This is a genomic window from Priestia sp. YIM B13486 (genome assembly GCF_042787865.1).
Classification (GTDB): domain Bacteria; phylum Bacillota; class Bacilli; order Bacillales; family Bacillaceae_H; genus Priestia; species Priestia megaterium.
Map to the genome: position 1 here is coordinate 275,441 of NZ_JBHZOZ010000003.1, position 223,836 is coordinate 499,276.

A 223,836-nucleotide genomic window follows, 5' to 3' on the forward strand; every position below is an offset into this window, starting at 1 on the left:
ATTTATCAGGTGCAGGGAGGCAACTATTCGTTCGAAGCTGTTCAAAAAGGAAACGTATTTTATCAAAGAGCAAGAGGTGTTGAAAAAAGGTTAGCCAAAAAGAATTTGGATTATTGGAGAGAACACCCGGGGAAATATGCACTGTGGTACTTTAATCCATCCGCTCCATGCCCTCCAACCTGGTACGGTCAACCCGCTTCTGGTCAATACAAAAATCACTGTTACTACGAGCCAAAGCCCGGAACATGCGCTAGCGTTTATAACGGATAGATAGCTTAGAAAATATGCTGCATTCTGAAAGTCTGGCCTCAAATCCAAACCTTTAGCTGCAGGTGACAAGGTAGTCGTTCTTCATATAATAAGAGAAAGCCCTCTTTTAATAAAGGGGGCTTTTGCTAATTGATGCATTTCTCATTTTGCTTCAAATTTTATGTTTTTACCAGCAGCAAATTCGGATTGATCCTTCGCTTTTGTATCCTTTACCACCCAGGACGTCTTTACCTTAGCTGCTGATAAAATTTCTTTAATTTGCTGATCGTTTAAGCCTTTCGTATAAAGGACAAATTCTCTTGTATAGATGTTTTTATTTTCTTGCTCTTCATCTGCACCGTTGCCAAACCAATATCTTATTTGCTGATCGTCTTTGATGTTATTAAAAGCTTCTTTATAGTTAGGTAGCTTAACTTGAATATTCGACAGGTAATCCGTGCCGCGTAAGGTAAGGGTCATATGTACTTTGTGAAAATCTTTTTTTGAAGGGCTTGTTAACCCTGATGTTCCAACTTCACTAAATTCTTTTTTCGTCAGCGGTTTAACTGTAGTAGAAACAGAAACTTTTGGATCAGAATTATTTGTCACAACGTCTTCGGTACTGCAGGCACCTAAAATGAACAGCGTTAAAAGAGTATAGACTACTCCAAATGCTCTTTTCTTCATGCTCGTTCTCCTTTGTAATTGATAGATAATGGTACTCATTCGCTATGTTCATTGTATTTACCTCCATTTGTTTCAATGTCATGATTAATGAAGAAAAGTATAGAAACATTCAAAAGAGAAATGCCGAAGCATTTCTCTTTTGGTTCTATGAATCTGGATTAAGCGAAGTATGCGTATACTCGGGCATACGCTCTTCTTTTTCCGTTAGCCGAGTATCGGGGCTTTGCTGCTCTTGTGAAATAGGAGACAGCGTAGATTTTTGTTCAGGATTCATGTTTGTTATTCCTCCTTATATAAAGTGAGCTGTTAATCAAGCGAAAGCAAATCATCTTGAATTCGCTGCGTTAAAGATGCCACTTGCTGCGTTAAACTGTCATTTTCCGCCTGGAGTTTTTGATAAGAGTGATTTGCTTTTGAACATAGGTAAGGGTCTGTTTCCCACCAGTCCATGCCAATTTCTCTTGCTTTATCAATAGAAGCGACAAGCAGCCGGATTTTGATTGTTAAGAGTTCAACATCAGCAATTTGCACTTTAATATCTCCAGCAATAACAAGACCTTTATCTAATACTTTTTCCAATACTTCTACAATGGTGCCCAGATGCCCGTTATGTTCCGCCGCCATTTTTTCACTCCTTGTTATAGCACTTTTCCTAGGGGACCTAGATCAATATTTAAATCTTCATTTGTAAAGTTAAACACTGATTTTAGCTCCTCCATTTTGTTCTCTAACTTCATCAACGCCACGCCCAGGTCTTCGATTTGAGCGTCCGTCAGGTTTCCGCTGTCGACTCGGCGAATCGCATGTTTTTCAATGAGCTGCCGCAGTAATTCAATGACGGTTAAAACAAGCTGCGCTAGGCCTTGTTCAGCATTTTCCGCACTCAGCTCAATGCGGCCGTTTCGTTTGAGGTTATTTTCCATTTCTCAACGCCTCCGTTTCCTGTTCAAGCTGCTGAGAAGAAATGATTTGACGATCATGAGAGCCTATCAGCGTTTCTACAGAAGAAATCAATACCCGCAAATCAAGATAGACTAAATCAATTCCGGCAATTGAAATCAATAAATCACCTTTAATGGCAATTCCTTTATCGAGGATCACATCTAATATATCAATGAGGGCGATGTCCTTTTGCTCCAGCGTTTGTTTTCGCAGCGATGTCATCCCGCATCTTTCTCCGAGCGCAGAGTGTCGATATGATAAGCAGGCCATGGTCCCGTTACTTCGATGTTCAGTCCCATTTCACTATAAAACGTTTGCTTGTCGCTAATGGCTTTTAAAAATGATTCTACATTGTTCTTTGAAAGAAGGTAGATGCTGTTCCAGCACATGCTGTAGCTCTCGCCGGTTATTTTTTGACTCCAGTTATTTTTGATTGTGTGGTAAGCGGCGTAGGGGCTTATCTCACTGTGCAAGTGATCACAAAGCGAAAGCTGTTCTTTTTCTGTCTCTTCTTCGATCAGCCTTTCTATCTTTTTACGTTCAAAAAACTGCCTGCCTGGAGGCAGCGTATTTATTTCTTCTTTTTTCTTTTGGATCGTTTCATTGTTCGTTAGCAGATAGTTCTTTAAAGAATTCGTATGGGCATACACTTTTATATTCCATTCTTCAGATCTTTTTAAAAGCTGAAGAGAAGAGAGGGTTTTTTCTTTGTTATCAGCAATACTTTTTTGACAGCTATCCTTGCTTTTGTAGACCGTACAAAATTTCATGGGAAGAAGCGTGTAGTGACTTTGTAAGAAAAGAAGAATCTCATGGTGATGCATGGCTTTGTCCTGCAGCCATTTCATATCGTGCTCGATCTTTTCTTTCAGCATTTCTTCCGAATACTCATCGCTTGGCAAGTCGCATACAAATGCGGTAATGTCATCAAAGCAAAGAGCATAGATAGGGTTGTTCTGATCCATACCTTCAAGTGAAGGAAAGGGCATTTCATTAGCTTCTTCGGTTGGAACTAGACCATATAAATAAATGAGCTTTTCCATCTTTTAACCTCACTTTTGTTTCTTCGCCATTGATTCCCATCTTTTTAATTCATATTCTTTTGCTGCTTCATACCTCAGCAGCAGTTCTTTTTCTTTTTCCATATATGCATCTTCTGGTATTTCTCCAAGCTCATACATCATTTGAAGATGAACGATTTTTTGCTGAATAAAAGAGACATCGTAAAGTTCTTTATCCGCTTCTTCCTTGATTTTCTGTCCGACTTTTACAATGAGCGTAACAGGAGACAGCAGTAGTTTATGAATCATACATTCTCTTCTACCTTTAGTTGAATATTAATAAAGTTATAAGCAGCCCACGGTCCGGAATATTTAAAATCGGCTTTGTGCTTCCATTTTTCATACAGGTCATTTACACGTTCATCAAACGCTGCTTCTTTTTCTCGGTCAATTAAAAAAGAAGCGTTCAAAAGCATTGTTTCGACAATAGGAGGATTGAGTCTCGACGCTTCAGCTATCGGTTCTAAATGTTGATACAGCTCTTTTTTACAGTCGTGCTGAAGCTTTAAAAAGAATTTCTGAGCTGTTTCTCCGTGCGCAATTTGTTTATAAAAATCAGCACTGGCAGAACGCGGGTTTCGTACTTGCTGCAAAGAAGAATCTTGATTCACTTTTTGTTTCAGCCAGTCCGGTTTCCCAATTACTTTTAGTCCGACTTCTATTTTTCCTTTTAACTGTGGGAAAAGAGAGGCGAACTGTGGATATAAGTTTTCTAACAGCATTTCAACATCTTGTTGACTATGAAACACGTTGCCAAAGCTGATTGGAATGACCGAATCATGCTCATTCATTACTTTGGAAATCACCTGCTGGTGCGCTGTGACGTTCTCTTTTGTAGGATGATAAATTTTAAGAGGAAAGGCAGCAGCCACTATAGCTGCATCTCGGTAATGAATGGTAAAAGTAGCTCTTTCTTGCTGATCAATCGTGACGCTGCCAAACGTATGCGCCTCGGTGGCGGGAATACTGCAAAAAATATAAATGCCCGTTTCTTCACTCATTGATTTCTGTTTCATTCCTTTCCATTAAAATAATCAGCTTACTTCTCTGCTGGAGAGCTTCGATAGCGCAGGCTGGTGCGTGAAAAAGACGTAATGTTGTGCTGCTTATTGACCAGCACTTCATAGATACCAAGCAGTTCATCTTTTGCATAGCGCCTCATATACTCCTGTTCTTCAAATGCTTCAAGTGTTATTTTCCATCCTCCATTTTGAATCGATTCATACGAAATAATTCGGTGAGGAGGAGCAACGTGTTCTTTAAAAAAATCAGTCACGGATTCCATAATTTCGGCTACTTTCACTTCTCTAACCCACCTTTATGAGTTTATAAATCTAAATCTTGTAAAAGGTTTAGCTGTTCAAGTTTTTTTCCGCCGTTATTCGAAGAAAGAAAATCTTCTCTTTCATTATGAAGCAGCCGAACTGCCTCGGCATACCTCAGCCATGTGTCTACACTGGCAATAACGATTCGAGCTTCGATGGTAATTAATTCAATACCAATAACGGAAATACGAGCGAATACGTCAATTACCACGCCTTTATCTAAGATGCGGTCAACTACTTCAGCTAGACTAGAACAATCGTTTGATTTGTTAATCGTCATGATGAAATTCCTCTCATGTTGCATAGTAAAATATATACGTTTGCTAATCTTGCTATTAATGTGTGTGATATTGTAAAAAATATACAAATAAAACGTGCATAAATTAAAAAATAGTATAAAATACCATGATTATTTTTGTTTTAATACGGGTAGAGTTAAGTACATTACTTTTATCCATTGATGAATGAAAACACATACATAAAAAACAAAGGGAGTGGAGAAAGATGAGAAAAGAAGAGCAGCCGGTATTATCTGATTTTATTGAAAAGGACCAATTTGAGTTAAATTCATATTTAACCTCTTTACTTGAAACGACAAGTGAAAAGAAAGAAAATCAAAGTTGATGAATTGAAAACATAAAGGGCTACTTTCCATGTGGAAAGTAGTTTTTTCATTTGCGAACTTGATATACTTATTGGACAACGAGGTGAGAAAGATGAACAAAAGAGACGTGGTTTCGAGAAGTATTTTAACAAAAGCGACCGGCTTTTTAGCATCTGGTTATACTCATAGTTTAAATCCGTATGCCGGATGTGCATTTTCCTGCAAATTTTGCTACGTGCGAGAGCTCCCAATTCAGCGTTTTAAAGAGATGGAGTGGGGAACATGGCTAGAGCTTAAAGTCAACGCAGCTGAAGTCTATCAAAAGGAAATACAAAAACTGCGAAAAAAAGAGCAGCCGGTGCGCATCTTTATGTCTTCAGCGACAGATCCCTATCAGCCTGCTGAGCGCAAAGCAGGCATCACACATGCCCTTTTAGAAACGATGATCAATCATCCGCCTGATTTTTTATTGATTCAAACAAGGTCGCCACTTGTGACGAGGGATATTGATTTGTTTTTACAGCTTCAAAAAGTATGTGATCTTCGCGTATCGATGACTGTTGAAACGGACCGAGAAGATGTAAAGCAAATTTTTTCTCCTTATGCTCCGGGGATGAAACTTCGTATGAACGCGTTAAAAAAGGTAAAAGAAAGCGGAATTTCAACGCAAGTAACCATTGCTCCAATGCTTCCTTTTACACCTGAATTTCCTGAAAAAATAGAAGGAATGATGGACCGAATTTGCATTGATACCTTGTACTTAGGAGACGGTTCCTTAGGTAAAACGTCTAAAAGGCTAGGGATGCCGGAATTATTTGAGAAGTACGGTTTCCTAGACTGGTATGACAAAGACATTCATGTCAAAGCCATTCGTTATTTTGAAAAATTTTATCCTTCTTCGATGATTTATCTGTCTCAAGAGGGATTTGCCCCGTAAAAAAAGAAGGGCTAGAAGAGCCCTTCTTTTTTATATTAGTTTTTATACGTATCAAACATGTTCGTGTCGTCAGGTACGTTTTCTAAATAGCTGATTTTCCCGTTTTCATCTAGCTTAGCAATATCTTTTCCCGTTTGAGTAAAGACGCTGCCAGATGCACGTTTTCCGCATACTGCCCAAGGCGTTTCAAACTTATCTGTACCTTCAACTGCTTTCCAGCCTTCGAACATATGCTTAATATCAGCATTTTCTTTAAACACCATTTTCACAAACAGCTTCCAGTTTTCAATGCCTTGCTTTTCGTGGCCGTTTAAGACAAATACGATATCGGCTGAAAAAAGCCCCACTAATTCTTCAAATGCTTGTTCGCTTGTACGTGATTGATCGAATAAATCAAAATATCTATTTAAGTTTTCCATGATGATCTCCTTTGGGTGCTACAGCACCATTTTTTCTTCTACTGTTGCTTTTAGCATGTCCAGGTTTTCTTTCGGACATTTTTTGTTAATTTCATTTGTGAGCGTAGCAATGGTTTGCCGTTTTAAGATAGACTGCCACGAAGATTCGGCTTCTTCCATTAAATCGGATAATAAGCAAATGTCTTTGTCTTTTAAGTTAAGCATGTCGTGAAAAATACCGCTTGATGAGTAAAGAGACTGCTTACCTTCAATGGCTACGTATACGTCATAAATACGAATTTCTTCCGGCGTTTTCTTTAAGCGAAATCCACCTTTGCTACCAGGAACGGAAGCAAGTAAATCAGCGCTAACCAGTTTGCGAAGAAGCTTTTGAAAATACGTAGGCGAGCTCCCGAGCTGAGTGCTGATGACATCTCCTGGCAACACAGCTTTTTCAGGTAAAAACGTAAGTAGCAAAATGGCATACACCGATTGCTCAACGCCTGTTTTCATATGCAAAAACATCATCTCCTGCTTTATGTGTACAACGTGGATAATGATTATCTATGTTTAGATTATCATACCGCTTATGAAGCAAAAAGTAAAGCAGTTACTTAATATACGCGCGATATTCGTGTATACTGTGAAAGAAGCAGCAACAAAATACGGAGATGAGAGAATGACAACTATTGCAGATATCGCTCGGCTTGCAGGAGTAGCAAAAAGCACTGTATCCCGCTACCTTAACGGAGGGTCTGTGAGCGATGCGACGAAACGAAAAATCGAAGAGATTATTAAAGAAACAAACTATAGCCCAAATGCGTTTGCCCAAAGCTTAAAAGCAAAAAAAACAAACATCATTGGTGTAATTGTTCCGCGCATGGGTTCTTTTGCGACTTCCCGCACATTAGATGGTATTGACCAAGAACTTAGAGACCACCACTATCAAATGATTATTTCCAATTCTAATCAAGATTTAGAAAGAGAAATCGAAAATATCTATACGCTGGCTAAGCAGAAGGTAGCAGGTATTATTCTTCTTGCCGTTCAAATTACAAAAGCTCATTTGGAAGCTTTCCGCACAATTTCAATTCCCGTTTTGCTAATTGGACAGCAGCACGAAGAAGTCCACAGTTTGATTCACCAAGACTACGAGGCGGCATGCGACATTGGAAGGTACATAGGAGAAAAGGGGCATAAAAAAATCGCTTTTTTAGGCGTAACCGAAAAAGACATAGCTGTAGGTGTAAAGCGAAAAGAAGGTGTAAAGGAAGGTCTTAAAGACAGAGATTGCGAGATCCGCTGTTATCAAACAAGCTTTAACATGAGCGATGCAATCGGGACCGCCACGGCTGTGATGAAAGAATTTAATCCGTCCATCATTGTATGTGCGACCGATAACATTGCACTTGGCACGTTAAAGGCAGCTTATTTAAACGGACTTCGCGTTCCGGAAGATGTATCCATTACTGGCTTTGGAGGCTACGAAATTACGGGTGTGATTCATCCTAGCTTAACAACCGTAAAATATTACTATAAAGAAGCCGGACAAATGGGGGCACAGCGAATTATTAAGCTAGTCAACGGAGAAGAAGTTGAAAAGCTTACACTTTCTAACTATGAATTGATTGAAAGAGAAAGCGTTGACAACCGCTTTGTATAAAAAAACGATTTTTTAACTATATCAAAGAAGGAGGTGACCATAGTCACCTCCTTCTTTGATTAATGCTTCACGACTTTTGTTGTCGCTCCGCTGCTAACATTCCCCGCAACATCTTTGGCCGTCACTGTAAGAGTAGTGCCTGCTTTCTGCGCTGGTATTTTTACAGAGTACGTTCCTTTAGAAGAAGCCTTGGCAGATCCAAGCGATTTACTGCCCGCTTTGACTGTTACAGTAGAAGAAGCCTCCGCTTTTCCCGTAACCACTTTATCATTATCATCGACTTTATTGACAGTTGGCTTATTAGGCGCTACGACATCGGCTACTTTCGTGGAAACGCTTGGACTTACGTTTCCGGCGCTGTCTTTAGCCGTTACGGTAAGAGTTGTTCCGGCTTTTTGAACACTTATATTAACAGAAAATGTGCCTTTAGAAGACGTTTTGGCAGATCCGAGCGTTTTGCTGCCAGCCTTAACTGTTACAGTAGAAGAAGCCTCCGCTTTTCCCGTAACCACTTTATCATTATTACCGACTTTGTTTACGGCTGGTTTATCTGGAGCGACGTTGTCTACGAATGCTGTGCTCAGAGCATATAGATCATCCACGGTATTATCGTCGTAATCATCATCAAACTCATAATCAGTGGCGCCTATGTAATATGTTCCTGATTTATTTACCTGATAGACTTGAACTTCGACTCCATCGCTATAGTCTGAGCCTTGGTAGATTAAATTCTTGTTATCTTTAAAGTCTTTTTCAGCTGCTGTAAAGGCAAGGTCAATTGCTAGAGAATTGGTCGTCCCAGCTACAAGCAGTGCGCCTTTAGCAGGGACATTCACTTTATAAAAATCAACGTCATACATAGGAAGCATTTGTCCGATGATTGTTTTTTCATTTGGCAAACTATTAGCTTTGTTAAAATCATTATTTGGCTCTTTTTCAAACAGTGGATCATCGTTTGCAGAGGAGCTGTTCATTTGTTTTGAATTCTGAGATGAAGAAAGAGAAGGAGCTTTTTCTAAGGAATGAGTTGCATCGCTTTTTAAATCATTAAGTACACGTTGATTTAGATTCTTTTTTTGAAGAGGCTTGTCCATATGCTGGTCTATTAGTTTTTTTGAAACACTTTCACTTTTATTGGTATCTGCTTGAACAGACTGAACGGATAGTGTTGATGCTAATAAACCAGCAGAAACTAGGGATATTATACCTTTTTTATTCATATTTTTATTTTCCTCCTTTAAAATATAAGACTATAGAACTGAATCTATCATACTGTAAGAAAGCGAATACAACTACAGGTTTTTATATTCATTTTTCGACATCCTTTCTAGAAAAGCGACAGTAATTTTACTAAATTGAAAGTGAATAAAAAAACGATTGACAGAATGTAGGAGATGCTATAGTATAAGTGGTGTAAATACAAACAAATAATTGAACGTATCTCCTAAAGGGGAGTAGCTTTAACAGCAAAGTCGTCATTACAGAGATTATCTCTCGGCTTTGTTGGCGACATTATGTTGTTAGCAAGACCTTTACCGCTTATTTGGTAAGGGTCTTTTTTGTATTCAATTATAAAAAAGGAGGAAAAGGCTCGGACATTTAGAGGAGAAACGTTACATAAAAAGAGAAGGTGGAGGTAACTATGGAGGAACTAATTGGGGTATCAGTGCAAGGTTTGCTGCAAATTATTTTTCTTGATTTAATTTTAAGCGGGGATAACGCAATTGTTATTGCAATGGCGGCTCGTAACGTACCAAAAGATTTACAAAAAAGAGCGATTTTAATTGGAACAGGCGGCGCGATTGGTCTTCGATTATTATTTGCGGCTATTATTGTCCCTTTATTGAAAATACCATTAATCGGAGCGGTCGGCGGTTTGATGCTAGTGTGGATTGCATATAAATTATTAGCGGACAATCACGATCACGGCGACAATCCTCAAGGTGGAGCAACGGTATGGAGCGCGGTTAAAACGATCATTATCGCAGATGCGGTCATGTCATTAGATAACGTATTAGCTCTAGCAGGTGTAGCTCACGAATTTGTCCCGATTATGATTGGTGTATTAATTTCAATTCCGATTATTATTTGGGGAAGCAGCTTTATTATGAAAGCAATGGAAAAATTTCCGATTATCATTTACGCTGGAGCGGCGATGCTTGCATGGTCTGCTGGAAAAATGATTGTTGAAGATAAAATTATCGGCGGATTTGTTCCAAACACAGCTTTACATCTCGCTGTTCAAGTTATCTTAACTATTGCAGTTGTAGGCATTGGGTACATGAAAAACAAAAAAATGAAAAAAGAACAAGCCCACGCAGCTTAAAAAAAGAGCGTACGGATGATCCGTACGCTCTTTTTTTATGATTCGGGGTAGTGCATAAGCAAAAAAAAGCTTGCTTCTTCTTCAGAAGAATTGATATAGCTGTGAGAGGTATTTCCTGAAAAATGCAGAGCATCTCCCGAGACTAATTCATGTTCTTCATTTTCAAAACGAACCGTTAATTCGCCTTCTTTAATAAGTAAGTATTCATCTCCTAAATGAGTTTTCGCTTCGTGCACGCATCCAGGCTTTAATGTGACGATGTAAATTTCAAACTTTTTTTCCGGATGATAAGGAAAAAAAGAATATACTAAGTAATCACCTTTGTTGTCCATGATGGGATCTAGCTGTTTTATGCTTACTTTCTGCACATCCGGGGTGTCTTCTTTCATAAATACAGAAAAAGAGACTTGAAGGCCGTTGGCGATTTTCCAAAGCGTGGTAACCGTGGGACTGGATTTACCCTTTTCAATTTGTGCAAGCATTGCTTTACTAACACCGGTTAATTCGGAAACTTGATCAAGCGTCAAATTTCGATTTTTTCGTAATTTAACAAGATTTTTAGCAATAATATCTTGAATCGCGTCCATTGTTGTACTCCTTTAATTATTATAAAGATAGTATAACATACCGTTGTTTAATATAACGTATAGATGTATAATATAGCAGAAAAGGAGGGAGTACGGTGATTGCAGAAAAAGCAGTACAGCAAAGAGAAAAAATGGACTTAACGTTCAGACAAGGGGCTAAGGATTGTATCCCTACGCTACTCGGTTACATAAGTATAGGGCTTGCGGCTGGGATCGTTGGAGTATCCTCGCATCTTTCCGTTATGGAAGTTGCTTTATTATCAGCGCTCGTGTATGCAGGGGCAGCACAGTTTATTATTTGTGCACTGATGGTTGCAAACAGCTCGATTTCAGCTATTATTCTCACAACATTTATTGTAAACTTACGACACTTTCTTTTGAGCGCTACGGTCGCGCCTGAATTTACAAAATATTCGTTATTAAAAAACGTCGGAATTGGAGCCCTTCTAACGGACGAATCATTTGGGGTGTCTTCAAGTAAAATTGCAAAAGGTGAGCCAATTAATGACCGCTGGATGAACGGATTAAATATAACGGCTTACGTCAGCTGGATTATCGCCTGTACGACAGGAGCTATTTTTGGCCATATGCTATCTAACCCGGAAGCCTTTGGGTTTGATTTTGCCTTAACAGCTATGTTTTTAGCTCTGCTTGTTTTACAAATCGAAAGCGTGTTGCCTTCAAAGCTTAATCATTACTTACGTTTAATTCTTTATATGGCAATTATTATGATTGTGCTATCTTTTTTCGTACCTTCACATGTGGCCGTATTGATTTCAACGATTATTGTAGCGACAATTGGGGTGGTGACGGATAAATGAGCATCCACTACCCAACACTCATCGTTATTTTAGGGTGTGCCCTTGTTACCGTAGTTCCTCGCATTGTTCCGTTTTTAGTTGTACGTAACATCGCGCTGCCAGAACCCGTATTAAAATGGCTATCCTATATTCCTATTTGTATTTTAACCGCACTTGTTGTAGAAAACTTTATCATTCAAGTAGATGACAGCGTAAATATTAACTGGCCCGTCATTATCGTAGTCATTCCAACCTTACTGATTGCCCTGAAAACCAAAAGCTTATCCATCACCGTTATTAGCGGAGTTGGAATGATGGCGCTGCTTCGTTTTTTTCTTTTGTCATGAAAGCTCAAGTTATGCTCTTGAGCTTTTTTACTGTCTCCTTTACGCACGCTTTTTCATATAGTATGATAAGAGTGTAAATTAGAAGCCAATGAAAACTAAAATATAGATGAGGTGCTTTTATGAGCGGAGTAGTATCTAAATAGGAACAATTGAATGAAATAAATTAAATAAGCAAGACGGGTATTTTTTGGAGAAGGAAGGTACCCTTTATTTGCTTATGGATTTATTTCACTGCCTATGAAGATACCTACAATGCTTTATAAAGGGTTCGGCATTTGTCGCGAAAGAGGCCTCTGTTTTTACAAAGCTTTCTTTTGTGATATGTGTTTAGACACCTTATGAACGCAAAAAGCTGTGGGATCACCACAGCTTTTTTTATTTACCTTTTTCATTGCCTTCTAATAAATAGGTATCTTCATATGTGATGACAAATCATAGTGAGGAGAAAAACCATGAATACGATGACATTTGAAAAATTGCAGTATCAGGAATTAAAAGAAATCGTAAAATCTCACTGCGTAAGTGAGCTGGGAAAACAATTAATGGATAAACTTCAGCCGAGCACATCTCTTAAAACAGTAAAAAACCGACTTAAAGAAACAACGGAAGCACGAAGCCTTCTAGATGCTGAGAAATCACTTCCGCTATCAGGTGTCTCAGGTATAGGAAGAGTCATCGAAAAGCTTGAAAAAGGCATGATTTTAGAGCCCGAAGAGCTAATACGCGTATCCGATTTTTTAAAAGGCTGCAGAAAAGTAAAACAATATATGGTGGATAAAGAATTTTTTGCTTCGCTCTTAAGTTCCTATGCACATTCGATGAAAGAACTGACAGGTATAGAAGAGGAAATTAATTTTGCGATCAAAGCCGGAAAAGTAGACGCTGCGGCAAGCAAAGAGCTCAAGCGTATCAGAAGACATATAGAAGGAACGGAAGCGAAGATTTCAGAACAGCTTGCGAAATTTTTACGAAACGGGAAAAACAAAGAGTATATTCAAGACTTCTTCATCAGTAAAAAAGGAGACCGCTATACGATTCCGATCAAGGCATCCTATAAAAATCATGTTGGAGGAACGATTGTTGAAACATCTTCTAAAGGGTCGACAGTGTTCATAGAGCCGGCATCTATTACAAAGCTGAATGCGGAACTAGCGATTTTGAAAGCAGAAGAAGAGGTAGAAGAATATCAAATTTTAGCGTTTTTAACAGGTTTAGTGTTAGAGAAGCTAGCTGATATTCATATTAATTTAGAGCTAATTAGCCAATACGACATGGTGTTTGCCAAAGCAAAATACAGTAAACAGGCAGACGGAATCGAACCTAAAATTAATGATTATGGATATATTCATTTAAAAGGCGCATATCACCCGCTATTAACTGGTAAAATTGTTCCGCTTCACTTCGAAATTGGCGAGAATTATCGAAGCTTAATTATTACCGGACCTAACGCAGGAGGAAAAACCGTTGTCTTAAAAACGATTGGGCTACTGACACTCGCTACAATGTTAGGATTTCATATTACAGCTGATGAAGGAACAGAAATTGCATTGTTTGAACATATTTTTGTTGATATCGGCGACAACCAAAGTATTGAAAATGCGCTGAGCACCTTTTCCTCACACATGAAAAATATATCGGCTATTTTGCAAAAAGCAACGAACAATACGCTGCTCCTATTCGATGAAATTGGCAGCGGCACCGAACCGAATGAGGGAGCTGCACTTGCGATTGCAATCTTAGAAAAGTTTTATCATATGGGCTGCATAACGGTCGCGACTACGCATTACGGAGAAATTAAGCGTTTCTCAGAAATTCATCCTGACTTTATGAATGCCGCGATGCAGTTCAACAGTAAAACATTAGAACCGCTGTATCAGCTGTTAATTGGCACATCTGGAGAAAGCAATGCGCTTTGGATTTCAAAGAAGATGAAGGTAGAAGAAGAGATTTTACAAAAAGCAAAGTTCTATATGCAAAGCAAATCGTATGATACAGAAGTCGTCAGAGAAAATAAAATAAAAAAACCAACTATTTTGAAGGAAAAGAAAAAAGACCGTGTTGAATACCAAATGGGAGATCGAGTCAAACTGTTAGATTATGAAAATCATGCGATTGTGTATAAGTCTAAAGACAACACAAACAATATAGTCGTACTCTATCAGAATGAGTTAATTGAAGTAAACATTAAGCGAGTAGCTCTTGAAATCAAAGCTGCTGAATTATATCCCGAAGGCTATGACCTCGATTCGTTATTTATTAGCTATAAAGATCGAAAAGAGCAGCATGATCTGCAGCGAGGATCAAAAAAAGCATTGCGGAAAATTGAAAAAGATATACGCGAAAATAGATAAAGCAGAAGCCCAGCACTTATAAGAAAGTGCTGGGTTTTGTTTTTATGCAGCTTCTCAAAAATACATAGCGCCCTTTTGTTAATGACTTAAAAGATAAGGAGGTTTCCTTTAGCTATATTAGTAATCTATAGGTATAAAAAACACCTTTCACCTCTCTAATATACCTGAGAGATGCGTTTAATAAATTATTCATTTGTCGGAACGGGAAGACTCTTGAGGGTTGTAAAACAAAAAGCCATTTTTTTCGCAAAATGTAAAGGAGGCTCGACAGATTGAATATGAAGATACATAAGGACCGGTTCTGTAAAAAGCCAATGGTTATGCAAAGCGCTTACGATAAGACCTTGCCGCGCAGCAGCTTCTGTAAAACGGGGGATTTCTTCTTGTAAAATAGCAATCTCAGCCAAGTTTAACGCATTTCCCTGTGCGTCTATCGCTTCAAATGATACACCAACAGGAACGACAGAGCTGCTTTTCCGCCCTTGAACATGAGCTTGAAAGCTTCTTTTAAGAGACACTGAGCATCCTGTTGGACTAATTTTGCTTTTAGCGTTTAAAATCTGGCCAAACTGCTGACAAATTTCATTTGTAGTATACATATAAGCTCCTGCCTTTCTTCTAGACTCTTAGTAAGCTTTATGACATCAGAGCTTCACTTATGCAAACAGTGTTCTTATAAAAAAATCCCCTTCACGTTGAAGAGGATTTTTTTATTATTCAGCATGCGATGAGCGTTCATTTAACAAATTTTCATAAAAACGGGCAAGTGAAGCAGAAAGGTATGGAATAGACCATAAAAAGCCGATTCCTAGTGTAATAATACTTAATAAAAACCAGCCAAGAAAGCTTAGTAGCAGCAGGAAGTACTGTCCTTTATAACCATTCATCAACCTGCGGCTTTCTGTAATCGCTTGATTCATCGAGTAAGTAGGATTGTCTTTACAAATATAGTACGTTTGTGAATATGCCAGTGCTTTGATAATTCCAGGAATCAGTAAAAGCAGTGACCACAGCATCACATAAAGAGTCATCAGTACATAAATTCCTAGTGACTTTACATAAAGACCGAAGTCTTGGAATGTTTTAAACAAATGTCCCAATCGGACAGATTCACCTCGCGCCAAACCTAAAAATGCCCAGTAGTTCGCCATGAGAAGAGGCGAAAAGACAATAGCAAAGGCAGTTGAAATCCATGACGCCGAATCAGATTCATCTTTCATCCAATTGTCATAGCCGCCGCTTGCCACAATTTCAAATGGAATAGGCAGAAGCGTATATACTCCGTACGTCACCACCGTCAGTAAAATCGCAAGTCCCCAGCGATTCTTTAAAGAAGCTTTAGCTTCTCTTTTAATCGTACCGATGTTCATGTTGTTCCTCCTTTAATGTTGCAAAACAGTATCTTTTTGCTCGTATTAACATGTAAACCATGCACAATTGTTAATTTTGTATGAAATGAAAATAATAGTCAATAGGTTCTGAGATGAAAAGCAAAGATCCTGCGGAAAATTTTCACTAGACAGATAGAAATCGCTAAATAGGTACAATCTGCTTTTGAAGAAAGAGGAGGTGCAAAAGCACTGTGTGAGATGCTTTATTTTAGTACGAAGTGAAACTCTCATGGACAGACTTTCTAAGATAGGAGGGATTTCTATGTTTGAAATGATCAAAATGATGCAACAAGTCTTAAATGAAAAGGAATTTTCTTATTGGGTTCATCAAGATCTTTTTAGTTTTCAATGGTGGCTCATAGTGGTGATAAACGCTCTTTTTTTGCTACTTTTTTACTTTTTTATTGATAGACAGCGCCTCTTTTTTATGCTTCTCGTTTTTTTTATCAGTTTTGACATAGTCGGTTTGGTAGATGAATTCGGGAAATTTTTTAACCTGTGGTGCTATCCTCACCAGATGCTTCCGTTTACAGATCGCTTCAATACGGTTGACTTTGCTATTATTCCGGTAAGTATCGCACTCGTCTACCAATTTTTTAGCAAATGGAAATTTTTCTTCATCGCACATGCCGTTAATTCTGCCATTATTGCTTTTATAGGTATTCCGCTATTTAGAGCGCTGCATTTATATGAATTGCTGAACTGGACAATTTTTTATTCTTTTCTCACAGTATTTATCATAGGAATTGTGGTGAAAATCATTAGCGATTGGATGGCAGGTAAGAATAGACGCTATAGAATCAGCTGAACAAACCATACTTATATCTATACGGGATATGAGTATGGTTTGTTTGTATGAAAATAACGCGTTATTTCTTTATAATAGGCGTAAGAGGAGATGAATAAAAAATGGAGAACGCTACCCAAATATTTTATGAATTAGAATGCATGCACTTAAAATCAGAAGTACGAACCTCTGCTAAAGAGCTTTCAAACATTCTTGCAGATGATTACGTGGAGTTTGGCAGTTCGGGCACGGTATGGAAACGAAAAGATTACAATAACAATCATGTACTCTCGCCAGATGTATTCGAAATCTCTCATTTTCATATAGACGTATTGTCTCCTGACTGCGTATTAACTACCTATCATCTTATGAACCATACGGCAGAAAAAAAGACGCTTCGCAGTTCTATTTGGCGAAAAAGAGAAGAAAAGTGGCGTTTGTTTTTCCATCAAGGCACAGTGACAAACGGTGATCAATAAATAAGATTATTCGGTTATTATTATACTTTCCCTCTATTTGATGCTATGATGAAAGTATATTTTGACGTAAGGGATGTTTTGAGATGAGCAAAAATAACGTAAAAAAAGAAGTGTTTTCATGGATTAAGTCCATTGTTATTGCATTGGTTATTGTAGTGGGAGTTCGCCATTTTTTATTTGCGCCAACTACAGTTCACGGGGAATCGATGTATCCAACGTTTGAAGATTCAAACCGCGTTATTTTAAATAAAATCAGTGATGTTGATCGCTTTGATATGATTGTATTTCATGCACCGGATGCAGATGAAAATTATATTAAACGTGTAATTGGACTGCCAGGAGATACGGTAGAAATGAAAAACGACGTTCTATATATTAACGGTAAAGCTTATAAAGAGCCGTATTTAAAAGAATCTAAAAAATCTCTTGCACCTAATGAAAAATTCACGGAAGATTTTACGCTTCAAACGCTGCCTGCAACTGATGGCAAAGTGAAGGTACCGAAAAATTCACTGTTTGTAATGGGGGACAACCGTCCTGTAAGTCATGATGGACGAGCATTTGGCTTCATTCCACAAAAATCAGTTATCGGAAAAGTGCAGTTTCGCTACTATCCATTAAATGAAGTAGGCGAACCGAAATAAAAAAAGGAAAAAAGGCTGGCGGAATTTAATTCGCCAGCCTTTTTTATTGGGTTAAAAGAACTGATTTTAAAAAACGATTTGCTTTATGCAAGTTAAACATCTTCTAAGAAATCAGTAAATTAGACCTTGTTTTTTTCTTTGTTTAGGAAATCATAAGGGTGTTTAAAAAGGGACTTCTAGGTGCCTATGTTACTTCAAAGTAAGAGATAGTACTGATAGGTAAGTAGTTTTTATGGGTATACAGATATATGAAGATAAAGAAACAAGGATTTTGGAAAGGAGCAGGTCAGCATGAAAAACGTATTAATCATTAATGGACACGAGTATTATAAAAAATCAAAAGGAGAGTTAAATCAAACGATTTTTAACGAAATGCAGCATTTACTCGCTGATCAATTTGATATTAAAACAACGGTGGTTGATAAAGGCTACGAAGTAGAAGAAGAAATTGAAAAGTGGCTATGGGCTGATGTTGTGATTATGCAGACGCCTATTTACTGGTTCAGCATTCCCGGAAAGTTTAAGCAATATATTGATCGCGTGTATATGGATAACATTTTCTTTAAAGGCTCCAATCAATACGGGCGAGGCGGCTTATTAACGGGGAAAAAATACATGTTTTCTCTCACGTGGAATGCGCCGGAAGCTATTTTCGACAATGACGAAGCTTTCTATGAAGGAAAAAGTTTAGACGAAGCCATTATGCATTTGCATAAAATGAATCAGTACGTCGGTATGAGTCCATTTCCAACTTACTCTATTCATGACGTAGTCAAACATCCAAACATTGATCACTACAAGCATAAATTAGAAAATCATGTAGCAGAAGTATTTGGAATAGGAGAGCATCAATAAAAATCGATACTACAAAAAACCTGACTGAACAGTCGGGTTTTTTTATTCACTGTGACGCAAAAATCGTAGTCAAAAACAGTTTTTCTTTTTCTTTCTGATCACTAGCGAAATGTCTACAATGGTAAGGAAGAGTTAACCATCAAGTTGCACAATAACTCGACCAGAAGTGGTAATGAAAGCGTAAACATTTTAGTGGGGATCAGTGATAGAATAAATTTAAGCAAGGGGGGAGCAATTGATGCATCTAGATGAAAGGAGCAATTTAATTTTAAAAAGAGTAGTTAGTAATCCAGGTATTTCTAATATGGAATTAGAGAGAAAATATCATCTTTCACGGAGGCAGATTAGCTACAGCTTTACAAAAATTAATGACTGGTTAAAGAGTAACAACTATCCAAAAATTCAGCGAACGAACGGGGGGAATTTTATTATTGATCCTCTTCTAATGGAACTGTTTGCTGAAAAAGTCGAACACTCTGCTGGAAGCTATATTCCGTCTGAAAAAGAAAGAGCTCAATTAGTTTTGCTGATGCTATTAAGCAGCGAAGAAGAATTATCTTTACTTCATTTCTCGAGCTCGCTATCAGTGAGTAAGAATACGATATTAAGAGATATGAAATACACACAAAAACTTGTAAATGATTATAATCTTGAAATTGTTTATTCACGAATGTATGGATACGACATAGTCGGAAGTGAATGGAATAAAAGAAAGCTGCTTATTGAAGTACTGCGGACCGTCTATGACATGTATCAAGGTGAGACGTATATTCAGATGTATACAGGAATTTCAAAGGAAGAAATTCAGAAGTTAAAAGGGCAAATGGAAAAAGTAGAAAAGCGTTTAGCCCTTCAATTTATCGATCAAAAAATAAAACTTCTTCCATATACAATAGCTATTTTGTTAAAAAGAATTAAAAAAGGAAACTTAATTAAAGATCCTTATCATATTGACTATGAAGAATTATCGGATACAAAAGAGTTTGAAGCTGCTGAAATTTTAATTGAAGAAGCTGCTTGTATCCCCAAGGAAGAACGGTTATTTATTACACTACAGCTGCTTACATCTAATGTTCTATCTTCTCAATTTTTAAGAGATGAAGAAACTCTTGAACTAAAATCTTCACTGAAGGATAGTCTTGCATTATTTGAGAAAAAAGCATGTATTACTTTTAAAGAAAAAGAAAAGCTGCTTCAAAAATTAGTGCTGCACATGAAACCCGCTTACTACCGTATTAAATACCAGCTAACTACTAACTATTCAATAATTAAAAAAGTAAGTGAAGAATTTGAAGCCATTCACTATATTGTAAAAGATTCATTAAAGCCTTTTGAAACTTATATTGGCTGCCCTATTCCTGAAAGCGAAGTAATGTTCATTACCGTTTTTATTGGTGGACATTTAATTAACAGTGGCGAAACGATACAGCTGAAAAAGAGAGCGGTTGTTGTTTGTCCTAACGGGGTATCCATTTCACATTTGATGGAGCACACGCTGCGCGATTTATTTCCAGAGTTTTATTTCTACGAAGCTCTTTCAATTCGAGAATTTGAGCAATCAAAAGCAGAATTTGATATGGTATTTTCTCCTGTTCCTGTCCAGACTTCTAAGCATTTATTTATTGTGGAACAATTTATTTCAGATTTTCAAAAGCTGCAGCTTCGGCAGAGAGTCATTCAAACCATATTCGGTTTAAATACATCCGTTGTAAACATTGAACAGTTAATAAGTGTCATTGAAAAATACGCAAAAGTTGATCAAAAGCCTCAACTTCAAAAAGCGCTGCAAGATTATTTTTCTCTCCAAGTATTAAACGAAACAAGTGAAAATCAAGAATACAGTTTAGCAGATTTAATTACACCCGAAACAATTGTGCTGCGCGATCAAGTGGAAAGCTGGAAGGAAGCTATTTCAATAGCCGCTTCCCCGCTTTTACATAAAGGTATTATTACTGAAGCTTATATTGATAAAATGCAGGAACAGTATCCGTCTATATCTCCACATATTGTACTAAGACTTAATGTTGCAATACCTCACGCAAGCCCTGAGGATGGCGTTCAAGCAGTAGGCATGAGCTTACTTAAGTTAAAAGAAGGCTTATTGTGCGGAGAGCAAAAAGTTCATTTTATTGTTGTTATCGCAGCTATTGATAAAAAGAAACATTTAAACGCTATGCTGCAGCTGATGAAGTTAGCGGAAATGAACGGGGTAATAAATGAGATGAAACGGCTAAATGAAAAATACAAAATCTATGAAATAATTAAAACGCACTCTATCTAATCATGGTACAGAATGTATAGCAAGGAGGATACAATCGTGACATTACAGCCTTTTTTAAAAGAAGAGTTATTGAAGTTAAATAGTATATGTAAAGATCAAGCAGATATCTTTGAAATGGTGTACAAAGAGGCATTTGGCAAAGGGTATGTCGGTGAAAACTTTTTGACAAAAATTAAAGAAAGAGAAGCATCTTTTCCGACGGGGCTCCAAATAGGCGATTACAGTGTAGCAATCCCTCATACAGATCCAGAGCACGTTTTTGAACAATTTATTAGTGTGATTACCTTACAAAAACCTGTATCGTTTTATTTAATGGATGATAATACAAAAAAAGTGGATGTGCGCATTGTGCTTCTATTAGGTTTAAACCAGCCTCACACCCAGTTAACAGTACTTCAGGAGCTGATGCAAACAATTCAAGATCAGCAAAAAATAGAGCAATTATTACAGGCTCAAAATCAAAGGGATGTTCAAGCTATTTTTAACGGAGTTGAAAAAATTAGTACAAAAGGGGAGAAGTAAAATGAAAAAGTATACGGTATTAGTAGCGTGCGGAGCGGGAATTGCAACATCAACAGTGGTGTGTGAACGAGTAGAAAATTTATTAAAAGATAACGGCATTAACGCGGAAGTTGTGCAATGTAAAATTGCCGAAGTAGCTTCCCGCCAAGAAGGAGCGGATTTAATTGTATCGACAACAATTTTACCCACAAAGTACAGCATTCCAGCATTAAGCGCAACCTCCTATATCACAGGGATTGGCATGGAAGCACTGGACCAAAAAATAATAGATGCCTTAAATAAAACCTTTGCTAATTAATTAGTCAGAAAATTAAAAATAATAAATCAGGAGCTGAACAAAATGAAAAAATATACGGTATTAGTAGCATGCGGAGCGGGAATTGCAACATCAACAGTGGTGTGTGAACGAGTAGAAAATTTATTAAAAGACAATGGCATTAACGCGGAAGTTGTGCAATGTAAAATTGCCGAAGTAGCTTCTCGCCAAGAAGGAGCGGATTTAATTGTATCGACAACGATTTTACCTACAAAGTACAGCATTCCGGCATTAAGCGCAACCTCCTATATCACAGGGATTGGCATGGAAGCACTAGATCAAAAAATTCTGACGCATTTACAAGCATAGGGATCACGCGTTGCCTCCATTTTAGGAAATGACAAAAGAAAAATGAGGGATGGATATGGATAAACTTCTATCAGGTGTGCAAGCAGTATTAAATCTAGGACCTACAGTTATTTTACCAATTGCCATTTTTATCTTAGGCCTGTTATTTAAAACAGGAGCAAAAAAAGCGTTTAAATCCGGAATTACAATAGGAATTGGTTTTGTCGGCATCAACTTAGTTATTGATTTACTTGTAAAAAACTTAGGACCAGCAGCACAAGCAATGGTTGAACGATTTGGATTAAATCTAACTGTTATCGATACGGGATGGCCTTCTGCCGCTGCAATATCTTGGGCATCTCCCGTTGCAGCTATACTAATTCCTGTTTGCTTGTTTGTAAATATTATTTTGCTTTTGTTAAAACTGACTAAAACGCTTGATATTGATATTTGGAACTATTGGCACTTTATCGCTGCTGGCGCAACAGGATACGTTGTCACAGGAAGCTGGTGGTTTGCAATATTGTGTACCGTTCTGTATGAAATTGCTGTTTTATTTGTAGCAGATAAGACAGCGCCAATGGTTCAAAAATTTTACGGGTTAGAAGGAATTTCTCTTCCTACGGGCTCTACAGCTGCATTTGGACCAATTGGTATTTTGGTAGGTATGGGTGTATCAAGGATTCCAGGGATTAAAAGGTTGAACGCAGATCCCGAATCTATTCAAAAACGTTTTGGTATTTTCGGTGAACCAATGATGATGGGTTTAATCTTAGGGTGTGTAATCGGTATATTAGCAGGCTATGACCTTGGTAAAGTTTTTCAAGTAGGTATTTCAATGGGAGCGGTTATGCTTTTGATGCCTAGAATGGTTAAAATCTTAATGGAAGGACTTATTCCAATTTCTGAAGCAGCTCGTTCTTTTCTTCAAAAACGATATGGTAATCGTGAAATATATATTGGATTAGATGCGGCTCTTGCAGTAGGACATCCATCCGTTATGGCTACAGCACTGTTACTTGTCCCTATTACATTACTTTTAGCTGTCATTCTACCTGGAAATAAAGTATTGCCGTTTGGGGATTTGGCAACCATTCCTTTCTATGTAGCTTTTGTTGTGGGCTCATTAAGAGGGAATATTATACACTCTCTTATTTCGGGCACTGTTATGGTAGCGCTATCACTTTATATGGCAACGAATTTTGCAGATGTGCATACACAAATGTTATCAGGAGCTCAGTTTTCTATGCCAGAAGGTGCAACACAAATTTCAAGTTTAGACATGGGAGGAAACTTATTTAACTGGCTTATTCTTAAATTCTCTCAGCTGTGGGCTTCTATTTTTTAAAATAGGCATAAACAGGAGGTAAGACAATGAAAGCAGCTGTGCTACATGAAAAAAATAAAATCATTTATCAAGATATTGGGATTGATTTCTGCCGAGCGAATGAAGTCAAAATAAAAGTAATGGCAGCAGGAATATGCGGATCGGATACACACAAAATGACAAGCAGATGGAAGTATCCGCTACCTGCCATTATGGGACATGAATTTGCTGGGTATATCGTTGAAAAAGGGGGAAAAGTAGTAGATTTGAACGTTGGAGACAGAGTAGCTGCTATTCCGTTTAAACCGTGCAGCACATGTGAATATTGCCAAAAAGGGCAGTATTCACTATGCGAAAACTACGGAATGATTGGTGCGCAATCATTTGGCGGATTTGCTCAGTATGTCAATATTCCAGCTTCAAATGTTATACAAGTAGGAGAGATGGACTTTGAAGAAGCAGCTATGATAGAACCTTTAGCAGTAGCGCTTCATGGAGTACTTAATATTCATCCGCAAATAGGAGACACTGCAGCAGTCTTTGGAGCAGGAGTCATTGGCATGCTGACGATTCAATGGTTGAAAATTGCGGGTGTAAAAGAAATCATCGCCATCGACATTTCTAGTGAAAAGCTGGCAGAAGCGAGGGCCATGGGTTGTGAAAAAGTGATTCATGCCCGTTATGAAAATGTCCTTGAAAAAATCAATGAATATACAAAAGGAAGAGGAGTGGATCTTGCACTCGAATGTGCAGGTTCCACTGTCACTCAAGAGCAGTGCCTGCTTGTTACTTGTAAAAAAGGGAAGGTTGGATATTTAGGTATTGCTTATTCAGATGTGTGTTTATCTGAAGCAGCATTTGAGAGTATTTTTAGAAAAGAGCTTACATTGCAAGGTTTCTGGAACTCTTATTCTGCACCGTTTCCCGGGAAAGAGTGGAAAACAAGCGTTGACTTTATTTTAAATGGAAAGATTAGATTAAAAGAATTAATTTCTCATCGATTTAAGTTAGAAGACACGCAAAAAGCATTTAATATGATTATTAATCGAGAAGAAGCTTATGGAAAAGTGTTAATAATTCCAAATAAGGAGTGAAAAAATGAAGGCAGTCATGAAGGTAGAGCCAGGCTACGATAAGATGCTGTTAAAAACAATCCCTGAATTAGGAGTTCAGAAAAACCAAGTGAAGATTAAAGTAGCGTATACCGGAATATGCGGTACGGATATTCACACGTTTACAGGTCAATATAAAAATTCCCAGACGCCGGTTGTGCTTGGGCATGAGTTTTCCGGTATAGTCGTTGAAGTAGGGGAAGATGTAACAAAAGTAAAAGTTGGCGATAGAGTAACCAGTGAAACAACATTTGTGACGTGCGGAGAGTGTGATTATTGCTTAGAAAAAGACTATAATCTGTGCGCTCATCGAAAAGGGATAGGCACACAAATAAACGGCAGCTTTGCTGAATATGTTATTTCGCGTGAGGAAAGTGTCCATGTGCTGCCAGATACAGTCGACCTAAAAGCAGCTGCTTTAACTGAGCCTCTAGCTTGCTGCGTTCATGCAGCTTTAGAAAAAACGATTGTTAAAAAAGAAGATAAAGTATTAATTTTTGGTCCAGGTCCCATTGGTTTACTGCAAGCACAAGTTGTAAAAGCACAAGGAGCGTTTGTTATATTAGCAGGTATAACAAAAGATCAGAAGCGTTTAGAGTTAGCTAAGTCTTTAGGAATCGACGTAACTGTAGATATCCAAAAAGAAAGCTTAGAAGAAATTGTGCTGACCTATACAAAGGGATACGGTGTTGACAAGTTATTTGAGTGTTCAGGTGCTGTCCAGGCGTTAAACCAAGGGTTGCCTCTGGTTAAGAAAAAAGGAACGTTTGTACAAGTAGGAATTTTCTCCGAAAAATTAAACCTTTTAGATCAAGAATCTATCATCCAAAGAGAAATTACATATATTGGAACGCGTTCTCAGAAACCAAGTTCTTGGCATATTGCTTTAAAACTTCTTGAGGAAAAGAAAATTAATACAGAGAAAATGATCACTAAAATTGTACCTCTTGATTATTGGCGTCAAGGATTCGAAGCCGTTCTATCAGGTAATGAAATAAAAGTGCTTGTTCAGTCGTAGAAACGAACTATATAAATAATGTAAATCAGGGAGGGAGGAAGTGTGAAAGATACCCAAATGGAAGCAGGTTTATATTGTAACAGTTGCAAAGAAGAGCTTCCTCACCACGTTTATTATATTAACGGCAAAATTGTACGCGTAGAGTGTCAAGAATGTAGGCGTACAATGGTATTTAAAGTTGATGTTTTGAAAGAGTTCTATAAAGAGGTCTACAAGCGTGTCTTTACTAAACCTAACCGAGTATCAAAAGAATATAAAAAAGATATAAATAGATTTTTAACTGGAATTCCGATAAGGTTAGTGAGCAAGCCTTATCGTCTAATGAAAGATTTTAATGAATCCATGCATACTATTCACCGTTACAAAAAACGAACTGCTAGAAAATAAAGGGCCGGTTGCCTGTTGTTATAGCTGGTGCATCAATGCATTTTTTCTAGCTACATAAAAAAGCAGCTTTCTATACATGTATAGAAAGCTGCTTTTTTACGTGACAGTTTCAAACTTCAGGGTGTGAGGTGGGATAGTTTTTGTTTACCCGTCTATATCTAAATAAAACAATCTAAATGATAATGAAGTAGAAATTATTTATTCCGTTTGTTTATAAATTGTTTAAATATAAGAAGAAGCAGTTTAGCTTTGGAAAATAAGGGAAGAAGTATACTAACTTGCCTGTGTATATTTAGAAAAGGAGGGATAAAGATGTCGTTAGCTCATTTTGATGATATTTCAGAAATTTGCTATGCATGTGAAAAACAGCCTCTTGGGAAAAGACAAAAACGCATTGGCGTATGGACGGAAAAAGAAATGAGAAAGCCTGTTGAAGAGAGAGTAGAAAATCAGAAGGTGGTCGCCCTTTCTCGTTAATGTAAAAAAGCCTTTAGCTCATCTAAAGGCTTTTTTACATATTGGCGTTTGGACATGTGTGAAGGGTCATAGAAGCAATCGTTATAAATCTTCTAGTCTTTGAACTTTTTTGCCTTCTATTTTATGCTGTTCCATTGTTTCTTTTAACTCTTTGTTCGCCGTTGTCATCGTTGTTTCATTTGTTACGCCCATAAATGACCAGCCGTGAGATTCAAGCCAGTACTTGAATTCCCGCAAAAACTCTTCCTGCGTTCCTCCCGTATGATAAAAAGCTCCTTGAATTGTAATAGCCGGTTTCTCCGTGTTATACGTCACATACATTTTATTTGCACACATCCGAATAGACCTCCTCTATTAATAAACAAACGTAAATTGACAAAGAAGCGCTGAATCATCCCTCAATAGTTACACTATTTCTCTATTTGACTGCTGTTTTCCTTTTTATCTCTGCGATTAATCATAATAAAATCAAGTTTTTTACAGAAAGAGGAATGTAAGTAAACAGATAAAAAGCTCGTTTCGCAATCAAACCGTCATATTTCTACATATTCTTTAAGGGTCATGTAAAAGTTGTAACATAATGAATGGCACTGTAAGAAACTTAATCCAATTAGAACAAATGTTACTGTTTTTTTTAATGAAAAGGCGAATCTATGTGCTAAGGTAATAACAGGTTCAAATTTTAGGAGGTAGTTTTTGTGAGTAAAAAACGTGTAAAAAAATGGGCAGTTGCTTCTGCAGCGTCTGTAGCATTTCTAGCAAGTCAAGGAACAGCATCAGCAGCAGCTTCGCACAAAGTCGTAAAAGGAGATACCTTGTGGGGGCTTGGCCAACAAAATGGGGTTACGGTAGATGAGCTAAAAGGTGCTAATAACCGCCAAAACGACATGATTTACGTTGGAGAAACATTAACGATTCCTGACCAGGGACAAGCACAACCTGCCGCTAGTCCGGCAACATCTGTACATACAGTAGCACAAGGCGAAACGTTATATCATATTGCAACACAAAACGGCATGACTGTGGATCAGTTAAAAGCTGTTAACGGTTTACAAAGTGATATCATTACCATCGGACAAACGTTAAAACTTCAAGGAGAAGCACCGGCGCCGGCACAAACTGCTCCGTCTACATCGGTTTCTGCACAAGATCAAGATTTACTAGCAAGATTAGTAGAGGCAGAAGCAAAAGGTGAGCCGTACCAAGGAAAAGTAGCGGTAGCAATTGTGGTATTAAACCGTGTAGCTTCACCGGAATTTCCAAATAACATTCACGACGTTATTTATCAGCAGCTAGGAAACGGCGTATATCAATTTTCACCAGTAGCAAACGGCGCAATTAATCAGCCTGCATCAGAAGAATCAAAACAAGCGGTAAGCGAAGCATTATCAAACCCGCATGAAAACGATGCGCTGTTTTTCTATAATCCGAAAATCGCTGAAAGCCAATGGGTTGCAACGCAGCAAGTAACGGCAGTTATCGGAAACCATGTATTTGCAAAATAAGTAGATTTCTTTCAAATATAAACATATATTTCATATATATGTAATGTTGATACAGAGAGACTGCCACAAAAGTATTTTGCTTAAAGTTAAATCTGAACCATTAATCGTTATTAATGGTTCGGATTTTTTTGTTGTTATGGTAAACGCAGATTTCATATATGTAGTGGTTTCTAGCTGTTAATTGGAGGGCAAGGCGAAGACTCCTGCGAAAAAAGCGGAAAGCGAGAAGCCTTGCACGGAAATCAAGATCGGCGTACTAAGCGATCCATACGAGTTAATGTATCTAATTTATTCATCTTTAGATTAATACAGTTATGTCTCAATCCTCTTTTAGATGAAGAAAGAAATAGCTATTTTTTAAGTCTAATTGAACCTTAAAATACCTTAACAGATCCATCTGTTAAGGTATTTTTTTGCTTAAATTTTGAGAAAACCATTGATTATTTAGAGAATAATGATATGATAAAGAAAGTCAATTGATAATGATAATCATTTACATGTGATGAAGGAGAAGATAACTAGACTTATAGAGGGAAGAAAGGAGTAAGGAAAGTTGAAGTTTTATCAGTTAATTCTTGTGTTTGCTGTACTAGCAGTTTCGTCTCTTTTTATAGGCGTACAAGATCTGTCAGCGACGGATCTCTTTCATTTAACAAAAGAAGAAAGTCAAACGCTGTTTTTTAGTCGTTTTCCTAGGCTTTTGAGCATTATTATGGCAGGAATGAGCCTTAGTATTTGCGGATTAATTATGCAGCAAATTACGCGAAATAAGTTTGTATCTCCAACAACGGCAGGAACGATGGACTGGGCAAGACTTGGTGTGTTGATTTCTCTACTAGTATTTGCTTCAGCAAGTCCTCTATTAAAAATGAGCATTGCTTTCATTTTCTCACTGGCGGGCAATCTATTGTTTATGAGAATACTAGACAGAATTAAATTTAACGATACGATTTATATTCCACTAGTCGGTTTAATGCTCGGCAGTATCGTAAGTTCCTTAGCTACCTTCATCGCCTACAAATACGATTTGATTCAAAACCTTTCTTCATGGCTGCAAGGCGACTTTTCGCTAGTAGTCAAAGGGAGATATGAACTTTTATACCTGAGTATACCGCTCGTAATAATTGCTTATCTTTACGCAGATAAGTTCACGGTTGCTGGTATGGGAGAAAGCTTTTCAATCAATTTAGGCGTGAAATACAAACAAATCGTAAACATTGGATTAGTCATTGTTTCGCTTATTACGTCGATTACGATTTTGACCGTTGGCATGCTGCCTTTTTTAGGATTAATCATTCCAAATATCGTATCGATTTACCGTGGAGATCATTTGCGAAAAAGCCTGCCTCATACAGCGCTGCTTGGAGCTGTGTTCGTACTGGCGTGCGATATTTTAGGCAGAGTCATTATTTTCCCTTATGAAATCTCTATTGGGCTAATGGTCGGTGTAATAGGAAGTGCGATCTTTCTTTTTATGCTGATAAGGAGAGGTCGTTATGCATAACAAACATAAAATCATCATTCTCGCCGCGCTGGCCGTTTTATCAGTGGCACTGTTTATCAGCTACGATTTAGGCTACTGGCAGTACACGCTGCCGCGAAGAATTGAAAAAGTTGCTGCGATTGTTTTAACCGGAGGAGCCATTGCTTTTTCATCCGTTATCTTTCAAACAATTACTAATAATCGAATTCTAACTCCTAGTATTCTAGGACTGGATTCACTGTATTTATTTCTGCAAACGTTTATTGTGTACATCTTCGGCTCGACGAATATTGTCATCATGAACAAAAATCTTAACTTTCTTCTTTGCGTTTCGCTGATGATTATCTTTTCGGTCTTGCTTTACATACTGATGTTCAAAAAAGCCGGTAAGAATATTTTCTTTATTTTACTGGTTGGAATTGTGTTCGGCACGTTATTTAAAAGCATGTCTTCATTTATGGAAATGCTGATCGATCCGAATGAATTTCAAGTTGTACAAGATAAATCATTTGCAAGCTTTAACAATGTTAATACCGATTTGCTATACATAGCAGCCGTCATATTTATCCTGCTTGGCATTTACGTGTGGCGCTTTACATCCATTTTTGATGTCCTGTCGCTTGGAAGAGAACATGCGGTAAATTTAGGTATTGATTATGACGGGCTCGTCAAAAAAATGCTGATTGTGATCGCCATTTTTGTCTCAGTGGCTACAGCGTTAGTTGGGCCGATTACCTTTCTTGGACTGCTTGTTGTGAACCTTGCGAGAGAGCTGTTCAAAACGTACAAGCACACCTATTTAATGATGGGATCACTGCTGCTTAGTGTTATAGCTCTCGTCGGAGGAGAATTTATCGTTGAAAAAGTGTTCACCTTCAGCACCACGCTGAGCGTCATCATTGACTTTGCCGGCGGAATTTACTTTATTTATTTGCTGCTAAAGGAGAATAAATCATGGTAGAAGTAACAAATGTCAGTAAAACATACGGAGAAAAAACCGTTTTAGAAAAAACATCCGTCGTGATTCCAAAAGGGAAAATCACGTCATTTATCGGTCCAAACGGAGCGGGGAAAAGTACGCTGCTTTCAATTATGAGCCGTCTCATTAAAGCCGACTCAGGATCAATATCAATAGAAGGAAAAAATATAGAGAATATTGACAGCTCAGATTTAGCCAAAAAAATGAGCATTTTAAAACAGTCCAATCAGCTGAATATCAGGCTTAGCGTACGTGAACTCGTCAATTTTGGAAGGTTTCCTTATTCAAAAGGCCGGTTAACAAAAAGTGATGAACAAGCGGTTGATCAGGCGCTAAGTTATATGAAGCTTGAAAGTATTCAAGACAAATACTTGGATGAACTGAGCGGGGGACAGTGTCAGCGGGCCTTTATCGCTATGGTCATCGCACAGGACACGGAGTATATTTTCTTAGATGAACCGCTCAATAACTTAGATATGAAGCATTCTGTTGAAATTATGAAGCTGTTGAAACGTCTCGTAGAAGACTTAGGCAAAACGATTGTAATTGTCATTCACGATATTAATTTTGCGTCTGTTTATTCGGATTATATTGTGGCACTTAAAAACGGTGAAGTAATCTGTGAAGGCCCAACAGAAACCATCATTCAAACGTCTGTATTAAAGGATATATACGATATGGATATTCCAATCGAAACGGTTAACGGACAGCGTATTTGCGTGTATTTTTCATAAAATTTATTCATGAGGTGACGAAAGTGAAAAAAGTGTTAGTAATGTTTGCAGCAGTCTTAACTGCGATTGTTGTAGCCGCTTGCGGTAATCAAGGAGCAAAAGAAACAACAGGTGGAGAAAGTAAGCAAAAAGAGACGGTAACAGTAACCGATCAGTTCAATAAAGACGGAATTAAAATTAAGAAAAACCCTAAAAAAGTTGTAGTATTCAGCATGGGTGCACTTGATACACTAGATAAACTAGGGGTTGAAGTGGCGGGCTTGCCAAAACAAGCGATTCCTGAGTATTTATCAAAGTATCAAGATGATAAGTATGCGAATGTAGGTGGCTTAAAAGAACCTGATTTCGAAAAAATTGCAGAATTAAAGCCAGACTTAATTATTATTCAAGGGCGCCAAGCAGATTCATTTGATGAATTTTCAAAAATTGCGCCGACGATCTATATCGATACAGACAACCAGCACTATGTGAAGTCATTTAAAGAAAACACAAAAGTACTAGGACAAATTTTTAATAAAGAAGATCAAGCGAAAAAAGAGCTAGCAGCAATTGATAAGCAAATTGCAGATTTGAAAAAACAAGCGGACAAACTAGATAAAAAAGCGCTTGTAATGATGGCAAATGACAGCAAAATGACAGCGTTTGGTCCGGGTTCTAAATACGGATTAATCCACGACGTATTCGGTATTAAAGCAGCAGACGACAGTTTAGATCCATCCGCTAAGCACGGTCAAAGCATTTCATACGAATATTTAGTTAAGCAAAATCCAGACTACTTATTCGTCGTTGACCGCGGTGCAGCGATTGGTGAAAAATCATCCGCTAAACAAATTGTTGAAAATGAGTACGTAAAAGAAGTCAATGCGGTGAAAAACAATCACGTTGTGTATCTGGATCCAGGCCTTTGGTATTTATCTGGAGGAGGCCTTGAGTCAATGGCTGGCATGATTAAAGAAATCAAAGCAGGGATAGAGAAGTAATAGAGAAAAGACAGACTGAGACAAAAGTATTTTAGTTGAAAGTAAATCCGAATGATTAATCAAATCATTCGGATTTTTTTATTGTTGTGGAAAGAATATAGGTTTCATATCTGTAGCTGCTTCTAGCTGTTGATTGAAGTGATTAGTTATATCTCACTCTCATTTTTTGGTGAACATTTTTCTGTCTGGCAGTGGTTTTAACTATAAAACGTTATAAACTGAACGAATACTAAAGAGCAAAGCGCAGGTATTTTCTTCTCTTTAGGTGTCTTTCTACTTATTAAATTAAGTTTATTAATAGGTGATTTTATCCATTTTCGTTCCAGAAGGAAAAAGATACAAGTTTAGTGATTAATTGAATAGCGAGAGGGAACGGAAAAAAGAGGAAAAAATCTCTAAAAGGAATTTAGTATATTAAAGAAGGAGTTAACATGTTTCGTCATCAAAAAGAACTGCAATTTGAAGTCAAAGTAGATCGCCCCGATCCGATGCTTGCTCGTCAGATTCAAGAAGTACTAGGTGGACAATTCGGTGAAATGACGGTAATGATGCAATACCTCTTTCAAGGATTTAACTGTCGAGGAGAAGAGAAATATAAAGATATGCTGATGGATATAGGTACAGAAGAAATTGGACACGTAGAGATGCTTTGTTCACTTATTAGTCAATTACTTGATGGAGCATCTCCAGAAGATCAAGCAGAAGCTGCGAAAGATCCTGCAACAGCAGCTATCATGGGAGGAATTAATCCTCAGCATTTATTAGTGAGCGGGCTTGGTGGTTTGCCTACTAATTCAAATGGAGTTCCATGGAACGGTTCATATATCGTAGCAAGCGGCAATTTATTAGCAGACATGCGTTCGAACTTGCATGCAGAAAGCCAAGGTAGACTTCAAGTAGCTAGGTTATACCATATGACAAAAGATGAAGGTGTACGCGCGACATTCCGCAAAATGCTAGCGCGTGATCGCTATCACCAGTATCAGTGGATGGAAGCTATAAACGAACTAGAAGAAAAAAATGGAGTAGTTGTTCCTGCATCTTTCCCTCCCGAGGCTGAAAAAGAATCACAGCCAGAAGCTTATGAGTTTTGGAACCTCTCAGAAGGCGCTGAATCAGAAGAGGGACCGTGGGCTACTGGAAGTGCCCCAGACGGAAGCGGTGAATATGTATACATCAAAGACCCTGTAGCAAAAGGACAGGTTCCCAATCCGGAAATTCCTGATACTTCGTTGCATCATGATTTAACTCGTAAAAAAGTTTCCTCTAAATAAAAGAAAGAAAGGCCCTCGATATGTGCGAGAGGTCTTTTTTTTGACTATAACAAAGGGTGTTATCCACGCGTTTCAGTCAAGTTACCTTTTAATATCTAGAATAAAAAAGCCGCATAGGGAAAAAGTAGGTATGTGCATATGTTAGTTTAAGAAAACAATCAAGCAATGTCAGTAAAAGGAGTGTCTGATATGTATTATTACAAAGAAGGATTAATCAATGGTATTAAACCGGATAAGCCCGATCCTGCGGCCGCGAAGGTACTGCAAGAAGCCTTAGGCGGGCAGTTTGGTGAAATGCGGACGATGATGCAATATTTCTTTCAAAGCTCTAACTTCAGAGGAAAAGAGACGCAGTATCGCGATTTAATGAAAGGTGTTTTTTTAGAAGAAATTGCTCATGTAGAACTCGTTCAAAATACCATTAATGCATTGTTAGATGAATCTGGCGGAGCCGGGGTAGGAAGTCAAGGTTCAGATCAGGCTCCTCTTGATGAAACTGTAAAACATGCTAATCCTCATCACTATATCATGGGCGCTCAAAGCTCACTGCCAGTAGATGCGGGCGGAAATCCATGGAACGGCTCGTGGGTTTATAATCACGGAAATCTAGTGGCTGATTTGCTCAATAACGTTGTATTAGAATCAACCGGCGTTTTACAAAAAACAAGAATATACGAAATGAGTTCTAACCAAACGTTAAGAGAAACGCTAGGTTTCTTAATCGTTCGAGATAATGCTCATCAAAATGCGTTTGCAAAAGCTCTTGAAACATTAGGCGTGGACTGGGGAAAACTATTCCCTGTACCAAATTATGATATTAACAAATACCCTGAATGCAGAAAATTTGTCGAGATGGGGTATCATAACACGCAATTTGATTTTAGATTAGATCCGCATCGAATGGGAGAAATATTTCAAGGGCAGACGCCAAGCAGAAATGGCGGAGACTTGAACGTAACACCTCCACCGGAAGCTTTTCCAGTCCCTCATTTATCTGAAATGCCAAATGAGCATGCTCCAGGTTTAGGAGATATGAACGCATAAAAGTATGTGAGTTGAATTTAATTAAACAAAGCTGAAATAAATAAAAAACATTGACTGAGAGCTAGTAGTCAATGTTTTTTTATTTGCTTTAGCGAAATTCTTTCATTTGTCTAGCGCAAAGCACATCTCGCCATTCCTGTAAGCGCATGATAAAGGGCTTTTTTACATCTGTTTGTGAATTTATTTGTTTTTTACAAGAAGAAAAGGGAATACTTTCTTTAATCGCTTGTGATAGAAAGCTAATAAGGGGTATGCTGCTATGAGTAACCAAAAAGATGAATTTTTATTTAAACGAGAGCTCTATCGCTTAGTACAAGAATACAAACGCTGCAAAGTTGAAGAAATTAGACCGGCAATTAAAAAGGATATTCTTCTTTTGAAGAAGGTTATAAATAACTAAAATAGATAAACACCGGCAAAAAAGCTCATGTTAGTTAATAAATGAGCTTTTTTTGCTGCTTTCAACTTGTTCAAACGAATTAGTATGTCTATAAATAGTCTCAGGAAGATGATGGACCATGTTAAACAGAGCTAACGCAGTTGTTTCTGGTTCTTCATAACGATAAATGATATCGTTTTCAATATCGCAGATTTGAAAACTGTTTAATTGTTTTGAATAACTTAGTGTAAACCTATTGGCAAGAGTATGAGTAATGTCGCTATCTCTATAATTTACTAAATTTGCTATCATGTGCTTAATTTCAGTTAGGTTCATCCACCAAGTCACCCTTTCATGTTATTGAAGTTATCATACCATGTACAGGTAGTTTGAATGTTTTTTTTTACAATTTGTAACAACAATTTTCAAAATGAAACATAAAGGTAATAAAAAGTTAAAACGAGCAGCTTAACGCAAGCTGAACATTTCCTATGAGGGGGTAGGATTTTCTTTGCAGTAGGTCAATTCCAACTTTTTATCTGCGATTTCTTTTAGCCCAATACGAATCATACTGAATACTAAAATCCATAATATAACCGTTAAAATTGTATGTCCAGCGGGCAACATACCTAGTATAGGTGAGTCCCAAAGAGCGTGCATAAAAACGACAAACAAAAATACACCGAGAAATTTTGGTTTTATCAACATGCTCCACTGAAATTTCTTATTTCCTTGGACGATACAGACGGCAGCTCCAGTCAAGGCAGCCCAAGCCACATGTCCTCCAGGAGCAAAAATACTGCGCCAAAGTATTGTAGAATAAAGCATGTGAAAGCTGCCTGAAAGAAGTGCTCTTAAAGCATAGCCAGCGGTTTCAAAAGCAGCAAAACCAGCTCCTATTGCAGCTCCTAAGAGGAGTCCGTTAAGGATATATCTATATTTAAGATTGCGCACAAAATAAATAACCGCGATAACTTTAGCCAGTTCCTCGCATATTCCAATCACGATCACGTTTGTGTTATTTCCAAGAATATCATAAAACACAAGTGCTAATAAAAGTGAAAGGATTCCGCCAATAAAAACGACATAAACAATTTTGTAAATAGCAATATTCTGCGGAGCGTTCATTTCCCAAAAGAAAATAAGCGTAGTAAATGGCACTGCAAAAGCACCGACTACAATAAGACCGGGTATGAAGTTGATGTTTTCGAACAAGCTTACCCCTAGATATAGCCCTAAGTATGCGACAAGCGCAATAAGAAAGACTCTTGCAAAAAGCCAAGGCTTTGGCCATGTATTTACAACTTCTTCTATTTTGGGAGTCGTAAGCCCTGTTCCTACAATAAAAAGCCGTTCAGCTTCCATTTCACTGTGCTGTCGGAAGACTCGAGAGAATATATTTCGAAATTTAGGTTCAACCGAACGTTCATTTCTTGAGATTTTATCAACACGATGGGCAAACAAGTAGAATATGCTGTAGTTTTCGTCGTGTTCCACGATTTCATGGCCGCAATTTAAGCAGAATTTTACCCCTTCCCGATTAGAATAAGCGCAATGGGGGCATTTCATTTATCTTCCTCCTTTTTCTAGATACAAATCGTTTGACGCTTGTCTTAGGACATCTTCTACATATATTATGTGAACTGATGAAAAAAGCATAAGAGGGTTTGATAGGTAATTTGCTTAAATAATGGAATGGTATGTGTATAAAAGACAGAAGCTATTGCTAAAAGAGACCTCATGAAACAAAAAAAGGCTGTGTCGTAAGCCGAACATTCGACTTACAGCACAGCCCTTTATATGATTGAAAATCTGGATTTAAGCCTGTTTTCTTTACAATGCTACTACGCAATAAAAAAGCTTCCTGAAATAAAAACGATGACACCAATGACCATCATTAATGTTTCGCGGTCTTTTTTTCCTGGTTTTTTATTAGCAGGAAGCAGCGATTTTGAAAGAGGCTTGGCAAAAATGATGACAAGCATGCAAACAGCAGCAAAGATGCCAAGCGCCACCTGAAAATTACCTTCAATAAAGACGCATGCCATTAAAAGTATAAGACTTATTTTTAGAAAAATTTTTGATAGGTTCACTATCAACACTCCTTTAGAACACTTAATACGAAAGACTTAGTGATTTTTTTATATGCCTGTTGTTTTCTACGGCTTGAAGAAGAAAGTGAGCGACGTCAGAACGGCTGATGTTGCGTCCGTTTTCTGGTATGCTAGCTTCTCCTATACGATAATACGTAGTTAATGGACCGCTCGTTAAACCCATTGGCCGAGCAACAGTCCAGTCGAGCCCGCTTACCTTCAAGAGCTTCACGGCTTCGTGATGATCGCGAAGCACATTTTTTAAAATACGCTGAGCAAGCCAGCCCGTCATGCCTGGAATTTCTCCGTCGATTCCGGCAGAAGCCGTGTAGGCGATACGCTGAATTCCGTTTTCATTCATACATTGAATCAGCAGATTTGTCGTTTCTACTAAAAGGGTAGAATGCCCTAGATTTTCGGTTCCAAGACAAGAAATTACTGCATCACACCCTCGCATGGCCTGACACACTTCATAATAATCAAGCACGTCGCCTTGTATGATGTGTACGTTCGCATGCGTTATCTTAAGCTTAGATGGATTTCGCACAAATGCTTTTACATAATGTCCGTTTTTAATCGCTTGCTTTATTAATTCCTGTCCGGTCCTGCCGCTTGCGCCAATCAAAAAAATGTTCATACGATCAACCCTTTCGTTTCAATGTAGGTAGTAAAAACGAAATTTTCTTTTACCATAACACATTTTTCTCGATTTAGCTTGTCAAAACATAAAAGCTGCTTACGAGATTCACCAAAGTAAGAGGTATCCTCTGTTCTTTTTTAAAACTTATGTCATAGACTGTCTAGAAAACAAAGAAATGTACGAACGGTTTATAAAGGTGTTTAATGCTATAGAAGCGAAAGGGTATTATAGGAATAAGGGACGAACAGAAGGGGCGATGCACTATGAAAAAATCGGTAAGCCGAGCACGTATCATCATAGTACTAATAGGTTTTCCGCTCATCTTTTTCATTATGGCGCTTGTGACGGGTGAGTGGCGATATATGACTTGGACCATTCCGCCTGCACTGATGTCATGTTGGACGGCACTCTTTGTATTAAGGAAGCAAGAAGAAAGATAACAGGAAATTTGAACTATTGCATCGAATTTATAGAAAAAGTATAAAATGATAGAAAGCTATAGTAAGAAAATTTAATGAAGGACGGTGTGAAGATGAACGGACAACAGTTATTGTATGGGTTGCTTACGTCTAAAGGCGATATCCTAAGAGCTGCTTATGTGTTATGTGACCACCGCATTTATACGGAAATGTCAGCACAGTATCAGCAAACGGAGCATACGGATTTTCAAGCGTCATTGATAGAAGAAATGAAATTGCTTGAAAAACAGCCTGAAGTAGACATGCATCTGCATATTTTGCTTGAAATGGCGAAGTTTTTTGAACTTCCTGTTTCCCATGCTACAACAAATGGCGAGCTGTACGAGTTAAGCGATAACATTGGAAATTTGCTTGTATCTAAATACAATGAGCTGTTTTCAATTGCACGCTGTCATACGCTGGAAGACGTAATGCGCCATCAAATCCGACTGTTCTTTCATCTAATTGATTCGCAATACATGATTGCTACAAATCGTCAGCAAGCTGTGTTTCAGCAGCAGCTGATGAATTGGATTGAACAGCTGCCCCCCATGTATCAGGAAAGAATGATTGATGCATTAGGAGAATATCAGCAGGAAGCACTTGTGAAACTGCTGCAAAAAAAAGGGACAATTGAACTGTACAAACAGCTTCCTCCGCACGCATACCCTGCTATTTCAGACCTTATGGCAACCGTAATGAGTATCTTTATTCCCGTTAATTACCCGCCAGCACTGCTATTTAGTATGAATGCGCCGCTGTTTTTAATGGCGAGCTTTGAAAGTCATGAAATTATTGCAAAACGCAAAGAAGCTGGAACTTTTTTGCCGCTGTTATTGGTAGTTGTTCAGCTGATGTGGACGTACAAGCTTGAGCATCAGGATGAGCTGTTGAATTATCAGTCTCTGCTGATCAAGTGGTCATCTGTACACACAGCGTATCAAGATTATATGAAAAAGAAAGAGCAGTCACTGTTTGACCGTGAACGGTTAGACAGCTTTATTTATAAAACAGAGCAGTATGTTAAGCAGCTCCGAGCTACGGAGAAAAAGACGGTGAAGCAAATTGAAACGCTCAAAACAGCCATTCGCCATCAGCTTGATGAAATGGAGCTCACATCGTTAAACGGAGGGCTTGTGCTTCAAAAAATGATTGAAGAGCATGAATCATTAAAACAAGATGTAGAAGAACTGCAGCGCAAGCTTTCGATTAAAGGTGATTTCTTCTCTAAAGTAAGACTGACGTTCCGTTCTGCAGAACGAGCCGTCAAAAGCAAAGTGAAAGAAGTAGAGCGTAAAAAAGTGCTTATGCAAATGACGGACTTTATTTTAGCAAATCGCTTGCCCGTATGCGTGGATATTCAAAATGAAATTTATGATTATCAAGACGAGCTGACGACGACTATTTTTCAAATTAATCAGCAGGTCGAGCTGCTTGAAGAAACAAAACAAAGCCGTCAGCTAGCCGATGCAAAAGTACGCCGCTATGATCAAGAAATAAAGCGATTTGAACGTAATTACTATGGCTTAAAAGAAGGAACCGTTGAAGAGATGGCACAGTGAAACTGGGACAAACATATTTTATCCGAACGAGTTTGATTCTCCATCAAGAATCAAACTCGTTCGGATTTTTTTATGGTGATCGTGAACATAGGTTTTATATATGTAGCTGCTTCTAGCTGTTGATAGGAGAGCAAAGCCCTGCACGGAAATTAACAGCGATGTCTCAAGCGATCCATACGAACTCATTCACTCCATCTGTCTGTCTTTAGATTGGCGTAATTTAGTTATGTCTCAATCTTATTCTCTGTCTGTAGGAGCGGACAGCTGATCTTTATACTCATCTACATAGAGCATGCCGTTTGTTGACACAACTGCATACAGCACTTGGTTCAACTGAAGCTGACGATTTGAAAGCTCAAGGTTGATCCACTGTTCGGTATAGTGAGATGTTAAGTTTTTATGAATAATTTCTCCGTCCATGATGAGTTCTACCGGTAAACTCATTTCTTTAAACGGCTTAGACAAAACGTCCTGTTTGGCAATGTTTTGATAAGCAGTTTTCTTTAATACTGACAGTTTTCCGCTTACTTCTAAAACAGCAAATTCTACTTCAGCAATGTTGAACGTTCCTAGTTCTCGTAAATGCTGATTCAAGTCGTCAATAGAATATTTGACTTTTTTCATATTTGCTTCAAGAAGCTTTCCTTTTTCCATAATAACCGTCGGGCGTCCTGTAATCCATTTTCGCAAGCGCCTGCTTTTTAGAGCTGTTGATGCTAAAAGAAAATGAATGGCTACAAGAAAAAAAAAAGAAGCGAACATCGGCAGAAATTTTAATTTTAAATCAAATCCCATATTTGCGATGAACGACCCAATAATGATGGACATCGCAAATGTAAAATGATTATTATGCGTGTTAATTTGTTTTCCAATCAGGAAAGTTGTAATGCTTAAGATAATGAAAGAAACAAAGGTTCTAAGAAGGGACATGAGAATGTCTTCCATAGGTTGTGATGTCACCTGCTTTCTCATAAATAGAAAGAGTATCTATCTCTATAGCGTTATCCATTTAAAGGATCGTTATACAAGAAAAAACACCAAGAAGAAGTGCGGATAATGCGTTCACATTCGGCTGCTTAAAAAGGGGTGGAAAGGCTGTAGGTAAGGGATCAAAGCAAACAAAAAGAATGTGCAAATTCCTTTGAAATTTTTTGGAGGATTTGTTACAATAAAGGTGCTTATTTTTGTTCGGTAAGGATAGTTCGAAGTGTTCGTCTTGACTTATTGTAAGAGCAGGAATAGAGTAATACACAATGTGTGGATTGTCACACAAGGAGGAAAAGAGATATGTTACAAGGTAAAGTAAAATGGTTCAACGCTGAAAAAGGTTTCGGTTTCATCGAAGTAGAAGGACAAGACGATGTATTCGTTCATTTCTCTGCTATCCAAGGCGAAGGTTTCAAAACTTTAGAAGAAGGTCAAGAAGTTACATTTGAAATCGTTGAAGGCAACCGTGGACCACAAGCTGCTAACGTTCAAAAGTAATTTTTTTTATAAAGTTTAAGCCGATCAGCAGAACGTTTCTCTGGTCGTTCGTTAAACTAAACTGGGAGAAGGCCCCTTTTATAAAAGGGGTCTTTTCTTGTTCGCTTTTTACACCTTGTTGACGATTTCTTTGATTTTGTAGAAGTATTCAAATATGAAAAAAACTAGTCACGCAGTATAAAAAAAGCGTATAATGAAATGATGAAAATAGGAATTGTAGAGCAGAAAGGATTTTAAAACGTATGAACAACCAACTTCAAGAAACGATGGTCGATTCACGTCGTACATTCGCCATTATTTCTCACCCGGATGCCGGGAAAACAACGTTAACAGAAAAAATGCTGTTACTGGGCGGAATGATTCGTTCAGCCGGAACGGTTAAAGGAAAAAAATCAGGCAAGTTTGCTACATCTGACTGGATGGAAATCGAAAAACAACGTGGAATTTCGGTTACATCAAGTGTTATGCAGTTTGAGTATAAAGATCACTTTATTAACATCTTGGATACACCAGGACACGAAGACTTCAGTGAGGATACGTATCGTACCTTAACGGCTGTAGACAGTGCGGTCATGGTTATTGACGGAACGAAAGGGATTGAAGCACAAACGCTTAAACTTTTTAAAGTTTGTCGTATGCGTGGTATTCCTATTCTAACATTTATCAATAAATTAGACCGTGAAGGAAAAGAGCCGCTTGAGCTGCTTGAAGAAATTGAAGATGTACTTGGTATTGAATCATACCCTGTAACGTGGCCAATTGGCATGGGGAAACGATTCCAAGGAACGTATGACCGTTTTTCAAAACAAATTGAAGTATACCAAGGAAACAAAGAGTCATATTTTGCAGACTTTGACGGTGAAAATATCGACGATGAAATTAAAAAACACGTCGATGAAATGTATTTACCAGGCTTAGTGGATGATTTATCTCTATTAGACGAAGCAGGTAATGATTTTTCAATTGAAAAAGTAAAGCAAGGCCTATTAACACCTGTTTTCTTCGGAAGTGCGATTGCAAACTTTGGTGTACAGTCTTTCTTTAATTCATTTTTACAATTAACATCACCGCCGCAGCCTCGTGAATCAACGAATGGCACCGTTCAGCCTACGGATGAAAACTTCTCAGGTTTCATCTTTAAAATTCAAGCGAACATGAACCCAGCTCACCGCGACCGCATTGCGTTCGTACGCGTATGTTCAGGGAAATTCGAGCGTGGAATGAACGTGACGTTAGCAAGAACGAACCGTAAAATGAAGCTAGCGCAGTCTCATCAGTTCTTGGCATCAAGCCGTGAAACAGTAGACACAGCGTATCCAGGGGATATCATTGGCTTGTATGACTCGGGTACGTATCAGATTGGCGATACCATTGTAGGAGAGGGAAAAGTATTCGAATTTGATGCTCTTCCAAAGTTCCCGCCTGAACTGTTTGTAAAAGTTCGTGCGAAAAATGCAATGAAATCTAAGCACTTTGAAAAAGGGATTAATCAGCTTGTACAAGAAGGAGCCGTACAGCTTTACCGTACGCCGTTCTTTGGAGATTATATTTTAGGAGCAGTCGGTGAACTTCAGTTCCAAGTGTTTGAACACCGTATGAAAGGCGAGTACAACGTCGATCTTGAATTCACGCGCATGTCTCATAACATTGCAAAATGGGTAGACAAATCAACAATTGAAGATCGCATGCTAGATTCTCGCGTGATGCTAGTAGAAGATCGTGATAAACATGCCGTTCTTATGTTTGAAAACGATTTTGTATGGCGTTTGTTCCAGGACAAATATCCATCTGTTAAATTCCTAGACCCGTTTAATCTATAAAAGAGTATAAAAAAAGGAAAACGATACATACTACTTTCATAAGTAGACAGTCGATTTTCCTCCTTTGCTTAAGAGTCAGTATTTACTGGCTCTTTTTTTAGTGAGCCACTGATTTTAAATTTAAAAGAATGACTCCTGCAATGATTAATACGATGCCAAATACCATCGTGAGACTGCCGCTTTCTTTCCAAATAACTACGCCAATCACAGCTGTCACAGCAGTTCCTACACCAGACCAGATGGCATACGCAACGCTGAGTGGAATGTGCTGAAGCGATGTGGAAAGCGCATAGAAAGCCAGACCAAACCCTAATAAAACACCAAGACTAGGCCAAAATTTTGTAAATCCGTTTGATGCTTTTAACATAGATGTGCCGAATAACTCTGAACTAATAGCAATCGCTAAAAATAAATAGGCTTTCATCGAAAACCCTCCTCTGTTAATTTCCGAAGTTGTTGTTGAATCTGTTTTTGCATGTCTGGATCCACGGGTGCGAGCCCAAACATTTGACTGAACCATAATCCGTCAGCTGCTAGGCGCACAATGGTAGCAAGGACTGGATCAATGTCGTCTTGTTCAATGTGCTGCTGCCACTTTTCGTATTGCTTTTGAAAGTGCTGCAGGAGTTCAGGATTGGTTGCAATACCTGCAAGTAACCCCGCGCTCATCACTTGTTCACGCTGAAGGTCATGAAGCGTCTCAGCGAGATAAGCCCGGCTCCATTTGCCAGGAGAATTGTCATGTTCAACTTGTACGTTTAGTCCGTCATCATATTTCTTTGTGACTGAATACAGCATTTGCTTAATCAATTCATCTTTTGAAGAGAAGTGATACAACAAACCGCCTTTACTGACGCCGGCTTCTTTTGCTACTTTTTCAAGCGTCAAATTTCCAACGCCGTCACGCTGTACAACCTGCGTAGCTGCAAGCAATATATCATCAAATGTAGACACACGAATTTCCTCCTTTTTGATTTTCCCTAGAATACTTTACCGTCTGGACGGTTTGTTTGGCAATACTTTTATTTCGAATTTCAAAAAAAATTTTTGTGCACACTAAAATATAAAGTATAAAAACAAAAATAAACGAGTAAACAAAGGGTTAATACCTTTACTATATGAAGAAAAAGAAAAAATAAAGCCTGGGTATATGAAAGATAAAAGAAAGGTGTGAAGAAACGGATGAGGGATGTGTATCAAAGTTTTCAAGAACTATCACAGTGTGAACGAGCGGGAATTGATTACGAAATAGAATGTGTCGTTCGCCGGAGAGAAATTGTCGTGCTTGCTATTCACGGAGGAACGATGGAAATTGGGACAGAAGAAGTAGCAGAAAAAATAGCAGAAAAGCTGAACGCAACGGTGTACGTATTTAAAACGCTGAAAACAGAAAATCCGTTTGAATTGCATGTTACGTCTGCAAACTACGATGAAGAAATGGCGCGTCATCTCGTTAAAAAATCAGAGGTCACGATTTCTCTTCACGGTGCCTACAGCGACGTCTGCACGACTTATATCGGAGGAAGAGACGAAAAGTTAGAAAAAGCGGTGCGTCATGCACTCTCAGGTTTTCCGATCAGTGAAACGCCCGTGCATTTAAAAGGCGTTTCACCTCGAAATATCGCAAACGGCAATCAGCGCCACAAAGGACTGCAACTTGAAATAACCACTCCGCAGTATGAACAATTATTACAGAACAATCAGCTGTTTAACGAGTATGTGAATGCGGTAGTATCGGCTGTGAACTCAGTGATGTAAAGATAAATTCAACAGCTTCCTGTATATTGGCTGCAATAAAGGCTGCTTGTACGTCAGCCCATTTTTCCCGTACATGTAACGTGTCGTGCCCAGCTCCTGTTAACACTAAAATACATTGTGCTCCTGCTGCATGGGCCGCTACGAGGTCTTTCCACCGGTCGCCAATCACGATGCAATTAGCCAAATTTAAGCTGTGCTCCTCGGCTGCTTTTAACAGCATGCCCGGCCTTGGTTTGCGGCACGAACAATTGTCTGAATCTTCATGAGGACAAAGGTAAACATCATCAAATCCAAAAGCTAAAAGCTCAGAGATAAACTGTGATTTCTTTACCTTTCCTTTTGTAATATCGGGCTGATTCGTAAAGGAAAACAGCGGAATGTTTTGTTTCTTTATGTCTATAATCGCTTGCTTTGCTTGGGGGAACAGCTGAAAATCACCTGGATATTGTATTTCATTACTGCCTCCAATCGTTCCGTCTCGGTCTAAAAATATTGCTTCAATCATATTCTTCACCTCTTTTTCTATCATAATATAAAACAGGATTAATTTGGTAAAAACTTTGTTTTTTGAAAAAAATCAAAGAAATATGACTGTCTTTTTACTTCTCATCATATGGATAAGTTAAATAGAAGTGGTGAGGAGGGGAAGACAAGTGAACGAAGAATCGTTTTATTCACCATTTATAAGCGAAGACGGAAAGAAAAAAACAATTGGAGAAATTGAGTTTTCAGATGTGCAGCGCATGATGAAAAAACATTTAGAAGAAGGCTATCAGCTTGAGTTCAAGCGCGAAGTAAGCTCAACGGTCAAACGGAAAATCCCAAATATCATCGCTTCGTTTGCCAATGAAAAAGGAGGGTGGCTTATTTTTGGCGTAGATGAAGACGACCATTCCATTAACCTGCTCGAGCGCAAAGAATATGAGCTGTTTATTAATAATATGCTTAAAGATGTCACCAATCCCATTCCTCGTATCGTTACGCGTTTTTTATCACCTGAAGATCACCCCGGGCAAGGTGTTTTTGTTATTTGGATTCCCGAAGGCCCAAACCCTCCGTACATGTCTTACGGGAAAATTTACAGAAGAATTGGAAGCGGCACATCTCCCGTTACGGAAATCGATGATCGCTATCATTTAGATCGACTCTATCAAAAATCCGAGGATCAAACGCAGCGAATAGAGGAATTTTGCACAAAAGAACTGTCTATCTATAACAGAAAATGGCCGATGCACGGGAAAAGCTATATTCATTACGGGATGTGTAATATGTACGTGCTGCCACTATATGATTTGCATTTAGTTGAACAAATGGAAGAAGAACGGTTAAAGCAATATATTTTAAGCAAGTCTAGCGAGCCAAAATACTATCGTTTGGACGAGGAGAGTACGGTGATGCTGCATACACCGTTTGTTAAAGCCTCTTATTCAGCGGAATCTATCATTTTTCGAAGCACAGATGTGATTGATGCGTATGATAAAACAATTGCGTGGGAGCAGTTTTATAACGGATCAGCTAAGTTTCATATTCCTATTCCGTACATGGAAGAATCAAAACCAATTCATGACGTATTAAAGTCAAGTATTTCAAGCTACATCGATGAGACGATTTTTGAGCAGTTTCAATATATAAACGGACCCTTTTTTCTCACATCTTTAATCAGCTGCATCGGCGGATACATTGATTGTATGATGGAATTAAAAGCAGAGCTGGAAGATATGATTATTGTGATTGACTTAGAGAACGTTCGAAACGATGTGCTTTACTTTCCGCATGAGCAATTTCAAACATTTCTAGAAGAAGAAGGGCTCGTCTTTTCAGATAAAAAGCAATATCGATTTAATCGATCATTTAAAACAACAAAATTAGGAGGGGATCTGGAGCTTCTTGCCTACGTTGATTATATCGTGACAGCGTTTGGCCTTTCAAAAAACCAGTCCATTGACTTTCTTAAACACTCATTAAATCAAGGATAAAATATACAATTTTTTGACAATAACTAAAAAAATGACAAAAGTGAAAAAAAATATGATAATATCTTTCGTAAGTAATGAGCAAGTAAAGAAGAGAAAGGGGACTCTTTTTTACGGATGCCGTTGCTAGGTAGGGTTAAACATAAGGGGAGAAAAGGCAATGAAAAAAGCGACATCCATACTTCTAATTGTCCTAGCACTGGCTGGGTTAGGAGGAGTATGCGCTGCTTATTACCATTTGGAGCAGCAAAAGCAAACGGAAGAAATGACGTATGAACAGAAGTACATAACCGTAAGAAATGCATGAAAAAACCAGCCGATCGGCTGGTTTTTTTGGGGTTTCAAGTCATAGTAAGTAAAATAAAGATTTTGCTTGTTCAGTTTTTTTAAATAACTCCAATGATGTATAGACGCAAAATAGAAAGCCAACGCTTGAAAAAACAAAAAACAAGCGGAGAAAAGGGCGTTTTCTTTGAATGCGAAAGTACGTAAAAACAACGAGTGAACATACAAGCAGTACGCTCATAGCAGCAAATCGAATCGCGAGGTCTGCTAAATCATCAACCGTACGCTGAAACAATTTTAGCGTTTCATCGTTCAAATCAGTCTCAGGAATGTTCGTTTTGTCTTGCTGATTTAACACCCCTACATCCCATTTTTCTCGACTATAATCATGAGAAACCGTGTAGTAAAACGGACCAAGCTTTTTTTCATCTGCACCGTCGTCAGCAAGTGCTGAAGCTGGGTGCATGAATGCTAGAACAAAAAATAAAAAGCTCCACTTTCTCATTACCAAAGCCTCTTTCTAACTCAGACTATCTCCCATTATAAACCAAAAATTTTTATGTTTCCATCATCCCTCTTTCCTATTTCCATTTCTATATATAAAGTGAAAGGGGGAATAAAAGATGGCAGAAAAAATTCAGCATTCAAGCCAGCTTCGCTTAGTATTAGAACAAGGAATAAAAGAGGATGGAAAACCCGATTTAAAGACAAAATCCTATATGAACATTCAGCCTGGAAGTTCTGCAGATGCACTCATTACAGCAAGTGAAACCATTGCCAGCCTACAGTCACTGCCGCTTGTTGAAATCAACGAAGTTGTCACGTTTTCACTTTTAAAATAAGAAAAGAGGTAGAGTATGAAAACTTTAACGATGCAGTTTTTGAATGAGTCACAAAAAGCAATAAGCCTATCGATTGAATCACCTAAAGATACGTTAGACGCGGCAGCCATCACAGCAGCAATGAACGCGCTGATCGCAAGCGATGTCTTTACTTCAAGCGGCGGAGCGCTCGTTTCCAGAAAAGGCGCTCAAATCGTCGAGCGAAATGTAACCGAATTTACGATTTAAAAATGAAAGTCCTTCCACTTCGGTGCGAAGGGCTTTTTTAAAAGGAGAGAGGAAGATGACAGAGTGGTTTACGCTTGTCTCAGACGTTGGTTTTCCCGTTGTGGTGACGCTTTATTTACTTCACCGAATTGAAGCCAAGCTCGATACAGTTGTGCTATCCATTCAGCATTTAACCGATGAAGTAAAAAAGTGATTATGACAATTGTAAGGCAGTTGTCATGGAAAAGTTGACGGATTTGACACCTCACACTACAATTGGTAGTGTGAGGTGTCGAATATGAAAATTGAAAAATTCAAATTTAACGAAACCGGCCTTAATCGCTTTTTTGGCCCGCTTGAAGCAAAAATTATGACGGCTTTATGGAACGGAAGTGAAATGTCCATTAAAGATGTGCAGCACGTGCTTGAGAAAGAAAAAGCAGTGAACTTCAACACCGTTATGACCGTTATGAATCGATTGGTGGAAAAAGGCGTGTTGCAAAAGCGTTTAAAAGGACGTACGTCGATGTATCAGCCGATTCTCTCTAAAGAGGAATTTATCGACGCTCAGTCGAAAGAGTTAACGCACGAATTGATCGACGAATTTGGCTCGCTTGCTGTTACTCATATGCTTGATGCGTTAGAAGAAGTTGATGATTCACTGTTAAGCATGCTCGAATCAAAAGTCAAACAGTTAAAAAAGGATGAATAATCAATGAATCAAGGAATACTAAAGCGTTCTAAGCTTATTTTTAACCTGTGCTTTTTTATTGCCGTGACGTTGCTTATGCAAATGGGCATGTATGTGCTGCATTTGCTGTTTGGATGGAATTTATCGTTTAACTTAATTTTACTTTGTAACAAAGTAGCCCACTTTTTCGGCTTGTTTTTTATTGAATACATGCTGAATGCGGTTATTTTTCATACGATGTTTGTACTGTTCATTAAAGCTGTAAAGCAAGTGATTCAAATGCGGAAAGTCCGTAAAATGATTACGAAGCTGCGAAATGAAACAACAACGGCTCACCTGCAAAAAGCGTACGGAAAGAATTTAACAGTTTTAACAACAGATCAGCCCATTGCATTAACAATGGGATTGTTTACACCGCACATCGTTCTGTCTACAGGGTTGCTCTCGGTGCTTGATGAAAATGAACTAGAAGCTGTTATTTACCACGAGCAGTCACATGTTGCAAATAAAGATCCGCTCAAAACATTTTTACTAAGCACGCTTGCTTCTGCATTATGGTATATTCCGTTTATTAAATGGAGCCATAAACGTTTCAAAGTCATGCGTGAAGTGCTGGCTGATCAAGATGCCATTGTGAAAAATGGCACGTCTGCTCACATCGGCAGCGCCCTTTTAAAAATGGTTAAAACGGGACAGACAAGTCTTTCGTGTGCGCACGTATCGTTTGCTGATACGTCGGTTAATTATCGCATTCAATATATTTTAAATCCGGAAACGAAAATTCCGATGCAGCCTCCTGTTATTTTAACGCTGACGTCGCTATACGTGTTTTTTATTTTGTGTGCGCTAATTTTTACCGCTCTAACAGCTTTGTAAGTTTGTAAGAGAGAAAGAAAAGAAGGAGATGAGATTGTGTCAAAAGCAAAGAAAAAGAAAAAAGTAACGCCCAATCAGCAAACGTCCTCGAGCAAGTGGATTTTTTGGGTGATTGGAATTATTGCGGTCTGTATTTTAGGGTTAATCGTCCTTTCTAATATGTCAAAGGGCGGAGGAGATGAAAAGGCCGCTCTTACATATGATAATCAGCCGTATCTTGGAAAAGAGTCAGCTCCGGTAGAAGTGGTAGAGTTTGGAGATTACAAATGTCCGGCTTGTAAAAACTTCACGGAATCCTTTTTCCCGCTGATTCAAAAAGATTATGTAGATACAGGCAAAGTCAAATTCTACTTTATGAACTATGCGTTTATCAACAATGACTCATCTCGTGCAGCAGAGTTTGCCGAGACGGTATATAAAGAGCTTGGGAACGATACATTTTGGAAATTCCATGAACTTCTTTATAAAAAGCAAAACGCAGCGGATGAAAAGAAAGATGTCTTAACGGAATCTTACTTAGAAGATACGCTGAAAGAAGTATCTAGCGATGCCGATGCGAAAAAAGTAGCGAGTGCTTTTAAAGATGGAAAAGGAAAAGATGCGTTTGATCAAGATATGAAGACAGCCAATAACTTAGGCATCACAGGTACACCAACCATTTATGTAGGCGGCAAAAAATTCGAAGGAAAAACAATCGATGACTTTGATCAAATGGTCAAAGATGCGGCTAAGGAGAACAAATAATGAACAAGTCTTTGGTCTTCGGGTGGATTACAGCGCTTATCGCGATGCTTGGAAGCTTGACGTTTAGTGAAGTTCTTCACTTTATTCCGTGTGAACTTTGCTGGTATCAGCGAATTTTAATGTATCCGCTCGCGATTGTGCTAGGTGTAGCCGTGTATCGGAATGATACGTTCATCTACAAATACGTCCTGCCGTTTTCAGTGATTGGTATGGCGCTTTCAGGCTATCATTATTGCCTGCAGAAGATACCGGCTCTTAAAGCATTTGAAACGTGTACAAGCGGTGTTCCTTGCTCAGGTCAATATATTAACTGGCTTGGATTTATCACCATTCCTTTTTTAGCGTTTATTGCGTTTACTGTCATTACAATTATGATGCTTGTTCTTCGCAAGCAGGCGAAAAAAGCTTAACCTCCGGGTTAAGCTTTTTTGTATGGAAACAAAAAAAGTCCCGCTTCCAAGAAGCGGGTGCAAATAGGGTACATCTATGAAAAATGATGAAATTGTTTTGACAAGAACAGTATATAAAAGAAAAGTGAAAAAACGGTGAAAAGAGAAAAGCTTTTTTTAAAAAAAGGTGAAAATATGCTTTTCTTACAAAAAAAGCCCCGCTCACAAAAAGCGGGGAATAAATAGGGGTCATTTATGAAAAATGATGAAATTGCTTTGACAAACTTAGTATACAAAAGAAAAGTGAAAAAACGGTGAAAAGATGGAAGCTTTTAGAAAAAACAAAAAAAGACCTGCTCTGGGGAAGCAGGTCTTCACAAAGGAGTAAAACTATGAAAAAAACATGCTAATTGGCTTCGCAAGTACTATCCTATACCTTTATGGTGAAAAAATGGTGAAAAGAGAAACGGGATATAAAAAAGACCTGCTTTGGGGAAACAGGTCATTAGAAAGGGAGTAAAACTATGAAAAAATATGCTAATTGGCTTCGCAAGTACTATCCTATACCTTTATGGTGAAAAAATGATGAAAAGAGAAGCGGAATATAAAAAAAGACCTGCTCTGGGGAAGCAGATCTTCAAAAGGAGTAAAACTATGAAAAAAATATGCTAATTGGCTTCGCAAGTACTATCCTATACCTTTATGGTGAAAAAATGGTGAAAAGAGAAGCGGGATATAAAAAAGACCTGCTCTGGGGAAACAGGTCATTAGAAAGGGAGTAAAACTATGAAAAAATATGCTAATTGGCTTCGCAAATACTATCCTATACCTTTATGGTGAAAAGATAGTGAAAACGATATTAGGATATAGCTCCTATTTTTCCATATTATAGATTCATTTCTCTTTAATAGGGTATACGTTCATTAGAATCGATATAAACTTAAAGAGCTGCCAGGGAGGTATATATATGGAAAAGAAACACGAAGCAACTGCAAATCAGCGCGTGGTTCATCGCACTCGAAATAGCTGGTCAGGCTTTTTGTTTGGCGTAGGGTTAGTTGCTTTTATTGATGAAGCAGTGTTTCATCAGCTGCTTCATTGGCATCATTTTTATGATAAATCCACAACGGCCGCTGGTTTAGTGTCGGACGGTTTGTTTCATGCATTCAGCTGGTTCGCTACAATTGCATCACTTTTTATGGTGGCAGATCTAAGGCGCCGAGGCGGCTGGTGGGTGAAAAGGTGGATAGGAGGAGTATTGCTTGGAGCCGGGGCGTTTCAGCTTTATGACGGGACCGTGCAGCATAAGCTTATGGGACTTCATCAAATCCGGTACGGAGTGAAGATTGCACCTTACGACATTACGTGGAATGTACTTGCATGTTTGATGCTGCTTATTGGCATCATTTTAACATGGTTTACACGTAAACAAGGTGCACATCATGATTAAATATGAAGTATTGTCTCAGCTTTTATTAGCCCTGCCTTTTGTCGCTGCCTTTTTTTTATACATGTGGGCTGTAGCTTCTTCGAATGCAACGTATAGAAAATGGTCATTATATAGGACGTCCAGCTGGACACTTGGTATTTTATGCGCCATATCTTCTGTAGCCGGACCGCTCGCAGCCCGTGCTCATATGGACTTTGCTGCGCATATGACGGGGCATTTGCTTTTAGGTATGCTAGCTCCGCTTTTAATGGCGTTAGGAGCACCTCTTACGCTGCTGCTTCGCACGCTTCCGGTTCATGCAGCCAGAAAAGTGTCAAAACTTTTAAAAGGACGGTTTGTTCGGTGCATCAGCAGTCCGGTGACAGCTTCTGTTCTTAACGTAGGAGGACTTTGGATTCTTTATACAACAAGTCTGTATGGCATGATGCATCACTCTTTTTTCGTGCATGTCGCTGTACATATTCACGTGTTTTTAGCCGGCTATTTATTCACCGTATCGATGATTTCAATCGATCCTTCGCCGCATCAAAAAACTTTTACGCACCGGGCATCCGTATTGGTTCTTGCTCTTGCTGCTCACGGTATTTTATCAAAATATGTGTACGCTCACCCGCCTATGCACGTATCGGCGGAAGGGGCGCAGCAAGGGGCTATGCTGATGTATTACGGAGGCGATTTAATCGACTTAGGTTTAATTGTGCTTCTTTGTTATGAATGGTTTAAACAGGTTCAAAAAGTATCTCTTACATAAAAAACGCGCAGAAAGCATGGTGCTTTCTGCGCGTTTTTTTAGTGAATGTTTCGTTTTTTAAAGCGTCCGCCGCGGACTTCGGTAATATCTGCAACGGCTAAAAAGGCAGTAGGATCAAAATCTTCAACAATGGTTTTTAGCTTTGATTCTTCAAGGCGCGTGATGATGCAGAAAATCACTTTTTTATCATCGCCCGTATAAGCACCTTCACCGTGCAAATAGGTAACGCCTCGACCTAGACGCGCATTAATCGCATCGCCAATTTCGTCGGAATATTCGCTAATAATCCAAGCGGATTTTGATTCTTCCAATCCTTCTACAACCGTATCAATGGCTTTAGCTGCAATGATGTACGCAAGGATGGAATACATGGCGCGGTCCCACGTGAACACAAATCCCGCTGCTCCTAAAATGAAGAAGTTGAAAAACATCACAATTTCTCCCACGGAAAACGGAATTTTTTTACTGATTAAAATGGCAAGTATCTCCGTACCGTCAAGCGCTCCGCCGTAGCGAATTACTAGTCCAATTCCAATTCCGAGAATAATCCCTCCAAAAACGGTAGCAAGAAGAACGTCTGCGGTAAACGCGGGGACTTCATGAAACATAGAAGTTAAGATGGATACAACCAGTATGCCAAAAATAGTGGAAAGGGCAAATGTTTTCCCCATTTGCTTGTACCCAATAAATACAAACGGAAGATTTAGTACAAAAAGAAAGATTCCTAGATTTACGCCAGTAAGGTGCGAAAGCATGATGGAAATACCGGTAATTCCTCCGTCGACAACGTGGTTCGGAACGAGGAAAATTTCAAGTCCTGTGGCCATGAGCAGCGCACCGATCGCAATGGCGATGGCCCTTCCAAATACCTGTCCCTTGGACAGCTTTCGGTGCTGAATTTTCGCTTTTTCGAGTTCTGTCATTTGCATGTCTCCTTTGATGCCTCATATGTATTTCTCACTTTAGAAAAGTGAAACTATCTTTAATTATACCTTACTATGCACAATTAGTGGGGATAGACGGCTTAATCACTTGTTTCACCATGTAAAAAAAGCCTGCTTCAGAGTCATAAGCAGGCTTTTTAAGGAGTAAAACGATGAAAAAAGATAGTTGGCTTCACGGCTTTAACTATATAGAAACTTGATGAAAAAACAGTGAAAACGCCGGCATGTGCGCCAAGAAAACCGGGGATACTAGTTAAAAAAGCCAAAAGGAGATGACGAAATGAGCGTGTGGATGATGTATAATCACTTGATGCATTCGCAAACCTTTTTAAGCAGCGTATTAATTAGCGGTATTCTTCTTGTCAGCGGAGGATTTGTGTACGGCAGAATAATGAGTAAAAAGTGAACCTAATATTGCCACGGATAGGTTGTTAATGGAAGATGATCAATATCTGCTTGGTTAATGTTATACTTGCTCCATAAGCATAGCGTGGAGGTGTCAGCATGAGCAAGCATCATGATCTAACAGCATCATACGGAGAATCGTTAGTGACGTGTGAACATCAGTTTGAAGCTAGCTATTACTATCATCAAGTGCGCGAACAGTGCATGAATCACGTTCATGAAATAAGCAAAGCGGTAGATGAATTCATCGTTGATTTTACAGATGAAAGTTTGAAAATATTAGAGCTTCTTTACTATGATCTAGAAGACAGCAACTGCTTTGACTATTTTTCGATGACAAAAGAAGAATTCGAAGAGTGTATGGGCGTATACTTTGGTGAAGTGGTTACGTCTACTATTGATGAAGCGCACTGGGTTGTGAAAGAATATCCGCTTATGGAAAACAAGTATGTGACCGGAATTGAAAAAGGGAATCTTTCACTCATGTTTCCTCACGGATTTTTTAACCATAAAGAGCGTCATCCAGAGTGCGTTTTTACTCTTTATCATTTATATAAACAGCTGCAAAAATAGGAAAAAGGTGAACGTAAGTTCACCTTTTTTATTGTCCCAGCTTTATGGGAATATAAATATCCATTTCATATGTATCACTATATAAATTGCTGTGTATAGCTGTATTTACAATTTCAAGAGCAGGACCTTCAATCATGCTGTAAGGAGAGTTCGGCAGCCATTCATTCCAGATGCTGTTGTACGTCGACCCGAGCGATGTAATGGGACCTCTGTGTTTAAACTGCAGGTATGTAAACGAAGGAAACGTATGAACGCTCATACCGTTTGGAATAAAAGCCATATCAGCCACTTCTGTCCCTGCAATATAAAAATAATTTTCTTTTTTCGGAGCCATGCAAATGCCTGTAACCATATGAGGTTCTTTTGAAGAGCTAATCATTTCTTTTTCTTTAAGTATTTGCTTCAAAAGATTCTCTTTTTGATACTCTCCGTTTTTTGCTATGCCTATCACTGAAAATCCTTCTTTATATACAACTTTACCTTGCATAATCCACCTCGAATTTTTCAAGCTCTAGCTTTTATTCTATCAATCATAAATTACTTTACCGTGATTGTAACATAATCTTAAGTAGATATCGATGCAGAAAATGGAACATGATCAAAGCTTCAAACACGTGCTTGAGATACTCTAATTATTACATAAAAACAGCGCCGGAATTCGCACGCTGTTTTTATTAATGCAACACTTTATTTATATAACGTTTACGAAGAGTAAATCCGGGAAACTCCTTAATATAAGTCAAAATGGTAGCTAAACCAGTAGTCGTCCTGCACATTCTTTGTGTTTGAAGCGACAATATGCTCATGACCTTGTTCGTCTGTGGCAATCCAGTTGTAGTTGATATCCATTTTAATCGGATACATATTGCCTTTTTTAAACAAAATAACGGGGGGAGTTACTTCAACAAACTCGTTTAGTTTTTTAACAACATCTTCTTTACAGCGAATTAGCTCCATGTCTTTTTCTCCTTCGGTGTTATTGCACAATCATATTTTTTGCGTTGTGCACAATATATAATTTAAAATAACAAAGGTAAGTTTAGCACATTTTACAAAAAACAGAGAAATAAAAAGGAGCGATATCGATGAATGAACAAATTTTATTAGCAGAACGCCCAAAGGGAATGCCAACAAAAGATACGTTTAAATACGAAAAAATTGAAATGCCTACAGCGAAAGAAGGCGAGGTACTTGTTCAAACACTGTACCTTTCTGTTGATCCGTATATGAGAGGACGCATGAACGATACAAAATCATATGTTCCTCCATTTGAGCTAAACGCACCGCTTGCAGGCGGCATTGTAGCACGCGTAACGGAATCAAAATCAGATCGTTTTAAAGAAGGCGATATCGTGACGGGTATGCTTCCTTGGAAACGCTATTCAGCTGCAGAAGCAAAGAACTTACAGAAAGTTGATCCAGAGCTAGCGCCAATTACAACGGCTATCGGCGTTCTTGGTATGCCTGGTCTCACAGCTTACTTTGGACTGCTTGAAATCGGTCAGCCAAAAGAAGGCGAAACAGTAGTCGTTTCCGGTGCAGCAGGTGCTGTTGGATCTGTTGTTGGTCAAATCGCTAAAATTAAAGGCGCACGTGTTGTCGGCATCGCAGGTTCTGAAGATAAAATTGCTTATTTAAAAGATGAGCTCGGATTTGATGAAGTGATTAATTATAAAAAAGGAAATGTAAAAGAAGCGTTGAAAGAAGCGTGTCCTAATGGCGTTGATGTTTACTTTGAAAACGTCGGTGGAGAGATTTCAGATGCAGTTGTTAGCTTATTAAATAAATTTGCGCGCATTCCGCTTTGCGGCCAAATTTCACTGTATAACTTAGAAAAACAAGATGTTGGACCGCGTGTTCAAACACCTTTATTAATTAACAGTGCGTTAATGAAAGGCTTTATCGTAGCCGACTATGCAGACAAATTCCCTGAAGGCATTAAGCAGTTAGGGGAATGGGTGCAGCAAGGGAAAATCAAGTACAGCGAAAACGTTGTAGAAGGTTTTGAAAATGTACCTGAAGCGTTCCTTGGTTTATTTGAAGGAACAAACTTAGGAAAACAGCTTGTAAAAGTAGCAGAATAAGCGTAAAAAACCGTGTGGGATTATTCCCGCACGGTTTTTTTACATAGTTGAAGCCGTTTGTTGTTTTGCTTCTTCTTCCATATGTTCACCAGTTCGTTCGATTGGCGAGCGTTTGTGATAGCGTCCAAGCAGTCCTGTCATGATGAAGATACCGATTAACGAATAAAGAACTTGAACTACACCGAATACCACAGTTGCAGAGCCTACAATCAACACATCTGTCAAAAGCATTGTTTTACCTGGATTGATGCCAAAGCGTTTATCAAGAAACACGCATAGCATGTTGATTCCGCCAAGAGAAGAGCCGTGGCGAAACAAAAAGATCAGTCCAATGCCGACAATAATGCCGCCCACAATCGCAGCTACAAGCGGATGCGGAAGCGCAAACGAAAAGTTGGCAGCTAATAAATCAGACATCACTGACATCAGGCTAACGCTGATGAAGCTTTTTATCGTAAATTGCAGCCCAATTTGCGTAAGAGCCATAAAATAAAATGGTAAATTGATGATAAAGAACAATACCCCAAATGAAATACCGGTTAAATGCTGCAGGACGATTCCAAGTCCTGCTGTTCCGCCAATAACGAGGTTAGAAGCGGTTAAAAATTGAATCCCTATGGCAACGCACAAACAGCCAAAGGTAATCCATCCCCATTGTTTTACGTGATTCATATCTCCATCCCCTTTTGTATATTTATACAATACTTTCGATAGAAAACACCGTCTTTTAATTCACAAAATCTATTTTACTATATATCTTTTCAAAAAAAAGCACTTTTGTGAGAGAATCTAACACAAGATTAAAAGTTAGATAATTCAGATTTATTAAGTTTTTTTGAAGCGAATGAGCGATAAACCAATATGTTTCTAAAAAAAGATTACAAAGAAAGAATGAGAAAAACGGATTTTGGAAAATGTATAAACAAATATTTGGATAATGGTTAAAAAAGGGAGAAAAAATAGTTAAAACGAACAATTTTAACTAAAATTAAAATATAATTCGTATTTTTATTGATTTTTTGTTTAATTGAGGTAATATATAACATTATTAGCATAAAAATATGTAGAGATGGAAGTGGATGCGAAATGAATAAGAAATTATCAGCGTTGACAGGGGTGGCTGTACTTGCTTTTTCATTGACGGCATGTGCCCCTCAGCAGGAAAAAGAAGTGTCTGCTGAGAAAAAAGAACCCGCACAACACCTACCTGATCAGCAAATCATGGCCGATGCTTGGTACCAAACATCCGGCGAAATGAAAGCTTTGTATTACCAAGGCTATAATACTGGAAAGCTTCGTTTAGATGAGGCGCTTGCAAAAAGTACCGATAAAAAGCCTGCCATTATTTTGGATTTAGATGAGACCGTGCTTGATAATAGCCCATTTCAAGCTTCAGCAATCAAAACCGGAAAAGGATTTCCTTATAAATGGGATGAGTGGGTGCAAGCAGCAAAAGCGAAAGCAGTACCAGGTGCTGTTGATTTCTTGACGTATGCGGATCAAAAAGGTGTAGATATTTACTATATTTCGGGCCGTACAACTTCTCAGCTTGAGGCAACAATTAAAAACCTAAAGAATTTACATATTCCTCAAGCAACCAAAGACCATGTGCTATTAACGGGTCCAAAAGATGAAGGAAAAGAAACGCGCCGTCAAAAAGTAGCGACGAATCATAATGTGGTCCTGCTGTTTGGTGATAACTTATCTGATTTTAGCGGCTTTGATAAAAAGTCCATTACTGATCGAAATAAGCTTGTAGAAGAGCAAAAAGAAACGTTTGGCCAAAAGCTAATCGTATTCCCAAATCCAATGTATGGAGATTGGGAAGGAGCTATTTATAACTACGACTACTCAATTTCGGACAAACAAAAAGATAAGCTTCGCCGCGAACAGCTCCAGTATTTCAACTAAAAAAAAGAGGCTGGGACAAAAGGGTTTTAACCCAAGTGAAAAACGAACGATTGATCAGCATGTGATCAACCGTTCGTTTTCTTTGTTATGGTGAATATAGTTTCATTTGTCTTGTTTCTTCTAGCAGGTGATAGGAGGGCAAGGTGAAGACTCCTGCGGGAAAAGCGGAACAGGTGAGACCCCGCAGAAGCGCAAGCGACGAGGGTGCTCAGCGGCCGCCTGCGGAAAGCGAAGCCTTGCACGGAAATCAGCTGCGGTGTCATAAGCGGTTCAGTTCATGTATCTCATTTGTTCGTCTTTAGGTTGGATTCATTTCGTTATGTCTTCAACCTCTTTTTAATTTTTCCAATATAGTCAGTTCAAACGATAGCTTGTCCAAATGATCCTGCTTTTTAAGAAAGAAGCCAAGGAGCATAAGGAACTTGCTTCCACTCGTGTTTTAACATGCCATAAATCACAAGGTCATGGTAGTGATCATATAGGTATTCACCTTCTCTGCAAATGCCTTCTTCTGTAAAACCTAGACGCGCAGGGATGGCTTTACTTTTTTCGTTATTAACGCCGCAGCGTATTTCGACTCGATGAAGGTTTAACGTATTAAATGCATAATTCAGGCATCCGTGTACGGCTCTTGTCATAATACCTTTTCCTTGAAAATCATGTCCAATCCAATAGCCGAGACTTGTACTTTTGTTTCCCCAATTAATTCCGTGAAAACCAATCATCCCGGCGATTTCTCCGTAGTACCGAATGATGGCCTGGAATCCTTGGTTATTATAATATTGAGCTCTCCATTCAGGGATGAGTTCATCGTAGTCAGCAATACTTTGCATGCTATCTACCCATGGGAGCCATTCTTTTAGGTAAGGTCTTGACTCGTTAATAAGAGAAAGCAAGGGGAAAGCGTCAGTTGATTCAATCAAATGCAAACTAACTTCGTCATCAATTTTGTATTCAAACATACGAAAGCCTCCTGTGATGATGGGCCTGCTGAGATAAGCGTAGCGTGTAGGCAGTTCTAACATCTAGTTTTTCTTTATTCTACCACAAGTAACAAAGAGGAGAGCGAGGAAGTTTAGGCTAAAAGTAAATAACGCATAAAGTCGATAGGATTTTAATGATTAAAAAAATTAATAATTGAAAGCACTTTTATCAATATTTTTACAGAAAAGAAGCATATACAGTGATACAATGGAAGAAGCGATAAGGCGTGGTAAGTATACATACTTTATAACAAACATGATATTGGATTGATAAAAGCAGGTGGTAAAAACATGGATGTACAACTATTAATAACGGTATTTGCACTCGGGTTTTTCGGGTCATTTTTAGCAGGTATGCTTGGAATTGGAGGATCAGTTGTTTTGTACCCGCTGCTGCTATTTGTTCCGCCTCTTGTAGGAGTGGGAATGTTCAGCGCGCACGAAGTAGCTGGTATAGGAGCCGTACAGTCGCTGTTTGCGTCTGTTTCAGGAGCTCTTGCTTACAAAAAGAGCGGCTATTTGAATAAACCGTTAATTTTATATATGGGTATCAGCGTCTTAGTTGGCAGTCTCATTGGTTCAACGCTATCAAACTCGTTTTCAGAAGGAATGATCAATTTCATTTACGGCGTGATGGCAACAATTGCTGCAGGATTAATGTTTATGCCCAAAAAAAATAATCCAGCGGCCGATTCATTCGAAGTGACGTTTTCAAAACCTTTGGCAGCAGCTCTGGCGTTTTTAGTTGGAATTTGCGGGGGGATTGTCGGAGCAGGAGGCGCATTTTTACTTGTTCCTATTATGATTACCGTGTTAAAAATTCCTGTGCGCGTAACGATTGCAAGCTCATTAGCCGTGACGTTTATTTCGTCTATGGGAACAACATTCGGTAAAGTAATGACGCATCAAGTCCTTTTGCTTCCGGCGCTTATGATTATTGGAGCAAGCTTACTAGCAGCTCCAATCGGCGCTTTTGTTGGGCAAAAGACGAAGGTAGCGTCGCTGCAAGTTATCTTAGCGATCGTTATCACGGCGACTTCGCTGAAAATATGGTTTGATTTACTAATGAAATCTATTCATTAAAAAAAGCTGCCTTTTTAAGGACAGCTTTTTTATTTTGGTGTTGATGACACAAGGTGAGCGACTAAAATATAGCGTTCAGGTGCTGAACCAACGTAATTAAACGGATAACAGGTGCTGACGGTTAAAGTGGCTCTAGGCTTTGGTACAATAACAGTCCGGTCATCCGCATCAACGATTCGTACTTTGTTCACTTTGTATGTGAAGGTGCCTGCTGCCGTGTCCACCACGAGCGAATCGCCTTCACCCACGTCGCCAAGCTTACGAAAGACCGTATCGCGATGTCCTGATAGAACAGAATTGTCGTTTTGACCAGGCAGCACGCTTCCCGCAAAATGACCCACGCCTTTTTCTAATTCATCTTCGTTCGTACCGTGAGAGATCGGCAGCTTAGCGTTTAATTTAGGAATATATAATTCTCCCATTAAATCACCGATTTTTGGCTGCTTTGGGTAAGACACATTTGACACTTTCGGCTTTTTTTCCGGGCTAGCAGTACGAGAGTGTACCGTTTTTTTAGCTTCAACAGCAGAAGCTTCAGCAGAAGAGTCCGCTGTTGAAGCGTCCTTGCTTTTAGAAACTGAAGCTGCGGCTGGTTCTTCTGTATCCATTGTTTTAAATGCCAAATAGCCTCTTGCAAATTTATAGGCGTTTGTGGTCGTAAACCAAAGACCAAAGCAAATGACGGCGGCTAAAAGGGAAAGAACAATCAACCGCTTTTTGCGATTGATTGTTCTTCTTGTTTTTCTTGGTCCCATTTTATGCACGTCTCACTTTGCGGAAAAGAACAAAGCCAGCTGCTACAAGTACTAATCCAATTAATGTATTTGTTGCATAATTAGAAGCCGTTTCAGGAAGTTTTCCGCCTTTAACGGTTTTTTGTACAGTGCCATTCGTTTGTTTCTTCACCGGTTCTTGTTTCTTTTCTACTGCTGGTTTTTGCGCTTGAGCTGGTTTTGCTACAGCTTCAGCAGATTTTTCTACTTCTTTTCCTGTGTCTGTGATGATATCAGAATTAAACATATCGCCTGTAATCACCATGTCTGCTAAAAATTTACCGTCTGTTGTATAAAGAGAAATTTTTAGACTTGCATTTTTTAATTCTTCTAAGTTGATTAAATCAGTAAGAGAAAGCGGTCTTTCATTTCCGCCTTGTACAAGTGCGAACTTAGCGTCTAAATGGAAGATTGATAGCATTTCTTTATAAATAGACATTAATTCAGCGATTTGATCAGCAGATAATTCTGTTGCTGTATCAAAATCTTCGAATGCCGCTAAGCGCTCGCCTAATTGATCTAAGCGGTTAAGCGTTGCTTCATTTGAAAGCTCATCTTCTAACGATGTAAAATGTGCTTCAATTCGATTTAATTCTTCTGAAGTTAAGCCTAATTCAGACTGCATAAACGATAGTAAGCCGCTTAAATCTTCTTCGCTTAATAATTCATCATCGTAAGAAGCGTCTTCTTCATCATATGACTCATCATCTTCATACCAGTCGTCGCCCTCTAGATAGAAGCCAACATCCTCGTATAAATCATCTAGGTACACATAGTCGTCTAAGCTTTGACCGTTCTCTTTTAACAACGCATTTAAGCTTGTTTTGTCTAAGTCAAAATCTGCATACACATCTTGCACGTTATGTAAGTCAGCTGCAATTGGTTCACCTAAAAAATCTTCTAAATCTGCGATTGTATCGTAGTTTTCAAGACTATCGTCATACAGTGAAAGTGAATATTCAACGTCGTCTTTGGTTACTTCAAAGCCTCGCGTTTGGCTTACTGATTTTAAATACTTGTTGAAATCTGCGTCAAATGTTGACGCTGCTGCGAATGAAGACGTTGGAAATACGCCAACAAACAGCAGAAATGATAATAGTATTGCCCCCAGTTTTTTCATCAATTTTCTCCTTTTTTTACGTTTTCTACAAGATTATATAGGAAGAGTTATAAATTTACAATATATACTTATATTATATATACCTTGAATATAGTGGTAATTTAAGGGATTTATAGAACTATATATTTTGAGAACACCGTACGAAAGGGAGTGGAAAGCCCTAGATAGAAAAAGGAGGAAATAAAGAAAAAGGTTTATAATTTTTTTTACAGAGGCAGAAATATAAAAAAGTATCAAAAAAGAACAGCACTTAGAAGCTGTTCTTTTTGAAATGATATGTAAGCCTTAGCATAGATAGTTGAAATTCGATACCGTTCCGCTTTAGAAAAAGGTGGTTACGAGTTATGATTTTAGTAAGGATAGTGAAGAAAAGTGAGAGCGCGGTTTTGTCAGCTCTATTTTGATTCCTTTTAGCCTTAAACGTTCTACAAACTGTTTGCGTTTTTTTCGCTTTTCATGCGGGGATTGATTCATATTTGCCTCATCCTCCATATTTAGTCAAGTAGCTAACATATCATTATCATAATCAAAAGATGACGGTTACACAATAAACATTCTCAAATATTCACAAAGATTTAAAATTTGTTACATTGATAGTGTACATGTACCCCATTCTCTTTTTTTATAACATCTCAATGTGCTGTTTTTAAATTGAAGTTTTGTAAATCCTGTCGCAGGCTAAAAAAAGCGCTGACTTTTATATTTTGATTCACTGTGCTTAAAAGCTATACTAGTAGTGCGTATAGAAAAGAGTAAACCGAATTTTTACATCTCATCTATTCGTATACAAAAAAGAAAGAGGGATTTTGATGAAAACAGAACAGCAGTATTTTGAAGAAGGAAAATCAATCCAAACATATATGAACGACATGAGTACATTAAAAGAGGAAAGTTTAGCTGTTTATGAACAATTTCAGCTTCCTAAAGATGGACTGGCTGACAAATTAAAGGCTCACAAGCTTCATTTCTTAGCGATTACTGAAGATTGGTGCGGAGATGCGATGATGATTAACCCAATCATTCGTAAAGTAGCTGAAGCTGCCGGTATCGATGTGCGCGTTGCACTGCGAGATGCAGACACCGAATTAATTGACCGTCACTTAACAAACGGAGGACGTGCCATTCCGATTATTTTAATTTTTAATAATGAAGGGACGTTACTTGGGAAGTGGGGCCCCCGTGCTCCCGAAGTTCAGCAAATCGTCGATGAGCTTCGTGCCACGCTTCCTTCAAAAGAAGATCCTTCGTTTGAAGAAAAACAAAAAGAAGTCTTTTCTTCGTTACGAACAAGATATAAAGAAGAACCGGCTCTTTGGTCTTATGTTTATAACAGCTTTAAAGAAACGGTATTAGCTGTTGTGAAATAACTTAAAAAAGCAGGATAAAATGAAGCGCTCATTTTATCCTGCTTTTTTTCTGGTTATTGCAACAAGATCGTTTGTATATCACTTTAAGGGAAAGGCAGCTCTTATGAATGTTAGTGTTCAAAACGCGTACTTTTAATTAAAAAAACGCACAAAATTCTAAAAATAAAAATATTTTTTATTCAAAACGCGTACTTTTTAACTTGATGATGATATAATAACAAATAATAAATGAAGAAAGGGGGCGCGTAAATGAATGGAAAAGCTTTTGGTTAGTATTTTTAAGCAGCATTTTTAAAGTTCAAAATGAATTTTATTTTTTAAATTTAATGAAAGCGCTTAATAACTCACTTCTCAGAAAATATAGAAGAAAGGTGTTAGATACATGAATAACTTACATAGAAAAATGGGAACGTTTTCTCTCATGATGGTTGGCCTTGGATCTATTATTGGATCAGGATGGCTGTTTGGAGCATGGAGAGCTGCTCAAATTGCAGGCCCCGCAGCAATTGCTTCTTGGATTATTGGAATGGTTGTTATTTTATTTATAGCTCTTTCTTACAGTGAACTAGGATCGATGTTTCCAGAAGCAGGAGGTATGGTTAAATATACGCAATACTCGCACGGCTCATTTCTTGGCTTTATTGCGGCTTGGGCAAACTGGATTGCAATCGTATCGGTTATTCCTGTTGAAGCCGTTGCTTCTGTTCAGTATATGAGTTCATGGCCGTGGGAGTGGGCGAAATGGACAGGCAGTTTAGTAGAAAACGGGATTCTTACCGGAAAAGGCTTGGCTATTGCTACAGGACTCTTAATCATTTATTTTCTTCTAAATTATTGGACCGTAGGCTTATTTTCGAAAGCTAATTCACTTATTACTGTTTTTAAGATTGTAATTCCAGGGCTTACAATTGGTGCTCTTTTATTCGCAGGGTTTCACGGAGGAAACTTCTCCTCTGCAGGAGGCGTTGCTCCAAATGGATGGGCAAGCGTTTTGACAGCTGTTGCTACGTCTGGGATTGTGTTTGCTTTTAACGGTTTTCAAAGCCCTATTAATATGGCGGGAGAAGCGAAAAATCCAGGTCGCTCTATTCCGATTGCGGTAGTAGGATCCATTTTAATTGCGACCGTGATCTACGTATTGCTTCAAATTGCGTTTATTGGAGCGGTAAATCCTTCAGAAATCGTAAAAGGATGGAGTCATCTTAACTTTAATTCGCCGTTTGCCGATTTAGCGATTGCGTTAAATATTAACTGGCTTGTTATTGTTTTATATGCCGATGCGTTTGTATCGCCATCAGGAACAGGTATTACGTATACAGCTACCACGTCACGCATGATTTATGGTATGGAAAAAAATAAATACTTGCCGAATATATTGGGAAGAGTTCATCCGCTTTACGGAGTTCCGCGTCAAGCCATGTTTTTTAATCTATTTGTCTCATTCATCTTTTTATTTTTATTTAGAGGCTGGGGGATATTAGCCGAAATTATTTCTGTAGCTACATTAATTTCATATCTTACCGGTCCTATTACCGCTATGACGTTAAGAAAAACGGGAACCGATCTTTATAGACCCTTACGTATAAAAGGGTTAAACGTAATAGCGCCTCTTGGATTTATTTTTGCTTCACTTACTCTTTACTGGGCAAGATGGCCGTTAACTGGACAGGTATTATTTATTATTTTAATTGGTTTGCCAATTTATTTTTATTACCAAGCAAAATCAAAATGGAAAGGCTTTGGTCAAAACTTCCGAGCTGGCGTTTGGATGATTGTCTACTTATTATGTATGATGACAATCTCTTGGATAGGAAGTGAAAAGTTCGGGGGACTCAATATTATTAAATACGGCTGGGATATGGGTCTTATTGCAATTGTTGCACTATTCTTTTATGCTTGGGCACTTAAAAGCGGATACAAAACCGAGTATTTAAAAGAAGCAATCGATGTTAATAATGAAATGAAAGCAGCGGAAGCACAGACTGCCTCAGCTAAAGAACAGATCATAGAAAAACAAATTAAATAAGTAGTAAAAATGAAGCTGGGAAAAAAGTATTTCAGTTGAAGTCAAATGCGAACTATTAATTATTTTTTGATTGGTAGTTCGTGTTTTTTTGTTGTTATGTTGAATATAGATTTTATGTGTATAGTTGGTTCTAGCAGTTGATTGGAGGGTAAGGCGAAGACTCCCGCGGAAAGCGAAGCCTTGCACGGAAATTAACAGCGGTGTAACAAGCAGTCCAGCTTATGTATCCCATTTGTTTGTCTTTAGATTAGATTGATTTAGTTATGTCCCAGCCTCTTCTTTTGTGGATGAATTTTATTTTTTTGAATACTAGATAGTAAAAAATGCTATAATGGTGGGCAAAATCATGCAGGGGGAGAACGACTTATGGATATCGTATCAATCACTTCTTTTTTAGGCGTAGCCGCTTTGCTTACGGTTATGCCTGGACCTGATAACTTATTTGTTTTAGCACAAAGCATATCAAACGGTAGATATGCAGGAATCTCGACTTCATTAGGGCTTTGTACGGGCTTGCTTGGTCATATAGCTGCAGCAACATTGGGTCTATCGGCTGTTATCTATCAATCAGCTTTAGCGTTTGCTATTGTAAAATACGCTGGAGCAGCTTATTTATTATATCTGGCTTATAAGACGTTTACAGCAAAAGATTCCGCTCTCGCTGTTGAAAACAAAGAAGCCGTTGAGTACAAGGTGCTATATAAAAAAGGAGTGATTATGAATCTGCTGAATCCAAAAGTTTCGCTTTTTTTTCTTGCTCTTTTACCTCAGTTTGTTAATCATTCAACCGGACACGCCACACAGCAAATGCTCGTTTACGGCGCCGTATTTTTAGTTCAAGCGCTGATTATTTTTACGTTAATTAGTCTATTTGCAGGGAAAGTAGGGGAGTTTTTGCGAAAATCTCCAGCTCTGTCTAAGCGGCTTAATCTCGTGCAAGGCTCTATCTTTACGCTTATTGGCTTAAAAATTGCTTTTAGTGAGAAATAGCAGGAGATAAGATGGCGAACCTGCTTTTTATCTGCACTAAAAGGCGTGGACGTTAGTTAAAGGAAGATCCGAGCGATAAATTCAATTCGCTCGGATTTTTTATGTCTATGGTAAAAGTAGGTTTCGTGTATGCAGTTGCTTCTAGCTGGTGATTGGAGGGAAAAACGAAGCCTTGCACGGAAATCAACAGCGGTGTAACAAGCAGTCCAGCTCATGTATCCCATTTGTTCATCTTTATTTTGTGCTTTAAAACAGCGGAGAATACCTAGCGAAATCCTGCTTTCTTGTGTGAATTTTTTTGAATGTTTTAAGGGGACGAACCCTTCTTGTCCAATTACATATATATATAGAATGAGAGATAAATCATCAGGCAAAGCCGGTGTTAATCACAAGTTCTTTCATATTATGATTGAAAGGAAAGGTTCACATGAAAAAAGTATGGCTAGATGCAGGACACGGCGGTACAGATTCAGGAGCTTTAGGAAATAATTTGCGTGAAAAAGATATTACGCTGCAGCTTGTACTACACGCGCGGGCGTATTTAGAACATAACTATTCCGTAGATGTTCAGGTAACTCGTTCAACCGATGTGTTTGTTTCATTATCAGATCGAGCGAACCGGGCTAATGCATGGGGAGCGGATATTTTTGTTTCTATGCATATCAATGCTGGCAGCGGTACTGGATTTGAAACGTATCGGTATCCATCACAAGAGGGAAGTCAATCTTCTCTTTTACAAAAAGAACTGCACACGGAAATTTTAACAATCATGCAGAAATTTGGAACGATTGCAGATCGCGGTTTAAAAACGGCTAATTACGCTGTACTGCGTGAAACAAATATGCCAGCTGTTTTAACAGAAAACTTGTTTATCGATACGACAGCCGACGCTGAAAAATTAAAAAACGCTACGTTTCTTCGGGAAGTGGGAGAAGCGCACGCGCGTGGAATTGCTAAGTATTTAAATTTATCTTCTAATGGAGTTACATTCTATACCATTCAATCTGGAGATACATTTTATAGCATTGCAAAGAAGTATAATATCACCGTTCAGCAGCTGCAGGATGCAAACCCTGGCGTAGATCCTGCAAAACTGCAAATTGGTCAGCAAATTGTTCTTCCTGTCGCTACGTATACTGTACAAGCAGGAGATACGTTTTATAGCATTGCGAAAAAATATAGCATGACCGCTCAGCAGCTGCAGGATGCAAATCCTGGTGTGGATCCTGCAAAATTACAAATTGGCCAGCAAATTATCATTCCAGCTGTTTAATATCTGCAAATAAAAAAGATGACACGCTGCCGTGTCATCTTTTTTATTTATTGAACTAATCTTACAAGCATATGGGCAAGGTGATGCTGCTGTTCTTTGTCTCCAACCTTCCACAGTTCGTGAAGCAGGTTTTCCTCTCGATTGCGCGGCTCTTCATGTTTGGCAAGGTAATCAGCTACTTTTTGAGCTGTTTTAGCAAGCTGTTCTTCATTCATCCCTAACTTTTCGCCTTTTGAGACCTTGTCCCCTAGATAACTTTTGAATCCTTCGAAGCTAGAGAGAATATCCTCTTTTTTCTCCTCGCTCATAGAATTAATTGCTCCTTCAACTTTTGCTGAATGATTTGTTTCTACAGAATTACTCATAGTTTTTTTCTCCTCTCATGGTTATATTTGGGTGTTAGAAAGCATATTCCCTGAGGATTCAGTACATAAACGTCCAAATGTGTTATTTTTACATTATGGCGTTTTACAAGGACTTAAAAAGGTGAGGTAAACCGAGATTTTATCAACCAATAATAAAATTAGTAAAAGACTTTGAATAAAGAAATCAAAGTCTTTTACTAATTTTTATTTTATACTGAAGCATCATACCTCGGGCGTAGGAGTAGGCGGGGCATAGCCTTCCTTATATTTATCATCGATTTCTTGGCGAATGTCTTCGATGCTTTTGCCTTTGCTGTAGTCTACTACAGCTTGAGCCGCTATTTCTAAACAGACGCTGCATTTTGTTCCGTGATCATCCCACGTCACTGCGCCGTTTTCTTTGTTTTCGAAGATAAAACAGTCGTAGTTGTTTTGATGATTAGCTTCTTCTCCACATCCGCAGTAGCAAGGAATATTTTCTAGTAAGGTTTGATGCTTAGCAGCGGCTGCATAAATAAGCTGCATGTCTTCGGACTTGTCACTTAGAAAAGAGGGAAGAGTTTCACTATTTTTTGTTTCTTCTCGTTTATCACCTAATGTGTGCTGCTGATGTTCTTCATGTTGTGTTGCTTCTGTATGTTTGCTCCCTGAACTTTCTTTACTTTCGTTTCCGCAGCCGGAGACCGTGCTTGCTGCAAGGACAACTGTTATGACCTTTGATTTTATCATCAAAATGTTCATCCTTTCTTCAATTAAAGCTAGACAATAATATGTACATCCATCATGTGAAAAAGGCATCATTTGTCTTTGAAGTCATTCATCAACTTTCTGCAAACTAATTTTCCGATACATACCTTTCAACATGACGCTTGAATTCTCCTTCAAGATAAGCTGATCCCGGCTTGCTTCAAACACATGTTCAAAAGAGAGTCCAATATCCGTTCCTAGTAATTTTACGAAGGGGCGGAATATTTTTTTAGGAAAAGCCGCTGATTTCTTTTTAGTTTCAAATTTATCAAAAATCAGGATAGTTCCCTTAGGCTTTGCTACTCTTGTCATTTCTTTTAAAGCTTGCTCCGCATCAGGTACTACGCTAAGAATTAAGCTTGCTACAACTACATCAAACGAAAAAGAGTCGAATGTTAGCTGCTGAGCGTCCATTTGGTGGAAGGTTATAGATGGATTTTTGTATTTATTTTTTGCTTTTTGAAGCATTTCACTGGAATAGTCGATGGCTGTTACATTTACTTCATGAGGAATAAAAGCTAAATCTGCACCCGTTCCAACACCTACAAATAAAATGCGCTGTTCAGATGAAAAGTGGACGTCTTGAAAGACTTTTTTTCTGGCTCGATAAAACATCCCGTTATTAAAAAACGCATCGTAAAAAGGAGCCCAACATTTATAAATAAATTGATTCCAGCGGTTATTCACGTAAACCCTCCTAGAAAATAAGCTTTCCAACGCCTGCTGGAAAGCTTACGGATTACATTTAATTTTTCATTTTGAGTAAGCGAAGACTGTTTAAAATAACAAGTAGCGCTGCTCCTGTATCGCTTAAGACGGCAATCCACAGAGTAAGCCACCCTGGAAAGATAAAAGCTAAGGCAATGATTTTAACAATAATAGAAAACCAAATGTTTTGTTTGATGACAGCTAACGCTTTGCGGCTTAGCTTCATCGTATGAGGAAGCTTTTCTAAATTGTCTGCCATGAGAACAATATCAGCTGTTTCCATAGCCGTATCAGTACCAGCACCGCCCATTGCAATTCCAAGGTCAGCAGTAGCTAGAGCAGGGGCATCATTAATCCCATCTCCAACCATAGCCGTTTGATAGCCTTCATCTTGAAGCTGCTGTATGGCTTTCACTTTATCTTCAGGCATCAAATCGGCGAAATAGCGGTCTATCCGAGACTGAGAAGCAATCATTTTAGCTGTTCCTTCGTTATCACCAGTCAACATCACACTTTGCTGCATACCGTTTTGTTTGAGGCTTTCTAAAGCAGATACGGTTGTATGTCTGATGGTATCAGCTACGCTAATAATACCTAGAACACTTTTAGCTGTTCCGATAATAATAATCGTTTTACCTTCGTTTTGAAGCTTTTCAATATGAGACCAGCAGTCGGATAGAGGTGTTTCTAAATCTGAGAATAATTTTGCATTACCTGCGTAATAAACCGTTTCTTGAATTGTTGCCTGCACGCCTTTTCCTGTAAGGATTTTAAAATTTGATCCTTGTAAAGAACCGATTTTTTTCTCCGCTGCATACTCCACGATAGCACGGGCAATGGGGTGATTCGAATAGTCTTCAAGCGTTTTTGTTATCGCTAAAAGCTGATTTTCTTCAGCAGCAAGGGAAACAACCTCTGAAACGGCTGGTTTGCCTTCTGTTAGCGTGCCTGTTTTATCAAAAGCAATTGCATTGATTGCACCAGCTTTTTCTAAAAACGTCCCGCCTTTAATGAGCACGCCATTTTTCGCCGCGTTTCCAATCGCAGATACAATGGCGACGGGAGTAGAAATGACTAGCGCACATGGACAAGCCACAACTAATAATTCAAGCCCTTTGTAAAACCACTCACTCCATGCACCATCAAACAGGGGAGGGATGACCATAATGAATAAAGCTAAAATAAAGACGATAGGCGTGTAAATGGTTGCAAATTTATCAACAAATGCTTGAGTAGGCGCTTTTTTCTCCTGTGCTTCTTCCACTAAATGAATAATTTTAGAAATCGTCGTATCTTCCACTAGCTTTGTTACCTTAATTTCTAACGATCCGCTTTCGTTAATGGTGCCTGCATAAACCGTATCACCGATTACTTTATCAACTGGAATAGATTCGCCTGTAATAGGAGCTTGGTTGATACTGGATTCGCCGTTTATAATTTCACCATCTAGCGGAATTCGGTCTCCTGGCTTTACGACAATCGTAGTGCCGATTGAAATATCTTCCGCTGCTTTTTTAATCAGCTGGCCGTTTTCTTTCACCCATGCTTCAGAAGGAGCTAAGTCCATCAAACCTCGTATCGAGTTTCTTGTTTGTTCAATCGACCTTGTTTGCAGAGCAACACCTAAAGCAAATAGCCAAACGACCGTAGCACCTTCAAGCCATTCCCCAATAATAGCTGCTCCAAGTGCTGCAACGGTCATTAAAACATTCATGTCTAAAGAACGGCTTTTAATTCCGTAATAAGCACTTTTAGCCGGCTTATATCCGCTGACAATCATGGCAATAGCGTAGAGTACAGTTGTCATATAAGAAGCAATTCCTGTATGAGAACCGATAAAACCTAATGCGATGAAAATACCCGAAAAAACAATCGGTCCATTTTGCCCTTTATGGTGCCGCGACTCAGCAGACTGCCTGCTGCTGGTTACTAAAGTAGCGGTATACCCAGCTTTAGATACTTCTTTAATAATGTCATCGGCTTCGTTATCGTGCTCAATTTGTGCTTTTCCCGTTGAAAAGTTAACGCGTACATCTTTGACAGCAGGAACTGTTTTTAAATGATTCACAATCGTGTTCGCACAAGCCGCGCAGTCCATTCCTTCAATCAAATACGTTTTCATTTTTTTATTTGATTGGATAGCCTCAATGTTAAACCCTAGTTTTTCTACTGAGCTTGGAATGAGTGACAGAGCTGACTCACTTGCCGCCGCTACCTGGAGCTTTCCTGTATTATAGTTGAGGGTTACGTGTTGAATATCGTTTAATGTTTTTAAACTTTTTTCAATCGTCGCGGCGCAGGAAGGGCAATCCATTCCATATACGCGGTATTCAGCCGTTTCTTCTATGTCACTGTCGCCTGGTACTATATCGTGATCACTGCAGCAAGAATGCTGGCCTTGATCGGTCGTTAACGCAATCGTATCTGAACAGCAGCTGTGACTGTGTTCATGACTCTTTGTGCCACAGGAAGAAGGCTCTTCAGTAGAAGCGGCTTCTGAAGAAGAGGAGCAGCAGGTCTTGCTTTCAATTTCTGTTGAAGAAGATCCGCTGCAGCAGCTTCCGGTATGCTGATGCTTTTTTTTATCTTCGTGTTTCATTGTGTCCCACTCCCTATACGGTAAAAAAAACTTAAATGGTTACGTCTTCTTTTTTAGCAAACATGATATCAATTACTTGTTTAATATGTGCATCCCTTAAAGAATAAAAAGCTAACTTTCCTTCTTTGCGATAATTGGCAATTCCTATATTACGCAGCAGTCTTAAGTGATGAGAAGCAGTCGCAACTGTAGAGCCTACAATATTGGCTACGTCACATACACATAATTCCTCGCCTTTATACAGAGCCAAGACAATTTTAAGCCTCGTTTCATCTCCTAACGCTTTGAACAGGGCAGAAACCCCTTGAACAGCTTCGGCATCGATGGCAGGCTTAATACGATTTACTTTTTCTTCATTAAAACAATAAATATCACAGCGGTCTTTTGGCATGATTTCCTCCTTCATTCAAACATTCAAATGATTGTTTGTTTATAATATATGTCAATTTTTAAAAATGTTCAAACATTTATTGAGTATTCGGAATTTTTTTCTGAGCAAAACATAAATATAGGAAGAATAAATATGGAAAGTATGCCTATTAGTGTATGTACTCTGTACTAAATGGTGCGGGCGAAAAGAGAATGACTTTACATGCAGAACAAAACAAAAAGCCACCCCTGTAGGTAGCCTTTTAATGATTTTAAAAATGATAGAAATAATGAAATATAGCTTAGACTTTGTTTACTTAATTAGCGTTTTAATCGGTTAAATAATAAATCTGCTGCATTATTTAACACCTTGTCCGACTCTTTTAATCGTTTGTTCGAGTTTTCTAAATAGGATTGAGCAGATAATACAACATCTAACGGATCCTTGACATTCTTCTTTTCGGTACATACTAAATGTCCTACACCATTTTTCCAATGAATCGTGCATTTAAAATTCACAAATGTATCATCGGTCGTTCTCAAACGCAAATGCCTGATGATGGGGTTAGATGAGGAGTGCTGTGACAGCATCCACATTGCTTGTTTCCGATCGTCTTTATGAATAATGCTCCACAGACTGGAGACTGAAGAAAAATAAGAATGTGCTTGACTAGAAAAATGAAGGATTTCACCTTCTTGATTTAATTGAAAGTAAGGAACGGGGATCCATTTAAGTATGTTACTTTCCATCATGCACCTCTCCCAACTTAAGTAATCCCTTTTACCATATCACAATTACCTAATATTTGTATGGTTTTTATTATTTTCCCCATGCTTTTCCCCGTTTTAAGCTGTAAAAGCTAAAGAATTATTCAGTTTAAAACACTTGAAAAAAGAACATGTGTTCGATAAACTAAAAATTAAAGGAGCGAATTCTATGCGACAGCTACTTCAAGAAAGCTACTCTTCAAGACGACCTGTTGAAATTATTTATATGGACGATAAAGGATGTTTGACACAGCGATTTATTATTGTGTATAAAATTTATCCTCAGAGCGTAAAAGCTTGGTGCTTACTAAGGAACGAGAAGCGAACGTTTAAAATAGAGAATATCCTTTCATGCGGATTCAGCAATAAAAGGAAAAGCAGTTTTAGGCAGAAAGCTCACTCAATTTAAGAGGGGCTTTTTCATATCATTTCCTCTTATGGCGTGTGAGTTATTTTCATACACTATATCCACCAGAAAGGGGAATGAACATGACATTAAACCAAGGAAATAAAACTAAACACATCGCTAAAGGAAGAACGGAAAAAGATGATATGACAATGCAGGGTGAGAAAAAACAGCATGAAGCACAAAGTACCTCTTTGTCTCATAATAATTGTCGGGCAAACCTTGACGGAGATTAATCTAAAAAAGGAAAGCTTTCGTTTCCGAAGCTTTCCTTTTTAGTGTATATCGCATTTTTAAGTTAACTCGTATTTTTCTGAGCCAATCATAATATAGTCTCTCGTTCGATATATGAATTTTACGGATTCCTCATAAACTTCATACGAGTAATTTTCTAAAACATTGTTTTTTTGATTAATATATTGCATAAAAACGTTTTGAAAATAACCGTTCTCCACAAAAAGCTCACCGGTTTTGCACAGCTTTTCATGTGCTTCTTCCAGCCATTTTGCAATCTGACTGTCGCTGTTAGTAAATGTAAGGATGTGTGTATATTGATCTGATAAATCTGTCATATCCTCTTTATCCTGGTCAAAATAAAACACTTTTTCTTTTTTTGACTGCAGCCTTTGTTTATGCAAAGTGATATTTTTTAATAGTTCTTTTTCAACGTCTTCTTCGGGACTTATATAGATGGGGCATGTGCCTGCTACCTCACCTTGATCTGTAAATAATACAACATAGTACAAATCAAACATCATATCTCTCCCTTCACGTGTTCATACTATCCTATCTCGCATCCTTCATTTTTAGAATCATTTTTCTGACGTTTGTGCAACATTGGTTCTAATGTATTACTCATAAGCGAACCTCAGTTTTAACTGGAAAGAAAAGGGGAAGTGAAAATAAAAATGCTGCGTTTCTTCATTATAATAAGAAAAAACGATCTGTTTACTAGTATTTAAATCTTTCGAAAAATCAAAATAAATAAGGATTGATTTCGTCACTTTATTGTGGTTTCATAATAAAGTGTAAAAAGACCATTTTTCTTACAGAGAGAAATGAGATAGAGTGCTTCTGTGTTGATTCTTTCTTTTGAATATAGTATACATACAGGGGTATAGAAATTAATTGGGAGGAAAACATGGCGATACTATATATGAGCATAGGTATTTTACTTTTATTAATTTGTTACAGTTTTTATAAACGCTATGTGCCGGTGCAGGGAATAAAGAAAGTGACGACCGTCGACTGTGCTTCTACAACAATTTCGTATGTAGATGTTCGTCATTTTCATGAAATGAAACAAACCCCCTGTCAAAAAGCAATCCATATTCCGCTTCCTTATTTAGAGAGACAGCATGCAGAAATTCCATATAAAGAAGTGGTTGTAATTGTTCCTGACAGCATTTCCCGAAATTTAAGCATTCGGCAGCTCAAAAAGCATGGGTATCAGGTCAAGGGATACATGTGTGCGGAAAGATGTGTGTAATAAAAAGAACAGTAAATGACCCTTTATAGGGTTTCCTTTTGGAAAGCTGTGATATATAAGCTGAAAGATACCTGTGTCAAAACGGGTATCTTTTTTTGTTATGAAGATGAGAAGGGGGCAGGGATCGGTTTCTTTTGGTTCAACAGCTACTGAGTCTTTTAGCGTATTTTTATGACAAAAGGTTTGAAAAATCCCTTTTGTGGTAAAAAAAAACGTAGTTCTCCTAGTGCATAGACAGAGGTTTAATAGGAAGTTATAATTTAGGCAATTACATAAAAGGGGAGTAAGCTAAGGAAGGTGAATAGATGTGCGAAAGATAAAGCGGTTGCTATTTCTGTTCATTTGTATAGCGGTTGTAATTGTTGCGTATGAGATGATTCGATATCCAATTGAAAACAATGCTGCAAGTGTGCAGCAGCATTTGCGAAATTGGGAGCATAAAGAAAGTATTGATGGTTCTGCAAAGATTACGCTGCAAGATTTTAAACGGGTTGATCACTCTAATACATACATAGCCTTATTCTCCATACCTGGTGATAAAGAAGGAATGGCCGTATTGAAGCAAGGATGGAACAAACGCCTGCGTATTGAAGTCAGTACCAAAATGAGCAATTTAGTGGATTATGATGATATACATACAAATAAAGGGACATATGCGCTGTTTACAGGAACAAATAGAAGTAAACAAATTGAGCGAGTAAAGGCGGCTTTGGTGCACGATACATATACAATTGATGCTGCGGTCCCAAAAAGTGATTATTTTGTGCTGTATGAAAAAATACCGAGTCATATTAAACATCCGTTTCCAGCAACGACGACGCTGCTGGATAAAGCAGGGGATGATATCACGGTTAAAGAATTTATGGATCAAGAGCTGCGTGAATAACACGCAGCTTTTTTCTATAAAAAAAAGCTTTTTAAAAAAATTCACGTTTTGTTCATATTTTCGAAAGAAAGAATTTTAAGCAAAAAAAACAAATATTTGCTATAAAGTAAAGGGGAATTAACGGGCAAAATAAGTTTCATACAGGGCGTCACATTTTCTTTGAAAATTTGTCACAAAATATTCAATTATGTCGATGTGTATTGATATATCAATGTTGAAGCAAACATACAAAGCTAATTTTGCAGTTATTCCTAAAGAAATAGTTAAGAAATGGGAGCTGAATCCTTTTATTTACATTTATTCATACCAAATTATGTGATAGAATATCGCAAGGTTGAAGCACTCTAACCCCATTGGTATAGTCACTATATTAGAATATTTTTAATATAAAAAAATAAAGCAAAAGGGACGAAAAAAATGTCATTTTGTATTACAATAGTAGTGGCCTACAAATAAGGGGGAAGAGAGTCTGTATAAAAATGTCGTTATCTAGCGAAAGATAGCGCATTTTGAATGTTCATCAATATAGGCTTCGCATCATGTGTTGTTAGAAAGGAGAGTTTTAAGTGAAACCAAAAAAAGGATTTTGGAAGCTAGTAGGTTTACTATCTGCGCTTTCACTAGTATTTTTGAGCGGTTGTTCAAAGCTTGCTGTATTGAACCCGCAAGGTCCTGTTGCAAAAACGCAATCTGATTTAATCATTTGGTCTATGTGGATGATGTTGATCGTGGTTGTTGTCGTATTTGCTATTTTTATATTTGTTCTTGTCAAATATCGTGAAAAACCTGAAAACATGGACTATGAGCCACCTGAGCAAGAAGGTAACTTAAAGATGGAGGTTATTTGGACAGCATTCCCAATCATCATCTTAATTCTATTAGCAGTGCCAACTGTTAAAGCGATCTATTCTGCAGAAGAAGTACCGGCAGAATCAAAGGATAAAGATCCAATCGTGATTCACGTTACATCTGCAAACTGGAAATGGATTTTCAGTTATCCGGAACAAAATATCGAGACGGTTAACTACGTAAACATTCCAGCGGATACGCCAGTGAAATTTGAGTTAACAGCTCAAGGGCCTATGAACTCATTCTGGGTACCAGAACTTGGCGGACAAAAATATTCGATGAACAACATGTCAATGCCATTATACTTAGAAGCTGATAAGCCTGGTTCTTATATGGGACGTAGTGCTAACTTCTCTGGTGAACATTTCACTCAAATGCAGTTCGAAGTTCAAGCTCAAACGGACAAAGACTTTAAAGAGTGGGTTAGTGACGTAAAAGGTACAGCTGGTAAATTGACTGAAAAGAAATATGATCAAATCCTAAGCCCAGGCGTTGTTGGTCGTCAAACTTACAACGGTACACATTTAAAATGGATTGACCATGCAAAAGATGTATACATTCCTGGCAAAGAGCTAGAACGTGGTACAGGACATGATCACAGCAAGATGAAAGAAGACAAAAAAACGAGTAATGAAGAAATGGAAAACATGGATCACTCAAATCATGAATAACATTCATTTATTACACTAAATAACGTAATGATTGGGGGAAGACATAATGAAGCTAGATGAATTTTTCGTCACTGGCGAACCTATGATTTACGCTGCTGATGCAGCAATCGCTATGACGGTCATCGGTATCGTTTTTGTCTTAACATATTTCAAGAAATGGAAATGGTTATGGACAGAATGGTTAACAACAGTTGACCATAAAAGACTCGGTGTCATGTACATCCTTTCAGCTGTATTAATGCTTTTCCGCGGCGGAATCGATGGAATCATGATGCGTATGCAGCTTGCATTCCCGGGTATGAACATTTTAGATGAACATCACTACAACGGAGTCTTCACGGCTCACGGTGTTATCATGATCTTATTCATGGCAATGCCATTTATTATCGGACTAATGAACGTAATCGTTCCATTACAAATTGGTGCGCGTGACGTAGCATATCCGTTCTTAAACGCAATTAGTTTCTGGACATTCTTTATGGGAGCAATGCTATTTAACCTTTCTTTCGTAATCGGAGGAGCTCCTGATGCAGGTTGGACAAGTTACTTCCCGCTTGCAGGTAAAGAATTCAGTGAAGGTATCGGAAATAACTTCTATGCCGTTTCACTACAGATTGCTGGTGCTGGTACATTAATGACTGGTATCAACTTCTTTGTAACAATCTTAAAAATGCGTGCCCCTGGCATGACAATGATGAAAATGCCAATGTTTACTTGGTCAATCTTCATCACATCAATTATTATTATTTTCGCGTTTCCTGTATTAACAGTAGCGCTTGCACTTATGACACTTGACCGTGTATTCGGAACAGCCTTCTTTACAATGGCTAACGGCGGTCTTCCAATGATGTGGGCTAACTTATTCTGGATTTGGGGTCACCCTGAAGTATATATCGTTATTTTACCGGTATTCGGTGTCTTCTCAGAAGTTATCAGTACACATTCTCGTAAGAACTTATTCGGTTATAAAGCAATGGTTGTATCAATGGTCGGTATCGCATTCTTAAGTTACCTTGTATGGGTGCATCACTTCTTTACAATGGGTAACTCACCGTCAGTTAACTCGTTCTTCTCAATTACAACGATGTTAATCGCCGTACCAACCGGAGTTAAAATCTTTAACTGGCTCTTTACAATGTATAAAGGCCGTATCAAATTTACGACTGCGATGCTTTGGTCATTAGCGTTTATTCCAAACTTCGTAATCGGTGGGGTAACAGGGGTTATGCTTGCGATGGCATCAGCCGATTATCAATATCATAACAGTTACTTCCTAATCGCTCACTTCCACTATGTATTAATCTCTGGTACAGTGTTTGGCTGTTTCGCAGGTTTATACTTCTGGTATCCAAAGATTTTCGGTCACACGTTGAACGAAAAATTAGGAAAAATTTCATTCTGGATTTTTGTTGTTGGATTTAACGTATGTTTCTTCCCACAATTCTTCCTAGGTTTAGACGGTATGACTCGTCGTATGCAAACTTATGCAGACAACCTTGGCTGGAACGGATTAAACTTAGTTTCAACAATCGGTGCATTCTTAATGGGTCTTGGCTTCTTCGTATTAGTAGTTAACTTATTATACAGTGCATGGAAAAACAAACGCGACACTGCAAACGATCCTTGGGATGGTCGTACACTTGAGTGGTGGACTAAATCACCAGTTCAAGCTTACAACTTTGCAGTAATTCCTCATGTGAAAGAAATGGATGCATTTTGGCACATGAAAAAACGTAATGAAACAGAAATTAAAGCAGAAGACTTAAAACCAATTCACTTACCAAGCAACTCTGGTGTGCCGTTTATCTCAGGTATTTTCTGGTTTATCGGTGGATTTGGCTTAGTATTTGAATGGATTCCAATGGCAATCGTTGGATTAGCAGGTATTTTTGCTTGTATGCTTGCTCGTTCATTTGATTATGATCCAGGCTTCTATGTAAAAGTAGATGAAATCAAGAAGGTTGAAGGAATTACAGGGGGTGACAAATAATGGCAGGACATTTAGATAAATCATTGCCGTTAGAATACCAAGAAGAACAAAGTCGCCTGAATATCCTTGGATTCTGGATTTTCTTAGGTGCCGAGATCGCGTTGTTCTCTACGCTGTTCGTAACGTACTTAACGTACCATACGCGTACAGCGGGTGGCCCTACTGCAGAAGAACTGTTCGTTGTTAAAGATTTTATGATTGAAACGCTGTTACTACTATTCAGTAGTTTCACGATGGGAATTGCCATCTTTAAAATGCGTAATAATGATTTAAAAGGACTTTTAGTTTGGTTCGTGATTACGCTTGTCCTTGGTGGAGGATTCCTTTTCTACGAAATTCGTGAGTTTTACATGTACGCAGTTCACGAAGGTGCAACAATGCAAACAAGTGCCTTCTTATCAGGGTTCTTTACACTACTTGGAACGCACGGTCTTCACGTAACAGTCGGTGTATTCTGGGCAATCAGTATTATTATTCAATTAGTAAGACGAGGATTAACACCAGTTACTGCTCGTAAAGTATTTATTATCGGTTTATACTGGCATTTCCTTGATGTTGTATGGATCTTCATCTTCACGCTTGTATACTTGAACGGATTGGTGGGATAAGACATGGAAAATAAACAAGGCCAAAAAGCAGGTTTTCCGCTTAGTCATGTATTTGGGCTTATCCTTTCACTAGCCTTAACATTCGCAGCGCTTGGTTTAGTAGTGCTAGCTGATCTATCAAGAAGCATTACGATGACTCTTATCATGATCCTAGCGTTATTACAAGCAGCAATGCAGCTAGTAATGTTCATGCACATGACTGAAAGTGAAAATGGTAAAGTACAGGTTGCAAATATTCTTTACAGTTTCTTTATTGCACTTTGTATCGTTGTTGGTACACTGTGGATTCTTGCAGCTCACTTTAACCATTAAAAATAAAACCACTTACTTCGGTAAGTGGTTTATTTTTTTTCATTCAGTTTATATTTCAACGTTTGATATTCTCCCGTGGGAACTTTTTTTACTACTTTTCCTTTATCATCTCTATAAACATTTACTTGTTCGTACACTTCAATTCGGTATCCGCCTCTTTTTTCTGTTTTAACATGAACTTCTTTGACCGACATGTTTAATTGTTCCGCCTCGTCTTCATCTGCAGAGGTTTCAACAGCTCCTCCATCAAGTGAAAGGTGAGATAAGCTGTTAAACGACTGCTGGGAATTGTTATCAACATAGCTTGTCACGACTAAAATGCCGGCAAAAAACAATACTAAAAAAAGCGTCCGGACTTTCATCTTCATCTTAAAACACCCCCGTAAACTGACAAACCAGCACGACTGCACCTAATATCCAAACGTAAATTGCAAACGTTTTTAATGAATGATGCTTTAAATAATTGATCATCCATTTTACCGCTACATAACCAAATAAAGCAGATGAAAGGGTGGCGACGAATAAAAAGAAAACGGAAAGCTGCTCGACTTCACCTGTGACTACATCTTTTAACTGAAGTAACACCGCTCCGCAAATGGCGGGAGTCGACAATAAAAATGAAAAGTAAGCGGCTGTTTCACGGTCTAATTTTCGCATTAACGCAGCTACCATGGTTAAACCAGATCGAGATACAGCAGGGAATATCGCAGCTGCTTGAAACGAGCCGATAAAAAAGGCATCTCCGTATGAAATATGATCCATTTTTTTATAGCCATTTTTTACGGAATCACCAAACCATAACAGCAGTCCTGTCGCAAGAAATTCCCAGCCGATCGTTAAGCCAGATTTAGAAATACTGTCAAAATAGTCTTTGAACAAAAGACCAATCGCAACTGCAGGGATCGTTCCTATCACTAAAAGCCCTGTAAGCTTGCTAAAAGGATGACGAATAATATGCCATAGCTCACGCTTATAAAAGACAAATACAGCAAGCAGAGTGCCCATATGCAGCATCGTATCTAGATACAATCCTGCATCGTCTAAGCCAAATAAGTGGCGCCCTAAATACAAATGTCCCGTGCTGCTTATCGGTAAAAACTCTGTAAGCCCTTGAATGATTCCCAAAATAAATGCTTCAAACCACGACATCTTATCACCTCATACAGCGTGTCCTTATTAGTAGTGTATAGAGGAAGTTCTGAGAACATGACAAAAACATGGAAGTATAGGCATTCATTTAGTGAAATAAATACATAAAAATAGGTCATAGTATAAGAAGAGACGACCATTCTTATCTCCATCTCATCCACAATGAATGGAAAGAGGTGCTAAAAATGATACGAAAATGGGTGGCTGTATGCGTCGTATTCGCTGCTTTTATTTTTCCGCAGGCAGTAAGTGCTGAACAGCCAAAAGTAGAGATATTTCAAATTGAAACGGGCAGAGTCGTTCGTTCAACGCTCAAACCTCCAAATGTTCAAAAAGAAGCTGAAAAAAGTATTGCGTCCATTACTGGTTTATATAAAAAGGCAAGTCCGCTTCCTAAAAAAGGCTATCTTGTTAAAGTACCTCTTGATCCAGCCGTAAAAATTGAAAATAATGCGGTCAACACGCTGGCAAGTGAAGTTATTTTTGTTCTTGAGCCGAATCAAAAGCCAATCATGATGGTATTTGACAATGAAAATAGAACCTATTTTTTTGAATTCACTCATGATTTAACTCTTCTCAGAAAAGCATTACAGCTATAAGTCATCGAAATGATGGCTTTTTTTTACATAGACAGTTGACAGTTTATTATGATAAATGTAATATATTTAGAAAAGTCAGAAATAATAAGGGGGAGAATTATGTGATAGCTCTACGACCGTTCTCCAAAAAAGACTTTAAACAGCTAATGGATTGGATTCCCTCCGAGTCATTTATGGTGCAATGGAGCGGCTCTAGCTTTTCTTTTCCGCTGACTCCTAGACAGTTAAAACACTACATTCGATATGCTAATGAAGATGGTGCTTCTACCTATGCTTTTTCCGTCATAGATGAAAATGAACAGCTTATTGGGCATATTTCTCTTGCTCATATTGATTATTATCATAAAACAGGAAGAATTGGCCGAGTGCTGCTTGGTGAAAAGTATAGAGGAAAAGGGCTTTGCTCGCACATGTTTGAAAAAGTGTTAGCTTTCGGTTTTGAAGAACTGGGTCTTCACCGAATTTCGCTCGGCGTCTTTGATTTTAACGAGGGGGCGATTCAGTCCTATGAACGAATTGGCTTTACACGCGAAGGCCTTCTTCGAGATGTCCGGCTTGTAGATGGACAGTACTGGAGCTTAATTGAAATGAGTATGTTAGAAAGTGAATGGGCACAGCGTGATGTGCATCAAAAATCAAGCTAAAATCTACTAGTGAAAAGCCAGCTTCTCAACAAGCAGGCTTTTTTGACATATGCTTAAATTTCTCTAAAAAGGTATAAATTTTCATTCATTAAGGCATATAGAGAGTAAGTGACGTGTAAAGGAGACCGTATGAATGAAAAAATACAAAATAGGGATCTTAGCGGCATGTATTTTGCTTTTAGGAACCGCTGGATTTGGAATTGCCTATCAACAGCAAACATCTGCTAAAGAGCAGCCTCACTCGTTTAATGTACTAGTTATGGGCGTAGATGAAAGGCCAGGAGATACAGGCCGCTCAGATGTATTAATGGTGGTCAACTTAGATACGAGCCACAATAAAGCAAAAGTTATGCCGATCCCTAGAGATACGCGCGTGCACATTGATGGAAAAGGAACGGATGAGAAAATTAATCATGCTTATCGATACGGAGGCATTCCTTTAACCGTGCGCACGGTTGAGAACTTCTTAGATGTCGATGTCGATTATTATGTGAAAGTAAATATGGAAGGCTTTAAAGATGTAGTAGATGAACTTGGCGGAGTATACGTTAAGAACCCGTTTCCTTTTGTGTTTGATTCATTTATCTTTCCTGAAGGAGAAAATGCGTTGAACGGCGAAAAAGCTCTTGCCTATGTGCGGATGAGACACGAAGATCCAAAAGGAGATTTAGGTAGAAATAATCGCCAGCGCCAAGTAGTGGAAGCTCTATTAGATAAAGGAATGAACATGTCAACGGTGAAAAACATTCCAAGTCTCCTCACGCTTGTAAAGAAGCATATTCGAACGAATATTGATGTCAGCGATGCATTTACGATGTATAACGTTATTAAGAAGGGCCGGCCTGATTTCGAAACGGTAACCGTAAAAGGAGAAGGACAAATGGTAGATGGTACATGGTATTATGTTGTCAAACCATCTGAAAAAAAACAGCTGAGCGCTATGTTTCAACAAACTCATTAATAAGAAAGAGGACTGAAGAAATTCAGCCCTCTTTTTATTCACCAATTTCTTCTTGACGCTGCAAGCAGGAAATTTGTTTTTTCTCTGGATGGACACCAAATGTATAGCCCCACGTTTGCAATTTATCTAGAATGATTTCGTCTTTTTTAAAGCCAAAGATCATCACTACATCTTGGTTTTCATCTAAAAGCAAATACTTTTCATCTTTGCGCCACATCGTTAAGTTTGACGCATAGAAAAGATTCCAGCCGTTATTCATGCGATGACCGGTTGCTTGGTTTTTATAGTTGACAATCATATTTCTTCCTCCATTAGTGAATCTTTCTAAAAGTAAAACTTCAAAGAATATTATAAACGTTCTATTCCTAGAAATCTATTATTTATCCTGTTGAGGGAAAATCGCCGTGATGTTTATAAAATACATGTGATAAAAGATTTAGTATATAGAGATATATTTGGATAAAACGAGAATTAATAAGTAAGAAAACGGAGAAAAGAAGGGTCTAAAAGCGTATATAATTGAAAAAATTATAAGTTATCTAGCTTTAAAGACTTAAAAACACGCTTTTCAGACCATGGATATGCTTTTTCAAATTTCTACCTACAAGAAAGAAGGCAGAGGCGCGAAATGTGTAGGTGAATCTAAATGAGTTTACGGTAAACATGAGGCCCCAAAACGTGGTACACGCTAGAAAAGGGGGAAATTCAACGATGTCAAAAAAAGCGCTATGGATTAAAAATGCTTCGCAAGTTGTAACGGCCAAAGAAAATAAAGGTCCTTTAGCTGGAAAAGAAATGAGAAACTTAACGGTGATTGAAAATGGCTCAGTCTGGATAGAAGGAGACCAAATTGTGACCGTAGGTACAACAAAAGAGCTAGAACAAAAATATGAAAGGGAAAGAAATGACGCAACGATTATTGATGCTTCGCATAAAATTGTGACTCCGGGTCTGATTGATCCCCATACACACGCTGTGTACGCTGGCTCGCGTGAAGAAGAATTTTATAGGCGGTTTGAAAGGCCAACTTCTTACTTGGATTTATTAGAAGAAGGTGGAGGTATTCACTCCACTGTCGTTCAAACACAAGAAGAGTATGCGTACCGGATTTATCAGCAGAGCTATGAGCGTCTTACGTCTTTTCTAGCTCACGGAGTCACAACTATAGAAGTGAAAAGCGGGTATGGCTTAGAACTAGAAACAGAACTAAAGCAGCTGCAAATCGCTAAAATGCTGAATGATACGCACGCAGTTGATGTAGTAAGTACCTTTTTAGGCGCACACGTCGTACCTCTTGTATATAAAAAAGATACGCAGAAATACGTCAATTTACTTATTCACGAAATGATTCCTCAAATTTCTTCTTATAAGCTTGCAGCATTTAATGATGCTGTATGTCTTCCAAATGCTTTTTCATTCAAACAATGTCAAGAAATACTAGAAGCCGGGAAAAGCCATGGCATGCTTCCTAAAATACATGCCGACCCCTTTGAATACTGCAGAGGAGCGGAGCTCGCAGCAGAGGTAGGAGCGATATCAGCAGATTATCTTTTGTATGCTTCTGATGAAGGATTAAAGAAACTGGCTGAAAAACGGATCGTAGCGACACTTTTACCGGGGAATTCCTTATTTGTTGGAATGAAATGGCCAGATGCTAGAAAAATGATCGATTTAGGCGTTCCGGTTACTCTTTCTACAGACTGCAATCCAGGTTCATCTCCAACGACTTCACAGCAATTTGTGATGAACCTGGCATGTATGAATATGAACATGAGTCCTGAAGAAGTGCTTGTAGCCACAACTATTAACGCAGCTCATGCTATTAATCAAGGAGATAAGATTGGGAGCATTGAAGTCGGAAAACAGGCTGACTTAGCGATTTTTAATGTCTCTAGTTATCGAACCCTTCAATATCAGTATGGCTTAAATCATATTGACTGCGTAGTAAAAAAAGGAGAAGTAGTTGTAGAAAACGGAAAAGTTTTGTAAAAGAAGTTTATAGAAAAAGAGAAAAGGGTAAAGAATAGAGAATTTGTCACACATGCAAAGGCAGGGAATTTAGATATGATTACAAAACAAAATGTTATTCCATTACTAAAAGAAGCTTGCCCATCTTTTGAGCCAAGCGAAGAAGTGGACCTCAACGATAAAGACGAGCTGCAGCATGAATTAAGCCGTGTTGCAGGTCATTTAATCTCTCTTGAATATAACGGCCAGCTCCAGCGTGAACCGGACGTATTTGAAGCGATTGAACAGCTGTATATAGAAGGTGAAGCTGATGTGAAAGAAGCTGTTACAACGGGACTCTTTCAAGCAATGCATGAAATGATTATAGATCAGCAAATTAGCCCAGAAGAAATTGGAATGCTATTAAAACCTCACTCACTGAAGTGGTGGAAAACGATTGACCATTTTAGCGAAAACAGTGGTGAACAGTAAGGAAAAAGAACGTCATGGAGACATGATGTCCGTGACGTTCTTTTCTTTTACTGTTCTTTTTTCAGCTGTCTCTCTAAAATAAAAGGGCCGAACGGAATAACCGACATAAGAAACGCAAATAAAGAGCGGCCGATTGACCATTTATGCGCGAATTTTACATGAACGACTGCAAGAGCGTACAGCACAAAAAGTGCACCGTGTGCTGCGCCTACAACTGATACAGCTTCTGGTATGCCTGCTGCATATTTTAGCGGCATAGCAATGCCAAGCAGCAGTAAAAATGAAATTCCTTCTAAAATTCCTACTAAACGCAGGCGACCGATTGGTGATGTAAGAACCATGTTTTCTCCTCCCGTAACGACGGAATAAATTTCTGTATCAATGACAAAAATGTACCATAGCGAGCTCTTCATATACAAGCATCATTTGTATCTGTCACAAAAAAGTCGAAAACGCTTTAATTTGCTCTATAGAAGTGTTTTGTTTAAAAAACTGACATACTCTTGTGATGCAAGGGATAAAAGAGCACACTACGTGTTGACAAGTTATTTTAATTATTTTATATGTATAGTATCGAAAACGTATGAGAGGATTTTTTACCATGACAAACCGAAAACAGCAGAGAGAGAAAATTTTAGATGCTGCTTTTGAAGTGTTCGGATCCAAAGGCTACTATGAAGCAAAAATGATTGATATTGCTAAACTAGCAGGTGTATCTAAAGGAACGCTTTACTTGTACTTTTCGTCTAAAGAGTCGCTTTATATCGCTGTGAACAATCGTTCGTTTGATGAGTTTTTGTATCATGCAAAGCGAAGAACGGATGAATGCCAAACGTTTCATGAAAAGCTGTATTCAATTGCGAAGCATCATCTGCTCTTTTTTTACGAAACTAAAAAATATCCCGACTCTTTTTGGCAAGCCCCACACCAAATGCCAGAAATGATGGGTCGTCTTCATCAATTTTTTGAGGATTATCACGGGCTTGTTGCTAAATTGATTGAAGAGCAGAAAATAAAAAATGCTTTTTTACACTCAAAAGCGTTTTGCAGCATGTTAAATGGGTATAGGATGGATATCGTTTCCGATGATGATATAACAGAAGAAGATATCATGAACTATGCGGAGTTCATTGTGAACTTATACATTGAAGGCTGCTACTTTGAGACCTAAAAATGACTCGTCGGTACTGGTTGATAATGGAGGGATATGATGGATACCAGCAGCACAGTGATTAATTTTTCATATTTTCAAGAACAAATCGTTACCAAGGTTAACACAGACAATACCCTGCCGTTTTCTCTTGGATTTAGTAAAGGTGGACTTGTGGCAGAATGTCCATGGAGACTAAAAAACAAACGCAGCATCTTGCTTGGTCAAGCGGACTGGAAATCGCTACATTCTGCCGAGCAGCGTCAGCAAGTCGAAGCGCTGCTGCTTGGCCAGCACATTATTTCTATACAGTGGTATGAAGATATCGGTATACTTCGAATTACATTTTCTAATGGGTATGCGCTAGATATGTTTCACGACAGCTCGTTTTTTGAAGGTTGGGATTTATATGGTCAAGATGGCTTTTCCTTTATCTCGCTTCCAGGGGGAGCGTGTGACCATCAAATTTCAGTTTGTATAGACAGTTCATCAGCACATGAAAGGAGGTGAGTTTTTTTGTGAAAAACTGACCCGTGGGTACTCTAAAATTGTTGAAAAATTAAGACGGGTCTGCAGCTATTAAAGGATGAAGGCTTCTCAAATAACTTAGTTACGTAACGGAGGAAAAAGATGAATTTTTTGACGAGATTTAGTTTGAAAAATGCGGTAGCTGTGTTTATCGTTTCATTTTTACTTATTTTAGCGGGGCTATATTCATTTTCAAAACTAAAAATTGATTTACTGCCGAATATCGAATTTCCGCAGCTGTCCATTGAAGCAACGTATCCCGGGGCTTCTCCTGATGACGTAAATGAAAACGTCACGTCGAAAATCGAAGACCAAGTGAAAGGAATTGAAGGAATTAAAAGCGTACAAAGCGTATCGTATGAAAACGTTGGCATTATTAATTTAGAATTCCCGTTTAATACGGATTTAGATAAAGTTGAACAGCAAATTAACTCGTCGATAAAAGAATTAGATTTACCAGAGTCATCAAATGTAGACGTAAACCGTTTTTCATTTGGTTCATTCCCGATTTTCAACATTTCACTGTTTGCGAAAGATGATGCAAATCTTGAAAAAGTATTAAACGATGAAGTGATTCCTGAATTGAATAAAATTCAAGGTATTAACTCCGTCTCAGTTGGCGGCGTGAAAGAGGACCTTTTACAAATTACGGTCGATAAAGAAAAAGCAGCTCAAGCTGGCTTAACGCTTGATGGGATGAAAGAACAAATTAATCAAAAAGCTGTTTCATTCCCAGCAGGAACATTAAACGGAAAAGAGCTTCAAATTCCAGTGCGAGTAGAAGAAAAAGTTGCGACGATCGATGCATTAAAGAAAATCCAGCTGAAATCTACGATGAATCCTGAAGCAAAGCCTGTGAAGCTTGGCGATATTGCCAAAGTCGAAGCCGTAACAGACCAAGGCGAATATACGCGTTATGACGGCAAAGATGCACTGTCGATGGCCATCACAAAAAAACAAGATGCTAATACGGTTGAAGTGGCGAGCGAAACGATGAAAATTTTGAAAAAATATGACGATCAGTTAGACTACGCAATCGGCTTTGATTCAGCTGACGGCATTGAAAAGTCTGTTGAAACATTAGTACGCGAAGGATTGCTCGGAGCATTATTTGCATCACTTGCCGTGCTGATTTTCTTGCGTAACTTCCGCGCTACGATCATTGCGATTATATCGATTCCATTATCGCTGTTAGTATCAGCTATTTTCTTAAACCAGCTTGATATTTCACTTAACATTATGACACTAGGCGGAATGGCTGTAGCCGTTGGGCGCGTAGTGGATGACAGTATTGTTGTGATTGAAAATATTTTTAGACGCGTTCGCCGTTCAGAAGAAGGCATGAGCAACGAGCTTGTCGAATCGTCCACAAAAGAGATTTTAAAAGCCATTACCTCGTCTACCATTACAACGGTTGTCGTATTCTTGCCAATCGGCTTTGTAGGAGGAATTACAGGAGAGTTCTTCTTGCCGTTCGCCTTAACAGTTGTTTTTTCACTGTTAGCATCTCTTCTTGTAGCGATTACAATCGTGCCGATTTTAGCAAAGTTTGCGTTTAAAAAAGTACCGCCTGAAGAAAAAGAAGGAAAGCTGCAGCGCGGATATGCAAAAGCGATTGCATGGTCGCTTAATCATAAAATCAAAATTTTAATTTTATCCTTTATTTTACTGTTTGGCTCATTTGCGCTTGTTCCTTCACTTGGCTTTACGTTTATTCCAAATGAAGAACAAAAGATGCTTCAGGCCAACGTTCAATTACCAGCATCTACATCACTTGAAAAAACAAACGATGTATCTTTAAAAATTGAAAAGATGTTTGCGGATCAAAATGAAATTTCCGATGTGACTACGGAAGTTGGATCACGCGACTTTTCAACAGGTGTAAAACGCCCGAACCAAGTTGGCTATTTCTTGAACGTAAAAGAAGGCGTGAATGTTGATACGTTTATTGATAAAGTTCAAAAGAAAATGGAAAGCATCACGAAAGAAGAATCACCGAAAGCAACAGTTAATGTACAAGAAGCATCAACAGGAGGGCCTCCTACAAATAATAACGTAACGGTTGATTTATATTCTTCTAATTTAGATGACTTGCAAAAGGCAGCTAAGCAAGTGGAAAACCACTTAAACAAAGACAAACGTCTTAAATATGTAACAAATAACTTCTCAGATAAGCAAAAGCAGCTTGTAGTAGAAGTAGATCCTGATAAAGCCGCAGAGTATGGAGTATCTGGATTTCAGCTGCTTGGTACAATCTCCGACCAAACCAAACCAGTATCTGTTGGAGACTTAAAATTAGATAATACAAAACGAGCGGTTCAGCTTTCATACGATAAAGACCTTAGTTCAGTAAAAGAAATTAAAGATCTTCAAGTATTTACAGAACGAGGACCTGTGTTAGTAAAAGATATTGCTGACGTTCGTACAATTGATACGTTCACTTCTATTCAAAAGCTTGACGGCAAAGTATTTGCGCGAGTGGAAGCAGACATTAAAGGCGATGATGTTCAAGCTGTGACCAAAGATGTTGTAGATGGAGTGAAAAAGTTAGACTTGCCAAAAGATGTGAGCTTGGACGGTGGAGGCGGAAGCGACGAGACAGTGGAAGTCTTCCAATCTCTAGGTCTAGCTATTTTAACAGCAATCGGCCTTGTGTATTTAACGATGCTCGTTACGTTTGGAAAAGCGCGTATTCCATTTATCATTTTATCGTCACTCATTTTTGTGCCAATCGGTTCGTTAGTTGGTCTAGTCCTTGCAAAAGAACCGCTGTCTGTCAGCGTCATGATTGGATTCTTAATGCTGATTGGAATTGTTACAACAAACGCGATTGTGCTTGTAGATCGAATTACCCAAAATCGTGAACAAAAAGGCATGACGATCCGCGAATCCCTTATTGAAGCTGGGAAAACGCGCTTGCGTCCAATTTTAATGACGGCATTTGCTACCATTGCTGCATTAATTCCGCTGGCGCTTACTACATCAAGCGGAACGCTGATTTCAAAAGGCTTAGCTATCACGGTAATCGGAGGGCTTGCGTCATCTACCCTTCTTACCTTAATTATTATTCCAGTGGTATACGAACTCTTCTTCCCAAAGCAAGTGAAAAGAGAAAAACAGCTGGAAAAAGAAACGACATAAGAACTATTTTCTAATAGAGGAAAATATGACCATAGACTATATGTTATAATAAAAGTACGTTTTAACCCCTTATATTATAGAAAAAGAAGCGGCGCTTTCGAGCGCCGCTTCTTTTTTATGTAAAATCATTATTTACAAAAAATGATTAAATGTCTTGTATGGAGGGAAAGAGTGTTAACAGGAAGCTTTACTATATCATCGTAGAGTTATCTAAAAAACATACAAAGTACAGGAGTGTCGTTTTCGTGAGTTCAACAAAGAAAGTTGTATTTATCAGTTCCATTATTTTAAATGTCCTTTTCCTAGGTGTTTTTGCTTTTTATGCTACAAGCAGCAGCGCAATGAAAAATCCGCTGTCATCTAAGGATTCATCTAAGCAAAGCTATAGAGATAATCCTTATTACATTGAACGGACCACTTTGTTTAAACAATTAAGTATTCCTAAAGAGTCGATCGTATTTCTCGGTGATAGCATTACCCAGCGCTCTGAATGGAGCGAACTTTTTCATAATAAGCAGATTGTCAATCGAGGCGTAGCCGATGATACAACAGAAGGGGTATTGCATCGTTTAAAAAGTATTACAGATGCTAAGCCAAAAAAGATTTTCTTAATGATTGGCATTAACGATTTAAACGAGCAAAAATCTGTAAAAAAAACCAAAGCCAATTATACTGAAATTCTTGAACGTATTCATAAAGAATCACCGAATACAAAAGTCTACATTCAAAGTGTACTGCCCGTGAACAATAAAAAATGCGGCGACGCAGTGGACAATAAAGATGTTATCGCATTAAATAACTATTTAGAGCGTCTAGCTAAGAAACACAAAGATTCTTACATTGATCTGTATTCGAAAGTATCTACACATAATCAGTTAAAAAGTAATTTCACGGTTGATGGTCTTCATTTAAAAGGCCAAGGCTATGCTATTTGGAAACAAGAGGTTCAGGCATACGTAAACCAATAAAAAAAGCGCTCCGGAAGGAGCGCTTTTTTTAGATAAGCTCTGGTAAATGTTTTTTAGCATCGTATTCGACAAGAGACTCGCCGTTTTTAATGCGCTGTAAATAATCAGGATTTGAAATCAGCGGGCGGCCAATAGCAGCTACGTCGATCCAGCCGGCTTGAAGCGCTTTTTCAGCTGATTCAGGCGTTAAGTCACCTACACCGATAATCGGTCCATCCCAGTACTTACGCGTAATTTCATAAAGATTTTGACCGTTTTGAACATCTTCATAAAAATCCAGCATAGACGGATGGATGATCTCAATTCCTGTTTCTTTAAATGCTTCTGTATACGTTTGAATAGCTTTTTCAGTATCATCCCAGCGGTAGTCTGGTTTATCAAGCTTATGAGGAGAGAAGCGAATCACAACGCGCTCTTTTCCAATGGCGTCGATAACAGCGGAAATCACTTCTTTCATAAACGTTAATCGCTGTGCAAGGTCGCCTCCGTATTCATCAGTGCGTTTATTAGACCAGTCTGAATTAAACTGATCGATCAAATAGCCGTGAGCACCGTGAATTTCAACGCCGTCAAATCCTGCTTCAATGGCATTTTTAGCGGCTTGGGCATACTGTCCCACAACTTCTTTAATATCTTCTTTCGACATTTCTTCAGGCTCTTCATAGGGCTTGCGGAAACGAGGCACTTGGCCTTGTGCTGCAATAGCGGAAGGGGCCTGAGGCTTATGCCCATTGATTAACCCGGAATGACTCAAGCGGCCAACGTGCCAAATTTGAGCAATAATCGTGCCGCCTTCTTCATGAACAGCTTCTGTGACAGGCTTCCATGAATCAATTTGTTCTTGGGTATAGATACCCGGAACGCCAGGATTTCCTTTTGCGCGTTCGCTGATAACAATTCCTTCACTAATAATTAAGCCAATACCATCCTTTGCGCGGCGGCGGTAATAGTCTACAACGTCTTGACCGACTACGCCTGTCTCTGGATCAGCAAAGCATCTTGTCATCGGTGCCATTGCTGTACGAGTGTGTAAATCAAATGCTTCAATGTTTGTTGGTTGGAATAGTTTTTCAAATTTACTCATTTTATATTCAGCTCCTTAAGAGGAAAGTATAGCTGCGAACGTTTTGCAGCGGGTTCAGTTTATTGTAACAGGGGATTTGTTTTATCTTCAAACATTTCGACTTCCGAAAAAAGTTCAAAAAAAAAGCCGGCTGTCTTTACAGCCAACTTTTACAACATTAATGCTGTTTGTTAGGAAGTTTTTTCTCAGGATGCCCAGTAGCTTGACCCTGCTTATTTTTGCGCTGCTTTTCTTGATTATCGTTCAGCTTTTGAACAAATTCATTTGTGTTTTCCATATTATCTAAACCTCCTTTATGAGCTTTCCCTGTTACTATAACCCATTGCACTCAAAAACATGACGCCAATCCGCTAAAAGCCGCTCCATATATACACCGGTATATAGAAATTAATAGGAAAATCGTGTATACTGTTGTAAAAATAATGTTAATGTTTCGTGAGTTTATAATTTCTTATTCATTCATGAACAAGAAAAGGTGTTACGCAATGAGTGATTTTTTTAGCGGGAAAGAAATGTCGTTTATTTTAATTTTGACATTCAGCGTGTACATATTTGTCTGGAATGTGCCCCTTCAGGCGACAAATGCCATGATGATCTACTTTATCCTGCTGTTTTTGTATACAGTCAGTAAGCTGCTTTTTTCTCCTCAGTTCCGACAATTTCCGCTTGTTAAGGTGCTATTGGCCATTTTATTCGTTCTTATGCTGGCTGAAATAATCGTTGCTTACAGCACTCATAGCATAAAGATTACAGATTTAAATCATATTTTCGATTATTTCAGTCATATGGATTTGTATTCATAGTATGTATAGCAAAAAAAATGATTTACGACGAAATCCTCTCTGAGTTCTGGCTGTGCTTTTTTATATTTTTTACACACTGCTTGCACAAGGAAAGAGAAAGAGTACGTTCTTTGACCAAAAGATCAGGGGAATGCCAAATTTCTTTGAATAGCTCTGTTAAGATGCTTTCGCAAGCATGTGGATCTTTTACTGCTGAATAGACAAGACGATACAAAAGCGATTCATATCGATTGTAAAGCTGATGAAGTGCTTCTTTCTTTCGGATTTTTATCTCTTGAATGAGTAAAAGATCATTGTTCATAACCGAGCCCCTTCGAAAATCAATTATAGTTCATTGTACCCTTGTTAAGATGAGTATAAACACCTAAAAAGGAGAGGCTTATGAGCTACGTAGTATCAAAAAAACAAGGCAAAATATTCAACGAGATATCTTGGGGAAAGTGAGAGACCGCCTGCAAGCTTTGCTCATTACGTATCCAAATGGGCTGATAAACTTATTGTAGTTGGATGTACATTGATTTTCCTTACAGTCGTCAGTTTGCTAATCATTGGCATATATACAGTTTGTACATGGCTGTTTTTATAAAGAAAAGGTGCACATCTGTGCACCTTTTCTTTATGAATGCTGTTTTATTAAGTAATTGACAATTTTTTTAGCTGCTGCAGCCGGTCCAGATGCCTGCTGGAAACTTGCGTTGATTTCTTTAATTCCTTTTTTATAGCGATCGTCGCGGACAACTTCTTCAACTGCACTCCTTAAAAGAGAAGCATTTACCGTTTCTTTTGCTAAGCGATACCCGGCGTTTAGTTCCACGAGCCTTTGAGCGACGAGAGGCTGATCTTTCCCATGAGGTAAAACGACTAACGGTACGTTAAAATGAATACTTTCATTTACGCTGTTCATACCTCCGTGCGTGATAAAAACATCAGCTTCTTTTAACACGTCAAGCTGGGGAACATAGGGCGAAATAAGAAAATGCTCTGGTGCTTTTTTTATTTTTTTTAAATCAGCTCGGTCTCCTGCTGCAATCACAACTTTTCCTTCAAAGTCGCTAAATGCGTCGATGCAAAGGTTGAAAAAGCCTTCTACATCATGAAGCACCGTTCCCATTGAAATATAAAGAACTTTTTCGTTCTTTAGCTTTTCTAGCGGAAAATCGTGAGAGCCGTGACGCTTTGGAAAGCTTGGCCCAATAAATAAACACGAGTCGTCAAAATGTTCATGAAGCGGCTGAAAAAAGCGGCTTGTATATACGACCGTTAATTCGCCTTCATTGTTCATAAATTGAAGCAGATTTTTAGGTTCTACCCCAAACTGGTTTTTTAGCAAGCTGAGCCCGTACTGAGCTTTTTCGTCAGGTTTAAATGGAACGTCTGAATCGGGATGCAGAGGCATCATTGCTAAGCGTTCTTTTGGCATTAAAAAAGAAGCGGATGATACAATCCCGGGAATCCGCAAATAATCACGGACTAATTCGCCTGCTCCAAACTTGTCGTAAAACACAAAGTCAAAGTCAATTTTTTTTGATAACGTATGAACAAGCTTCAGCGTATCTAAAGACGTTTGGATGTGGATATTTAAAAAAGCGTTGATTCCTTGAGGAGTTTCAGGCTTGATGGATACACCGCTTAAGAAGTCCCGGTGAGTGTGTACGATAGCTCCGGCGTTTTCAAGACGCTCTTTAAAACGCTCGGTCGTAATGTAATGAACGGTATCACCTCGGTCTGAAAAAGCTTTTACCATTCCAAGCGTTGGGTTTACGTGACCTTCAGCGGGAAAATTGATCATTAAAATGTTTGCCATTTTTTCACTTCACTTTCGGTAAGATTTCTTCAAGCGTAATCAAATATAAGGAAGTTGACAACTAATTTGGCTAGCTCATTTATCTTTTCAAACCCTATCTTTGTGTGTAAAATGTGAAAAAATATAACTTTTTTCCTAAAAAATAACATCATTAAGCGGAGATTATGGTAGAATTTTGAGAGCACTAGAGAGAAAGAATCATTTTTGGAGGTTACTATTTTGAGTACGTTATCAACAAATTCAGAACCGGTTTTAAAGCTTAAAAAGAAAAAAGAGTTTACTTACTTCACGCTGCTTCTATTTATCGTGTTGGGCTTTGGTCTGCAGATTATAGCTGGAATTGGAGTAGCTATTTACGATAAAGTTACGGGGTCAAATATGACGGGAATTTTATTAGAAGGACCATATGCTCTGCTGGTAGACGCGGCGTTTTTTCTAGGTGTTGCCGTGCTGTACAGGCCTGTGCGCAGATTTTTAAAGCCTATGTGGAACTTCTCAGTATTAAAAGAAAGAAAAACGTATGTATATATTGTAGTAGGCTTTTTAATTGTAGCCGCGGTGCAGTACGTGATGCTTTCATTTTTAAACGTAGAAAGCGCAGATCAGCAGCAAAAGGATTTAAATCAAGGCAGTTTTAATCAAACGCTGCTTTCGAGCTGGATATTTTTTATAAGTGTAGCAGTTATCACGCCTATTAAAGAAGAACTGCTTTACAGAGGTGTTTTATGTGGTTTCTTAACCAAACGCCATCACGTGCTTGTGGGCGTTTTCGTTTCCGCTCTTGTATTCGGCCTTTTACATATTGGCTTTCCGATTACAGCTACCGTCATGGGACTTGTCTTTGCCATTATTTATTATCGAACAAAATCTATTTTCCCATCTATGATTTTACATATGCTGTGGAATGGATTAGTGAGCATAACTGTGTTCTTTTAAAAGCCGCTTAAGCGGCTTTTTTATTTGGATAAAGACGCAGAATGCTTTACGCGAATTTTCCCAACTATTAATAATCCAAGAGGGTAAAATAGTCCAAATAGCAGACTGTACGGAATCCACGTATCTCTGTCCCACGTTTGTTCATATGGAATGCTTGGATACACGATAAGTGAAAATGTAACGGCAATAATGCCTAGCGGAAGAGTTAAAACTCGGTAGTTTTTTAATTCAAGAATTTGAGCGAGTCCAGAAACGGTCGCATAATAGTAGAGAGATGTTTTAAAATAAAGAGATAAAAACCACATAATAGCCATAATTACTTCAATGTTTTTTAGAAAATCCGCAACTTCGATCCGTCTTGCAAGCTCATAACTTGGATATAAAGCAATACGTGTATACGTATTTCCAAGTACAAGAATGCCAAGCAATAAAATAATAATCATAATGCCTCCGCCGATTAAGCTTCCCGTAAAAAAAGCCCGGTTCCGCTGGTCTGGTTCCGCTACGTGAGCAGGGAAAACGGTTAGCAATACAATAAAAGTGAGAGACGTAATGCTTGTAAATACCAGAATAGATCTGATAATAGGCTTAACGCCTACCTCTAACAAAGGCTGCAAATTCTCATAATGAATTTGAGGGAAGATCGAAAAAACTAAGATTAAGAACGGAATAACAAACCAAGGAAAGAGAATTTCAGCACAGCGGGCAATCGTTTCAATGCCAAGCCGAACGCCGACAATCACAATTCCCATAAACAAAATATGAACAGCAAGCATAGGTGTTTGAATAATAATGCGAGTTGTTAGAAACGAGCCCACGTAAAACAAAACTTGACTGCAAAAAAGAAGAGTAGAAGCGACAAATAAAAGAGAGACAAACTTTCCTAGCCACTTTCCTAAAATGGCTTCGTTTAGTTCTATCAGGGTTTTATTCGGATAAAGGCTAGAGAGTTTGATATACATCCATACCAGTAAAACGCCTACACCTACGCCTAAAATAGCTGGAATCCATGCCTCTTGTTTAGAATCAGCGGTTAAGCTTCCAGGCACGACTAAAATAGTATCGCCTAAACTATAAAAAATGACGAGTATTCGAAACTGTGCTGCGGATAATTTCATCTGACGATGCAAGTTGTTCACTTCCTTTTACTTCAACAGACTGAACAAAAAATCACTAAAAGGTTTTAATAAAAAAGCAATGCCGTCCCCGGGGTTGGGGATTTCAACACCGCCGTATTTTAAACTAACAATCAAAATACTTACTGTGAACAAACTCCAAAACATTCGCTTTTCTTTTTTACTGTTCACTTTTTTTAAATAAGGTATTTCTACTAAACAAACAGCTGCACAAAGTAAAAAAATCCCTAAAAATATAAGCATGTATCAACCTCAATTAGTAACCCTTTAAAAATGATGAAGGGATGTTAAAGACGCCTGTGTTTCAAAGATAGTATGATCCAAAAAGGTTTCATTTATGAAAAGTAAGACTAAAGGCAGGGCAAAACCGTGTTATAATGACCAAGTTGAGCGTTATAATAGAAAAAACATCATGATTACAAACAAGTAGATACATAACAAGGTAAGGATGGGAGAGAGATATATGGCAGATGAGCTCAAAAAAATGCTAGATGACAAAGAAAAGGTGCAGCTTATTATCGCCGCTGTTGTCATGCTTGGAGGCCTGGTCGTTTTGTTAAAAAGTGTTGCAACAGGGCAGGCCATGGGTCAAAAATGGCTCGAAAGTCAAGGGAACGCAGACACGGATCTGTATCTTGAAACGATAAAAAGCTACATACACCTGTATCAAATTGTGGGTGGCGTCATGTTTGGAGGAGGCCTTCTCACGTTACTTCGTGCTAAACTAAAGAAATAAAGCGTCAGCAAAATAAAAGATCATAGTCCAAAAGAAGTGTCATATCTTTTTAATAACTTAAAAAATAGTGAAAAGGAGTTATGTATGAATAATGAAGAAAATACACCGGCTTATCATCTGTTTATGATGATAGGAGCGCTTGCTATGCTGATTTTTGGTGTTGTCGGTTTCTTTATTCAGTATCCTGCTACGTTAAGTTTTGTGATGTGTATTGGCGGAAGTATCATATTTTTGCTGCATTTATTTGAATATATGAAACCTAAAAATGAACTATAGCATCTTCAAACGAGGAAATCTAGAAGCAAAGGAAGATGAGAAATGCGGAAACACCGTACGTATGAAACGCTAGTTGATCTTTATCAAAAAAGCGCCAAAATTCATTATGAAATCGATTATCGAGATAAAAAATCTGTAAAAAAAGGCAATCGAGCTGCAGAAGATATGAAAAAAATTGCGCAGCTCATTCATTTATACTATCCAGGCATGCTGTTTGAATTTGCAACACTGCTGACGAATCCTACTTATCGAATTGATTTATGGGCTGCACATCATATTTTAGAAATCATGAGCTATTCACCAATGCTTGAGGACAATGCGCTTTCCGTCATTGAACGCTACGCCGATGAAAATGATTTTACAGCTTTAGGAAATCGCATGTGGTTAGATCAGTGGAGAGAAAAACAGCGATAAAACTCGGCTAAGCAAACAAGAATAACCAAAAGGAAGATAGGTATATGAGTTTACGTACATTAAAGAACGGTATAGGCGTCAGCATTCGAGAAGCAGCACCAAAAGACGCAGAGAAAATGATTGCTTTTTACAACCGGGTAGGAGGAGAAAGTGATTTTCTTTCATTTGGAGAAGGTGAGTTTCTTACACCCCTTTCAGAGTACGAACTGTTTTTAGCTTCTGTAAAACAAGAGCAAAATGCTCTTATAATTGTGGCTGAAAAAGAAGAGAAAATCATTAGTATCGCATCCATCACCTCGTCTCAAAACCCGCGTAATAAGCATGTGGGAACCCTCGGTATTGTAGTAGAGAAATCTTATAGCGGGCTAGGGTTAGGCAGACAGCTAATGATTGAGCTGATTGAATGGGCACGTACGAATAAACAAACAAAAAAAATCGAACTTGTGACGCGAGAAGATAACCAAAGAGCTATTTCTTTATACAGGGAGCTAGGGTTTCAAACAGAAGGATTAAAAGAAAAAGACACCTATATAAATGGCGTGTACTATAATACAATGCTTATGGGTCTTCACTTATAAAAAGAGGCTGGGCAAAAGTATATTAAGTGAATGAAAATCCGAACGATGAATCGTTCGGATTTTTTCATTGTGGTGATGAACATAAGCTTCATATAGGCAGGTGCTTCTAGCGGTTTTGGAGGCTCAGCGGCGCCCGCGGAACGCGAAGCCTTGGACGGAAATCAACAGCGGCGGAACAAGCAGGTCAGATCATATATGCCAGTTGTTCGTCTTTAGATTGAATTGATTTAGTTATATCTCATTGTCTTTTTGTTTATTGTTTTTAGCGTCTGCAAATACACTCATCGCCTCGTTCATAAATTTGGCTAATCCTTTTCCGTAGCGGTCAATGGTAGTTGTAAATCGCTCATCTTGCACATACATTTCTCCGAGACCTTTAAAGGCTTCTAATGAATACGTTCCAAAGTTCTCATTTAAAAATTTATACCATTTCCCAATAGCTTTTTGAGCTTCTGTAGAGGATGGTGACAGATCACGAAGCGAAGCTAGGTGAGTGTAGATACTTTCCCATTCGTTTGACATGTGCTGCTGTTCTTCTTGTGAGAAGCTTTGTACTTTTTCATTCGCTTCATCTACCCGCTGGTTTCCCCAGCGCTTCCGTGCTTCTTCTTCGTATGGGTTATGAGAAAAATCCAGTCCTTTAAACCGCTCTTTTTCGTTCATTTCAATCGCTCCTTCTTCATATTGAATCGTTTTATTAATGGTTACAATCATTTGATCGAGCCGACTGCGTTTTTCAATCAGCATGTTTTTTTGCAGTATCAATGCTTCTGTGCGATTAAACGTCGGGTCTGTTATAATCTCGTGAATTTGTTTTAAAGGGAAGCCAAGTTCTTTAAAAAATAATATTTGTTGAAGCATATCGAGATTAGCCGCTGAATAAAGCCGATAGCCGGATTCACTAACGGCATCAGGTTTTAATAGCCCGATTTCGTCATAGTGATGCAGCGTGCGGACGCTGATTCCTACTAAGTCAGCAACTTCTTTTGTTTTTCTGTTCATTCTTTCATCTCCCTTCTGAAATCTACTATAAAATATAACGCAGCGTAAGGGTCAATACTAAAAAAGAAATAATTGACTTTTAGTTTATATGCATTTATATTTAATTAGCATTAACTATTTATGACATGAAATAAATAAGCAAGCCTGGAGGAATAGATGTGACAAAAAGCAATCAGTATCTTGGAGAGATTCGTTCATCGCTTCAAGTGCTATTTGAAAAAATGCAGCCCGAAATGATGGAGAGCCTAAATGAGCATGAGATGACTCCTACGCAATTATTTGTTCTTTCTTATTTAAAGAAAGTAGGGAGCAGTAAGGTTTCTCAAATTGCAGAACTCATGGATGTCAAACCGAGCGCCGTGACTCTTTTAGTGGATCGTCTCGAACAGCACAATTTTGTTGTAAGAGAACATAATAAAGAGGACAGACGAGTCGTTGATATTACCTTAACGGAATTTGGGTATCGCAAGCTTGAAGATGTGCTGAATGGTCGAAAAGCCATTATGGACCGCTATCTTTTGCATTTAACAGAAGAAGAGCTTTCTATGATGGCTTCTATTACGAAAAAGCTTGCAACGTCAGCTGCTTCTTATAAAGATAAGCAGCAGTAACAAAAAAGAGGAGAGACACACGATGGAAAATCAAAAAAATTCAAAGCGCACGCTCTTATTAATTGGGTTAATTATTGCGATGTTCTTTTCTGCACTTGATGGAACCATTGTCGGAACAGCTATGCCAAGAATCGTAGGAGATCTTGGTGGATTGAGCATGATGACATGGCTGACAACAGCCTATTTATTAACGTCGACAACAGTTGTTCCGATTGCAGGAAAGCTCGCTGATTTAGTAGGACGCAGAGTAATTTATGTTACAGGACTTATTATTTTTATGGTTGCTTCTGCTCTATGTGGAATGGCAAATAATATGACAGAGCTTATTTTATTCCGTGCATTACAAGGAATTGGCGGCGGCGTTATGATGCCGATGGCAATGATTGTAATCGGTGATTTATTTACAGGAAAAGCACGAGCAAAATTTCAAGGAGTATTCGGAGGAATTTACGGTCTTGCTTCTGTCATCGGTCCACAAATTGGCGGATGGATTGTTGATTCACTGAACTGGAAATGGGTGTTTTACATCAACTTGCCGGTAGGGATACTCGCTACCGTTTTTATTGCCCTGGGACTTCAAGGAAAGAAACATACGGGACCTGTGAAATTCGATGTAGCCGGTATGTTCACAATGGTTATCGGAGTAGTGAGCTTGCTTTTGGCCCTGAGCTTTGGAGGAAAAGACTACGACTGGAACTCTTGGCAAATTATTAGTCTATTTACACTTGCTGTTGTGGGAATCATAAGCTTTATTATTGTGGAAAAGAAAGCGAAAGAGCCGATTCTTCCGATGTATTTATTTAAGAACCGAACGTTTACGCTTTTAAATATCATTGGCTTTTTTATGAGCATCGGCATGTTCGGAGCCATTACGTTTGTTCCGTTCTTTATGCAAGGAATCGTTGGAGTCAGCGCCTCGGAATCCGGTACCATTATGACACCGATGATGATTTCAATGATTGTAACAAGTATTATTGGAGGGCAGCTTGTTTATAAAGTTGGAATCAAGCCTCAAATTGTTACGGGTATGCTCATTATGGCAGGAGGGTTCTTCTTGTTAACAACATTAGACCTTCATACTAGCAAACTTGTTGCCACTTCTTATATGGCCATAATCGGTTTAGGAATGGGTCTTGTGATGCCAATTTTAACACTTGCTCTTCAAGAGAGCTTTTCAAAAGAAGAGCTCGGTGTGGTTACATCATCAAGTCAATTTTTCCGTTCAATTGGAGGAACGTTCGGTATTACCATTTTAGGAGCGGTGATGAATGCAAAATCAGGTACGCTTCTTACTGACAAACTCGTTCCATATTTAAACACATTGCCTGCTCAAGCAAGTGCTTTTGCGGACGGGTTTAAAAAAGCGATTGATACGAATCCTGAAAGTGTGCTGCAGATGCTGTTTAGCCCTGAGGCGCTAAAGAGTATTCCAGCTGCGCTTTCAGACAGCATTGTGCCAATTTTGAAGACCTCGCTAATGAGCGCATTGCACAGCGTCTTTTTCATGGGCTTAGCTTTTATTATTTTAGGAGCGGTATGCACATTGTTCTTAAGGCAGATCAAGCTTTCAAATAAAAAAGCCGAAGAAAAACCAGAAGAAGGCATTGCTGAAGTAGAGCCATCACGTTAAAAAAAGCGCACAAATTTGTGCGCTTTTTTCTATATTAACTAGTTGTTTCATTAGGCTTACGAAGAAAAGGGGATTGTTTAGACGTGTCATACGAAATTTGATCAAGCAAATACGTTAAATATAAGTTCAGTTCAAACCGATCTTCCGACACAAAATCTGTAAGCGCTTGCTTATTATCTTTCCACATGAGAATTCCTCCTTAATTTTACATACTAATGAATGGATTTAATATCAGAAAGCTGAAGGGAAACAACGGCTTCATTTTCGTCTTTTACGGATAGAATTTGCTGATGGAGATTTAAGTTGTGCACGCGGCCTTTGCACGTTTGCAACGTTCCATCTTTATAGTAAGAAACAGTTATCGTCCCACTTTTCGTTAATTCTCGTAAAAACATTCGAGAAGCCTCCTTAAAAAAGATTACCTGATTTAAAAGCCAGTCCTTTCATTTGAGATGAGCAAAAGGGAATTTTATGTACTGCAAGCTTCCCTTTATATTCTCCAACGTGTATGAATAGATCGAATAAAAGGTTGCTAGCCCACCTATAAACTGTCCTAAATTTCAGAATATACTGTCTTTTCCGTATAGTGTTTTTTAAAAGGATTAATGTTACATTTATTATGTAACATTCTGATGAGAAAGAAAACCGTTTCTACAAAACTTCTCTAAAAATTACAAAATATTCATATTCATGTGAAGGATGTAGAATGAACAAATATAGAAGTAACTGTGTTTATAAAAAACGTAACTACAGCTTCAATTATTAATGATCTTAATACTAGTTATCAATTATATGTATTTTACTAATTTATTCTTCTCCGATAAAATGCAGGTAGACGAATTTGATAAGAATTTTCTAATGATTTATATAATTAAATTTGATATAATCTATAGGAATAATAATGTATGAAGGGAAACATCATTGATTAATTAGACACAGGTATTAAATGTTGTTGAAGATGATTCGTAAAAGCATACATATTTAAATTATATATTTTTGTGAGGTGGACAGTGTTGCAACTTAAGGTAGTAAACAGCCCTTTTAATCAAGAACAAGCAGATTTGCTTAATCGCCTTCTGCCGACATTAACAGAAGCACAAAAAATGTGGTTGAGCGGTTATTTAACAGCATCTCAATCTACGTCTGCCGAAGGAACGCCAGACGTTTCTACAGCAGCGCCTGCTCAAACGAACCAGACAGTTTCAAAAGACGTAACGATTCTTTATGGATCACAAACAGGAAATGCTCAAGGACTTGCTGAAAATACAGGCAAAACGCTTGAAGCAAAAGGCTTTAATGTAACCGTATCTTCTATGAATGATTTCAAACCAAATAATTTAAAGAAACTTGAAAATTTATTAATTGTCGTAAGTACACATGGAGAAGGAGAGCCGCCTGATAATGCGCTATCTTTCCATGAATTTCTTCACGGCCGTCGAGCGCCAAAACTTGAGAACTTCCGTTTCTCTGTTTTATCGCTTGGAGACAGCTCATACGAATTTTTCTGTCAAACAGGAAAAGAATTTGATGTGCGCTTAGCAGAACTTGGCGGTGAAAGACTGTATCCGCGCGTTGACTGTGATTTAGATTTTGAAGAGCCCGCAAATAAATGGCTTAAAGGTGTTATTGATGGATTAAGCGAAGCGAAAGGACACAGCGCTTCGGCAGCTGTTCCAGCGGAAGCTCCTGCAGGAACTTCACCATATTCAAGAACAAATCCTTTTAAAGCAGAAGTGCTTGAGAACTTAAACTTAAACGGCCGCGGATCAAATAAAGAAACGCGACACTTAGAACTATCTCTAGAAGGTTCAGGTTTGACGTATGAACCAGGAGACAGTTTAGGTATTTATCCTGAAAATGACCCGGAGCTTGTTGATCTTCTTCTTAACGAATTCAAGTGGGATGCAAGTGAAAATGTAACGGTTAATAAAGAAGGAGAAACGCGTCCTCTTAGAGAAGCGCTAATCTCTAATTTTGAAATTACCGTTTTAACAAAGCCGCTTTTAAAGCAAGCAGCTGAGCTTACTGGAAACGATAAGTTAAAAGCGCTTGTAGAAAATCGCGAGGAATTGAAAGCATACACACAAGGCCGTGATGTGATTGACTTAGTTCGTGACTTCGGCCCATGGAACGTATCGGCACAAGAGTTTGTAGCCATTTTACGTAAAATGCCAGCGCGCCTTTACTCGATTGCAAGCAGCTTATCAGCAAACCCTGATGAAGTTCATCTAACAATCGGAGCGGTACGCTACGAAGCGCATGGACGCGAGCGTAAAGGTGTTTGTTCCGTCCTATGTTCAGAACGTTTGCAGCCAGGCGATACGATTCCTGTATATCTTCAAAGCAATAAAAACTTTAAGCTTCCTCAAGATCAAGAAACGCCAATTATTATGGTAGGACCTGGTACAGGTGTGGCTCCGTTCCGCTCATTTATGCAAGAGCGTGAAGAAACAGGGGCAAAAGGCAAGTCATGGATGTTCTTTGGAGATCAGCACTTCGTAACAGACTTCCTTTACCAAACAGAATGGCAAAAGTGGTTAAAAGATGGCGTACTGACAAAAATGGACGTGGCGTTTTCACGCGATACTGAAGAAAAAGTATACGTACAAAACCGTATGCTCGAACATAGTAAAGAATTATTCCAATGGTTAGAAGAAGGCGCATCTTTTTATGTGTGCGGAGATAAAACAAATATGGCACGCGACGTGCACAACATGCTAGTTGAAATTATCGAAACAGAAGGCAAGATGAGCCGTGAACAGGCGGAAGGTTACCTTGCTGAAATGAAGAAACAAAAACGTTATCAGCGTGATGTATACTGAGGATTGAAAGGAGATTTTCAACATGGTAAACAAAATTTTAAAAGCGCCCGAAGGTCCTCCAAGTGACGTTGAGCGCATAAAAGATGAAAGTAATTATTTGCGCGGTACATTAGGAGAAACAATGCTCGACCGCATCAGCTCAGGTATTTCTGAAGACGATAATCGTTTGATGAAGTTCCACGGAAGCTACTTGCAAGATGACCGAGATCTTCGTAATGAACGTCAAAAACAAAAGCTAGAGCCAGCTTACCAATTCATGCTTCGCGTCCGTACGCCAGGCGGTGTTTCAACACCAGAACAGTGGCTAGTGATGGATGATTTAGCACAAAAATACGGAAATGGAACGTTAAAGCTGACAACTCGTCAGGCATTCCAAATGCACGGAATTTTAAAGTGGAACATGAAGAAAACGATTCAAGAAATTCATGCTTCTTTATTAGATACAATTGCAGCTTGCGGAGATGTAAACCGTAACGTAATGTGCAATCCGAATCCGTATCAGTCAGAAGTGCACGCTGAAGTATTCGAATGGTCAAAAAAATTAAGTGATTACTTATTGCCTCGTACAAGAGCGTACCACGAACTTTGGCTAGATGAAGAGAAAGTGATCAGCACACCGGAAGTGGAAGAAGAAGTGGAAGAAGAAGTGGAACCAATGTATGGTCCGCTCTATTTGCCAAGAAAGTTCAAAATTGGCGTAGCTGTTCCACCGTCTAACGATATTGACGTGTATTCACAAGACCTTGGCTTTATTGCCATTTTAGAAGACGAGAAACTTGTTGGTTTTAACGTAGCAATCGGCGGCGGTATGGGTATGACGCACGGAGATAAAGCAACTTACCCTCAGCTTGCAAAAGTGATTGGGTTCTGTCGACCTGATCAAATTCTAGAAGTAGCTGAAAAAATCATTACGATTCAACGTGATTATGGAAACCGCTCTGTACGTAAAAACGCGCGTTTTAAATACACGGTTGATCGTCTTGGATTAGAAACGGTAAAAGAAGAGCTTGAAAATCGTCTGGGCTGGAGCTTAGACGAAGCAAAATCTTATCACTTTGATCATAACGGCGACCGCTACGGCTGGGAAAAAGGTGTAAAAGGAAAATGGCACTTTACTCTTTTTGTTCAAGGCGGACGTATTGCTGACTTTGAAGACTATAAGCTTATGACGGGTCTTCGTGAAATTGCAAAAGTTCATAGCGGTGATTTCCGTTTAACGGCCAATCAAAATTTAATTATCGCGAACGTATCAACTGAAAAGAAAAAACAAATTAGTGATCTCATCGAACAATATGGATTAACTGACGGCAAGCATTATTCGGCTCTTCGCCGCAGCTCATTAGCTTGTGTATCGCTTCCAACATGCGGGCTTGCGATGGCAGAAGCTGAGCGTTATCTCCCAGTTCTTCTTGAGAAAATTGAAGCAATTGTAGATGAAAACGGCCTTCGCGATAAAGAAATTACCATTCGTATGACGGGCTGTCCTAACGGCTGTGCACGTCCTGCTTTAGGTGAAATTGCTTTTATCGGTAAAGCGCCGGGTAAATACAATATGTATCTTGGAGCAGCATTTGATGGCAGCCGCTTAAGTAAAATGTACCGTGAAAATATCAGTGAAGAAGAAATTTTAAACGAACTGCGCGTCTTGCTTCCTCGCTATGCAAAAGAGAGAGAAGAAGGCGAGCACTTTGGTGACTTTGTCATTCGCGCTGGTGTAATCGAAGCTGTAACAGACGGCACGAATTTCCACGCATAATACGTATCAAGGGACCTTTCTAAACTTACAGAAAGGTCCCTTTTTTCTATTTTAATACTCTCTAACAAATACAGCTACTCCAAATACTCCTAATCTTTCAGCAGTAATTTGTTCAAAGCCGTTATCAAGCAAACAATGTGCTGCACTTCGGTAGCGCTGACCTTGAGCTAACAAGCGTCCACAAGGCTTTGCGCTGCCGATTATTGTTGCTTCTACGACAGTACGAGGAGTTTGTCTATCCAAAGGATTTCGCTCCCACAGAATTGTCACCACATCCGGAGGACGTGGGATAGATACATTACCTGTGTGTTCATGCATAGCCATCACCTCCTTACACTATAGTAAATGCAAAAAATGACAAACTGCTTGTACACACGCTGATTTTTATTAAAAAAGCGTTCACCTATGCCTAACTCGGCTAATTTCATAGCAATGAGGTGACTAATAGAAGCGGATGGTATAAAAAAGAATGCTATAATGTAAAAGAAAGGAACTTTTATCAAGGAGGGAGAAACATGCAGCAAAAACGAGTAGCGGTTATTACAGGGGGAGCAAGCGGAATTGGCAAAGAAACTGCCTTAAAGTTTGCGCAAAAAGGAGACGCGGTGGTCATTGCTGATTATGATAAAGGGAAAGGAAAAGATACCCTTCAAAAAATTGAAGAAGCTGGAGGGAGCGCTTTATTTGTGCAAACGGACGTCACAAAGTTTGAAGAAGTGGAAGCACTGATTGAAGAAACCGTGAACCGCTTTGGGCGAATTGATGTGATGTTTAACAATGCAGGTATTGGACGCCCTACGTCTATTTTGGATCAAGACTTAGAAGAATATCACCGTATTATTAATGTGAATCAGCACGGCGTTACATATGGGATTATGGCAGCGGGCAGGAAAATGAGAGAGTTAGGTATTAAAGGCGTCATTATCAATACGGCATCTATTTTTAGCTTCTTAGCCTCACCCGGTACCTATGCCTATCACGCAACGAAAGGAGCTGTTGTGATGATGACGAAATCAGCTGCGCTAGATCTCGCTAAATACGGTATTCGCGTCGTCGCCATTGCGCCAGGATTTGTTGATACACCCATTATTCAAGGCTATAAAGACAACGGTATGATTGAAGGAATGAAAGCGAAAACGATGAGCAGAAAGCTTACTACACCAAAACAAATTGCAGATATGGTTTATTTGCTTTCCTTAGAAGAAGCGGGAGCTGTAAACGGCAGCGTCATCATGGCTGATGATGGGTATGCGGCATTTAAATAAAAGGAAAAAGGATTCTTCTTAAGAAAAGAATCCTTTTTTATTATGTAGCAGGCAGGGAACTATAAACAAACGTATCGTGAGCTTTTCCGTTTTGATACATATAGTTTTTTAACACTCCTTCTTTTTGAAACCCGAGCTTTTCAAGCACATGCTGTGATGCTTTGTTTTCAAGAAACACAACAGCTCCAATCCTCACTAGCTGAAGGGTATCAAAGCCATAAGCCATAACAGCCGAAGCAGCTTCTGAAGCATAGCCGTGACCCCAGTGCTGAGGGAGTAGGTCATAGCCAATTTCCGCGCGCTTATGCTTTTGGTTCCACTGATTAAATCCAACTGTCCCGATTAATTCCCCCGTATCGAGCCGTTCAATTCCCCAGCGCATGCCTTTTTGCTTTCTGTAATTTTCAGCAAAAATATCAATCAGAACCAGAGCCTCTTGAATTGTTGTGAATTTTTCTTGCCCGTAATATCTAATAACTTCTTTCTGAGAGAAGCAGTCAAAGATAGTATCTACATCGACTTCTGTTATTTCACGCAGTGTAGTGCGAGGTGTAAGAAGAATAGGAAACATACTTTTCTCCTTTCTATTTTATATAGAAAGATTTCGTCAGCTCAGAGAAAATACCTTTTATTTTATTTTTTTGTTATAAATTAAGTGGAAATACGAGCTAAACGACTGAGAAAAAGACGGAAAAACTTCTAAATAACGCAAACAGTTGTTACGTACTAGCCCTAAAAACAGTATACTAAAAAAACAAATAGAGCTAGCTGCACGTAGAGCAGCTAGCTTTCCTATAAGAAAGAACCTATTTTTTAGTTAACTGATTGCGATCTTCAATTTGAGGAGGCTCTTCAAGCCATCCGTTTTGAATCATAATTTTGCCGCCTTCTTTCGCCAAACTGTAAATGTCTTTTGCAAGCTGGAGCATCTTTAATGGCAAATCACTTCTTAAACTAAAGGCTCCTCCTAAAGCATTACTCCCCAGACCGAACGTACTCAAAAGACTCGTATTGTACATCATCAGCTTATCTGAAAAAGGAGGAACGGTTGAATTCGTCGCTTTTCCGGCATGAGTAGCCGGGGGTTCTATGTAGCTATGGCGTAAAATATCACCTAGTTCTGTTTCAATTTTCTTCGAAAGCTTCATACCCCTGACAAAATGCTGCTGTGCTTCTTTGTTGTTGGCCACTTGAGCAAAACCAATCATCAGCTGCATTCCTACAAGATTTGTATCAACAGCATGTTGAATAAGTGACACTTCAATGGTATTCAGCGATCTTTTTTCGCTAAACCAGCTCAATCCGCCTATATAATTTTGTTCATGGACAAAATGGACTTCCTTAGGCATAGAAACGTATGGGGGTTTTGCGATGACACCCGTTTCTAACAATACTTGTGTGGATTGATTGTATATGTCCTGTGCTTCTGCTGTTGCCTCTACGAAGAAATTTCGGACATCTTCTCGGTAAGACATGGTCGAATGCAAAGCAAACAGTCCTGTTTCAATTTGAGACATTAAGCGTATATACATGACTTCGAACATGTGGTCATATAGTTTAGGAACTCCTATATTCACGTCATCTTTCGTAAAACCAATTGGGATAACAGCGCCTTCGTTCTCAAATATTTCTTTAATTCGAGCTACACGTTTTAAAGATCGGCTATAATATAGCTCAAAAAGTTCTTTGTAATCTTGTTTATCTTCCAGAAAATATTCTAGAAACCTCAAAATCATCGTTTTTTCCTGATAAGTCATCCATAAGTTAGCAAGCTCCGAGGACGTGAGCGGCGGAAGTTTTGATGTGCTCATTGTACACATTCCTCCTGAAAATAGTGATAGGTAAATATTTATAGCTTCATTAGTATTTCTTTTATTTATAGGAATATTCTTCTTTTTAATTTATTGAAAAGCTTCATTAGCCGTTATTATAGTAAGATAATTGAAGGAAATAAAGCTTACCAACAAGTCAGTTGTATGATAACTGATATGAATAAAACTAAGTTTTTCTATTACTTTAAATAATTTGACAATTGATGTTATTCTTACTATTATGGAAACATAAGTTTTACATATATTGCTAGAGTTCAGCAACACATTCTCGCAGCACTATAAGTAAGGAGCTTACGATGAAGCACATTGTCCAAGCAACAGATCATCCTAGAACGAAAGACACATTAAAAGAAGATTTACGCAGGTTAGGCATAACACAAGGGATGACTATCATCGTTCATTCTTCGCTATCTTCATTAGGGTGGGTAAACGGAGGTTCAGTAGCCGTTGTTCAAGCTTTAATGGAGACAGTGACAGAGGAAGGAACGATCGTGATGCCGTCACAGTCGGTCGATCTTTCGGATCCATCAGAATGGGGCAATCCGGCTGTGCCAAAAGAGTGGTGGGAAACTATTCGGGAAACGATGCCTGCATATGATCCGGCCCACACGCCAACAAGCGGGATGGGACAAATCGTGGAAACTTTTCGAACGTACTCTGGCGTAAGAAGAAGCAGCCATCCAATGTATTCATTCGCCGCTTGGGGAAAGGACAGCGAAGACCTCTTAAGAGATCATCCCCTTGAATTCAGTTTAGGCGAAAATTCTCCTCTTGAAAGGCTTTACAAAAAACATGCCTTTGTTTTATTATTAGGTGTCGGGTTTGGGAACAATACTTCTTTTCATCTAGCAGAATATCGTATTCCATATCGAAACGTGATTCAAAAAGGATCTCCAGTTATGGATGGAGGAAAGCGAGTATGGAAGACGTATAAAGAATTAGAGTTTAGAGAAGAGCTGTTTGAAAAGATAGGTGAAGCGTTTATTGAAGCAAAAGGAATAAAAGCTGAAAAAATCGGTTCAGCACGTGCATACTTCTTTTCAATGCCTAAAGCCGTCGATTTTGCTGAAACGTATTTGAAAGCGCTATAGTGAGCGGTTGTATGCTTTCTAAGTTGTCTGTATATCAGACAACTTAAAGTGAGACAAACATGAGTTGCCGCTGCGTCTAGACTTTATAATAACAAAGCGCAGAAGTGGTTTAAGCAAGATAGTTTACTTTTTATATTCCTTGTTTCATAATGGCACTTGTCAGTGAATTTATTCGGTCAGGTTGTCTTACAATTATGGAGATAAAAAGCAAGTGTTAAATAAATTCATCAAAAAATTTAAATGTATAGAAAAAAAGGAGAGAATACAATTATGTCACTACGTGATCAAGCACTACATATGCATCAAGAAAAACAAGGTAAGTTAGAAGTTAAATCAAAAGTTGAAGTTCAAAACGCTCAAGATTTAAGCTTAGCTTACTCTCCAGGAGTAGCAGAACCTTGTAAAGAAATTCATGAACATCCAGAAACGGTGTATGATTACACAATGAAAGGAAACATGGTCGGCGTTGTGACAAATGGTACGGCTGTTCTTGGCCTTGGAAACATCGGACCTGCAGCTTCACTTCCTGTTATGGAAGGAAAGGCAATTTTATTTAAAAGCTTTGCAGGCGTAGACGCATTCCCAATTGCACTTGATACAACAGATACAGATAAAATTGTTGAAACTGTAAAATTAATGGCTCACACATTCGGAGGCATTAACTTAGAAGATATCGCAGCTCCACAGTGCTTTGAAATTGAAGAGCGCTTGAAAAAAGAAGTAGATATTCCTGTATTCCATGATGATCAGCACGGTACAGCAATCGTAACGGTAGCAGGACTTGTAAATGCATTAAAAATTGTAAACAAATCAATGGAAGACTTAAAAATCGTCTTAAACGGAGCAGGAGCTGCCGGCATTGCCATTACAAAACTTCTTTATTCTTACGGCGTACGTGACATGATTATGTGTGATACAAGAGGTGCTATTTATGAAGGACGCCCTCAAGGTATGAACAAAGTGAAAGCGGAAGTGGCTTCTTATACAAATGTAAACAAAGAAAGCGGTACGCTAAGCGATGTAATTAAAGGCGCAGATGTATTTATCGGCGTATCTGCAGCAGATGCATTATCTCAAGAGATGGTTAAATCAATGAATGAAGATGCAATTATCTTTGCGATGGCAAATCCTAATCCAGAAATCAAGCCAGACGCGGCAAAAGAAGCAGGAGCGGCTGTTATTGGAACAGGTCGTTCAGACTTCCCTAACCAAGTAAATAACGTTCTTGCATTCCCTGGAATTTTCCGCGGTGCGTTAGACGTTCGCGCTACTCATATCAATGAAGAAATGAAAAAAGCTGCTGTTGAAGCAATTGCAGCCCTTATTACAGAAGAAGAGCTAAACGCAGATTACGTTATCCCTGGACCATTTGATCCTCGCGTAGCGCCAGCTGTAGCAGAATCTGTAGCAAAAGCGGCAATGGATTCAGGCGTTGCCCGTATTACAATTGATCCAGCACGTGTAAAAACACATACAGAACAATTAACAAAAATCGAAAACTAATAACGGTAAAAAAGCCCTTTGAAACGCTGTTTCAAAGGGCTTTTTGTTTTAAAAATCTGCTGTAACCGCTGTGAAATCTAAACGTAACACCATTTCATCTCCCATATGATGTACAATAAAGAGAAAAGAACCCAGGTTTTGTATCATAAAGGGAGGAACAAAGATGTACACCGTATTTTCAACATTTAATGTACCGGATGAAAAAGCTGAAGAAGTGATTGGAATTTATAAAAATCGTTCAAAATCAGTCGACGAGGCTCCAGGATTTGTAGACTTTCTACTTCTTCAAAACGATAAGCGAGCAGGGGAGCTCACCGTTCAGCTTACATTTGATACGAAAGAGAATTATTTAACCTGGGTACGAAGCGAAGATTTCAAGCGTATTCATGATTTAGAGAAAAAATACCCTGATCAAGAACTGGCAGCCGTCATCCCAAAAGTTTCCCAGTACAAAGTGGTGGCACGATGAGTTCACTTCCCGTTAATAAGATCGTCGAAAGAGTAACGGATAAAATCTACGAGTTAGAACCTTCTTTGCTCGAAAAATTCGGAGAGCGCGGCAAAGAAAGATGCCATGAAGATAATCATTATCATATGAAGTATCTTGAGACAACATATAAGTTAGACAACCTGCAAATTTTTACGGACTACGCCTTATGGTTAAACAATTTACTCACAAGCCGAGGCATGAAAACACAGCATATTATTGATAATTTTAATTTTATACAAGAAGCGCTGTTTGAATTAGATAATTACGGTGATAAACAAGTACAGGCGTATGTGACTTACTTAGAAGAAGCAAATCATATACTGAAGCAACAGCAGCTTTAAAAAAGAGGCTAGGACAAAAGTGTTTTAGTTAAAAGAAAATCCGAACGGGTTTGATTCTTGAAAGAGAATTTAATCTGTTCGGATTTTTTCACGAGTAGAATGAACGTAGGTTTCCTGTATGTAGTTATGTCTCACTTTTTTTGTTTTACATATGTATAAAGGTGGAAATAAAAAAGAAAAAGGAGAATACCTATGCAAAAACAGCTAACAAAAGGAACCCTGTCTTTAATCGCTATATGTATGATTGGAAGTGCGGCAGCTTGTTCAGGTGAACCAGCTAATAAAACAAAATCTGATAATCATAAAGCAGAGGAAAAACCAATTGAAGACCGTCAAGAATTGACAAAGCTACAGCAGTATTCGAGTGACCCAGACATTAAAAAAGGGAAAGATGAAGATTTTGACTTGATCGGTACGTTAAAAAAAGACGCTGAAAAAGAAATAACGCTGAATATCGATGATCAACTCGTTAAAGTACCAAAAAGCTCTGGGATGGAAGTGGAAGGCTCACAGCTAAAAGATATGATTAATAAAGAAGTAGAAGCTGAAATTGACGCAGCTAAACAAGAAGCAACTAGTATTGAATTAACTCCAAAAGCAAAAGCAGATAAAAATGGCGTTTATGAACAAGATGGAGACGAGCGTAAAATTGTAGGTGTTTTTATAGAAGAAAGTAACAAACATATAACGGTAAAAGTTCCAAACGGCAAAAAAACGTATCAAAAAAGCACAGACTTTGAAAAAGAAGAAAAGGGCAGTTTAAAAGAAAAGACGGTATACCTTGAAATCAACTCAGCTAATGAAGTAGAAAGTATAGAAAAAGAAGACCGTGAATAAATAAAGCTACAGTTCTTCTTTCCCTCCTTGCTCTCTTGACTTTTCCAACTGTGTCACTTAACGTTACAGTAGAGAAAGAAAAAAGGTGGTTTATGGAAGATGAACAGTGAATTTACCATTGCCGTGCACAGCTTAGTGTTCCTAGCAAATTTACCAGATCACCGAGCAAGCAGTGAATCGATTGCTTATAACATCTGTACCAATCCTGCACGGGTTCGGAAAATAATGAGTACACTCAGAAAAAACAACTTGGTTCGGACAAAAGAAGGGCTAGGCGGCGGTTATACTTTAGGCTGCAGCCCTGCTGAAATAAGTCTTGGATTGATTTACCGGGTTATATCGACAGGAACGCTGAAGCCTCACTGGTGCAGCGGCGACCCTGACGCTGACTGTATTGTCAAATCAAACATTCAAACAGTGATGGACGACATTTTTACAGAGAGTGAGCAAAGCGTAATCAGGCATTTAGATCAAATTACGATCGAAGACGTGCTGAAAAAAGTTAGAACTGCTCACTAAAAAGCACCTTGCATGAGCAAGGTGCTTTTGTTATGACTCTTTGGAAGCGGCTGTTTCAGCCGCTGCTGCTTTTAAGTCGTCATTTACTTTTCTTCCATTCTCTAAATACTCCGTTTTAAAGCCGCTTTTTAAAGCCCATGTGTAGAAGAGAAGAGAAACAACAACAATAATTCCCATATCCCATCCATATTTAATGACATTAAGGCCCCCAAACTTTTCGCTTCCAAGCCATGAAATAGTCATCATACAAAGTAAGTATACAACCATCCATACGCCGCCTTTGAAGTTCTGGCGGAATCCCTTCCATTTAGCCTTTGCTTGATAATAAAAATAAATAGGCAGGCCGATTAAAATAATAAACAAAACTTGTCCAGTTAGCGGCCAGCGCGCCCAATATAGCGTTAATGAAGCAAAAATAAAGCCGAGCGGCGCAATAATGCTTAATCCTTTTAAACGAAGGGGACGATATAAATCGCTTCCAGTTCGTCTTAGCGTCATAACTGTAACAGGACCTGTAATGTAAGAAATAAGCGTAGCGACTGAAATAATTTCAGCAAGCACGCCCCAGCCCCGAAATAAAAACAAAAAGACAAGAGCAACAGCTAAGTTAAAAAACATGGCTTGACGCGGAACACCATAAATAGGATGAAGGCGTCCTAGAACACTTGGCAAATATTTATTTTGTTCCATACCATAAATCATTCGAGCAGTAGTAGCCGTATACGTAATACCTGTTCCAGATGGTGAAACAAACGCATCTGCATACAGTACAATGACAAGCCAGTTAATGTTAAGGGCAATGGCTAAATCTGCAAATGGAGAGTTGAAATTTAAATGACTCCATCCCTTCGCAATATCAGAAGGGTTTACCGCACCGATAAAAGCAATTTGAAGAAGCAAATAAATGACTGTAGCCACTAAAATTGAGCCTACAACCGCAATTGGAATAGATCTTCCAGGATTCTTTGCTTCTCCAGCCATATTAATAGGGCTTTGAAAGCCGTTAAAAGCGAATACAATTCCAGATGTAGCAACAGCTGTTAGCACACTAGCCCAGCCGTTTGGTGCGATGCTGCTTCCAGAAGTGAAGTTCTCGCCGTGAAAGCCGACAAATAAAAGTGCTCCAATTGTAAGTCCCGGTATAACAATTTTAAAAATAGTGATTAACGAGTTGGCCTTGGAAAATAGTCCAACTGTCCAATAATTCAGTAAAAAGTAAATAATCAATAGCACAGTAGCGATAGCTAATCCTTCGCCAGTTAACGTTCCTTTTTCTACGAGGTGGCTTGTCCACTGTGCCCACTTCCAAGGCCACGAACTCATATACTGTACAGAAGCTACTGCTTCGACTGGAATAACGGATACAATCGCAATCCAGTTTGCCCAAGCAGCGATAAAACCAATAAACGAACCGTGTGAGTACTGCGTATACTTGACCATCCCGCCGGCTTCGGGAAACATGGATCCTAATTCACTGTAAGAAAGTGCAATAAATAAAATAACGACCATTCCAATGACCCATGATAAAATAGCAGCCGGCCCTGCAATTTGAGCTGCTCGCCACGCTCCAAATAACCAGCCGGAACCAATAATTGATCCAAGTCCCGTCATGGTTAACGCGAATGTTCCCATTCTTCGATGTAAATTGTTCATCTGACTAACACCTTTCATTTAAAATAAATCTTTCATTTAAACACTGTTGTAAACATTGTTGCTTTATTATTATTATTCTGAAATCTTTGGTTGTCAACTTTTGTCGTTGTATGCAGTTCTTAATACCTATTGATTTCCAGTTACGCAGGACAGCTATCCTCAACCTTTCTGTCACGATAATTAAAGCGCTTTACTTTCTTTTTCATCCTACAGGAAACCCTACAGAAATAGATAAAAACCGACAAAAAGTTATCAAGTTCATACCTTATGCACTAGCAATATGAAAAAATTAGGGGATAAGTGATAATTATATTCCCTAAATATGTGAAGAGAAAACACACTTCATAATAAAGCCCCTTTTGAATAGAGGAATAAATACCTTCAAAAGGGGGGAGAGTTGGAATTTTATCTTTCTTGATGTTTATACTCGAGTAGTTTTACGACGTTTTCTACATCATTTTCAGCAGAAAGTTTGTTGATATTCACTTTATAAATAAGCGTATCCGTTGCAAAAAATTCATCTTCTCCTTCAGGTTTTACTTTTAAGTTTAAAATTTTCACCCGCACAATATGAGTGAACTTACCGCCTTTACCGGGCTGTATTTCACCCATTTGTATCCCGATATCATCTTTTTTAATAGGGCGAACTTTTACTTTTTTATGCTGTTTACCGTAAACCTTCTCATAATGAGAAGTAATATCTTGATGTACCCAAGGTTCAAGAGATTGATAAATAAAATCTTTTACAACAGGCTGACTTACGTGTGATTCTATATTTTCTTCTGGTATATTTTCTTCTGCGGAAATGGAAAGCGTAAAACAAAAAAAGACAAATGCTGCTAAAAATAAAAATTTTCCCACGAAAAAACCCACCTTACCTGTTCGTTTATGTAGCTGATTTTCTAGATCTGCCTCTTTATCTTTTGAACAAAGGCAGGAAGGTATGCACAATTTTTTTTGTGGAATTTACCTTATTTAAAATCAATTTAGTTTAAATAAAATATGTTCTAAATAATTGATTGAAAATTCAAATGCGGTTTACGTACAAAAAATAGCCAAGTGCGCCTTTACATAGGGGCACTTGGCTATTTTCATGAATATTTTATGCTGCTGTTTTCTTATTGCCTTTAAAAATAAAATAAAGAGCTAATAACATAAATGCTACACCAATCCAGCGAGATAGATCAAAGGGTACTTTCTTGCTTCCAAACCAGCCAAAATGGTCGATAATCATACTTGCAAATAACTGACCGATAACAGTTGAGATATTAGCTGCTGTTACACCAATTTTAGGTACAGCTAAAACCGTTAGAAATAAATAGGATGCTCCGAATAAAGCGCAGGTAAGCTGCCATTTAGGGACATCGAAAACCGAGAGAATGTTTCCTTGACCAAAGAATACGACGACAATTGTTAAAATCATGGCACCTGTTGCAAAGGTTAAAAAAGCTGTTTCAAACGTACCTGTTTTTTTACTTAGTGTGCCGTTAATAGAAGACTGAGCGCTTAGCGTTAATCCTCCTATTAAGGTAAGTATCACCATCAATAAACTCATCGTAAAACCCTCCTAGAAAATAAGTACAAGCGCAATTCCCATACATACAATAGCCATTACGCGTTCTTTGTTAATTTTAATTTTGCTGCTGCCAAGCCAACCAAAATGCTCAATGATCATACTTGTAATCATTTGGCCCACAATAACAGCAACCATTGAAACGCCAATTCCGATAAAGGGGATACTAATCACTAGAATTGTTAAATACACCGTACCTAATAAACCGCCGGTTAAATTCCACTTAGGTGCTTTTAAGACGTAAGGTAAATCTCCTTTTCCAGCAAATAAAGTAGTCAGACCTAAAATGAGTGTTCCCATGATAAAAATATAATAACTGCTTTCAAGTTTCCCCACTGTTTTTCCAAGTTCTCCGGCAATAGCGCCTTCCATACTTAAAGCAGCGCCGCCTAGAACCGCAATCAAATAAACCAACAACTTCACGTTTATCACTCCAATATTTCTTTATATTTATATATCTAGAAAAATAGATATAATAAGTGAAAAAAACTCGTTAAAGTTTTTTTCGTAAGAATGAAGAAAGCTCTTGAAGCGTTTCTTCGTTTCGGCGATAGTATGTCCATTGACCGTGCCGAATTGACTCTAACAAACCTGCTTTTTGCATCATGGAAAGATAACTGGACACTGTGGACTGAGACAGCTGAGCTTTTTCCTGAATATCTCCCACGCAAACACCGCCTCTGCTGCTGACCTCCTTAGGCAAATGTGCTTGTTTGTCTTTAAAATGCTTTTCAGGTTCTTTTAACCACTCCAATATATTTAATCGAGTTTCATTAGATAATGCTTTAAAGATATCAATAGGTTTCATACTTATTATTTTATTCGTCACAGCTCAGATGTCAAATGTTCAAGTTTGCCTTTTATAGTTGAATAACAAGAGATGGGTTGAATTATAACAGCTGTGAAAAAAAAGGCAACTTATAATAGAGGATAAAAAAGAACGGTTTACCCAGCCCTTTTTCTATTTATATGACCAAGAAGTATCTTATTCTTTTGAGTAGAAAAGGTGACATATTCCTTATTTTTCAAGGGGTAGTTTAGTAAAATAGAAAAAAGTGAATAACAAAGGAAGCTAGTCTATTTACTCAGGGGGAGGGCTGCATATGCAAGGGAAAACAAAACAAGTGCGCTTTCGTAATATGGTAGCGTATGGATTTGGGGATTTGTTTGGCGGAGGATCCTTTTTTATTATCGGCACATTATTTATGGTTTTTTTAACGGATGTAGTCGGGCTTTCTCCTGTAGAAGCAGGAACGATTGTAGCTCTTGGAAAAGTGTGGGATGCTTTGTTAGATCCAACCATTGGGTACATATCTGATCATCTTCAGACAAAAAAAGGACGAAGAAGAGTCTTTTTTCTTTTTGGAATCATTCCAGTTGCCATCACATTCACTATGCTGTGGATTCCTATTGAAGGCTCGCATATGTTCAAATACACCTATTTTATCTTAGCCTATCTTTTATTTAACACGGCGTTTGGTATGGTCATGGTTCCTTACAATACGCTAGCAGCAGAGATGACGACAGATTATAGCATTCGTTCGAAAATGACGGGAATACGCATGGTCTTTTCACAAGGCGCTTCATTTTTAGGCGCTTTCTTTCCAAAACGAATCATTGATGCGTTTCCAGGTGGACAAGGATATTTAATCATGGGCATTATCTTTGGTCTTCTTTTTGCTCTTCCATGGATTTTTGTCTATAAAGGAACTTGGGATAGCGGAGAAGTAGTGGAACGAAAAAAGAAAAACGGATTTTGGTTAGAATTTAAGCAGCTTTTTATCAGTTTTGGAAGTGCATTTAAAAATAAGTCGTTTAACGTGTACCTTGCCATGTACTTAGCATCTTACATTGCAATGGATGTATTTAATGCTCTTTTCTTTTATTTTATTGCCTATTACATGCTGCGCGAAGCTATTTATGCAGACACCCTAAGCTTTGTGCAAATTACACAGGTGCTATTTATTCCTCTTGTTACATACATAGCCATTAAGTTAGGAAATAAATTAACCTATAACTTCAGCATGATCATCTGGGGAACGGGCATTGTTTTATTCAGTTTCCTAACAACAGACAGCTCTTTAGTTCTTATTTACTTAGCAGCATTTTTCTTAGGAATCGGTCATTCTGGAGCGATTATGATTCCATGGAATATACTGCCGTTCGTATCAGATGTAGATGAAATGATTACGACAAAAAGAAGAGAAGGCGTGTATGCAGGGCTGATGTCGTTTATTCGAAAATCTTCTCAGGCGCTTGCGATTTTTCTGGTTGGTGTTGCCTTAAAGAATATTGGCTATGTACCAAACGCCGAGCAGTCAGCGTCTACGCTAGCCGGCTTGCAAAAGCTGTTCATGATTGTACCTGCTATTTTGATTCTCGCTGGAATTATCGCAACTATATGGTTTAAAATAAGTCCGGAAAATCACAAAATCTTATTAACTGAAATTCAAAGAAGAAAAAAGGGAGGCCGAGCGAAAGACGTTACTCCTGAAGCGAAAGCGGTTTGTGAAAGTTTAACGGGTTATAAATACGAACAGCTTTGGAAAGACGTAACCATTTCAAAAGAAATCCGAGATAAAACGGTTGTTTAACCTATAACTTCGCGAAAAAAAGCAAAATTTTCAGCGCAAACAATCGCTAATTATATCCAATAAGAAACTTCCTCTGACGTATTGCCTTTTGACAAGAAAAGAAATTTTCCTGTCTATCGACTCATTTTTCAGGTGAATTTTAGAAAGGAAGGATTTCTTGCCATTAAAGATGTGCAATTTGGCACGTCTTGATAGGGTGGATTGTACAACTTATAATAAAATTATAAACTAGCCACAGGCGCTTTCAAGGCGCAGGTATAAATTAGAAAGAAGGAAGGTACAGTTTATGCCAATTCGATATGTTTGTCCACAATGCCAAGGAGCCGGTAAGAAATTTGGATTTATAAAGTGCAAAGTGTGCAACGGCGAAGGAAACATCATCATGTCTTCTAATGAGCCAGATCCAACTAAAAATAAAAAATTAAAATCATCTTCTAAACAAGACAAAGCAATGTAAGCTATTGCTCGTAAAGGTACGTATGAACCCCGCTTTTCTATAAAAAAGCGGGGTTTTCTGCTAGACAGATAAAAGCTTTTCTTATGATACAATAAAATGAAAGTCGCTAAAATAAGGGATAGGGAACCGAAAGAAGAGGGAGATAGATGGAATACACCGCAAAACAATTTACGCCGCAGTTAGAACAACATATACATACAGTTGAAAGATCTATGCAAGAACTTCTCAAATCAATATATGCACAATATAAAGAAGCTTTTGAAAAAAAAGGGATAGAGATTTCTGTAGGTGTGATCCGTGAAGGGGAAAATCCTTTTCAGCCCGGTTACCACACCACTATTCAAGTGGGTATTTTGGAAAAAGATGAGTTTTTAGACAGTCTTTTTATTCCTATCTGGCACTGTGTACGCACGTTTTGGGGCATCCGTTCTTCGAGGAAGCTCCCAGGCAGCAAGATAACCGGAGAGCTGCTGGAAGAAACAGAAGAGGAAATAACAAAAGAAGTAGTAGGGTATTTAGAAATGCAGCTAGAAGATTAGAAGCACCCTGCTTCTAATCTTCTTTAAATTGAAGAAGGTGCAGTTTCTTTTTCAATTTGTCTTTTAGCACGAATAAAAGCCGTCAGCTGCTGAATTTCTTCTTGAGATAGTTCCGCACCGTCGACCGTAATCGTATGGGTTTGAGGCGATGTTAATTCGATGGGTGCATCTGAAAGAGAGTGAGGTTCTTTTTCCTTACCTAGCAAGTAGTCTGTTGATGTATCAAATAGTTCTGCGATTGTAACGAGTGCTTCAAGAGAAGGACGACGATAGCCAGATTCGTATCCTGCGTAGGTGCTTTTAGCAATTTCAAGCTGGTCAGCTGTATATTGAAGAGACCATTTTTTTTCTTTCCTGAGTTGAGCTAATCTGCTTAACATTCATGACGCTCCTTTGTAGGTGTAGTATGTAAAAAACCGAGGCATTCAGCTCGCGTGCAGATCTTTGTAATCAAACCGTGAGCTATTTTACATTTTTATTCATTATATCATTGCTGCAGAGAAAAGTGTACGCGAAACGAATAATTTTTCTCTTGATTTATTGATTTTTGGTTACTATAATTACAGGTGAAGTACGCGAAATGAATATAATTTATTTGATAGATTGTCAGGTTTTTTTACAAAAATTAAGCAAAGGGGATGTCGGTTTTGAAAAAACTATTATTGTTATCAACTGGTGGAACGGTCGCTTCACTTGAAGGTGAAAATGGACTTGTTCCTGGAATGGAGCCAGATCAATTACTAAGCTACATACCTGATTTAAATGAACACTGTCAAATTGACAGCAAATCTCTTATGAATCTTGACAGTACAAATATGCAGCCAGAATGTTGGATAGAGATGGCAAAAGCGATTGAAGAGCATTATAATGAATACGATGGTTTTGTTATTACCCATGGAACTGATACAATGGCCTACACATCGGCAGCTCTTTCTTACATGCTTCAGCATTCTAAAAAACCAATTGCGATTACCGGATCTCAAATTCCTATTTCATTTAGTAAAACGGACGCGAAGCGCAACATTGCAGATGCGATTCGCTTTGCATGTGAAGAAACAGGCGGAGTTTATGTAGTCTTTGACGGTCGTGTGATTCAAGGTACAAGAGCAATTAAGCTTCGTACAAAAAGCTATGATGCATTTGAAAGCATTAATTATCCATACGTGGCGTCTATCCATGATAATACGGTGGAATATACAAAATCCGTTCGCTCTAGTAAAGAAGAGTTGGTGGTTAATACATCTCTTTGTACGGATGTAGCGGTTGTTAAACTGTTTCCCGGCATTAAACCCGAATTTTTCGATGGATTAAAGGATGTATATCAAGGCGTTGTTGTTGAAAGCTATGGAAGTGGAGGCATTCCATTTCAAGTTCGTAACATTTTAGCCAAGCTTGTTGAGTTAACAAACCACGGTGTATCCGTTGTCATTACGACTCAGTGTCTTGAAGAAGGAGAAGACATGGGCATTTATGAAGTAGGCCGAATGATTAATCATGACAGCGTCGTTCGCTCAAAAAACATGAACACAGAAGCCATTGTTCCTAAATTAATGTGGGTGCTCGGACAAACCAAAGATCCTCACCAAGTTAAAAAGATAATGGAAACATCGATTGCAGAAGATATTAATTAAAAAAGAAAGCAGGTACAGCTATGAAACAAGAAACAGCAGGATATCGTACAGAAGCTGATTTTCTAGGAGAAAAACAAATCCCAGCAGACGTATACTACGGTGTACAAACCGCACGTGCCGTAGAAAATTTTCCGATTACGGGTTATAAAGTACATGAAGAAATGATTAAAGCGCTTGCTATTGTGAAAAAAGCGGCAGCGCTTGCAAATATGGATACAAAGCGCTTATATGAAGGTATTGGAAATGCAATTGTTCAAGCTGCTGATGAGATTTTAGCAGGTCAGTGGCATGAATACTTTATTGTTGATCCTATTCAAGGCGGAGCAGGAACATCAATGAATATGAATGCCAATGAAGTTATTGCGAACCGTGCTCTTGAAATTATGGGAAATAATAAAGGGGAATATGGTAAATTAAGTCCTAACAGCCATGTGAATATGTCTCAGTCAACAAATGATGTATTTCCAACGGCTATCCATATTTCAACGCTGAACTTATTAAATAAACTTCTTGTTACAATGAATGACATGCATGATGTGTTTAAACGAAAAGCGCAAGAATTTGATCATGTAATTAAAATGGGCCGTACGCACCTTCAAGATGCTGTACCCGTTCGTCTTGGTCAAGAGTTTGAAGCATACAGCCGCGTGTTAGCGCGCGACATTAAGCGTATCAGCGCAACGCGTGACCACTTGCATGAAGTAAATATGGGGGCGACAGCTGTTGGAACAGGCTTAAATGCAGATCCTCGCTATATTGAAAATGTAGTCAAACACTTAGCGGATATCAGTGGTCTGCCGCTTGTGCATGCAGAGCATTTAGTAGATGCTACTCAAAATACAGATGCTTATACAGAAGTATCTGCAGCGCTTAAAATCTGTATGACGAATATGTCTAAAATTGCAAATGACCTGCGTTTAATGGCCTCTGGACCTCGTGCAGGTCTAGGAGAAATCAGCCTTCCTGCTCGTCAGCCTGGTTCTTCAATCATGCCAGGAAAAGTAAACCCGGTTATGGCTGAATTAATCAATCAAATTGCGTTTCAAGTAATGGGAAATGACCAAACAATCTCTCTTGCTTCAGAAGCAGGTCAGATGGAGCTTAACGTCATGGAACCTGTGCTTGTATTTAACTTGCTTCAATCAATCAGCATCATGAACAACGGTTTCAGAAGCTTTACAGATCACTGTTTAGCAGGAATTGAAGCAAACGAAACGCGCATGAAAGAATATGTAGAAAAAAGCGTAGGGATTATTACAGCTGTTAACCCTCACTTAGGCTATGAAGTCGTATCGCGTATTGCGCGTGAAGCGATTTTAACAGGAAAACCAATTCGTGAGCTTTGCCTTCAATACGATGTGTTAACAGAAGAGGAATTAGATCTTATTTTAAATCCATTTGAAATGACGAACCCTGGTATTGCAGGAAGTTCATTGTTTGATCGTCAGTAAAAAGAACGGCTTCCATAAGGAAGCCGTTCTTTTTTATAAAGACATTTGCTGAATGACGCGGCGCATTTTCTGAGCTGTTGCAGCCAAAGCGTCATTTTTTTCAGCAAACTGGGGAATTTGCGTATAAAAATCTCCGAAACACTCCTCTTTATATCTCGGAACGACGTGCATGTGAAAATGAGTTAACTCGTTAAACATTCCCCCGTTTTGAGAGAGAGTAACTCCGTCTGGAAAAAAGAGCGTCTTTACTGTTTTTGTCATTAGCTTCGCTGCATTCATTACGGCCAGTATGTGTTCAGTATCAAATTCGTCAATTTCCACTATATGTGTTTTAGGAAGAATTAAGACGTGTCCTTCGTTAAACGGCTTGTGATCTAATAGGCACGTCACAAACGAATCTTCAAATATTATATGTGATTTCTCTTGGCTATTTGCTAATCGACACCCTAAGCAATCTATACGTGGATTCCCCATCATATTTTCTCTCCTTTTTTAAGATAACTAAAGTGTAGCACGAGAAGTATCAGGAGAAATAGTTTGAAATATACACAGGTGTTTTTTCGCTTAGTAAAGAGAGCCCGGATATATGACCTAGGCTCTTTGTTTCGTTCTCTTCATATATTTATCTAAAATTTACCATGGTTTTAATTGTAAAAACAAAACCTTTACAGTATAATGATAGTGTAACAGTTAACTGTAACTAATAAGGGGGGATTGTTTGAATACGTATACAGGAAAGCAAATTACGGAGTTATTAAATAATGAAGGTGCGGACTTGAACCTGCGTACGGTACGGTATTACACGCAAATAGAAATCGTTCCTCCGCTAGTGCTAGCAGGGAACAAACGCGTGTATACAGATCAGCATGTTCACTACTTTCGAGCCGTTTTAACATTATCAAAAGCAGGTGAGTCACTAGCTTCGATTCAAGAAATGCTGCGTTCAATGAGTGATGAAGAAGTAAAAAACATCGGTGCGCAGTTCCCTCTTTACCAAAGCAAACAAATTCAGAATCAAGAAATGCATCAAGTGAACGAAGATGTGTTTGTCGCTATGAACCGAAATTTATCAGCGGACGTACGGCAAAAAGTAATTGAGTCTGTTACTCAAATTTTAAAGGATCATTCATCGCATGATTAAATTAGCTGTGGCAAAATCAGTGATGGAAAAAGAAGAAGGAATGAACCACCTTTGTATTACATTTGAACGTTCGCAAGTAAAAGTAACAAACATCACGATTGATATTCAGCTGCCCGAAGGCCTGTTTAAAACGACAAACTTAAATGGATACTGGGAAAACGAACAGGGGCAAATCGAAGTAAAACATATCGACGATGAACCTCTATTAATAGAGCTCTACACGGAAGAGGCCGTTTTATATCCACAGGCAGAAATTGCAGTTGCTGTGAATTACCACGATGAAAGCTTGCATATACAGCAAAAAAGGCATTCTCTAATGATTAAATTTACGGATGAAGATTTGATAGGGGATTCATTTTTAAATCATGAAATCAGTGCAAAAGTGAAAAAATTTGCTCGTACTAATTCAGGGGAAAGAGGCGGTCACATGAACTTAACTCCATATGTAGTGGAACAAACAAGCAAAGGAGAGCGTGCCTATGATATTTATTCAAGGCTGTTGCTCGACCGAGTGATTATGCTTACAGGTGAAGTTACGGACGAGGTGGCTACTACCATTATCGCTCAGCTTCTATTTTTAGATGCCGAAAACCCAGAAAAAGATATCAGCATTTATATTAATTCACCGGGAGGATCTATTACAGCGGGCATGGCTATTTTTGATACGATGCAGCTTATACGTGCAGACGTAAGCACATTGTGTATAGGGCTAGCGGCATCTATGGGTTCATTTTTACTAGCGGGTGGTCAAAAAGGGAAACGTTTTGCTCTTCCTAATAGCGAAGTGATGATTCATCAGCCGCTAGGAGGAGCAAAAGGACAAGCAGCTGAAATTGAGATTCGAGCAAAGCGTATTTTGCGGTTAAAAGACCACTTAAATGAACTGCTGTCTGAACGAACAGGACAGTCGCTTTCAACAATTAAAAAAGACACTGATCGAGATACATTCTTTACAGCGGATGAAGCAAAAGAATATGGCATGATTGATCAAATTTTAGTTCATCAATAAGGAGGATGCCGTGTGGAAAAAATAAATCGTTATTCAGTAGAATATGAATGGGCGAACGTGATTTTTTATCAAGAAGTAGAGGCAATGACTATACAAGAAGCAAAAGAGCGCATTCAACATACAAAAGTAAACGCTGCTATTCGCGCTGTTCATGTCATAGAAGATGTCGAATTGTAACGAAAAACTGGATCCTTTCGGGGATTCAGTTTTTTTGAGCAAATGAAGCAGGGATTTAGATGAAGAAAGGAGAATGCAAAAAGAGATTTAAAAACGAGCAGCTGGTAGCATCATTCAGCAAGAACATCTCATTTCAATTACACAAAGAAAGGTAGATGTAAATGAAAAAAGTATGGTCTGGATTAGTTGTTCTCATTGCTATTTGTTGGGTGATAACAGGATGTCAGCAAAGCAGTGCTTCAAGCGGTACTGTTGAACAAAAGCTCGTAATCGAAAAATACATAGCCGATAATCAATATGGCCATGCGGTTAAAATGAAAGACCAAAATCAAGTGCAGAAAGTGCAGCAGTGGTTAAAAGATGTATCATGGAGAGAAGAAAAAGCTGAAATGATTCGAAAACCTAACTACATTCTTCACTTTGAACCGGTGGAAACAAAAAAGGATATAAAGGTACAATCTTATCGCATGTGGGTCAACTTAGAAAACGAAACCGTTGAATTAGCTACAGATACACACTACGCACAGTTAAAGGGCAAACAAGCAAGATCATTTATTGAATTAGTAGAGCCGAAATAGAAAGCAGCTATACAACAATGTCCAATGAAAGCTAAAACTTCACTTGTTCATATCGAAGCTATCTTCACCGATATGCTTGATGATCTCGAAGGTCCAGAGCTGCTCATTACTAACGCGCTTGATATGAGGGTGTAGAAGTATTAAATGTGCGAGGTGACAAGCGGCAATTATTAAATGTAGCAATAAAGAATTACACTTACAGGTACGTCATTGTTAAAACATTTTGCTACAAGAAGTAAGGAAAAAAGAGAAATCAAGACGCTGATTTCTCTTTTTTATTCAGGCATGTCGATGATTATTATTTCCGCGCATTTTGCGTAAAACAAAACTCACAATTAAGACTAAAATAACAGCACCAATAATAGCAGGAACAATTGCGAATCCGCCGATCTCTGGACCGAAATCTCCAAAAATTAGAGAGCCTAACCATGCTCCAATGAAACCAGCGATGATGTTTCCGATAATTCCACCTGGAACATCTCGTCCCGTTAACACACCAGCAAGCCAGCCGATAAGTCCTCCAACAATAAGCATCCAAATAAATGACATATACCTAACCTCCTTTTTATAGGGAATTCCTTTTCATTCTTTCCTAAAACACATCCTGTCATGCGACATGCTTGCTGCAAACCCTTTTACATTTTTTCATCCATTTACCATATATGCCAAGATAGCGCAACATTAAACTGAAGAGTTATGTATGAGAATTCACTGTGAAAGTAACGATAAAAGGAAGGAGAGAAGTTCAGCTTATGTACGTTTTAGATTCAATTTAGCTCATTCTATTCGCAAAAAGGGACATCCGGTTCATTTTTTAAAGCTTTTTCCCTTAGTTTTACTTTTTTTAACGGTATTTGTGATATCATTTTAAGTAAACAAATTCTTAACGGGAGAACAATATGGAGTCATTATTATTAGATAAAAAGCTTAAACACATTACGAATTTAATTCTAGAAAAAAAAGAAGAGTTCTCAAAACAAAAAAGATATGAAGAAAAAGATATTCAACAACAGTTAGAACCGTGGCGCGTTCATTTAATTCAAATATATGCTGATTCTGTCTCAACAAATGATACAAAAAACTTTGAAGTGCTTGAGGAGTGGGGAAGAGAAGTAGCGAATTTACTCGTTGTCCTTCAGCTTCCTTTGGATGTAGCATTAGAAGAAATCAGCTATTACCGAAATCTTATCGGGGAAATTATTAAAGAAGAAGCAAAAACTGAAACGTTTACGTTTGATGCCTTCTATCAAGTTATTTCTCGTTTTAACGTAGTAGTAGATAAGGCCGTACATTGGGTTAGTAAATCATATATGACCGACTTTGCAAACAAAATCCAATCGGCTCGCTATGCAATTGATGAACTTTCAATTCCTGTGGTACGCATTACGAAAGAAATTGGCGTGATTCCTCTTGTTGGCGATTTAGATACAAATCGCGCTCAAATTCTAATGGAAAATGCACTTCAACACGGCAGCGACTACAAGCTAAATTGGTTGATTATTGATTTATACGCAGTTCCAATTATTGATACGATGGTAGCGGACCAAATTTTTAAAGTAATCGGTGCTCTAAGATTATTAGGAATTCAAGTGGTTTTAAGCGGGATTCGGGCTGAAATTGCTCAGACGATGGTAAACTTAGGGTTAGATTTGGCTGACATTACGACTTTCAGTAGCCTTCACCAAGCAGTGGAACACGTTAATCAAGCGGACTAATACAACATAAAAGCCCATGATTATGTAACCATATCATGGGCTTTTATTGGTAGAAAAAAATTTGAAGCTTATTTAATAAAGCATCTAATGATTGACTAACTTGAAGTGTGTTAGGACTTGTCATTCCTTCACGGACAGCCGTTTGAATCATTAACGTTCGTGTCTGTTCGATTTCTTCTATTAGTATTTGGTACATGGATTTGTCTTTTGAGTGGGTTGAAAGCAGCATGTTAATTCCTCTTTTTTCTATAGTGATTATGGTTAAATTAACATTAATAGGTTTATTTTTCAATATTATGAAATTAAAAATAGTAAATTTTAAGAATTTTTCATATAAAAAAAGAACCTCTTTTTCAACAGAGGTTCTTTTTCTAATATAATAATTTATTAGGCATGTTTATGACTGCCACGCATTTTTCTCATAATGAAACTTACGATTAACACTAAGATGATTGATCCGATAATAGCAGGAATAATAGCAAATCCACCTACAACTGGTCCGAAGCTTCCAAAGATAGCTGAACCTAACCAAGAACCGATAAAACCGGCAATAATGTTACCAATAATACCTCCTGGAACGTCTCTTCCCGTAATTAATCCGGCAAGCCACCCAATAATACCACCTACAATAAGTGCCCATAAAAATGACATAAATATCATCCTCCTTTTTAATGATGTATTGCTTATATAGGTTAGTACCCCACTTAAAAGAAAACTATTCATAGAATAGCAAAAAAAATAAAAAAAACTTGTAAAAGGATTTAAGAACTACGATAGAGTCATAGAAAATAGACTAACTAGTATATAATAGAAAACGGAACATAGTTTAGAAGAGAAAGGAGACATGAAGTGAAAATAAAAAATCAAAGCGATATAGTAGAACAGCACTTGATTCAGCACTGGATGTATTTTCAGCATACGAAGAAATCTGTGAAGGTGGATACGTCAGAAATTAAATGGATTTCTGCATCTCCTTACAATCGCGGCATATATGCAGGAACCCGTCATATTGAGCCTGCGTTAGGGATATGCTCTTCGGAAGGGGAGGAACCTCTATGGATCGTCGGTCCATCTTCATATGATAACCTTGGGCCAGTTCTTCATAAAAATGGATTTGTTCCTTATGAAAAATGGATCGGAATGATTCAGCTCATTCAAGAAAAAAAATACATACATACAGGAGTAGAAGGGTTTCAATGTAAGCGAGTGCACACAGAAGCTGAATTGAAAGAATGGATAACGGTATACATAGACGGCTATCAAAAACCAAAAGAATATCAAGCTGACTTTCTTAAAAGGTTTAGGGAGCTTATGCAACACGCTGACCAATATCAGTTATATCTGGGCCTTTATCACAACCAGCCAGCTGTAGCTGGGTCTCTCTTTTTTTATGACGGTACAGCGGGCTTGTATTGTATCACTACAGCTAGACATATGAGGAGAAAAGGCCTGGCCACCGCATATTTGAAGGAAGTTCTTACTGAAGCAAAAAAACATGCGGATACGTGTATTTTGCATGCTACAAGTGCAGGAAAGCCAGCCTATGAAAAAATTGGTTTTACAGCGGTTAACGAATTTGATGTATACAGATGGAGAAATAGAGATGGAACGTAATGTGCTGCAGTTTGTGAGAAAAGAGACAAATTTCGACAAATTTTTAAAAAAGTGTAGCTTCCACTTCGTTTTTGGTGTATCCTAGGAAAAAGTAGCAGCATGAGCTAGTGTTGTACATAGAACACAGATAAAAGGAGTCATTATGAAACATTTTTTTAAAACGAGCACGTTTTGGATAGGTTTGGTTGTCGGAATCGCGCTCACATTTGGGGGATATTTTACTGTTACTAGTATTTATGATTATTATTTAGGACGAGAACAGCTGAAAGTATTGACTGCCTCTCAGAAAAACCTTCAAACTGCTTTTAAAGAGTATAATCAGCTTATGGCCGAAAAAAAAACCAAAAAGCAATTTATCAATGAACTCGATGATATTTCAAATACTATAAACTATGAATATAATGAATTAGCTTCCCTTGATCCTACGATGAAAACGATGTATAAGCATACGGGCGTCATCGATGATATGGAACTGATGATTGATAATATTGATAGCATCTATGAATTAACGATGAATGATCACAAAGACGCAACAAAACCGCTTCAAACCTACGTATCTGATTTAATGGAATATGTAGAAAAAGATATGAAAAAAGAAATAAGCATGCTAAGTAAATAGAACAAAACAGCTGTCTAAACAAATAGGCAGCTGTTTTTTTGTTGATTATAAAAGGAATCTTTTGGTTGCAGGCGAAAGAGTATATTATGCACCCACTCGCTTACGTGCACCACGTTTACAAAAAAGGGAGGACATAGTATGAAGAAAGTGGTGATTATCCTATTTAGTTTGTTTTCATTAGCCGCATGTCAGGTTCCTACAGCTGAAACGCTTGAAGATTCTTATCCACCCGCTATAAAAATAATAGCGGAAGGCAAAGAAGCCATCATCAAGCCCTTATTCTTTTGCTGGACCGAATGTGAAGCTGATTTTGGCGAACGAAAAAATTTTCGACAAATTGTGATGAAAAATAGTATTCCTGTCTCTGAAGGTGGTCAAGTGTCCATTAAAATAGATGGTAAAAAACCTAATGCCCTTTATTACAAACAAATTCGTAATCAGTCTATTTATGAAAACATAGTAGAAAAAAAGGACATAAAAAAAACATCTGCTATTACAGTAGATTCTGCCTCTCACAGTGACAGTGATCGGTATATACTCGTAGCAGATTGGAAAGATAGCAAAGGAAAAAAGTTAATTGGGCGTGTCTACTACACCCCAGTAAAATTTGAAACACCATAGATATGGCTCTCTATGCTGTAATAGAGAGCCATATGCTTAACCAATAGAATTAAGTGCTTGTGCAAGAGAAGAAGTAGTTTTAACATGTTCAAATGAAAGCCCTAAACGAATGGCAGTTTGAGAAATTTCCGGTCGAATTCCAGATAAAATTGTTTGCACACCAATTAAACGAAGAGCTTTTACCAAATTAAAAATCTCTTGTGCCATCATCGTATCAATCGTAGCTACCCCGAGCAGGTCAATACATAAATGTTCAACGCCTTTTTCCGAGCATTGCTGAAGCGTGTTTTCTAAAATAAACTGACTTTTGACCGTTCCAATATCCCCCACAAGAGGCAGAAGTGCAACTTTATTTTGAAGCATGATAACAGGAGAACTTAATTCATTAATTAACTCTTTCTGAGCGTTCAGCTGCTCTTGCGTATTTTTATGATATTCTTGAATAAAGATATAAATAGATAGATCAAAAGCTTTAACAATAATGTCATACCACATAAATATCTTATCTACGCTTACCTCATTCGAATGCAAAGAGATAAACTTCTTTAAGTAATTAACGGCAATTTTTTGTGAATTAAAATATTCTCGAATAATAAAGTGAAGAGGCGTACTTAAATGCTTTGGATCACGCGCTAGTTCTATCGACCACTGCTGAAAATCTGAAAAAAAATACTCCTCATCTCTTATAAATACGTCAAATAAATGCTGAAAATAATCTTGATTTTGCTGCTTCAGTTCTTTAACAATTGCTGGATTTTTACTCGAATAGACAGAGAACTCATTTTCATCGTCGAGCTGATTGTACCAGTCTTCGGTTAATTGAAGAGAATGTTTTTTGAAAAAATGATATAAGTCCTGATTTTTATGCATGAAGACTCTCCTTATATATGTATAGTCTAATTGATTTAATAAATAAAGGCATAAAAGCATCCCCTGATCTAGAGTGAGGATGCTTATAAATAAATCCATTATGAAGCGCATTTATTTTCCTATACGCCTTGTTTTCCCTAACTGTATACTCTCAAACCCAATTTATTAAAAAATAAACATTTTTTGACTACCATATTCATGCATTTTACCTATTTTTCATAAAGAACCACTTCTTGTGCTTATAGCTTTAGCTTGGGTAAGGCATCTTTAATGCTTTGATAGACTAAAATAAAGGACATATCATCTTCCATAGTGCTCATATGTATGGCCATGTCAGGAGAAATTCCTGTTAAAACAAGCTGAGTTCCCATGAGCTTCAGCCAATTGTAAATATTAAGAATATCACGGCCGAATGAATCATTAAATCGCGCTAACCCTGAGACGTCTAGGATTAAATAACGATCTTTGCTGCTTGTGTTACGCGAGGTGAAGCTATTAAATAGCATTTCTATACGCCGTTCGTTTAACGTTCCGATTAATGGAAGAACAGAGATTCCTTCCTCTATTGGCACGATAGGGGTGGATAGCCTTTCAACTTCTTCCAAAGCTTGCTGTAACTGTTCCTGGGCTGTAATCTCTATTGTTACATCTTTTTGAACACCAATAAAGTAGTATTTATCTTCTTCTTCTATATATGTCGGGTCAATCGTTAGCTGATTATGAAAGAAAGAGCCGTCTTTTCGATAATTAACGAGCGTAACAGAGACTGATTGATTGCGGCTAATAGCGCTGCGAATTTCATCAATGTGGTGCGGGTTTGTTAGAGGCCCTTGCAGAAAACGGCAATTTTCTCCTAATACTTCTTCTTCCTTATAGCCGGTCATAAGGGAAAACCCTTGATTGAGGTAAATAATTGGGTTATCAGGCAAAGAAGGGTCTGTCACGATAATGCCAGATTGTGAGCTATGAAGGGCTTTATTTAAAATGGACCATTTTGAATCTTGAGCTTCAGGTGTAGTCAATGCATTCCCTCATTCCTTGGAATTTTTATAAAAATATTGTGACATAAACACATTAAAAAAACAATTTTCGACGCGTGTGCTCCTAGAGAAAGAATGAAGATAAGGAAAAATATGTTATAATAGTTTCAGGGGCAAAGGGAGTGTGAACAAACGTGATAACCATCAATTTATTTAATGTTAGTTTCTTTGTGATGGCGCTAGTAGGCTTTATTCTTATTTTTTGTTTGCGTCTAAAGTTTAACCGGCCACTGTCATTATTTAAATGGTCTTTTTTGTTCGGAACGGTGCTGCTGTCGCTAAGCTTATACTTGTTTATGGCGACCAGCCAATATATTCATTTGATATGCAATACAATCGGCTCAGTTATGACAGCGCTCTATCTTATCAGTATTATGGTCGGAGCAGAAGAGTCATAAATACATATGTTTGAAAGTCTATTGAAAGTGGAAAAAAGGAAAGATGCATAAAAGAAAAAGAGACACACTTACATTCTTTTAGCCGACGAAATGATAACAACTTGAAAAACACCTCGGTACAAAATGCCGAGGTGTTTTTCATAAATAAAAGGGAAAGGAGAATATTTAGAGAAATACTAGTCATATTTTACTGAGTGTAGTAAAATAAAAAGTTATTATTCTATTTTTAGGTTGTTGCTATTGGCAACATGTGTTAGTCTAAAAGTGGTATACATTTTAGGCGATCTTGAAAAAGAGAGACGAGAAGCTTTTATTCAAGTTTCTTAAAAGCTTTACGTTTACTGAGGTGAAACAATGAAATCTCAAGTACAAAAATTTGTAGGCTATTTATTAGCTGGTGATCAAGACAGCGCTTGGGAAATTGTGCTGGAAGAAATCCAACAGGGAAAGAACAGCCTAGATATTTATGAAAATTTAATTACAACCGCAATGCGAGTAACTGGAGATATGTGGGAAGAAAATATCATTTCTGTAGCTGATGAGCATGTTGCAACTACGACATGTGATTATGTGCTAACTCGCTATCGCTTTTATAAAAAAATTCAGGGACACGCTTCAGACACCGCTCCAAGGGCACTGCTTCTATGCTTGGAACAAGAACAGCACTTCATTGGTTTAAAGATGGTGGCTTTATTGTTTGAGGAACATGGTTGGAATACTCGCTTTTTAGGGGCCAATCTCCCTCTGGAATACGCTGAGAAAATGGCTATAGAATGGAAGCCGCACATGGTAGGATTATCTGTCAGCATCCCTTATCATATTGAGAGGCTTGCTGAATACACCAAAACTTTGGACAAATTAGAACCAAGACCAACGGTAATGGTAGGAGGGCGCTTAGTTTCTCAAATTGATTTCCATTCTTACTGTTCTGAGCATACACGCCTAATTCCGGATCTTTACCAACTAAATAACTGGTTACTCAGTTATCACAAAGGAGTGGAAGTTAATGTCGATGCTTGAATATGTTCCAATTCCTTACTTTTTAGTGGATACTGAATTTAATATTTTGGAATGGTCGCAACAATCAGGTCATTCATTTAAGCCTTCAGCTAATTTTTTAGATCTTGTAGACGTATTTAGTCAAGAAAAGGCAAGAAAGTTTTTAAGCTTGCGCCAAAAAGATTCTCGAGAATTGTCTGTAGACGAACCCCATGATGAGCAAACGCTTGTCCAAAGCCGAGGCCAGGCTATTCAGAAAGTAGAGCTCGTGATGCAAACCAATGATTCGCCTTATTCACTGTTTGAATGCTTAATTCAATGGGATAGCGATATAGGTCATTTAGTTTGTATTCGCCAAGATGAACGTATACAAGAGTTAACGAGTCTTGTTCAAGACCATCGGAAACGATTAGCAGATACAGATTTTGAACTGCTTGAACAAAAAGAACGTCTTGAAAAATCATTACAGAAAATCAAGCAATTGTCCGCTTCTTTTATTAAGTTATCCTCTAAAGTAGGACTTATACCTCTTTTTGGAGACTTAGATACAGATCTTGTAGCTGAAAATACGTCCATTTTGCAAAACTTTGCGCATGAAGGAAATTACACCACGCTTCTATTTGACTTTGGAGGACTAGATATATTAACGACCGAAGGAATTCAAGCTTTTGCAGGCTTTATGCAGTCCTTCTATCTCATGGGTATCACATGCTATATTATTGGCATGAAGCCGCACCATACGGCTGCTTTGAAAAATAGAACGTTTGGTGATCAAATTATTTATATGAATAACCTGAGTGAAATTATTGCTGTGAATAAAAATGTGAGTTAAAAGAGTGGAGGAGAAGAAAGTTATTCTTCTCCTCTTTCTGTATACACTTCTCTTCTTATAATTAAACATCTATTAAAGAATCTTTTTATATTTCAGCTGAAAGAATGGCGTTAAGACGTTGAAGTCCTGTGTTCAAATCAGTATCACTAAGGAGGGAATAGCTTATTCGAATGTAAGCATGAAGCGGTCTATGAACAAAACAAGCTTCACCAGGTAAAAAGCAGATATTGTGCTCCTGGGCTTTTTTTAATAACTCAAATGTGTTTACTTTTTGAGGCAGTTTTAACCATAAGTTGAATCCTCCTTTAGGAACTTGGAATTGAACGGACTCGGAAAGAGACGAAAGCAGATCGCTTGCATGATCTCTTCTCAGTTGCAAAGCGGTCCTCAGTTTTTCCATGTGATGTTTCATTCGCTCAGTGCGTAAAAAAGCTAGCACGGCTTTTTGAGTTAGTAAGGGACTACCAATATCCATCAGTGCTTTAACCGCATATAGCCAATCAAATACAGAACCCTGTGCATAAAGTAATCCTATTCGAAGTCCTGGAGCCAAGGTTTTACTAAACCCCTTCAAGAACAAAACATGCCCATTTTTATCAAACGTTTTGATCGGTGGAGGCACCGATATATCATCGAAATAAATCTCTCCAAACGAATCATCTTCAATAATAAAAAAGTGATACAATTCGGCCAAATCAACTAGTTCTTTGCGACGCTGTCTGCTCATTAGTATACCTGTAGGGTTTTGAAAAGAAGGGTTCACGTACAAAAGCGAAGGCTTTATTTTTTGGCAGACTTCTTCTACTAAATCAGATTGTATTCCTTCTTCATCTAGTTCAATTGAAATGACGTTAACACCTTTATTGGTGAAGACATCAATTGCAGCTCCGTAGCATGGACTCTCTACTATAACCGTATCCCCTGGCTTTAAAAGCGTTTGAGCAATTAAATCAATACCTTGCTGAGCGCCACTTGTAATCATAATTTCATGAGGATCAGCTTTTATTCCTTGCTCTCTCTGTAAATAAGAAGAAAGCTCTATGCGAAGCTCACGATCTCCCTGAATTGGACCGTATGTGGCTAAAACAAGCTCATTGGTACGTAACAGACTTTGCATTTCTTGCGCTAAAAACTGATTAGGAAGGAGACGAGGGAAAAGAATAGCCTGAGAGAAATCATAATATTTACGATCACGATTTAAGCTATACTGAGAGCGCGTGATATTTACGTTTAATTCATCTTGCCATGAAAAATTATTTAATACCTTGGAAGAACCTTTAGTAACCCCTTTAACAAAAGCTCCTCTTCCTGACTGTATTACGATTAATCCTGATTTTTGTAAGAGCTGATACGCTTTTCGTACCGTTAATAAGCTTATTTCTAACTCTTGTGATAGCTTGCGTAAAGAAGGGAGCTGATCACCAGGTTTTATCATGCTCGTTTGGATGCGATAACGAATCTGCTCATAGATTTGCTGATAAATGGGGGTAGAAGATTTTTTATGTACATTAAATCTCATTGTGTCACCTAACTATTCTTTTTCTTTAGTTAACCTCAAAATAAGCATGGGCGCAACTGGAAAAACAGCAACTGTTATAGTCAAGGTTTTACTGTTATACTTCCTTTCTTTTATACTCGTGGCATATTTAAAGGAGGAAGATATATGATTATTATTAATTACGTACTTATCTGTTTTATTTTCGGCACGACATTTTTAACTATTAAATTAGGGATTGAAGCAGGAATGCCTCCACTTTTCTCAGCCGGAACTCGCTTTCTTTTAGCAGGAATCTTAGTAATCTCGTACTTTGCATATAAAAAAGACGTTCGACGCTCGTTATTATTTTCAAAAAAAGTGATGATGGTAGGGTTTTGTTTGACCTTTATGACATTTTCAACGCTCTATTGGGCAGAACAACATGTGACATCGGGTCTTGCAGCTGTTTTATCTGCTACTGGCCCAATGATAATATTGCTTATTCAAGTGATGCAAAGAAAAATGGAATTAAAAAAAGAGCAGTTATTGGCTTTGCTTCTGGCTTTTACCGGTGTTATTTGCATTTCACTTCCAAATGTGACAGCCACTATGTCTTATTCGTGGACGTTAGGGTGTATCATTATCATAGTAGGAGAGGTATTTTACGGCATAGGCAGCAATTATTCGAAAGCCTTGTTAAATGAACTAAAAGAAGTGTCACCATTTTTAATTAACGGTATTCAAATGTTTTACGGGGGAATATTTCTGCTGGTGCTATCTTTATGTACAGAGCAGATCCATGTTTCAACTATTATGCCTCGAAACGCAGTATGGTCTATTGTATATTTAATTTTTGTTGGTTCAATTGCTGGACACGGCTTATATTATTGGCTCATCGCCCAAACAAATCCGGTTTTTCCATCTACTTGGTTGTATGTATCTCCTTTAATCGCGGTGTTAATCGGCTATGTAGTCTTAAATGAAGCTATTACGCCTTCTATTATTGGCGGAGGCCTTCTTATTTTAATAGGAGTGTTTATGGCCAATCGTGAAGCTTTGGGAGTACATTTAAAAAAAGGTGTGCTATTCAAAAAGCAGCTGTAAAACAAGTCGCCATTTGCTGACTTGTTTTTAGTTGATCGCAAGACAAAAAAGATTGAAGAAAGATATAAAAGATGACTAAAAGCCTCTTCCTAATGAAAGAAGAGGCTTTTTTGTTAAGAGTTTGCTGACATCGTATGAGACGGTAAAATGATATCTTGGTCGACGAGAAAGGATAAAAGTTCCCGTGTAGCATATGACATATAGCGATCTTTTTTCAAAATGATGCCGAGCTCCCACATTGGAGTAGGTGCGGCAATTGGAATACTTTTAATAAAAGGGTTATTGATCTTTGGAAACACGGACTTTGGTAAAATTGCAATACCTAATTCAGAAGCGACTAGTTCAATAATTAGGTCCCATTGAGAACTTTCGTACGCTATTTTTGGATGAAAACCCGCTTGAATGCACTCATGAATAATGCGATCATGAAGAGAGAAATCTTTGCTGAATAGGACAAAAGGTTCTTCTCTAAGCTCGCTCAAAGCAACGATTGATTTAGCTGCCAGCGGATGCTCATGATGAATGTATAAATTAAACTCTTCTTCAATAAACGGATAGACGTGAAAAAGAGGGTTTTGAATAGGCAACACGATAATGCCAAGATCTACTTGTTCGTTTTCTACAAGTTCGACAATTCGCTTTGCGCCAAGCTCCACAAGCTCTAATTTCACCTGAGGATGTTTTGATGTAAAGTTTTTTGCAATCATCGGGAAAACAACAGTCCCTACTAAAGGAGGAATTCCTACTTTAATATCTCCTGTAGGGAGATTTCGTAAATCATCTAACAGAGCATGCAGCTCGTGAAGAGTGGATACCAGCTTTTGGCTTTGCCCATACACAATCTGTCCTGCATCGGTTAACGTCAGCTTTCGAGTAGAGCGATCAAAAAGATCTACGCCGAGTTCTTCTTCTAGTTTTTTTACAATTTTACTTAATGCTGGCTGAGACAAGTGAATTGCGGCTGCTGCTTTTGTGAAACTTTTTTGATTAACTACTTCCATGAAATGTTGCAGTTCTCGAATATCCATAAATTCTCCTCACTAGTATTCTTAGTTTTCATACTATTTATTCTATTTATCTATTTTACTTATGATTCAAATAAATGTAAACTCTTACATAAGGAAGTGAATAGTGATTCATCTAAAAATAGTACATCAAATTCCTCTAAATACGTTAGAAACCCGCATGTTTGTAAGCGCTAACAAAAAAAGCACCCTCGAAGAAAATCCTAGAAAAATATTTTTTCTCCCGTAAAACAAAGCCGCGAGCGCAGAAATAACGCGTGTTGAAATGTTCATTTTGTATACTGTTCTGACAATTAAGAAAGAGGAATAAAATGGTATAGTGCACCACTAAGGTGAGTCTATTCATTCTGCAAACGAGCCGTACATAGAAAAAAGGCCTGTTTGTTAAAAATAATTGGGGGAGTGGTTGAGATGACATACGTTAAAGGATTAGAAGGAATCGTTGCAGCTGAAACAAAAGTAGGGCATGTTGATGGAGAGAAAGGTCAGCTGATTTATCGCGGATATTGGGCAAAAGATTTGGCGATCAATTATTCTTTTGAAGAAGTTTCTTATTTAATTTGGAACGGCACGCTGCCAAATCATGATGAGTTAAAAGTATTTAAACAAAAAATGGTGACTCATCGTACGCTTCCGGCTAATATTGTTGCATTAATGGACTGTTTGCCAAAAGATACAGAAGTGATGAGCGCGCTTCGCACATGTATCTCAGCTTTAGGAGACCCTTCATACAGCTGGCCTCCGACAAAAGAGCAGGCACTTGCGATTACAGCCGTCACACCTACCATTATTGCCTATTGGTATCGTAAAATGAATGATTTAGAAGTAGTAGAGCCTAACGAGCATTTGGATCATGTAGCAAACTATTTATATATGATTAACGGAGAAATTCCAGATCAAAGTTTGGTTACTGCACTGAACGCATATTTTGTTTTGACAATTGAGCATGGGATGAACGCCTCAACCTTCTCATCACGCGTTATTTCATCTACCGAATCTGACATGGTTTCAGCTATTTGCGGAGCAATTGGCGCGATGAAAGGTCCGCTTCACGGAGGAGCTCCTTCTGGTGTTATTACCATGTTTGATGAAATTGGAAGTGAAGAGAATATCGAGCCTTGGGTTCGTAAAAAATTAGATAATAAAGAGAAAATCATGGGATTTGGTCATCGCGTTTATCGTACACATGATCCAAGAGCAGAAGCATTAAAAGAAGTATCGAAACAAATCTCAGGAGACAACGGGCTATTTGATTTAATTGTTAAAATTGAAGATAAAACCATTGAATTACTCAATGAATACAAGCCGGGTCGAGGCATTTATACCAATGTAGAATATTTCGCTGCAGCGGTTATGAAAGCGGTTGAGCTTCCGTCTGAACTATTCACACCAACCTTCACAGCAAGCCGTGTAGTTGGCTGGACAGCTCATGTCGTAGAGCAGTCAGAAAATAATCGTATTTACCGACCTCAGTCTGCGTATATAGGTTATACGCCAGTTGAACAAAATCAATAAATAAACTCGCTTTCACATAAAAAACGTCGGTAGATCCGACGTTTTTTTCATATGGTTAAATATATTCTTTTTGAGAATAAAATTGCTTTAATAAATAGAATAATCCGACTGCTAAGCATAAACTTGCTGCAGCTAAGCTAGAGGTAATCATGGCGTGCTCACCTTCGGTAGGGGTATGTGAAAGTTTATAGCTGCTGTAGCATAAGAGAGCTGTGATACATAAACAGCAGGAGCTAATCAATCCATACCGCTTTTTGAAGCCAATAATAGATAGTAATACAATCAAATAAATTCCGCTCACCATCATCATAATTGGAAACTGAGGGTGGAATTTAATTGTATACAACAAATAATCGATGTGAGAATAGTGATGAACCGCCGAGGACTTTGTTAGCCCTCCGGTCAAACTAGCTGATAAAGGTCCTTCAAGCATCGAAGAGCCGTTATACCAAGTAGCGACTGAGGAAAGTAAAAAAACAAAACAACTTGCAAATAGCTGCGTCATGCATTTTATTGACACGTATAGAAAGCTCCTCTCAATAACCATCTTTTGTTAATACAAGTCCGAAAATTATTATAGCAGGTTTTGAAAGTAAAAAAAGTACTATTGGAATGGTTTCATAAAACGTTCATATTTGAAAAGGTTTGTTTTTTTAAAAGAAAGGGAAAAAAAGTGAAACGGAAGATATGAATAGAGGAGAGAGAAAGATGAAGGCAGCAGTGATTTTGAATCCAAACGCAGGAAACAAAAAATTAGTAAATGAAATTGACTTTATATGTGATCGGTTAAACACTGCATTTGAGACGGTTACTTTATATAAAACAGAGCAACCTGGAGATGGTGCCGATCTGGTAAGGAAATTGGAAGGCAAAGCGGATGTCATTATTGGAGCAGGAGGAGACGGGACAATTTATGAGCTCATCAACGCTCTTGCTCCGCTGCAGCAACGTCCTGTATTTGCTATTTTACCTGGTGGAACGTGCAACGACTTTTCGCGTGCAATTGGAATGAATCAAAATCCTTTAAAAGCAGTGGAGCAAATTATAGAAAAGCAGACGGAGGCAGTGGATGTTGGAAAACATGGCGAAGATTATTTTTTAAACTTTTGGGGAATCGGCCTCGTAGCTGATGTATCTGAAAATATTTTGGAAGAAAATAAAGAGAAATTTGGTAAGCTCTCTTACTACATGAGCGTAGGCAGAACTTTAAATCAAGCAGAGCCTTTTCAATTAAAAATGACGAGCGAAAAAGCTTCCTATGAAGGAGAAGCTGTTATGGTGTTAATTGGAAACGGCCCTTTTTTAGGAGGAACCCGCGCTATGCTAGGAAACAGCTCATTTCAAGACGGATTATTAGATGTATTCGTTATTAAAGAAATGGGAATCGAGCCGGTTATGGCATGGTTACAAACAAGCCCTGATGAGGAACAGCTTAACCCTGAAAGCAACCTTATGCATTTTCGTGCAAAAGAAGTTCATATTGAAACTACTCCTGAAAAAACGGTAGATTGTGATGGAGAAAAAGAAACGACGACACCTTCAACGATTACGGTTCTCCATAGTCACATCAATATGATAGTCGGAAACAGATAAAAAAACGCTGGAAGTTCCAGCGTTTTTTTTATGAAGACAGCCATCGCGGAGAAGTAAAGAGCATAATCATTATGCTGCTCATCGTAATAACAAGCATGGAGTAGCAAAAAGCAGTAAATCCGATAATATGTAAGCCCACTATCATAATCGTACTGTCTAAGATAAAAATGGTTATTCCTATATTGATTTTCCATTTTTTCGATACAATAATGGCAATTAAATCAAGCCCATCCGAACTGATGCCGTAGCGAAGCATCAGTCCTATTCCCATTCCTACGAGTGCGCCTCCAAGCAATGAGCTAAAGAGCAAAGGAAGCTCTAGCGTGCCTTCGAGAATAGACAGCCATTCTGTCATAAAAAAAGAAACAAATAAACCTATACTTCCGTAAAAAAAGTTTTGACGATGACGAAAAAAAGCATATAAATAGACAGGTACGTTCAAAAAGAAAATGGACAGTCCGATAGGAGTTCCAAACACATAATATACGATAAGTCCAAATCCTATAAGTCCACCGTCTAGTAAGTGATACGGAGCAATAAATCCGTTTAGCCCTAGTCCAATTAATAAGCTGCCACAGCAAATCGAAACCACTCTCGAAAAAATATTCCTCACCCTATACGTTAAATTTTAATAGGAGTACTCGTCCCTCTATGTATATGGCGAGCTTAGGTTATTTAGAAGTGAAGAAGAAGAAAAAGAAAATTATGTAAAAAGTATTGATTCTATAACTCCGATATTCTATAGTTAATCTAACTTCGTTTTCACGACAATTTCTTGATTTTTTACGATACTGTTTAACTGTTTGTATTTTTACTATATAAAAAAGGTTCGTTCTGCAAAAAGCATACGATTGTAATAAGTCGATAAAAGCAAGCCGCTATATAAAAGGGGTTGATTACGTGTAGGATTCTCTTTCTTTTCAGTCATACTAAAAAGAAAGAGGGATTGTCGTGAAAAATCGTTCCGTACTTTTTTTATGGTTTGGTCAAAGTCAAGCCAATTTAGCAGATGTATTATATATTGTTGCGTTAATCAGCATTCTTTATGCTCAAAATAGTTCTCCTGTGCTGCTTTCATGCATTCCATTTACCATTACGACTGCTAAGTTTTTGAGCAGTTTTATTGTGCCTTTTCTTATAGATCGCTACAGGGCTAAGCGTATTCTTGTTGTGTCTCAGCTGTTAAAAACCAGTGTTTTATCTATGTTTTTCTTGTGGCATATGTCGCTTATCAGCATGCTGTGCTGCGTGGCGCTTATTGCTTTTTTCGATGGGTGGGCAGCTCCGGTTCAAAGCTCTATGCTTCCTCATTTAGTAGATAAAGAGAAGCTGTTGAAATGGAACAGTATGTTTAACGTCACTGATCAAACGATTCAAATTGCAGCCTATCCGCTTGGAAGCTTTCTGATCATTAGCTGGGAAGCTACTGGCCTTTTATGGCTGTCATTTTCGTTATTCAGTTTGTCAATCGTATTTATGCAGGCTATTCGCATTAACGCTCATTCTTCTAAAATGAAGCAAAAACAACAAGGGTTAAAAGAGGGATGGAAGCTAATTTGGCATTATCCGCGCCTGCGGGTTTTATTAGTCATGGAGGTTTTAGAAGGGATGGCTGCCGGCGTTTGGGCATCAGCAATTGTCTACGTGTTTGTGAAAGAGATATTAAATAAAAATGAAGCTTGGTGGGGATATATCAACAGCAGTTTTTTTGTTGGAACGGTTCTTGGAGGTTTCGTTTTGTTGAAGATTTCAGTTGAACAAGAGAAAAGTCTTTATCATATCGGAACACTAGGCAGTCTTTTATCAGGTTTCTTTACATTATTGTTCGGAGTGTTGCCTGCTCCTTTTCTTTCACTTTTACTTAGTTTTGCTATTGGCATTGCCCTTCAAATAAGCGCTACATGTTCTTACACGCTTACACAAACGGCCGTTCCTTTAGAAAAGCTTTCGAAGGTACTTTCCGCTACGCTTAGCGTTTCATATGTGACGTTTGGGCTTTCGGTGCTGCTGCTTGGAGCTGTTGCTTCGCTAAATGTAACGGCGGCGTTTCTAACAGCAGGAGGACTGATTGTAATCAGCGGCTGTGTAGGTTTATTCTTGCGAAATTATGCGCTTGCTAACTAAAAAAGGTTGCTATTTGCAACCTTTTTTTAAACATCGTATTTTCTCTCATCAACCATAAGCCGTATAAGGTTGTTTGCTTTAAATACCCCTTGTGTAAAAGTAGAGAGCTTTTCACGAAAACGAAAGGAAAAAGAGTATGGCTATCGAATTATGTTAAGAGCGTTGAGCTAAAAGGAGTGATTAAATGGTTGTCATTCGACAGGCGGTTGAAACTGATCGAGAGCGACTGGCTACGTTAATGCAAGAATATATAGTGAAATTCTGTGAGCGGCCTGCCCCTTCCAGGAAAGCTTTAACTTTACATATTAAGCGCTTATTGAATAATCCTTCCTATGGTATCCAGTTTGTTGCTGAATTGGAAGGGAAACTAGTAGGTTTTGCGACGGTGTACCTATCGTGGAGCACCTATTATTTTAAAGAAACAGCCGTCTTAAAAGACTTGTACGTATCTCCTTTAAACAGAGGAAATAAAATTGGTGAACGTTTGTTTAAGATCTGCCTGGCCTATTCTCAAAAGTATGAGTTTGCAGGGATGACCGCTGAGTGCAGCAGTGAAAATAAAGTGGCTCAAAACCTTTATCAAAAGATGAACGGTAAAGAAAATGCAGGGGTTCAATATCGTTTTTTTTAAGAGAAGTGCAGCTTTTACTTTTAAGACTTCTACTAAATGGCAAAAATATGTTATAGTATGAAAAGTGAAATTGATGAAAATGTCGGTGGGCTATATTGTTAGATGATCGTATCAATAGTAGGGGGAAGTTGGACTAGCTGTTTGAAAGGCGGCCATCCTATTTTTAGTATAGCCGCAAGGAAGGAGCAGGACCTTGAAAAAAAATCCAATCTTAAACGCGTGGAAAATAGTAACTGCGACGGGCGGTTTTTTACTTGCGCTGTTTATCTTTAAAGTCCGAAAAGGAAGATAACCATATAAAGAAAGCTCCTCGATTGAGGAGCTTTTTATTATTTAGTAATAGGAAACGTCAAGGGAGTCACTGTTGATAAAGAATCTCTGTAAGAATGATAGGTGAAATAATGACGTGTTGGACTATAAATAGTCATGTAAAGTAAATAATCATATTTCGTTTCCATATAGAAAAAAACCCCGTCTGCGCGCAGTGTATAAAAAGAGTACGAAATCCCGAGCAGCGTTTGCTTTTGTACGCTTGTGCTTGGATTTTCTTTAATCCATTCATACAGTTCAAACACACTCACTCCTGGTGATGATTGCAGCGTATGTACTTTGTCATATAACTTATCAGATACATCGGAAACCGACTGTTTTAATTGGTGAAATAAGTTGGACATTTGTTCTTTCATAGTGGTGATCTCCTTTACCGGTAGTCAGCTATTAGCATGCTCAGAGAAATCCACGCTTATGTATAAGTTAGTGGATGGCTGATTTGAATTTGCCGCCATGCGCTTCTTGGGTATCCATAATGGTTGTAAAGGCATGCGGATCTATTTCGGAAATAATGGTTTTAAGCTTGGTAATTTCTAAACGCGTCACCACTACGTATATGACTTCTTTTTCCGTACCTTCAAATCCGCCTTTACCATACAGTTTCGTCACGCCACGGCCTAGACGATGCGTAATAGCATCTGATAGCTCTTCATAGTGATTTGAAACAATAAAGGCTGCTTTTGTTTCATCAAGTCCTTGAATAATCGCATCGATTGTTTTAGAAGCAATATAGTACGTAAGGATCGAGTACATGGCCTGTTCCCAACCTAGCACAAAACCTGCCCAAGCAAAAATGAAGATATTTAAAAACATCACAAATTCGCCCACAGAAAACGGGATTTTTTTGGTTAATAAAATACCTAAAATCTCAGTTCCGTCTAACGCTCCGCCGTGACGGATGACCGTTCCTACACCTGCTCCTAACAGCAGCCCGCCAAATACAGTAGCAAGAAGCGGTTCAGATGTCACAGCTGGAACATGGTGCAACTGAGATTCTACAATGGATAAAGCAACAACTGCAAACATAGATGAAAAGCAGAAGTTACGACCAATTTGTTTGTATCCACTATATAAAAAAGGGAGATTAAAGATGATGATAAGAAGGCTGAACGGCAATTTCGTTAAGTAAACTAAAATTAGAGAAATACCGATAATACCGCCATCAATTACAGAATTTGGGACTAAAAATAATTCGATAGAAACGGCAGCCAAGGAAGCCCCAATTAACATCATAATGTAGCGATAAATGAGCCGACCTGCCTTTTCCTTTTTGTGCTGTTTCGTTGTCATAAAATCTTTCCTTTCAAAATACTGCCTATACGCAACTCTTACTAGTATAACTAAGTCTTGGGAACTCTATCCAATTATCTACTTTAAAAAAGACTAGCCAGAATAAACAAAATCCTGTTAAATTAAACGGTAGACATTTGCTGAAATAAAGGAGCTGTACATATGATAAACGTTTATATTCCAGCGCTTGAAACAAGCGCTGGCGAAAAAGCGGCACGCTATATTGATACATTAACCAAACCGATAGGAAGCCTTGGAAGACTCGAAGAAATAGCAGTGGAATTAGCGGCCATGACCGGGGAAGTTTTTCCGACAGTCACGCCGCCAGGAGTCCTCGTTTTTGCAGGCGATCATGGAATTGTAAAAGAAGGAGTTTCAGCTTATCCGCAAGACGTAACGGCACAAATGGCGCTGAATTTTTTGCAGGGAGGAGCAGCTATTAACGTGTTTAGTCAGCAAATAGATGCCCAGTTCAAACTGATTGACATCGGAATTGCTTCTGACCTTTCCCATACGGACCTTGTACAACGCAAAGTGAAGCTGGGCACAGCAAGTTTTTATAAAGAAGATGCGATGACGCGCAGTGAGGCAGAACTGGCTGTTCAAGTCGGATATGAAGAAGCTGAAGAGCTTATTGCCCAAGGAATTAAATGTTTGATTGTAGGAGAAATGGGCATCGGAAATACTACATCAAGCACGGCTATTTTAGCTGTATTGACAGGAGAAAAAGTCTCTAAGCTTGCAGGAATGGGCACAGGGATTTCTGACGAACAACTGCGCCACAAAGTGAATGTGATTGAAGAAGCGCTGCAAAACAGGCACATCAACCCTCAGGATCCGATTGATATTATTAGTAAAATAGGGGGGCTTGAAATTGCCGGGATGACAGGTGCTATGCTGGCGGCAGCTGCTCACCGTATTCCTATTTTAGTAGATGGTTTTATATGTACAGTTGCAGCCCTTCTAGCGACAGAAATCAATACACAAGCAAGAGACTATATGTTTGCTAGTCACGAATCTGTTGAACAAGGTCATGCGTGTGCAATGAAGCTTCTTGGCAAGAAACCGCTCCTCAACCTCAATCTTCGTTTAGGTGAGGGAAGTGGAGCTGCTGTTACATTTCCACTGCTGCACTCAGCTTCACTGATGATTGCCAATATGGCCACATTTCAATCTGCGGGAGTGTCTGAGAAAGAATAAACCTAAAAAAGACATGGGAACAAAACCATGTCTTTTTTCTTTATTTTATAAAAAAATCTTATATTTTTAACATCATAAACCAATAAATGCTAAAGCTAGCACCTGTTAAAATAAATGATCCAATAATTAACAATACCAGTGCAACGCGTCGTTTAATCGCTTGAATTTCTCTATCTTTTGGCAAACGTCCCATTGGTCTTCCTCCATTATGTAAATATTTCACGTATTTTCCTATTTTACTTCGCTTTAAAAAGAGAGAACATATGTCAAAGTTACTAAAAATCAAATTATTTTACAAAAAAATTGTATCCCCGTTACAGCAGGGCAAAGAATACGTATTTTTTCAGTTAGAAAAGGACTGCTCTAAAGGTTTACTTACATTGCAACAACCTTTATCATATAACTGACTATACTATGATGTTATCCAAAGTTGGAAGAAATCTCAATAAATGTGAGTGTTATAATTACATGATAAGAGTCAGAAAATTTTAAAAAAGAGTGTGAGCAAACAATGAACGGTATGTTGATTATTCGGAACGGTGCTCCTTTTTATGAAGGAGCTTCCGTGCCTATTCCAAAAGATAAAGCCTGTATTATCGGACGAAGCAGTGAAGAATGGGAGCCTTATCTGGCCTTCCAAAGTGCTTACATTTCACGCAAGCATTTTGAAGTAACGTACGAAAGCAATGCCTTTTTCATTACAGACTTGTTTAGTAAACACGGGACAAAAGTAAACGGAGAAGAGTTACAGCCTGGAACCCCTCGTTTATTGAAAGAGCAGGATGTCATTACCTTAGCAAATGAGGAGGCAGCTTTAGTATTTAGAAATGATGATATGGATGCAACCCTCGATTTAGGACCTTTGCTAAAACAAATAAATAAGCCATTTTACACATTAGATCCAATTTTGCAGAAAGTAAAAGTAAAAGAGGAAACGTATATTCTGTCAGATAAAGAATACTCGTGCTTAGCTTATCTTCTAGAATACAACAATCAATTTGTTTCAAAAGAAGCATTAAAAAAAAGCGTTTGGCCTGAACGAGTAGAGTCAAATGGAGAAATTCTAGTAGCAGCAGAAGAGCTGAATGCGCTGATTTACCGGGTTCGCAAAAAAATAGGAACATATTTAGAAATCGAAGTGATTCGAGGAAAAGGGTATTGGCTGCACTTTAACGAAAATGGACGTGAATAGAATCACGTCCATTTTTTAATCTCGTTTTACAGCATGTACACGTATATGTTTAGCTTCTGCTAGCCAAGATCCATTTTGAAATAGTTTGTCTTGCATTCGATTTTCTAAGCGCGTAATGAGAACATTTTTAGTTTCTGTCGTCACGTGAGCAAAAAGAGGGGCTGCATTTGTTTCCAGCCAATTACGCAAGCCGTTTTCCCCTTTTAACAAGAAGGGACGGCTGTAGTGAATAGCCGTGGTGACTTGAAAATTCTGTGATTCCAAAAGAGAAGAATATTCAGCTACAGAAGGAAAGTACCATGGGAAATCTACATCGTTATAAGGGATATCAAACGTTTTAAATTGACGAATGATTTCTGTGAAAATTTCGTCCATGTTTCCTTTTCCCCAAAATTCTGCTACAAATCGGCCGTTTGGTTTTAAAGCATTGTAAATGTTTTTAATGACAAGGTGAGGGGGACGGATGTCGTGTAAAGTTGCATTTGAAAAAACTGCGTCAAATTGTTCGTAATAAGGAAGGTTAAGGGCATTTAACTGTTCAAAGGATAGAGTCGGGTACTGATGACGAGCTTGTTCAATCATATTTTCAGAGCAATCGATGCCCGTTGCACGGACATGAAGCTTATGGAGCTGCGAAATAAATTCGCCAGTGCCGCAGCCAATATCTAAAATATGTTCGCCAGCTTGAGGAGAAAGAAGGTTCATAGCACTTCCTCCAAATGAAGAAACAAACGGAAGATGATACACTTGAGCAATTTTTTGTTGGTTAACAGTTTGACTCATGAAGTGATTCCTCCTTTGTAAAAGATGATGACTATCGTTTTATAAGAAGAAACAAGCTTTGAATAGTAGATATGAAGTTATTGATAGAATTATACCATATATCTTACTTATTATGCCGAAAACTGCAAAGAAAAAGCGCACCAAACTTCTAGCTTGGGCGCTTACAAGCACGAACTATTTTATAACCATTAACTTAACCAAACTGAACAAATAGGGGAAGATCCGTATGACCCATCTCACGTACGTAGACGTATAAATTTCCTTTATGATGAATTTCATGGTCAATGGCCATTTGTAAAAGTTGACTTCCAGGAAGCTTTCTTCCAAACGCTGCAGTGGCGTCAATTGTTTTGTTTAAATCATCTTCGCTAAGTGAACGTAATACGTCTACTGTTTTTTGGGTATATTCAGCTGCAAGGTCCGATAATGACTTACCGCTAAAATCAGCTTTTTGACCAAGTGGCGATAAATCACCGGATTTTACCACTGATGCAAATGCATAAAAGGATGTTAAAATATGCGTAGATAAGTCAAAAGCGGACATAGATGTCGGGGCAGGCTTGTATTCGTAGTGACCTGCTTCAATTTTGTTGATTAATTCATTAGTTACGTTTCGATGCGCTAAAAAGTGATGAGTCATTTGTTCAACTGTCATGATAAAAGGCTCCTTTATTATGTATTCGCTTCTGAGTATAGCATCTGGAAATCAGAAAGCGAAGAAAAAACTTTAACAAAAAGAAAAACAGCTGCATGTGAGCAGCTGCTTTTCTTTTTATTAGAAATTACGTTGTTTTAATTCTTCAAGCAATAACTCCATACCTTCGCGGCTTAAAGTTAATTTGCCATCTGCGATTGTTACGTTGTCAGAAGATACTTCGCCAGTAATCGCACAAGCACCGTTCGGCTCATATTTCTTTAAAATAATTCGATCTGTTTCGACAAAAATTTCAACAGGATCTTTTACATCTATTTCAAGAACACGTCTTAACTCTTTAGGAATTACGATACGACCTAAATCATCTACTTTTCTTACAATACCAGTCGATTTCATTTTTTAATCACCTTTACTTTTATATTTTATTGAGTACGCAAAATATTATTTTTGGAATTTCTAAGATGATTATATACTAGATAACCGCTAAATTTGTCGAAGTTATTAATATGTAAATGAACTGTAATATTATTGAAATATTATCTGTAAATACAAATCCTCCTACAATATGGAATATGTAGGGCTCTTTGTATGATATAGGAGATGCAGTAATTAATTACATTTGACATACAATTTTTTTTATGTTTATACAGCAGCGTGGGGGTAGAGTACATCTAAGCGTGAAAGCAAACAAGTTGAAAAAATGAAGCAAATATGATTAAATTTAAAAAGTAACTTGCTCAAAATAATTAAATCGTAATGATTACGTATTTCAAATAAAAATTATTAAAACGAAAGGATGACAAAGAGTTTGGCTAAAAAATCAAAAGTGGTAAAAGAACAAAAACGTCAAGAGATGGTAGCGAAGTATGCGCAATTACGCCAGGAGCTGAAGGAAAAAGGAGATTACGAAGCGTTAAAAAAATTGCCTCGAGATTCTTCACCAACGCGTTTAAATAATCGCTGCCGCGTTACCGGTCGTCCGCGAGGCTATCTTAGAAAATTTGAAATGTCACGCATCGCGTTTAGGGAATTGGCCTACAAAGGACAAATTCCAGGGGTTAAAAAAGCAAGCTGGTAGTATAAAAGCCCTCATTATGAGGGCTTTTATTATTTATTAGCTGCAAAATATCGAGCAATCCCTTGGTAAATACCTGTAGATATTTGCTGCTGATACGCGTTAGAAGAAACAACTTGCTCATCGTGAACATTTGATAAAAAGCCTAATTCAAGAAGTACAGCCCGCTGGTTGTTTTCTCGAGTAACATAATAATCTCCAAAACGAACCCCCATATCCTTCATAGAAGGCGCGTTTTCAGCCATGCTTTCTTGAATGTATTTTGCTAATTCTTTATCTTTAGATTCACTGTAATAAAATGATGCGATGCCGTTTGCAGAAGATGAAGTAGACGCGTTATAGTGAATGCTGATAAATGCATCTGCATGCTTTGCTTCACTAACATTCACCCGTCCGCTCAGTGAAATAAAAGTATCGTTTGAACGCGTCATAAATACATTTGCTCCAGCATTAGCTAAGCGGCTTGCCACAAGTTTTGCTGTTGTTAACGCTAAATTTTTCTCAATCGATGACTTGCCTGAAGTGCCAGGATCATATCCGCCGTGCCCAGCGTCTACTACAATAATTTTATCTTTTAAAGCAGCAGATGAGGAAGGCAAGCTAGCTGAAGTTGTAGAATCAGCCGCAGCTGTTAACCCTTTTGATACCCATGCTGTTTGACTGGCAGAGTACTGAATTTGCACCCAGTCATTCGTTTCGTTTACTTTTTTGAATCTTTCACCTGCTTTTGCTACACGGATAATTCCAGCACTTAAACTCGGCTGAGTGCGTAAATTTGAAGCTTTTGTAATTTGAATCGACTGGGCTGTTTGTGAAGACTGTCCAGAACCTGTTTGTAAGTATTGACTTGCCACCCAGCCTGTTTTGCCGCTTGCTGTTTTAATCTGGGACCAGGATCCGCTTTCTTTTAACACGGTTACTTTTGCATTTCGCGGTAAGTTCGTCACAATGGACGCGCTTGTGCTCGCAGAAGAACGAACGTTTAATGAACTGGCGTTAACGACCGCTGGCTTGGTTGCCGTAGAACCAGAGTCATTAGTCGGCGTAGAAGAACCGGAGCTTGCTTGTAGGTACTGACTTGCTACCCAGCCCGTTTGACCGCTTGCCGTTTTAACCTGTGACCAAGACCCGCTTTCTTTTACCACCGTTACTTTCGAATTGCGCGGTAAGTTCGTCACGAGGGATGCGCTTGTGCTTGCAGAAGAGCGAACGTTTAATGAGCTGGCATTAACGACCGCTGACTTCGATGTTGTAGACCCAGAATCTTTAGCTGGCGCAGAAGAACCGGAGTCTGCTTTTAAGTACTGACTTGCCACCCAGCCCGTTTGACCGCTTGCCGTTTTAATCTGTGACCAAGACCCGCTTTCTTTTACCACCGTTACTTTTGCATTTCGCGGTAAGTTTGTCACGAGGGATGCGCTTGTGCTTGCAGAAGAGCGAACGTTTAATGAGCTGGTATTAACCACCGCTGACTTCGATGTCGAATTTGCGGTAGACGTACTGTTTATTTGCGTTTTATTTATGTATTGAGATGAGATCCAAGCTTCTTTACCGTTATAGGTAATTTTAGCCCATCCTTTGCTTTCATCTACTATATCAACGGTGTTTCCCTTCGTTATTTTTCCAACGATAGCACCGCTTGTACTAGGCGTTGCACGTACATTTAACGATGTAGCAGTTACTTTGGCCGATTCAGCTGCATCTGCATCAATTGAATGCAAAAGCAATGAAGAGCTTAAAAGAACAGAAGAAACGGCTGTGTACATGACATGTTTTTTATTCATTTTTTCCTCCTTGCAAATTACAAATTTCAACATAAGGTTATTGGTATACAAAGCATATATCGGCAAATAGTCCAAAATTTTGAGTTAAATCTACTATTATCTCATAATACCGATATTATCCATCATACTATATGTCGAAATTCAATTGTATAATGAATTTGAACTATCTGCCATCCTTAACGATAAAATTTTACATTAATGTAAAATATAATTATATTAAAGGTGGAATTTAGCGATATTAAAGACCTTTAATCCTTTGTTCATCTACATTTTGAGGATATGTCTTCTACTAGTAAGAACGTAAAATAGTATAAAACAGCTGAGTGTGAATATGATAGAGGAGAGATAGAAAATAAAAGCGTATCTATCTTTTGGAGGAGGAAACATCCACAATTATGAAACATGTAGAATAAAAATAACAAAAATATATAAAATAATACAAAGCCTGTCTGGAGGGGTATAAAGCTCGTAGCATAAACTAAAAGTAAATAGTTAGAAAATTCTTTCTTTTTACTTTGAAACATGGTACAGTATAAAAAAGTGAAAGGGTGGAAACTGATATGCGAAAGATTGTTCAGTATGAAACAAAGTGGTCGCTTTTGTATCAAATGGAAAAAGAAGCGTTGCTTAATACACTAAAAGATTTTTCAGTAGACATCGAACATATTGGAAGCACGTCCGTTCCAGGATTGGCTGGTTCACCAATCGTTGATATTTTAATCGGAGTCAAACGCGAAGAAGATATAAATGAAGTGCGCGCTATATTAAAAAATAAATCTCACGTATATGTATCGGAAAAAGAGATGTTTGTCTTATTAAAAGAAGGCGTTCCAGCTGCACACTACCCTCCAATTATGACAGCTAAAAATGCCCGTAAACTCATTCCACATGATGCGAGAAGAAGTCATGTGTACGTAACGGTCAGTGAATCACCTTACTGGAACGAACGAATTAATTTCAGGGAGCAGTTACGCTCGAACGAACGTGCTAGAAAAAAATATGAAGGTATGAAATACGAGCTTTCAAAACGACTGTGGAACGATATTTCTACCTATGAGTACAAAAAAGAGGAATTCATTCAGCGCAGTCTATAAAAAACGTCATTTCAATTGAAATGACGTTTTTTTTAATTAATTATCTTGTAAAACAATGGTCTCAAGCTTGTCAGCAGTATTTACTGCGAGAACCGTATAGTTTTTACCGCTTTGAAGATTTGTTCCAGGAAGACTTAGTATTTCTTTTCCATCTGCCGTGGAAACAGATAGATCATACGAACCCGGATTTACTACTTGATAACCTGAAATGCTTTTAAAAGACAGATCTTTAAATAAAGGAGCAGCACCTTTAGGACCTACGTTTACCGCAGGAGCATCAGGAGATAAATGAGCAACACGTAAGCTTGCTTTTCCATCCATTCCTTGCTTATTATTCGTGAAAGCTTGTAGTTCAAGGTTTTCTACTTTATTTACAGCGGCCACTGTATACGATTTTCCGCCGTCTACAACAAGGGTAGCTTCGATGATGGAATCTTTTGTCCCTTTTGTCCCTTTTGTCTTCGCTTCGTATACTTCTACTTTATGAGAACCGGCTGCCAAAGGCAAAGAGTTGGCGACATCTTTAAACTTTGCTCCTTCTACTAAAGCTTTGTCATCCACAAAAATGTCTACAGCCGGAGCATCCGGTGAAGCATGAACGATGCGAACTTCTGCATTTTGAGCTGTTCGCTCATCTGCAGCAGGAGGTGTTTCAGCGGCAAATACTAACATGCGGCTAAGTGCCAAGAAGGCAATCACTGCTGCCATTACGAATAGTCGTTTCATCAAGTATCACTCCTTTTTTAGTATACACAGCTTTATGTAAAGAGAAGGACTGTGCAGTTGTTAGCGTATACTAAATAAAATCAACTATTCGTTTGTTTGTTAACTTTTGATGTGTTTACTGAGATTTCTGACGAAAAAATCGAAGAATAGCCAAAATATTGTACAGAGCTGTTAAGAGCCATGTCAGTAAAAAGCCTAGGCCAAGCCCAATATTGGCATCTATATACGTATGCGTGAAGTCATCATATACGACGTAGGAAAGAGGAGCAATCGACAGTAAAAATAGAAGAAAAAACAAAAGCGTTTTCCATTTGTTTGACGTGAAGGTTAAACAAAAGAAAAGGAAAGCAGCGAACAATAGAAGACCGTCTCGAATAGCCCAAGGTAAAACGCCGATATGTGGATTAGCAAGAAGAAAAGTCGGAACAATTGAAAGGAGGAAAAGGAGAGAAAGTAAAGTCACGTGAAGAGTGTGCTTTTTTGTAAAAGCTGGCACCAATAAAAACGCTGCGGTTGCGCTTAAAAGAAAATTACAAATTAAAATAAACTCCATATCAACACCTCATTTATCGAGTATTACTTTTAGTCTATTCAGCACGCTGTTAAAGTAGATAAAAAAGCTGCGATGTTCATCGCAGCTTTTGGTTATTCGAATTTAAATCCTTGTTTTTCAAGCATCGCTCGCACTTCTGGGTAATAAATGGTTTTATAAATAGCTGATACAGTTTGTGACCAGTTGCGGTCATCAGCACCGTTTGTTCTCTTTTTCATATACTCTGCCATTTCAGCATCATAGTCTTGAATCAATGACTTTAAGTCGTGATTATAGCTTTCACGATGGTGCACAGCAGCTTGTGGCAATCGAGGTTTTTTCGCAGAATGATCTGCCGGATGTCCAACCACAAGACCGCTTACTGGGAATACGTATTCCGGTAAATCTAGCAGTTCAATGACTTCTAGCGGCTTTCTGCGAATTCCTCCGATTGGAACTGTACCTAAACCGAGTGATTCTGCTGCAACTGTTGCGGCTTCTAAAGAAATTCCAGCATCAGTTGCCCCGACTAAAATTGACTCAAGCCCATCGGTTACACCAAGAGGGGCATCGTTAAGTTCAGCTGCAATCTTAGCACGATTAAAATCTGCACAAAAGATTAAAAATAGAGGAGCTTGGTCAATCCACGCTTGGTTGCCGGCAAGCTCTGAAAGTTTTTTCTTCTTTTCTTTATCTTGGACGCTAATAATAGTCACTTGCTGTCCATTAATAGAAGAAGCGGCTGACTGAGCAGATTGAATAATCGTATCTAAATGCTCGTCACTTACTGCTTCGTCTGTATACTGACGGATAGAACGATGATCTTGAATTGTACGAATTGCTTCATTCATGATGCGTCATCCTTTCAAAGAAGTTATGATTAACCTTGTAATGTTTTTACATCTAAAGGTGCTACAAGTACGCCAGTTTGAGCAAATGCTACAAAACTTTGGAAGTGAGCTGATTTATTGTGTGCTTGAATTGCTTCTTCGCTTTTCCACTCTTCAATCATCATAAATGTGTTAGGTGTAAAAGCATCTTCAAATAGTTGATAGTTGCTGTTTCCTTCTTCTTGTAAAGAATGCTTAATTAGTTCTTGTACGTTTTCTAAAAATTCTTCTCTTTTTGCTGGGTTAACTTTCATTGAAGCTTGTAAATGAATCATGGGTGATTCCTCCTTTAATAATGATGGTGCTTTATATTATTTGTTTTGTTTTTAATCTTTCATTCAATTTATGATTAAAATGAAGATAAGTTCGAATATCATCGAACAATGAAACTATAACATCGATTAAATAACAGTGCAAGGAATTTAGTTCGAAAGTTATCGAACATTGATACACAAAAGAAGCTGTGTTATATTTTAAGCATGAGAAAACCTTATCAACCACCGAAATCTGAAATTAAATTAACGCCTATTTTACACGCGTTGAGTGATCCTAACCGGCTGCGAATTGTACAGTGTTTAGCGACAAGAAAGGAGCAGACCTGTTCGTATTATCAAAAATTAAATGTATCAAAATCAACGCTATCACATCATATTAAAGTACTTCGCGAAGCTGGAATTATCAAACTACGTATAGAAGGTACGCAGCACTATTATTCCTTGCGTTTAGAAGAACTTGAGGAATTGTTCCCAGGTTTGCTTCCTTCCATTATAAATATAGATGAGCAGTTATTTTAAAAGCTGAACAATGTTTTGTTCAGCTTTTTTGTTCAAAATAAATGTGTCCATGCAGGCTGCATCCAGGATTAAAAGAAGAACGACAGTGAGGGCAAGTCGAGTTACAGGTTAAATATTCATGAATTGATAGCTCATGTTTACATACTCCACAAAGAATAGCTTTTTCATTAAACATAGCTTTTGGCCACTTTTTAATATCATGATCAGCATATCCGTTATGACATTGATAGCATGGATAATATGTATTACAGCAATAAAATTTTATTGCAATAATATCTTTATCCGTATGATAGTGTGTACAGCGCGTTTCGGAATCCACCGTATCACCTTTTACTATAGGTGCAGATCTGTTCATTATCATCACTCCCTATGAAAAGTATAGCATGCTTTTATACGCCTTATCATACATATGTAAAAAGAAAAATGCTATAATAAAACCATCGTTTTACATGTCAGATTGCATGCTAAAAAGATCAGATAAAAATTGATGTCAAAACAGATCGATTAAGTGAAGTAAAGAGAGGAAGAAAAAATGAGTAAGCAAGTTATCGTTTTTACCGGAGGCGGAACAGCTGGACACGTAACACCAAACATTGCCATTATGAAAGAATTAGACAGTGAAAAATGGGATATCCATTATGTCGGTTCTCACAATGGTATTGAGAAAGAATTAATTACAAAATTAAACGTTCCATATCATGCGATTTCAAGCGGGAAGCTGCGTCGATACGTAGATATGGAAAATGTAAAAGATGTATTTCGAGTAGCAAAAGGAGTTGGCGATGCACGTCGCGTGCTTAAAAAGTTAAAGCCTTCTCTTGTGTTTTCAAAAGGCGGTTTTGTCACAGTTCCTGTTGTAATGGCTGCTAAATCGCTAAACATTCCCGTGTTCATTCATGAAAGTGATTTAACACCGGGACTGGCAAATAAAATTGCGCAGAAATTTGCCACTAAAATTTTCACTTCTTTTGATGAAGCGGCAAACTATTTTCCAAAAGAAAAAGTGCAGGTTGTTGGTTCACCTATTCGAAAAGAATTATTTAGCGGAAGCGCAGCGAACGGGGAAAGCTGGCTTCGCTTTTATGATAAGCGCCCAATTTTAACCATTATGGGCGGAAGTTTAGGAGCACGTCGCATCAATGAAATTGTTCGAGAGTCCTTGCCTGAACTGCAAAAGAAATTTCAAATTGTACACCTGTGCGGAAAAGGTAATGTTGATACAAGCCTTGAAAAAGAGTCGGGCTACCGTCAGTTAGAATATGTAAATGAACAGCTTCCGGATGTTCTAGCGGCCACTGATTATGTGATTACACGCGGCGGATCAAATGCTATCTTTGAGTTTTTAGCCCTTCATAAACCGATGATGATTATTCCTTTGTCAAAAGCACAAAGCCGGGGAGATCAAATTTTAAATGCACAGTCCTTTAAGAAAAAAGGCTACTGTATGGTTGTGGAAGAAGAACAGTTAACAAAAGAAGTGTTTTTGCGTGAAGTAAATGAACTTCAGCAGCAGGCAAGTACGATGAAGCGTACAATGCGTGAAGCAACAAAAACGGATGCCATTTCAATTCTTGTAAATGAAATTGAGAAAATGAGCTAAAAAAAGCGTTCTTATCGAGGAGATAAGAACGCTTTTTTTCTTTGAATCTATTATTTTAAAATAATGAATACACATAGAAAAATAAAGCTTTTAAAATTTCAAAAAATGTTGTTGACAGTAAATTTTAACAGGAGTAAGATTACTCTCATGAAACGTTCCACAGTGAAACGCTGAGTCTTTTCTGAAAGAGAAGGAAAGAGCGGAGGACCCACTTATCAGGGGTGAATCTCTTAATTGAGTAGGGTTACTTTCTTGACCCGAACCCGTCAGCTAACTTCGTAAGCGTTAAGAGAGAGGATGGTGTAATCGTGGTCGTTTTCTATAACAGCGGATAGTACGCTCCTTTCCAAATACAGGTGAAAGGAGCGTCAAAATGCATTTATCTAAGCAAATGATTCAAATGATTGAATATCGGGCAATGTGCGATCAGCAATCTTTTGATCTAGCAAACCGCTATTTGTCTACGTTAGCTAATCAAAGTTTTAAACGCAGCAGTAAAAACCATAATTAAGTCTAAAAATTAAATAACAAATATACGCTTAATCAATTATGAGCGGGGGACCCAATATTTTGTACGTATGTACTAGGGGTGAATCTCTTAACTGAGTAGGGTTACTTCCATAACCCGAATCCGACAGCTAACTCCGTAAGCGTTTTGGGAGTAAAAAATTCGTGTCAATCACGGCTTATTTGTCGTGCATTAAACCGCGGAAGGGAACTCTCTTCTGCGGTTTTTTTTATGGAGAAAATAGGAGAGCAGGCTATGTCTGCACCGTAAAGAGGATATAGTAGGGCTTTTAAAACGAGATTAACAATACGTGAGGAATAAACAATCAAAGATAACCTTTCGCAGCTAGCTCACTTGGGCGTGATACTTTACGCACAGTAACAGTCAATAAGCTTAGAAACTATCTTTTTTGTTAGGAAACAGTTAGGAGGGAGCAACTTGGATATGATCATGCTTGGAATGCTTGCCATATTAACAGCTGCTATGTACGGAATTATTTGCTGGTCGTCTCATGTAGTAGACGAAAGAGAGGAGAAGTGAACATGTCGTTCATTTTGTTAGGTATTTCAGTTCTCGTTTTAATTTATTTAGTATATGTACTGTTAAACCCAGAACAATTTTAATAAGCGGAGGAATAAAACGTGGGGATTTTTCTACTATCAGTTGCGCTGCTGCTTGTTTTTGTAGCGCTTATTGCAAAGCCCGTAGGTATTTATATAGCGAATGTGTTTTCAAACGATAAAAACACTAGCTTAATAGGGAAGATAGAATCGGTGATGTTTAAAGCGGCAGGAATTAAAGGGCATAATCAGACGTGGAAGCAATATGCACTTGCTCTCGTTTTGGCGAATACGTTTATGATTTTTGTGGTGTATCTTATCTTCCGGTTTCAAGGGGTACTGCCGCTTAATCCAAACCATATTAAAGGAATGGATCCGGCTCTTGCTTTTAACACGGCTATTAGTTTTATGACAAATACGAACTTGCAGCATTACAGCGGTGAATCAGGCTTGTCCTATTTCTCGCAGATGGCAGCCGTTGTATTTATGATGTTTGCTGCACCAGCAACAGCACTTGCAGCAGCAATCGCTTTTATTCGAGGGTTGGCAGGGAAGGAAATGGGAAACTTTTTTGTTGATTTTGTAAAATCAATTACGCGTGTTTTACTTCCTATCGCTTTTATAACAGGCATTTTATTTGCTTTTTTAGGTGTCCCTCAAACGCTAAGCGGGACTGTGACTGCCCATACAATAGAAGGGGCATCACAGCAAATAGCAAGGGGACCAGTTGCTTCTTTTCTTTCAATCAAAGAGCTAGGCAACAACGGAGGAGGATTTTTTGGTGTCAATTCAGCTCATCCATTTGAAAATCCCAATGCGTGGAGCAATGTATTACAAATTGTCCTTATGCTTTTATTGCCAACCGCACTTCCTTTTACGTACGGAAAAATGATCGGACAGCGTAAGCAAGGTCGCATCTTGTTTGTAGCGATGAGTATGCTCTTTATTGTTATTTTAAGTACAGCGTTTGTAACAGAGTGGGGCGGCAACCCAAGACTTGATGCTTTTCATTTAAATGAGGCGAGCGGTTACATGGAAGGCAAAGAAGTTCGTTTTGGAGTCGGCATGTCAACTCTGTACGCCATCGTGACGACAGCGAGTGAAACAGGCGCGGTTAACGCGATGCACGATACCCTTACGCCTCTTACCGGGTTATTGACGCTTGGAAATATGATGTTAAATACCGTATTCGGCGGTGTCGGAGCAGGATTTATGAATGTCATGATGTACGTCATCATCGCCGTATTTTTATCAGGTTTAATGGTTGGAAGAACACCAGAATACGTAGGTAAAAAAATTGAAGGAAAAGAAATGAAGCTCATCGCCGTGACGCTTATTCTACAGCCGCTGTTAATTTTAGGGGGAACAGCCGTGGCGCTCACTACTCATTTAGGAATAGAAGGTATATCAAACCCAGGCTTTCACGGGTTAAGCCAGGCACTGTATGAATTTACGTCGTCAGCAGCAAACAATGGATCTGGTTTTGAAGGACTGGGTGACGCAACGCCGATTTGGAACATTTCTACGGGAATTGTTATGTATATTGGACGCTACTTCGGACTAATTACGATGCTGGCAGTATCAAGCTCACTAGCAGCTAAGCAGCTTGTTCCTGAAACACCTGGGACATTTAAAACGGATACGTCTTTATTTAGCGGCATTTTAATTGGAACTACCGTTATTGTAGGGGCACTTACGTTTTTCCCAGTGCTTGTACTTGGGCCGGTTGCTGAGTATTTAACACTGTAATAAAGAAAGCGGAGGATCATAATGAATAAACGGAATTTTGTGAATGATCTTGAATTAGAGCGTAACAGTCACATTCAAGGTTCTGTAGATAAACAGGCTTCATCGATTTTTATTCAATCAGTAAAACAGGCTTTTATCAAGCTAAGCCCAAGAACGATGATAAAAAATCCTATCATGTTCGTAGTAGAAATCGGGTTTATTATTACGCTTTTTTTAGCCGTTGTTCCGGATCTTTTCGGAGAAAGTACAGTAAGCACAGGGTTTAATGTTTCCGTATCTCTCGTGTTATTTTTTACAATTGTTTTTGCTAATTTTGCAGAAGCATTAGCAGAAGGACGAGGAAAAGCACAGGCCAATTCATTAAAGCAATCGAAAGGGGATATTACAGCTAATAAACTTCAAAACGGGGAAATAACACAAGTTTCCGCATCGCAGCTAAAAAAAGGCGATATCGTCGTCGTTTCACAAGGCGAAATGATTCCTGGAGATGGAGAAATCATTAAAGGGCTGGCATCTGTTGATGAATCGGCCATTACGGGTGAATCGGCACCTGTTATGAAAGAAGCAGGCGGGGATTTTAACTCTGTAACTGGAGGTACAAGAGTTGTCAGCGATGAAATTACAATTAAAATTACGTGTGAGCAAGGTGAATCGTTTTTAGATAAAATGATTTCGCTTGTTGAAGGAGCAGAGCGTCAAAAAACGCCAAATGAAATTGCGCTAAATACGGTTTTAACAAGTCTGACGGTTATTTTCTTACTAGTTGTTGTGACGCTTCCTGTATTTACAAACTACTTACATTTTCAACTCGACACGGCTATTTTAATTTCACTGCTCGTCTGCCTTATTCCTACGACAATTGGAGGATTATTATCGGCCATTGGAATTGCTGGGATGGACCGAGTCACGCAGTTTAACGTGATTGCTATGTCAGGAAAAGCAGTAGAAGCAGCTGGTGACATCAACACAATTATTTTAGATAAAACCGGCACAATTACGTTTGGAAACCGAATGGCTCATGAATTAATGACTGTAGAAGGCATAGACGAACGTGAACTTTACAAATGGGCGTTTGTTTCTTCTCTTTATGACGAAACACCGGAAGGGCGCTCAGTGGTTGATTTTATTCAAACTCGCATAGGAGTAGAAGACCTTAGAAAAACGCAGGGAACGTTTGTAGAATTCAAAGCTGAAACGCGAATGAGCGGCATTGACTTACAGAACCTATCTGTACGAAAAGGGGCAGTGGACGCCGTCACGGCATGGGTAGAGTCGAATGGCGGAAAGATTCCCTCTGATTTGCAGCAAAAAGCAAACGAAATTGCAGGAGCTGGTGGCACGCCGCTTGCCGTCGCCGCTGATGACAAAATTTATGGCTTGATTTATTTAAAAGACACGGTAAAACCAGGAATGAAAGAACGCTTTGATGAACTTCGTAAAATGGGCATTAAAACAGTCATGTGTACAGGAGATAATCCGCTAACCGCAGCAACCATTGCAAAAGAAGCGGGAGTAGATGAATTTATTGCGGAATGCAAGCCAGAAGACAAAATTCAAGTCATTAAATACGAACAGCAGCAAGGAAAGCTAGTTGCTATGACAGGTGACGGGACAAACGATGCCCCTGCACTTGCTCAAGCTGATGTTGGCTTAGCAATGAACAGCGGAACCTCAGCTGCTAAAGAAGCAGCAAATATGGTGGACTTAGATTCGGATCCTACTAAAATCATTGAGGTCGTTTCGATTGGAAAACAGCTATTAATGACAAGGGGTGCCTTAACTACATTCAGTATCGCAAACGATATTGCTAAGTATTTCGCTATTATTCCAGCGATGTTTACCTTGGCGATTCCGCAAATGGAGGCTCTTAACGTAATGAAGCTGAATTCACCTCTATCTGCCGTATTGTCAGCGCTCATTTTTAATGCGGTCATTATCCCGCTGTTAATTCCTTTAGCTATGAAGGGAATTGCGTATAAGCCGATGAGTTCTAACGCCCTATTGCGAAAAAATTTGCTCATTTACGGGTTAGGTGGGGTATTGATTCCATTCATTGGGATTAAAGCGATTGACTTACTACTTTCATTTGTAATGTAGAGGAGAAGAAACGATGATACAAGCAGAACGAACGGGAAGCATTATTATTCGCTTAACAATTATGATGATCATTCTTTGTGGTCTTATTTATCCTGTTGTGATGACAGGTATTGCTCAGACGGCTATTCCAAGTAAAGCAAACGGCAGCTTAATCTATTCAAACAAGCATCAAGTTATCGGTTCTAAGCTGATTGGGCAGCAGTTTACGAGCAATGAATTTTTTCATGGCAGGGTCTCTAGTATTGATTATAACGGGGCAGGGTCTGGCTCGTTGAATTTAGCACCTTCAAATAAAGATCTTACGAACCGTATCGCGAAATCAGTAGCGGCGTGGAAAAAAGAAAGCGAGGTACCAAAAGAAGGAATTCCAGTTGATGCCGTCACAAATTCAGCTTCTGGACTCGATCCGGATATTACCCCACAAGCTGCATATGCACAAGTAGAACGCGTGGCAAAAGCAGCCGGTATTAAAACCAACACGTTAAAAGAGCTGATCAAAGAACATACTAAGCAAGGAGTTTTTGGTGAAAAACGAGTAAATGTAGTAGAGCTGAATTTAGCTGTTCAACGAGAGCGCTAATTACATGCACGCGCTTCATGTATTGAAGCGCGTGTGATAAAGGGGCACAAACAATGAAAGAAAAAGAAGCTCATCCATACTTTCGAAGAAAAACTCCGGAAGAACTATTGCGTGAACTTCATGATCAGAAGCGCGGAAAGCTTAAACTCTACATCGGCGCCGCGCCGGGAGTAGGAAAGACGTATAAAATGCTTCAAGATGCGCACGATTTAGTCAAAGAAGGCGTAGATGTCGTAGTTGGATATGTAGAAGCACACGGCAGGGATGAGACTAACGAGATGATCGGAAATCTAGAAGTAATCCAAAGAGAAACCGTTTTTTATAAAGGAAAAGAATTGCAAGAGCTTGATTTGCTGGCGATTGTAAGAAGGCGCCCAAAAGTTGTAATTATCGATGAACTTGCTCACACAAATGTTCCAACAAGCCGTAATCAAAAGCGATTTGAAGATGTTTCTTACCTGCTCAACCAAGGTATTTCAGTCATGTCAGCAATGAATATTCAGCATATGGAAAGCGTACATGATCTCGTATATGCTGTTACCCAGGTAAAAGTTCGTGAAACAGTGCCAGATTTATTTATTCAGCAAGCAGATGAAATTCAGCTTGTCGATGTTACGCCAGAACAGCTGCAAAAGCGGCTTCGTGAAGGAAAAATATACGAATTCCATAAAATTGAACAAAGCCTGCAGTCGTTTTTTAAGCTTGCGAATCTCCATGCCCTTCGTGAATTAACGCTCAGAGAAATAGCGGATGAAGTGGACGGTAAGCTGATTCATGCGCATGAAATTGGCGTAACAGGTATTTGCGAACGTATTTTAGTATGCATTCAATACAGTGAAACAGCTGAAAAATTAATTCGGCGAGGCTGGAGAATGGCGAACCGATTGAAAGCAGATTTACTGTTGCTTCATGTTTTTACAGGCGAGCAAACTGAAAGGCAAAAAGCACAAATCAAACAGTGGCAGGCATTCGCTGATCGTTTTCACGCATCGCTAATTGTTGAAGAAGCTAAAAAGCAAAAACCAGCTGCAGTGATTGTGAACGTAGCCAAGCAGTATCGCGTTACTCAAATCTTACTAGGGCAATCAGCAAGGACAAGGTGGGAAGAGATTCGAAAAGGGTCTATTGTGAATACGATTATGAGACAGACTCATAACATCGACATTCATATTGTTTCAGATTCAGCAAAGCAATAACAATAAAAGGAGAATATTAGTGAATATTGCGTTCTTTTTACTCCCTAAAAAAGAAGTCGTTACACTATCGACGCAGTCAACGATCCGTCAAGCATTGGAGAAAATGGAGTATCATCGCTACTCTTCTGTACCGCTCATTAACCAAAAAGGAGAATATGTAGGGACTTTGGCAGAAGGAGACTTGCTATGGAAGCTAAAAAGCCTAGAACATATAGAACTCCATGAGTTAGAACACCTACGAATTGAGGAAGTTCCAAGGCATCGCGATTACGAAGCTATCACCATTAATGATGAAATGGAAAGTATTTTGTCACGCGCGTCTGAACAAAATTTTGTGCCGGTTGTAGATGATCAAAATATTTTTATTGGGCTCGTGCGGCGAAGAGAGATTATAGAGTATTGCATCTCTCAACTTTTTATACATGGAGAAACGCCTCTAAATGTGAAGATTTAGTTAAGTTTGCGTAAAAAACATAATTTTTACATAAAAGGTAGTCTCTTTTTATATAATTAATGTTATAATAAGAGATGTAAAGACGAAACTTGCGTAATGTAAGCCTCTAACATTTGTTAGAGGTTCTTTTTTTACATAACATAAAACATTTGATTTCAGTTCTTTCTATGGTTAAGTTAGAATAAGTGTTAAAGTAAGAGGTTTCTTGCTTTTTTACATAAGAAAAGTGAGCTGTACAAAGGAGACAAAGTATATTGACTACGGAAAAAACAAAAAGCGATCAATTACGCAGCATATTCAAAACTATTATCTTCGCTATCGCTCTAGTATTTATGATTCGCGCATTTTTATTTTCTCCGTATATTGTAGAAGGCGCTTCAATGAACCCAACGCTGCATAACGGAGAGCGTTTGTTTGTGAATAAACTGTCGTATTCGCTCCATGATATTCGCCGCGGAGATATTGTGATTATTAAAGATGAGGCTAAGAATAAGCATTATGTAAAAAGAGTAATCGGTCTGCCAGGTGAAAAAATCGAAATGAAAAAAGATCAGCTCTATATTGATGATAAAAAAGTAAGTGAACCTTATTTAAAAACGAATCGTCAAATTGCCAATAACATGGATATGGAGCTTACGGGAGATTTTGAACCCGTTCAAATACCTAAAAACGAAGTATTTGTAATGGGTGATAACCGTCTGTACAGTATGGATAGCCGCAACGGTCTAGGTCTCATCGATAAAAAACGGATTGTCGGAAAAAGCGAATTTGTATTTTACCCCATTAAAAAAATAAGAAAAACAACGTAAAAAGAAATGCCGGCGAAGGTATTTCTTTTTTTGTGCCTATGTCTACTCGGCTTCTAGATGGGCAAGCTAAGGAAAAAAGGTGTGAATGAATTGAAGACAGCCTATGAAAAATTATTTAAGCATTTTAAATTTGTTGATGCTCTTGAGATGAAAAACCGATTAGCAATGGGACCTATCCTCACATACGCTTCACGGGAAAACGGAGAAATATCTGATATCGATCTGACTTTTTACGAAAAACGAGTAGGGGGCGTCAGTACGGTAATTGTCGGCCCTGCGTTTATCACAGAAAATGGCCAAGTAGCACATGGTCAAATCGGCATTCATCGTGATCAGGTCATACGAAAGCTTCATCAACTAACTCAAATGATACATAGGAGAGGAGCTAAAGCGATTCTTCAACTATCGCACGGGGGAAGAAAGTGCGTAGAAATGAAAAATAAACGGGAAGCCATTAGCCCAAGTGAAAAGCCTCATAAACGTAAAGGGAAAAAGCCTGTTCAAATGACCGAGCGCGATATAACTTATATTGTTCAAGCGTTTGGCGAAGCTACCACCAGAGCTATGGAAGCAGGGTTTGATGGAGTAGAAATTGACGGAGGAAATGAATGTCTACTGCAGCAGTTTATGTCAAGGCAAGCCAATGAACGAATTGATTCTTATGGTGGAAGTGCAGAAAACCGCTTCACTTTTGCACTTGAAGTTATTCGTGAAGTGACGCGTCGAGCAGCACATGCGGGCAAACCATTTATTGTGGGATATACATTAGCGCCCAAAGAAAAAGGCTATTTAGGAAATAAAGTGGAAGATACATTTGAGTGGATTGATCGTCTTGTTTATACAGAAATTGATTATTTGCATATCAGTGCTTTGCATGAACCTACCTTAAATAGTGAAGAAAATCGTTCACTTCTTTCTTCGATTATTAAGCACGTCAATCACCGGGTCCCTCTTGTGGGTACAGGAGGACTTACGGCAACAGAAGTAGCAGAAGCTTTTGAGCAAGGTCTGGCTTTAATTACGATTGAACAAGCATTAGTCGTACAGCCAGATTGGGTAGAAAAAGTGATAAATAGCGATGAGCCCGCTTCTATGGATGTGACGTCATTAGATAAAGATGTGAGTTTGCCACCTGAAGTGCTAGCTCACTGGCAAGATACGCATAAAAACGACCGCCCTTATTAAGTGAGCGGTCGTTTTTATGTTGTTGACTTAACAAGAAGAATTTTATTTTACTGATACTATAACCAAGCAGCGTACATAGACTAAAAGAAAAACCAAAAACACAGTTGACTTCTAGGAATAGTTAGGATTACAATATAAACAACTTATTCATAAAACGGACAGCTGATCGGACATACCGAAGGCTTCTAGCAAACAACTGTTGGAGGCCTTTTTGTGCTTTCTAACAGAAGATGAAAGTGGAGGGACAACATGAAAAAGTTAATTACGTTTGCACTTATTGGCTTTTTAGCTCAGTTAATTGATGGATCACTCGGAATGGCATACGGAGTGACATCAACTACGCTGCTTTTAACGTTTGGAATTGCACCAGCTGTGGCTTCCGCATCTGTTCACTTAGCAGAAGTTGTAACAACGGCAGCTTCGGGTGTTTCGCATATTAAATTTGGAAATGTAGATAAATCGATGGTGTTAAAACTAATTATCCCAGGTTCCATCGGAGCTTTTGTAGGAGCCTGCTTTCTAAGTAATTTACCCGGAGATGCAGTAAGACCTTACGTTTCAACATTCTTATTGCTCCTAGGAGTTTATGTGTTATTTCGTTTTTTATTTACGTTTAAAACAAACGAAGAAAAGAGCACCAAACCTTTATCGACGAAGCAGTCCATTCCGTTGGGATTAATTGCTGGATTTGCTGATGCTACAGGAGGAGGCGGCTGGGGGCCGATAGCAACGCCTGTATTGCTAGCTAAAAAAGGCACAACAGCACGGAAAGTCGTTGGAACCGTGGATACAAGTGAATTTGCTATTGCTGTCTCGGCTACACTTGGCTTTTTAATTTCTCTTGGCTGGGAGCAGGTAAACTGGTTCTGGGTAGGCGCCCTTATGATTGGCGGAATTATCGCGGCTCCGATTGCTGCATGGTTTGTTCGTATTATCCCGGCTCACTTGCTTGGTTCACTTGTTGGTGGGTTTATCATTTTAACAAATGCTCGAACACTCTTAAACACATGGGTATCCAGCAGCTCAACTCAGATAGCTGTATATGTATTCATACTTATTGTGTGGGCAGCAGCCATCATTTACTCACTGTTACAAGGGAAAAAATATAATCAAAATCGAAACGTAGAAGTTTCATAATAAAGAGGATGGAATAAAAGTAGCTTAGTTAAAGGGAGATCTGAACGTGTTTGATTCTTGATGGAGAATCAAATGCGTTCAGATTTTTTTATGGTTAGGGTGAAGGTAGTTTCATGTATGTAGTGGCCTCTAGCTGTTGGCTGGAGGGCAAGGCGAGGACTCCTGCGTGAAAAGCGGAACAGATGAGATCTGGCAGGAGCGACCGCCCTCGAAAAGCGAAGTCTTGTACGGAAATCAACAGCGGTGTCACAAGGGATCCCTATTAGCGCATTATCCCATTTGTTCGTCTTTAGAGTGGGGTGATTTCCTAATGTCTCAATCTCTTTTATTATCTGAATTCCGTAAAATAGAGAAGCGTAGATATTTTTTTTGCGTCTTATGATACAATAGACGAGTTCATTCATGAGTGGGAATACTTTCTAACACATATAAAATTCATTGAATCGTCGAGGTGTGAAGAGTAAGTGGTCTATTTTATTTTAGTATTAGTAGCAGCTATCGAAGTAATTGTCTTATTGATTAATCGACCTGTATTTGCAAACATTCCGTATGTTCAAGTATATATTGTTCCTTTGTTAATAGTAATTGTCATCACGATGTTACTTTCGCGAAATCCAAAGAGATTTATGCGGTGGTTCAAACAAGGGCTTATTACGATTTCAGTCGTTGTGCTTGTATTCGTACCGGTTCTCTATGCCAAAAATCTCCCGCTGTATGGTTATAATGAAGCAAAAAAAATGCTTGCGCAAAGAGAACAGCTCTTACTAAGTCAGTTCCAAAAAGGAAAATACGTATATCCAGCAAAAGACAGCCCTAAAAAATACCGTTATCTATTTAAAGTCAATCGTGGAAACGGCATGCTTGAATATGTATTCGACCCATACACAGGCGGTTATGAAGTTGTGACAGATGTGATAAAAAAATAAAGGTTTAGCTTATTTAAAGCTAAGCCTTTTAATATGAGAAAAATTGAAACTTTTTGAAAATCTGTGCGTATTTATTAAAGAACGTTCACAAAAAAGTCACAAAAGGAGTTGCACAATGGGGAAGTTAGAATACCGACTGCTAAAGCCTGATGATACGTTTGTATCTATTTATCACTATCAATCTATTGAACTTGAACAAATTTTAGCAAGAAGAGAATGCGAATTTTTTGTTAAAGAAGGAGTAACGTATAAACAAACTTCATCTGCAGTCGAAGATGATATACATATTATTTATGTAAAAGAACATGAACATGGGCCGAAAGAGCAAGCAGAAGACGATAACAGAGAGATTACGTTAGAAGTACGCGAACTGAATTCTCTTCGAGGACATCCGATTTTATTCGTCTCTTCATTTTATACGCATTTGGACGTATTAAGCTATATCGGAACAGTTTATACATACTACAATGGATGGGAATGGGAAAGAGACTCTGCGGAAATTGATGAAGATCGCAGCGTGTACAGTTTATATGTAACAAAAACAGGCGTAACGTATGAGGGGGGGAAGGCGTAATGTCAAAAACAAAAAAAATGATGGCCGGGGTTTTGACCACAGCTTTAATGACATCGCTCGTTGCCTGTGGTTCAACTGATCAGGCAAGACCAGCTAAACCGAAAGATAAATCGTGTGACAAGTGGAAGTGGGATGAAGATACCCAAACGTACTACTGTTCAGATTCTTCTTCTTCGCACAGCGGCTCATATTATCACGGAGGCCGCTACTACGGCTCTAAAAAACAGTTGACCTCATCATCGGCCTATAAATCATTTAAATCAAGCAGCTCGTATAAATCTGGAATTGGGAGCGGCTCTAAAGGCGGTTTTGGCGGGTAATGCATAAAGAAAAGCGAGAAATGTTTTATAAAGAAATTGAAGATTTTTGGCACGATTTATACGGAACAGAGTATGCTCTTTATGACGTACATACAGAGTCTTCTCATATCATTGATTCTATTAAAGAAGCTGCAAATCAAATTGGTGAATTATTTTTTAAAACTGCACCTTTACTTCGTTCGTTAGATGATCAGACGCTTTTTTCTTTAGGATTTCCAAAAGACACCCTCCCGTACCTACGACTGAAAACGATGGAAACAGAAAGTGTGATTTCGCGCCTTGATTTTGCTGTTACGACTGATCAAATCAAGCTTTTAGAACTAAATGCGGATACGCCTACGTTCATTAAAGAATTATTTCATGTAAATGAGTTAGTCTGTCGGCATTTTCAAGTACAAAACCCTAATAAGCTTGAAGAAAAAAAGCTTGCTTTAGCATTAAAACACGCCATTTTTGAAGCTCATAACGAGCTCGATAGAACGAACTATCCAAACGTCGTTTTTTCTTCACACGATACGCATGAAGAAGATAAGTTAACGACTCTTTATTTAATGAAGCTAGCCGATGTAGATGCTACATACGTTCCATTATCGCAGCTTCGAATTGTCCCTTCCTCTACAGTGGAAGAAGGTGAACATATAGAAGCGGGCGTGTATGATCAATATGGACAAAAAATAGACGTACTCTATCGCCAAACTTATCCGCTTGAACATTTAATTGAAGATGAAGATCCGAGTACGCATGAAAAAGTCGGACACATGCTTTTAACATTAGCACAGCAAAAACAAGTAGCCATAATCAATCCGCCTTCTGCATTTTTGCTGCAGTCCAAAGCCGTGCAAGCACTCATTTGGGCTTTGCATGAACAACATCATCCTTTCTTCACTAAAGAAGAGCATCACATCATTGAAACATACTTTTTACCAACGTATTTAGAAGAAGATACATTTATTGGAAGAAAACAAACATTTGTGAAGAAACCATCCTTTGGTCGTGAGGGAGATACCGTTGAAATTTATAATGAAGACGGAATCAAAATAGACGAAGATCAGCATAAGACATATCAAGAATACACGGCTGTGTATCAACAGTTTATTCCTTTGCCAACTGCAACGATGAAGACTCAAACGCAAACAATAGAGGCTCATATCATGTACGGGTGCTTTTTATTAAATGGAAAAGCAAGCGCAGTAGGAATACGAGCTGGAAATCAAATTACGGATAACGAATCGTATTATTTGCCGATTGGATTAAAATGAAAAGGGGAATAAAAATGACACAATGGATTGATTGGGCTAGTATAGGGAGTTTTTTATCTCACGTAGCGGTAGGGTTAGGGTTATTATTTATCGGAGTTATGGTATTTGAATTAACAACAAAATTTAATGACCGTGAACTCATAAAAAAAGGCAATGTGGCGGTCGCTTTGAAGTTATGGGGAAAAGGAATTGGGCTTGCTATTGTCATTTTTACTGTATGGAGCAACAGCTTAAATTTAGTAGATGCAACTCTTTGGGGAGTAGTAGGTATCATTACTCAAGTAGTGGCATATTGGATTATTGAATTTATCATGACGCCTAAAACGAGCCTAGCCAAAAAAGTAGAAGAAGGAAATATAGCGGTTGGAGTAACTCTTTTTGCAGCGTCGGTTGCCGTCGGCCTTATTGTAGCCGGAAGCTTAACATATTAAAAGAAGGCGATTCCTGTTTTACGGGGAATCGCTTTTTTTATGTCCAGATTGCTCGTGTTCACTTAGTAATAATGTACGTGTATTTTCACGGTCGGCACGAACAATTTTTTGCTGTGTGTAAAGCGGAATGACAAAGAGCAAAATAAATAAAAAAACATAGCTCATTTTTGTTATCCTCCCATGTAAATTGTAAACGCCTGCTAATAGTGTGTGACAAACAATACGTAAATATAGCATATTTGACTGGGTGAACTGGAAAAAATTGAGGGATGCAAAAAGAATATAATCTCACCTTCAACAAAAACTAAAAGCAGTATAGAGGCACGTCTTTTATTAAGAAAGGAGTTGGAAAAAGTGAAAAGGTGGCTCATTTTGTGCTTATTGATTGTAATCGCAGCTGGATGTGGACGCCCAGACGAAACGTCTCAACCGAGCATTTTCCTTATACCAGAAGGGTACAAAGGATGGGTTATGGTCGAATATGATAAAGATAACGGAAACCCCAGCAAGACAGAAGGAGACTACACTGTATTTAAAGTAAATGACCAGGGAGTCGGGAAAACCAAAACGCTTTTAAGCGGCGGCGGCTGGGCAAGAAATAAATATTTCTATGTAAATAAGAATGGAGAGCGAAAGCAATTGAAGCAGGGGAAGATGATTCATGGAACGACTCAAGGTAATAAAAATCATACGGTAACCTACTTTTTCGTCGGCACCGCAAAAGAGTTCGATAAGGCCGGAGACTATCGAAGAAAACTTACCGAAGAAAGTTCTTCGTAAAAAAAGAAACGTTGCCTCTTCGGCAACGTTTCTTTTCTATCTTCATTTAAATGTGCAAAAGACGGTATCTTTTAAACGTTGAATTTCGCTTAATGCTTCTTCTTGCTTATGAATTACCCAATCTGGCAATGAATGTTCAACCGACAGCTCGTCGAAACAAGCCCCGCATGTTTTAACTTCAATATAAGATTCAATATACTGAAGGTGATCTAAGTTATAAGCCCAAAGTCGACGTTCAGGGCATATCGTTTCTAAGTAAAGCGGAAGCTGAAAAAAAGGATCTACTGCTTCAGAAAGTTCTAACGGTCCTTGGCTATCAGCGTTGGTTACGTCTAGATAACCGCAGTGAGGACACGTGCATGAGTGCGTTGACCCGCTCAATTTTTTATCCAGTTTTACAACTCGCGCACATAGTTCGCAGTTTGGACATTTTACTAAGATAAAGTCAAGGAACTTATCTAAAAATTGTTGCTGTATTACTTGCTGATTTGTCATTTTTTGTACCTCTAACTGTCAAACTTTTTTTAGTTACGAAAATAAATCATGAAACCTACATACTATTCATAACACATGATGAGGGTTAAAACAACAAAAACCCTTTTCGACAGAAGGGTTGTGTGCTATAGTATGACAAATCAGAATAAATAAAGAAAAATGGTGAGAAAAAATGAGTCAAAACGAACAATGGACATCAAAACTCGGCTTTATCTTGGCATCTGCCGGTTCTGCAATTGGAATCGGAGCCATTTGGAAACTGCCTTATGTAGCCGGAACAAGCGGAGGAGGGGCCTTCTTTTTACTGTTTATCTTGTTTACAGCAATTATTGGTTTGCCGCTTTTACTTGCTGAATTTGTACTAGGTAGACATACACAAAAAGAAGCAATTCGTGCATATGATGCAGTTGCTCCCGGTTCCCTATGGAAAGCAATCGGGTATTTAGGCGTGATTACATGCTTTATTTTATTATCCTTCTATAGTGTAGTAGGAGGCTGGATTTTGCAATATATTTTTGCAAGCGTCACGGGTCAGCTGAATGGAGTAAGTGACTACGGGAGTTTATTTAACTCGACCATTGCTAATCCAACACGTGCTGTTATCTCTCAATTTGTTTTTCTTCTTTTAACAATTGTTGTAGTAGCAAGAGGCATTCAAAATGGTATTGAAAAAGCAAACAAAATTTTAATGCCTGCTCTCTTTATTTTATTTATTATTATCATTATTCGTTCTTTAACATTAGAAGGGGCAATGGAAGGCGTATCTTTCTTTTTGTATCCAGATTTTTCAAAGCTCACATCCCAAACCATTTTGTTTGCGATGGGACAAGCATTCTTTTCCCTTAGCGTAGGCGTTTCAGTTATGGTTACGTACAGTTCGTATCTATCTAAGCAGCAAAACTTGCCAAAATCGGCTATTTCAATTTCAGCGTTAAATATTTTGATTTCTTTACTAGCAGGACTGGCAATTTTCCCTGCCGTCTTTTCAATGGGTGTAAAACCGACGGAAGGACCAGGTCTTTTATTCATTGTATTGCCTTCTATTTTTGAACAGCTTCCGTTCGGAATTGTGTTTCAAACTTTCTTTTTGGCGCTGTTTTTATTTGCCACTTTGACATCTGCGTTTTCGATGTTAGAAATTATTGTTGCTTCTTTAGCCAAAGGAGAGCAGCATAAGCGTATAAAGCTATCTTGGATTTCGGGCTTGCTAATCTTCGTGGTAGGAATACCTTCAGCGCTATCATATGGTTTATTAAGTGACGTATCGATCTTTGGAAAAAGTATCTTTGACGCTTTCGATTTTCTTGTAAGTAATATCCTTATGCCACTCGGAGCTCTTTTAATTGCTATCTTTGTTCCTTGGAAAATGAAAAAAGATGTGCTAATTGAAGAATTTAAGCACGGTTCAACGAATGTGAAGCGCTGGTTCTCTTTATGGCTTCTTGCCATTCGATATATCGCACCTGTTTTAATTATCATTGTATTTATTAACATGCTAGGCTTTATCTAACAAAAAAACGCTGTTAAAACGCTTGGTTTTAACAGCGTTTTTTTGAAGGAAGAGGAGGAGTATGATGCTTGATTTCTTGTATGATATGTTTGTAGGGGCAGGGGTATTCATTTTATTAATAATTCTGTTGCTAGTAGCGAGAAAGTCAGGGAAACGCAAGAAATAGGCGGGTATAATTCCCAGTGTAAAAACCCCAAAAAAGACTAACACCACAGAATTAAACTATGATAATATATTATCCTATGAGCATAATCAATGCTCACATATGTTGTGATGAAGCGTTTTTTAGAAAGAGGGATCATCTTGAGTGGAGAAGTTCTTGTCAAGATTTTATCTCAAGCGTATGAACAAAAAAAGACATTACCAATCGTCTCATTCTCGTCTTTTTTTGAACAAAAAAAGGTGGGCTTTCGTTTAAATAACGATGTGTCCGCTGATATTATCTACCATACGCTTATGTGTATTCAGAGAAAAACGTGTGTCCAAGATGTGTTAGTGGAAGTACTAAAAGTTGATAGTCCAAACAATGACGGGGCATTTTCTGATTGTGTATATATTTTAGCAAATGGTACAAAACAGCAAGTGAAAGAATGGGTTCAACCCTTACATCCTAAAAGAGTGAAACAAGGATATCAGCACGGGACACCCATTGATGCGCCACAGTTAAAAAATGACTACCACGTGTTTGCCGTTACTTGGTCATAAGCGTTTAACCCAAAAAACATCCTGCTGTCGCTGCAGGATGTTTTTTTGTTAATAAGGATGAGCATCGTGTCCTTTTTCATTAGCTTCTTCTACCGCATCAGCAGCTTTGTTACTTCCTAACGGTGAACCGCCTTCTTTTGGCAATTTCCCGTATGTAGGAGTCATTTCTGCTCCCATTTCAATTTCTAGGGAACCATCATCATGCATCAGAAGACCAATGCCATTTGCTACGCGATTGCCGTAGTCAAAATCACATTGAGTTAAAAGCTCAATCATCTTTGTTTGAACGGTATGGTGACAACATTTTAAGCCGTCTACTAAATTTTGAATAAGCTCATCACGTTCCCAGTCCTCTAGTAAATGATAGCGTTCACCAGCTTGCTTAAAGTCATTTGTACGATCAATTTTTTCTTTTTTTATATTTCCTTCAACATAAGGCTGATGAGGTTTTGGATGGTCATGCGCTTCTTGAAGACCTCCAAGAGAAGAAGGCTCATAATTCACATGCGGATTCTGACCTGGAGCAGCATCTACATGATAGGCCATTTGACCATCGCGTTGATTTGTTGCTACATGTTTTTTCGGCGCGTTAATAGGCAGCTGCAAGTAGTTTGTTCCCACCCGGTGACGCTGCGTGTCGGAATAAGAAAACGTTCTTCCTTGCAGCATTTTATCATCAGAAAAATCTAGCCCGTCTACAAGTACACCCGTACCAAATGCGACTTGCTCCGTTTCAGCAAATACGTTGCTTGGATTTTTATCTAGGACCATTTTACCTACTGGGAGAAATGGAAATTGGTCTTCCGGCCAAATTTTCGTGTCATCAAGCGGATCAAAATCCAGTTCGGGATGCTCTCCATCTTCCATGATTTGTATACAAAGTTCCCACTCGGGGTAGTTACCGCTCTCAATCGCTTCATACAAGTCTTGAGTGGCGTGACTAATATTTTTAGCTTGAATTTCTTCTGCTTGCTTTTGGGTCAAATTTTTAATTCCTTGTTTTGGTTCCCAATGGTATTTCACAAGAAACGCATCGCCATCTTTGTTTACCCACTTATATGTATTAACACCGGAACCTTGCATTTGCCGATAGTTAGCAGGTATGCCCCAAGGTGAAAATAAAAAAGTAATCATATGCATAGCCTCAGGGGTGTGAGAAATAAAATCAAAAATACGCTCGGTATCTTGACGGTTTGTCACAGGATCGGGCTTAAAAGCATGAATCAAATCAGGGAATTTAATAGCATCGCGGATAAAAAATATTTTAAGGTTATTTCCTACTAAGTCCCAGTTTCCGTCTTCTGTGTAGAACTTTACAGCAAATCCCCTTGGGTCTCGCATTGTTTCTGGAGAGTCCTTTCCATGAGTTACGGTAGAAAATCTGACAAAAACGGGCGTCTGTTTGCCTGCTCCTGAAAAAACTTTTGCGCGGGTGTATTTTTCAACGGGCTCGTCACCAAGCTTTCCGTACGTTTCAAAATATCCGTGAGCTCCCGTTCCCCGGGCATGAACAACACGTTCCGGTATACGTTCACGATCAAAATGCGAAAGTTTTTCAATCAGCTGGTAATTTTCAAGAGTAGCAGGGCCTCTGTTGCCTACCGTTCGAGAATTTTGGTTATCACGAATGGGGTGACCTTGACGCGTCGTAAGCGTCTGCTCGTTTTCTCCGGCTGCATAGCGTTTGTCTTCCGAGTCACCTGATCCGCTAACATTTGTACCATGAATGCCATTGTGGCTCATAAAATAATCCTCCTTGTTTCAAACATAACAAGACTATTTTTTTCAGCCCTCGCTTTTTTATTCATTAATATGGAAATAATATAAATTTTTAGAAGAAAAGCTGTTTTACTAGAGAGGGGAGCAAATCCGCTAAACGAATAAATTTTAAAAAAGTTTCACATTTCAAAAAAAAATAAATTGTTTTTTTTGAAATATAAAGATAATGTTATGGGTGATTTTTTACCTATTATTAGTGTAGGAAAAGGAATAATATTGGAATATATTAGCTTTTTTGTCGAACTTATTAAGTGTTAAACGACAATAAACTACGACAATATACACCATACAGCTGCGCTGTTGTCGTTTCCTGTAACATAAATGTAATATTAGTGATGTTATTTTGTAATAATGTGTTGTTACAATGTAAACGTCTTATAGATTAGTAGATTATGGCATTGGAGGAACCTTTTTTTATGAAAAAGTTGATATATTCGTTAGCGTTATGTGGATCTTTAACAGTAGTACCTACAATTAGTGAAGCTGCTTTAGGAGATGCTACGCTGCACCCAGGAACAAGTAATTCGGATGTGAAAGAATTACAGCAAAAATTAAAAAACAAAGGTTATTTTACATACGGTACAACAACAAACTATTACGGTTCAATCACGACTAGCGCAGTAAAGTCGTTTCAGCGTGCAAATGGTTTATCTGCAGATGGCATTGCAGGTCCATCTACATTTAATAAGTTGCTAGGAAGCGGAAGTTCATCAATTAGCTCAAGTTCATTGCTGCGCGTTGGTTCAACTGGACCAAATGTACAATCTTTACAGCAGCAGCTAAAGAATAAAGGCTATTTTAAAGGAACTACGACTCAATACTTCGGTTCAATTACAAAAAATGCAGTAATGGCATTTCAACGTGCAAACGGACTGTCTGTGGACGGAATTGCGGGTCCGGCTACGTTAAGCAAGTTAAAAAATGGCGGTTCTAGCGCTTCAACTGGTGGTTCTAGCTCTAGCAACTCAACTATTTTACGTCAAGGTATGAAAGGTTCAGCAGTAAGCAGCCTTCAGCAAAAACTAAAAAATAAAGGTTACTTCTCAGCTGGTGTAACAGGCTACTTTGGCTCAATTACAACAAGTGCAGTAAAATCATTTCAACGTGCAAATGGTTTATTAGTAGACGGAGAAGCGGGTCCAGATACGCTGAATAAATTAAATTCAAGCAGCTCTAGCAGCTCAAAACCTTCAACATCAACAGGAAGTAGCACAAGCTCAAGCTCAGCTTCAAAAGTTATTTCATACGGTAAACGTTTTATGGGAACACCTTATGTTTGGGGTGGAGCTGCGCCTGGAGGATTTGATTGCAGTGGTTACCTTAACTATGTATATCGCAATGCAGTAGGTGTAAGTCTTCCTCGTACAGTTGCTAGCATCTATCAAACTGGTACGCGTGTAAGTTCACCTCAGCCTGGCGATATCGTTTTCTTTGAAACGTACCAACCAGGAGCTAGTCATGCTGGCATTTATATCGGAAACGGTCAATTCATGCATGCAGGTTCTTCAACAGGCGTGACAATCACATCACTAAGCAACTCTTACTGGTCAAAACGTTACTTAGGAGCAAAGCGTTACCTATAAGAGTGTAACAAAAAGGAGTAGTTGTAGAACTATTCCTTTTTTCTATACACTATAAACGTAAAAGTAGGAAATTTTTGCGCGATTTGGTATGATAACTAGGGAACAAATAAAAGGAGTGTATAACATGGCTATTGTAGATGTAACCATTATTCCGGTAGGTACGGAAACGCCAAGCGTGAGTCAGTACGTAGCTGATATTCAAAAAGTATTGGCCAAGCATGAAGATGAAATTACATATCAATTAACCCCTATGAATACATTGATTGAAGGGGAATTAAGCACGCTGCTAAACATTGTTCAAGAGATGCATGAAGTGCCTTTTGAAAATGGTATTCAGCGTGTATGTACAAATTTACGAATTGATGATCGCCGTGATAAAGAAAATCATACGATGGCTGGGAAATTACAATCCGTACAGTCTAAATTAAAAGCGAAATAAAGAATATGCAATACAATAAAAACGCTTGAGTATCCACTCAGGCGTTTTTTATTGTATTTATACTTAATTAGCATGCACAAGAGAAAAAATTTGAAAAGCTACGCGCAGCCGAAGGGTTTCCTCTGACGTGTGAATAGGTCTTTTTAATAACTCTTCGCATTTTTCAATTCGATAGATCACCGTGTTCCGATGAACGAATAACTGCTTAGCAGTCTCTGAGATTTGGCAATTGGAATTTAGATATGTTTCAAGCGTGTCAAGTAAGATGGAGCGATCTTTCTTATCGTACTGCAGCAAACCTTCTAATGTTTGAGAATAGTAATCCTGTAAATCGTTTGCTGGAAGCAACCTCAGCAGTTCTTTAAACTGTTTTGGCTGATAAAATTGAATAAGCTTCGACTGATCTTTAAAATGGATGGTTTCAAGAGCTTCAACAGCTTCTTTATATGAGTCAGCGATTGTAAGTAGGGATTGGCTTTGGTTTCCAACTCCAAATGACATTCGCTTGTCGTAGTGACGGTAAACAGCTTCCTGCAAGCGATGCAAGCATTCTATAATCATAGGTTGAGAATGAGGTGTAAACAAAAGAATATAAAGATTGTCATAGAAAAACAAAACGGCCTCTGTATGACCTGTTGATAACTCATATTGAAGGAGCTCATAGATCATATCATCATCGCTGTAAGGCGTGAATGTAGAGTGGATTTTCCCGACGGCGCAAATATAGCTGTTTCCTGCTGATAAGCCCATCATCTGTGCTTGAAAGGAAGCATCTTCAAGCGTTTTATAATAATTGTTAACAAGCTGATTGAAAAAATCGTTTTTTCGTCGCCGTTCAGCTTCATACAAAGCCTGCTGTCTCATCATTTCGAAGGATAAAACGTTTGTCGCTTGTTCAATCGTTAGGAGCGCTGAATCGGATAAAGAAACTTGGTGTTCAATAAGTAAATAACTGTATTTTCTTGTATGAGTAGCAATCGGAAAAAGCGTAACGGTTTTTTTGGTGTGTAAAAAGGAAAAGGTTGTATATTTTACCGTTCGTAAAAACAGCTGCTTAGCGCCCGCTACCGCTTCTTCCATCGGGAGTGAAAAGGGTTCGCGTTTGTTTGTATAAAAGAGTTCATGGCCATGGGTATCAAAAAGGGCAACGTGAGCATTGCATAACGTTTGAATAGATTGCATAATTTTCTCAATGCCTTTTCCTTGTAAGATGTACGAGGAAAATAGCTGATGTGTGACCATCGCTTGCTGAAGCTCGGCTGTTTTTTTATCTAAAATAAAGCTGAGAGATTCGTTAATAACTGCGCCTAACGTTTCGTCCGTTTGGAAATCAATGATCGGAAAGTGAAGTTCATCAGCTAGCTGACAAATAGAAGCAGGCACGTGTTCGAAAAAGCGCTTCGTTTTTATGGCCAATCCTGCACATTTCTTTTTAGCCATTCCTTCTACAAGTTTTGCTAAGCTTTCTTCATGTTCTTTGAAGTGATAGCCCGTTGTAATTAAAAACTCTCCTTCTTTTAAAAAAGATAAAATATCGGGTGCATCCATCATATTGACGTTATGTACTTTGCGGGTGACTCCTTTTTGCCCGGCTACTACAGATGCTTTTTCATAAATTGGAATGCGTAAAAGAGTTTGTAGTTCCATTATTTATTACTCCTTTTGTTAAAAATTCTCACATTTCCCTGCGCGTATTTTTATCTATCTTTTATTTTATAAGAAAGTTTAGTTAAAATAAATAAAATTTTCAGAAAAAAATGTATAAATTGTTAATGAAGAAGTATATTCAATCCTGTAAGATAAAGTAAATAACATATAATGTTAGAAAAAGTGACGTATATAAAACTTTGTATATTTAGTGATAATAGCTAAAAAAACACTAAATCATTGTAGAAAGTGTTAATGAAAACAATCAGTCATTTTCTTAAAATGAAGATAGCAGGAGGGATAGCAATGGTTGCAGATATGACGGGAAAATCTAAGCTTTGTCAGCAAATCGAAGAAAACGTTAGCTGGTTGTCACAGTTTGGGTTAGATGAAAAAGAAGGGGTCACGAGGCTTTTATATACGGAACAGTGGAATGCAGCTCAAAAGGCATTGGAAGAAAAAATGAAGGGACTTCACCTCAAAACATATTACGATGATGTAGGAAATTTATTTGGACGGTTGCAAGGAACGGGTTCAGAACAACAAGTTATTTTAACAGGATCCCATATCGATACCGTGATAAACGGAGGAAAGTATGACGGGGCGTTTGGTGTTGTGGCAGGTATCATTGCTCTGCAGTACCTTTATGCACATTACGGCTCCCCTACAAAAACCTTAGAGGTCGTATCACTTTGTGAAGAAGAAGGCAGCAGATTTCCTCTTACGTATTGGGGATCAGGCAATATGAATGGATTACACAGCAAAAGTGATGCAAAACATGTTATAAATAAAGAAGGGGTTAAGCTGGATGACGCAATGAAACAGCTCAATTTCGGAAAAGGCCTCCACAGCGAGCCATACCGCACGGACATCGCTTCTTTTATTGAACTACATATCGAACAAGGAAAGCAGCTTGAAATGTCTCGTTGCGATATCGGAATTGTTTCTAGTATCGTCGGGCAGAAACGATTTACAGTATCTGTTAAAGGTGAAAGTAACCATGCGGGCACAACCCCGATGAACATCAGAAAAGATGCATTTTATGCGAGCTGCAAACTTGCTAAAGCATTTATTGAATTGAGTGAAAAATATCATAACGCTTTATACGTAACGGTTGGCAAAATTACACTTTCTCCAAATGCACCGAATGTAATACCAGGATATGTAGAATTCACGGTTGATATAAGACATCATGAATATGAGGTTTTACAAGAGGTAGAACGAGAAATGAAGGAAATTATAAAGCGAACATCAGGGGATTTAGAAGTGAATATCGACTGCTGGATGGATGAAAAACCTGTCGCCATGAGCGAAGAATTATCTGAACTTTCCAAAATTATTTCCTCGGAAAAGAATATCTCCTCCCGAGAATTAGTAAGCGGTGCAGGACACGACTCGCAGGTATTCGGACGAAGAGTTCCCACATGTTTGTTATTCGTACCGAGCCAAGATGGAATCAGTCATTCCCCAAAGGAATTCACCAAAGGAGAACAGTTAGAAAAAGGAGTAAAGGTCTTAATAGAACTATTATATAAACTTGCCTACTAGGAGGAATTTGACATGACTATAACAAAACAGCTTCATACACCGCCGCGTACGATTATGACACCCGGACCCGTAGAAGCAGATCCCCGCGTATTAAGAGCATTAGGAACACCTATTTTAGGTCAGTTTGACCCCGCATTTACGCACATTATGAACGAGACGATGGAAATGCTTCGTGAACTATTTCAAACCAAAAACAAATGGGCTTTTCCCGTTGATGGAACGTCTAGAGCTGGGATTGAAGCCGTTCTTGCAAGTGTAATTGAGCCTGGCGATAAAGTGTTCGTCCCTATTTTCGGCCGCTTCGGCTATTTATTAACGGAAATTGCCGAGCGCTACGGAGCTGATGTACACAACATTGAATGCGAATGGGGAGAAGTGTTTGACCCTGAAACAGTTATTCGTGAAATAAAAAAAGTAAATCCGAAAATTGTTGCAATGGTTCATGGTGAAACGTCTACAGGAAGAATGCAGCGGCTTAAAGAAATTGGTGCTGCATGCCGCAACCAAGATGTTTTATTTATCGTCGACGCAGTAGCCACTATTGGCGGTACGGATGTAAAAGTAGATGAGTGGAACATTGACGCATTGATTGCAGGCACACAAAAGTGTTTATCTGTTCCGTCCGGCATGGCACCTATTACTTACAATGATCGTATTGAAAAAATCATCATGGAACGTAAAAAAGTTGAAAAAGGAATTGCGACAAAAGCAGATGCTCAAACTGTTCGTCTGCGTCCGAATATTATCAGCAACTATTTTGATTTGAGTCAGCTTCAAGACTATTGGAGTGAGCGTAGATTAAATCATCACACGGAAGCAACGTCCATGCTCTATGCTTTAAGAGAAGGGCTGCGCGTTATTTTAGAAGAAGGATTAGAGGAAAGATTTGCAAGGCATCGCCTCCATGAAAAAGCACTTGTAGCCGGTATTAAAGCAATGGGATTATCTTTATTCGGAGATGAGGATTCAAAAGTTCCAACCGTTACTTGTGTTTTAATTCCCCTAGGTATTGACGGAGAGGCAGTTCGTTCTACGCTTCTTGAACAATTTGGGATTGAAATTGCAAGTTCTTTTGGGCCGATGCACGGAAAAATATGGCGTATCGGTACAATGGGATACAGCTGTCGAAAAGACAACGTTCTCTTTACATTGGCTGGTCTTGAAGCAGTGCTTATTCGAAACGGGGCAAGCGTGAATGCAGGTTCTGCTTTACAAGCAGCATTAGAAGTTTACGAGGAAGAAGTAGCGCTGTCTAGTCTGTAAAGATTCGTTTTATTCATCATATAAAGAAAAGAGGAGATTTTCTATGAGCGAATACTTTTTCACACACCCCTATGCATCGCAGCGTACATGTACGTTTGGAAAAAACGGAATGGTAGCAACTAGTCAGCCTCTTGCCGCTCAGGCGGGTCTTGAAATGTTGAAAAAAGGAGGAAATGCGGTAGATGCTGCTATTGCCTCGGCAGCTTGTTTAACGGTTGTAGAGCCTACGTCAAATGGAATTGGCGGAGACGCATTTGCTCTCGTGTGGATAAATGAAGAGCTATATGGACTCAACGCGAGCGGTCCTGCTCCTACTTCTATCTCTATTGAGGCTCTGCGTGCCATGGGGATAAAAGAGATGCCGGCTCGCGGTTTTGTTCCTGTTACGGTCCCAGGTGCCCCCAGCGCGTGGGTGGAGCTGTCAAAACGCTTTGGCCGGTTATCGTTAAAAGAAGTGCTGCAGCCTGCTATTTCGTATGCACAAGAAGGGTTCCCAATCTCCCCGATTTTAGGGTACAATTGGGAACGAGCGTTTGAACGATTTACACACGCATTAAAAGGTGACGAATATAAGCACTGGTTTGAGACGTTTACCAACAATGGATCAGCTCCTAAAGTAGGGGAAGTGTGGCGATCACCGGACCATGCTGCTACGCTGCTTGAAATTGCCGAAACGAATGGAGAATCTTTTTACAGAGGGAATTTAGCTGATAAAATAGCAGCTTTTTCGAAAAAATACGGCGGATTTTTAGCAAAAGAAGATTTAGCAGCTTTTAAAGCAGAGTGGGTGAAGCCAATTTCAACTTCTTACCGAGGATATGATGTGTGGGAAATTCCGCCTAACGGCCAAGGCCTTATTGCACTTTTAGCTTTAAATACGCTAAAAGGCTTCTCTTTCGATGCCAAAGATTCTGTCGATACATATCATAAGCAAATTGAAGCCATGAAGCTAGCGTTTGCAGATGGACAAAAATTCATTACGGATGCTGATAAAATGACAGTAGCTGTTGAAGATTTGTTGAATGATTCTTATGCAAACAAGCGCAGAGGGCTGATTGGTGAAAAAGCGCTTATTCCTGAAGCCGGACAGCCGTCTCATAGCGGCACGATCTATTTAGCGACAGCTGATGGAGAAGGAAACATGGTATCATTCATTCAAAGTAATTACATGGATTTTGGCTCAGGACTTGTCGTACCTAATACGGGCATATGCCTGCAAAACCGCGGGCATAATTTTTCGTTAGATCCACAGCACCATAACCGATTAGAGCCAGGAAAACGAACCTATCATACCATTATTCCTGGATTTTTAACAAAGAATAAAAGTGCTGTAGGTCCATTCGGTGTAATGGGCAAATTCATGCAGCCTCAAGGACATGTGCAAGTCGTCATGAATATGATCGATTTCCATCTAAATCCTCAGGCAGCTTTAGATGCACCAAGATGGCAGTGGATTGAACATAAAAAGGTTCTTGTGGAAAAAGAAATGCCTTCACATATTGTAGAAGCATTAGAACGCAAAGGGCATGATATTCATGTGGCTACGAGCAGACATACGTTTGGAAGAGGGCAGATCATTTTAAGAGATGAACAAACCGGTGTATTATACGGCGGCACAGAAGCGCGAACAGACGGAGCTGTCGTTGCTTATTAGATCACAGAAAAAGGAGTGCGAGAAATGCGACAATTGGATATTTTTATAGCGTTTTTTCGCTCAGGTATGCTCGGCTACGGAGGCGGCCCTTCAGCTATTCCACTTGTAAAAAAAGAAGTGGTCGATACGTACAAATGGATGGATGACGATGAATTTGGCGATTTATTAGCAATCGCCAATACGCTGCCTGGGCCTATTGCTACAAAGCTGGCTGGATACATCGGCTATCGAGTCGGCGGTATTTTGGGTCTCGGGACAGCTTTATTTGCAGCCGTTATTCCAACCGTTTTTTTAATGGTATTGCTGTTAACAACTTTAACGCAATTTAAAGATCAGCCGTGGGTTATGGGCATGACCAAAGCAGTTGTTCCTGTAGTAGGAGTTATGCTCGCGGTTATGACGTGGGACTTTTTTAAAAAATCAACGTCTGGTCTAGGGTGGACACCAGCTATTATCTTACTGATTATTAGTTTAGGGCTAATGGAATTTGCCCATATCCATCCAGCGGTCATTATTATTGTTCTTATGGCAGCAGCTTGGATTCCGCTAAAACGAAAAGGAAAAAAAGGTGAAAGTGCTGAACACAAGCAAAAGAGGGAATGGGTATGATTTATATTCAGCTATTTATGGCGTTTTTTGTTTCAAATATTTTAGGCTATGGAGGCGGACCTGCGTCGATTCCGCTTATTCAAAAAGAAGTCGTGGATCACTATCATTGGCTTACGGTCAAAGAGTTTAGTGAAATGCTGGCAATTGGAAATGCGCTGCCTGGTCCGATTGCAACAAAAATGGCGGGATTTATCGGATATCAGCAGGCAGGGATTTTAGGCTCGGTGGTTGCTCTTTTTGCAACGATTGCTCCATCGGTTTTACTTTTAGTTATTTTACTTCGAATATTATTTAAGTATAAAGATTCGCCAAATGTTAAGAAAATGACGAACTACATTCGTCCCGTTATCGCCATTTTACTTGGCTTGATGGCATATGAATTTTTTATGAATTCATACGGTGATTCAGGTATATGGCAAACTTTATTTTTAGTAGCAGCCAGTTTTCTATTATTGGAAAAATTGCGCGTGCATCCAGCGTTCGTTATTGTCGGAGCACTCGTATACGGAGCTGTTTTTCTTGCTTAAATGAGGCCCTCGAAGGATGAGAGTTTTTTTGTGTAAAAGAGACGAAAAGAGGGGAAGTCATGGTTGAAAAAGCAGCGCTAGAAAACGTTCAGGATTTGGTTAAACTGCGAATGTTGCTCATGAAAGAACTGGGAGAATTAAACGGGAATGAGGAGCTGTTTCGAAAAGCTACAGAAGAATATTTTACTGCAAATATAAATAATCCACATAGCTATACGGCTATTTTAAAAGCGAATGGAGAAATTGTATCAGCAGGAAGCATCGTCTTTTTTATACGTCCGCCTTCACCGAGTAACCTCCAAGGAAAAGAAGCATATGTTATGAACATGTATACAGCTTTTAATCACCGAAAGCACGGCTGTTCTTCAGCTATTTTAAAGCATTTGATGCAGTACTGCCAAAAAAATGGTGTAAATCGAATATGGTTAAATACTTCTTCCGCTGGAAAAAGCTTGTATCAAAAACATGGATTTATTGAATATGAATCTGAAATGGAATATAAGTTTGAAAAAAATTAGAGCAGCAAAACTCTTGATAGATATGGGTTTGAAGGAGCTATGGTTTTTAAAAAATAAAAAAAATTAATAAAAAGTGTTGACGAAGATAAAAAAACCATTCATAATACAAATCAACATCACACAACATTACACACAACTTGGAAGCGACAAATAGTTTCAAACGATCGGAACTGATTATCCAAGTACACATACATAGTCAATACTGAGCGTTGATAGGAGCACTAGTAGAAAAAATTTCCCTGTAACAGAGAGCTGACGGTTGCTGCGAGTCAGAACACAAATTTTTTCGAAGTACATTCCTTGAGCATCTTTTCCGAGTAGGAAAAGACGGCCTAGCCGTTATTTTAATGAAGAGGCAAGCAAAATGCTTGCAACTAGGGTGGTACCGCGAATTTTCGTCCCTACTGACTCTTAAGAAAAATCTTAAGGGTGAGTAGGGACTTTTTGTATTTCGGCCCATTATAATTTTATATCCATTACAAGCGATGAAAAGAGCATAGTAGCAAAATCTTCCCTGTATTCAGAGAGCTGATGGTTGGTGCGAATCAGTACAAAAGAGATTGCGAATTACATTCTTGGAGCTTTCTTTTGGCAATAGTCAAAAGCGGCAATAGCCGTTATCTTAATGAAGAGGCAAGCAATGCTTGCAATTAGGGTGGTACCGCGATCAATTCGTCCCTACTGATACAATCAGTAGGGACTTTTTGTATATCCGCATAAGCGGCTGTGTAGGTGTAAAACGGATTTTTCAATACAAACTAAACGAGAAGATCCGTTCAAGGTTATAAAATCAAAGGAGGATTTTTAAAATGACAAAATCACTAGAACAATTACGAGGACAAATCGACGAAATAAATTTAGAAATTTTAGAATTATTAAATAAACGCGGTGAAATCGCACAAGAAATCGGAAAAGTAAAAGGTACACAAGGTGTGAATCGCTTTGATCCAGTTCGTGAACGTAAATCGTTAGATCAAATCTTAGCTAACCATAATGGACCATTCGAAGCTTCAACAATTCAGCATATTTTCAAAGAAATTTTCAAAGCAAGCTTAGAGCTTCAAGAAGACGATCACCGCAAAGCACTTCTTGTATCTCGTAAAAAGAAATCTGAAGATACAATCGTTGACATCAACGGTACAAAAGTAGGACCTGGAAACTTAGAATTTGTAATGGGACCATGTGCAGTAGAAAGCTACGAACAAGTAAAAGAAGTGGGCTTAGCGCTTAAAGAACAAGGTATTACGTTAATGCGCGGCGGAGCGTTCAAACCACGTACATCACCTTACGATTTCCAAGGTCTTGGAGTGGAAGGCTTAAAAATCTTACGTCAAGTAGGCGATGAACTAGGCCTATCAATTATCAGTGAAATTGTTTCTCCTCAAGATATTGAAACGGCTCTCGACTACGTAGATGTGATTCAAATTGGTGCACGTAATATGCAAAACTTCGAGCTATTAAAAGCTGCAGGTTCTGTAGACAAACCGATTCTTTTAAAACGTGGATTGGCAGCAACAATTGAAGAATTCATTAACGCTGCTGAATACATTATGTCTCGCGGAAATGGAAACATTATTCTTTGTGAACGCGGTATCCGCACATACGAGCGTGCAACACGCAATACATTAGATATCTCAGCTGTTCCAATCTTGAAAAAAGAAACGCATTTACCAGTTGTAGTAGACGTAACGCATTCAACAGGACGCAAAGACTTATTATTACCATGTGCAAAAGCAGCGATTGCTATCGGCGCAGATGCTGTAATGGCAGAAGTTCATCCAGATCCAGCAGTAGCACTATCAGATTCAGCACAGCAAATGAACATTCCTGAATTCCACAAATTCATGGAAGAATTAAAAGGTGCAGCAGTAAAATTATCTTAATTTCATAGTGATACAGTGATAAGAAACTAGTAGCAAACATTTCCCTGTCTCAGAGAGCTGACGGTTGGTGGAAGTCAGTACACAAATGTGAGCGAATTACACTCTTTGAGTACTCTTTTACAGAGCGGTCAGCGGATCGTTAACAATTCGAGGTGGCAAGCAATGTTTGCAACTAGGGTGGTATCGCGAGAAAAACTCGTCCCTATGGCGTAGGGGCGAGTTTTTTTATTTTTATAACAGAAAGGAATCGATAATATGAGATATTTAACAGCAGGAGAATCGCACGGACCTCAATTAACAGCGATTATTGAAGGAGTACCGGCAGGGCTTGAATTGACAGCTGAACATATTAATGAAGATTTAGCAAGAAGACAAAAGGGACATGGGCGCGGACGCCGCATGCAGATTGAAAAAGATCAAGTTCAGATTAAAGGCGGGGTTCGCCACGGTGAGACGCTTGGTTCACCTATTGCTTTAGTCGTTGAAAACAAAGATTTTACTCACTGGAGAAATATTATGGGTGCTGATCCAGTCGATCATGATGAAGAAGTAAAGCGACAAATTACAAAACCTCGTCCAGGTCATGCTGATTTAAATGGAGCGATTAAATACGGTCACAGAGATATGCGAAACGTATTGGAACGTTCATCTGCTCGTGAAACGACGGTACGAGTAGCCACAGGCGCAGTTGCCAAACAAGTACTAAAAGCTGTAGGCGTAAATATTGCATGTCACGTGCTTGAAATCGGCGGTGTGAAAGCTGAAAAAATGGCATATGAATCACTGACAGAACTTCAGGAAAAAACAGAAGCGTCGCCTGTTCGCTGCTTAGATGAAGAAGCGGGACAGAAAATGATGAAAGCAATCGATGATGCAAAAGAAAATGGAGACAGCATTGGTGGCGTAGTGGAAGTAGTAGTAGAAGGAATGCCTACTGCAGTGGGAAGTTACGTGCACTATGATCGTAAGTTAGACTCAAAGCTAGCTGCTGCTATTATGAGCATTAACGCGTTTAAAGGCGTTGAAATCGGCGTAGGCTTTGAAGCAGCTCGCAGACCGGGAAGTGAAGTCCATGATGAAATTCTATGGGATGAACAAAACGGCTATACGCGTAAAACGAACAATGCGGGAGGTCTAGAAGGAGGCATGACAACAGGGATGCCGATTGTTGTGCGAGGCGTCATGAAACCTATTCCTACCTTATACAAGCCGCTGCAAAGTGTAGATATTGATACAAAAGAGCCATTTGCTGCAAGTATTGAACGCTCAGACAGCTGTGCAGTACCGGCGGCAGCGGTTGTAGCAGAATCAGTGATTGCTTGGGAACTAGCATCTGCTATTATCGATCAATTTGGGGCAGATCGAATTCAGTTAATTCAAGAAAACGTAAAAAAACATGAAGAATACGCAAAGCAATTTTAATGAATAGAGGAGAATGAAAGGTGAAAACACGTGTATTACTTATTGGCGTCGGCCTTATTGGAGGATCATTAGCGCTAGCTATGAAGAAGCATCGTCACGTCACAGTCGTTGGAGCTGATATCAATACAAATGGAGTACAAGTAGCCAACCAGCTAGGTATCGTTGATTATGTAGCTGAAGATATAAAAACAGAAGCAGCCCAAGCAGATTATATCGTGCTTGCTACTCCAGTAGAGTACACGACAGCATGGATACACGACCTTTCTACTTGGAAGCTTAAAGAAACGGTTATCGTAACGGATGTCGGAAGTACCAAAGGTGAAATTATGAAAGCAGCCGAAGCGCTGAATAAGAAACGTATTTCATTTATTGGCGGACATCCGATGGCTGGTTCTCATACGAGCGGTGCAGTCAATGCACGAGCGGATTTATTTTGTTCGGCGCGCTATATTTTAACGCCGTTTGAAAATGAGCAAAAAGAAAAAATAGATGCGCTTATGCATTTGCTAGAGCCTACAGGTGCACAATTTGTACCGCTTGATGCAGCTACTCATGACCAAATCACTGGAGTTGTCAGTCATTTACCTCATGTGATTGCGACCAGTCTTGTAAGACAAGTAAAAGGATATTCAGCACAGAATCATCTTGTCACGGAAATGGCAGCAGGCGGTTTTCGAGATATTACGAGAATTGCTTCAAGCAATCCTCATATGTGGAGAGATATACTAAAACAAAACCGTTCTATGCTTTTAACATTGCTTGATGACTGGATGAAAGAAATGGAACAAGTAAAACTATTAGTAGAAAAAGGTGACGGTCACGAATTATTTGATTACTTTTCAGATGCCAAAGAATTTCGTGATTCGCTTCACGCATAAAAGGAGAGACATATTGTGACAGTAAAAGCTTTACGAGGAACGATTCAAATTCCAGGAGATAAATCTATTTCTCACCGTTCCGTTATGTTTGGTTCGATTGCAGAAGGAACAACAACGATTAACGGGTTTTTGCCAGGTGACGATTGTCTTAGCACTATTTCCTGCTTTCAAAAACTAGGTGTAGATATTCAAATGATTGATGAACAAAGCGTGGTAGTGAAAGGAAAAGGGATACAAGCTCTAAAAGAGCCATCTGATATTTTAGATGTTGGCAATTCGGGCACCACGATTCGCCTCATGATGGGGATTTTAGCAAATACACCCTTTCATTCAACATTGATTGGAGACGAATCTATTGCCAAACGCCCTATGAAGCGTGTGACCGGTCCGCTTCGTGATATGAATATTCATTTAGACGGTCGAAAAGATGCTAATTTTACACCGCTTGTTATTCGAGGTGGGAAAGCAAAAGGTATACACTATACATCGCCCGTTGCAAGCGCACAAGTAAAATCAGCTATTTTACTTGCTGGACTGCAGGCGGAAGGAATAACTTCTGTAACGGAACCGGCGAAATCACGTGATCATACAGAACGTATGCTAGAGGCATTTGGTGTTAAAGTCGAAGAAGAAGGCTTAACCGTTTCAATTGAAGGCGGTCAAACGTTAAGAGGAACGCATGTAGAAGTCCCTGGTGATATTTCGTCAGCTGCATTCTTTTTAGTAGCGGGGGCTATTATTGCAAACAGCCGCATTGAAATCCAAAAAGTTGGAATGAATCCGACTCGAACGGGTATTTTAGATGTGCTTTCAAATATGGGCGCTTCAATCGAAACAATCAAAGAAACAAAAGAAACAGCGGAACCCTATGCAGATTTAGTTGTAGAAGCTTCTCACTTAAAAGGTACGGAAGTAGGCGGACACTTAATTCCACGCCTAATTGACGAAATCCCAATTATTGCACTAGCTGCCACGCAGGCAGAAGGGATTACAGTTATTAAAGATGCTGCAGAGTTAAAAGTCAAAGAAACAAACCGTATTGATACGGTAGTGAATGAGTTAACCAAAATGGGCGCTAACATTGAAGCAACGGAAGATGGAATGATTATTCACGGAGGTGCAAAACTTCACGGAGCAAATGTAAACAGCCACGGAGATCACCGTATCGGTATGATGCTTGCTGTTGCCTCTTGTATTGCAGAAGGGGAAACAATTATTGAAAATCGTGACGCGGTATCCGTCTCTTACCCGCAGTTTTTTGCTCACTTAGAGTCTTTACAGCAGTAAATTCCCTTATTATGTTAAAATAGCAGTTTGAAAGTTATAAGGAATTTATAAAATTAAAACCAATGACTCTATATTTCGCCTGAGAAATCCGATATAATCATTACAACACCTCTAGTATTAAATAGAATTTGGTGAATGATTATGTTTTTGATGATTGTCTACATCGGGGCCATTTTATTTTTTATAAAAATGTTTATGGATCGAGATTTTATTTGGTTTTTATTCCTATTGCCATTTTTGATGTTTGTTATGTTTTTTGAAACAGACTATCTTGATCATGTCCCTGAATCTGGAAGGTTAATTATCTTTACATTTTCTTTTTTAGTCATTTATGCAATGGTTTTGGTGTATAATCGATACTTTAGAAAAGAAGAATGTAAAGAGTAAACTCAAATGTGAATCCATTGATAATGATAAAAAAAGCATGCCCTACGGCGTGCTTTTTTTATCGCTTGAATTGACATCCACTGGTGTAAGCGGCTTTTTAGCAGGGCCTTCTACCACAGATCCGTCGTAAGAGAAACGAGAGCCATGACAAGGGCAGTCCCACGTGCGGTCACCAGCGTTCCAATTTACTTCACATCCTAAGTGCGTGCATGTAGTATCGACGCAGTGAAGGTTCCCCTGAGGATCTTTATAAGCCCCCGTACGTTTGCTGTTTACATATACGACCGACCCTTCATCATTTTGGAGCTGATCCAGTCCTTTTTCAGGCATTGAAAACTTACCGGTAATAAAGTGTTCAGCCACATCAAGATTTTGACGAAAGAAATGCTTAAGGCTAGGGTCCGCATAAAAACGAGATGGATTATACAACTCTGCATATGGGTTGTCTTTTCCGGTTATTGCATCTCGAATAATATGTGCTGCAATGGTGCTATGAGTCATCCCCCATTTTTTAAATCCGGTGGCAATAAAGATATTTGGCTTGCTTTCTTTAATGGGACCGATATATGGAATTTTATCAAGCGTAAATAAATCTTGTGCAGACCATTTATAACGAAAATGTTGAACAGTAAAATTTTCTTCGGCAAACCTCTGAAGGGACTCATAGTGGAACATAGTATTAATTCCTTGTCCAGCTTTGTGGCCTTCTCCACCAATTAAAATGAGTTCTTCTCCGTCAACTTTTGTTGAACGCAGAGAATGAGTAGGCTGATCAGCACTTAAATACATGCCTCCAGGGTAAGTTTGTTCAACTTTTGCTGCTAACACATACGAACGTTTGGCATACATACGCGTATAGTAAAAGCCCGCTCCATCATAAAATGGAAAGTGTGAACACGCCACTACATATTTGCAAGAAATTCGATGTCCGTCTCTTGTGACAACGGTGGGCGACGTGCTTTCTTCTACATCCGTTGCTACGGTGTTTTCAAAAATCGATCCGCCGTTTTCTGTGAATTTTTTTACTAAATGAAGCAGGTATTTTAACGGGTGAAACTGAGCTTGATCTTTCATAATAGCTGCTGCCCTAATATCAAAACTAAAAGGAATCTCTGTTGCAAATTCACATGGAATATGTAATCGCTGATAGGCTCGAAATTCTTTACGAACTCGATGATCAAACTCCAGCGTTTCTCCGTACAAGTAAGCATCTTGTATCGAAAAATCACAGTCAATGTTTTCCGTTTGAATTAAGTTTTTCATAAACTGCAGTGCTTGTTCGTTTGCTTTATAATACAGCAGCGTTTTTTCTTCGCCAATGTGTGAAAGCAGCTCATCGTAGATAACGTCATGCTGAGCTGTAATCTTTGCTGTTGTGTGACCGGTTGTACCATTTAAAATATTATCAGCTTCAATTAACGCCACGTTCAGTCCTTCTTTTTGTAATAAATAAGCTGTTGTAATACCGCTAATACCGCCTCCTACTACTACAACATCAACTTTTCGATTTTCTGAAAGAGATGGGTATGTTGGAAACTTTAAATGATCGCGCCAGTAGGGCTCAGTATCCTTTGGGATATTTGCCAATTTATTCACCTCCATATGATAAGTCTTATTTTTACCATAGTTTTCTAAAAAATGTATACAAAATAAAGGAATCTACCCCAATAGCATCTCTTTGCTGTACCTATTTAAGCAAAAGGAAGGGAAAAGAGTGATTGCAACCAGCCTTTGTATGATTGTTGCGAACGAAGAAGAGGTTAAACCAAAAACATTTGCTCTTTAAGGTTCTTCTTTTTCAACGTGGCTTCCGCACCTGCACCTTGCCATTTGCTGCGAAAGAATTGGTGAATAAAAAGCAAAATATAAAATAGTAAAGGTTACAGATTTAAACATGAAGAGCAATAAATTCATATAAATGATAGGGAGCATCATATAATAAAAGTATAGAGGCTTAATTCGGCAAAAGGTATTTAAACATCAAGGTCCAAATAAAAGGGCAAACGGCATGTTTGTCCTTTTTTCATGATTATAGTGACAATTTTCATATATAGTAATAAAGTATATATATAGCAAAAAAATCCCAAATTTCAAGAAGATAAAAAACGCCTTAAAACCAAAACAAGTGGTACTCTTAGAGTATGTAGAACGTGCAAAAAAACGAAATAATATGTAGTATTGTAATACAGGACGTAATTGGGAAGAAAAATGAAAACGTTGACAAAAAGAGGAGGGGTACCATGTTGGGTTCACTACCTAATGTTATAAATACGTCAACGCTTGTGTCTTCAAGTGAACAACAAGAAGCGTCATCTGAATCATTTAAAACATATACTCATAAAGGAAAAAAATTCAAGGTCTATTTACCTAAATCCTATCATATTTTAAAATCTTACCCACTAATGGTTATGCTGCATGGATGTACACAAAATGCAGATGATTTTGCAATAGGCACGCAAATGAATGAGCTCGCCGACGAAAAAGAATTTATTGTCGTATACCCACAGCAGTCTTCTAACTCAAATATGAATAAATGCTGGAACTGGTTTGAACCTCTTCATCAAATTAGAGGGTTTGGCGAGCCAGCTATTATTGCAGGAATTGTAAAAAAAGTCCAAAACATGCACTTTATTCAGAAAAATAAAGTGTTTATTGCCGGTCTGTCAGCAGGAGGAGCAATGAGCATCGTTATGGGGGTAACGTATCCAGAACTGTTTGCTGGAATAGGTGTGTCAGCAGGTATCGAATATCAGGCGGCTCTTAACGTATTTAATGCGTATTCTGTCATGGCCAGTAAAGGTCCTTCCCCCGTTAAACAAGGAAGAATTGCTTATCAGCAAATGGGAAAACGGGCAAAGCCACTGCCGCTCATTGTATTTCATGGTAACGCTGATTCTACGGTAAATGTAGCCAATGCAGATCAAGTAGTTCACCAGTGGATTACAACGAATAATCTTGCTTATAACGGAAGAATAGATGGATGGATTCAAGATAGCCCGGTTAAAACGAGAGAAGAAAAAATTCTCTTTGGACGGGATTATACAACATATCGCTACGAAAGCAGTAAGGGAGAATTGGCTATTGATAAATATATTATCAATGGAATGGGGCATGCATGGTCAGGAGGGAATTCAGCGGGCAGCTATACAGACCCTAAAGGCCCCAATGCTAGTCGAATCATGTGGGACTTTTTCATGAGTCAAAAAGTATAAACAGAGCATATAATGAGGTTCAGTTGCGTTCTTATCGCAGAGAAGAAGAGCTGAAAGTAGCTCTTCCGGCCCTTATTAGTATAAAGAAGCAGCTGCAGGAAACATTATTTTAACTAGACGTGTTTTTCTAAAAATTAGGATTTGATTATTTAGAAAACGGGTACTGTAATAAAGAAAATAAGAAGTCAAAATTACATAGCTTAGGATTGACAGCTTATAGTTGTAAATGTAAGATAACTGCGAGCTGCATTTTGTATGATTAAAACATTAAAATAAGCCGAAAACTGAAAAAATAAATAGAAATTGTAAGATGAGCGGGTAAGGAAAAGGAGATTAAAAAATGAATATTGCATTTTTCTTAGTACCAAAAAGTGATGTTGTAACACTAAATATTCAATCCACATTAAGACAGGCTCTTGAAAAAATGGAGTATCATCGCTATTCTACAGTTCCGCTAGTTGACGATGATGGTAAATATGTGGGCGTTCTTACTGAAGGAGATCTTCTTTGGAAGTTAAAAAGCCTAGGAGACTATCGCTTTCAAGATACGGAAAATATTAAATTAACAGAGATTGACCGCTATCAAGATTATAACCCAGTTGCTATATATGATGAAGTTCAAAACATCCTTTCAAAGGCAATTGACCAAAATTTTGTTCCTGTAACGGATGATCAAGGTGTATTTATTGGAATTGTGAGAAGAAGAGAAATTCTAGAGTTTTATGCAGAAAGCGCAAGTAAAGTGAAAAATCAAATATAAAAAAAGCCATCTAGAGATGGCTTTTTTTCTTGTCTTATCTCCCCCGTACATACTCCTAAAAACAGGCTTAGGTCATGGCCCACAGCAATGCACTTCCTTGTACTAGTTTACATAATCTATTTATATATAGGTATAAAATTGCCTATATAAATCTTATTTATAGATAAGGATGGTTTATGTGAGTTACAACAATAAAAAGAAGTGTTGCTGGTGTTCTAATCAGTATTATTACAAAACTTCTGGCTATGATCCAAGAAGTAGCCATGAAGGAAAATGCTGTCATAACGATTATAAGCATAACGATCATTGTCCTAAACATGATGATGATCATCGTTCTGGACATAAAAAATGCCATCATGGTAGCAACCATGGCGGAGGTCACGACGGTAACCATGGCGGAGATCACGGGGGCAGTCATGGCGGAGGTCACGGCGGTAACCACGGTGGAGGTCACGGAGGTTGTCATGGCGGAGGTCACGGTGGCAACCACGGCGGAGGTCACGGTGGCAACCACGGCGGAGGTCACGACGGTAACCACGGCGGAGGTCACGACGGTAACCACGGCGGAGGTCACGGCGGTTGTCATGGCGGTAACCACGGCGGTTGTAAAAGACGTCGCTGCTGTTGGGGCTGGGTGTTTTAATTTAATAAATAATTGAATTAAAATGAAGCGTTGATTTAGCAGAAAGAACTCAAGAAATTGAGTTCTTTTTTTGTAAGTTGAAACTTATAAACGGTATACTTCGTATATATAGTAAGAGCATTTTGGAGGAGGAAAAAAATGTTTAAAAAAATGTTTGCTAAAATTGGAGTTGGAGCTGCCAAAGTGGATTTACGATTAAATGAAACGGCCTATACGCTCGGTCATGTAATTGAAGGAGCTATTGTCATCCAAGGTGGAAGCGTTCAGCAACATATTAATTTAATTGATGTTGAATTTTGGCTTGAAGTTCAATTGAAAAGCGGTCAAATGCATACACATCGTGTGGAAAGCCTGCGCGCAGCTTCTTCATTTACAATTAATGAAGGCGAGAAAAAAGAAATTCCATTTACATACCATTTACCTTTGGACCTTCCAATCTCTGCGAGCAACGTTAGCTATTTCTTTAAGACACACTTAGATATTGAAGGGGGAGTAGACTCAACAGATCGGGACCCTGTGCGCATTAAAGCTCCAAAAAGCTTATATCAGCTAGTAGAGGGCTTTGAAGCACTTGGATTTAGAGAAAAACATCATTCAGGAAAATTTAACGGATACAAACAAGAATTTTCATTTTTTCCTACAGACTTCTTAAAGGGATATGTAAATGAGGTTGAGTTTGAGGTAGCCATTGAACGAGAAGGGATCCGCGTGCTGTTGGAGCTAGATTTGCCTTCTTTCGGCCGAGAGAGGGAAATAAAAAATGAACTCTTTTTTACAAATGATGAACTAAGCCAGCCATCTACTATCGCTCGTTTGCTGGAAGAAGCGATGGAAGAGATGATGGAGAATCCTCGAGACTATGAATATTATAAGTCTCCTCACTCTGATCAGCATTCACACCACCCACGTATGAGTGGGTTAGGAGGAGCAATGGGAGGTTTTGCAGCCGGTATGTTAGGCGGACTGCTCATTGAGAATTTGATGGATGATATGTTTGAAGACTCGGCGCTTGGTGAAATTGGAGAAGATATTGAAGAAGCCGGGGAGGATCTGTTGGATGGAGATTTTTTTGATGGAGGAGACGATTGGTAAAAGGGATTTTGAATAAATAAAAAGGATGATTAATGATGATCATCCTTTTTTTCTTTCTTCTTTCTTTTTTTCACTTCTATATACTTAATGTGAAAATCCTCTATAATCAGAACTTTAAAGTAAAATTGCTCATGCTGAATGATATCATTTTTGGTCACATCAAACTTTTCGGTTAACACCCACCCGGCAATGGTATCTACTTCTTCGTCGCTAATATCCGTACCGAGTAAATCATTTACTTGGCTAATGAGCATTTTTCCGTCAAGAATATAATGATCGTCTTTAATTTTTTGTACATAAGGAATTTCGTCCGTATCAAACTCATCTCGAATTTCTCCCACAATTTCTTCAATAATATCTTCTACTGTAACAAGCCCAGCGGTTCCGCCATACTCATCAAAAAGAATAGCCATTTGAATACGTTCTTTTTGCATCTTTACAAGCAAGTCATGAATGGGTACGGTTTCAATTACTTTAAAAATAGGCTTGACGTATGACTCTAACGTATTGGTGCCGTCTTTTTCGTTGAATACAATATCATTATAAATTTCTTTGATATTAACGAGACCGATTACTTTATCTTTATCCCCATCTTCAACAATTGGATAGCGCGTATATTTTTCGACATTTGCGATTTGCAAAAAAACCTCTACGACGTCGTCTTTGGAAGCACTCACAATTTCCGTACGAGGGACCATTACTTCTTTCGCTAAACGATCGTCAAAATCAAAGATTTTGCTCATATATCGATATTCGGATTGATTGATTTCACCGCCTTCGAAGCTCTCAGATAACAAAATACGCAGCTCTTCTTCACTATGAGCAGCTTCATTTTCTGAAATCATCGTTATACCAAAAATCTTAGTCAACATACGAGCTGATCCATTTAATATTTTAATGAACGGATACATAAGTTTGTAAAACACGATAATCGGTTTTGCAAAGTTCAGCGTAATTTGTTCAGCCATTTGAATAGCAAATGTTTTAGGAGCTAATTCCCCCAAGACAACATGTAAAAAAGTAATAACAACAAATGCAATGACAAAAGATAAAATACCAGCAAGCGGCTCATTGGTATGGAAGGTAGTAAAAAGAGGGTGAAGCAACCGATCTAGCGTCGGTTCACCAAGCCAACCAAGCCCGAGAGCTGTGATGGTGATACCAAGCTGACAAGCGGATAGATATTCATCTAGATGCGTAATAACGTGTTTGGCAGATACAGCTTTTTTATGTCCTTCTTCTAGAAGCTGATTGATTTTTGAACTTCTTACTTTTACAATAGCGAATTCTGTCGCTACAAAAAAAGCAGTTAATGCAATTAAAACTGCGACTAATAGTAATTTTACGGCGATCATCAAAGTCACCACCTTGTATGTAAATGTATATCTTAAGTGTTAGCCAAAGTGGAGAAAACATGTATTAAATCAAGAAAAGAAAAACGTACATAAAAAAACTGCTTCTATCTTTAAAAAGAAAAAGAAGCAGTTTATTATGTTACATGTTCATTTAGGGGAATTAATCTTAACTTTACCATCATGGTCTATCACATATCGGTTCTACAGTTCAACTGACTTTTAGCAAACGTATTGCGAGTGTGTTATGACACCTCCTTTAACTGTAATCCGAGTATATATGATGCATCTCTCACTCCTTTCTATTAGTTAATTGTATTATAATACATAATTAATCAAAATACTACAAATATTCAGAAAATAATTCAAAATGCATAGTTTTTTGTCATTTTCTGAAATATACGCACAAAGCGAGATTGAGATATAACAAAATCAATACAATACAATCTAAAGACGAGTAAACTGAGTAAATGATCTAGTATGAGTCGTTTGGTTACACTGCTGGTGATTTCCGTGCAAGGCTACGCTTTCCGCAGGCGGCCGATGAGCCTCCTCGTCGCTTGCGCTCCTGTGGGGTCTCATCTATTCCGCTTTTCTCGCGGCAGTCTTCGCCTTTCCTTCCAATCAACAGCTAGAAGCAACTCTAAACATAACCTATATTCACCGTACTAATGAAAAGATCCGAACGGTGAAACGTTCGGATCTTCCTTCAACTAAAATACGTTTGCCCCAGCCTCTTTTTAATTAATGCAGTTTATGGTTATTAGGCATCTGAGGAGAGGCAGTAGCTTTTGCAAAACTTGTGATCATTTGCTGCATATCTTCTTTTGCAAGCTGCGGCACTTGATAATAATGGTGTTTATTTTGATAAAGAGAAATTTCATAAGCCATTTCAATCCAATTAGGAACACTGTCTCCGAATATTCGGCGAACAACAGGATTTGTTATTTCTAAAGCGGTCATGGTTAAAAGAGATGCTTGAGACTTAACTAGACCTAGCATATGACCTGATATGCCTTTTTCATTGATTTCCTCAACGGACTGATTCGGCTTTTTAGGCTGTGAAGGCTTTAAGCCATAAACAAAGGTATGAGACTGCTTCATGTTGTATACATGTGTAGAATCGGCCGGCTTTTGACCAGTAGAAAAAGCTTCTACGATTAAATTATATTCATTTAAAATAAACTGATATTGCCGATCAATGATATCAAGCAGCTCTTGTTCTTTTACATATTGCCTAAACATCATAAACTGATCCATTACATTAATCGAGCCGGCAAGTGTTTCATGAACGTCAAATAGTTCATGCCCTCCATGGTTCAATTGAGGGGGTACAGCTCCAGTTTGCATGTTTGTAGGAAGTTCGTGATTATTCATACTAAGTCCTCCTTAAAATCGGTATCGACTATAGTCTTTAAACTTCTTCAGGTTTTATACTCAAACTTGATTTATTCATAAAATGTTGCTCTACATAACTTAATTTACAACTAGTTATTTAATTAAAGGGTAAAAGTGAAAGGGTTTTATGAAAAAAAAGCGAATATCAATAACAATTCACGATCTATAGATAGGGGAATCAAAAAACATGAATGAGCTGCTGTCATACTCAAGTGAATTAAAACACGAAGCAAATCAACTGGTGGTATCCAGTCATTTATTGGATCTGTTAAGAGAATATGGTTGTCTTCTCTCAGGGGAGAGTTTTGAGTTAAATGTCATGACAAATCGCATCATTAATTTTTACGTAGGAAATGATGAAATGGATGAACAATCTATTTTTCACATGGGGTATCAGCTTACAAAGCGTTTTAGCCCTTATAAGATGATATTTACTAATGAAAAAGATAAGTATCAGTGGAGTCTGTATATGATTCAGAAGGGAGAAGAGTGGAAGCTTGATATTTCCGTGCTTCCAGAAAATATCGTGAAAGGCAAAGTTGAGAAACAAGAGTTATTAAAATCACTTTTCACTGAAAAGAAGCGAGAATGCATTTTATTTTTCAAGCAGCAAAGCGGATATAATCGCTATTATACGAGTGATCATGTCTATAAGGCTGTGCTAGAAGATGACATTCACGATGATATGTCTTTTTTTATGTGGCTGCAAAGACAAAAAAAAGTAAATCAACAAACGTAAAAAAGAGCCGCTTAGGCTCTTTTTATGCGTTTACGGATGTTTTTACAGGTAAAGCAGCTTTTAGCATCCAAATATGTTTTTCAATGTTGCCGATTGTTCCAATGAATAAGTCAGCTGTTACGTGATCGTGTGCTGCTTCAGCGTTTTCAACTGCATTTTTTAGGTTTTTAACAAGTAGCGTATAGTCATTAATTAAGGTTTCTACCATTTCTTCACTCGTTTGCTCGTTTCCATCTTCAGAAAGAGTAGCTGCTTGCAAAAATTGCTTCATTGTAGCAATTGGGCTTCCTCCAATGGCTAGTAATCGTTCTGCATATTCATCTATATAGTCCGCCGTCTCATTATAGAATTCTTCAAATTTTTCATGAAGCGTAAAAAATTGAGGCCCTTTTACATACCAGTGAAAGCGATGTAGCTTCGTATACAATAAGTTAAAATCGGCAATTTGTTGGTTCAGTACGTTTTCTAAATTCATAGTTAATAGCCTCCTAATGAGTTGTTGTTATCTTATGTTTATATTATATCAAATATCAAATTAAAATCAATACTTATTTATAATAATTATTAAATAATAATAAGAATGCTTTTAAATCATAGTTATTCTCTTTAAAAACTCTAAAGATATGATAGGATAGAGCAAGAGTATTGAAAGGAAGAAGGGTTAGTCATGCATATTACACCAGAAGCAAAACAATTAATTAACAATATACTTGAAGAACAGGAGATAACAGGAATTCGTTTGTATTTCAAAGGAATTAGCTGTGAAATCCCTAATATTGGGTTAGCTTTTGAGGAGCCTTTTGAAAATGATGAAATGTATGAAGTCGATGGAGTACAGGTAGCAATGGAAGCTTCTATTGTGCCTTATACAAATGAATTAATGTTAGATGTTCATACAACGCCGTACGGTCCAGGTTTAGCATTAGTTGGGGCTAAAGAGGCTGATAAAAAATGTATGTAAGAGAAGCTAACAGGTTTGTTGTTTGTTTTGGTAAACCTTGGTTTACTTAATTTAAACGTTAGTGAAATGGAGGGGGACCTATGCTTCTTTCTCATCATGTAACGGTTGAACAAAGACAGCAAATCAAACGATTTAAGCAGCAAATACAAGACGCAAAATCGCTAGATGAGCGCCGTTTGTATCAAGCACAGCTAAATAAATTTGTTGAGCGCCTATTTATTGAGAATCGCTTGCAGCGCAGCGGCGAACAATAAAAAACACCTAGAAAAGAAGCCTTCAAAGAAGGTTTCTTTTTTTTAGTAGATTATTATACTTTTACACCTTGCAATTATTCATTTTCTTATATATCGCCCTTTATCTACTTGGAATCCGGTTTTCTGTATGAATATAGCACTAAAAACGTGTAAGTGACTATCAAATGAAAGCGCTTTCTGTTATAGTGAAGGTATAGAATGGTACTTGTTCACCTACAATGTTCATAAGGAGTGGTTTGTATGATTGAAAGAGGAAACTTCTTAATTGGTTTAGCGTGGGGAACATCTTTGAGCATACCTTTATGGATCGCCTTCTTTGGCTGGATAAAATTAGTTTGGCGCTTGCTTTAAATAAATAAAAAACAAAAAAAGTAAAAAAACTTCAGTGAATATGCGCTGAAGTTTTTTAAAACAGCATAAATAGGTATTAAGAACTATTAAATAAATTACAATTTGTAACGATAAGTAAATAAGACTACTTTAAATATTATTTTTGGATTTTTTAGGTTCCTAATGTTTTAGGTCTTATTACACAAAAGAAAGCAGGAGTACAAATTGAAAAGCTATCATTTAGTAAGTTTCTCTACCTTATGTATCTGTCTACTCGTTTTATTCATTTCACCTTTTCAAGATACATCTAGTGCGTCAACTGATAAATATCAAAATTTCAAGCAGCTCTCACAGAATGAGTCTTCAGCTAGCTATAAAGTGACGACCAAAGAAACGAAAAGTTCTGTCCTTATCTTTGCTCCACACGGTGGAGGAATTGAAGGGGGGACAAGCGAAATTGCCCAAGAGCTTGGCAAACAAAATGCTCTTTATCTATTCGAATCGTTAAAGTCGAAAGGGTCACGAGACCTGCACCTCACAAGCACTCATTTTGATGAGCCCACAGCGCGTAAGATGGTAAGCAAGTATGATAATGTTTTATCTCTTCACGGGTATTCTGGGAACGAAAAACATATTTTTGTGGGCGGGACTGATCGGGAGCGCGCAAAAAAATTAACGCAGTTATTAAATCAAAATGGATTTCCGGCCGAACTGATTACAAAAGGGCACGATGAGATTGCAGGCATTAACTCTGGAAATATTGCAAATAAAAATCGTACCGGGAAAAGTATTCAATTAGAGATTAGCCAACCGCTGCGAAGTGCTATGTTTCATTCATTCACTGCAAAAGGAAGAGCTTCGTCTAAAACTCAAACTTTTTATAGGTTTACAAATGTGCTTTCTACATTCGCTTCTACTTCTTACTGAATTAAAAAAAGAATGCTTTCGCAAGCATTCTTTTTTTATAAACTAGTTTTGCTACTCGTGACTTATAATAGGTTTCCAGTTAAAATCTTTTACATCTTGAACAGAAGGCTTTCTCACGTGCTGTAAGCTTTCTTTATTACACGCTCCATAAACTATAAAATTTTCCTGAGCTTCTATTAAAGAAATAGAGTTGGCTCCTAATTCGTTGGCATTCAGCTTTTGGTACGGATCGTCTTCCCAAAAACATATCTCACAAATATCATAGTCACCATCACTGTCTAAAGATTGATAACCACAGCAAGGGCATGTATACTTTTTCATTGTTTCTATCCTTTCTGTATGGGATTTTAAGCTAGAAAAAAGTCAGTCATCTTATTTAACTATTTTACTATATTCAAGGATAGTCTGAAAGAATATTCAAAAAAATTACATTGGCATCTTCCCTAGGATTTGTGAACATTTTATAACGAATTGGTAATAGTTATTGTGAGACTGAGTAAAAAAGGAGTACACTTACTAGGAAAATAGATCATGTTTGGAAACGTCTACATAAAAACATTTTTGGATATGATGAAAAAAGAAAAAAGAGATAGGGAGTCATAAATATGAAAAAAATAATAGGTTTACTTTTAGCATGCTTTCTAGCTGTTCCGACAGTTAGTTTTGCTCATACACATGTGCAAACAACCGTGCCGGAAAATGGTGCAACTGTTACAGCTCCTCTAAAAGAAATTAAATTAACCTTTGAAACACACATCGAGAAAATCAGTACTGTAACTGTTACAAAAGATGGACAAAAAATTTCACTTGCATCGCAAAAAGTAGAGGGTCATGATTTAATAGCTTCTCTCGATCAGCCTCTTGAAAACGGATCTTACACAGTGGACTGGGAAATTGTAGGGGAAGATGGTCATGTAATGAAAGATTCGATTGCTTTTAAAGTAGATGTGAAAGATGAAGCGAAAGAAGAGAATACTCAAGCAGCCGGAAAAGATAGTGAAAAAAAGCAAGACGCCACGCAATCCGAACAGCACCAAAAAAGTGCAGTAGCAAATGATGAAAAAACAGAGAACAATGATTCTTCATCGTTTTTTGTTATCATGATTATTGCTATTGTAGTGGTGGTTGGAGCATTACTCTTAATCTTCAGAAAGAAAAAGGCTTAAAAAGATGAGTATTTTGTTGCCTGTTTTTGAGTGGTTCACATACGTAGGTCTTTCCTTATTATTAGGATTTGCCGTACTGCAATATGTACCGCTTACAAAAAAGCCAACAATTTTATTATCAAAGCGATGGCTACTTGCAAGTGCAGCGGCTGTCGCTATTTTTTCGGTTGGAAATTCGCTTGAGATTATTTTATCTTTTTCAAAAATAAGAGGGTTAGGTGAAACAGTTCGTCTTGTATTATTGGAAACAAGAACGGGACACGCCTGGATCTTTGTTGTGCTAATTGCTATTTTATGTATGGTTGCTGTTTCAATAGAGAGCCACCCTCATATGTATACATTACTGACTGTAGCCTTGGTGGGAGGAATCGCCTACGCAAGTCACGCAGCATCCGCTTCTGCGCTTAGCGGCATGCTTTCTCATTCTCTTCATATTTTAGCAGTTGGATTGTGGGGAGGGGTGGTTCTGATTGTTGCCGCTTTTTCAAAAGAAACCTCCAATTGGAAAAGTTTCTTGAGCTGGTTTACTCCTTTTGCAATCGCTTGTTTTGTGCTTCTTTCATTAAGTGGGTTCATTTCGATGGTCATTATCATGGGTCTGTCCAACTATGTAAATTCATGGGCTACAGATTACGGGCAGTCTCTTTTGCTAAAGCATATTACGATTATTCCGCTGCTTGCATTTGCCGTCATCAATGGCTTTCTTATGAGAAAAACGATAAAACATCCAGAATATAAGCCCGTGATGTGGATTCGAGCAGAAAGCATTATTTTGCTTATCATTTTTTTATTTACAGCTATCATGGTAACGCAATCGCCGCCAACTAATATAAGTCATATGGCAATGGATTCATCGATTCTTCCGTTTATCTATGGGAAACAAGTGACGCTTCCTCTAACGTTTCACGTAACAATTGTAGGAATCCTATTCTTATTTGTCGCACTGCTGTTTTTTGTGTATTTACTTATTTGTTTTTACAAAAAGACAGTATGGCTTAGCGTATTAAGTGCGGGTTTGTTTGTTTTTGCTTTTTATATTGCGATGATGACAAGTATTCAAGTCTAAAAACAGTGAGAAATATCTCACTGTTTTTTTATTAGCCATTAAAAGCTGTATTATCTCTCGGGCCTTTTCCCGGAGAAGGAGGCATCGGCATTTGGGAATTAGAACCAGAGCTAGAGCTAGAACCAGAGCCGGACGTAGAGCCGCTTGGAGGCGATATATTTCCTACGTTTCCAAAAATAACGATCCCGCCAGAAATTGTTCCAATAGAAATAGATTTAATATAAACAGACATCCTTATTCAACCTCTCATCTAGTAAAAGAATTCAGTGTACCATAGTATATGACCAGCTTGTCATTTTCGTATAGACGAGTTTGAAAAATAGGTAGAAGCTTAGAAGTTCAGGTTGAGAAAGGAAATGGTGTAAAATAAGATAGAACTTTGAAGGTAAAGTGTGTGGTGTCTGCCTAAAGTGTGTATACCACCTATTAAAAGAATTAGAAAGGAACTAAGATGAATACGCAAAAAGGAATTCATTTTTCATTTAAAAAATTATGGTTGCTAACGAACCCTCCGACAGGAAAGCTACTCATTTCGTTCATACTGGCCTTAATTAATACCGGAGCGTCGCTTTCTATCCCTCTTGTCATTAAAGAAGTGATGGAGAAAATTGCAGTAGGCGTCTCCCTGCAGCTTATAACAGGACTCCTTGGTTTATTTGCTGCTCAAATGGTAACAAGCGCAGTATCTCTTTATCTCCTTGCTCAAGTAGGACAAGGTGTTGTAAAAGAACTCAGACATAAAGTGTGGAACAAGCTCATAAAGCTTCCGGTTTCATTTTACGACCAAAACCGTTCCGGTGAAATGGTAAGCCGCATTACAAATGATACAACCATTGTGATGAATTTATTGTCAACAGAAATGATTGACTTTGTTAAAAATATTTTATCTATTATCGTTGCCATTGTTATTTTATTTACACTTGATGTACCCATGACGCTCATTTTATTAGCGGTCATTCCCGTTATGTTTGTACTGGTTATGCCCCTAGCGCGAAAAATACATAAAATTTCACGTGAGCAGCAGGATAAAATGTCTAAGCTTACAGCTTTTTTAGCTCAAATGCTGAGTGAAATCCGCTTGATTAAAGTATCCGGTTCAGAGAAAAAAGAAGTTGATTCCGGCTTACAATCGTTTCAGTCACTCTACCTCTTCGGTGTAAAGAGAGCTAAAATTGAAGCCATCATTACCCCGATTATTAGCACGGTGATGACCGCTGTTATGATTGCCATCGTCGGGTTTGGTGCATACCGTGTGAGTGAGGGATTTATCACTGCAGGAGAGCTGGTAGCTTTTGTTCTTTACCTTTTTCAAATTATGGTTCCGGTTGGTTCACTTACCCGATTTGTTACTAGCTTTCAGCAAACTAAAGGAGCTTCAGAAAGAATCTTTGATATATTAGCTGAGAAAGAAGAGAACTATGAAAATGGAGAAGTGCTTGAACAGGTAGGGAGTTTAAGGTTCGATAAAGTTGCTTTTCAATATGAAGATAAACCAGTATTGCAGGAAGTTTCATTTTCTGCTAAAAAAGGAGAAGTTACCGCTTTTGTTGGACCTAGCGGAGCTGGAAAATCTACTGTTTTTTCGCTTATCGAACGCTTTTATGAGCCTTCATCGGGGCGCATATTCTTGGATGGAACAGACAGTCAAAACGTCAACTTACGTTCGTGGCGTCATCTGTTTAGCTATGTTCAGCAGGATTCTCCGATTTTAGCAGGAACAATTCGAGAAAATCTCATTTACGGATTAGAGCGGCATGTGACGGATGAAGAAATAGAAGAAGCAGCGAAGTTAGCGAATGCTCATCATTTCATTCAGTCCTTTGAAGATCAATATGAAACAATGATTGGAGAAAGAGGTATTAATCTCTCAGGAGGACAGCGACAGCGTATTGCAATTGCCCGAGCGCTGTTACGCAATCCCCAGTTTTTACTACTGGACGAAGCGACAGCTAGCTTAGACTCCGAATCAGAAAAGCTTGTGCAAGAGTCATTGGAAACGGTAATGAAAGAACGCACATCACTCGTAATTGCACATCGTCTATCTACGGTCATCAATGCGGACCAAATTGTTATAATAGAAGAAGGGCAGGTTACAGGAAGCGGAACGCATAAAGAGCTGTTAGCCTCTCATTCTTTTTACCGGCGTTTGGTAGAGCAGCAGTTTCAAACATCCCTATAGAACAAACAAAAAAGACCGCTTTTAAGCAGTCTTTTTTTAGTTTATTTATTTAGCTTTTTAACTAATTCATCACCCATTAACTCAGAAGAAAAAGGATCTCGGCTTGTGACAATTTGATCATTTGCCCAAACAGCATATGCTTTTTTATCCATCTCAGGGATGTAGTTAGCCACTTCACGAAGTTCTTGTTCTAAACTGTATGGTAAAAAGGGAAGTACTTCTTCCGGTTCAATTTCATCAGGATAACCGGTTACGTCTAGTCCTTTAATTAACAGTTCATCATCGGATCCTTTCAAGAAAGCAAAAACAGAAGGTCCGTGACACTCAGCTGCTAAAATACCTCCATTGTCGTACACTTTGTTCATAAGTGCATGCAAGTCCACATTTTTTGCTAAGTCAAACATAGCGCCGTGGCCGCCTACTACTAAGATAACGTCATAGTTCTCAGCATCTACTTCTTCAAGTTTCATTGTCTGATCCGCTCTTCCTGATTCATATAATTTTTTATACGTTCCGTCTGGATCAAAGTCTTCTGAAATACTTCGAACGTCTACTTCCGGCTTACCTCCAAAAGGTGAGGCTAAATCAACGGTGTGCCCTGCGTCCTCAAGCTTTTGCAGCGGAGCAAATAATTCTTCTGCCCACCAACCTGTGTGATAATCTTTCTCTTCGTATCCGCTTGATAATACAGCTAACACTCTTGCCATGTTTATACCTCCTAAATGATGTAAAACGTATAGTGATACATATCATGTATTCATTGTGAACTGTACCCTATATAAAAAAACTTTAAACAATGGCAAGTTATGAAAAGGTAGCGTGAATCATAAACAAAACCAAAAAAGAGATAGCAAATTTAAGATGCCACTTTTTATCTGTACGCTTATAGCGCTTCACGCCCATCACGAGTAAACAAGCTAGAACAGCCATTGTAATAATTCCTGAAAAGTACGTAAAATTTGCTTGAAATCCTTTTATTAAAGCCATATAACCATGTAAAATAATCAAGGCCGTTGATATAAGAGCAATGGGAACGTGCCACTGACGAACATACTTGGCTAAAAATTGGATAAGCGGTTTTAACTCAAAATTTCCTTTTTTTATGTCCGATAACGGTTTCCATTTTAATAATAAAAAAATAGGATAAATGGCTAAAGCTGCAAAAAAACCAATTCGTGCGATTGAACCAAGCTCTTTAAAATTCCCTTCATATATTTTAGAATCGATTGGAAGGGAATGTTTATAAATAGGGATGTAAATAAGCCCTGCTACAACTAGTAAAAAAGAGATAGTAAAGATAAAGATCACTTTTTTGCGCTCATTTTTATTTTTGATTAATGTCTGTAGCCATGATTTTTTAGCTGGAGATTTAGCTGAATTCATTTTCTTCCTCCTTGGAAAAAACTAGTTAGTATCAGTATGAACTTTTTTTCTTAAAAATTCTTTAAAAATCCTTCTTTTTTAGAAAAATTCATTTTTTTCTTTGCAATACGCGTTATAGTTAAACAAAGGGTTTAAAAAGGAGATGAATACATGAAAAAAAGAATAAGTATATTTATAATCAGTCTTTGTTTACTTTTAACGGCCTGTGGTCAGGAACCTGCTCAAAGCACAAATGCTGAGCAGCCAAAACCGTTGGACGTAAATCTTCAAGGCCCAGAGGCGTTACGGAAAAATGAAAGCGGTATCTACAAAGTCGAAGTTACATATGGAGACGAAAAAGTAAAAAATGATGATGTTGAAATGATTGAATTTGAAATAGAGAAAAAAGATGGCGAAGAGAAAGGGAAGATGTTAAAGCCTAAACAAATAGGAGAAGGTGTATATGAAATACAAACATCTTTTTCTGAGCCTGGCACATATACCGTGCAATCACATGTTTCTGCAAAAGGGACGCATAACATGCCTCTTATAACCGTTACGGTTAAATAAAAAAAGTCAAGGATGCTAATTCCTTGGCTTCTTTTCGTTTAGTATGTCCATTGAATTCCCATTCTACAAGGGGAAAAGGTTATTTGGAATAGGATGATGTTTTCTATCATCAATTAAAGTAATGCACTGAGCCAGCTGTTCAATTCCTCGTTTGATCGTATTCGTATTTACTTGTGAGATGCTTAATCGGAGAAGAGTGTCTAGTTTGTATTCTGGTAAAAAAAATCTAGAAGCATCATCAACATATATGTGCTGCTCGTTTAGCATATGAACGATCTGCTTTGCTGTCACATGCTCAGGCAAACTAATGGATAAATAGAATCCTGAAGTTGGTTTAGAAAAATGTGTATGAGGGGGTAGCAGTAAATCACATGCTTCTACAAGAGTTTGCATTTTGGTATGGTATACCTCTTTTATCTTTTTAAGATGACTCGTAAACATGCCGCTTTTTAAATAAATTTCAAGAGCACCTTGGGAAAGCGCTGAACTATTAAAATCTGAACTGAATTTATATCGTAAAAAGTTGCTATTCATTAACGAAGGAAGCACGACAGCAGCAATACGTAACCCAGGAAGAAAGATTTTCGAAAAGCTTTTAATGTAAATAACTCGTCCATAAGGATTAAAAGAAAATAAAGGATCTGATTTTGCATCGGGATCAAGATCGCCCAAAAAGTCATCTTCCACTATATATACATCGTATTTTTCGGCTAGCTCCACGATTTTTTTCTTTTCGAAATTTGTATAACAATGCCCAAGAGGGTTGTGAAATCTTGGAATAATGTAGAAAAATTTTATATCATTATTTCGAAAAATGTACTCCAAACGATCAAGATCAATACCTTTCATCGATAGCTCGATCCCAAAAGTAGTAGCTTGGTGCAGCGTAAGAGACTCGATAAAACCGAAATAAGTGGGCTGTTCAATTAGGATATTATTTTTTCCATTTGGAAAGGGCATAGAAACTAGTAAGTGAAGAGCTTGCTGAGACCCGGATACAACAACTAACCTTTCAGCTTGAGTGAACACCTGTAGGTTCTGCAAGTGTTTCACTAACTGTACCCGCAATGAGTAAGAGCCTTGTTGATCAGAGTATGTAAAAAGCTCTTCTTTGTAGTGTTCAATCGCTTGGTTTATACAATGCTGAAATTCAAGATAAGGCATAACGTTTTTATCTGGACCAGCAGACAAGAAATCAATCACTTCATTTTCATTCGTCCTATGTTGAAATTCTGCCACAACGTAGTAGCCGCTTTTAGGAACAGAATAAATTAAATGCTCTTTTTCTAGTTCACTGTACGCTTTGATAACGGTATTCTTGCTGCACGAAAAATGTTGAGAGAGTCGGCGAACAGAAGGGAGTTTACCACCTGCAATAAGCGATCCATTTGCTAGGCCAAGCTTAATTTCTTCCATGATTTTCAGATATTTCAAACTCATAGGTCATACTCCTTTAATTTGTACCCGTACAGATAGGTAAAAGAATGATTTATTTTACTAGTTGTCCTGCGCTATCCTTTTAATTATATCAGAACTTTTTTTAGAAAAATGGTATAGTTCTGAAAAATAAAAAGACAGGGGTAGGGTAAGATGCAAAAAGAAAGTAGAGAGAAAATGGGCTTATTGTTGGGGTTAATAGGCGTTATCTGTTTTAGCTTAACCCTTCCTTCTACAAGCATTGCAGTCAAGTATTTCGGCACGACAGTCGCCGGTTTAGGAAGAACAGCTATAGCTGCTGTTTTAGTAGCTGTGATATTGATTGTACGAAAAGAAAAATTCCCTTCTCTCCGTCAATTTAAAAGTCTGCTGATCGTCGCTTTAGGCGCAGTTTTAGGGTTTCCTCTGCTCACTTCCTGGGCAATGAAATCATTGCCTGTTTCTCACGGAGCGGTTGAACTCGCTCTTTTACCATTAGCCACAGCCGGTTTTGCGATGTTTAGAGGGGGTGAACGCCCTTCTTTAAAATTCTGGGTCTCAAGTATAATCGGTTCGGCAGCTGTTATCGTGTATGCTCTTCACCTTGGATTCGGTCAACTGCAGTTTGCTGATGCAGCTTTACTAGCAGCGGTGCTGATACTTGGACTGAGCTATGCAGAAGGAGGGGTATTAGCAAGAGGATTAGGCAGCTGGCAAGTAATTGCTTGGGCCATTATCATCGGTGCACCATTTTTTATGGTTCCAGTAGGACTAAGCATTACAGCTGAAATGCTCCATGCGCCTTTACAAGCGTGGGTTAGTTTGATTTATCTCTCAGTAGTGAGTCAATTTTTAGCATACGTTGCTTGGTACAGCGGGATGGCTATGGGTGGCATAGCCAGAGTTAGCCAGGTTCAATATTTACAGCCATTTTTAATGATTTTGTTTGCAGCTCTATTTCTAGGTGAAACAATTACACTTTTTACTCTTGCTACAGCAATAATTGTTGTCTTTTCGGTTGTACTAGGCAAAAACGCTTCGGTGTCAAAAAAAGAAGTGCATCCACAGAAAATAGTGAATAAAGACGCTTAACTGATATGTGAATTTGTTATATTAAAACCACATGCTCTATTCCCGTTAGCAATCGCCAGGTTCATTCAGTCTCCTGTTTTCCTATGTAAGTCTCAAGAGTCAAAGTATAAGAAATGAATGAATTTCCTATATGAAAAAGGTATATAACGGTTTTTTTTCACATAGGTTGAACATTATACAAGAACTTGTACACCGAAAAAATACAATTAGACAAATAATTCGTATTGGGCTTGTCATATACATAGAGAGAAGAGGTAGTGATGAAAAAGGACGGGAGATAGAGGAGATAACGAGATGAACACTTTTTTGAAAGGAACGTTTATTCTAGCAGGTGCTGCCTTTGCAGGAGAGTTAATTGAATTTCTTGTAAATATGGTACTTGCTAGAGAATTAGGAAGGGAAGGCATGGGTATGTACATGACGGTTCTTCCTATCATTTTTCTTATTGCTACCGTAGCCAACTTAGAACTGCCTATTTCTATTTCTAAATTTTTGGCTGAACATCATCGCAAAGAACATCAGCATATGATGAAGCATGCCACCATTTTTGCGACTGCTGTGAGCTTGGGAATCTTTTTTATTACACTGGCCGTATTAGCAGCCTTTCCATTTTTTAGTCACTATCATCCTTATTTAAAATGGGTTGTACTATGTTTCATTCCGGTTGTTTCGTTTTCAGCGGTGCTTCGTGGATATTTTACGGGTAAAAATAACATGACGACTATCGCTGTGTCTAATTTTATCCGCAAAGCCTTTCAGCTAACGATTTTATTTATTGTTTTTCAAATGTTTGCTTTCACAGATGTTAAAATGTCGCTGTTTATTGCGATTTGTACGCTAATTGGGACCGAAGCTGTTATTTTGCTTTATTTTTTTATCACGTATGTTACCCAGTTAAGTGTTTTATCAAGAGGGCACAGACCTCTGCTTTCTCCAAGTGAGATTCGGAAAAAGCTGTTAGGTGTCTCACTTCCGACCACGGGACTGCGTTTATTTAATGCGGTATGTAATGCTATTCAGCCGTTTTTAATCAAACACGCGCTCGTTTTATCGGGTATGACTTTAACCGGGGCAACGCAGCATTTTGGTATGCTAACAGGGGTAGCGATGTCGATTGGCTTTTTTCCGGCTTTCTTTGCTCATTCTCTTTTAGTAGCACTAATACCTGCTGTATCTGAAGCTCATGCGAAAAATCAGGAAGAACAGCTTCAAAGACTTTTGACTCAAAGTATGCAAATGACATTTTTATATGGGATTCCGTCTATAGTGGCGATGTATTTCTTTGCTGAGCCGCTTACTAACTTGTTTTTTCATTCTACAGAAGCCGTGTACTACCTAAAGGCTTTATGGCCGTATTTTCTTTTTCACTTCTTTGCCGTCCCGCTTCAAGCTTATTTAATTGGCCTTGGCTATGTAAAAGATGCTTTTTATCATACGATTTGGTCTCATATTGTATCTTTTTCCCTGATGTTTTTCTTAGGATCACAAACAAATATTGGCATGCAGGGAATTATTATCGGGATGAACTGTGGCGTGGTTGTCCTGACCGTTCTGCATTATGTAACGATTTGCAAAGTCATTAACGTTTCCTTTTTTTCACTTAAGCATAAAACGCATTTATCTTAAAAAAACCTCCAACAGTGAAGTTGGAGGTTTTTTGGTTACCAGTTATTCATAATAGAGCTAAACAGTGTAGCAGGGTCTTGTCCGCCGCCGCCTGATAAGTATTTCGTTGTTTGCGTAGAATTAGCATTATCAAAGCCAGCGTGGATAGAAACGACTGCATCATCGGTATACCCGACAAACCAAGCATCTTTGACATCGTTGGTTGTACCGGTTTTACCTGCAGCATCTCGTGAAGAACGAGCGTTAACACCTGTTCCATAGCTTTTTTCAATCACATCTTGCAACATGGATGTCATTGTATCTGCATTTTCTTCACTCATTACTTGCGCTGTTTGAATGTCTGGCTTTTTCACTTCACCGTCGCGCATCTCAATTTTTCGAATTGCGTACGGCTTAGTCATGACGCCTTTGTTAGCAAAAGTAGTATATCCTTGTGCTAACTGAAGGGGAGAGAACGTTGTGGTCGTTCCTCCAAGAGCAAGCCCTAATTTTGACTTATCGTCATCTTCAAGCGGAAGTCCAGCTTTTTCCATGAATTTTGCGCTTGTATCAATACCAATTTGTTTTAAAAGCCAAACAGCTGGAACGTTAAGTGAACGGGTAAGTGCTTCACGCATTGTCACATGCTTTTGATATTCACCTTCTGCGTTTTTAGGGCTATATCCACCGCCAAAGTCTTGTCGTTCGTCACTTAAGAGTGAAGTTGGCGTATAATCTCCAGTTTCTAAGGCTGGACCGTATACGGCTAACGGCTTAATAGCTGAACCAAGCTGATAGCCGCTTGTAGCACGGTTTAAGCCGTTTCGCTCATAGCTGCGTCCTCCATACATCGCTGAGATTCCACCTGTTTTAGGGTTAACAGCTGAAATCCCAACCTCTACTTTGCTGTTGATGTCATCATCTCGGAACGTATGATTTGCTACAGAGTTATTAATCGATTCCTGTAAATTAGGATCTAAATCTGTATAAATGGCATAACCACCCTTATAAAGGTCATCAGCAGATACGCCATACTGTTGAGCAGCTTCTTTAATTACATAATCAATAAATGCTTGATTTGAGTTCGGTTTTTTAACAGGAACACTAGGCTTGACTACACGTTCGTTTAACGCTTGCTGATACTGAGTATCGCTAATAACGTTTTGGTCATGCATCAGTTTCAATACAACGTTTCGTCGGGCTGTCGCTTTTTCTGTACTATTGCTTGGTGAATACGTACTCGGCGCTTTTGGCAGTCCCGCTAAAAGCGCAGCTTCGCCTACGGTTAAATCTGATACAGGCTTATTAAAATAAAGCTGAGAAGCTGCACCAATACCATATACACCGCTTCCGAAATAAATTTGATTTAAATATAATTCCAAAATTTGGTCTTTTGTAAATTGTCTTTCTAAGCCTAGTGATAGAAACATTTCATCTACTTTACGTTTAATGGTCTTATCACTAGATAAGTAAAGGTTTCTTGCTAACTGCTGTGTAATGGTACTTGCGCCTTCAGCTTTACTCATTGTTACAATGTTCTTAAAAAGGGCGCGGCCAATACCTTGTAAATCAATCCCAAAATGCTTGTAAAAGCGACGGTCTTCCGTTGCAACAAACGCCATTTTTACATAATCGGGAATTTCATTGCTCGAAACATTTTGACGGGGAACGGTTTTATACAATTCGTCAATCTTACGGTCATTTTTGTCATAGACTACCGTACTTTGAACCGACTGCAGTTTCGAGTAAGATAAATCAGCCGTTTGCTGAAATTGCTTTAATACATAGGTAACTCCCAGCATTACAATTAAAACAACGACTAAAAAGGCTAAAATAAATTTCCTCATGTTGGTTCACTCCACTAAGTAATAATTCCATGTTCACACATAGCTACATTCTTCGTCTTTACAAGGTCGTTATGTAAAGAATGCTGAAGTTTGTTGGCCCATTCAATCTTTTAACAGAGAGATGGGTGATAAAGTATTAACGTTCACAAGCTGACGTGCTAAGTTTAATAAAGGCTATTATTCAAGTGCAGGTAAGTTTTTAGGGTATAAGATGATTGACATAAATAGCTCTTTACGCAGTTATTTTTTGCTTACTCGCAGATGCTTCGTTTTTTTATTAAACTGAAACGAAGTGAAATACAATCATCTGAACTTAGTTTACCCATAAATTTGTGTTTGTCAAATAAAGTCGTATAAAGCACCATTCGGGGCTTTGTTCCCCTTTATGAAAAAACAAGCTGGTATTTTACGTTCTGTTTCTCATAGAAAAAAGTTGTTATAACACGTATACGAAATAAGATTCAGTACGTTCGGGTATAAATGCTGATATCTGTTGAAAGTAACGAAATAAAGAAAAAATTAACTAATTTATCAGACTAGGGCACTTTTTATATGACGGAAGACGGGTGAGTTTTAATCATTATCCACCTTTTGACGGGAGCACTTAGCTAAAAGTGGAATATTTCTTTCCACCCTGTAAGTCAAACGAATTAAATACCTAGCTGCATATGAGCAATGGCCATATGAAGTTATTCAGTATTATGTGATACTGCCAGCAAAACATACAGGTATTTCTTTGACAGTAGTTCCTTTACAAATGCTTCGAAAGTTCTTATAATAAAATTATCTTTAATTCGAGATATTTAAAAGGAGTGGATATACGTGAAACATATTTTTAAAAAAGGAACGGACGAGACGAAACCGACTTTATTGCTGTTGCATGGTACAGGAGGTACAGAACAAGATCTGCTCCCTGTTGCGGATATGATTGATTCCTCTTGCTCCATATTATCTGTAAGAGGAAATGTACTAGAAAACGGAATGCCCCGTTTCTTTAGACGTTTACAAGAAGGAATATTTGATATAGAAGATTTAATTGAACGCACAAAAGAACTTCATCAATTTTTAGATGAAGCGGCTGAAACATACTCATTCGATCGACACAACATCGTAGCTGTAGGCTACTCAAATGGTGCCAATATTGCAGGAAGTTTGCTATTTCATTATGAGAATTCTTTAAAAGGGGCGGCTCTTCTTCATCCGATGGTTCCAAGAAGAGGAATTGAAGTGCCTAAGACCGACGCTTCTATCTTTATTGGGGCAGGTACAAACGACCCTATTTGCCCAGCATCAGAAACGGAAGAACTTTCTGCGCTTTTAGAAAAAGCTGGAGCGGAAGTACAGGTGCATTGGGAATCATTTGGGCATCAGTTAACACGAACAGAAATTGAAGCAGCTGAAAAATGGTATCGAGCAAAATTTTAATTTAAAAACTTTCCGCACTCGTGCGGGAAGTTTTTTATTTTTAAAAAGTAATGACAGTTATCGTACAAAAGATAGATATAACTGGTAAAAAGTACTTTTTTTACTGAATGAAGGGAAATTTTATGATATCATTTTATTTCCGGTATATCCTTGCAGAACAGCTATTTTTAGGTAAAGTATCAAATTATTTTAAAATTCCTGGCTTCTATCACAAAAAAATGAAACCAAAGTCTGAGTAAACCGTTATAATAAATGCAGGATTTAAATTCAAAAGGATGGTTAAAAGCATATGACTCGTTTTTTTATTGTTTTACTTTTCGTTCTAATGGTTATATGTGTATATACCATTATTTCGCAAACCCTTTATCGTCGCTATCATTCATCAGTCATAATAAAAGGGGAAAAAAAGCATAAAATAGCTATAACATTTGACGACGGTCCTCATCCTGTTTATACACCAAAAATTTTGGACTTGTTCAAACTGTATGAAATGAAAGCTACTTTTTTTATTGTGGGAGAACTAGGGGAGAAACACCCGTCTATTTTAAACAGAATGATCGATGAAGGACATGAAGTAGCTATACATCATCATCGTCATGTGAGTGCATGGACGCAAACACCTTGGCAATTAAAAAGACAAATTCATCAATGTGCACAGGTTATAGAGAAAGTAACCAATCAAAAGCCGCTTTTTTATCGTCCGCCGTGGGGACATTTAAATATGAGCAGTTTATCAATGGCCAAGCCATATCACCTTGTGATCTGGACAGGAATCTTTCAGGATTGGACACTAAAAACAACGAAAACGGCATTAGTTCAAAAACTAATGCGTAAAGTAGAAGATGGAGCCATTTTTGTGTTACACGATAATGGAGATACCCCGGGAGCAGATGAAAAAGCACCTGAAATGACGATTGCGGCGTTAGAAGAATTTTTACCTTACTTAAAACAGCAAGGGTATGAAAGTATAACCATGCAGCAATTGATGAATCAATCGTAAATAGAGGAGCGAGCAGTGGACTTAACAATTATTTCTCAGTATATACATTCCTATGGTTATATTGTTATTTTACTTGTACTTTTTTGTGGGATTGTTGGAATTCCAGCGCCTGAAGAATCATTTTTAATATTATTAGGCATGTTTATTGCCAAGCATCAGCTGAACTTATACGAATCATCTCTTTTTGCTTTTTTAGGTGTTATTACTGGAATGCTTACTGCTTACGGGCTAGGAAGGTATGCGGGAACCCCATTTTTTGATAAATACGGAAAATACGTAGGGTTAACCAAAGAGAAAATTGAAGCGGCAAGCGGCAGCTATCATAAATATGGGATATGGACCATTTTATTTGGTTTATATATTCCAGGTTTGCGTCAAATTAGCCCATATATGGCGGGAATAAGTCGCTATCCGTTTTTGCTTTATTTATTGTTATCGGTAGTAGGAAGTCTAGTATGGGTCCTTTCTTTTCTGATTCTAGGTTACTACGTAGGAGATCGAATTCATATTTCGTATATTATCATGGGCGCTGTAGCTTTTTTTGTCATTTATTTACTTATAAAAAGAACAAGAAACCGAAAACGTCTTGAGAGGAGGGATGGTCAATGAGGAAGGTTTTATTCTTACCGCTTTTTCAGATGCCATCTGGTCATCACCAAGTAGCAGACGCCGTTATGGATGCCATTATGGAGCGTTTTTCGCACGTTATTTGTCAAAAAATTGATTGTTTAAGCTATTGGAGCAAACCGCTTGAACAAATGATTTCATCGATATACATGAAATGGATTTCTGTTTTCCCAAAGCAGTTTGAAAAATTTTATTACGGTCATGTATACAAAAAAAACGACCATACGATGGACGATTTTGTTGTGAAAAAATGGCCGATTATCGAATACCATATGAAGAAATTAATTGATGCAGAGCAGCCGGATGTCATTGTTTGTACACACAGCTTTCCTTCCTGTGTATTAAGCGGGTTAAAAGAAAAAGGAATCATTGATCTTCCTATTATAAACGTATACACAGACTTCTTAGTAAGCGACGTATGGGGTAAAAATGGAATTGAGCTTCACTGCGTGCCTGATCAGGATACAAAAGCGTTTTTACAAAACGTTCACGGTGTAAAAGAGTCTTCTATTTATGTAACGGGAATTCCTGTTCATAAAGCGTTTTTAAAAAGAAGGATTGACCATCTTATGCCACAGAAACATATACTGATTGCCGGAGGGAATTCCGGCCTTGGAAATGTACGCAAAATGCTTCAGCAGCTTCCGCAAAACTGTACGTATATGTATTATGTGCTGTGCGGAAAAAACAAAAAGTTGTATCAAGAACTAATAAAATTAAACCACCCGAGAATTAAAGCGGTCTCGTATGTAAAATCGAGAGAGAAAATGAATGATTTATATGAGGGAGCAGATGCCATTGTCACAAAAGCGGGGGGAGTGACAATTAGCGAAGCCCTTCACAAAAGACTACCTATTTTTATTCACTCATCTCTTCCAGGTCAAGAACAAATTAACATTGAATATCTAAAAGAAAAAGAGCTGCTGATACCGCTTAATGAGGCTGAAGCCTTTGAACAGCAGCTTAAGAACATTTTAGAAAATGATGTGAAACGAAACCGGTTGATAAAACGGATGGACGAATATGTAGACAGCTTAGAAGTAAAAGTAGATCGCGTGCTTGCAGATCACTTTAAGCTGTATCGATATGAGACAAGTCAAAATCAATTTTAAGCAGAACATTGGTTATTTCTTTTTACATTCGATAAACTAACTGTAGAGATAACAACTGTAGAAGGTTAGATGAAGTAAAAGGAGATTATAATATGAACTCAGTTATTGAAACGATTTTAAATCATCGTTCTATTCGCAAATATGAAGACAAACCATTGTCAGAAGAGCAA

Annotated in this window: 263 protein-coding genes, 2 pseudogenes, 2 riboswitches and 3 other annotated features (2 of these 270 only partly in view); of the genes and pseudogenes, 164 read left to right on the forward strand and 101 right to left on the reverse strand. The window is 38.4% G+C overall.

Annotated elements, in window-relative coordinates:
• Positions 1-270: the 3' portion of a cell wall hydrolase gene (locus ACFX4G_RS09645; protein ID WP_013083968.1), read on the forward strand. 171 nt of this gene lie to the left of the window's left edge; the window shows 270 of its 441 coding nt (coding positions 172-441); the start codon falls outside the window, past its left edge; the stop codon is at positions 268-270.
• A gap of 141 nt (positions 271-411) precedes the next feature.
• Here ACFX4G_RS09645 and ACFX4G_RS09650 read toward each other — a convergent pair whose 3' ends face one another.
• From ACFX4G_RS09650 to gvpA, 10 genes are all read right to left on the reverse strand, one after another.
• Positions 412-936 carry a hypothetical protein gene (locus ACFX4G_RS09650; protein WP_377574324.1) on the reverse strand — a complete coding sequence of 175 codons (525 nt, stop codon included), beginning with the start codon at positions 934-936 and terminating at the stop codon, positions 412-414.
• 145 nt (positions 937-1,081) lie between these two features.
• Positions 1,082-1,210 (reverse strand): hypothetical protein, encoded by a 129-nt coding sequence (locus tag ACFX4G_RS09655; protein ID WP_377574327.1) that lies wholly within the window; start codon positions 1,208-1,210, stop codon positions 1,082-1,084.
• Between the two features lie 32 nt (positions 1,211-1,242).
• A complete protein-coding gene (locus ACFX4G_RS09660; protein WP_377574330.1) occupies positions 1,243-1,560 on the reverse strand; it encodes a gas vesicle protein in 318 nt (105 codons plus the stop codon).
• 14 nt (positions 1,561-1,574) lie between these two features.
• Entirely contained in the window at positions 1,575-1,859 is a 285-nt protein-coding gene (locus ACFX4G_RS09665) for a gas vesicle protein K (RefSeq protein ID WP_013057927.1), read from the reverse strand.
• Entirely contained in the window at positions 1,849-2,100 is a 252-nt protein-coding gene (locus ACFX4G_RS09670; RefSeq protein ID WP_013057926.1) for a gas vesicle protein, read from the reverse strand. The genes ACFX4G_RS09665 and ACFX4G_RS09670 overlap by 11 nt, the downstream gene beginning before the upstream one ends.
• Positions 2,097-2,921 (reverse strand): GvpL/GvpF family gas vesicle protein, encoded by an 825-nt coding sequence (locus ACFX4G_RS09675; protein ID WP_230183386.1) that lies wholly within the window; start codon positions 2,919-2,921, stop codon positions 2,097-2,099. Before ACFX4G_RS09675 ends, ACFX4G_RS09670 begins: the two co-directional genes overlap by 4 nt.
• 9 nt (positions 2,922-2,930) lie before the next feature.
• Complete coding sequence (locus tag ACFX4G_RS09680; RefSeq protein ID WP_377574337.1) at positions 2,931-3,188, reverse strand: gas vesicle protein GvpG; 258 nt, start codon at positions 3,186-3,188, stop codon at positions 2,931-2,933.
• Complete coding sequence (locus ACFX4G_RS09685) at positions 3,185-3,955, reverse strand: GvpL/GvpF family gas vesicle protein (protein ID WP_097822786.1); 771 nt, start codon at positions 3,953-3,955, stop codon at positions 3,185-3,187. Before ACFX4G_RS09685 ends, ACFX4G_RS09680 begins: the two co-directional genes overlap by 4 nt.
• A gap of 23 nt (positions 3,956-3,978) precedes the next feature.
• The gene (locus ACFX4G_RS09690) at positions 3,979-4,242 is read right to left on the reverse strand and encodes a gas vesicle protein GvpO (RefSeq protein WP_013057922.1); all 264 of its coding nucleotides are present in this window, start codon (positions 4,240-4,242) and stop codon (positions 3,979-3,981) included.
• Between the two features lie 23 nt (positions 4,243-4,265).
• A complete protein-coding gene (gene gvpA, locus ACFX4G_RS09695) occupies positions 4,266-4,544 on the reverse strand; it encodes a gas vesicle structural protein GvpA (protein WP_013057921.1) in 279 nt (92 codons plus the stop codon).
• A 436-nt stretch (positions 4,545-4,980) separates the two neighbouring features.
• Between gvpA and ACFX4G_RS09700 the strand changes: the two genes are divergently transcribed.
• Positions 4,981-5,805, forward strand: coding sequence for an SPL family radical SAM protein (locus ACFX4G_RS09700; RefSeq protein ID WP_377574340.1), 825 nt, complete (start codon positions 4,981-4,983; stop codon positions 5,803-5,805).
• Between the two features lie 35 nt (positions 5,806-5,840).
• Here ACFX4G_RS09700 and ACFX4G_RS09705 read toward each other — a convergent pair whose 3' ends face one another.
• Together ACFX4G_RS09705 and ACFX4G_RS09710 are read right to left on the reverse strand one after the other, a co-directional pair.
• On the reverse strand, positions 5,841-6,224 hold the full coding sequence (locus ACFX4G_RS09705; protein ID WP_097822784.1) for a nuclear transport factor 2 family protein: 384 nt from the start codon (positions 6,222-6,224) through the stop codon (positions 5,841-5,843).
• 18 nt (positions 6,225-6,242) lie between these two features.
• Positions 6,243-6,722 carry an RrF2 family transcriptional regulator gene (locus tag ACFX4G_RS09710; protein ID WP_377574344.1) on the reverse strand — a complete coding sequence of 160 codons (480 nt, stop codon included), beginning with the start codon at positions 6,720-6,722 and terminating at the stop codon, positions 6,243-6,245.
• 160 nt (positions 6,723-6,882) lie between these two features.
• Here ACFX4G_RS09710 and ACFX4G_RS09715 point away from each other — a divergent pair, with 160 nt between their 5' ends.
• On the forward strand, positions 6,883-7,866 hold the full coding sequence (locus tag ACFX4G_RS09715) for a LacI family DNA-binding transcriptional regulator (RefSeq protein ID WP_377574347.1): 984 nt from the start codon (positions 6,883-6,885) through the stop codon (positions 7,864-7,866).
• A gap of 59 nt (positions 7,867-7,925) precedes the next feature.
• Here the strand turns inward: ACFX4G_RS09715 and ACFX4G_RS09720 are convergent, their stop codons facing one another.
• A complete protein-coding gene (locus tag ACFX4G_RS09720; protein ID WP_377574350.1) occupies positions 7,926-9,086 on the reverse strand; it encodes an Ig-like domain-containing protein in 1,161 nt (386 codons plus the stop codon).
• Positions 9,087-9,508: 422 nt separating this feature from the next.
• Here ACFX4G_RS09720 and ACFX4G_RS09725 point away from each other — a divergent pair, with 422 nt between their 5' ends.
• Complete coding sequence (locus ACFX4G_RS09725; RefSeq protein WP_043981397.1) at positions 9,509-10,192, forward strand: TerC family protein; 684 nt, start codon at positions 9,509-9,511, stop codon at positions 10,190-10,192.
• 35 nt (positions 10,193-10,227) lie between these two features.
• Here the strand turns inward: ACFX4G_RS09725 and ACFX4G_RS09730 are convergent, their stop codons facing one another.
• Entirely contained in the window at positions 10,228-10,779 is a 552-nt protein-coding gene (locus tag ACFX4G_RS09730; RefSeq protein WP_043981398.1) for a helix-turn-helix domain-containing protein, read from the reverse strand.
• A gap of 95 nt (positions 10,780-10,874) precedes the next feature.
• Between ACFX4G_RS09730 and ACFX4G_RS09735 the strand changes: the two genes are divergently transcribed.
• From ACFX4G_RS09735 to ACFX4G_RS09745, 3 genes are all read left to right on the forward strand, one after another.
• Positions 10,875-11,600: an AzlC family ABC transporter permease gene (locus ACFX4G_RS09735; protein WP_377574353.1), complete on the forward strand. Its 726-nt coding sequence runs from the start codon at positions 10,875-10,877 to the stop codon at positions 11,598-11,600.
• Entirely contained in the window at positions 11,597-11,926 is a 330-nt protein-coding gene (locus ACFX4G_RS09740) for an AzlD domain-containing protein (RefSeq protein ID WP_162214571.1), read from the forward strand. Before ACFX4G_RS09735 ends, ACFX4G_RS09740 begins: the two co-directional genes overlap by 4 nt.
• A gap of 452 nt (positions 11,927-12,378) precedes the next feature.
• Entirely contained in the window at positions 12,379-14,277 is a 1,899-nt protein-coding gene (locus tag ACFX4G_RS09745) for an endonuclease MutS2 (protein WP_377574356.1), read from the forward strand.
• A gap of 185 nt (positions 14,278-14,462) precedes the next feature.
• Here ACFX4G_RS09745 and ACFX4G_RS09750 read toward each other — a convergent pair whose 3' ends face one another.
• Both ACFX4G_RS09750 and ACFX4G_RS09755 read right to left on the reverse strand, forming a co-directional pair.
• Positions 14,463-14,876: a DUF1259 domain-containing protein gene (locus ACFX4G_RS09750; protein WP_377574359.1), complete on the reverse strand. Its 414-nt coding sequence runs from the start codon at positions 14,874-14,876 to the stop codon at positions 14,463-14,465.
• A 114-nt stretch (positions 14,877-14,990) separates the two neighbouring features.
• A complete protein-coding gene (locus ACFX4G_RS09755; protein WP_043981401.1) occupies positions 14,991-15,647 on the reverse strand; it encodes a DUF975 family protein in 657 nt (218 codons plus the stop codon).
• A gap of 283 nt (positions 15,648-15,930) precedes the next feature.
• Between ACFX4G_RS09755 and ACFX4G_RS09760 the strand changes: the two genes are divergently transcribed.
• From ACFX4G_RS09760 to ACFX4G_RS09820, 13 genes are all read left to right on the forward strand, one after another.
• Entirely contained in the window at positions 15,931-16,476 is a 546-nt protein-coding gene (locus ACFX4G_RS09760) for a CBO0543 family protein (protein ID WP_230183395.1), read from the forward strand.
• Positions 16,477-16,577: 101 nt separating this feature from the next.
• Positions 16,578-16,934, forward strand: coding sequence for a nuclear transport factor 2 family protein (locus tag ACFX4G_RS09765; protein WP_097822777.1), 357 nt, complete (start codon positions 16,578-16,580; stop codon positions 16,932-16,934).
• A gap of 83 nt (positions 16,935-17,017) precedes the next feature.
• Positions 17,018-17,578, forward strand: a complete 561-nt coding sequence (gene lepB, locus ACFX4G_RS09770) for a signal peptidase I (RefSeq protein WP_025751067.1) — start codon at positions 17,018-17,020, stop codon at positions 17,576-17,578.
• A 291-nt stretch (positions 17,579-17,869) separates the two neighbouring features.
• Positions 17,870-18,433 carry an NAD(P)H-dependent oxidoreductase gene (locus ACFX4G_RS09775; protein WP_377574363.1) on the forward strand — a complete coding sequence of 188 codons (564 nt, stop codon included), beginning with the start codon at positions 17,870-17,872 and terminating at the stop codon, positions 18,431-18,433.
• A 238-nt stretch (positions 18,434-18,671) separates the two neighbouring features.
• Positions 18,672-20,714, forward strand: a complete 2,043-nt coding sequence (locus tag ACFX4G_RS09780) for a BglG family transcription antiterminator (RefSeq protein ID WP_097822775.1) — start codon at positions 18,672-18,674, stop codon at positions 20,712-20,714.
• A gap of 36 nt (positions 20,715-20,750) precedes the next feature.
• Complete coding sequence (locus ACFX4G_RS09785; protein ID WP_097822774.1) at positions 20,751-21,236, forward strand: PTS sugar transporter subunit IIA; 486 nt, start codon at positions 20,751-20,753, stop codon at positions 21,234-21,236.
• Between the two features lies 1 nt (position 21,237).
• Positions 21,238-21,534, forward strand: coding sequence for a PTS sugar transporter subunit IIB (locus tag ACFX4G_RS09790; RefSeq protein ID WP_097822773.1), 297 nt, complete (start codon positions 21,238-21,240; stop codon positions 21,532-21,534).
• 42 nt (positions 21,535-21,576) lie between these two features.
• The gene (locus ACFX4G_RS09795) at positions 21,577-21,861 is read left to right on the forward strand and encodes a PTS sugar transporter subunit IIB (protein ID WP_050691017.1); all 285 of its coding nucleotides are present in this window, start codon (positions 21,577-21,579) and stop codon (positions 21,859-21,861) included.
• A gap of 55 nt (positions 21,862-21,916) precedes the next feature.
• On the forward strand, positions 21,917-23,188 hold the full coding sequence (locus tag ACFX4G_RS09800; RefSeq protein WP_097822772.1) for a PTS galactitol transporter subunit IIC: 1,272 nt from the start codon (positions 21,917-21,919) through the stop codon (positions 23,186-23,188).
• Between the two features lie 26 nt (positions 23,189-23,214).
• The gene (locus ACFX4G_RS09805) at positions 23,215-24,261 is read left to right on the forward strand and encodes a galactitol-1-phosphate 5-dehydrogenase (protein ID WP_377574370.1); all 1,047 of its coding nucleotides are present in this window, start codon (positions 23,215-23,217) and stop codon (positions 24,259-24,261) included.
• 4 nt (positions 24,262-24,265) lie between these two features.
• A complete protein-coding gene (locus tag ACFX4G_RS09810; protein ID WP_097822770.1) occupies positions 24,266-25,297 on the forward strand; it encodes a zinc-binding dehydrogenase in 1,032 nt (343 codons plus the stop codon).
• 42 nt (positions 25,298-25,339) lie between these two features.
• Positions 25,340-25,684, forward strand: coding sequence for a hypothetical protein (locus ACFX4G_RS09815; protein WP_013057895.1), 345 nt, complete (start codon positions 25,340-25,342; stop codon positions 25,682-25,684).
• Positions 25,685-25,996: 312 nt separating this feature from the next.
• Complete coding sequence (locus ACFX4G_RS09820) at positions 25,997-26,161, forward strand: hypothetical protein (protein WP_013057894.1); 165 nt, start codon at positions 25,997-25,999, stop codon at positions 26,159-26,161.
• Between the two features lie 81 nt (positions 26,162-26,242).
• On the opposite strand, the gene ACFX4G_RS09825 is transcribed toward ACFX4G_RS09820, so the two are convergent.
• Positions 26,243-26,497 carry a hypothetical protein gene (locus tag ACFX4G_RS09825; protein WP_013057893.1) on the reverse strand — a complete coding sequence of 85 codons (255 nt, stop codon included), beginning with the start codon at positions 26,495-26,497 and terminating at the stop codon, positions 26,243-26,245.
• A gap of 362 nt (positions 26,498-26,859) precedes the next feature.
• On the opposite strand from ACFX4G_RS09825, the gene ACFX4G_RS09830 reads away from it, so the two are divergent.
• From ACFX4G_RS09830 to ACFX4G_RS09865, 8 genes are all read left to right on the forward strand, one after another.
• Positions 26,860-27,666, forward strand: a complete 807-nt coding sequence (locus ACFX4G_RS09830; protein ID WP_097822769.1) for a cell wall hydrolase — start codon at positions 26,860-26,862, stop codon at positions 27,664-27,666.
• Between the two features lie 553 nt (positions 27,667-28,219).
• Positions 28,220-29,170: an ABC transporter permease gene (locus tag ACFX4G_RS09835; RefSeq protein ID WP_097822768.1), complete on the forward strand. Its 951-nt coding sequence runs from the start codon at positions 28,220-28,222 to the stop codon at positions 29,168-29,170.
• Positions 29,163-30,110: an iron chelate uptake ABC transporter family permease subunit gene (locus ACFX4G_RS09840; protein ID WP_060746379.1), complete on the forward strand. Its 948-nt coding sequence runs from the start codon at positions 29,163-29,165 to the stop codon at positions 30,108-30,110. Before ACFX4G_RS09835 ends, ACFX4G_RS09840 begins: the two co-directional genes overlap by 8 nt.
• Entirely contained in the window at positions 30,104-30,862 is a 759-nt protein-coding gene (locus ACFX4G_RS09845; RefSeq protein WP_043981407.1) for an iron ABC transporter ATP-binding protein, read from the forward strand. The genes ACFX4G_RS09840 and ACFX4G_RS09845 overlap by 7 nt, the downstream gene beginning before the upstream one ends.
• Positions 30,863-30,885: 23 nt before the next feature.
• The gene (locus ACFX4G_RS09850; protein WP_043981408.1) at positions 30,886-31,842 is read left to right on the forward strand and encodes a siderophore ABC transporter substrate-binding protein; all 957 of its coding nucleotides are present in this window, start codon (positions 30,886-30,888) and stop codon (positions 31,840-31,842) included.
• 431 nt (positions 31,843-32,273) lie between these two features.
• Complete coding sequence (locus ACFX4G_RS09855; RefSeq protein WP_034650592.1) at positions 32,274-33,116, forward strand: manganese catalase; 843 nt, start codon at positions 32,274-32,276, stop codon at positions 33,114-33,116.
• Between the two features lie 189 nt (positions 33,117-33,305).
• A complete protein-coding gene (locus ACFX4G_RS09860; RefSeq protein WP_097822765.1) occupies positions 33,306-34,160 on the forward strand; it encodes a manganese catalase family protein in 855 nt (284 codons plus the stop codon).
• Between the two features lie 259 nt (positions 34,161-34,419).
• Complete coding sequence (locus ACFX4G_RS09865) at positions 34,420-34,560, forward strand: hypothetical protein (protein ID WP_176521185.1); 141 nt, start codon at positions 34,420-34,422, stop codon at positions 34,558-34,560.
• A gap of 30 nt (positions 34,561-34,590) precedes the next feature.
• Here ACFX4G_RS09865 and ACFX4G_RS09870 read toward each other — a convergent pair whose 3' ends face one another.
• From ACFX4G_RS09870 to ACFX4G_RS09885, 4 genes are all read right to left on the reverse strand, one after another.
• Positions 34,591-34,875 (reverse strand): hypothetical protein, encoded by a 285-nt coding sequence (locus ACFX4G_RS09870; RefSeq protein WP_097822764.1) that lies wholly within the window; start codon positions 34,873-34,875, stop codon positions 34,591-34,593.
• Between the two features lie 153 nt (positions 34,876-35,028).
• On the reverse strand, positions 35,029-36,108 hold the full coding sequence (locus ACFX4G_RS09875; protein WP_377574378.1) for a PrsW family intramembrane metalloprotease: 1,080 nt from the start codon (positions 36,106-36,108) through the stop codon (positions 35,029-35,031).
• Between the two features lie 275 nt (positions 36,109-36,383).
• Positions 36,384-36,632, reverse strand: a complete 249-nt coding sequence (locus ACFX4G_RS09880; RefSeq protein ID WP_097822762.1) for a hypothetical protein — start codon at positions 36,630-36,632, stop codon at positions 36,384-36,386.
• A gap of 22 nt (positions 36,633-36,654) precedes the next feature.
• On the reverse strand, positions 36,655-37,269 hold the full coding sequence (locus tag ACFX4G_RS09885) for an NAD(P)-dependent oxidoreductase (protein ID WP_028414459.1): 615 nt from the start codon (positions 37,267-37,269) through the stop codon (positions 36,655-36,657).
• A 266-nt stretch (positions 37,270-37,535) separates the two neighbouring features.
• Between ACFX4G_RS09885 and ACFX4G_RS09890 the strand changes: the two genes are divergently transcribed.
• Positions 37,536-37,712 (forward strand): hypothetical protein, encoded by a 177-nt coding sequence (locus tag ACFX4G_RS09890; protein WP_162871486.1) that lies wholly within the window; start codon positions 37,536-37,538, stop codon positions 37,710-37,712.
• 92 nt (positions 37,713-37,804) lie between these two features.
• The gene (locus tag ACFX4G_RS09895) at positions 37,805-39,292 is read left to right on the forward strand and encodes a hypothetical protein (protein WP_097822761.1); all 1,488 of its coding nucleotides are present in this window, start codon (positions 37,805-37,807) and stop codon (positions 39,290-39,292) included.
• 18 nt (positions 39,293-39,310) lie between these two features.
• Here the strand turns inward: ACFX4G_RS09895 and ACFX4G_RS09900 are convergent, their stop codons facing one another.
• Complete coding sequence (locus ACFX4G_RS09900; protein WP_162214562.1) at positions 39,311-39,478, reverse strand: hypothetical protein; 168 nt, start codon at positions 39,476-39,478, stop codon at positions 39,311-39,313.
• 51 nt (positions 39,479-39,529) lie between these two features.
• The gene (locus ACFX4G_RS09905) at positions 39,530-40,252 is read right to left on the reverse strand and encodes a DUF421 domain-containing protein (RefSeq protein WP_255255674.1); all 723 of its coding nucleotides are present in this window, start codon (positions 40,250-40,252) and stop codon (positions 39,530-39,532) included.
• Between the two features lie 327 nt (positions 40,253-40,579).
• Between ACFX4G_RS09905 and cspD the strand changes: the two genes are divergently transcribed.
• Entirely contained in the window at positions 40,580-40,777 is a 198-nt protein-coding gene (cspD, locus tag ACFX4G_RS09910) for a cold-shock protein CspD (protein WP_013057877.1), read from the forward strand.
• A gap of 242 nt (positions 40,778-41,019) precedes the next feature.
• Positions 41,020-42,597 (forward strand): peptide chain release factor 3, encoded by a 1,578-nt coding sequence (locus tag ACFX4G_RS09915; RefSeq protein ID WP_016764821.1) that lies wholly within the window; start codon positions 41,020-41,022, stop codon positions 42,595-42,597.
• Positions 42,598-42,694: 97 nt separating this feature from the next.
• Here ACFX4G_RS09915 and ACFX4G_RS09920 read toward each other — a convergent pair whose 3' ends face one another.
• Together ACFX4G_RS09920 and ACFX4G_RS09925 are read right to left on the reverse strand one after the other, a co-directional pair.
• Positions 42,695-43,021, reverse strand: a complete 327-nt coding sequence (locus tag ACFX4G_RS09920; RefSeq protein WP_013057875.1) for a DMT family transporter — start codon at positions 43,019-43,021, stop codon at positions 42,695-42,697.
• Complete coding sequence (locus ACFX4G_RS09925) at positions 43,018-43,551, reverse strand: TetR/AcrR family transcriptional regulator (RefSeq protein WP_043981414.1); 534 nt, start codon at positions 43,549-43,551, stop codon at positions 43,018-43,020. The genes ACFX4G_RS09920 and ACFX4G_RS09925 overlap by 4 nt, the downstream gene beginning before the upstream one ends.
• 228 nt (positions 43,552-43,779) lie before the next feature.
• On the opposite strand from ACFX4G_RS09925, the gene ACFX4G_RS09930 reads away from it, so the two are divergent.
• Positions 43,780-44,355, forward strand: a complete 576-nt coding sequence (locus ACFX4G_RS09930; protein ID WP_043981415.1) for a poly-gamma-glutamate hydrolase family protein — start codon at positions 43,780-43,782, stop codon at positions 44,353-44,355.
• Here ACFX4G_RS09930 and ACFX4G_RS09935 read toward each other — a convergent pair.
• On the reverse strand, positions 44,306-44,860 hold the full coding sequence (locus ACFX4G_RS09935) for an HAD-IIIA family hydrolase (protein ID WP_097822759.1): 555 nt from the start codon (positions 44,858-44,860) through the stop codon (positions 44,306-44,308). The genes ACFX4G_RS09930 and ACFX4G_RS09935 overlap by 50 nt on opposite strands.
• Before the next feature lie 148 nt (positions 44,861-45,008).
• Between ACFX4G_RS09935 and ACFX4G_RS09940 the strand changes: the two genes are divergently transcribed.
• Positions 45,009-46,331, forward strand: a complete 1,323-nt coding sequence (locus ACFX4G_RS09940) for an AlbA family DNA-binding domain-containing protein (protein ID WP_377574383.1) — start codon at positions 45,009-45,011, stop codon at positions 46,329-46,331.
• A gap of 157 nt (positions 46,332-46,488) precedes the next feature.
• The gene (locus tag ACFX4G_RS09945; RefSeq protein ID WP_013057870.1) at positions 46,489-46,635 is read left to right on the forward strand and encodes a hypothetical protein; all 147 of its coding nucleotides are present in this window, start codon (positions 46,489-46,491) and stop codon (positions 46,633-46,635) included.
• Positions 46,636-46,674: 39 nt separating this feature from the next.
• Here the strand turns inward: ACFX4G_RS09945 and ACFX4G_RS09950 are convergent, their stop codons facing one another.
• Entirely contained in the window at positions 46,675-47,118 is a 444-nt protein-coding gene (locus ACFX4G_RS09950; RefSeq protein WP_013083930.1) for a hypothetical protein, read from the reverse strand.
• A 118-nt stretch (positions 47,119-47,236) separates the two neighbouring features.
• On the opposite strand from ACFX4G_RS09950, the gene ACFX4G_RS09955 reads away from it, so the two are divergent.
• From ACFX4G_RS09955 to ACFX4G_RS09995, 9 genes are all read left to right on the forward strand, one after another.
• The gene (locus ACFX4G_RS09955) at positions 47,237-47,455 is read left to right on the forward strand and encodes a DUF1659 domain-containing protein (protein WP_013057868.1); all 219 of its coding nucleotides are present in this window, start codon (positions 47,237-47,239) and stop codon (positions 47,453-47,455) included.
• A gap of 15 nt (positions 47,456-47,470) precedes the next feature.
• Positions 47,471-47,683, forward strand: coding sequence for a DUF2922 domain-containing protein (locus tag ACFX4G_RS09960; RefSeq protein WP_377574386.1), 213 nt, complete (start codon positions 47,471-47,473; stop codon positions 47,681-47,683).
• A gap of 55 nt (positions 47,684-47,738) precedes the next feature.
• On the forward strand, positions 47,739-47,876 hold the full coding sequence (locus ACFX4G_RS09965) for a YvrJ family protein (RefSeq protein ID WP_013057866.1): 138 nt from the start codon (positions 47,739-47,741) through the stop codon (positions 47,874-47,876).
• 84 nt (positions 47,877-47,960) lie between these two features.
• A complete protein-coding gene (locus ACFX4G_RS09970; protein WP_013057865.1) occupies positions 47,961-48,374 on the forward strand; it encodes a BlaI/MecI/CopY family transcriptional regulator in 414 nt (137 codons plus the stop codon).
• 3 nt (positions 48,375-48,377) lie between these two features.
• A complete protein-coding gene (locus ACFX4G_RS09975; RefSeq protein WP_377574389.1) occupies positions 48,378-49,229 on the forward strand; it encodes a M56 family metallopeptidase in 852 nt (283 codons plus the stop codon).
• 36 nt (positions 49,230-49,265) lie between these two features.
• Positions 49,266-49,973 (forward strand): DsbA family protein, encoded by a 708-nt coding sequence (locus ACFX4G_RS09980; RefSeq protein WP_097822755.1) that lies wholly within the window; start codon positions 49,266-49,268, stop codon positions 49,971-49,973.
• Positions 49,973-50,383, forward strand: a complete 411-nt coding sequence (locus ACFX4G_RS09985) for a disulfide oxidoreductase (protein ID WP_043981422.1) — start codon at positions 49,973-49,975, stop codon at positions 50,381-50,383. Before ACFX4G_RS09980 ends, ACFX4G_RS09985 begins: the two co-directional genes overlap by 1 nt.
• 946 nt (positions 50,384-51,329) lie before the next feature.
• A complete protein-coding gene (locus ACFX4G_RS09990) occupies positions 51,330-51,812 on the forward strand; it encodes a DUF2243 domain-containing protein (RefSeq protein ID WP_043981423.1) in 483 nt (160 codons plus the stop codon).
• A complete protein-coding gene (locus ACFX4G_RS09995) occupies positions 51,805-52,563 on the forward strand; it encodes a cytochrome c oxidase assembly protein (protein ID WP_377574392.1) in 759 nt (252 codons plus the stop codon). Before ACFX4G_RS09990 ends, ACFX4G_RS09995 begins: the two co-directional genes overlap by 8 nt.
• Before the next feature lie 38 nt (positions 52,564-52,601).
• Here the strand turns inward: ACFX4G_RS09995 and ACFX4G_RS10000 are convergent, their stop codons facing one another.
• Positions 52,602-53,486: a YitT family protein gene (locus tag ACFX4G_RS10000; RefSeq protein ID WP_074895024.1), complete on the reverse strand. Its 885-nt coding sequence runs from the start codon at positions 53,484-53,486 to the stop codon at positions 52,602-52,604.
• 301 nt (positions 53,487-53,787) lie between these two features.
• On the opposite strand from ACFX4G_RS10000, the gene ACFX4G_RS10005 reads away from it, so the two are divergent.
• Positions 53,788-53,913 (forward strand): hypothetical protein, encoded by a 126-nt coding sequence (locus ACFX4G_RS10005; RefSeq protein ID WP_013057857.1) that lies wholly within the window; start codon positions 53,788-53,790, stop codon positions 53,911-53,913.
• Between the two features lie 98 nt (positions 53,914-54,011).
• The gene (locus ACFX4G_RS10010) at positions 54,012-54,485 is read left to right on the forward strand and encodes a hypothetical protein (RefSeq protein ID WP_377574396.1); all 474 of its coding nucleotides are present in this window, start codon (positions 54,012-54,014) and stop codon (positions 54,483-54,485) included.
• 28 nt (positions 54,486-54,513) lie between these two features.
• Here the strand turns inward: ACFX4G_RS10010 and ACFX4G_RS10015 are convergent, their stop codons facing one another.
• Positions 54,514-54,972, reverse strand: a complete 459-nt coding sequence (locus ACFX4G_RS10015; RefSeq protein WP_377574399.1) for a GyrI-like domain-containing protein — start codon at positions 54,970-54,972, stop codon at positions 54,514-54,516.
• A gap of 242 nt (positions 54,973-55,214) precedes the next feature.
• Positions 55,215-55,442 carry a hypothetical protein gene (locus tag ACFX4G_RS10020; protein ID WP_016764806.1) on the reverse strand — a complete coding sequence of 76 codons (228 nt, stop codon included), beginning with the start codon at positions 55,440-55,442 and terminating at the stop codon, positions 55,215-55,217.
• A 128-nt stretch (positions 55,443-55,570) separates the two neighbouring features.
• Between ACFX4G_RS10020 and ACFX4G_RS10025 the strand changes: the two genes are divergently transcribed.
• Positions 55,571-56,569: an NADP-dependent oxidoreductase gene (locus ACFX4G_RS10025; protein ID WP_377574402.1), complete on the forward strand. Its 999-nt coding sequence runs from the start codon at positions 55,571-55,573 to the stop codon at positions 56,567-56,569.
• A 39-nt stretch (positions 56,570-56,608) separates the two neighbouring features.
• On the opposite strand, the gene ACFX4G_RS10030 is transcribed toward ACFX4G_RS10025, so the two are convergent.
• Positions 56,609-57,241 carry a YitT family protein gene (locus ACFX4G_RS10030; protein WP_013083915.1) on the reverse strand — a complete coding sequence of 211 codons (633 nt, stop codon included), beginning with the start codon at positions 57,239-57,241 and terminating at the stop codon, positions 56,609-56,611.
• A 414-nt stretch (positions 57,242-57,655) separates the two neighbouring features.
• On the opposite strand from ACFX4G_RS10030, the gene ACFX4G_RS10035 reads away from it, so the two are divergent.
• On the forward strand, positions 57,656-58,480 hold the full coding sequence (locus ACFX4G_RS10035) for a 5'-nucleotidase, lipoprotein e(P4) family (RefSeq protein WP_075420978.1): 825 nt from the start codon (positions 57,656-57,658) through the stop codon (positions 58,478-58,480).
• 127 nt (positions 58,481-58,607) lie between these two features.
• Complete coding sequence (locus ACFX4G_RS10040) at positions 58,608-58,745, forward strand: hypothetical protein (protein ID WP_377574882.1); 138 nt, start codon at positions 58,608-58,610, stop codon at positions 58,743-58,745.
• Positions 58,746-58,872: 127 nt separating this feature from the next.
• Here the strand turns inward: ACFX4G_RS10040 and ACFX4G_RS10045 are convergent, their stop codons facing one another.
• Positions 58,873-59,442: a GNAT family N-acetyltransferase gene (locus ACFX4G_RS10045; RefSeq protein WP_043981430.1), complete on the reverse strand. Its 570-nt coding sequence runs from the start codon at positions 59,440-59,442 to the stop codon at positions 58,873-58,875.
• 312 nt (positions 59,443-59,754) lie between these two features.
• On the opposite strand from ACFX4G_RS10045, the gene ACFX4G_RS10050 reads away from it, so the two are divergent.
• Entirely contained in the window at positions 59,755-60,546 is a 792-nt protein-coding gene (locus ACFX4G_RS10050) for a sulfite exporter TauE/SafE family protein (RefSeq protein WP_097825268.1), read from the forward strand.
• A 29-nt stretch (positions 60,547-60,575) separates the two neighbouring features.
• Here ACFX4G_RS10050 and ACFX4G_RS10055 read toward each other — a convergent pair whose 3' ends face one another.
• The 3 genes from ACFX4G_RS10055 to ACFX4G_RS10065 form a co-directional block, all read right to left on the reverse strand.
• Positions 60,576-61,301, reverse strand: a complete 726-nt coding sequence (locus ACFX4G_RS10055; protein ID WP_377574406.1) for a class D sortase — start codon at positions 61,299-61,301, stop codon at positions 60,576-60,578.
• Between the two features lies 1 nt (position 61,302).
• Entirely contained in the window at positions 61,303-62,439 is a 1,137-nt protein-coding gene (locus ACFX4G_RS10060) for a processed acidic surface protein (RefSeq protein ID WP_377574409.1), read from the reverse strand.
• A 342-nt stretch (positions 62,440-62,781) separates the two neighbouring features.
• The gene (locus tag ACFX4G_RS10065; RefSeq protein WP_013057845.1) at positions 62,782-62,913 is read right to left on the reverse strand and encodes a hypothetical protein; all 132 of its coding nucleotides are present in this window, start codon (positions 62,911-62,913) and stop codon (positions 62,782-62,784) included.
• Positions 62,914-63,248: 335 nt separating this feature from the next.
• Here ACFX4G_RS10065 and ACFX4G_RS10070 point away from each other — a divergent pair, with 335 nt between their 5' ends.
• The 4 genes from ACFX4G_RS10070 (at position 63,249) to ACFX4G_RS10085 (ending at position 68,095) form a co-directional block, all read left to right on the forward strand.
• On the forward strand, positions 63,249-63,806 hold the full coding sequence (locus ACFX4G_RS10070) for a thioredoxin family protein (RefSeq protein WP_025751101.1): 558 nt from the start codon (positions 63,249-63,251) through the stop codon (positions 63,804-63,806).
• A gap of 382 nt (positions 63,807-64,188) precedes the next feature.
• Positions 64,189-65,832 carry a glutamate/serine transporter AimA gene (locus tag ACFX4G_RS10075; protein ID WP_013057842.1) on the forward strand — a complete coding sequence of 548 codons (1,644 nt, stop codon included), beginning with the start codon at positions 64,189-64,191 and terminating at the stop codon, positions 65,830-65,832.
• Positions 65,833-66,198: 366 nt separating this feature from the next.
• The gene (locus ACFX4G_RS10080; RefSeq protein WP_013057840.1) at positions 66,199-66,822 is read left to right on the forward strand and encodes a LysE family translocator; all 624 of its coding nucleotides are present in this window, start codon (positions 66,199-66,201) and stop codon (positions 66,820-66,822) included.
• Positions 66,823-67,249: 427 nt separating this feature from the next.
• On the forward strand, positions 67,250-68,095 hold the full coding sequence (locus ACFX4G_RS10085) for an N-acetylmuramoyl-L-alanine amidase (protein WP_377574412.1): 846 nt from the start codon (positions 67,250-67,252) through the stop codon (positions 68,093-68,095).
• A 47-nt stretch (positions 68,096-68,142) separates the two neighbouring features.
• On the opposite strand, the gene ACFX4G_RS10090 is transcribed toward ACFX4G_RS10085, so the two are convergent.
• From ACFX4G_RS10090 to ACFX4G_RS10115, 6 genes are all read right to left on the reverse strand, one after another.
• Positions 68,143-68,460, reverse strand: a complete 318-nt coding sequence (locus ACFX4G_RS10090) for a DUF3243 domain-containing protein (RefSeq protein ID WP_013083905.1) — start codon at positions 68,458-68,460, stop codon at positions 68,143-68,145.
• A gap of 222 nt (positions 68,461-68,682) precedes the next feature.
• Entirely contained in the window at positions 68,683-69,189 is a 507-nt protein-coding gene (locus tag ACFX4G_RS10095) for a PCYCGC motif-containing (lipo)protein (protein ID WP_377574415.1), read from the reverse strand.
• 84 nt (positions 69,190-69,273) lie between these two features.
• On the reverse strand, positions 69,274-69,894 hold the full coding sequence (locus tag ACFX4G_RS10100) for a class I SAM-dependent methyltransferase (RefSeq protein WP_097825263.1): 621 nt from the start codon (positions 69,892-69,894) through the stop codon (positions 69,274-69,276).
• 58 nt (positions 69,895-69,952) lie between these two features.
• Positions 69,953-72,514, reverse strand: a complete 2,562-nt coding sequence (locus ACFX4G_RS10105; protein ID WP_377574419.1) for a heavy metal translocating P-type ATPase — start codon at positions 72,512-72,514, stop codon at positions 69,953-69,955.
• 31 nt (positions 72,515-72,545) lie between these two features.
• Positions 72,546-72,905: an ArsR/SmtB family transcription factor gene (locus tag ACFX4G_RS10110; protein WP_013057833.1), complete on the reverse strand. Its 360-nt coding sequence runs from the start codon at positions 72,903-72,905 to the stop codon at positions 72,546-72,548.
• Between the two features lie 299 nt (positions 72,906-73,204).
• Positions 73,205-73,633 carry a PAS domain-containing protein gene (locus ACFX4G_RS10115; protein ID WP_377574422.1) on the reverse strand — a complete coding sequence of 143 codons (429 nt, stop codon included), beginning with the start codon at positions 73,631-73,633 and terminating at the stop codon, positions 73,205-73,207.
• 507 nt (positions 73,634-74,140) lie between these two features.
• Between ACFX4G_RS10115 and ACFX4G_RS10120 the strand changes: the two genes are divergently transcribed.
• Complete coding sequence (locus ACFX4G_RS10120; protein ID WP_170960212.1) at positions 74,141-74,293, forward strand: hypothetical protein; 153 nt, start codon at positions 74,141-74,143, stop codon at positions 74,291-74,293.
• Between the two features lie 57 nt (positions 74,294-74,350).
• Here the strand turns inward: ACFX4G_RS10120 and ACFX4G_RS10125 are convergent, their stop codons facing one another.
• Positions 74,351-74,812: a hypothetical protein gene (locus ACFX4G_RS10125; protein ID WP_097825261.1), complete on the reverse strand. Its 462-nt coding sequence runs from the start codon at positions 74,810-74,812 to the stop codon at positions 74,351-74,353.
• A 386-nt stretch (positions 74,813-75,198) separates the two neighbouring features.
• On the opposite strand from ACFX4G_RS10125, the gene ACFX4G_RS10130 reads away from it, so the two are divergent.
• From ACFX4G_RS10130 to qoxD, 6 genes are all read left to right on the forward strand, one after another.
• Positions 75,199-75,546 (forward strand): rhodanese-like domain-containing protein, encoded by a 348-nt coding sequence (locus ACFX4G_RS10130; RefSeq protein ID WP_097825260.1) that lies wholly within the window; start codon positions 75,199-75,201, stop codon positions 75,544-75,546.
• 307 nt (positions 75,547-75,853) lie between these two features.
• Positions 75,854-76,432: a hypothetical protein gene (locus ACFX4G_RS10135; protein WP_025751110.1), complete on the forward strand. Its 579-nt coding sequence runs from the start codon at positions 75,854-75,856 to the stop codon at positions 76,430-76,432.
• 566 nt (positions 76,433-76,998) lie between these two features.
• Positions 76,999-77,952, forward strand: a complete 954-nt coding sequence (qoxA, locus tag ACFX4G_RS10140) for a cytochrome aa3 quinol oxidase subunit II (protein WP_328235154.1) — start codon at positions 76,999-77,001, stop codon at positions 77,950-77,952.
• 46 nt (positions 77,953-77,998) lie between these two features.
• Complete coding sequence (gene qoxB / locus ACFX4G_RS10145) at positions 77,999-79,942, forward strand: cytochrome aa3 quinol oxidase subunit I (RefSeq protein ID WP_013083896.1); 1,944 nt, start codon at positions 77,999-78,001, stop codon at positions 79,940-79,942.
• Positions 79,942-80,550 carry a cytochrome aa3 quinol oxidase subunit III gene (gene qoxC / locus ACFX4G_RS10150; RefSeq protein ID WP_013057825.1) on the forward strand — a complete coding sequence of 203 codons (609 nt, stop codon included), beginning with the start codon at positions 79,942-79,944 and terminating at the stop codon, positions 80,548-80,550. Before qoxB ends, qoxC begins: the two co-directional genes overlap by 1 nt.
• Before the next feature lie 3 nt (positions 80,551-80,553).
• Entirely contained in the window at positions 80,554-80,862 is a 309-nt protein-coding gene (gene qoxD / locus ACFX4G_RS10155) for a cytochrome aa3 quinol oxidase subunit IV (RefSeq protein WP_013057824.1), read from the forward strand.
• A gap of 29 nt (positions 80,863-80,891) precedes the next feature.
• Here qoxD and ACFX4G_RS10160 read toward each other — a convergent pair whose 3' ends face one another.
• Positions 80,892-81,230, reverse strand: coding sequence for a hypothetical protein (locus ACFX4G_RS10160; RefSeq protein ID WP_013083895.1), 339 nt, complete (start codon positions 81,228-81,230; stop codon positions 80,892-80,894).
• Between the two features lies 1 nt (position 81,231).
• Positions 81,232-82,011 carry an undecaprenyl-diphosphate phosphatase gene (locus ACFX4G_RS10165; protein WP_025751115.1) on the reverse strand — a complete coding sequence of 260 codons (780 nt, stop codon included), beginning with the start codon at positions 82,009-82,011 and terminating at the stop codon, positions 81,232-81,234.
• Between the two features lie 185 nt (positions 82,012-82,196).
• Between ACFX4G_RS10165 and ACFX4G_RS10170 the strand changes: the two genes are divergently transcribed.
• The 3 genes from ACFX4G_RS10170 to ACFX4G_RS10180 all read left to right on the forward strand — a co-directional run bounded on the left by ACFX4G_RS10170 (position 82,197) and on the right by ACFX4G_RS10180 (position 84,215).
• The gene (locus tag ACFX4G_RS10170) at positions 82,197-82,610 is read left to right on the forward strand and encodes a hypothetical protein (RefSeq protein ID WP_377574428.1); all 414 of its coding nucleotides are present in this window, start codon (positions 82,197-82,199) and stop codon (positions 82,608-82,610) included.
• A gap of 101 nt (positions 82,611-82,711) precedes the next feature.
• Positions 82,712-83,254 carry a GNAT family N-acetyltransferase gene (locus tag ACFX4G_RS10175; RefSeq protein ID WP_377574431.1) on the forward strand — a complete coding sequence of 181 codons (543 nt, stop codon included), beginning with the start codon at positions 82,712-82,714 and terminating at the stop codon, positions 83,252-83,254.
• Positions 83,255-83,387: 133 nt separating this feature from the next.
• Positions 83,388-84,215: an LCP family protein gene (locus ACFX4G_RS10180; RefSeq protein ID WP_043981441.1), complete on the forward strand. Its 828-nt coding sequence runs from the start codon at positions 83,388-83,390 to the stop codon at positions 84,213-84,215.
• A 34-nt stretch (positions 84,216-84,249) separates the two neighbouring features.
• Here the strand turns inward: ACFX4G_RS10180 and ACFX4G_RS10185 are convergent, their stop codons facing one another.
• On the reverse strand, positions 84,250-84,513 hold the full coding sequence (locus ACFX4G_RS10185; RefSeq protein WP_013057818.1) for a hypothetical protein: 264 nt from the start codon (positions 84,511-84,513) through the stop codon (positions 84,250-84,252).
• A 413-nt stretch (positions 84,514-84,926) separates the two neighbouring features.
• Here ACFX4G_RS10185 and hutI point away from each other — a divergent pair, with 413 nt between their 5' ends.
• Both hutI and ACFX4G_RS10195 read left to right on the forward strand, forming a co-directional pair.
• Complete coding sequence (hutI, locus tag ACFX4G_RS10190) at positions 84,927-86,204, forward strand: imidazolonepropionase (RefSeq protein ID WP_097825259.1); 1,278 nt, start codon at positions 84,927-84,929, stop codon at positions 86,202-86,204.
• 75 nt (positions 86,205-86,279) lie between these two features.
• The gene (locus tag ACFX4G_RS10195) at positions 86,280-86,654 is read left to right on the forward strand and encodes a DUF7674 family protein (RefSeq protein WP_013057816.1); all 375 of its coding nucleotides are present in this window, start codon (positions 86,280-86,282) and stop codon (positions 86,652-86,654) included.
• A gap of 47 nt (positions 86,655-86,701) precedes the next feature.
• Here ACFX4G_RS10195 and ACFX4G_RS10200 read toward each other — a convergent pair whose 3' ends face one another.
• A complete protein-coding gene (locus tag ACFX4G_RS10200) occupies positions 86,702-86,995 on the reverse strand; it encodes a DUF3817 domain-containing protein (protein WP_013083888.1) in 294 nt (97 codons plus the stop codon).
• Positions 86,996-87,255: 260 nt separating this feature from the next.
• Here ACFX4G_RS10200 and ACFX4G_RS10205 point away from each other — a divergent pair, with 260 nt between their 5' ends.
• The 4 genes from ACFX4G_RS10205 (at position 87,256) to ACFX4G_RS10220 (ending at position 92,441) form a co-directional block, all read left to right on the forward strand.
• Positions 87,256-87,825: a TetR/AcrR family transcriptional regulator gene (locus ACFX4G_RS10205; protein WP_016764786.1), complete on the forward strand. Its 570-nt coding sequence runs from the start codon at positions 87,256-87,258 to the stop codon at positions 87,823-87,825.
• 39 nt (positions 87,826-87,864) lie between these two features.
• A complete protein-coding gene (locus ACFX4G_RS10210; RefSeq protein WP_043981443.1) occupies positions 87,865-88,314 on the forward strand; it encodes a DUF6188 family protein in 450 nt (149 codons plus the stop codon).
• Between the two features lie 120 nt (positions 88,315-88,434).
• On the forward strand, positions 88,435-91,473 hold the full coding sequence (locus ACFX4G_RS10215) for an efflux RND transporter permease subunit (protein ID WP_377574434.1): 3,039 nt from the start codon (positions 88,435-88,437) through the stop codon (positions 91,471-91,473).
• Between the two features lie 245 nt (positions 91,474-91,718).
• Positions 91,719-92,441, forward strand: coding sequence for a GDSL-type esterase/lipase family protein (locus ACFX4G_RS10220; RefSeq protein WP_097825256.1), 723 nt, complete (start codon positions 91,719-91,721; stop codon positions 92,439-92,441).
• Between the two features lie 28 nt (positions 92,442-92,469).
• Here the strand turns inward: ACFX4G_RS10220 and ACFX4G_RS10225 are convergent.
• Positions 92,470-93,510: pseudogene (locus ACFX4G_RS10225) on the reverse strand (alkene reductase); the annotation flags it as partial.
• Positions 93,511-93,682: 172 nt separating this feature from the next.
• The gene (locus ACFX4G_RS10230) at positions 93,683-93,802 is read right to left on the reverse strand and encodes a DUF4023 domain-containing protein (protein ID WP_013057809.1); all 120 of its coding nucleotides are present in this window, start codon (positions 93,800-93,802) and stop codon (positions 93,683-93,685) included.
• 208 nt (positions 93,803-94,010) lie between these two features.
• Here ACFX4G_RS10230 and ACFX4G_RS10235 point away from each other — a divergent pair, with 208 nt between their 5' ends.
• A complete protein-coding gene (locus tag ACFX4G_RS10235) occupies positions 94,011-94,328 on the forward strand; it encodes a hypothetical protein (protein ID WP_013057808.1) in 318 nt (105 codons plus the stop codon).
• A gap of 22 nt (positions 94,329-94,350) precedes the next feature.
• On the opposite strand, the gene ACFX4G_RS10240 is transcribed toward ACFX4G_RS10235, so the two are convergent.
• Together ACFX4G_RS10240 and ACFX4G_RS10245 are read right to left on the reverse strand one after the other, a co-directional pair.
• Entirely contained in the window at positions 94,351-94,629 is a 279-nt protein-coding gene (locus ACFX4G_RS10240) for an RNA polymerase sigma factor (RefSeq protein ID WP_028409216.1), read from the reverse strand.
• Positions 94,630-94,944: 315 nt separating this feature from the next.
• Positions 94,945-96,132, reverse strand: a complete 1,188-nt coding sequence (locus ACFX4G_RS10245; protein WP_377574439.1) for a macrolide family glycosyltransferase — start codon at positions 96,130-96,132, stop codon at positions 94,945-94,947.
• A gap of 219 nt (positions 96,133-96,351) precedes the next feature.
• Here ACFX4G_RS10245 and ACFX4G_RS10250 point away from each other — a divergent pair, with 219 nt between their 5' ends.
• Positions 96,352-97,068, forward strand: coding sequence for a CPBP family intramembrane glutamic endopeptidase (locus ACFX4G_RS10250; RefSeq protein WP_377574442.1), 717 nt, complete (start codon positions 96,352-96,354; stop codon positions 97,066-97,068).
• 20 nt (positions 97,069-97,088) lie between these two features.
• Here ACFX4G_RS10250 and ACFX4G_RS10255 read toward each other — a convergent pair whose 3' ends face one another.
• Entirely contained in the window at positions 97,089-98,198 is a 1,110-nt protein-coding gene (locus ACFX4G_RS10255; RefSeq protein ID WP_025751128.1) for a GerAB/ArcD/ProY family transporter, read from the reverse strand.
• Between the two features lie 15 nt (positions 98,199-98,213).
• On the reverse strand, positions 98,214-98,447 hold the full coding sequence (locus ACFX4G_RS10260) for a hypothetical protein (RefSeq protein WP_043981449.1): 234 nt from the start codon (positions 98,445-98,447) through the stop codon (positions 98,214-98,216).
• Between the two features lie 220 nt (positions 98,448-98,667).
• Here ACFX4G_RS10260 and ACFX4G_RS10265 point away from each other — a divergent pair, with 220 nt between their 5' ends.
• From ACFX4G_RS10265 to ACFX4G_RS10280, 4 genes are all read left to right on the forward strand, one after another.
• Entirely contained in the window at positions 98,668-98,940 is a 273-nt protein-coding gene (locus ACFX4G_RS10265; RefSeq protein WP_025751130.1) for a hypothetical protein, read from the forward strand.
• 84 nt (positions 98,941-99,024) lie between these two features.
• Positions 99,025-99,216, forward strand: a complete 192-nt coding sequence (locus ACFX4G_RS10270; protein WP_014459359.1) for a hypothetical protein — start codon at positions 99,025-99,027, stop codon at positions 99,214-99,216.
• Positions 99,217-99,258: 42 nt separating this feature from the next.
• Entirely contained in the window at positions 99,259-99,630 is a 372-nt protein-coding gene (locus tag ACFX4G_RS10275) for a hypothetical protein (protein WP_013057801.1), read from the forward strand.
• 44 nt (positions 99,631-99,674) lie between these two features.
• Positions 99,675-100,208 carry a GNAT family N-acetyltransferase gene (locus ACFX4G_RS10280; protein WP_230183430.1) on the forward strand — a complete coding sequence of 178 codons (534 nt, stop codon included), beginning with the start codon at positions 99,675-99,677 and terminating at the stop codon, positions 100,206-100,208.
• A 231-nt stretch (positions 100,209-100,439) separates the two neighbouring features.
• Here the strand turns inward: ACFX4G_RS10280 and ACFX4G_RS10285 are convergent, their stop codons facing one another.
• Complete coding sequence (locus tag ACFX4G_RS10285; RefSeq protein ID WP_230183431.1) at positions 100,440-101,210, reverse strand: MerR family transcriptional regulator; 771 nt, start codon at positions 101,208-101,210, stop codon at positions 100,440-100,442.
• A gap of 158 nt (positions 101,211-101,368) precedes the next feature.
• Between ACFX4G_RS10285 and ACFX4G_RS10290 the strand changes: the two genes are divergently transcribed.
• Both ACFX4G_RS10290 and ACFX4G_RS10295 read left to right on the forward strand, forming a co-directional pair.
• Positions 101,369-101,821, forward strand: coding sequence for a MarR family winged helix-turn-helix transcriptional regulator (locus ACFX4G_RS10290; RefSeq protein WP_097825250.1), 453 nt, complete (start codon positions 101,369-101,371; stop codon positions 101,819-101,821).
• Between the two features lie 22 nt (positions 101,822-101,843).
• The gene (locus ACFX4G_RS10295; RefSeq protein WP_377574447.1) at positions 101,844-103,451 is read left to right on the forward strand and encodes an MDR family MFS transporter; all 1,608 of its coding nucleotides are present in this window, start codon (positions 101,844-101,846) and stop codon (positions 103,449-103,451) included.
• A 34-nt stretch (positions 103,452-103,485) separates the two neighbouring features.
• Here the strand turns inward: ACFX4G_RS10295 and ACFX4G_RS10300 are convergent, their stop codons facing one another.
• Together ACFX4G_RS10300 and ACFX4G_RS10305 are read right to left on the reverse strand one after the other, a co-directional pair.
• On the reverse strand, positions 103,486-103,638 hold the full coding sequence (locus ACFX4G_RS10300; protein WP_013057796.1) for a hypothetical protein: 153 nt from the start codon (positions 103,636-103,638) through the stop codon (positions 103,486-103,488).
• A 25-nt stretch (positions 103,639-103,663) separates the two neighbouring features.
• Entirely contained in the window at positions 103,664-103,846 is a 183-nt protein-coding gene (locus ACFX4G_RS10305) for a YolD-like family protein (protein ID WP_013057795.1), read from the reverse strand.
• 618 nt (positions 103,847-104,464) lie between these two features.
• Between ACFX4G_RS10305 and ACFX4G_RS10310 the strand changes: the two genes are divergently transcribed.
• Positions 104,465-106,273: an assimilatory sulfite reductase (NADPH) flavoprotein subunit gene (locus ACFX4G_RS10310; RefSeq protein ID WP_377574450.1), complete on the forward strand. Its 1,809-nt coding sequence runs from the start codon at positions 104,465-104,467 to the stop codon at positions 106,271-106,273.
• 22 nt (positions 106,274-106,295) lie between these two features.
• Positions 106,296-108,029 carry an assimilatory sulfite reductase (NADPH) hemoprotein subunit gene (cysI, locus tag ACFX4G_RS10315; RefSeq protein WP_377574453.1) on the forward strand — a complete coding sequence of 578 codons (1,734 nt, stop codon included), beginning with the start codon at positions 106,296-106,298 and terminating at the stop codon, positions 108,027-108,029.
• A gap of 51 nt (positions 108,030-108,080) precedes the next feature.
• Here the strand turns inward: cysI and ACFX4G_RS10320 are convergent, their stop codons facing one another.
• Complete coding sequence (locus ACFX4G_RS10320) at positions 108,081-108,347, reverse strand: hypothetical protein (RefSeq protein WP_230183434.1); 267 nt, start codon at positions 108,345-108,347, stop codon at positions 108,081-108,083.
• A gap of 197 nt (positions 108,348-108,544) precedes the next feature.
• Here ACFX4G_RS10320 and ACFX4G_RS10325 point away from each other — a divergent pair, with 197 nt between their 5' ends.
• Positions 108,545-109,294 (forward strand): SDR family NAD(P)-dependent oxidoreductase, encoded by a 750-nt coding sequence (locus tag ACFX4G_RS10325; protein WP_043981456.1) that lies wholly within the window; start codon positions 108,545-108,547, stop codon positions 109,292-109,294.
• Positions 109,295-109,334: 40 nt separating this feature from the next.
• Here ACFX4G_RS10325 and ACFX4G_RS10330 read toward each other — a convergent pair whose 3' ends face one another.
• Positions 109,335-109,865 carry a GNAT family N-acetyltransferase gene (locus tag ACFX4G_RS10330; RefSeq protein ID WP_377569003.1) on the reverse strand — a complete coding sequence of 177 codons (531 nt, stop codon included), beginning with the start codon at positions 109,863-109,865 and terminating at the stop codon, positions 109,335-109,337.
• Positions 109,866-110,100: 235 nt separating this feature from the next.
• A complete protein-coding gene (locus tag ACFX4G_RS10335; RefSeq protein ID WP_013057789.1) occupies positions 110,101-111,105 on the reverse strand; it encodes a DUF3231 family protein in 1,005 nt (334 codons plus the stop codon).
• A gap of 317 nt (positions 111,106-111,422) precedes the next feature.
• On the opposite strand from ACFX4G_RS10335, the gene ACFX4G_RS10340 reads away from it, so the two are divergent.
• From ACFX4G_RS10340 to ACFX4G_RS10365, 6 genes are all read left to right on the forward strand, one after another.
• On the forward strand, positions 111,423-112,217 hold the full coding sequence (locus ACFX4G_RS10340) for an AAC(3) family N-acetyltransferase (RefSeq protein ID WP_377574457.1): 795 nt from the start codon (positions 111,423-111,425) through the stop codon (positions 112,215-112,217).
• Positions 112,218-112,487: 270 nt separating this feature from the next.
• Complete coding sequence (ystJ, locus tag ACFX4G_RS10345; RefSeq protein WP_014459372.1) at positions 112,488-113,720, forward strand: NADP-dependent malic enzyme; 1,233 nt, start codon at positions 112,488-112,490, stop codon at positions 113,718-113,720.
• Positions 113,721-113,883: 163 nt separating this feature from the next.
• Positions 113,884-114,189 carry an antibiotic biosynthesis monooxygenase family protein gene (locus ACFX4G_RS10350; RefSeq protein ID WP_097825246.1) on the forward strand — a complete coding sequence of 102 codons (306 nt, stop codon included), beginning with the start codon at positions 113,884-113,886 and terminating at the stop codon, positions 114,187-114,189.
• Positions 114,186-114,551, forward strand: coding sequence for a hypothetical protein (locus ACFX4G_RS10355; protein ID WP_043981462.1), 366 nt, complete (start codon positions 114,186-114,188; stop codon positions 114,549-114,551). Before ACFX4G_RS10350 ends, ACFX4G_RS10355 begins: the two co-directional genes overlap by 4 nt.
• Before the next feature lie 192 nt (positions 114,552-114,743).
• Complete coding sequence (locus tag ACFX4G_RS10360; RefSeq protein WP_043981463.1) at positions 114,744-115,388, forward strand: hypothetical protein; 645 nt, start codon at positions 114,744-114,746, stop codon at positions 115,386-115,388.
• Between the two features lie 99 nt (positions 115,389-115,487).
• Positions 115,488-115,907: an Rrf2 family transcriptional regulator gene (locus ACFX4G_RS10365; protein WP_013057782.1), complete on the forward strand. Its 420-nt coding sequence runs from the start codon at positions 115,488-115,490 to the stop codon at positions 115,905-115,907.
• A gap of 30 nt (positions 115,908-115,937) precedes the next feature.
• On the opposite strand, the gene ACFX4G_RS10370 is transcribed toward ACFX4G_RS10365, so the two are convergent.
• From ACFX4G_RS10370 to ACFX4G_RS10390, 5 genes are all read right to left on the reverse strand, one after another.
• On the reverse strand, positions 115,938-117,560 hold the full coding sequence (locus ACFX4G_RS10370; protein ID WP_043981464.1) for a glutamate/serine transporter AimA: 1,623 nt from the start codon (positions 117,558-117,560) through the stop codon (positions 115,938-115,940).
• A gap of 405 nt (positions 117,561-117,965) precedes the next feature.
• Positions 117,966-118,421: a hypothetical protein gene (locus ACFX4G_RS10375; protein ID WP_255255816.1), complete on the reverse strand. Its 456-nt coding sequence runs from the start codon at positions 118,419-118,421 to the stop codon at positions 117,966-117,968.
• Between the two features lie 241 nt (positions 118,422-118,662).
• Positions 118,663-119,115 (reverse strand): DMT family transporter, encoded by a 453-nt coding sequence (locus tag ACFX4G_RS10380; protein WP_377574462.1) that lies wholly within the window; start codon positions 119,113-119,115, stop codon positions 118,663-118,665.
• Positions 119,116-119,127: 12 nt separating this feature from the next.
• Complete coding sequence (locus tag ACFX4G_RS10385; RefSeq protein ID WP_043981465.1) at positions 119,128-119,556, reverse strand: DMT family transporter; 429 nt, start codon at positions 119,554-119,556, stop codon at positions 119,128-119,130.
• Positions 119,557-119,626: 70 nt separating this feature from the next.
• The gene (locus ACFX4G_RS10390; protein WP_013083854.1) at positions 119,627-119,941 is read right to left on the reverse strand and encodes an ArsR/SmtB family transcription factor; all 315 of its coding nucleotides are present in this window, start codon (positions 119,939-119,941) and stop codon (positions 119,627-119,629) included.
• 295 nt (positions 119,942-120,236) lie between these two features.
• On the opposite strand from ACFX4G_RS10390, the gene ACFX4G_RS10395 reads away from it, so the two are divergent.
• The 3 genes from ACFX4G_RS10395 to ACFX4G_RS10405 all read left to right on the forward strand — a co-directional run bounded on the left by ACFX4G_RS10395 (position 120,237) and on the right by ACFX4G_RS10405 (position 122,723).
• Positions 120,237-121,727: an MFS transporter gene (locus ACFX4G_RS10395; protein ID WP_377574466.1), complete on the forward strand. Its 1,491-nt coding sequence runs from the start codon at positions 120,237-120,239 to the stop codon at positions 121,725-121,727.
• Positions 121,728-122,013: 286 nt separating this feature from the next.
• Positions 122,014-122,184, forward strand: a complete 171-nt coding sequence (locus tag ACFX4G_RS10400; RefSeq protein WP_013057775.1) for a hypothetical protein — start codon at positions 122,014-122,016, stop codon at positions 122,182-122,184.
• A 146-nt stretch (positions 122,185-122,330) separates the two neighbouring features.
• Positions 122,331-122,723: a hypothetical protein gene (locus ACFX4G_RS10405; RefSeq protein ID WP_097825241.1), complete on the forward strand. Its 393-nt coding sequence runs from the start codon at positions 122,331-122,333 to the stop codon at positions 122,721-122,723.
• A gap of 23 nt (positions 122,724-122,746) precedes the next feature.
• Here the strand turns inward: ACFX4G_RS10405 and ACFX4G_RS10410 are convergent, their stop codons facing one another.
• Positions 122,747-123,103: a helix-turn-helix domain-containing protein gene (locus ACFX4G_RS10410; RefSeq protein ID WP_013057773.1), complete on the reverse strand. Its 357-nt coding sequence runs from the start codon at positions 123,101-123,103 to the stop codon at positions 122,747-122,749.
• Positions 123,104-123,370: 267 nt separating this feature from the next.
• On the opposite strand from ACFX4G_RS10410, the gene ACFX4G_RS10415 reads away from it, so the two are divergent.
• On the forward strand, positions 123,371-124,354 hold the full coding sequence (locus ACFX4G_RS10415; RefSeq protein ID WP_043981468.1) for an asparaginase: 984 nt from the start codon (positions 123,371-123,373) through the stop codon (positions 124,352-124,354).
• Positions 124,355-124,374: 20 nt separating this feature from the next.
• Positions 124,375-125,805, forward strand: a complete 1,431-nt coding sequence (aspA, locus tag ACFX4G_RS10420; RefSeq protein ID WP_013057771.1) for an aspartate ammonia-lyase — start codon at positions 124,375-124,377, stop codon at positions 125,803-125,805.
• Positions 125,806-125,838: 33 nt separating this feature from the next.
• On the opposite strand, the gene ACFX4G_RS10425 is transcribed toward aspA, so the two are convergent.
• Positions 125,839-126,282 (reverse strand): HIT family protein, encoded by a 444-nt coding sequence (locus ACFX4G_RS10425; protein ID WP_377574470.1) that lies wholly within the window; start codon positions 126,280-126,282, stop codon positions 125,839-125,841.
• 241 nt (positions 126,283-126,523) lie between these two features.
• On the opposite strand from ACFX4G_RS10425, the gene ACFX4G_RS10430 reads away from it, so the two are divergent.
• The 4 genes from ACFX4G_RS10430 to ACFX4G_RS10445 all read left to right on the forward strand — a co-directional run bounded on the left by ACFX4G_RS10430 (position 126,524) and on the right by ACFX4G_RS10445 (position 128,710).
• Positions 126,524-126,946 (forward strand): MerR family transcriptional regulator, encoded by a 423-nt coding sequence (locus ACFX4G_RS10430; protein ID WP_043981470.1) that lies wholly within the window; start codon positions 126,524-126,526, stop codon positions 126,944-126,946.
• A 427-nt stretch (positions 126,947-127,373) separates the two neighbouring features.
• Positions 127,374-127,955, forward strand: a complete 582-nt coding sequence (gene clpP, locus ACFX4G_RS10435) for an ATP-dependent Clp endopeptidase proteolytic subunit ClpP (protein WP_377574871.1) — start codon at positions 127,374-127,376, stop codon at positions 127,953-127,955.
• 12 nt (positions 127,956-127,967) lie between these two features.
• Positions 127,968-128,132: a hypothetical protein gene (locus tag ACFX4G_RS10440; RefSeq protein WP_377574473.1), complete on the forward strand. Its 165-nt coding sequence runs from the start codon at positions 127,968-127,970 to the stop codon at positions 128,130-128,132.
• Between the two features lie 161 nt (positions 128,133-128,293).
• Positions 128,294-128,710 carry a YhfM domain-containing protein gene (locus ACFX4G_RS10445; RefSeq protein WP_016764756.1) on the forward strand — a complete coding sequence of 139 codons (417 nt, stop codon included), beginning with the start codon at positions 128,294-128,296 and terminating at the stop codon, positions 128,708-128,710.
• A 279-nt stretch (positions 128,711-128,989) separates the two neighbouring features.
• Here ACFX4G_RS10445 and ACFX4G_RS10450 read toward each other — a convergent pair whose 3' ends face one another.
• Positions 128,990-129,259, reverse strand: a complete 270-nt coding sequence (locus ACFX4G_RS10450) for a GlsB/YeaQ/YmgE family stress response membrane protein (RefSeq protein WP_043981471.1) — start codon at positions 129,257-129,259, stop codon at positions 128,990-128,992.
• Between the two features lie 350 nt (positions 129,260-129,609).
• Between ACFX4G_RS10450 and ACFX4G_RS10455 the strand changes: the two genes are divergently transcribed.
• A complete protein-coding gene (locus ACFX4G_RS10455) occupies positions 129,610-130,425 on the forward strand; it encodes an STAS domain-containing protein (RefSeq protein ID WP_043981472.1) in 816 nt (271 codons plus the stop codon).
• A 43-nt stretch (positions 130,426-130,468) separates the two neighbouring features.
• On the opposite strand, the gene ACFX4G_RS10460 is transcribed toward ACFX4G_RS10455, so the two are convergent.
• Positions 130,469-130,654, reverse strand: coding sequence for an aspartyl-phosphate phosphatase Spo0E family protein (locus tag ACFX4G_RS10460; RefSeq protein ID WP_013057763.1), 186 nt, complete (start codon positions 130,652-130,654; stop codon positions 130,469-130,471).
• A 158-nt stretch (positions 130,655-130,812) separates the two neighbouring features.
• Complete coding sequence (locus ACFX4G_RS10465) at positions 130,813-131,076, reverse strand: GlsB/YeaQ/YmgE family stress response membrane protein (protein WP_013083841.1); 264 nt, start codon at positions 131,074-131,076, stop codon at positions 130,813-130,815.
• Between the two features lie 198 nt (positions 131,077-131,274).
• On the opposite strand from ACFX4G_RS10465, the gene ACFX4G_RS10470 reads away from it, so the two are divergent.
• The 3 genes from ACFX4G_RS10470 (at position 131,275) to ACFX4G_RS10480 (ending at position 133,279) form a co-directional block, all read left to right on the forward strand.
• Positions 131,275-132,039: a GNAT family N-acetyltransferase gene (locus tag ACFX4G_RS10470; protein ID WP_377574477.1), complete on the forward strand. Its 765-nt coding sequence runs from the start codon at positions 131,275-131,277 to the stop codon at positions 132,037-132,039.
• A gap of 142 nt (positions 132,040-132,181) precedes the next feature.
• Positions 132,182-132,658, forward strand: a complete 477-nt coding sequence (locus tag ACFX4G_RS10475; protein WP_014459392.1) for a hypothetical protein — start codon at positions 132,182-132,184, stop codon at positions 132,656-132,658.
• 138 nt (positions 132,659-132,796) lie between these two features.
• Complete coding sequence (locus ACFX4G_RS10480; RefSeq protein WP_097825238.1) at positions 132,797-133,279, forward strand: hypothetical protein; 483 nt, start codon at positions 132,797-132,799, stop codon at positions 133,277-133,279.
• Positions 133,280-133,315: 36 nt separating this feature from the next.
• On the opposite strand, the gene ACFX4G_RS10485 is transcribed toward ACFX4G_RS10480, so the two are convergent.
• Together ACFX4G_RS10485 and ytvA are read right to left on the reverse strand one after the other, a co-directional pair.
• Entirely contained in the window at positions 133,316-134,149 is an 834-nt protein-coding gene (locus ACFX4G_RS10485) for an STAS domain-containing protein (RefSeq protein WP_377574480.1), read from the reverse strand.
• Between the two features lie 239 nt (positions 134,150-134,388).
• Positions 134,389-135,171, reverse strand: a complete 783-nt coding sequence (gene ytvA, locus ACFX4G_RS10490; protein ID WP_162214538.1) for a YtvA family blue-light photoreceptor — start codon at positions 135,169-135,171, stop codon at positions 134,389-134,391.
• Positions 135,172-135,323: 152 nt separating this feature from the next.
• On the opposite strand from ytvA, the gene ACFX4G_RS10495 reads away from it, so the two are divergent.
• From ACFX4G_RS10495 to ACFX4G_RS10505, 3 genes are all read left to right on the forward strand, one after another.
• Positions 135,324-135,587 carry a hypothetical protein gene (locus ACFX4G_RS10495; protein WP_080781662.1) on the forward strand — a complete coding sequence of 88 codons (264 nt, stop codon included), beginning with the start codon at positions 135,324-135,326 and terminating at the stop codon, positions 135,585-135,587.
• 354 nt (positions 135,588-135,941) lie between these two features.
• Complete coding sequence (locus ACFX4G_RS10500; protein ID WP_377574484.1) at positions 135,942-136,607, forward strand: cobalamin B12-binding domain-containing protein; 666 nt, start codon at positions 135,942-135,944, stop codon at positions 136,605-136,607.
• Positions 136,594-137,418, forward strand: a complete 825-nt coding sequence (locus ACFX4G_RS10505; RefSeq protein WP_025751158.1) for an STAS domain-containing protein — start codon at positions 136,594-136,596, stop codon at positions 137,416-137,418. Before ACFX4G_RS10500 ends, ACFX4G_RS10505 begins: the two co-directional genes overlap by 14 nt.
• 85 nt (positions 137,419-137,503) lie before the next feature.
• Here ACFX4G_RS10505 and pdxR read toward each other — a convergent pair whose 3' ends face one another.
• Positions 137,504-138,937 (reverse strand): MocR-like pyridoxine biosynthesis transcription factor PdxR, encoded by a 1,434-nt coding sequence (gene pdxR, locus ACFX4G_RS10510; RefSeq protein WP_377574487.1) that lies wholly within the window; start codon positions 138,935-138,937, stop codon positions 137,504-137,506.
• 144 nt (positions 138,938-139,081) lie between these two features.
• On the opposite strand from pdxR, the gene ACFX4G_RS10515 reads away from it, so the two are divergent.
• A complete protein-coding gene (locus ACFX4G_RS10515; protein WP_162214536.1) occupies positions 139,082-139,999 on the forward strand; it encodes a DMT family transporter in 918 nt (305 codons plus the stop codon).
• 113 nt (positions 140,000-140,112) lie between these two features.
• On the opposite strand, the gene ACFX4G_RS10520 is transcribed toward ACFX4G_RS10515, so the two are convergent.
• Complete coding sequence (locus ACFX4G_RS10520) at positions 140,113-141,027, reverse strand: LysR family transcriptional regulator (protein WP_013083830.1); 915 nt, start codon at positions 141,025-141,027, stop codon at positions 140,113-140,115.
• A 408-nt stretch (positions 141,028-141,435) separates the two neighbouring features.
• Here ACFX4G_RS10520 and ACFX4G_RS10525 point away from each other — a divergent pair, with 408 nt between their 5' ends.
• Positions 141,436-142,539, forward strand: coding sequence for a citrate synthase/methylcitrate synthase (locus ACFX4G_RS10525; RefSeq protein WP_043981479.1), 1,104 nt, complete (start codon positions 141,436-141,438; stop codon positions 142,537-142,539).
• A 55-nt stretch (positions 142,540-142,594) separates the two neighbouring features.
• Here the strand turns inward: ACFX4G_RS10525 and ACFX4G_RS10530 are convergent, their stop codons facing one another.
• On the reverse strand, positions 142,595-143,059 hold the full coding sequence (locus tag ACFX4G_RS10530; RefSeq protein ID WP_230183450.1) for a DUF4306 domain-containing protein: 465 nt from the start codon (positions 143,057-143,059) through the stop codon (positions 142,595-142,597).
• A gap of 188 nt (positions 143,060-143,247) precedes the next feature.
• Between ACFX4G_RS10530 and ACFX4G_RS10535 the strand changes: the two genes are divergently transcribed.
• Positions 143,248-144,132: a diacylglycerol/lipid kinase family protein gene (locus ACFX4G_RS10535; protein WP_230183451.1), complete on the forward strand. Its 885-nt coding sequence runs from the start codon at positions 143,248-143,250 to the stop codon at positions 144,130-144,132.
• Positions 144,133-144,160: 28 nt separating this feature from the next.
• Here the strand turns inward: ACFX4G_RS10535 and ACFX4G_RS10540 are convergent, their stop codons facing one another.
• The gene (locus ACFX4G_RS10540; RefSeq protein ID WP_016764744.1) at positions 144,161-144,724 is read right to left on the reverse strand and encodes a YitT family protein; all 564 of its coding nucleotides are present in this window, start codon (positions 144,722-144,724) and stop codon (positions 144,161-144,163) included.
• A 359-nt stretch (positions 144,725-145,083) separates the two neighbouring features.
• On the opposite strand from ACFX4G_RS10540, the gene ACFX4G_RS10545 reads away from it, so the two are divergent.
• Entirely contained in the window at positions 145,084-146,256 is a 1,173-nt protein-coding gene (locus ACFX4G_RS10545) for an MFS transporter (RefSeq protein ID WP_377574492.1), read from the forward strand.
• A gap of 184 nt (positions 146,257-146,440) precedes the next feature.
• The gene (locus ACFX4G_RS10550) at positions 146,441-146,887 is read left to right on the forward strand and encodes a GNAT family N-acetyltransferase (protein WP_377574496.1); all 447 of its coding nucleotides are present in this window, start codon (positions 146,441-146,443) and stop codon (positions 146,885-146,887) included.
• Between the two features lie 329 nt (positions 146,888-147,216).
• On the opposite strand, the gene ACFX4G_RS10555 is transcribed toward ACFX4G_RS10550, so the two are convergent.
• Both ACFX4G_RS10555 and ACFX4G_RS10560 read right to left on the reverse strand, forming a co-directional pair.
• A complete protein-coding gene (locus tag ACFX4G_RS10555; protein ID WP_097825230.1) occupies positions 147,217-147,573 on the reverse strand; it encodes a hypothetical protein in 357 nt (118 codons plus the stop codon).
• Between the two features lie 67 nt (positions 147,574-147,640).
• Positions 147,641-148,507 (reverse strand): YitT family protein, encoded by an 867-nt coding sequence (locus ACFX4G_RS10560; protein ID WP_013057742.1) that lies wholly within the window; start codon positions 148,505-148,507, stop codon positions 147,641-147,643.
• A 162-nt stretch (positions 148,508-148,669) separates the two neighbouring features.
• Here ACFX4G_RS10560 and cobT point away from each other — a divergent pair, with 162 nt between their 5' ends.
• On the forward strand, positions 148,670-149,707 hold the full coding sequence (gene cobT / locus ACFX4G_RS10565) for a nicotinate-nucleotide--dimethylbenzimidazole phosphoribosyltransferase (protein ID WP_097825229.1): 1,038 nt from the start codon (positions 148,670-148,672) through the stop codon (positions 149,705-149,707).
• 58 nt (positions 149,708-149,765) lie between these two features.
• Here the strand turns inward: cobT and ACFX4G_RS10570 are convergent, their stop codons facing one another.
• Positions 149,766-149,900 (reverse strand): hypothetical protein, encoded by a 135-nt coding sequence (locus ACFX4G_RS10570; RefSeq protein WP_013057740.1) that lies wholly within the window; start codon positions 149,898-149,900, stop codon positions 149,766-149,768.
• A gap of 318 nt (positions 149,901-150,218) precedes the next feature.
• Between ACFX4G_RS10570 and ACFX4G_RS10575 the strand changes: the two genes are divergently transcribed.
• Positions 150,219-150,899, forward strand: a complete 681-nt coding sequence (locus ACFX4G_RS10575; protein WP_043981485.1) for an FHA domain-containing protein — start codon at positions 150,219-150,221, stop codon at positions 150,897-150,899.
• A gap of 15 nt (positions 150,900-150,914) precedes the next feature.
• Here ACFX4G_RS10575 and ACFX4G_RS10580 read toward each other — a convergent pair whose 3' ends face one another.
• The 3 genes from ACFX4G_RS10580 to ACFX4G_RS10590 all read right to left on the reverse strand — a co-directional run bounded on the left by ACFX4G_RS10580 (position 150,915) and on the right by ACFX4G_RS10590 (position 152,733).
• Positions 150,915-151,682: a class I SAM-dependent methyltransferase gene (locus ACFX4G_RS10580; RefSeq protein WP_025751167.1), complete on the reverse strand. Its 768-nt coding sequence runs from the start codon at positions 151,680-151,682 to the stop codon at positions 150,915-150,917.
• A 193-nt stretch (positions 151,683-151,875) separates the two neighbouring features.
• Entirely contained in the window at positions 151,876-152,337 is a 462-nt protein-coding gene (locus ACFX4G_RS10585) for a DinB family protein (protein WP_097825228.1), read from the reverse strand.
• 120 nt (positions 152,338-152,457) lie between these two features.
• Positions 152,458-152,733, reverse strand: coding sequence for an AbrB/MazE/SpoVT family DNA-binding domain-containing protein (locus tag ACFX4G_RS10590; RefSeq protein WP_013057736.1), 276 nt, complete (start codon positions 152,731-152,733; stop codon positions 152,458-152,460).
• Between the two features lie 412 nt (positions 152,734-153,145).
• On the opposite strand from ACFX4G_RS10590, the gene rpsN reads away from it, so the two are divergent.
• On the forward strand, positions 153,146-153,415 hold the full coding sequence (gene rpsN, locus ACFX4G_RS10595; RefSeq protein ID WP_013083817.1) for a 30S ribosomal protein S14: 270 nt from the start codon (positions 153,146-153,148) through the stop codon (positions 153,413-153,415).
• 29 nt (positions 153,416-153,444) lie between these two features.
• Here the strand turns inward: rpsN and ACFX4G_RS10600 are convergent, their stop codons facing one another.
• Positions 153,445-155,196 (reverse strand): N-acetylmuramoyl-L-alanine amidase family protein, encoded by a 1,752-nt coding sequence (locus tag ACFX4G_RS10600; protein WP_377574503.1) that lies wholly within the window; start codon positions 155,194-155,196, stop codon positions 153,445-153,447.
• A 560-nt stretch (positions 155,197-155,756) separates the two neighbouring features.
• On the opposite strand from ACFX4G_RS10600, the gene ACFX4G_RS10605 reads away from it, so the two are divergent.
• Complete coding sequence (locus ACFX4G_RS10605; protein WP_377574506.1) at positions 155,757-156,290, forward strand: GrpB family protein; 534 nt, start codon at positions 155,757-155,759, stop codon at positions 156,288-156,290.
• A 36-nt stretch (positions 156,291-156,326) separates the two neighbouring features.
• Here the strand turns inward: ACFX4G_RS10605 and ACFX4G_RS10610 are convergent, their stop codons facing one another.
• The 4 genes from ACFX4G_RS10610 to ACFX4G_RS10625 form a co-directional block, all read right to left on the reverse strand.
• Entirely contained in the window at positions 156,327-157,016 is a 690-nt protein-coding gene (locus ACFX4G_RS10610) for a DUF4397 domain-containing protein (RefSeq protein ID WP_377574509.1), read from the reverse strand.
• A 115-nt stretch (positions 157,017-157,131) separates the two neighbouring features.
• Positions 157,132-157,569 (reverse strand): hypothetical protein, encoded by a 438-nt coding sequence (locus ACFX4G_RS10615; RefSeq protein WP_016764734.1) that lies wholly within the window; start codon positions 157,567-157,569, stop codon positions 157,132-157,134.
• 92 nt (positions 157,570-157,661) lie between these two features.
• Positions 157,662-158,399 carry an oxygen-insensitive NADPH nitroreductase gene (gene nfsA, locus ACFX4G_RS10620; RefSeq protein ID WP_016764733.1) on the reverse strand — a complete coding sequence of 246 codons (738 nt, stop codon included), beginning with the start codon at positions 158,397-158,399 and terminating at the stop codon, positions 157,662-157,664.
• Positions 158,400-158,428: 29 nt separating this feature from the next.
• Entirely contained in the window at positions 158,429-158,713 is a 285-nt protein-coding gene (locus ACFX4G_RS10625; RefSeq protein WP_013057729.1) for a putative quinol monooxygenase, read from the reverse strand.
• Between the two features lie 204 nt (positions 158,714-158,917).
• Between ACFX4G_RS10625 and ACFX4G_RS10630 the strand changes: the two genes are divergently transcribed.
• Positions 158,918-159,232: an ArsR/SmtB family transcription factor gene (locus ACFX4G_RS10630; protein ID WP_013083811.1), complete on the forward strand. Its 315-nt coding sequence runs from the start codon at positions 158,918-158,920 to the stop codon at positions 159,230-159,232.
• A 19-nt stretch (positions 159,233-159,251) separates the two neighbouring features.
• On the opposite strand, the gene ACFX4G_RS10635 is transcribed toward ACFX4G_RS10630, so the two are convergent.
• Entirely contained in the window at positions 159,252-159,587 is a 336-nt protein-coding gene (locus ACFX4G_RS10635) for a CHY zinc finger protein (protein ID WP_377574512.1), read from the reverse strand.
• A 177-nt stretch (positions 159,588-159,764) separates the two neighbouring features.
• On the opposite strand from ACFX4G_RS10635, the gene ACFX4G_RS10640 reads away from it, so the two are divergent.
• The 16 genes from ACFX4G_RS10640 to ACFX4G_RS10715 all read left to right on the forward strand — a co-directional run bounded on the left by ACFX4G_RS10640 (position 159,765) and on the right by ACFX4G_RS10715 (position 174,617).
• Positions 159,765-160,832, forward strand: a complete 1,068-nt coding sequence (locus ACFX4G_RS10640; protein ID WP_013057726.1) for an undecaprenyldiphospho-muramoylpentapeptide beta-N-acetylglucosaminyltransferase — start codon at positions 159,765-159,767, stop codon at positions 160,830-160,832.
• Between the two features lie 158 nt (positions 160,833-160,990).
• Positions 160,991-161,133: riboswitch (cyclic di-AMP (ydaO/yuaA leader) on the forward strand.
• Between the two features lie 72 nt (positions 161,134-161,205).
• Entirely contained in the window at positions 161,206-161,343 is a 138-nt protein-coding gene (locus ACFX4G_RS10645) for a hypothetical protein (protein WP_176521350.1), read from the forward strand.
• Positions 161,344-161,358: 15 nt separating this feature from the next.
• A riboswitch (cyclic di-AMP (ydaO/yuaA leader) is annotated at positions 161,359-161,499 on the forward strand.
• 383 nt (positions 161,500-161,882) lie between these two features.
• A complete protein-coding gene (gene kdpF / locus ACFX4G_RS10650; protein WP_063611563.1) occupies positions 161,883-161,963 on the forward strand; it encodes a K(+)-transporting ATPase subunit F in 81 nt (26 codons plus the stop codon).
• Between the two features lie 24 nt (positions 161,964-161,987).
• On the forward strand, positions 161,988-163,649 hold the full coding sequence (gene kdpA, locus ACFX4G_RS10655; RefSeq protein ID WP_377574874.1) for a potassium-transporting ATPase subunit KdpA: 1,662 nt from the start codon (positions 161,988-161,990) through the stop codon (positions 163,647-163,649).
• 21 nt (positions 163,650-163,670) lie between these two features.
• Complete coding sequence (gene kdpB / locus ACFX4G_RS10660) at positions 163,671-165,746, forward strand: potassium-transporting ATPase subunit KdpB (RefSeq protein ID WP_097825222.1); 2,076 nt, start codon at positions 163,671-163,673, stop codon at positions 165,744-165,746.
• A gap of 13 nt (positions 165,747-165,759) precedes the next feature.
• Complete coding sequence (gene kdpC / locus ACFX4G_RS10665) at positions 165,760-166,326, forward strand: potassium-transporting ATPase subunit KdpC (RefSeq protein ID WP_097825221.1); 567 nt, start codon at positions 165,760-165,762, stop codon at positions 166,324-166,326.
• Positions 166,327-166,379: 53 nt separating this feature from the next.
• The gene (gene kdpDN / locus ACFX4G_RS10670; protein ID WP_318331188.1) at positions 166,380-167,522 is read left to right on the forward strand and encodes a KdpD-like non-kinase potassium sensor; all 1,143 of its coding nucleotides are present in this window, start codon (positions 166,380-166,382) and stop codon (positions 167,520-167,522) included.
• Between the two features lie 19 nt (positions 167,523-167,541).
• Positions 167,542-167,976, forward strand: coding sequence for a CBS domain-containing protein (locus ACFX4G_RS10675; RefSeq protein WP_033580611.1), 435 nt, complete (start codon positions 167,542-167,544; stop codon positions 167,974-167,976).
• Between the two features lie 254 nt (positions 167,977-168,230).
• Entirely contained in the window at positions 168,231-168,785 is a 555-nt protein-coding gene (gene lepB, locus ACFX4G_RS10680) for a signal peptidase I (RefSeq protein ID WP_377574520.1), read from the forward strand.
• Positions 168,786-168,866: 81 nt separating this feature from the next.
• Positions 168,867-169,970, forward strand: coding sequence for an oxidoreductase (locus ACFX4G_RS10685; protein WP_377574523.1), 1,104 nt, complete (start codon positions 168,867-168,869; stop codon positions 169,968-169,970).
• 249 nt (positions 169,971-170,219) lie between these two features.
• Positions 170,220-171,107 carry a sulfite exporter TauE/SafE family protein gene (locus ACFX4G_RS10690; protein ID WP_043981491.1) on the forward strand — a complete coding sequence of 296 codons (888 nt, stop codon included), beginning with the start codon at positions 170,220-170,222 and terminating at the stop codon, positions 171,105-171,107.
• 464 nt (positions 171,108-171,571) lie between these two features.
• A complete protein-coding gene (locus ACFX4G_RS10695) occupies positions 171,572-172,033 on the forward strand; it encodes a hypothetical protein (protein ID WP_013083806.1) in 462 nt (153 codons plus the stop codon).
• A 115-nt stretch (positions 172,034-172,148) separates the two neighbouring features.
• Positions 172,149-172,607 (forward strand): hypothetical protein, encoded by a 459-nt coding sequence (locus ACFX4G_RS10700; RefSeq protein ID WP_016764721.1) that lies wholly within the window; start codon positions 172,149-172,151, stop codon positions 172,605-172,607.
• Positions 172,607-172,927, forward strand: coding sequence for a hypothetical protein (locus tag ACFX4G_RS10705; protein ID WP_013057715.1), 321 nt, complete (start codon positions 172,607-172,609; stop codon positions 172,925-172,927). The genes ACFX4G_RS10700 and ACFX4G_RS10705 overlap by 1 nt, the downstream gene beginning before the upstream one ends.
• Positions 172,927-174,186 (forward strand): glutathionylspermidine synthase family protein, encoded by a 1,260-nt coding sequence (locus ACFX4G_RS10710; protein WP_377574526.1) that lies wholly within the window; start codon positions 172,927-172,929, stop codon positions 174,184-174,186. Before ACFX4G_RS10705 ends, ACFX4G_RS10710 begins: the two co-directional genes overlap by 1 nt.
• Positions 174,187-174,200: 14 nt before the next feature.
• The gene (locus tag ACFX4G_RS10715) at positions 174,201-174,617 is read left to right on the forward strand and encodes a DUF350 domain-containing protein (protein WP_013083802.1); all 417 of its coding nucleotides are present in this window, start codon (positions 174,201-174,203) and stop codon (positions 174,615-174,617) included.
• 18 nt (positions 174,618-174,635) lie between these two features.
• Here the strand turns inward: ACFX4G_RS10715 and ACFX4G_RS10720 are convergent, their stop codons facing one another.
• Entirely contained in the window at positions 174,636-174,782 is a 147-nt protein-coding gene (locus ACFX4G_RS10720) for a hypothetical protein (RefSeq protein WP_016764718.1), read from the reverse strand.
• A gap of 189 nt (positions 174,783-174,971) precedes the next feature.
• On the opposite strand from ACFX4G_RS10720, the gene ACFX4G_RS10725 reads away from it, so the two are divergent.
• Complete coding sequence (locus tag ACFX4G_RS10725; protein WP_025751186.1) at positions 174,972-175,397, forward strand: DUF6843 domain-containing protein; 426 nt, start codon at positions 174,972-174,974, stop codon at positions 175,395-175,397.
• 42 nt (positions 175,398-175,439) lie between these two features.
• Here the strand turns inward: ACFX4G_RS10725 and ACFX4G_RS10730 are convergent, their stop codons facing one another.
• Positions 175,440-175,892 (reverse strand): hypothetical protein, encoded by a 453-nt coding sequence (locus ACFX4G_RS10730; protein WP_013083800.1) that lies wholly within the window; start codon positions 175,890-175,892, stop codon positions 175,440-175,442.
• A gap of 172 nt (positions 175,893-176,064) precedes the next feature.
• Here ACFX4G_RS10730 and ACFX4G_RS10735 point away from each other — a divergent pair, with 172 nt between their 5' ends.
• The gene (locus ACFX4G_RS10735; RefSeq protein ID WP_097825215.1) at positions 176,065-177,402 is read left to right on the forward strand and encodes a sodium-dependent transporter; all 1,338 of its coding nucleotides are present in this window, start codon (positions 176,065-176,067) and stop codon (positions 177,400-177,402) included.
• A 303-nt stretch (positions 177,403-177,705) separates the two neighbouring features.
• Positions 177,706-178,107 (forward strand): hypothetical protein, encoded by a 402-nt coding sequence (locus tag ACFX4G_RS10740; protein WP_013057709.1) that lies wholly within the window; start codon positions 177,706-177,708, stop codon positions 178,105-178,107.
• A 218-nt stretch (positions 178,108-178,325) separates the two neighbouring features.
• Here the strand turns inward: ACFX4G_RS10740 and ACFX4G_RS10745 are convergent.
• Positions 178,326-179,850: pseudogene (locus ACFX4G_RS10745) on the reverse strand (catalase); the annotation flags it as partial.
• Positions 179,851-180,302: 452 nt separating this feature from the next.
• Here ACFX4G_RS10745 and ACFX4G_RS10750 point away from each other — a divergent pair.
• Positions 180,303-181,469, forward strand: coding sequence for a C40 family peptidase (locus ACFX4G_RS10750; protein WP_016764712.1), 1,167 nt, complete (start codon positions 180,303-180,305; stop codon positions 181,467-181,469).
• Between the two features lie 124 nt (positions 181,470-181,593).
• Positions 181,594-181,908: an MTH1187 family thiamine-binding protein gene (locus tag ACFX4G_RS10755; RefSeq protein ID WP_013083795.1), complete on the forward strand. Its 315-nt coding sequence runs from the start codon at positions 181,594-181,596 to the stop codon at positions 181,906-181,908.
• A 63-nt stretch (positions 181,909-181,971) separates the two neighbouring features.
• Here the strand turns inward: ACFX4G_RS10755 and ACFX4G_RS10760 are convergent, their stop codons facing one another.
• Complete coding sequence (locus ACFX4G_RS10760; RefSeq protein ID WP_013083794.1) at positions 181,972-183,555, reverse strand: PucR family transcriptional regulator; 1,584 nt, start codon at positions 183,553-183,555, stop codon at positions 181,972-181,974.
• Between the two features lie 306 nt (positions 183,556-183,861).
• On the opposite strand from ACFX4G_RS10760, the gene allC reads away from it, so the two are divergent.
• From allC to ACFX4G_RS10815, 11 genes are all read left to right on the forward strand, one after another.
• Positions 183,862-185,103, forward strand: coding sequence for an allantoate deiminase (gene allC / locus ACFX4G_RS10765; RefSeq protein ID WP_377574530.1), 1,242 nt, complete (start codon positions 183,862-183,864; stop codon positions 185,101-185,103).
• 12 nt (positions 185,104-185,115) lie between these two features.
• Positions 185,116-186,366, forward strand: a complete 1,251-nt coding sequence (locus tag ACFX4G_RS10770) for a pyridoxal-phosphate-dependent aminotransferase family protein (protein WP_097825211.1) — start codon at positions 185,116-185,118, stop codon at positions 186,364-186,366.
• Between the two features lie 43 nt (positions 186,367-186,409).
• On the forward strand, positions 186,410-188,020 hold the full coding sequence (ggt, locus tag ACFX4G_RS10775) for a gamma-glutamyltransferase (RefSeq protein WP_377574534.1): 1,611 nt from the start codon (positions 186,410-186,412) through the stop codon (positions 188,018-188,020).
• A 24-nt stretch (positions 188,021-188,044) separates the two neighbouring features.
• Positions 188,045-188,629 (forward strand): chromate transporter, encoded by a 585-nt coding sequence (locus tag ACFX4G_RS10780; RefSeq protein ID WP_377574537.1) that lies wholly within the window; start codon positions 188,045-188,047, stop codon positions 188,627-188,629.
• Positions 188,626-189,156, forward strand: a complete 531-nt coding sequence (locus ACFX4G_RS10785; protein WP_013083789.1) for a chromate transporter — start codon at positions 188,626-188,628, stop codon at positions 189,154-189,156. The genes ACFX4G_RS10780 and ACFX4G_RS10785 overlap by 4 nt, the downstream gene beginning before the upstream one ends.
• A gap of 59 nt (positions 189,157-189,215) precedes the next feature.
• Positions 189,216-189,674, forward strand: a complete 459-nt coding sequence (locus ACFX4G_RS10790) for a GNAT family N-acetyltransferase (protein WP_097825208.1) — start codon at positions 189,216-189,218, stop codon at positions 189,672-189,674.
• Positions 189,675-189,874: 200 nt separating this feature from the next.
• Positions 189,875-190,080, forward strand: a binding site (T-box leader).
• A 70-nt stretch (positions 190,081-190,150) separates the two neighbouring features.
• Positions 190,151-190,357, forward strand: a binding site (T-box leader).
• A gap of 126 nt (positions 190,358-190,483) precedes the next feature.
• The gene (locus tag ACFX4G_RS10795) at positions 190,484-191,557 is read left to right on the forward strand and encodes a bifunctional 3-deoxy-7-phosphoheptulonate synthase/chorismate mutase (protein ID WP_013057698.1); all 1,074 of its coding nucleotides are present in this window, start codon (positions 190,484-190,486) and stop codon (positions 191,555-191,557) included.
• Between the two features lie 6 nt (positions 191,558-191,563).
• Positions 191,564-191,764, forward strand: a binding site (T-box leader).
• A 48-nt stretch (positions 191,765-191,812) separates the two neighbouring features.
• Positions 191,813-192,979, forward strand: coding sequence for a chorismate synthase (gene aroC / locus ACFX4G_RS10800; protein WP_377574542.1), 1,167 nt, complete (start codon positions 191,813-191,815; stop codon positions 192,977-192,979).
• Positions 192,980-192,999: 20 nt separating this feature from the next.
• Positions 193,000-193,857, forward strand: a complete 858-nt coding sequence (locus ACFX4G_RS10805; RefSeq protein ID WP_377574545.1) for a prephenate dehydrogenase — start codon at positions 193,000-193,002, stop codon at positions 193,855-193,857.
• A 15-nt stretch (positions 193,858-193,872) separates the two neighbouring features.
• Positions 193,873-195,144 (forward strand): 3-phosphoshikimate 1-carboxyvinyltransferase, encoded by a 1,272-nt coding sequence (aroA, locus tag ACFX4G_RS10810; RefSeq protein WP_097825207.1) that lies wholly within the window; start codon positions 193,873-193,875, stop codon positions 195,142-195,144.
• Positions 195,145-195,285: 141 nt separating this feature from the next.
• Positions 195,286-195,531 carry a hypothetical protein gene (locus tag ACFX4G_RS10815; protein ID WP_043981503.1) on the forward strand — a complete coding sequence of 82 codons (246 nt, stop codon included), beginning with the start codon at positions 195,286-195,288 and terminating at the stop codon, positions 195,529-195,531.
• A 42-nt stretch (positions 195,532-195,573) separates the two neighbouring features.
• On the opposite strand, the gene ACFX4G_RS10820 is transcribed toward ACFX4G_RS10815, so the two are convergent.
• Positions 195,574-197,118, reverse strand: a complete 1,545-nt coding sequence (locus ACFX4G_RS10820; RefSeq protein WP_097825206.1) for an FAD-dependent oxidoreductase — start codon at positions 197,116-197,118, stop codon at positions 195,574-195,576.
• Positions 197,119-197,771: 653 nt separating this feature from the next.
• Here ACFX4G_RS10820 and ACFX4G_RS10825 point away from each other — a divergent pair.
• From ACFX4G_RS10825 to ACFX4G_RS10840, 4 genes are all read left to right on the forward strand, one after another.
• Complete coding sequence (locus tag ACFX4G_RS10825; protein ID WP_016764703.1) at positions 197,772-198,743, forward strand: extracellular catalytic domain type 1 short-chain-length polyhydroxyalkanoate depolymerase; 972 nt, start codon at positions 197,772-197,774, stop codon at positions 198,741-198,743.
• Between the two features lie 340 nt (positions 198,744-199,083).
• Complete coding sequence (locus ACFX4G_RS10830) at positions 199,084-199,503, forward strand: CBS domain-containing protein (protein ID WP_013057690.1); 420 nt, start codon at positions 199,084-199,086, stop codon at positions 199,501-199,503.
• 178 nt (positions 199,504-199,681) lie between these two features.
• Positions 199,682-200,146 (forward strand): hypothetical protein, encoded by a 465-nt coding sequence (locus tag ACFX4G_RS10835; RefSeq protein ID WP_377574549.1) that lies wholly within the window; start codon positions 199,682-199,684, stop codon positions 200,144-200,146.
• 138 nt (positions 200,147-200,284) lie between these two features.
• Entirely contained in the window at positions 200,285-201,238 is a 954-nt protein-coding gene (locus tag ACFX4G_RS10840; protein ID WP_097825204.1) for a sporulation protein, read from the forward strand.
• 29 nt (positions 201,239-201,267) lie between these two features.
• Here the strand turns inward: ACFX4G_RS10840 and ACFX4G_RS10845 are convergent, their stop codons facing one another.
• The 3 genes from ACFX4G_RS10845 to ACFX4G_RS10855 all read right to left on the reverse strand — a co-directional run bounded on the left by ACFX4G_RS10845 (position 201,268) and on the right by ACFX4G_RS10855 (position 203,967).
• Entirely contained in the window at positions 201,268-202,593 is a 1,326-nt protein-coding gene (locus ACFX4G_RS10845; RefSeq protein ID WP_013057688.1) for a hemolysin family protein, read from the reverse strand.
• A 490-nt stretch (positions 202,594-203,083) separates the two neighbouring features.
• Entirely contained in the window at positions 203,084-203,218 is a 135-nt protein-coding gene (locus ACFX4G_RS10850) for a hypothetical protein (RefSeq protein ID WP_255255811.1), read from the reverse strand.
• Positions 203,219-203,334: 116 nt separating this feature from the next.
• Positions 203,335-203,967, reverse strand: a complete 633-nt coding sequence (locus ACFX4G_RS10855; RefSeq protein WP_013057687.1) for a spore coat protein — start codon at positions 203,965-203,967, stop codon at positions 203,335-203,337.
• A 208-nt stretch (positions 203,968-204,175) separates the two neighbouring features.
• Here ACFX4G_RS10855 and ACFX4G_RS10860 point away from each other — a divergent pair, with 208 nt between their 5' ends.
• A complete protein-coding gene (locus ACFX4G_RS10860) occupies positions 204,176-204,727 on the forward strand; it encodes a hypothetical protein (protein WP_377574553.1) in 552 nt (183 codons plus the stop codon).
• A gap of 22 nt (positions 204,728-204,749) precedes the next feature.
• On the opposite strand, the gene ACFX4G_RS10865 is transcribed toward ACFX4G_RS10860, so the two are convergent.
• On the reverse strand, positions 204,750-205,202 hold the full coding sequence (locus ACFX4G_RS10865; RefSeq protein ID WP_097825203.1) for a Dps family protein: 453 nt from the start codon (positions 205,200-205,202) through the stop codon (positions 204,750-204,752).
• Between the two features lie 192 nt (positions 205,203-205,394).
• Here ACFX4G_RS10865 and ACFX4G_RS10870 point away from each other — a divergent pair, with 192 nt between their 5' ends.
• From ACFX4G_RS10870 to ACFX4G_RS10880, 3 genes are all read left to right on the forward strand, one after another.
• Entirely contained in the window at positions 205,395-205,688 is a 294-nt protein-coding gene (locus tag ACFX4G_RS10870) for a Fe-S cluster assembly protein HesB (RefSeq protein WP_377574556.1), read from the forward strand.
• An 80-nt stretch (positions 205,689-205,768) separates the two neighbouring features.
• On the forward strand, positions 205,769-205,942 hold the full coding sequence (locus tag ACFX4G_RS10875) for a hypothetical protein (protein WP_165574973.1): 174 nt from the start codon (positions 205,769-205,771) through the stop codon (positions 205,940-205,942).
• Positions 205,943-206,497: 555 nt separating this feature from the next.
• Positions 206,498-207,199 carry a poly-gamma-glutamate hydrolase family protein gene (locus ACFX4G_RS10880; RefSeq protein WP_097825201.1) on the forward strand — a complete coding sequence of 234 codons (702 nt, stop codon included), beginning with the start codon at positions 206,498-206,500 and terminating at the stop codon, positions 207,197-207,199.
• Between the two features lie 51 nt (positions 207,200-207,250).
• On the opposite strand, the gene ACFX4G_RS10885 is transcribed toward ACFX4G_RS10880, so the two are convergent.
• A complete protein-coding gene (locus tag ACFX4G_RS10885; protein WP_013057680.1) occupies positions 207,251-207,520 on the reverse strand; it encodes a CPCC family cysteine-rich protein in 270 nt (89 codons plus the stop codon).
• Positions 207,521-207,804: 284 nt separating this feature from the next.
• Here ACFX4G_RS10885 and ACFX4G_RS10890 point away from each other — a divergent pair, with 284 nt between their 5' ends.
• Together ACFX4G_RS10890 and ACFX4G_RS10895 are read left to right on the forward strand one after the other, a co-directional pair.
• Complete coding sequence (locus ACFX4G_RS10890) at positions 207,805-208,365, forward strand: copper resistance CopC family protein (RefSeq protein ID WP_097825200.1); 561 nt, start codon at positions 207,805-207,807, stop codon at positions 208,363-208,365.
• Positions 208,366-208,369: 4 nt separating this feature from the next.
• On the forward strand, positions 208,370-209,431 hold the full coding sequence (locus ACFX4G_RS10895; RefSeq protein ID WP_230183470.1) for a copper resistance D family protein: 1,062 nt from the start codon (positions 208,370-208,372) through the stop codon (positions 209,429-209,431).
• 31 nt (positions 209,432-209,462) lie between these two features.
• On the opposite strand, the gene ACFX4G_RS10900 is transcribed toward ACFX4G_RS10895, so the two are convergent.
• Positions 209,463-209,663 carry a hypothetical protein gene (locus ACFX4G_RS10900; protein WP_043981509.1) on the reverse strand — a complete coding sequence of 67 codons (201 nt, stop codon included), beginning with the start codon at positions 209,661-209,663 and terminating at the stop codon, positions 209,463-209,465.
• Positions 209,664-209,882: 219 nt separating this feature from the next.
• Here ACFX4G_RS10900 and ACFX4G_RS10905 point away from each other — a divergent pair, with 219 nt between their 5' ends.
• Positions 209,883-211,610 (forward strand): ABC transporter ATP-binding protein, encoded by a 1,728-nt coding sequence (locus ACFX4G_RS10905; RefSeq protein ID WP_097825199.1) that lies wholly within the window; start codon positions 209,883-209,885, stop codon positions 211,608-211,610.
• A 41-nt stretch (positions 211,611-211,651) separates the two neighbouring features.
• Here ACFX4G_RS10905 and ACFX4G_RS10910 read toward each other — a convergent pair whose 3' ends face one another.
• A complete protein-coding gene (locus ACFX4G_RS10910; protein WP_013083773.1) occupies positions 211,652-212,317 on the reverse strand; it encodes a type 1 glutamine amidotransferase domain-containing protein in 666 nt (221 codons plus the stop codon).
• 97 nt (positions 212,318-212,414) lie between these two features.
• Complete coding sequence (locus ACFX4G_RS10915; protein WP_043981511.1) at positions 212,415-212,993, reverse strand: hypothetical protein; 579 nt, start codon at positions 212,991-212,993, stop codon at positions 212,415-212,417.
• A gap of 150 nt (positions 212,994-213,143) precedes the next feature.
• On the opposite strand from ACFX4G_RS10915, the gene ACFX4G_RS10920 reads away from it, so the two are divergent.
• Entirely contained in the window at positions 213,144-213,542 is a 399-nt protein-coding gene (locus ACFX4G_RS10920) for a FixH family protein (protein ID WP_097825198.1), read from the forward strand.
• 63 nt (positions 213,543-213,605) lie between these two features.
• On the opposite strand, the gene ACFX4G_RS10925 is transcribed toward ACFX4G_RS10920, so the two are convergent.
• A complete protein-coding gene (locus ACFX4G_RS10925; protein WP_097825197.1) occupies positions 213,606-214,982 on the reverse strand; it encodes an aminotransferase-like domain-containing protein in 1,377 nt (458 codons plus the stop codon).
• 150 nt (positions 214,983-215,132) lie between these two features.
• On the opposite strand from ACFX4G_RS10925, the gene ACFX4G_RS10930 reads away from it, so the two are divergent.
• Together ACFX4G_RS10930 and ACFX4G_RS10935 are read left to right on the forward strand one after the other, a co-directional pair.
• Positions 215,133-216,050: a DMT family transporter gene (locus tag ACFX4G_RS10930; RefSeq protein WP_097825196.1), complete on the forward strand. Its 918-nt coding sequence runs from the start codon at positions 215,133-215,135 to the stop codon at positions 216,048-216,050.
• Between the two features lie 294 nt (positions 216,051-216,344).
• Positions 216,345-217,676, forward strand: a complete 1,332-nt coding sequence (locus ACFX4G_RS10935; RefSeq protein WP_013083768.1) for a polysaccharide biosynthesis protein — start codon at positions 216,345-216,347, stop codon at positions 217,674-217,676.
• 35 nt (positions 217,677-217,711) lie between these two features.
• On the opposite strand, the gene ACFX4G_RS10940 is transcribed toward ACFX4G_RS10935, so the two are convergent.
• The gene (locus ACFX4G_RS10940; RefSeq protein ID WP_097825195.1) at positions 217,712-219,502 is read right to left on the reverse strand and encodes a transglycosylase domain-containing protein; all 1,791 of its coding nucleotides are present in this window, start codon (positions 219,500-219,502) and stop codon (positions 217,712-217,714) included.
• 822 nt (positions 219,503-220,324) lie between these two features.
• Here ACFX4G_RS10940 and ACFX4G_RS10945 point away from each other — a divergent pair.
• The 5 genes from ACFX4G_RS10945 to nfsA (ACFX4G_RS10965) form a co-directional block, all read left to right on the forward strand.
• Positions 220,325-220,927 carry an alpha/beta hydrolase gene (locus ACFX4G_RS10945; protein ID WP_377574563.1) on the forward strand — a complete coding sequence of 201 codons (603 nt, stop codon included), beginning with the start codon at positions 220,325-220,327 and terminating at the stop codon, positions 220,925-220,927.
• A 289-nt stretch (positions 220,928-221,216) separates the two neighbouring features.
• On the forward strand, positions 221,217-221,927 hold the full coding sequence (locus tag ACFX4G_RS10950; RefSeq protein WP_097825194.1) for a polysaccharide deacetylase family protein: 711 nt from the start codon (positions 221,217-221,219) through the stop codon (positions 221,925-221,927).
• A 15-nt stretch (positions 221,928-221,942) separates the two neighbouring features.
• Positions 221,943-222,536, forward strand: coding sequence for a DedA family protein (locus ACFX4G_RS10955; protein WP_013083764.1), 594 nt, complete (start codon positions 221,943-221,945; stop codon positions 222,534-222,536).
• Positions 222,533-223,666, forward strand: coding sequence for an MGDG synthase family glycosyltransferase (locus tag ACFX4G_RS10960; RefSeq protein ID WP_025751216.1), 1,134 nt, complete (start codon positions 222,533-222,535; stop codon positions 223,664-223,666). Before ACFX4G_RS10955 ends, ACFX4G_RS10960 begins: the two co-directional genes overlap by 4 nt.
• A 92-nt stretch (positions 223,667-223,758) precedes the next feature.
• Positions 223,759-223,836: the 5' portion of an oxygen-insensitive NADPH nitroreductase gene (gene nfsA / locus ACFX4G_RS10965; protein ID WP_043981519.1), read on the forward strand. Its footprint extends 672 nt past the window's final position; the window shows 78 of its 750 coding nt (coding positions 1-78); it begins with the start codon at positions 223,759-223,761; the stop codon falls past the right edge of the window.

Excerpts from the sequence above, each read along its gene's own strand:
- ACFX4G_RS09650 (WP_377574324.1), bottom strand. The coding sequence starts at position 936 with ATGAAGAAAAGAGCATTTGGAGTAGTCTATACTCTTTTAACGCTGTTC.
- ACFX4G_RS09655 (WP_377574327.1), bottom strand. The coding sequence starts at position 1,210 with ATGAATCCTGAACAAAAATCTACGCTGTCTCCTATTTCACAAGAGCAG.
- ACFX4G_RS09660 (WP_377574330.1), bottom strand. The coding sequence starts at position 1,560 with ATGGCGGCGGAACATAACGGGCATCTGGGCACCATTGTAGAAGTATTG.
- ACFX4G_RS09665 (WP_013057927.1), bottom strand. The coding sequence starts at position 1,859 with ATGGAAAATAACCTCAAACGAAACGGCCGCATTGAGCTGAGTGCGGAA.
- ACFX4G_RS09670 (WP_013057926.1), bottom strand. The coding sequence starts at position 2,100 with ATGACATCGCTGCGAAAACAAACGCTGGAGCAAAAGGACATCGCCCTC.
- ACFX4G_RS09675 (WP_230183386.1), bottom strand. The coding sequence starts at position 2,921 with ATGGAAAAGCTCATTTATTTATATGGTCTAGTTCCAACCGAAGAAGCT.
- ACFX4G_RS09680 (WP_377574337.1), bottom strand. The coding sequence starts at position 3,188 with ATGATTCATAAACTACTGCTGTCTCCTGTTACGCTCATTGTAAAAGTC.
- ACFX4G_RS09685 (WP_097822786.1), bottom strand. The coding sequence starts at position 3,955 with ATGAAACAGAAATCAATGAGTGAAGAAACGGGCATTTATATTTTTTGC.
- gvpA (WP_013057921.1), bottom strand. The coding sequence starts at position 4,544 with ATGACGATTAACAAATCAAACGATTGTTCTAGTCTAGCTGAAGTAGTT.
- ACFX4G_RS09700 (WP_377574340.1), top strand. The coding sequence starts at position 4,981 with ATGAACAAAAGAGACGTGGTTTCGAGAAGTATTTTAACAAAAGCGACC.
- ACFX4G_RS09705 (WP_097822784.1), bottom strand. The coding sequence starts at position 6,224 with ATGGAAAACTTAAATAGATATTTTGATTTATTCGATCAATCACGTACA.
- ACFX4G_RS09715 (WP_377574347.1), top strand. The coding sequence starts at position 6,883 with ATGACAACTATTGCAGATATCGCTCGGCTTGCAGGAGTAGCAAAAAGC.
- ACFX4G_RS09720 (WP_377574350.1), bottom strand. The coding sequence starts at position 9,086 with ATGAATAAAAAAGGTATAATATCCCTAGTTTCTGCTGGTTTATTAGCA.
- ACFX4G_RS09725 (WP_043981397.1), top strand. The coding sequence starts at position 9,509 with ATGGAGGAACTAATTGGGGTATCAGTGCAAGGTTTGCTGCAAATTATT.
- ACFX4G_RS09730 (WP_043981398.1), bottom strand. The coding sequence starts at position 10,779 with ATGGACGCGATTCAAGATATTATTGCTAAAAATCTTGTTAAATTACGA.
- ACFX4G_RS09740 (WP_162214571.1), top strand. The coding sequence starts at position 11,597 with ATGAGCATCCACTACCCAACACTCATCGTTATTTTAGGGTGTGCCCTT.
- ACFX4G_RS09745 (WP_377574356.1), top strand. The coding sequence starts at position 12,379 with ATGAATACGATGACATTTGAAAAATTGCAGTATCAGGAATTAAAAGAA.
- ACFX4G_RS09750 (WP_377574359.1), bottom strand. The coding sequence starts at position 14,876 with ATGTATACTACAAATGAAATTTGTCAGCAGTTTGGCCAGATTTTAAAC.
- ACFX4G_RS09755 (WP_043981401.1), bottom strand. The coding sequence starts at position 15,647 with ATGAACATCGGTACGATTAAAAGAGAAGCTAAAGCTTCTTTAAAGAAT.
- ACFX4G_RS09760 (WP_230183395.1), top strand. The coding sequence starts at position 15,931 with ATGTTTGAAATGATCAAAATGATGCAACAAGTCTTAAATGAAAAGGAA.
- ACFX4G_RS09765 (WP_097822777.1), top strand. The coding sequence starts at position 16,578 with ATGGAGAACGCTACCCAAATATTTTATGAATTAGAATGCATGCACTTA.
- lepB (WP_025751067.1), top strand. The coding sequence starts at position 17,018 with ATGAGCAAAAATAACGTAAAAAAAGAAGTGTTTTCATGGATTAAGTCC.
- ACFX4G_RS09775 (WP_377574363.1), top strand. The coding sequence starts at position 17,870 with ATGAAAAACGTATTAATCATTAATGGACACGAGTATTATAAAAAATCA.
- ACFX4G_RS09780 (WP_097822775.1), top strand. The coding sequence starts at position 18,672 with ATGCATCTAGATGAAAGGAGCAATTTAATTTTAAAAAGAGTAGTTAGT.
- ACFX4G_RS09790 (WP_097822773.1), top strand. The coding sequence starts at position 21,238 with ATGAAAAAGTATACGGTATTAGTAGCGTGCGGAGCGGGAATTGCAACA.
- ACFX4G_RS09795 (WP_050691017.1), top strand. The coding sequence starts at position 21,577 with ATGAAAAAATATACGGTATTAGTAGCATGCGGAGCGGGAATTGCAACA.
- ACFX4G_RS09800 (WP_097822772.1), top strand. The coding sequence starts at position 21,917 with ATGGATAAACTTCTATCAGGTGTGCAAGCAGTATTAAATCTAGGACCT.
- ACFX4G_RS09805 (WP_377574370.1), top strand. The coding sequence starts at position 23,215 with ATGAAAGCAGCTGTGCTACATGAAAAAAATAAAATCATTTATCAAGAT.
- ACFX4G_RS09810 (WP_097822770.1), top strand. The coding sequence starts at position 24,266 with ATGAAGGCAGTCATGAAGGTAGAGCCAGGCTACGATAAGATGCTGTTA.
- ACFX4G_RS09820 (WP_013057894.1), top strand. The coding sequence starts at position 25,997 with ATGTCGTTAGCTCATTTTGATGATATTTCAGAAATTTGCTATGCATGT.
- ACFX4G_RS09825 (WP_013057893.1), bottom strand. The coding sequence starts at position 26,497 with ATGTGTGCAAATAAAATGTATGTGACGTATAACACGGAGAAACCGGCT.
- ACFX4G_RS09840 (WP_060746379.1), top strand. The coding sequence starts at position 29,163 with ATGCATAACAAACATAAAATCATCATTCTCGCCGCGCTGGCCGTTTTA.
- ACFX4G_RS09845 (WP_043981407.1), top strand. The coding sequence starts at position 30,104 with ATGGTAGAAGTAACAAATGTCAGTAAAACATACGGAGAAAAAACCGTT.
- ACFX4G_RS09855 (WP_034650592.1), top strand. The coding sequence starts at position 32,274 with ATGTTTCGTCATCAAAAAGAACTGCAATTTGAAGTCAAAGTAGATCGC.
- ACFX4G_RS09860 (WP_097822765.1), top strand. The coding sequence starts at position 33,306 with ATGTATTATTACAAAGAAGGATTAATCAATGGTATTAAACCGGATAAG.
- ACFX4G_RS09865 (WP_176521185.1), top strand. The coding sequence starts at position 34,420 with ATGAGTAACCAAAAAGATGAATTTTTATTTAAACGAGAGCTCTATCGC.
- ACFX4G_RS09870 (WP_097822764.1), bottom strand. The coding sequence starts at position 34,875 with ATGAACCTAACTGAAATTAAGCACATGATAGCAAATTTAGTAAATTAT.
- ACFX4G_RS09875 (WP_377574378.1), bottom strand. The coding sequence starts at position 36,108 with ATGAAATGCCCCCATTGCGCTTATTCTAATCGGGAAGGGGTAAAATTC.
- ACFX4G_RS09885 (WP_028414459.1), bottom strand. The coding sequence starts at position 37,269 with ATGAACATTTTTTTGATTGGCGCAAGCGGCAGGACCGGACAGGAATTA.
- ACFX4G_RS09890 (WP_162871486.1), top strand. The coding sequence starts at position 37,536 with ATGAAAAAATCGGTAAGCCGAGCACGTATCATCATAGTACTAATAGGT.
- ACFX4G_RS09895 (WP_097822761.1), top strand. The coding sequence starts at position 37,805 with ATGAACGGACAACAGTTATTGTATGGGTTGCTTACGTCTAAAGGCGAT.
- ACFX4G_RS09900 (WP_162214562.1), bottom strand. The coding sequence starts at position 39,478 with ATGAGTTCGTATGGATCGCTTGAGACATCGCTGTTAATTTCCGTGCAG.
- cspD (WP_013057877.1), top strand. The coding sequence starts at position 40,580 with ATGTTACAAGGTAAAGTAAAATGGTTCAACGCTGAAAAAGGTTTCGGT.
- ACFX4G_RS09915 (WP_016764821.1), top strand. The coding sequence starts at position 41,020 with ATGAACAACCAACTTCAAGAAACGATGGTCGATTCACGTCGTACATTC.
- ACFX4G_RS09920 (WP_013057875.1), bottom strand. The coding sequence starts at position 43,021 with ATGAAAGCCTATTTATTTTTAGCGATTGCTATTAGTTCAGAGTTATTC.
- ACFX4G_RS09930 (WP_043981415.1), top strand. The coding sequence starts at position 43,780 with ATGAGGGATGTGTATCAAAGTTTTCAAGAACTATCACAGTGTGAACGA.
- ACFX4G_RS09935 (WP_097822759.1), bottom strand. The coding sequence starts at position 44,860 with ATGATTGAAGCAATATTTTTAGACCGAGACGGAACGATTGGAGGCAGT.
- ACFX4G_RS09945 (WP_013057870.1), top strand. The coding sequence starts at position 46,489 with ATGAAAAAAGCGACATCCATACTTCTAATTGTCCTAGCACTGGCTGGG.
- ACFX4G_RS09950 (WP_013083930.1), bottom strand. The coding sequence starts at position 47,118 with ATGAGAAAGTGGAGCTTTTTATTTTTTGTTCTAGCATTCATGCACCCA.
- ACFX4G_RS09955 (WP_013057868.1), top strand. The coding sequence starts at position 47,237 with ATGGCAGAAAAAATTCAGCATTCAAGCCAGCTTCGCTTAGTATTAGAA.
- ACFX4G_RS09960 (WP_377574386.1), top strand. The coding sequence starts at position 47,471 with ATGAAAACTTTAACGATGCAGTTTTTGAATGAGTCACAAAAAGCAATA.
- ACFX4G_RS09965 (WP_013057866.1), top strand. The coding sequence starts at position 47,739 with ATGACAGAGTGGTTTACGCTTGTCTCAGACGTTGGTTTTCCCGTTGTG.
- ACFX4G_RS09970 (WP_013057865.1), top strand. The coding sequence starts at position 47,961 with ATGAAAATTGAAAAATTCAAATTTAACGAAACCGGCCTTAATCGCTTT.
- ACFX4G_RS09975 (WP_377574389.1), top strand. The coding sequence starts at position 48,378 with ATGAATCAAGGAATACTAAAGCGTTCTAAGCTTATTTTTAACCTGTGC.
- ACFX4G_RS09985 (WP_043981422.1), top strand. The coding sequence starts at position 49,973 with ATGAACAAGTCTTTGGTCTTCGGGTGGATTACAGCGCTTATCGCGATG.
- ACFX4G_RS09990 (WP_043981423.1), top strand. The coding sequence starts at position 51,330 with ATGGAAAAGAAACACGAAGCAACTGCAAATCAGCGCGTGGTTCATCGC.
- ACFX4G_RS09995 (WP_377574392.1), top strand. The coding sequence starts at position 51,805 with ATGATTAAATATGAAGTATTGTCTCAGCTTTTATTAGCCCTGCCTTTT.
- ACFX4G_RS10000 (WP_074895024.1), bottom strand. The coding sequence starts at position 53,486 with ATGACAGAACTCGAAAAAGCGAAAATTCAGCACCGAAAGCTGTCCAAG.
- ACFX4G_RS10005 (WP_013057857.1), top strand. The coding sequence starts at position 53,788 with ATGAGCGTGTGGATGATGTATAATCACTTGATGCATTCGCAAACCTTT.
- ACFX4G_RS10010 (WP_377574396.1), top strand. The coding sequence starts at position 54,012 with ATGAGCAAGCATCATGATCTAACAGCATCATACGGAGAATCGTTAGTG.
- ACFX4G_RS10015 (WP_377574399.1), bottom strand. The coding sequence starts at position 54,972 with ATGCAAGGTAAAGTTGTATATAAAGAAGGATTTTCAGTGATAGGCATA.
- ACFX4G_RS10020 (WP_016764806.1), bottom strand. The coding sequence starts at position 55,442 with ATGGAGCTAATTCGCTGTAAAGAAGATGTTGTTAAAAAACTAAACGAG.
- ACFX4G_RS10025 (WP_377574402.1), top strand. The coding sequence starts at position 55,571 with ATGAATGAACAAATTTTATTAGCAGAACGCCCAAAGGGAATGCCAACA.
- ACFX4G_RS10030 (WP_013083915.1), bottom strand. The coding sequence starts at position 57,241 with ATGAATCACGTAAAACAATGGGGATGGATTACCTTTGGCTGTTTGTGC.
- ACFX4G_RS10035 (WP_075420978.1), top strand. The coding sequence starts at position 57,656 with ATGAATAAGAAATTATCAGCGTTGACAGGGGTGGCTGTACTTGCTTTT.
- ACFX4G_RS10045 (WP_043981430.1), bottom strand. The coding sequence starts at position 59,442 with ATGTTTGAATACAAAATTGATGACGAAGTTAGTTTGCATTTGATTGAA.
- ACFX4G_RS10050 (WP_097825268.1), top strand. The coding sequence starts at position 59,755 with ATGGATGTACAACTATTAATAACGGTATTTGCACTCGGGTTTTTCGGG.
- ACFX4G_RS10055 (WP_377574406.1), bottom strand. The coding sequence starts at position 61,301 with ATGGGACCAAGAAAAACAAGAAGAACAATCAATCGCAAAAAGCGGTTG.
- ACFX4G_RS10060 (WP_377574409.1), bottom strand. The coding sequence starts at position 62,439 with ATGAAAAAACTGGGGGCAATACTATTATCATTTCTGCTGTTTGTTGGC.
- ACFX4G_RS10065 (WP_013057845.1), bottom strand. The coding sequence starts at position 62,913 with ATGAATCAATCCCCGCATGAAAAGCGAAAAAAACGCAAACAGTTTGTA.
- ACFX4G_RS10070 (WP_025751101.1), top strand. The coding sequence starts at position 63,249 with ATGAAAACAGAACAGCAGTATTTTGAAGAAGGAAAATCAATCCAAACA.
- ACFX4G_RS10075 (WP_013057842.1), top strand. The coding sequence starts at position 64,189 with ATGAATAACTTACATAGAAAAATGGGAACGTTTTCTCTCATGATGGTT.
- ACFX4G_RS10080 (WP_013057840.1), top strand. The coding sequence starts at position 66,199 with ATGGATATCGTATCAATCACTTCTTTTTTAGGCGTAGCCGCTTTGCTT.
- ACFX4G_RS10085 (WP_377574412.1), top strand. The coding sequence starts at position 67,250 with ATGAAAAAAGTATGGCTAGATGCAGGACACGGCGGTACAGATTCAGGA.
- ACFX4G_RS10090 (WP_013083905.1), bottom strand. The coding sequence starts at position 68,460 with ATGAGTAATTCTGTAGAAACAAATCATTCAGCAAAAGTTGAAGGAGCA.
- ACFX4G_RS10095 (WP_377574415.1), bottom strand. The coding sequence starts at position 69,189 with ATGATAAAATCAAAGGTCATAACAGTTGTCCTTGCAGCAAGCACGGTC.
- ACFX4G_RS10105 (WP_377574419.1), bottom strand. The coding sequence starts at position 72,514 with ATGAAACACGAAGATAAAAAAAAGCATCAGCATACCGGAAGCTGCTGC.
- ACFX4G_RS10110 (WP_013057833.1), bottom strand. The coding sequence starts at position 72,905 with ATGCCAAAAGACCGCTGTGATATTTATTGTTTTAATGAAGAAAAAGTA.
- ACFX4G_RS10115 (WP_377574422.1), bottom strand. The coding sequence starts at position 73,633 with ATGGAAAGTAACATACTTAAATGGATCCCCGTTCCTTACTTTCAATTA.
- ACFX4G_RS10120 (WP_170960212.1), top strand. The coding sequence starts at position 74,141 with ATGACATTAAACCAAGGAAATAAAACTAAACACATCGCTAAAGGAAGA.
- ACFX4G_RS10125 (WP_097825261.1), bottom strand. The coding sequence starts at position 74,812 with ATGTTTGATTTGTACTATGTTGTATTATTTACAGATCAAGGTGAGGTA.
- ACFX4G_RS10130 (WP_097825260.1), top strand. The coding sequence starts at position 75,199 with ATGGCGATACTATATATGAGCATAGGTATTTTACTTTTATTAATTTGT.
- qoxB (WP_013083896.1), top strand. The coding sequence starts at position 77,999 with ATGAAGCTAGATGAATTTTTCGTCACTGGCGAACCTATGATTTACGCT.
- qoxC (WP_013057825.1), top strand. The coding sequence starts at position 79,942 with ATGGCAGGACATTTAGATAAATCATTGCCGTTAGAATACCAAGAAGAA.
- qoxD (WP_013057824.1), top strand. The coding sequence starts at position 80,554 with ATGGAAAATAAACAAGGCCAAAAAGCAGGTTTTCCGCTTAGTCATGTA.
- ACFX4G_RS10160 (WP_013083895.1), bottom strand. The coding sequence starts at position 81,230 with ATGAAGATGAAAGTCCGGACGCTTTTTTTAGTATTGTTTTTTGCCGGC.
- ACFX4G_RS10165 (WP_025751115.1), bottom strand. The coding sequence starts at position 82,011 with ATGTCGTGGTTTGAAGCATTTATTTTGGGAATCATTCAAGGGCTTACA.
- ACFX4G_RS10170 (WP_377574428.1), top strand. The coding sequence starts at position 82,197 with ATGATACGAAAATGGGTGGCTGTATGCGTCGTATTCGCTGCTTTTATT.
- ACFX4G_RS10180 (WP_043981441.1), top strand. The coding sequence starts at position 83,388 with ATGAAAAAATACAAAATAGGGATCTTAGCGGCATGTATTTTGCTTTTA.
- ACFX4G_RS10185 (WP_013057818.1), bottom strand. The coding sequence starts at position 84,513 with ATGATTGTCAACTATAAAAACCAAGCAACCGGTCATCGCATGAATAAC.
- hutI (WP_097825259.1), top strand. The coding sequence starts at position 84,927 with ATGTCAAAAAAAGCGCTATGGATTAAAAATGCTTCGCAAGTTGTAACG.
- ACFX4G_RS10195 (WP_013057816.1), top strand. The coding sequence starts at position 86,280 with ATGATTACAAAACAAAATGTTATTCCATTACTAAAAGAAGCTTGCCCA.
- ACFX4G_RS10200 (WP_013083888.1), bottom strand. The coding sequence starts at position 86,995 with ATGGTTCTTACATCACCAATCGGTCGCCTGCGTTTAGTAGGAATTTTA.
- ACFX4G_RS10205 (WP_016764786.1), top strand. The coding sequence starts at position 87,256 with ATGACAAACCGAAAACAGCAGAGAGAGAAAATTTTAGATGCTGCTTTT.
- ACFX4G_RS10210 (WP_043981443.1), top strand. The coding sequence starts at position 87,865 with ATGGATACCAGCAGCACAGTGATTAATTTTTCATATTTTCAAGAACAA.
- ACFX4G_RS10215 (WP_377574434.1), top strand. The coding sequence starts at position 88,435 with ATGAATTTTTTGACGAGATTTAGTTTGAAAAATGCGGTAGCTGTGTTT.
- ACFX4G_RS10230 (WP_013057809.1), bottom strand. The coding sequence starts at position 93,802 with ATGGAAAACACAAATGAATTTGTTCAAAAGCTGAACGATAATCAAGAA.
- ACFX4G_RS10235 (WP_013057808.1), top strand. The coding sequence starts at position 94,011 with ATGAGTGATTTTTTTAGCGGGAAAGAAATGTCGTTTATTTTAATTTTG.
- ACFX4G_RS10240 (WP_028409216.1), bottom strand. The coding sequence starts at position 94,629 with ATGAACAATGATCTTTTACTCATTCAAGAGATAAAAATCCGAAAGAAA.
- ACFX4G_RS10245 (WP_377574439.1), bottom strand. The coding sequence starts at position 96,132 with ATGGCAAACATTTTAATGATCAATTTTCCCGCTGAAGGTCACGTAAAC.
- ACFX4G_RS10260 (WP_043981449.1), bottom strand. The coding sequence starts at position 98,447 with ATGCTTATATTTTTAGGGATTTTTTTACTTTGTGCAGCTGTTTGTTTA.
- ACFX4G_RS10265 (WP_025751130.1), top strand. The coding sequence starts at position 98,668 with ATGGCAGATGAGCTCAAAAAAATGCTAGATGACAAAGAAAAGGTGCAG.
- ACFX4G_RS10270 (WP_014459359.1), top strand. The coding sequence starts at position 99,025 with ATGAATAATGAAGAAAATACACCGGCTTATCATCTGTTTATGATGATA.
- ACFX4G_RS10275 (WP_013057801.1), top strand. The coding sequence starts at position 99,259 with ATGCGGAAACACCGTACGTATGAAACGCTAGTTGATCTTTATCAAAAA.
- ACFX4G_RS10280 (WP_230183430.1), top strand. The coding sequence starts at position 99,675 with ATGAGTTTACGTACATTAAAGAACGGTATAGGCGTCAGCATTCGAGAA.
- ACFX4G_RS10285 (WP_230183431.1), bottom strand. The coding sequence starts at position 101,210 with ATGAACAGAAAAACAAAAGAAGTTGCTGACTTAGTAGGAATCAGCGTC.
- ACFX4G_RS10295 (WP_377574447.1), top strand. The coding sequence starts at position 101,844 with ATGGAAAATCAAAAAAATTCAAAGCGCACGCTCTTATTAATTGGGTTA.
- ACFX4G_RS10300 (WP_013057796.1), bottom strand. The coding sequence starts at position 103,638 with ATGTGGAAAGATAATAAGCAAGCGCTTACAGATTTTGTGTCGGAAGAT.
- ACFX4G_RS10305 (WP_013057795.1), bottom strand. The coding sequence starts at position 103,846 with ATGTTTTTACGAGAATTAACGAAAAGTGGGACGATAACTGTTTCTTAC.
- cysI (WP_377574453.1), top strand. The coding sequence starts at position 106,296 with ATGGTAAACAAAATTTTAAAAGCGCCCGAAGGTCCTCCAAGTGACGTT.
- ACFX4G_RS10320 (WP_230183434.1), bottom strand. The coding sequence starts at position 108,347 with ATGCATGAACACACAGGTAATGTATCTATCCCACGTCCTCCGGATGTG.
- ACFX4G_RS10325 (WP_043981456.1), top strand. The coding sequence starts at position 108,545 with ATGCAGCAAAAACGAGTAGCGGTTATTACAGGGGGAGCAAGCGGAATT.
- ACFX4G_RS10330 (WP_377569003.1), bottom strand. The coding sequence starts at position 109,865 with ATGTTTCCTATTCTTCTTACACCTCGCACTACACTGCGTGAAATAACA.
- ACFX4G_RS10335 (WP_013057789.1), bottom strand. The coding sequence starts at position 111,105 with ATGAGCACATCAAAACTTCCGCCGCTCACGTCCTCGGAGCTTGCTAAC.
- ACFX4G_RS10340 (WP_377574457.1), top strand. The coding sequence starts at position 111,423 with ATGAAGCACATTGTCCAAGCAACAGATCATCCTAGAACGAAAGACACA.
- ystJ (WP_014459372.1), top strand. The coding sequence starts at position 112,488 with ATGTCACTACGTGATCAAGCACTACATATGCATCAAGAAAAACAAGGT.
- ACFX4G_RS10350 (WP_097825246.1), top strand. The coding sequence starts at position 113,884 with ATGTACACCGTATTTTCAACATTTAATGTACCGGATGAAAAAGCTGAA.
- ACFX4G_RS10355 (WP_043981462.1), top strand. The coding sequence starts at position 114,186 with ATGAGTTCACTTCCCGTTAATAAGATCGTCGAAAGAGTAACGGATAAA.
- ACFX4G_RS10360 (WP_043981463.1), top strand. The coding sequence starts at position 114,744 with ATGCAAAAACAGCTAACAAAAGGAACCCTGTCTTTAATCGCTATATGT.
- ACFX4G_RS10365 (WP_013057782.1), top strand. The coding sequence starts at position 115,488 with ATGAACAGTGAATTTACCATTGCCGTGCACAGCTTAGTGTTCCTAGCA.
- ACFX4G_RS10370 (WP_043981464.1), bottom strand. The coding sequence starts at position 117,560 with ATGAACAATTTACATCGAAGAATGGGAACATTCGCGTTAACCATGACG.
- ACFX4G_RS10380 (WP_377574462.1), bottom strand. The coding sequence starts at position 119,115 with ATGAGTTTATTGATGGTGATACTTACCTTAATAGGAGGATTAACGCTA.
- ACFX4G_RS10390 (WP_013083854.1), bottom strand. The coding sequence starts at position 119,941 with ATGAAACCTATTGATATCTTTAAAGCATTATCTAATGAAACTCGATTA.
- ACFX4G_RS10395 (WP_377574466.1), top strand. The coding sequence starts at position 120,237 with ATGCAAGGGAAAACAAAACAAGTGCGCTTTCGTAATATGGTAGCGTAT.
- ACFX4G_RS10400 (WP_013057775.1), top strand. The coding sequence starts at position 122,014 with ATGCCAATTCGATATGTTTGTCCACAATGCCAAGGAGCCGGTAAGAAA.
- ACFX4G_RS10405 (WP_097825241.1), top strand. The coding sequence starts at position 122,331 with ATGGAATACACCGCAAAACAATTTACGCCGCAGTTAGAACAACATATA.
- ACFX4G_RS10410 (WP_013057773.1), bottom strand. The coding sequence starts at position 123,103 with ATGTTAAGCAGATTAGCTCAACTCAGGAAAGAAAAAAAATGGTCTCTT.
- aspA (WP_013057771.1), top strand. The coding sequence starts at position 124,375 with ATGAAACAAGAAACAGCAGGATATCGTACAGAAGCTGATTTTCTAGGA.
- ACFX4G_RS10425 (WP_377574470.1), bottom strand. The coding sequence starts at position 126,282 with ATGATGGGGAATCCACGTATAGATTGCTTAGGGTGTCGATTAGCAAAT.
- clpP (WP_377574871.1), top strand. The coding sequence starts at position 127,374 with ATGAACTTAACTCCATATGTAGTGGAACAAACAAGCAAAGGAGAGCGT.
- ACFX4G_RS10445 (WP_016764756.1), top strand. The coding sequence starts at position 128,294 with ATGAAAAAAGTATGGTCTGGATTAGTTGTTCTCATTGCTATTTGTTGG.
- ACFX4G_RS10450 (WP_043981471.1), bottom strand. The coding sequence starts at position 129,259 with ATGTCATTTATTTGGATGCTTATTGTTGGAGGACTTATCGGCTGGCTT.
- ACFX4G_RS10455 (WP_043981472.1), top strand. The coding sequence starts at position 129,610 with ATGGAGTCATTATTATTAGATAAAAAGCTTAAACACATTACGAATTTA.
- ACFX4G_RS10460 (WP_013057763.1), bottom strand. The coding sequence starts at position 130,654 with ATGCTGCTTTCAACCCACTCAAAAGACAAATCCATGTACCAAATACTA.
- ACFX4G_RS10465 (WP_013083841.1), bottom strand. The coding sequence starts at position 131,076 with ATGTCATTTTTATGGGCACTTATTGTAGGTGGTATTATTGGGTGGCTT.
- ACFX4G_RS10475 (WP_014459392.1), top strand. The coding sequence starts at position 132,182 with ATGAAACATTTTTTTAAAACGAGCACGTTTTGGATAGGTTTGGTTGTC.
- ACFX4G_RS10480 (WP_097825238.1), top strand. The coding sequence starts at position 132,797 with ATGAAGAAAGTGGTGATTATCCTATTTAGTTTGTTTTCATTAGCCGCA.
- ACFX4G_RS10485 (WP_377574480.1), bottom strand. The coding sequence starts at position 134,149 with ATGCATAAAAATCAGGACTTATATCATTTTTTCAAAAAACATTCTCTT.
- ACFX4G_RS10500 (WP_377574484.1), top strand. The coding sequence starts at position 135,942 with ATGAAATCTCAAGTACAAAAATTTGTAGGCTATTTATTAGCTGGTGAT.
- ACFX4G_RS10505 (WP_025751158.1), top strand. The coding sequence starts at position 136,594 with ATGTCGATGCTTGAATATGTTCCAATTCCTTACTTTTTAGTGGATACT.
- pdxR (WP_377574487.1), bottom strand. The coding sequence starts at position 138,937 with ATGAGATTTAATGTACATAAAAAATCTTCTACCCCCATTTATCAGCAA.
- ACFX4G_RS10515 (WP_162214536.1), top strand. The coding sequence starts at position 139,082 with ATGATTATTATTAATTACGTACTTATCTGTTTTATTTTCGGCACGACA.
- ACFX4G_RS10520 (WP_013083830.1), bottom strand. The coding sequence starts at position 141,027 with ATGGATATTCGAGAACTGCAACATTTCATGGAAGTAGTTAATCAAAAA.
- ACFX4G_RS10525 (WP_043981479.1), top strand. The coding sequence starts at position 141,436 with ATGACATACGTTAAAGGATTAGAAGGAATCGTTGCAGCTGAAACAAAA.
- ACFX4G_RS10535 (WP_230183451.1), top strand. The coding sequence starts at position 143,248 with ATGAAGGCAGCAGTGATTTTGAATCCAAACGCAGGAAACAAAAAATTA.
- ACFX4G_RS10550 (WP_377574496.1), top strand. The coding sequence starts at position 146,441 with ATGGTTGTCATTCGACAGGCGGTTGAAACTGATCGAGAGCGACTGGCT.
- ACFX4G_RS10555 (WP_097825230.1), bottom strand. The coding sequence starts at position 147,573 with ATGAAAGAACAAATGTCCAACTTATTTCACCAATTAAAACAGTCGGTT.
- ACFX4G_RS10560 (WP_013057742.1), bottom strand. The coding sequence starts at position 148,507 with ATGACAACGAAACAGCACAAAAAGGAAAAGGCAGGTCGGCTCATTTAT.
- cobT (WP_097825229.1), top strand. The coding sequence starts at position 148,670 with ATGATAAACGTTTATATTCCAGCGCTTGAAACAAGCGCTGGCGAAAAA.
- ACFX4G_RS10570 (WP_013057740.1), bottom strand. The coding sequence starts at position 149,900 with ATGGGACGTTTGCCAAAAGATAGAGAAATTCAAGCGATTAAACGACGC.
- ACFX4G_RS10575 (WP_043981485.1), top strand. The coding sequence starts at position 150,219 with ATGAACGGTATGTTGATTATTCGGAACGGTGCTCCTTTTTATGAAGGA.
- ACFX4G_RS10580 (WP_025751167.1), bottom strand. The coding sequence starts at position 151,682 with ATGAGTCAAACTGTTAACCAACAAAAAATTGCTCAAGTGTATCATCTT.
- ACFX4G_RS10585 (WP_097825228.1), bottom strand. The coding sequence starts at position 152,337 with ATGACAGTTGAACAAATGACTCATCACTTTTTAGCGCATCGAAACGTA.
- ACFX4G_RS10590 (WP_013057736.1), bottom strand. The coding sequence starts at position 152,733 with ATGAAATCGACTGGTATTGTAAGAAAAGTAGATGATTTAGGTCGTATC.
- ACFX4G_RS10600 (WP_377574503.1), bottom strand. The coding sequence starts at position 155,196 with ATGAATAAAAAACATGTCATGTACACAGCCGTTTCTTCTGTTCTTTTA.
- ACFX4G_RS10605 (WP_377574506.1), top strand. The coding sequence starts at position 155,757 with ATGCGAAAGATTGTTCAGTATGAAACAAAGTGGTCGCTTTTGTATCAA.
- ACFX4G_RS10610 (WP_377574509.1), bottom strand. The coding sequence starts at position 157,016 with ATGAAACGACTATTCGTAATGGCAGCAGTGATTGCCTTCTTGGCACTT.
- ACFX4G_RS10615 (WP_016764734.1), bottom strand. The coding sequence starts at position 157,569 with ATGGAGTTTATTTTAATTTGTAATTTTCTTTTAAGCGCAACCGCAGCG.
- nfsA (WP_016764733.1), bottom strand. The coding sequence starts at position 158,399 with ATGAATGAAGCAATTCGTACAATTCAAGATCATCGTTCTATCCGTCAG.
- ACFX4G_RS10625 (WP_013057729.1), bottom strand. The coding sequence starts at position 158,713 with ATGATTCATTTACAAGCTTCAATGAAAGTTAACCCAGCAAAAAGAGAA.
- ACFX4G_RS10630 (WP_013083811.1), top strand. The coding sequence starts at position 158,918 with ATGAGAAAACCTTATCAACCACCGAAATCTGAAATTAAATTAACGCCT.
- ACFX4G_RS10635 (WP_377574512.1), bottom strand. The coding sequence starts at position 159,587 with ATGAACAGATCTGCACCTATAGTAAAAGGTGATACGGTGGATTCCGAA.
- ACFX4G_RS10640 (WP_013057726.1), top strand. The coding sequence starts at position 159,765 with ATGAGTAAGCAAGTTATCGTTTTTACCGGAGGCGGAACAGCTGGACAC.
- ACFX4G_RS10645 (WP_176521350.1), top strand. The coding sequence starts at position 161,206 with ATGCATTTATCTAAGCAAATGATTCAAATGATTGAATATCGGGCAATG.
- kdpF (WP_063611563.1), top strand. The coding sequence starts at position 161,883 with ATGTCGTTCATTTTGTTAGGTATTTCAGTTCTCGTTTTAATTTATTTA.
- kdpB (WP_097825222.1), top strand. The coding sequence starts at position 163,671 with ATGAATAAACGGAATTTTGTGAATGATCTTGAATTAGAGCGTAACAGT.
- kdpC (WP_097825221.1), top strand. The coding sequence starts at position 165,760 with ATGATACAAGCAGAACGAACGGGAAGCATTATTATTCGCTTAACAATT.
- kdpDN (WP_318331188.1), top strand. The coding sequence starts at position 166,380 with ATGAAAGAAAAAGAAGCTCATCCATACTTTCGAAGAAAAACTCCGGAA.
- ACFX4G_RS10690 (WP_043981491.1), top strand. The coding sequence starts at position 170,220 with ATGAAAAAGTTAATTACGTTTGCACTTATTGGCTTTTTAGCTCAGTTA.
- ACFX4G_RS10700 (WP_016764721.1), top strand. The coding sequence starts at position 172,149 with ATGGGGAAGTTAGAATACCGACTGCTAAAGCCTGATGATACGTTTGTA.
- ACFX4G_RS10705 (WP_013057715.1), top strand. The coding sequence starts at position 172,607 with ATGTCAAAAACAAAAAAAATGATGGCCGGGGTTTTGACCACAGCTTTA.
- ACFX4G_RS10710 (WP_377574526.1), top strand. The coding sequence starts at position 172,927 with ATGCATAAAGAAAAGCGAGAAATGTTTTATAAAGAAATTGAAGATTTT.
- ACFX4G_RS10715 (WP_013083802.1), top strand. The coding sequence starts at position 174,201 with ATGACACAATGGATTGATTGGGCTAGTATAGGGAGTTTTTTATCTCAC.
- ACFX4G_RS10720 (WP_016764718.1), bottom strand. The coding sequence starts at position 174,782 with ATGAGCTATGTTTTTTTATTTATTTTGCTCTTTGTCATTCCGCTTTAC.
- ACFX4G_RS10730 (WP_013083800.1), bottom strand. The coding sequence starts at position 175,892 with ATGACAAATCAGCAAGTAATACAGCAACAATTTTTAGATAAGTTCCTT.
- ACFX4G_RS10735 (WP_097825215.1), top strand. The coding sequence starts at position 176,065 with ATGAGTCAAAACGAACAATGGACATCAAAACTCGGCTTTATCTTGGCA.
- ACFX4G_RS10750 (WP_016764712.1), top strand. The coding sequence starts at position 180,303 with ATGAAAAAGTTGATATATTCGTTAGCGTTATGTGGATCTTTAACAGTA.
- ACFX4G_RS10755 (WP_013083795.1), top strand. The coding sequence starts at position 181,594 with ATGGCTATTGTAGATGTAACCATTATTCCGGTAGGTACGGAAACGCCA.
- ACFX4G_RS10760 (WP_013083794.1), bottom strand. The coding sequence starts at position 183,555 with ATGGAACTACAAACTCTTTTACGCATTCCAATTTATGAAAAAGCATCT.
- allC (WP_377574530.1), top strand. The coding sequence starts at position 183,862 with ATGGTTGCAGATATGACGGGAAAATCTAAGCTTTGTCAGCAAATCGAA.
- ACFX4G_RS10770 (WP_097825211.1), top strand. The coding sequence starts at position 185,116 with ATGACTATAACAAAACAGCTTCATACACCGCCGCGTACGATTATGACA.
- ggt (WP_377574534.1), top strand. The coding sequence starts at position 186,410 with ATGAGCGAATACTTTTTCACACACCCCTATGCATCGCAGCGTACATGT.
- ACFX4G_RS10780 (WP_377574537.1), top strand. The coding sequence starts at position 188,045 with ATGCGACAATTGGATATTTTTATAGCGTTTTTTCGCTCAGGTATGCTC.
- ACFX4G_RS10785 (WP_013083789.1), top strand. The coding sequence starts at position 188,626 with ATGATTTATATTCAGCTATTTATGGCGTTTTTTGTTTCAAATATTTTA.
- ACFX4G_RS10790 (WP_097825208.1), top strand. The coding sequence starts at position 189,216 with ATGGTTGAAAAAGCAGCGCTAGAAAACGTTCAGGATTTGGTTAAACTG.
- ACFX4G_RS10795 (WP_013057698.1), top strand. The coding sequence starts at position 190,484 with ATGACAAAATCACTAGAACAATTACGAGGACAAATCGACGAAATAAAT.
- aroC (WP_377574542.1), top strand. The coding sequence starts at position 191,813 with ATGAGATATTTAACAGCAGGAGAATCGCACGGACCTCAATTAACAGCG.
- ACFX4G_RS10815 (WP_043981503.1), top strand. The coding sequence starts at position 195,286 with ATGTTTTTGATGATTGTCTACATCGGGGCCATTTTATTTTTTATAAAA.
- ACFX4G_RS10825 (WP_016764703.1), top strand. The coding sequence starts at position 197,772 with ATGTTGGGTTCACTACCTAATGTTATAAATACGTCAACGCTTGTGTCT.
- ACFX4G_RS10830 (WP_013057690.1), top strand. The coding sequence starts at position 199,084 with ATGAATATTGCATTTTTCTTAGTACCAAAAAGTGATGTTGTAACACTA.
- ACFX4G_RS10840 (WP_097825204.1), top strand. The coding sequence starts at position 200,285 with ATGTTTAAAAAAATGTTTGCTAAAATTGGAGTTGGAGCTGCCAAAGTG.
- ACFX4G_RS10845 (WP_013057688.1), bottom strand. The coding sequence starts at position 202,593 with ATGATCGCCGTAAAATTACTATTAGTCGCAGTTTTAATTGCATTAACT.
- ACFX4G_RS10855 (WP_013057687.1), bottom strand. The coding sequence starts at position 203,967 with ATGAATAATCACGAACTTCCTACAAACATGCAAACTGGAGCTGTACCC.
- ACFX4G_RS10860 (WP_377574553.1), top strand. The coding sequence starts at position 204,176 with ATGAATGAGCTGCTGTCATACTCAAGTGAATTAAAACACGAAGCAAAT.
- ACFX4G_RS10865 (WP_097825203.1), bottom strand. The coding sequence starts at position 205,202 with ATGAATTTAGAAAACGTACTGAACCAACAAATTGCCGATTTTAACTTA.
- ACFX4G_RS10870 (WP_377574556.1), top strand. The coding sequence starts at position 205,395 with ATGCATATTACACCAGAAGCAAAACAATTAATTAACAATATACTTGAA.
- ACFX4G_RS10875 (WP_165574973.1), top strand. The coding sequence starts at position 205,769 with ATGCTTCTTTCTCATCATGTAACGGTTGAACAAAGACAGCAAATCAAA.
- ACFX4G_RS10885 (WP_013057680.1), bottom strand. The coding sequence starts at position 207,520 with ATGAAAAAGTATACATGCCCTTGCTGTGGTTATCAATCTTTAGACAGT.
- ACFX4G_RS10890 (WP_097825200.1), top strand. The coding sequence starts at position 207,805 with ATGAAAAAAATAATAGGTTTACTTTTAGCATGCTTTCTAGCTGTTCCG.
- ACFX4G_RS10895 (WP_230183470.1), top strand. The coding sequence starts at position 208,370 with ATGAGTATTTTGTTGCCTGTTTTTGAGTGGTTCACATACGTAGGTCTT.
- ACFX4G_RS10900 (WP_043981509.1), bottom strand. The coding sequence starts at position 209,663 with ATGTCTGTTTATATTAAATCTATTTCTATTGGAACAATTTCTGGCGGG.
- ACFX4G_RS10905 (WP_097825199.1), top strand. The coding sequence starts at position 209,883 with ATGAATACGCAAAAAGGAATTCATTTTTCATTTAAAAAATTATGGTTG.
- ACFX4G_RS10910 (WP_013083773.1), bottom strand. The coding sequence starts at position 212,317 with ATGGCAAGAGTGTTAGCTGTATTATCAAGCGGATACGAAGAGAAAGAT.
- ACFX4G_RS10915 (WP_043981511.1), bottom strand. The coding sequence starts at position 212,993 with ATGAATTCAGCTAAATCTCCAGCTAAAAAATCATGGCTACAGACATTA.
- ACFX4G_RS10920 (WP_097825198.1), top strand. The coding sequence starts at position 213,144 with ATGAAAAAAAGAATAAGTATATTTATAATCAGTCTTTGTTTACTTTTA.
- ACFX4G_RS10925 (WP_097825197.1), bottom strand. The coding sequence starts at position 214,982 with ATGAGTTTGAAATATCTGAAAATCATGGAAGAAATTAAGCTTGGCCTA.
- ACFX4G_RS10930 (WP_097825196.1), top strand. The coding sequence starts at position 215,133 with ATGCAAAAAGAAAGTAGAGAGAAAATGGGCTTATTGTTGGGGTTAATA.
- ACFX4G_RS10935 (WP_013083768.1), top strand. The coding sequence starts at position 216,345 with ATGAACACTTTTTTGAAAGGAACGTTTATTCTAGCAGGTGCTGCCTTT.
- ACFX4G_RS10940 (WP_097825195.1), bottom strand. The coding sequence starts at position 219,502 with ATGAGGAAATTTATTTTAGCCTTTTTAGTCGTTGTTTTAATTGTAATG.
- ACFX4G_RS10950 (WP_097825194.1), top strand. The coding sequence starts at position 221,217 with ATGACTCGTTTTTTTATTGTTTTACTTTTCGTTCTAATGGTTATATGT.
- ACFX4G_RS10960 (WP_025751216.1), top strand. The coding sequence starts at position 222,533 with ATGAGGAAGGTTTTATTCTTACCGCTTTTTCAGATGCCATCTGGTCAT.